The 227,578-nt window shown below is 68.7% G+C and carries 221 protein-coding genes, 3 pseudogenes and 2 riboswitches (2 of these 226 cut by a window edge); of the genes and pseudogenes, 87 read left to right on the forward strand and 137 right to left on the reverse strand.

Translation table 11 applies throughout. From position 1 onward, the window contains the following. From G6N26_RS12695 to G6N26_RS12710, 3 genes are all read left to right on the forward strand, one after another. Positions 1–521, forward strand: partial view of an alkaline phosphatase family protein gene (locus tag G6N26_RS12695; RefSeq protein ID WP_179960202.1) — the 3' portion only. The gene continues 370 nt to the left of window position 1, outside the view; the window shows 521 of its 891 coding nt (coding positions 371–891); the start codon falls outside the window, past its left edge; its stop codon occupies positions 519–521. Positions 522–793: 272 nt separating this feature from the next. Next, on the forward strand, positions 794–2,089 hold the full coding sequence (satS, locus tag G6N26_RS12705; protein ID WP_083017463.1) for a protein export chaperone SatS: 1,296 nt from the start codon (positions 794–796) through the stop codon (positions 2,087–2,089). A 27-nt stretch (positions 2,090–2,116) separates the two neighbouring features. After that, entirely contained in the window at positions 2,117–3,100 is a 984-nt protein-coding gene (locus G6N26_RS12710; RefSeq protein WP_083017461.1) for a VWA domain-containing protein, read from the forward strand. A gap of 16 nt (positions 3,101–3,116) precedes the next feature. On the opposite strand, the gene G6N26_RS12715 is transcribed toward G6N26_RS12710, so the two are convergent. Further along, complete coding sequence (locus G6N26_RS12715) at positions 3,117–4,124, reverse strand: VWA domain-containing protein (protein WP_083017598.1); 1,008 nt, start codon at positions 4,122–4,124, stop codon at positions 3,117–3,119. 59 nt (positions 4,125–4,183) lie between these two features. Next, positions 4,184–5,206, reverse strand: a complete 1,023-nt coding sequence (locus G6N26_RS12720; protein WP_083017459.1) for a cupin domain-containing protein — start codon at positions 5,204–5,206, stop codon at positions 4,184–4,186. Between the two features lie 147 nt (positions 5,207–5,353). Here G6N26_RS12720 and G6N26_RS12725 point away from each other — a divergent pair, with 147 nt between their 5' ends. Beyond that, a complete protein-coding gene (locus G6N26_RS12725) occupies positions 5,354–6,058 on the forward strand; it encodes a GntR family transcriptional regulator (RefSeq protein WP_083017457.1) in 705 nt (234 codons plus the stop codon). 88 nt (positions 6,059–6,146) lie between these two features. After that, positions 6,147–6,638 (forward strand): hypothetical protein, encoded by a 492-nt coding sequence (locus tag G6N26_RS25920; RefSeq protein WP_179960203.1) that lies wholly within the window; start codon positions 6,147–6,149, stop codon positions 6,636–6,638. A gap of 18 nt (positions 6,639–6,656) precedes the next feature. On the opposite strand, the gene G6N26_RS12735 is transcribed toward G6N26_RS25920, so the two are convergent. Genes G6N26_RS12735 through G6N26_RS12745 form a run of 3 tightly spaced genes read right to left on the reverse strand, consistent with a single transcriptional unit; the run spans position 6,657 to position 9,426 of the window. Further along, the gene (locus G6N26_RS12735; protein WP_067168510.1) at positions 6,657–7,745 is read right to left on the reverse strand and encodes an adenosine deaminase; all 1,089 of its coding nucleotides are present in this window, start codon (positions 7,743–7,745) and stop codon (positions 6,657–6,659) included. After that, complete coding sequence (locus tag G6N26_RS12740; protein ID WP_083020409.1) at positions 7,742–9,025, reverse strand: thymidine phosphorylase; 1,284 nt, start codon at positions 9,023–9,025, stop codon at positions 7,742–7,744. Before G6N26_RS12740 ends, G6N26_RS12735 begins: the two co-directional genes overlap by 4 nt. Further along, entirely contained in the window at positions 9,025–9,426 is a 402-nt protein-coding gene (locus G6N26_RS12745; protein ID WP_067168506.1) for a cytidine deaminase, read from the reverse strand. Before G6N26_RS12745 ends, G6N26_RS12740 begins: the two co-directional genes overlap by 1 nt. A 283-nt stretch (positions 9,427–9,709) precedes the next feature. Here G6N26_RS12745 and sdhC point away from each other — a divergent pair, with 283 nt between their 5' ends. The 5 genes and pseudogenes from sdhC to G6N26_RS12770 form a co-directional block, all read left to right on the forward strand. Then, entirely contained in the window at positions 9,710–10,048 is a 339-nt protein-coding gene (sdhC, locus tag G6N26_RS12750; RefSeq protein WP_008260009.1) for a succinate dehydrogenase, cytochrome b556 subunit, read from the forward strand. Continuing rightward, entirely contained in the window at positions 10,045–10,515 is a 471-nt protein-coding gene (locus G6N26_RS12755; RefSeq protein WP_067168501.1) for a succinate dehydrogenase hydrophobic membrane anchor subunit, read from the forward strand. Before sdhC ends, G6N26_RS12755 begins: the two co-directional genes overlap by 4 nt. A gap of 17 nt (positions 10,516–10,532) precedes the next feature. Next, positions 10,533–12,287 (forward strand): succinate dehydrogenase flavoprotein subunit, encoded by a 1,755-nt coding sequence (gene sdhA, locus G6N26_RS12760; RefSeq protein WP_083020407.1) that lies wholly within the window; start codon positions 10,533–10,535, stop codon positions 12,285–12,287. Beyond that, positions 12,287–13,084, forward strand: a complete 798-nt coding sequence (locus G6N26_RS12765) for a succinate dehydrogenase iron-sulfur subunit (protein ID WP_083020406.1) — start codon at positions 12,287–12,289, stop codon at positions 13,082–13,084. The genes sdhA and G6N26_RS12765 overlap by 1 nt, the downstream gene beginning before the upstream one ends. A 147-nt stretch (positions 13,085–13,231) precedes the next feature. Beyond that, positions 13,232–13,870, forward strand: a pseudogene (locus G6N26_RS12770) (carboxymuconolactone decarboxylase family protein); the annotation flags it as partial. Here the strand turns inward: G6N26_RS12770 and G6N26_RS12775 are convergent. Beyond that, positions 13,836–14,768, reverse strand: coding sequence for a sigma-70 family RNA polymerase sigma factor (locus G6N26_RS12775; protein ID WP_083020404.1), 933 nt, complete (start codon positions 14,766–14,768; stop codon positions 13,836–13,838). The pseudogene G6N26_RS12770 and the gene G6N26_RS12775 sit on opposite strands and share 35 nt — an antisense overlap. A 150-nt stretch (positions 14,769–14,918) precedes the next feature. Between G6N26_RS12775 and G6N26_RS12780 the strand changes: the two genes are divergently transcribed. After that, complete coding sequence (locus G6N26_RS12780) at positions 14,919–16,250, forward strand: aspartate aminotransferase family protein (RefSeq protein WP_083020403.1); 1,332 nt, start codon at positions 14,919–14,921, stop codon at positions 16,248–16,250. Between the two features lie 51 nt (positions 16,251–16,301). On the opposite strand, the gene G6N26_RS12785 is transcribed toward G6N26_RS12780, so the two are convergent. Further along, complete coding sequence (locus G6N26_RS12785; protein ID WP_083020402.1) at positions 16,302–16,586, reverse strand: hypothetical protein; 285 nt, start codon at positions 16,584–16,586, stop codon at positions 16,302–16,304. Between the two features lie 171 nt (positions 16,587–16,757). Here G6N26_RS12785 and dacB1 point away from each other — a divergent pair, with 171 nt between their 5' ends. The 5 genes from dacB1 to G6N26_RS12810 all read left to right on the forward strand — a co-directional run bounded on the left by dacB1 (position 16,758) and on the right by G6N26_RS12810 (position 21,345). Then, entirely contained in the window at positions 16,758–17,999 is a 1,242-nt protein-coding gene (gene dacB1 / locus G6N26_RS12790) for a D-alanyl-D-alanine carboxypeptidase DacB1 (protein WP_067168486.1), read from the forward strand. A gap of 6 nt (positions 18,000–18,005) precedes the next feature. Then, the gene (locus G6N26_RS12795; protein ID WP_083020401.1) at positions 18,006–19,358 is read left to right on the forward strand and encodes a sugar porter family MFS transporter; all 1,353 of its coding nucleotides are present in this window, start codon (positions 18,006–18,008) and stop codon (positions 19,356–19,358) included. Next, positions 19,349–20,470 (forward strand): N-acetylglucosamine-6-phosphate deacetylase, encoded by a 1,122-nt coding sequence (gene nagA / locus G6N26_RS12800; RefSeq protein ID WP_083020400.1) that lies wholly within the window; start codon positions 19,349–19,351, stop codon positions 20,468–20,470. Before G6N26_RS12795 ends, nagA begins: the two co-directional genes overlap by 10 nt. 77 nt (positions 20,471–20,547) lie before the next feature. Next, entirely contained in the window at positions 20,548–20,916 is a 369-nt protein-coding gene (locus G6N26_RS12805) for a DoxX family protein (protein WP_067168483.1), read from the forward strand. 39 nt (positions 20,917–20,955) lie between these two features. Continuing rightward, positions 20,956–21,019: riboswitch (guanidine-III (ykkC-III) riboswitch) on the forward strand. 11 nt (positions 21,020–21,030) lie between these two features. Beyond that, positions 21,031–21,345, forward strand: a complete 315-nt coding sequence (locus G6N26_RS12810) for a DMT family transporter (RefSeq protein WP_083020399.1) — start codon at positions 21,031–21,033, stop codon at positions 21,343–21,345. Here the strand turns inward: G6N26_RS12810 and yhjD are convergent. Next, the gene (gene yhjD, locus G6N26_RS12815) at positions 21,342–22,379 is read right to left on the reverse strand and encodes an inner membrane protein YhjD (protein ID WP_067168481.1); all 1,038 of its coding nucleotides are present in this window, start codon (positions 22,377–22,379) and stop codon (positions 21,342–21,344) included. The genes G6N26_RS12810 and yhjD overlap by 4 nt on opposite strands. A gap of 11 nt (positions 22,380–22,390) precedes the next feature. After that, positions 22,391–23,410: a tryptophan--tRNA ligase gene (gene trpS, locus G6N26_RS12820; RefSeq protein ID WP_083020398.1), complete on the reverse strand. Its 1,020-nt coding sequence runs from the start codon at positions 23,408–23,410 to the stop codon at positions 22,391–22,393. Positions 23,411–23,607: 197 nt separating this feature from the next. Between trpS and G6N26_RS12825 the strand changes: the two genes are divergently transcribed. Continuing rightward, the gene (locus tag G6N26_RS12825) at positions 23,608–24,417 is read left to right on the forward strand and encodes an alpha/beta fold hydrolase (protein WP_083020397.1); all 810 of its coding nucleotides are present in this window, start codon (positions 23,608–23,610) and stop codon (positions 24,415–24,417) included. Here G6N26_RS12825 and G6N26_RS12830 read toward each other — a convergent pair. After that, a complete protein-coding gene (locus G6N26_RS12830) occupies positions 24,410–25,651 on the reverse strand; it encodes an NADP-dependent isocitrate dehydrogenase (protein ID WP_083020396.1) in 1,242 nt (413 codons plus the stop codon). The genes G6N26_RS12825 and G6N26_RS12830 overlap by 8 nt on opposite strands. A 19-nt stretch (positions 25,652–25,670) precedes the next feature. Continuing rightward, the gene (locus G6N26_RS12835) at positions 25,671–27,908 is read right to left on the reverse strand and encodes an NADP-dependent isocitrate dehydrogenase (protein ID WP_067168476.1); all 2,238 of its coding nucleotides are present in this window, start codon (positions 27,906–27,908) and stop codon (positions 25,671–25,673) included. A gap of 160 nt (positions 27,909–28,068) precedes the next feature. Beyond that, positions 28,069–28,185, forward strand: a riboswitch (SAM riboswitch). Between the two features lie 186 nt (positions 28,186–28,371). Here G6N26_RS12835 and G6N26_RS12840 point away from each other — a divergent pair. The 3 genes from G6N26_RS12840 to G6N26_RS12850 are packed head-to-tail and all read left to right on the forward strand — an operon-like array spanning position 28,372 to position 31,650. Then, positions 28,372–29,757 (forward strand): bifunctional o-acetylhomoserine/o-acetylserine sulfhydrylase, encoded by a 1,386-nt coding sequence (locus tag G6N26_RS12840; protein WP_083020395.1) that lies wholly within the window; start codon positions 28,372–28,374, stop codon positions 29,755–29,757. Positions 29,758–29,770: 13 nt separating this feature from the next. After that, positions 29,771–30,919: a homoserine O-acetyltransferase MetX gene (metX, locus tag G6N26_RS12845; RefSeq protein WP_067168474.1), complete on the forward strand. Its 1,149-nt coding sequence runs from the start codon at positions 29,771–29,773 to the stop codon at positions 30,917–30,919. Further along, a complete protein-coding gene (locus G6N26_RS12850; protein WP_067168473.1) occupies positions 30,916–31,650 on the forward strand; it encodes a class I SAM-dependent methyltransferase in 735 nt (244 codons plus the stop codon). Before metX ends, G6N26_RS12850 begins: the two co-directional genes overlap by 4 nt. 8 nt (positions 31,651–31,658) lie before the next feature. On the opposite strand, the gene G6N26_RS12855 is transcribed toward G6N26_RS12850, so the two are convergent. Next, entirely contained in the window at positions 31,659–33,026 is a 1,368-nt protein-coding gene (locus tag G6N26_RS12855) for an HNH endonuclease signature motif containing protein (RefSeq protein WP_163648806.1), read from the reverse strand. 475 nt (positions 33,027–33,501) lie between these two features. Between G6N26_RS12855 and G6N26_RS12860 the strand changes: the two genes are divergently transcribed. Beyond that, positions 33,502–34,047: a DUF732 domain-containing protein gene (locus G6N26_RS12860; RefSeq protein WP_179960204.1), complete on the forward strand. Its 546-nt coding sequence runs from the start codon at positions 33,502–33,504 to the stop codon at positions 34,045–34,047. Here the strand turns inward: G6N26_RS12860 and G6N26_RS12865 are convergent. Together G6N26_RS12865 and G6N26_RS12870 are read right to left on the reverse strand one after the other, a co-directional pair. Next, positions 34,044–34,325, reverse strand: a complete 282-nt coding sequence (locus G6N26_RS12865; RefSeq protein WP_083020615.1) for a DUF3017 domain-containing protein — start codon at positions 34,323–34,325, stop codon at positions 34,044–34,046. The two genes, G6N26_RS12860 and G6N26_RS12865, sit on opposite strands and share 4 nt — an antisense overlap. Further along, the gene (locus tag G6N26_RS12870; RefSeq protein WP_067165694.1) at positions 34,322–35,167 is read right to left on the reverse strand and encodes a bifunctional methylenetetrahydrofolate dehydrogenase/methenyltetrahydrofolate cyclohydrolase; all 846 of its coding nucleotides are present in this window, start codon (positions 35,165–35,167) and stop codon (positions 34,322–34,324) included. Before G6N26_RS12870 ends, G6N26_RS12865 begins: the two co-directional genes overlap by 4 nt. Before the next feature lie 136 nt (positions 35,168–35,303). Between G6N26_RS12870 and G6N26_RS12875 the strand changes: the two genes are divergently transcribed. The 3 genes from G6N26_RS12875 to G6N26_RS12885 are packed head-to-tail and all read left to right on the forward strand — an operon-like array spanning position 35,304 to position 41,571. After that, complete coding sequence (locus tag G6N26_RS12875; RefSeq protein ID WP_067165690.1) at positions 35,304–36,518, forward strand: NADH:flavin oxidoreductase; 1,215 nt, start codon at positions 35,304–35,306, stop codon at positions 36,516–36,518. Between the two features lie 30 nt (positions 36,519–36,548). Next, positions 36,549–39,185, forward strand: a complete 2,637-nt coding sequence (locus tag G6N26_RS12880) for an FHA domain-containing protein (protein WP_163648808.1) — start codon at positions 36,549–36,551, stop codon at positions 39,183–39,185. Between the two features lie 37 nt (positions 39,186–39,222). Next, positions 39,223–41,571, forward strand: coding sequence for an ATP-binding cassette domain-containing protein (locus tag G6N26_RS12885; protein ID WP_083020591.1), 2,349 nt, complete (start codon positions 39,223–39,225; stop codon positions 41,569–41,571). 3 nt (positions 41,572–41,574) lie between these two features. Here G6N26_RS12885 and G6N26_RS12890 read toward each other — a convergent pair whose 3' ends face one another. From G6N26_RS12890 to G6N26_RS12915, 6 genes are all read right to left on the reverse strand, one after another. Next, positions 41,575–42,144 carry a pentapeptide repeat-containing protein gene (locus G6N26_RS12890; RefSeq protein ID WP_083020589.1) on the reverse strand — a complete coding sequence of 190 codons (570 nt, stop codon included), beginning with the start codon at positions 42,142–42,144 and terminating at the stop codon, positions 41,575–41,577. Further along, positions 42,141–42,728 carry a GTP-binding protein gene (locus G6N26_RS12895; RefSeq protein WP_067165929.1) on the reverse strand — a complete coding sequence of 196 codons (588 nt, stop codon included), beginning with the start codon at positions 42,726–42,728 and terminating at the stop codon, positions 42,141–42,143. Before G6N26_RS12895 ends, G6N26_RS12890 begins: the two co-directional genes overlap by 4 nt. Then, a complete protein-coding gene (locus tag G6N26_RS12900; RefSeq protein WP_067165926.1) occupies positions 42,709–43,092 on the reverse strand; it encodes a DUF742 domain-containing protein in 384 nt (127 codons plus the stop codon). The genes G6N26_RS12895 and G6N26_RS12900 overlap by 20 nt, the downstream gene beginning before the upstream one ends. Before the next feature lie 6 nt (positions 43,093–43,098). Then, on the reverse strand, positions 43,099–43,500 hold the full coding sequence (locus tag G6N26_RS12905; protein WP_083020587.1) for a serine protease inhibitor: 402 nt from the start codon (positions 43,498–43,500) through the stop codon (positions 43,099–43,101). After that, positions 43,497–46,271 carry a sensor histidine kinase gene (locus G6N26_RS12910; RefSeq protein WP_179960205.1) on the reverse strand — a complete coding sequence of 925 codons (2,775 nt, stop codon included), beginning with the start codon at positions 46,269–46,271 and terminating at the stop codon, positions 43,497–43,499. The genes G6N26_RS12905 and G6N26_RS12910 overlap by 4 nt, the downstream gene beginning before the upstream one ends. Before the next feature lie 256 nt (positions 46,272–46,527). Beyond that, complete coding sequence (locus tag G6N26_RS12915) at positions 46,528–47,133, reverse strand: class I SAM-dependent methyltransferase (RefSeq protein WP_083020503.1); 606 nt, start codon at positions 47,131–47,133, stop codon at positions 46,528–46,530. Positions 47,134–47,150: 17 nt separating this feature from the next. Here G6N26_RS12915 and G6N26_RS12920 point away from each other — a divergent pair, with 17 nt between their 5' ends. Then, entirely contained in the window at positions 47,151–47,615 is a 465-nt protein-coding gene (locus G6N26_RS12920) for a tRNA (cytidine(34)-2'-O)-methyltransferase (RefSeq protein ID WP_083020504.1), read from the forward strand. Between the two features lie 49 nt (positions 47,616–47,664). Beyond that, on the forward strand, positions 47,665–48,000 hold the full coding sequence (locus G6N26_RS12925) for a YciI family protein (RefSeq protein WP_067176106.1): 336 nt from the start codon (positions 47,665–47,667) through the stop codon (positions 47,998–48,000). Between the two features lie 59 nt (positions 48,001–48,059). Here the strand turns inward: G6N26_RS12925 and G6N26_RS12930 are convergent, their stop codons facing one another. Further along, the gene (locus G6N26_RS12930; protein ID WP_067175951.1) at positions 48,060–48,707 is read right to left on the reverse strand and encodes a nitroreductase family protein; all 648 of its coding nucleotides are present in this window, start codon (positions 48,705–48,707) and stop codon (positions 48,060–48,062) included. A gap of 89 nt (positions 48,708–48,796) precedes the next feature. Then, complete coding sequence (locus G6N26_RS12935) at positions 48,797–52,084, reverse strand: error-prone DNA polymerase (RefSeq protein WP_083020505.1); 3,288 nt, start codon at positions 52,082–52,084, stop codon at positions 48,797–48,799. A gap of 55 nt (positions 52,085–52,139) precedes the next feature. Between G6N26_RS12935 and otsB the strand changes: the two genes are divergently transcribed. Then, positions 52,140–53,291 carry a trehalose-phosphatase gene (otsB, locus tag G6N26_RS12940; protein WP_083020506.1) on the forward strand — a complete coding sequence of 384 codons (1,152 nt, stop codon included), beginning with the start codon at positions 52,140–52,142 and terminating at the stop codon, positions 53,289–53,291. On the opposite strand, the gene G6N26_RS12945 is transcribed toward otsB, so the two are convergent. Then, entirely contained in the window at positions 53,288–54,163 is an 876-nt protein-coding gene (locus tag G6N26_RS12945) for a MaoC family dehydratase (protein WP_083020507.1), read from the reverse strand. The two genes, otsB and G6N26_RS12945, sit on opposite strands and share 4 nt — an antisense overlap. A gap of 93 nt (positions 54,164–54,256) precedes the next feature. Between G6N26_RS12945 and G6N26_RS12950 the strand changes: the two genes are divergently transcribed. Then, a complete protein-coding gene (locus tag G6N26_RS12950; RefSeq protein WP_067175961.1) occupies positions 54,257–54,970 on the forward strand; it encodes a histidine phosphatase family protein in 714 nt (237 codons plus the stop codon). 63 nt (positions 54,971–55,033) lie between these two features. After that, on the forward strand, positions 55,034–57,049 hold the full coding sequence (locus G6N26_RS12955) for an SDR family oxidoreductase (RefSeq protein ID WP_083020508.1): 2,016 nt from the start codon (positions 55,034–55,036) through the stop codon (positions 57,047–57,049). Here G6N26_RS12955 and cmaA1 read toward each other — a convergent pair whose 3' ends face one another. Then, positions 57,050–57,937, reverse strand: coding sequence for a cyclopropane mycolic acid synthase CmaA1 (gene cmaA1 / locus G6N26_RS12960; protein ID WP_083020512.1), 888 nt, complete (start codon positions 57,935–57,937; stop codon positions 57,050–57,052). Between the two features lie 39 nt (positions 57,938–57,976). Between cmaA1 and G6N26_RS12965 the strand changes: the two genes are divergently transcribed. From G6N26_RS12965 to G6N26_RS12990, 6 genes are all read left to right on the forward strand, one after another. Continuing rightward, positions 57,977–59,011, forward strand: a complete 1,035-nt coding sequence (locus G6N26_RS12965) for a nucleoside hydrolase (RefSeq protein WP_083020509.1) — start codon at positions 57,977–57,979, stop codon at positions 59,009–59,011. Continuing rightward, entirely contained in the window at positions 59,008–59,460 is a 453-nt protein-coding gene (locus G6N26_RS12970; RefSeq protein WP_083020510.1) for a hypothetical protein, read from the forward strand. The genes G6N26_RS12965 and G6N26_RS12970 overlap by 4 nt, the downstream gene beginning before the upstream one ends. Before the next feature lie 117 nt (positions 59,461–59,577). Beyond that, positions 59,578–60,837, forward strand: a complete 1,260-nt coding sequence (gene kasB, locus G6N26_RS12975) for a 3-oxoacyl-ACP synthase KasB (protein ID WP_067175975.1) — start codon at positions 59,578–59,580, stop codon at positions 60,835–60,837. Positions 60,838–61,099: 262 nt separating this feature from the next. Next, positions 61,100–62,917, forward strand: a complete 1,818-nt coding sequence (locus tag G6N26_RS12980; RefSeq protein WP_083019899.1) for a thiamine pyrophosphate-requiring protein — start codon at positions 61,100–61,102, stop codon at positions 62,915–62,917. Further along, positions 62,914–66,078 carry an FAD-binding and (Fe-S)-binding domain-containing protein gene (locus G6N26_RS12985; RefSeq protein ID WP_083019897.1) on the forward strand — a complete coding sequence of 1,055 codons (3,165 nt, stop codon included), beginning with the start codon at positions 62,914–62,916 and terminating at the stop codon, positions 66,076–66,078. The genes G6N26_RS12980 and G6N26_RS12985 overlap by 4 nt, the downstream gene beginning before the upstream one ends. 49 nt (positions 66,079–66,127) lie before the next feature. Then, a complete protein-coding gene (locus G6N26_RS12990) occupies positions 66,128–67,285 on the forward strand; it encodes an alpha-hydroxy-acid oxidizing protein (RefSeq protein WP_083019895.1) in 1,158 nt (385 codons plus the stop codon). Here G6N26_RS12990 and G6N26_RS12995 read toward each other — a convergent pair. Further along, complete coding sequence (locus G6N26_RS12995) at positions 67,276–68,820, reverse strand: DNA polymerase Y family protein (RefSeq protein ID WP_067175988.1); 1,545 nt, start codon at positions 68,818–68,820, stop codon at positions 67,276–67,278. The genes G6N26_RS12990 and G6N26_RS12995 overlap by 10 nt on opposite strands. Positions 68,821–68,868: 48 nt before the next feature. Next, positions 68,869–69,549, reverse strand: a complete 681-nt coding sequence (locus G6N26_RS13000) for a hypothetical protein (RefSeq protein ID WP_083019893.1) — start codon at positions 69,547–69,549, stop codon at positions 68,869–68,871. A 275-nt stretch (positions 69,550–69,824) separates the two neighbouring features. Between G6N26_RS13000 and G6N26_RS13010 the strand changes: the two are divergent. Next, positions 69,825–69,965: pseudogene (locus G6N26_RS13010) on the forward strand (oxidoreductase); the annotation flags it as partial. A gap of 43 nt (positions 69,966–70,008) precedes the next feature. Here G6N26_RS13010 and G6N26_RS13015 read toward each other — a convergent pair. The 4 genes from G6N26_RS13015 to guaA all read right to left on the reverse strand — a co-directional run bounded on the left by G6N26_RS13015 (position 70,009) and on the right by guaA (position 74,795). Further along, complete coding sequence (locus G6N26_RS13015; RefSeq protein ID WP_083019891.1) at positions 70,009–70,671, reverse strand: TetR/AcrR family transcriptional regulator; 663 nt, start codon at positions 70,669–70,671, stop codon at positions 70,009–70,011. Beyond that, a complete protein-coding gene (locus G6N26_RS13020; RefSeq protein ID WP_083019889.1) occupies positions 70,658–71,803 on the reverse strand; it encodes a sulfotransferase family protein in 1,146 nt (381 codons plus the stop codon). Before G6N26_RS13020 ends, G6N26_RS13015 begins: the two co-directional genes overlap by 14 nt. Next, positions 71,800–73,005: a DUF1214 domain-containing protein gene (locus G6N26_RS13025; protein WP_083019903.1), complete on the reverse strand. Its 1,206-nt coding sequence runs from the start codon at positions 73,003–73,005 to the stop codon at positions 71,800–71,802. Before G6N26_RS13025 ends, G6N26_RS13020 begins: the two co-directional genes overlap by 4 nt. Positions 73,006–73,184: 179 nt before the next feature. Beyond that, the gene (gene guaA, locus G6N26_RS13030; protein ID WP_179960206.1) at positions 73,185–74,795 is read right to left on the reverse strand and encodes a glutamine-hydrolyzing GMP synthase; all 1,611 of its coding nucleotides are present in this window, start codon (positions 74,793–74,795) and stop codon (positions 73,185–73,187) included. Between the two features lie 246 nt (positions 74,796–75,041). Between guaA and cmtR the strand changes: the two genes are divergently transcribed. The 6 genes from cmtR to G6N26_RS13060 all read left to right on the forward strand — a co-directional run bounded on the left by cmtR (position 75,042) and on the right by G6N26_RS13060 (position 83,239). Continuing rightward, positions 75,042–75,401, forward strand: a complete 360-nt coding sequence (cmtR, locus tag G6N26_RS13035) for a Cd(II)/Pb(II)-sensing metalloregulatory transcriptional regulator CmtR (RefSeq protein WP_067176008.1) — start codon at positions 75,042–75,044, stop codon at positions 75,399–75,401. Between the two features lie 51 nt (positions 75,402–75,452). Next, entirely contained in the window at positions 75,453–75,734 is a 282-nt protein-coding gene (locus tag G6N26_RS13040) for a DUF1490 family protein (protein WP_083019887.1), read from the forward strand. A gap of 91 nt (positions 75,735–75,825) precedes the next feature. Then, positions 75,826–78,132, forward strand: a complete 2,307-nt coding sequence (locus tag G6N26_RS13045; RefSeq protein ID WP_083019885.1) for a heavy metal translocating P-type ATPase — start codon at positions 75,826–75,828, stop codon at positions 78,130–78,132. Positions 78,133–78,333: 201 nt separating this feature from the next. Further along, positions 78,334–79,911, forward strand: a complete 1,578-nt coding sequence (locus G6N26_RS13050) for a PPE family protein (protein WP_083019883.1) — start codon at positions 78,334–78,336, stop codon at positions 79,909–79,911. Positions 79,912–80,078: 167 nt separating this feature from the next. Further along, positions 80,079–80,876 carry a beta-phosphoglucomutase family hydrolase gene (locus G6N26_RS13055; RefSeq protein ID WP_372460853.1) on the forward strand — a complete coding sequence of 266 codons (798 nt, stop codon included), beginning with the start codon at positions 80,079–80,081 and terminating at the stop codon, positions 80,874–80,876. Further along, on the forward strand, positions 80,873–83,239 hold the full coding sequence (locus tag G6N26_RS13060; protein ID WP_067176023.1) for a glycoside hydrolase family 65 protein: 2,367 nt from the start codon (positions 80,873–80,875) through the stop codon (positions 83,237–83,239). Before G6N26_RS13055 ends, G6N26_RS13060 begins: the two co-directional genes overlap by 4 nt. On the opposite strand, the gene G6N26_RS13065 is transcribed toward G6N26_RS13060, so the two are convergent. Further along, positions 83,233–83,808: a TetR/AcrR family transcriptional regulator gene (locus tag G6N26_RS13065; protein ID WP_083019881.1), complete on the reverse strand. Its 576-nt coding sequence runs from the start codon at positions 83,806–83,808 to the stop codon at positions 83,233–83,235. The genes G6N26_RS13060 and G6N26_RS13065 overlap by 7 nt on opposite strands. Positions 83,809–83,868: 60 nt before the next feature. Between G6N26_RS13065 and G6N26_RS13070 the strand changes: the two genes are divergently transcribed. Beyond that, positions 83,869–84,771: a TauD/TfdA dioxygenase family protein gene (locus tag G6N26_RS13070; RefSeq protein ID WP_067176030.1), complete on the forward strand. Its 903-nt coding sequence runs from the start codon at positions 83,869–83,871 to the stop codon at positions 84,769–84,771. On the opposite strand, the gene G6N26_RS13075 is transcribed toward G6N26_RS13070, so the two are convergent. Both G6N26_RS13075 and G6N26_RS13080 read right to left on the reverse strand, forming a co-directional pair. Then, a complete protein-coding gene (locus G6N26_RS13075) occupies positions 84,768–86,504 on the reverse strand; it encodes a GMC oxidoreductase (RefSeq protein ID WP_067176033.1) in 1,737 nt (578 codons plus the stop codon). The two genes, G6N26_RS13070 and G6N26_RS13075, sit on opposite strands and share 4 nt — an antisense overlap. A gap of 44 nt (positions 86,505–86,548) precedes the next feature. After that, positions 86,549–88,612: a molybdopterin-containing oxidoreductase family protein gene (locus G6N26_RS13080; protein WP_232067455.1), complete on the reverse strand. Its 2,064-nt coding sequence runs from the start codon at positions 88,610–88,612 to the stop codon at positions 86,549–86,551. Between the two features lie 92 nt (positions 88,613–88,704). Between G6N26_RS13080 and G6N26_RS13085 the strand changes: the two genes are divergently transcribed. After that, on the forward strand, positions 88,705–89,322 hold the full coding sequence (locus G6N26_RS13085; RefSeq protein WP_083019902.1) for a TetR/AcrR family transcriptional regulator: 618 nt from the start codon (positions 88,705–88,707) through the stop codon (positions 89,320–89,322). On the opposite strand, the gene G6N26_RS13090 is transcribed toward G6N26_RS13085, so the two are convergent. Together G6N26_RS13090 and guaB are read right to left on the reverse strand one after the other, a co-directional pair. Then, positions 89,319–90,446 carry a GuaB3 family IMP dehydrogenase-related protein gene (locus tag G6N26_RS13090; RefSeq protein WP_067176043.1) on the reverse strand — a complete coding sequence of 376 codons (1,128 nt, stop codon included), beginning with the start codon at positions 90,444–90,446 and terminating at the stop codon, positions 89,319–89,321. The genes G6N26_RS13085 and G6N26_RS13090 overlap by 4 nt on opposite strands. A 7-nt stretch (positions 90,447–90,453) precedes the next feature. Then, positions 90,454–92,049 carry an IMP dehydrogenase gene (gene guaB, locus G6N26_RS13095; RefSeq protein ID WP_067176046.1) on the reverse strand — a complete coding sequence of 532 codons (1,596 nt, stop codon included), beginning with the start codon at positions 92,047–92,049 and terminating at the stop codon, positions 90,454–90,456. Between the two features lie 173 nt (positions 92,050–92,222). Here guaB and G6N26_RS13100 point away from each other — a divergent pair, with 173 nt between their 5' ends. Then, the gene (locus tag G6N26_RS13100; RefSeq protein ID WP_007773416.1) at positions 92,223–92,636 is read left to right on the forward strand and encodes a DUF5319 domain-containing protein; all 414 of its coding nucleotides are present in this window, start codon (positions 92,223–92,225) and stop codon (positions 92,634–92,636) included. Here G6N26_RS13100 and G6N26_RS13105 read toward each other — a convergent pair. The 3 genes from G6N26_RS13105 to G6N26_RS13115 form a co-directional block, all read right to left on the reverse strand. Next, positions 92,630–93,277, reverse strand: coding sequence for an anti-sigma-D factor RsdA (locus G6N26_RS13105; protein WP_179960207.1), 648 nt, complete (start codon positions 93,275–93,277; stop codon positions 92,630–92,632). The genes G6N26_RS13100 and G6N26_RS13105 overlap by 7 nt on opposite strands. Continuing rightward, the gene (locus G6N26_RS13110; RefSeq protein ID WP_083019877.1) at positions 93,264–93,842 is read right to left on the reverse strand and encodes a sigma-70 family RNA polymerase sigma factor; all 579 of its coding nucleotides are present in this window, start codon (positions 93,840–93,842) and stop codon (positions 93,264–93,266) included. Before G6N26_RS13110 ends, G6N26_RS13105 begins: the two co-directional genes overlap by 14 nt. A 90-nt stretch (positions 93,843–93,932) precedes the next feature. Then, a complete protein-coding gene (locus tag G6N26_RS13115; RefSeq protein WP_139799213.1) occupies positions 93,933–94,763 on the reverse strand; it encodes a hypothetical protein in 831 nt (276 codons plus the stop codon). 362 nt (positions 94,764–95,125) lie between these two features. Here G6N26_RS13115 and G6N26_RS13120 point away from each other — a divergent pair, with 362 nt between their 5' ends. Beyond that, positions 95,126–95,428: a WhiB family transcriptional regulator gene (locus tag G6N26_RS13120; protein WP_067176059.1), complete on the forward strand. Its 303-nt coding sequence runs from the start codon at positions 95,126–95,128 to the stop codon at positions 95,426–95,428. 24 nt (positions 95,429–95,452) lie between these two features. Here G6N26_RS13120 and G6N26_RS25800 read toward each other — a convergent pair whose 3' ends face one another. Next, the gene (locus G6N26_RS25800) at positions 95,453–95,623 is read right to left on the reverse strand and encodes a hypothetical protein (RefSeq protein WP_165605112.1); all 171 of its coding nucleotides are present in this window, start codon (positions 95,621–95,623) and stop codon (positions 95,453–95,455) included. An 8-nt stretch (positions 95,624–95,631) separates the two neighbouring features. Next, complete coding sequence (locus G6N26_RS13125; RefSeq protein WP_067176062.1) at positions 95,632–96,129, reverse strand: GreA/GreB family elongation factor; 498 nt, start codon at positions 96,127–96,129, stop codon at positions 95,632–95,634. 367 nt (positions 96,130–96,496) lie between these two features. Here G6N26_RS13125 and G6N26_RS13130 point away from each other — a divergent pair, with 367 nt between their 5' ends. From G6N26_RS13130 to G6N26_RS13140, 3 genes are all read left to right on the forward strand, one after another. Further along, positions 96,497–97,369: a Rieske (2Fe-2S) protein gene (locus G6N26_RS13130; RefSeq protein WP_372509327.1), complete on the forward strand. Its 873-nt coding sequence runs from the start codon at positions 96,497–96,499 to the stop codon at positions 97,367–97,369. Next, complete coding sequence (locus G6N26_RS13135) at positions 97,366–97,845, forward strand: hemerythrin domain-containing protein (protein ID WP_083019873.1); 480 nt, start codon at positions 97,366–97,368, stop codon at positions 97,843–97,845. The genes G6N26_RS13130 and G6N26_RS13135 overlap by 4 nt, the downstream gene beginning before the upstream one ends. Before the next feature lie 70 nt (positions 97,846–97,915). After that, a complete protein-coding gene (locus tag G6N26_RS13140) occupies positions 97,916–98,644 on the forward strand; it encodes a superoxide dismutase family protein (RefSeq protein ID WP_083019871.1) in 729 nt (242 codons plus the stop codon). A gap of 27 nt (positions 98,645–98,671) precedes the next feature. Here G6N26_RS13140 and G6N26_RS13145 read toward each other — a convergent pair whose 3' ends face one another. Both G6N26_RS13145 and G6N26_RS13150 read right to left on the reverse strand, forming a co-directional pair. Next, positions 98,672–99,151 (reverse strand): MarR family winged helix-turn-helix transcriptional regulator, encoded by a 480-nt coding sequence (locus tag G6N26_RS13145; RefSeq protein ID WP_067176075.1) that lies wholly within the window; start codon positions 99,149–99,151, stop codon positions 98,672–98,674. Then, a complete protein-coding gene (locus G6N26_RS13150; protein ID WP_083019869.1) occupies positions 99,148–99,894 on the reverse strand; it encodes a nitroreductase in 747 nt (248 codons plus the stop codon). Before G6N26_RS13150 ends, G6N26_RS13145 begins: the two co-directional genes overlap by 4 nt. A gap of 170 nt (positions 99,895–100,064) precedes the next feature. Between G6N26_RS13150 and G6N26_RS13155 the strand changes: the two genes are divergently transcribed. Next, positions 100,065–100,478, forward strand: a complete 414-nt coding sequence (locus G6N26_RS13155; protein ID WP_083019867.1) for a hydrogenase — start codon at positions 100,065–100,067, stop codon at positions 100,476–100,478. Positions 100,479–100,537: 59 nt separating this feature from the next. Beyond that, a complete protein-coding gene (locus G6N26_RS13160) occupies positions 100,538–101,188 on the forward strand; it encodes a DUF1345 domain-containing protein (protein WP_067176080.1) in 651 nt (216 codons plus the stop codon). A gap of 100 nt (positions 101,189–101,288) precedes the next feature. Here the strand turns inward: G6N26_RS13160 and groL are convergent, their stop codons facing one another. The 13 genes from groL to glmS form a co-directional block, all read right to left on the reverse strand. Then, complete coding sequence (groL, locus tag G6N26_RS13165; protein ID WP_083019865.1) at positions 101,289–102,911, reverse strand: chaperonin GroEL; 1,623 nt, start codon at positions 102,909–102,911, stop codon at positions 101,289–101,291. 135 nt (positions 102,912–103,046) lie between these two features. Then, a complete protein-coding gene (gene groES, locus G6N26_RS13170; RefSeq protein ID WP_007167930.1) occupies positions 103,047–103,349 on the reverse strand; it encodes a co-chaperone GroES in 303 nt (100 codons plus the stop codon). A gap of 239 nt (positions 103,350–103,588) precedes the next feature. Next, positions 103,589–104,614, reverse strand: coding sequence for a tRNA (adenosine(37)-N6)-threonylcarbamoyltransferase complex transferase subunit TsaD (gene tsaD, locus G6N26_RS13175; protein WP_083019864.1), 1,026 nt, complete (start codon positions 104,612–104,614; stop codon positions 103,589–103,591). Then, complete coding sequence (gene rimI, locus G6N26_RS13180) at positions 104,611–105,075, reverse strand: ribosomal protein S18-alanine N-acetyltransferase (RefSeq protein ID WP_083019862.1); 465 nt, start codon at positions 105,073–105,075, stop codon at positions 104,611–104,613. The genes tsaD and rimI overlap by 4 nt, the downstream gene beginning before the upstream one ends. After that, entirely contained in the window at positions 105,072–105,698 is a 627-nt protein-coding gene (gene tsaB / locus G6N26_RS13185) for a tRNA (adenosine(37)-N6)-threonylcarbamoyltransferase complex dimerization subunit type 1 TsaB (protein WP_083019900.1), read from the reverse strand. Before tsaB ends, rimI begins: the two co-directional genes overlap by 4 nt. Next, positions 105,695–106,189 (reverse strand): tRNA (adenosine(37)-N6)-threonylcarbamoyltransferase complex ATPase subunit type 1 TsaE, encoded by a 495-nt coding sequence (gene tsaE / locus G6N26_RS13190; RefSeq protein WP_083019860.1) that lies wholly within the window; start codon positions 106,187–106,189, stop codon positions 105,695–105,697. Before tsaE ends, tsaB begins: the two co-directional genes overlap by 4 nt. Continuing rightward, a complete protein-coding gene (locus tag G6N26_RS13195; RefSeq protein WP_179960369.1) occupies positions 106,176–107,231 on the reverse strand; it encodes an alpha/beta fold hydrolase in 1,056 nt (351 codons plus the stop codon). The genes tsaE and G6N26_RS13195 overlap by 14 nt, the downstream gene beginning before the upstream one ends. A 52-nt stretch (positions 107,232–107,283) precedes the next feature. Further along, on the reverse strand, positions 107,284–108,459 hold the full coding sequence (gene alr, locus G6N26_RS13200) for an alanine racemase (protein WP_372509326.1): 1,176 nt from the start codon (positions 108,457–108,459) through the stop codon (positions 107,284–107,286). 101 nt (positions 108,460–108,560) lie between these two features. After that, the gene (locus G6N26_RS13205) at positions 108,561–109,943 is read right to left on the reverse strand and encodes a glutamate decarboxylase (protein WP_083019854.1); all 1,383 of its coding nucleotides are present in this window, start codon (positions 109,941–109,943) and stop codon (positions 108,561–108,563) included. A gap of 21 nt (positions 109,944–109,964) precedes the next feature. Continuing rightward, positions 109,965–111,386: an NAD(P)H-hydrate dehydratase gene (locus G6N26_RS13210; RefSeq protein WP_083019853.1), complete on the reverse strand. Its 1,422-nt coding sequence runs from the start codon at positions 111,384–111,386 to the stop codon at positions 109,965–109,967. Positions 111,387–111,452: 66 nt separating this feature from the next. Then, positions 111,453–112,172 carry a rhomboid-like protein gene (locus G6N26_RS13215; RefSeq protein WP_095577774.1) on the reverse strand — a complete coding sequence of 240 codons (720 nt, stop codon included), beginning with the start codon at positions 112,170–112,172 and terminating at the stop codon, positions 111,453–111,455. Between the two features lie 65 nt (positions 112,173–112,237). Beyond that, complete coding sequence (locus tag G6N26_RS13220; RefSeq protein ID WP_067168052.1) at positions 112,238–113,131, reverse strand: DUF4436 domain-containing protein; 894 nt, start codon at positions 113,129–113,131, stop codon at positions 112,238–112,240. A gap of 118 nt (positions 113,132–113,249) precedes the next feature. Next, positions 113,250–115,127: a glutamine--fructose-6-phosphate transaminase (isomerizing) gene (gene glmS / locus G6N26_RS13225; RefSeq protein WP_083019851.1), complete on the reverse strand. Its 1,878-nt coding sequence runs from the start codon at positions 115,125–115,127 to the stop codon at positions 113,250–113,252. 82 nt (positions 115,128–115,209) lie between these two features. On the opposite strand from glmS, the gene G6N26_RS13230 reads away from it, so the two are divergent. From G6N26_RS13230 to G6N26_RS13250, 5 genes are all read left to right on the forward strand, one after another. Then, positions 115,210–115,620 (forward strand): DUF2510 domain-containing protein, encoded by a 411-nt coding sequence (locus G6N26_RS13230; RefSeq protein WP_083019849.1) that lies wholly within the window; start codon positions 115,210–115,212, stop codon positions 115,618–115,620. 278 nt (positions 115,621–115,898) lie between these two features. After that, positions 115,899–116,096, forward strand: coding sequence for an Rv1535 family protein (locus G6N26_RS13235; protein ID WP_067172035.1), 198 nt, complete (start codon positions 115,899–115,901; stop codon positions 116,094–116,096). Positions 116,097–116,139: 43 nt separating this feature from the next. Next, complete coding sequence (locus G6N26_RS13240) at positions 116,140–116,979, forward strand: dienelactone hydrolase family protein (RefSeq protein ID WP_067171940.1); 840 nt, start codon at positions 116,140–116,142, stop codon at positions 116,977–116,979. Between the two features lie 10 nt (positions 116,980–116,989). Further along, entirely contained in the window at positions 116,990–117,340 is a 351-nt protein-coding gene (locus G6N26_RS13245) for an ester cyclase (protein WP_067171942.1), read from the forward strand. A gap of 38 nt (positions 117,341–117,378) precedes the next feature. Beyond that, on the forward strand, positions 117,379–118,419 hold the full coding sequence (locus G6N26_RS13250; protein WP_067171943.1) for an LLM class F420-dependent oxidoreductase: 1,041 nt from the start codon (positions 117,379–117,381) through the stop codon (positions 118,417–118,419). A 4-nt stretch (positions 118,420–118,423) separates the two neighbouring features. Here G6N26_RS13250 and G6N26_RS13255 read toward each other — a convergent pair whose 3' ends face one another. From G6N26_RS13255 to eccCb, 9 genes are all read right to left on the reverse strand, one after another. Then, positions 118,424–119,785 carry a hypothetical protein gene (locus G6N26_RS13255; protein WP_145013736.1) on the reverse strand — a complete coding sequence of 454 codons (1,362 nt, stop codon included), beginning with the start codon at positions 119,783–119,785 and terminating at the stop codon, positions 118,424–118,426. A gap of 3 nt (positions 119,786–119,788) precedes the next feature. Continuing rightward, a complete protein-coding gene (locus tag G6N26_RS13260) occupies positions 119,789–120,118 on the reverse strand; it encodes a hypothetical protein (RefSeq protein WP_067171947.1) in 330 nt (109 codons plus the stop codon). Positions 120,119–120,166: 48 nt separating this feature from the next. Then, a complete protein-coding gene (glmM, locus tag G6N26_RS13265) occupies positions 120,167–121,501 on the reverse strand; it encodes a phosphoglucosamine mutase (RefSeq protein WP_083019718.1) in 1,335 nt (444 codons plus the stop codon). Positions 121,502–121,650: 149 nt separating this feature from the next. Continuing rightward, positions 121,651–122,106: a 30S ribosomal protein S9 gene (gene rpsI, locus G6N26_RS13270; protein WP_163648919.1), complete on the reverse strand. Its 456-nt coding sequence runs from the start codon at positions 122,104–122,106 to the stop codon at positions 121,651–121,653. A gap of 71 nt (positions 122,107–122,177) precedes the next feature. Beyond that, a complete protein-coding gene (gene rplM, locus G6N26_RS13275) occupies positions 122,178–122,621 on the reverse strand; it encodes a 50S ribosomal protein L13 (protein WP_067171951.1) in 444 nt (147 codons plus the stop codon). A gap of 261 nt (positions 122,622–122,882) precedes the next feature. Continuing rightward, positions 122,883–123,185, reverse strand: a complete 303-nt coding sequence (locus G6N26_RS13280) for a WXG100 family type VII secretion target (protein WP_120312716.1) — start codon at positions 123,183–123,185, stop codon at positions 122,883–122,885. A 9-nt stretch (positions 123,186–123,194) separates the two neighbouring features. After that, entirely contained in the window at positions 123,195–123,512 is a 318-nt protein-coding gene (locus G6N26_RS13285; RefSeq protein ID WP_067171955.1) for a WXG100 family type VII secretion target, read from the reverse strand. 44 nt (positions 123,513–123,556) lie between these two features. Then, positions 123,557–124,786: a type VII secretion-associated protein gene (locus tag G6N26_RS13290; protein WP_083019717.1), complete on the reverse strand. Its 1,230-nt coding sequence runs from the start codon at positions 124,784–124,786 to the stop codon at positions 123,557–123,559. Beyond that, positions 124,783–128,397, reverse strand: a complete 3,615-nt coding sequence (gene eccCb / locus G6N26_RS13295) for a type VII secretion protein EccCb (RefSeq protein WP_083019715.1) — start codon at positions 128,395–128,397, stop codon at positions 124,783–124,785. Before eccCb ends, G6N26_RS13290 begins: the two co-directional genes overlap by 4 nt. A 126-nt stretch (positions 128,398–128,523) precedes the next feature. Between eccCb and eccD the strand changes: the two genes are divergently transcribed. Then, on the forward strand, positions 128,524–129,903 hold the full coding sequence (gene eccD / locus G6N26_RS13300) for a type VII secretion integral membrane protein EccD (RefSeq protein ID WP_083019713.1): 1,380 nt from the start codon (positions 128,524–128,526) through the stop codon (positions 129,901–129,903). Further along, positions 129,900–131,216 (forward strand): type VII secretion-associated serine protease mycosin, encoded by a 1,317-nt coding sequence (gene mycP, locus G6N26_RS13305; RefSeq protein WP_372509325.1) that lies wholly within the window; start codon positions 129,900–129,902, stop codon positions 131,214–131,216. Before eccD ends, mycP begins: the two co-directional genes overlap by 4 nt. On the opposite strand, the gene eccB is transcribed toward mycP, so the two are convergent. After that, the gene (gene eccB / locus G6N26_RS13310; RefSeq protein WP_083019709.1) at positions 131,181–132,560 is read right to left on the reverse strand and encodes a type VII secretion protein EccB; all 1,380 of its coding nucleotides are present in this window, start codon (positions 132,558–132,560) and stop codon (positions 131,181–131,183) included. The two genes, mycP and eccB, sit on opposite strands and share 36 nt — an antisense overlap. A 121-nt stretch (positions 132,561–132,681) precedes the next feature. Between eccB and G6N26_RS13315 the strand changes: the two genes are divergently transcribed. Beyond that, positions 132,682–133,548, forward strand: a complete 867-nt coding sequence (locus G6N26_RS13315; RefSeq protein ID WP_067171965.1) for a cutinase family protein — start codon at positions 132,682–132,684, stop codon at positions 133,546–133,548. Positions 133,549–133,605: 57 nt separating this feature from the next. After that, the gene (locus G6N26_RS13320; protein ID WP_083019725.1) at positions 133,606–134,226 is read left to right on the forward strand and encodes a cutinase family protein; all 621 of its coding nucleotides are present in this window, start codon (positions 133,606–133,608) and stop codon (positions 134,224–134,226) included. Here G6N26_RS13320 and truA read toward each other — a convergent pair. The 8 genes from truA to infA all read right to left on the reverse strand — a co-directional run bounded on the left by truA (position 134,223) and on the right by infA (position 138,861). Further along, on the reverse strand, positions 134,223–135,083 hold the full coding sequence (truA, locus tag G6N26_RS13325; RefSeq protein ID WP_082991457.1) for a tRNA pseudouridine(38-40) synthase TruA: 861 nt from the start codon (positions 135,081–135,083) through the stop codon (positions 134,223–134,225). The genes G6N26_RS13320 and truA overlap by 4 nt on opposite strands. Continuing rightward, on the reverse strand, positions 135,070–135,717 hold the full coding sequence (gene rplQ, locus G6N26_RS13330) for a 50S ribosomal protein L17 (protein WP_083019707.1): 648 nt from the start codon (positions 135,715–135,717) through the stop codon (positions 135,070–135,072). Before rplQ ends, truA begins: the two co-directional genes overlap by 14 nt. Positions 135,718–135,777: 60 nt before the next feature. Beyond that, positions 135,778–136,821 carry a DNA-directed RNA polymerase subunit alpha gene (locus G6N26_RS13335; protein ID WP_008260253.1) on the reverse strand — a complete coding sequence of 348 codons (1,044 nt, stop codon included), beginning with the start codon at positions 136,819–136,821 and terminating at the stop codon, positions 135,778–135,780. Positions 136,822–136,893: 72 nt separating this feature from the next. Then, positions 136,894–137,499 carry a 30S ribosomal protein S4 gene (rpsD, locus tag G6N26_RS13340; RefSeq protein ID WP_067171969.1) on the reverse strand — a complete coding sequence of 202 codons (606 nt, stop codon included), beginning with the start codon at positions 137,497–137,499 and terminating at the stop codon, positions 136,894–136,896. Positions 137,500–137,514: 15 nt separating this feature from the next. Further along, complete coding sequence (gene rpsK / locus G6N26_RS13345; protein ID WP_008260256.1) at positions 137,515–137,931, reverse strand: 30S ribosomal protein S11; 417 nt, start codon at positions 137,929–137,931, stop codon at positions 137,515–137,517. A gap of 6 nt (positions 137,932–137,937) precedes the next feature. Next, the gene (gene rpsM, locus G6N26_RS13350) at positions 137,938–138,312 is read right to left on the reverse strand and encodes a 30S ribosomal protein S13 (RefSeq protein WP_067171971.1); all 375 of its coding nucleotides are present in this window, start codon (positions 138,310–138,312) and stop codon (positions 137,938–137,940) included. 163 nt (positions 138,313–138,475) lie between these two features. Further along, positions 138,476–138,589 carry a 50S ribosomal protein L36 gene (rpmJ, locus tag G6N26_RS13355; RefSeq protein WP_003879483.1) on the reverse strand — a complete coding sequence of 38 codons (114 nt, stop codon included), beginning with the start codon at positions 138,587–138,589 and terminating at the stop codon, positions 138,476–138,478. Between the two features lie 50 nt (positions 138,590–138,639). Beyond that, positions 138,640–138,861, reverse strand: coding sequence for a translation initiation factor IF-1 (infA, locus tag G6N26_RS13360; protein WP_003418601.1), 222 nt, complete (start codon positions 138,859–138,861; stop codon positions 138,640–138,642). A gap of 253 nt (positions 138,862–139,114) precedes the next feature. Between infA and G6N26_RS13365 the strand changes: the two genes are divergently transcribed. The 9 genes from G6N26_RS13365 (at position 139,115) to G6N26_RS13405 (ending at position 149,545) form a co-directional block, all read left to right on the forward strand. Further along, complete coding sequence (locus G6N26_RS13365; RefSeq protein ID WP_067171973.1) at positions 139,115–140,779, forward strand: NAD(P)/FAD-dependent oxidoreductase; 1,665 nt, start codon at positions 139,115–139,117, stop codon at positions 140,777–140,779. Next, positions 140,776–142,302 carry an ATP-binding protein gene (locus G6N26_RS13370; RefSeq protein ID WP_067171975.1) on the forward strand — a complete coding sequence of 509 codons (1,527 nt, stop codon included), beginning with the start codon at positions 140,776–140,778 and terminating at the stop codon, positions 142,300–142,302. The genes G6N26_RS13365 and G6N26_RS13370 overlap by 4 nt, the downstream gene beginning before the upstream one ends. A gap of 39 nt (positions 142,303–142,341) precedes the next feature. After that, positions 142,342–143,190, forward strand: coding sequence for an LLM class F420-dependent oxidoreductase (locus G6N26_RS13375; protein WP_067171977.1), 849 nt, complete (start codon positions 142,342–142,344; stop codon positions 143,188–143,190). Positions 143,191–143,210: 20 nt separating this feature from the next. Next, positions 143,211–144,089: an LLM class F420-dependent oxidoreductase gene (locus G6N26_RS13380; RefSeq protein ID WP_067171978.1), complete on the forward strand. Its 879-nt coding sequence runs from the start codon at positions 143,211–143,213 to the stop codon at positions 144,087–144,089. 27 nt (positions 144,090–144,116) lie between these two features. Next, positions 144,117–145,112 (forward strand): dTDP-glucose 4,6-dehydratase, encoded by a 996-nt coding sequence (gene rfbB / locus G6N26_RS13385; RefSeq protein ID WP_067171980.1) that lies wholly within the window; start codon positions 144,117–144,119, stop codon positions 145,110–145,112. A 1-nt stretch (position 145,113) separates the two neighbouring features. Then, complete coding sequence (rfbC, locus tag G6N26_RS13390) at positions 145,114–145,731, forward strand: dTDP-4-dehydrorhamnose 3,5-epimerase (RefSeq protein WP_067172042.1); 618 nt, start codon at positions 145,114–145,116, stop codon at positions 145,729–145,731. 239 nt (positions 145,732–145,970) lie between these two features. Beyond that, the gene (locus G6N26_RS13395; protein WP_067171981.1) at positions 145,971–147,092 is read left to right on the forward strand and encodes an acyltransferase family protein; all 1,122 of its coding nucleotides are present in this window, start codon (positions 145,971–145,973) and stop codon (positions 147,090–147,092) included. Between the two features lie 126 nt (positions 147,093–147,218). Then, positions 147,219–148,355 (forward strand): acyltransferase family protein, encoded by a 1,137-nt coding sequence (locus tag G6N26_RS13400; protein WP_083019704.1) that lies wholly within the window; start codon positions 147,219–147,221, stop codon positions 148,353–148,355. A 101-nt stretch (positions 148,356–148,456) separates the two neighbouring features. Next, positions 148,457–149,545, forward strand: a complete 1,089-nt coding sequence (locus G6N26_RS13405; RefSeq protein WP_067172044.1) for an acyltransferase family protein — start codon at positions 148,457–148,459, stop codon at positions 149,543–149,545. Between the two features lie 90 nt (positions 149,546–149,635). Here the strand turns inward: G6N26_RS13405 and G6N26_RS13410 are convergent, their stop codons facing one another. Then, positions 149,636–151,063, reverse strand: coding sequence for a hypothetical protein (locus G6N26_RS13410; RefSeq protein WP_083019703.1), 1,428 nt, complete (start codon positions 151,061–151,063; stop codon positions 149,636–149,638). A 103-nt stretch (positions 151,064–151,166) separates the two neighbouring features. On the opposite strand from G6N26_RS13410, the gene G6N26_RS13415 reads away from it, so the two are divergent. From G6N26_RS13415 to G6N26_RS13430, 4 genes are read left to right on the forward strand one after another with little or no spacing between them, the layout of a single operon-like run. Beyond that, a complete protein-coding gene (locus tag G6N26_RS13415) occupies positions 151,167–152,687 on the forward strand; it encodes a CoA-acylating methylmalonate-semialdehyde dehydrogenase (RefSeq protein ID WP_083019702.1) in 1,521 nt (506 codons plus the stop codon). Between the two features lie 3 nt (positions 152,688–152,690). After that, positions 152,691–153,866, forward strand: coding sequence for an acyl-CoA dehydrogenase family protein (locus tag G6N26_RS13420; protein ID WP_083019700.1), 1,176 nt, complete (start codon positions 152,691–152,693; stop codon positions 153,864–153,866). Positions 153,867–153,878: 12 nt separating this feature from the next. Beyond that, a complete protein-coding gene (gene mmsB, locus G6N26_RS13425) occupies positions 153,879–154,772 on the forward strand; it encodes a 3-hydroxyisobutyrate dehydrogenase (protein WP_083019698.1) in 894 nt (297 codons plus the stop codon). A 30-nt stretch (positions 154,773–154,802) separates the two neighbouring features. Next, positions 154,803–155,171: a SpoIIAA family protein gene (locus tag G6N26_RS13430; protein WP_083019696.1), complete on the forward strand. Its 369-nt coding sequence runs from the start codon at positions 154,803–154,805 to the stop codon at positions 155,169–155,171. A gap of 54 nt (positions 155,172–155,225) precedes the next feature. Here the strand turns inward: G6N26_RS13430 and G6N26_RS13435 are convergent, their stop codons facing one another. From G6N26_RS13435 to secY, 6 genes are all read right to left on the reverse strand, one after another. Continuing rightward, positions 155,226–155,732, reverse strand: coding sequence for a MarR family transcriptional regulator (locus tag G6N26_RS13435; RefSeq protein ID WP_067171994.1), 507 nt, complete (start codon positions 155,730–155,732; stop codon positions 155,226–155,228). A gap of 41 nt (positions 155,733–155,773) precedes the next feature. Then, complete coding sequence (locus G6N26_RS13440) at positions 155,774–156,493, reverse strand: anti-sigma factor family protein (RefSeq protein ID WP_067171996.1); 720 nt, start codon at positions 156,491–156,493, stop codon at positions 155,774–155,776. Positions 156,494–156,523: 30 nt separating this feature from the next. Next, entirely contained in the window at positions 156,524–157,057 is a 534-nt protein-coding gene (locus tag G6N26_RS13445; RefSeq protein ID WP_082991459.1) for a sigma-70 family RNA polymerase sigma factor, read from the reverse strand. 168 nt (positions 157,058–157,225) lie between these two features. Then, positions 157,226–158,026 carry a type I methionyl aminopeptidase gene (map, locus tag G6N26_RS13450; protein ID WP_083019694.1) on the reverse strand — a complete coding sequence of 267 codons (801 nt, stop codon included), beginning with the start codon at positions 158,024–158,026 and terminating at the stop codon, positions 157,226–157,228. A gap of 2 nt (positions 158,027–158,028) precedes the next feature. After that, positions 158,029–158,574, reverse strand: coding sequence for an adenylate kinase (locus G6N26_RS13455; protein ID WP_041321192.1), 546 nt, complete (start codon positions 158,572–158,574; stop codon positions 158,029–158,031). Continuing rightward, positions 158,571–159,896: a preprotein translocase subunit SecY gene (secY, locus tag G6N26_RS13460; RefSeq protein WP_067172002.1), complete on the reverse strand. Its 1,326-nt coding sequence runs from the start codon at positions 159,894–159,896 to the stop codon at positions 158,571–158,573. The genes G6N26_RS13455 and secY overlap by 4 nt, the downstream gene beginning before the upstream one ends. 234 nt (positions 159,897–160,130) lie before the next feature. Here secY and G6N26_RS13465 point away from each other — a divergent pair, with 234 nt between their 5' ends. Then, complete coding sequence (locus G6N26_RS13465) at positions 160,131–161,054, forward strand: SAM-dependent methyltransferase (RefSeq protein WP_067172004.1); 924 nt, start codon at positions 160,131–160,133, stop codon at positions 161,052–161,054. Between the two features lie 7 nt (positions 161,055–161,061). Here G6N26_RS13465 and G6N26_RS13470 read toward each other — a convergent pair whose 3' ends face one another. Together G6N26_RS13470 and G6N26_RS13475 are read right to left on the reverse strand one after the other, a co-directional pair. Then, on the reverse strand, positions 161,062–161,736 hold the full coding sequence (locus G6N26_RS13470) for a GNAT family N-acetyltransferase (RefSeq protein ID WP_067172006.1): 675 nt from the start codon (positions 161,734–161,736) through the stop codon (positions 161,062–161,064). Positions 161,737–161,745: 9 nt separating this feature from the next. Further along, entirely contained in the window at positions 161,746–163,107 is a 1,362-nt protein-coding gene (locus tag G6N26_RS13475; protein ID WP_083019692.1) for a xylulokinase, read from the reverse strand. A gap of 30 nt (positions 163,108–163,137) precedes the next feature. On the opposite strand from G6N26_RS13475, the gene G6N26_RS13480 reads away from it, so the two are divergent. From G6N26_RS13480 to G6N26_RS13490, 3 genes are read left to right on the forward strand one after another with little or no spacing between them, the layout of a single operon-like run. Further along, positions 163,138–164,127 (forward strand): NAD(P)-dependent oxidoreductase, encoded by a 990-nt coding sequence (locus G6N26_RS13480; RefSeq protein ID WP_067172048.1) that lies wholly within the window; start codon positions 163,138–163,140, stop codon positions 164,125–164,127. Then, positions 164,124–164,786 carry an L-fuculose-phosphate aldolase gene (locus G6N26_RS13485; protein WP_276058729.1) on the forward strand — a complete coding sequence of 221 codons (663 nt, stop codon included), beginning with the start codon at positions 164,124–164,126 and terminating at the stop codon, positions 164,784–164,786. Before G6N26_RS13480 ends, G6N26_RS13485 begins: the two co-directional genes overlap by 4 nt. After that, positions 164,783–165,733 carry an MBL fold metallo-hydrolase gene (locus tag G6N26_RS13490; RefSeq protein WP_067172011.1) on the forward strand — a complete coding sequence of 317 codons (951 nt, stop codon included), beginning with the start codon at positions 164,783–164,785 and terminating at the stop codon, positions 165,731–165,733. Before G6N26_RS13485 ends, G6N26_RS13490 begins: the two co-directional genes overlap by 4 nt. Here the strand turns inward: G6N26_RS13490 and G6N26_RS13495 are convergent. Both G6N26_RS13495 and G6N26_RS13500 read right to left on the reverse strand, forming a co-directional pair. Beyond that, positions 165,724–166,956, reverse strand: a complete 1,233-nt coding sequence (locus G6N26_RS13495) for a zinc-dependent alcohol dehydrogenase (protein ID WP_083019690.1) — start codon at positions 166,954–166,956, stop codon at positions 165,724–165,726. The genes G6N26_RS13490 and G6N26_RS13495 overlap by 10 nt on opposite strands. Further along, a complete protein-coding gene (locus G6N26_RS13500) occupies positions 166,953–167,729 on the reverse strand; it encodes an SDR family NAD(P)-dependent oxidoreductase (RefSeq protein ID WP_083019722.1) in 777 nt (258 codons plus the stop codon). The genes G6N26_RS13495 and G6N26_RS13500 overlap by 4 nt, the downstream gene beginning before the upstream one ends. Positions 167,730–167,826: 97 nt before the next feature. Between G6N26_RS13500 and G6N26_RS13505 the strand changes: the two genes are divergently transcribed. The 3 genes from G6N26_RS13505 to G6N26_RS13515 are packed head-to-tail and all read left to right on the forward strand — an operon-like array spanning position 167,827 to position 170,599. Continuing rightward, the gene (locus G6N26_RS13505) at positions 167,827–168,771 is read left to right on the forward strand and encodes a class I SAM-dependent methyltransferase (RefSeq protein ID WP_067172016.1); all 945 of its coding nucleotides are present in this window, start codon (positions 167,827–167,829) and stop codon (positions 168,769–168,771) included. Beyond that, positions 168,764–169,672, forward strand: a complete 909-nt coding sequence (locus G6N26_RS13510; RefSeq protein WP_067172018.1) for a class I SAM-dependent methyltransferase — start codon at positions 168,764–168,766, stop codon at positions 169,670–169,672. Before G6N26_RS13505 ends, G6N26_RS13510 begins: the two co-directional genes overlap by 8 nt. A gap of 9 nt (positions 169,673–169,681) precedes the next feature. Then, positions 169,682–170,599: a class I SAM-dependent methyltransferase gene (locus G6N26_RS13515; protein WP_067172020.1), complete on the forward strand. Its 918-nt coding sequence runs from the start codon at positions 169,682–169,684 to the stop codon at positions 170,597–170,599. Here G6N26_RS13515 and sppA read toward each other — a convergent pair. Next, positions 170,596–172,395, reverse strand: coding sequence for a signal peptide peptidase SppA (sppA, locus tag G6N26_RS13520; RefSeq protein ID WP_083019688.1), 1,800 nt, complete (start codon positions 172,393–172,395; stop codon positions 170,596–170,598). The two genes, G6N26_RS13515 and sppA, sit on opposite strands and share 4 nt — an antisense overlap. Positions 172,396–172,433: 38 nt before the next feature. On the opposite strand from sppA, the gene G6N26_RS13525 reads away from it, so the two are divergent. Then, positions 172,434–173,372, forward strand: a complete 939-nt coding sequence (locus tag G6N26_RS13525) for an LLM class flavin-dependent oxidoreductase (RefSeq protein WP_083019686.1) — start codon at positions 172,434–172,436, stop codon at positions 173,370–173,372. Here G6N26_RS13525 and rplO read toward each other — a convergent pair. The 25 genes from rplO to rpsJ all read right to left on the reverse strand — a co-directional run bounded on the left by rplO (position 173,369) and on the right by rpsJ (position 189,328). Further along, positions 173,369–173,812 (reverse strand): 50S ribosomal protein L15, encoded by a 444-nt coding sequence (gene rplO, locus G6N26_RS13530; protein ID WP_067172025.1) that lies wholly within the window; start codon positions 173,810–173,812, stop codon positions 173,369–173,371. The genes G6N26_RS13525 and rplO overlap by 4 nt on opposite strands. After that, positions 173,809–173,994 carry a 50S ribosomal protein L30 gene (gene rpmD, locus G6N26_RS13535; protein ID WP_009951873.1) on the reverse strand — a complete coding sequence of 62 codons (186 nt, stop codon included), beginning with the start codon at positions 173,992–173,994 and terminating at the stop codon, positions 173,809–173,811. The genes rplO and rpmD overlap by 4 nt, the downstream gene beginning before the upstream one ends. Next, positions 173,991–174,671, reverse strand: a complete 681-nt coding sequence (gene rpsE, locus G6N26_RS13540) for a 30S ribosomal protein S5 (RefSeq protein WP_083019684.1) — start codon at positions 174,669–174,671, stop codon at positions 173,991–173,993. Before rpsE ends, rpmD begins: the two co-directional genes overlap by 4 nt. A 37-nt stretch (positions 174,672–174,708) precedes the next feature. Next, entirely contained in the window at positions 174,709–175,077 is a 369-nt protein-coding gene (rplR, locus tag G6N26_RS13545) for a 50S ribosomal protein L18 (protein WP_008260609.1), read from the reverse strand. 41 nt (positions 175,078–175,118) lie between these two features. After that, a complete protein-coding gene (gene rplF / locus G6N26_RS13550; RefSeq protein ID WP_067172031.1) occupies positions 175,119–175,658 on the reverse strand; it encodes a 50S ribosomal protein L6 in 540 nt (179 codons plus the stop codon). A gap of 11 nt (positions 175,659–175,669) precedes the next feature. After that, positions 175,670–176,068: a 30S ribosomal protein S8 gene (gene rpsH, locus G6N26_RS13555; protein WP_067172033.1), complete on the reverse strand. Its 399-nt coding sequence runs from the start codon at positions 176,066–176,068 to the stop codon at positions 175,670–175,672. 139 nt (positions 176,069–176,207) lie between these two features. Further along, entirely contained in the window at positions 176,208–176,393 is a 186-nt protein-coding gene (locus G6N26_RS13560) for a type Z 30S ribosomal protein S14 (protein WP_007167851.1), read from the reverse strand. A 4-nt stretch (positions 176,394–176,397) separates the two neighbouring features. Beyond that, positions 176,398–176,961 (reverse strand): 50S ribosomal protein L5, encoded by a 564-nt coding sequence (gene rplE, locus G6N26_RS13565; protein ID WP_008260625.1) that lies wholly within the window; start codon positions 176,959–176,961, stop codon positions 176,398–176,400. Between the two features lies 1 nt (position 176,962). Then, positions 176,963–177,280, reverse strand: coding sequence for a 50S ribosomal protein L24 (gene rplX / locus G6N26_RS13570; RefSeq protein ID WP_066818226.1), 318 nt, complete (start codon positions 177,278–177,280; stop codon positions 176,963–176,965). Further along, positions 177,281–177,649: a 50S ribosomal protein L14 gene (rplN, locus tag G6N26_RS13575; protein WP_003403649.1), complete on the reverse strand. Its 369-nt coding sequence runs from the start codon at positions 177,647–177,649 to the stop codon at positions 177,281–177,283. Positions 177,650–177,877: 228 nt separating this feature from the next. Then, entirely contained in the window at positions 177,878–179,386 is a 1,509-nt protein-coding gene (locus tag G6N26_RS13580) for an HNH endonuclease signature motif containing protein (protein ID WP_163648810.1), read from the reverse strand. A gap of 39 nt (positions 179,387–179,425) precedes the next feature. Further along, the gene (locus G6N26_RS13585; protein ID WP_083018499.1) at positions 179,426–180,316 is read right to left on the reverse strand and encodes a formylglycine-generating enzyme family protein; all 891 of its coding nucleotides are present in this window, start codon (positions 180,314–180,316) and stop codon (positions 179,426–179,428) included. A 26-nt stretch (positions 180,317–180,342) separates the two neighbouring features. Beyond that, positions 180,343–181,260: a DUF4436 domain-containing protein gene (locus tag G6N26_RS13590; RefSeq protein WP_083018501.1), complete on the reverse strand. Its 918-nt coding sequence runs from the start codon at positions 181,258–181,260 to the stop codon at positions 180,343–180,345. Positions 181,261–181,385: 125 nt separating this feature from the next. Then, positions 181,386–183,749, reverse strand: coding sequence for an arylsulfatase (locus G6N26_RS13595; RefSeq protein WP_083018503.1), 2,364 nt, complete (start codon positions 183,747–183,749; stop codon positions 181,386–181,388). Between the two features lie 84 nt (positions 183,750–183,833). After that, positions 183,834–184,181, reverse strand: a complete 348-nt coding sequence (gene rpsQ / locus G6N26_RS13600; protein ID WP_067166308.1) for a 30S ribosomal protein S17 — start codon at positions 184,179–184,181, stop codon at positions 183,834–183,836. Next, complete coding sequence (gene rpmC, locus G6N26_RS13605) at positions 184,181–184,414, reverse strand: 50S ribosomal protein L29 (protein WP_008260802.1); 234 nt, start codon at positions 184,412–184,414, stop codon at positions 184,181–184,183. Before rpmC ends, rpsQ begins: the two co-directional genes overlap by 1 nt. Next, the gene (rplP, locus tag G6N26_RS13610; protein ID WP_007773582.1) at positions 184,414–184,830 is read right to left on the reverse strand and encodes a 50S ribosomal protein L16; all 417 of its coding nucleotides are present in this window, start codon (positions 184,828–184,830) and stop codon (positions 184,414–184,416) included. Before rplP ends, rpmC begins: the two co-directional genes overlap by 1 nt. Positions 184,831–184,833: 3 nt before the next feature. Further along, entirely contained in the window at positions 184,834–185,661 is an 828-nt protein-coding gene (rpsC, locus tag G6N26_RS13615; RefSeq protein ID WP_067166305.1) for a 30S ribosomal protein S3, read from the reverse strand. Next, positions 185,661–186,203, reverse strand: a complete 543-nt coding sequence (gene rplV, locus G6N26_RS13620; protein ID WP_067166301.1) for a 50S ribosomal protein L22 — start codon at positions 186,201–186,203, stop codon at positions 185,661–185,663. The genes rpsC and rplV overlap by 1 nt, the downstream gene beginning before the upstream one ends. Continuing rightward, positions 186,200–186,481 (reverse strand): 30S ribosomal protein S19, encoded by a 282-nt coding sequence (rpsS, locus tag G6N26_RS13625; protein WP_008260806.1) that lies wholly within the window; start codon positions 186,479–186,481, stop codon positions 186,200–186,202. Before rpsS ends, rplV begins: the two co-directional genes overlap by 4 nt. A 29-nt stretch (positions 186,482–186,510) precedes the next feature. Beyond that, entirely contained in the window at positions 186,511–187,353 is an 843-nt protein-coding gene (gene rplB / locus G6N26_RS13630; protein WP_008260807.1) for a 50S ribosomal protein L2, read from the reverse strand. Positions 187,354–187,381: 28 nt separating this feature from the next. Next, a complete protein-coding gene (rplW, locus tag G6N26_RS13635) occupies positions 187,382–187,684 on the reverse strand; it encodes a 50S ribosomal protein L23 (protein WP_003873516.1) in 303 nt (100 codons plus the stop codon). Next, positions 187,684–188,355 carry a 50S ribosomal protein L4 gene (rplD, locus tag G6N26_RS13640; RefSeq protein WP_067166298.1) on the reverse strand — a complete coding sequence of 224 codons (672 nt, stop codon included), beginning with the start codon at positions 188,353–188,355 and terminating at the stop codon, positions 187,684–187,686. The genes rplW and rplD overlap by 1 nt, the downstream gene beginning before the upstream one ends. Further along, positions 188,355–189,008: a 50S ribosomal protein L3 gene (rplC, locus tag G6N26_RS13645; protein ID WP_067166294.1), complete on the reverse strand. Its 654-nt coding sequence runs from the start codon at positions 189,006–189,008 to the stop codon at positions 188,355–188,357. The genes rplD and rplC overlap by 1 nt, the downstream gene beginning before the upstream one ends. Positions 189,009–189,022: 14 nt before the next feature. Continuing rightward, entirely contained in the window at positions 189,023–189,328 is a 306-nt protein-coding gene (gene rpsJ / locus G6N26_RS13650) for a 30S ribosomal protein S10 (RefSeq protein WP_003873519.1), read from the reverse strand. Positions 189,329–189,784: 456 nt separating this feature from the next. Between rpsJ and G6N26_RS13655 the strand changes: the two genes are divergently transcribed. Continuing rightward, on the forward strand, positions 189,785–191,047 hold the full coding sequence (locus G6N26_RS13655) for a cytochrome P450 (protein ID WP_083018568.1): 1,263 nt from the start codon (positions 189,785–189,787) through the stop codon (positions 191,045–191,047). Here the strand turns inward: G6N26_RS13655 and G6N26_RS13660 are convergent. The 8 genes from G6N26_RS13660 to mftA form a co-directional block, all read right to left on the reverse strand. Continuing rightward, entirely contained in the window at positions 191,013–191,567 is a 555-nt protein-coding gene (locus G6N26_RS13660) for a TetR/AcrR family transcriptional regulator (protein WP_232067597.1), read from the reverse strand. The two genes, G6N26_RS13655 and G6N26_RS13660, sit on opposite strands and share 35 nt — an antisense overlap. 171 nt (positions 191,568–191,738) lie before the next feature. Next, positions 191,739–193,178 carry a mycofactocin dehydrogenase MftG gene (gene mftG, locus G6N26_RS13665; RefSeq protein WP_083018505.1) on the reverse strand — a complete coding sequence of 480 codons (1,440 nt, stop codon included), beginning with the start codon at positions 193,176–193,178 and terminating at the stop codon, positions 191,739–191,741. 8 nt (positions 193,179–193,186) lie between these two features. Beyond that, positions 193,187–194,605: a mycofactocin biosynthesis glycosyltransferase MftF gene (gene mftF / locus G6N26_RS13670; protein WP_067166282.1), complete on the reverse strand. Its 1,419-nt coding sequence runs from the start codon at positions 194,603–194,605 to the stop codon at positions 193,187–193,189. Continuing rightward, the gene (gene mftE, locus G6N26_RS13675) at positions 194,602–195,333 is read right to left on the reverse strand and encodes a mycofactocin biosynthesis peptidyl-dipeptidase MftE (protein WP_083018508.1); all 732 of its coding nucleotides are present in this window, start codon (positions 195,331–195,333) and stop codon (positions 194,602–194,604) included. Before mftE ends, mftF begins: the two co-directional genes overlap by 4 nt. A 163-nt stretch (positions 195,334–195,496) precedes the next feature. Further along, a complete protein-coding gene (gene mftD / locus G6N26_RS13680; protein ID WP_083018510.1) occupies positions 195,497–196,684 on the reverse strand; it encodes a pre-mycofactocin synthase MftD in 1,188 nt (395 codons plus the stop codon). Between the two features lie 2 nt (positions 196,685–196,686). Beyond that, entirely contained in the window at positions 196,687–197,898 is a 1,212-nt protein-coding gene (gene mftC / locus G6N26_RS13685; RefSeq protein WP_067166272.1) for a mycofactocin radical SAM maturase, read from the reverse strand. After that, complete coding sequence (gene mftB / locus G6N26_RS13690) at positions 197,895–198,236, reverse strand: mycofactocin biosynthesis chaperone MftB (RefSeq protein ID WP_197746755.1); 342 nt, start codon at positions 198,234–198,236, stop codon at positions 197,895–197,897. The genes mftC and mftB overlap by 4 nt, the downstream gene beginning before the upstream one ends. After that, positions 198,221–198,310: a mycofactocin precursor MftA gene (mftA, locus tag G6N26_RS13695; protein WP_064883852.1), complete on the reverse strand. Its 90-nt coding sequence runs from the start codon at positions 198,308–198,310 to the stop codon at positions 198,221–198,223. The genes mftB and mftA overlap by 16 nt, the downstream gene beginning before the upstream one ends. Positions 198,311–198,412: 102 nt before the next feature. Between mftA and mftR the strand changes: the two genes are divergently transcribed. Further along, positions 198,413–199,006: a mycofactocin system transcriptional regulator gene (gene mftR / locus G6N26_RS13700; protein ID WP_083018570.1), complete on the forward strand. Its 594-nt coding sequence runs from the start codon at positions 198,413–198,415 to the stop codon at positions 199,004–199,006. Continuing rightward, positions 199,003–200,045: pseudogene (locus G6N26_RS13705) on the forward strand (DUF2332 domain-containing protein). Before mftR ends, G6N26_RS13705 begins: the two are co-directional and overlap by 4 nt. Positions 200,046–200,117: 72 nt before the next feature. On the opposite strand, the gene G6N26_RS13710 reads toward G6N26_RS13705, so the two are convergent. Beyond that, positions 200,118–200,978 (reverse strand): aldo/keto reductase, encoded by an 861-nt coding sequence (locus G6N26_RS13710; protein WP_082991291.1) that lies wholly within the window; start codon positions 200,976–200,978, stop codon positions 200,118–200,120. Between the two features lie 568 nt (positions 200,979–201,546). Here G6N26_RS13710 and G6N26_RS13715 point away from each other — a divergent pair. Then, positions 201,547–202,374, forward strand: a complete 828-nt coding sequence (locus G6N26_RS13715; RefSeq protein WP_083018512.1) for an inositol monophosphatase family protein — start codon at positions 201,547–201,549, stop codon at positions 202,372–202,374. 25 nt (positions 202,375–202,399) lie between these two features. On the opposite strand, the gene G6N26_RS13720 is transcribed toward G6N26_RS13715, so the two are convergent. The 9 genes from G6N26_RS13720 to G6N26_RS13765 all read right to left on the reverse strand — a co-directional run bounded on the left by G6N26_RS13720 (position 202,400) and on the right by G6N26_RS13765 (position 211,794). Continuing rightward, positions 202,400–203,587 (reverse strand): NAD(P)/FAD-dependent oxidoreductase, encoded by a 1,188-nt coding sequence (locus tag G6N26_RS13720; protein ID WP_067166262.1) that lies wholly within the window; start codon positions 203,585–203,587, stop codon positions 202,400–202,402. Positions 203,588–203,612: 25 nt separating this feature from the next. Further along, positions 203,613–204,440 carry a mycofactocin-coupled SDR family oxidoreductase gene (locus G6N26_RS13725; RefSeq protein ID WP_083018514.1) on the reverse strand — a complete coding sequence of 276 codons (828 nt, stop codon included), beginning with the start codon at positions 204,438–204,440 and terminating at the stop codon, positions 203,613–203,615. Between the two features lie 90 nt (positions 204,441–204,530). Further along, positions 204,531–205,379, reverse strand: a complete 849-nt coding sequence (locus G6N26_RS13730; protein ID WP_083018516.1) for an SHOCT domain-containing protein — start codon at positions 205,377–205,379, stop codon at positions 204,531–204,533. Positions 205,380–205,523: 144 nt separating this feature from the next. Continuing rightward, positions 205,524–206,270 (reverse strand): PE family protein, encoded by a 747-nt coding sequence (locus G6N26_RS26340; RefSeq protein WP_169925528.1) that lies wholly within the window; start codon positions 206,268–206,270, stop codon positions 205,524–205,526. A gap of 172 nt (positions 206,271–206,442) precedes the next feature. Further along, positions 206,443–207,633: an elongation factor Tu gene (gene tuf / locus G6N26_RS13740; protein ID WP_067166249.1), complete on the reverse strand. Its 1,191-nt coding sequence runs from the start codon at positions 207,631–207,633 to the stop codon at positions 206,443–206,445. Between the two features lie 110 nt (positions 207,634–207,743). Beyond that, a complete protein-coding gene (gene fusA / locus G6N26_RS13745) occupies positions 207,744–209,849 on the reverse strand; it encodes an elongation factor G (RefSeq protein WP_067166246.1) in 2,106 nt (701 codons plus the stop codon). An 81-nt stretch (positions 209,850–209,930) separates the two neighbouring features. Next, complete coding sequence (gene rpsG, locus G6N26_RS13750) at positions 209,931–210,401, reverse strand: 30S ribosomal protein S7 (protein ID WP_008260850.1); 471 nt, start codon at positions 210,399–210,401, stop codon at positions 209,931–209,933. Further along, complete coding sequence (gene rpsL, locus G6N26_RS13755) at positions 210,401–210,775, reverse strand: 30S ribosomal protein S12 (RefSeq protein WP_007767794.1); 375 nt, start codon at positions 210,773–210,775, stop codon at positions 210,401–210,403. Before rpsL ends, rpsG begins: the two co-directional genes overlap by 1 nt. 377 nt (positions 210,776–211,152) lie before the next feature. Then, entirely contained in the window at positions 211,153–211,794 is a 642-nt protein-coding gene (locus tag G6N26_RS13765) for a TetR/AcrR family transcriptional regulator (RefSeq protein ID WP_067166243.1), read from the reverse strand. A gap of 196 nt (positions 211,795–211,990) precedes the next feature. Between G6N26_RS13765 and G6N26_RS13770 the strand changes: the two genes are divergently transcribed. Together G6N26_RS13770 and G6N26_RS13775 are read left to right on the forward strand one after the other, a co-directional pair. Beyond that, entirely contained in the window at positions 211,991–212,368 is a 378-nt protein-coding gene (locus G6N26_RS13770) for a DUF3060 domain-containing protein (RefSeq protein ID WP_067166240.1), read from the forward strand. Positions 212,369–212,397: 29 nt separating this feature from the next. Continuing rightward, a complete protein-coding gene (locus G6N26_RS13775) occupies positions 212,398–212,859 on the forward strand; it encodes a DUF3060 domain-containing protein (protein WP_067166237.1) in 462 nt (153 codons plus the stop codon). Between the two features lie 15 nt (positions 212,860–212,874). On the opposite strand, the gene G6N26_RS13780 is transcribed toward G6N26_RS13775, so the two are convergent. From G6N26_RS13780 to G6N26_RS13820, 9 genes are all read right to left on the reverse strand, one after another. Beyond that, positions 212,875–213,642 (reverse strand): crotonase/enoyl-CoA hydratase family protein, encoded by a 768-nt coding sequence (locus tag G6N26_RS13780; RefSeq protein WP_067166234.1) that lies wholly within the window; start codon positions 213,640–213,642, stop codon positions 212,875–212,877. Next, positions 213,639–214,358: a PaaX family transcriptional regulator C-terminal domain-containing protein gene (locus G6N26_RS13785; RefSeq protein ID WP_067166230.1), complete on the reverse strand. Its 720-nt coding sequence runs from the start codon at positions 214,356–214,358 to the stop codon at positions 213,639–213,641. Before G6N26_RS13785 ends, G6N26_RS13780 begins: the two co-directional genes overlap by 4 nt. Positions 214,359–214,360: 2 nt before the next feature. After that, positions 214,361–215,299, reverse strand: coding sequence for a crotonase/enoyl-CoA hydratase family protein (locus G6N26_RS13790; RefSeq protein ID WP_067166227.1), 939 nt, complete (start codon positions 215,297–215,299; stop codon positions 214,361–214,363). After that, the gene (locus G6N26_RS13795; RefSeq protein ID WP_083018520.1) at positions 215,296–216,924 is read right to left on the reverse strand and encodes an acyl-CoA dehydrogenase family protein; all 1,629 of its coding nucleotides are present in this window, start codon (positions 216,922–216,924) and stop codon (positions 215,296–215,298) included. Before G6N26_RS13795 ends, G6N26_RS13790 begins: the two co-directional genes overlap by 4 nt. A 47-nt stretch (positions 216,925–216,971) precedes the next feature. Further along, positions 216,972–217,814, reverse strand: a complete 843-nt coding sequence (locus tag G6N26_RS13800; protein WP_083018522.1) for an extracellular catalytic domain type 1 short-chain-length polyhydroxyalkanoate depolymerase — start codon at positions 217,812–217,814, stop codon at positions 216,972–216,974. Between the two features lie 27 nt (positions 217,815–217,841). Next, on the reverse strand, positions 217,842–218,597 hold the full coding sequence (locus G6N26_RS13805; protein WP_083018524.1) for a deoxyribonuclease IV: 756 nt from the start codon (positions 218,595–218,597) through the stop codon (positions 217,842–217,844). Between the two features lie 160 nt (positions 218,598–218,757). Then, on the reverse strand, positions 218,758–222,708 hold the full coding sequence (locus tag G6N26_RS13810; RefSeq protein WP_067166215.1) for a DNA-directed RNA polymerase subunit beta': 3,951 nt from the start codon (positions 222,706–222,708) through the stop codon (positions 218,758–218,760). Positions 222,709–222,751: 43 nt separating this feature from the next. After that, on the reverse strand, positions 222,752–226,270 hold the full coding sequence (gene rpoB, locus G6N26_RS13815) for a DNA-directed RNA polymerase subunit beta (protein ID WP_095577809.1): 3,519 nt from the start codon (positions 226,268–226,270) through the stop codon (positions 222,752–222,754). Positions 226,271–226,666: 396 nt separating this feature from the next. Then, positions 226,667–227,578 carry the 3' portion of an ABC transporter ATP-binding protein gene (locus G6N26_RS13820; protein ID WP_067166209.1) on the reverse strand. 99 nt of this gene lie beyond the right edge of the window, so the window shows 912 of its 1,011 coding nt (coding positions 100–1,011); its start codon lies beyond the right edge, outside the window — the gene reads right to left on this strand; its stop codon occupies positions 226,667–226,669.

Raw genomic sequence — 227,578 nt, forward strand, 5'->3', positions numbered from 1 at the left:
TCGGATCCGAATTGCTGGCCGCGGGCCACACGTTTGTCGGCTTCGCCGAGGGGCTGCCGACCGTGGGCTCGCCGGTGTGCACCGCCGGCAAGTACGCGCGCAAGCACGTGCCGTGGGCCAACTTCACCAACGTGCCGGCGGCGAACTCGATGCCGTTCTCCGCGTTTCCGATGGGCAACTACGCCAGCCTGCCCACCGTGTCGTTCGTCATCCCCAACAACGACAACAACATGCACGACGGGTCGATCGCGCAGGCCGACGCCTGGCTGAACCGCCAGCTGTCCGGTTATGCCAACTGGGCGACGGCCAACAACAGCCTGCTGATCGTGACGTTCGACGAGGACGATAACGGCAGCCGCAACCAGATCCCCACGGTCTTCTACGGCGCCCACGTCCGCCCCGGCAGCTACAGCGAGCAGATCAACCACTACAACGTGCTTTCCACGGTCGAGCAGATGTACGGGCTACCCAAGACCGGCTATGCCGCCAGCGCCGCGCCCATCACCGATATCTGGGGCTGACCCACTGGACCTCACCGTGGCGACCCGCTTCACCCGGCTCCGCCGCGCTCGCGATCGCCACTAGACCTCACCGTGGCGACCCGCTTCACCCGGCTCCGCCGCGCTCGCGATCGCCACTAGACCTCACCGTGGCGACCCGCTTCACCCGGCTCCGCCGCGCTCGCGATCGCCACTAGACCTCACCGTGGCGACCCGCTTCACCCGGCTCCGCCGCGCTCGCGATCGCCACTGCCCTGGCGGAGCGTTCGCCGGTCGTCGCTATTCTGTGCCGCATGGCTGCTGACCTCGTGCCCATTCGCCTGAGCCTGTCCGCCGGTGACCGCTACACCGTGTGGGCGCCCCGCTGGCGTGACTCCGGCGACGAGTGGGAGGCCTTCCTGGGCAAGGACGAGGACCTGTTCGTCTTCTCCTCCGTCGCCGACCTGGTGGCGTTCGTGCGGTCCGACGCCGACAACGACCTGACTGACCACCCGGCGTGGAAGGCCCTGACGTCGGCGCACGCGCATGACTTCGAGCCCACCGAGGACAAGCAGTTCGACCTGGTCGCGGTCGAGGAGCTGGTCTCGGAGAAACCCACCGAGGAATCGGTGTCCGCGCTGGCGGGCACGCTGGCCATCGTGTCGTCCATCGGATCGGTGTGCGAGCTGGCGGCGGTGTCGAAATTCTTCAACGGCAACCCCAGCCTGGGCACCGTGTCGGGCGGGGTCGAGCACTTCACCGGCAGGGCCGGCGCCAAACGCTGGCATGCGATCGCCGAGGTCATCGGGCGCAGCTGGGACGACGTGCTCGGCGCGATCGACGACGTCGCCACCACGCCCGACGTCGACGCCAAGTTGTCGGCCAAGGCCGAAGACGAACTGGCCGAGGAACGCGAAGAGGACGAAACCGGCGACGCCGCCGAGGAGAGCGCCCTCGAGGAATCCGCGGCCGACACGGACGACGAGGACAACGACGCCCACGAAGACGACGAGGGCGCCATCGAACCCCGGGCGGCCGGCGACACCGCGGTGCTCGGCGGCGACAAGGACTTCTGGCTACAGGTGGGCATCGACCCGATCCGGATCATGACGAGCTCGGGCACCTTCTTCACGCTGCGCTGCTACCTCGACGACGAGCCGATCTTTTTGGGCCGCAACGGACGGATCAGCGTGTTCCCGTCCGAGCGCGCGCTGGCCCGCTACCTGGCCGACGAGCACGACCACGACCTGTCCGACCTGAGCACCTACGACGACATCCGCACGGCCGCCACCGACGGTTCGCTGGCGGTCGAGATCACCGACGACAACATTTACGTGCTCACCGGCCTGGCCGACGACTTCGCCGACGGCCCGGACGCCGTGGACCGCGAGCAACTCGAACTCGCCGTCGAGGTGCTCCGCGACATCGGCGACTACTCCGAGGACCCCGCGGTCGACAAGGCGCTCGAAACCAACCGGCCGCTGGGCAAATTGGTAGCCGCCGTGCTCGAGCCCGACTCGGTCACCAAGCCGTCGCCCCCCTACGCTGCGGCGGTGCGCGAGTGGGAGAAATTGGAGCAATTCGTCGAGGGCCGGCTCCGCCGCGAGTAGCGCGTTTCACGGGCTAGGTTGGGTGACGTGTCGCTTCCCGGAATCGGCCCGCTACCGCTCTACGGGTTCCAGCGCCCGGGCATGCTGTTGTTCGGTTTGGTGCCCCTGGCCCTGCTGGCCGTCTACATCGTGGTCCAGGCTCGTCGTAACCGACGGCTGCACCGCTACACCGACACCCCCGTGGCGCAGTCGCCGTTGCGGCACCTGCCGATCGCCGCGTCGCTGCTCTGCCTGGCGTTACTGACGGTCGCGCTGGCCACCCCCACCCACGACATGCGCATCCCGCGCAACCGAGCCGTCATCATGCTGGTCATCGACATGTCGCAGTCCATGCGCGCGACCGACGTCGAACCCAACCGGCTCAAGGCCGCCGAACAGGCGGCCAGCCAGTTCGCCAGCCAGCTGACGCCGGGCATCAACCTCGGGCTGGTCGGCTTCGCCGGCACGCCCTATCTGCTGGTGCCGCCCACCCCGCAGCACCAGGCGACCATCGACGCGCTGAAGAAGCTGGACTTCGCCGACAGCACGGCCACCGGCCAGGCCATCTTCACCGCCCTGCACGCGATCGGCGCCACGGCGGTCACCGGGGGTGACAACCCGCCGCCGGCCCGCATCGTGCTGCTCTCCGACGGCCGCGAGAACAAGCCGTCGAACCCCAGCGACCCACACGACGGCGTCTACACCGCGGCGCGCCTGGCCAAGGACGAAGGCGTGCCCATCTCGACCATCTCGTTCGGAACCAAGGGCGGCGAGATCGAGATGGACGGGCAGCGCGTCGCGGTCCCGGTGTCGACCGACCAGATGAAGACAATCGCCCGGCTCTCCGGCGGGCAGCCCTACACCGCCACCAACGTCGGCGAGCTCAACAAGAGCTACAACGCCATCGAGAACGAGATCGGCTACCGCACGGTGCCGGGCCCGGGCAGCGCCGGCTGGCTGCGCCTCGCCGTACTGGCCGCCCTGATCGCAACGGCCTTGGCGCTGTTGATCAACCGGCGCCTGCCGACGTAGCGCCCCGCCCGGTATCTCAGGCGGGCAGCCTGCGGTTCAGCAGCAGGCCGGCCAACACGGCGCCGGCCATCACGACCGCGCCGAGCAGCATCCACGCCAGGCTCGCGTCGCCTTTGACGGTTTCGTAGCCGATCTGGCGTTGCAGCGTCGTGTACACGTTCTTCAGCGAGTCCAGGCTGTCGGCGTGGAACGCCTCGCCGTCGGTGATCTCGCAGATCTTCTGCAGGGTCTGATCGTCGACCGGAACCGGAATGGTGGCGCCCTCGTAGTCGACGGTGCCGTACGGGGTCCCGAACGAGATCGTCGAGATCTGCACGCCCTGGCCCTTGGCGGCCCGGGCCGCGGTGAACGCCCCCTGCGGGGCGTTGGGGTCCAGCGGCACGTTTTCGGCACCGTCGGACTCCAGCACGATGCGCGCCGGCGGCGGGCCTTCGCCGCCGCCCATCACCGAACCGACCGTGGCGATCGCCTGCAGCGCGGTGAAAATGCCTTCCCCCGTCGCGGTTTTCGGGGCCGGTTGCAGGCCGTCGATGCCCGACTTCACCGCGGAGCGATTGGTCGTCGGCGGCACCAACAGCGTGGCGTTGGCCGCGAACTCCACCAGCCCCAGGTTGATGGCCGGCGTCAGCTGGTCGGCGAACTGCTTGCCGGCCTCCTTGGCCGCGGCCAGGCGGTTGGGTGGAACATCGTTGGAGGCCATCGATTCCGAGACGTCGATGACGAGCATCACGACCGCACGGTTGAGCGGGATCCGGACATCCGACGTCGGCCCGGCCATCGCGGTGGTCAGCAACACCAGCGCCGCCGCCAGCAGGATGGTCGGCACGTGCCGCCACCGGCTCGGGTGCGGCGGAGCGACGCGCTCGAGCACCTCCATGTTGGCGAACCGCAGCACCCGGCGACGGCGGGCGAATTGCTGCACGACGTAGAGGCCGATCACCAGCAGCACGGCCAGCAGCGCCAGGAAGAACCAGGGGTTCTGGAATCCAGTCAGCGACACCGGCCCCAGCAGGGGCACCTTCATGTCGAGCCACACTAGGCGTCGGCTCCGGGACCCGCATCGCCCCCGCCGCCGGCGACCGCTCAGCCGGCGGCGAGATCGCGGCGCTGGGTGAACTTGATGTCGAGGCTGCGCAGGTGGGTCTGCAGCCCGGCGTCCTGGACGGGGATCAGGTGGGCAGGCTCGTCGGTCTCGTTGTAGTGGGCGTGCCACATGCCCGGCGGGGTGGTGAAGGCGCCGCCGGCCTGCCAGTCCACCCGGATGGGATCGACGATGTCGCCGCGCTCGTCGAGACGCGTGCCCAGCAGCGTGTAGCAACCGGCCGCAGGCGCATCCAGGATCAGGTCCAGCGCGACCGACTGGTGCCGGTGCGGCCGCTGCACCTGATGGGGCGGAAGCACGCCGAACATCGCCCACAACACGTGCGTGATGGTCAGGGTCTGCTCCTCTTCGGCGTTGGCCAGCAAGACGCTGACGCGGCTCTTGTCGTTGGCGCCGGGACGCGACGCGATCTCGGTCAGCTTGGCCACGGCATCGGCGCGGCGGAACTTGGTCGCGCGGAAGCGGGGCCGCGTCGCGTCCGCGCCGAGGTAGCGCATCAACGGCTCGTCGTGCACCCAGTACATGGCCGTGTCGGCGCCGGCGTAAAACACCGAGTGCGCGCCGGCGGGCAGCGTCACGAAGTCGCCCTTCTCCCACTCGATCAGCCGGCCGTTGACCGTCGCGAAACCCCGCCCGTAGAGCACGTAATACAGCTGCGAGGTGGCGTTGGGATGGGTGTCGACCTGTTCGTTCGCGCGAATGGACACGAAGTTGGCCAGCAGCGCGGGACTGGTCGCCGCGCCGGCCGGGCCGCCCAGCTCCGCGGACAGGTCCAGCGGGATCACGCCGGTCGGCGCGTCGAGGTAGGTCTCGGGCCCGAAGCGCCGGATCGGCACCCGCGGGGTCAATCCCGAGCCGATCGGGTTGGCGGCCTTCGAGTACTCGAAGTATCGGGCCTGCTCGGCCCACTCTTCGAACCGGCCCTCGAACGCGTACTCGGCGACGTTGACCATTGGCGCGGGGACCGTCGGGTCCAGGTTGGGCGTCGCTAGCTGCTGCTGCATGTTGGTCTCCCTTGCCGCTCAGGTGTATCTAGTATCTGAATAGTATTTATCTTGTATCTAAGCGTCAAACGCCGCAGCTAGAGGCGGTGGGTGTACGGTCAAGCCGACGGTTGAGATACGACTTAGCTACCAGAGAAGGGGCGCGGTGTGGCGGCCAAGGACAGGCGCACGGCCAAGGACCGCGCGCTGGACTACGTCAAGACGCGGGTGCTCACCGGCGAATTCCCCGGCGGCGAGTTGATCAGCGAGGGCGACGTGGCCACCGCTCTGGGGATGTCGCGCACGCCGGTGCGCGAGGCCTTTCTGCGGCTGGAGGCCGAGGGGCTGCTGCGTCTGTATCCGCAGCGGGGGGCCCTGGTGGTTCCGGTGTCGCCCGACGAGGTCCGCGCGGTGATGGAGGCGCGGCTGGTGCTCGAGCAGTTCGCGGCGGGCAAGGTGATCGGGCGCGGCACCGCCGCCTGCGCCGCAGTGTTCGAGCGCCTGTCCGGCGAGCTTGCCCGGCAACGCGACGCGGCCGCCGCGGCGGACTGGCGCGAATTCGTGGAGGCCGACCGCGCCTTCCACGCCCTCACGCTGCAGGAGGCGGGCAACGCCATCCTGACCGGTTTCTACGCCTCGCTGCGCGATCGCCAGATGCGGATGATCGGCGAATCGACGCTGCGCGACCCCGACCGGGTGGCCACCATCCTCGAGGAGCATCGGTGTATCGCCGAGGCCCTGCGCGACGGTGATCTCGCGCGGGCGGCGCGGGCGGTGCAGACCCACCTGGCCGGCACGGTGCGCGCCATCGGCCTGTCCGTCGACCCGGATCCGTTCTGGGCTACCGGATTTGGCCGCGGTGGAGCAGACTGATCGAATAACCCGGGGGCGCACCGCTTCCGGTCCGCATGTATCGGGGGGGACGATGACCTGGCTGACGGCTTCGAGGTTGCGTGGTGTGATGACGAAAACTGTTGTGGCCGTGGCGGTTATGGGAACGGCCGCGACGGGCGCGACGATCCCGGCGAACGCGGCGCCGGGCTTTGCCCGCACGCCCGCCGCGCCGCTCGACGATCCCGATCCCGGCCTTCCCACCGACCCGTCGGATCCCCGATGTGCGGGGATGCCGGGGCTGGCGCAGTGTCAGGGCGGCCCCTACGCCATGGGCGGCGCCCCCACCGGCCCGGCGGATTTGAGCTGTATCAGCATGCCCACCGACCCGGTGTGCGCGGGCGGTCCGTACGCCGCGCCGCCCCCGCCGGCGCCCATCGCCCCACCCCCGCCACCGGCGGCGCCCATGGCAGCCCCGCCGGTGGAACCGCCGCCGGTCGCCCCGCCGCCCGTCGAGGCGCCGCCCATGGCGCCACCTCCGATGGCCCCGCCGCCGATGGTGGAACCGCCGCCCGCGGCCCCGGCGGCCGACCCGTCGATGGGGATGCCCGGGCACATCTAGCGGCGTCGCGCCGGCCGCTCAGCCGATCAGCACCGCGTAGCGCGGCTTGATCACCTCGTCGATGATCGCCAGCCGTTCGTCGAACGGGATGAACGCGGACTTCATCGCGTTGATGGTGAACCGCTCGAGGTCGCTCCAGCCGTACCCGAATGCCTCCACCAACCGCAGCATCTCGCGGCTCATGAAGGTGTCACTCATCAACCGGTTGTCGGTGTTGACGGTCACCCGGAATCGGGCGCGGGCCAGCAGATCGAACGGATGCTCGGCGATGCTCTTGACGGCACCGGTCTGCACGTTCGAGCTCGGACACAGTTCCAGCGGAATTCGCTTGTCCCGCAGGATCGCTGCCTGCTTACCCAACCGGACCTGCCCGTCGGGCAGCACGTCGATGTCGTCGACGATCCGCACCCCGTGGCCCAACCGGTCGGCACCGCAAAACGCGATCGCCTCGTGGATCGACGGCAGGCCGAACGCCTCGCCGGCGTGAATGGTGAAGCGCGCGTTGTGGTCTCGCATGTACTCAAAGGCATCCAGGTGACGCGTCGGCGGGTTGCCGGCCTCGGCGCCGGCGATATCGAAGCCGACAACACCCTTGTCCCGGAACCGGATTGCCAGCTCGGCGATCTCGCGGGACACCGCCGCGTGCCGCATCGCGGTGACCAGCAGGCGCACCACGATCGGACGGCCCGCACCGGCGCAGGCCTTCTCGCCGTCGGCGAATCCGGCCAGCACCGCGTCGACGATCGCATCGAAGGACATCCCGCGGTCGATGTGCAACTCGGGGGCGAACCGGACCTCGGCGTAGACCACCGAGTCGGCCGCCAGGTCTTCCACGCACTCATAGGCGACGCGGTGCAGCGCCTCGGGCGTCTGCATCACCGCGACGGTGTGGGAGAACGGCTCGAGGTAGCGCTCCAGCGAGCCGCTGTGCGAACGCGTGCGAAACCACGTCGCCAACTCGTCGACGTCGGTGGCGGGTAGCTCGTCGTAGCCGGTCTGCCCGGCGATCTCCAGCACGGTCGACGGGCGCAGCCCGCCGTCGAGGTGGTCGTGCAACAGGGCCTTGGGGGCCTTGCGGATCTGCTCGAGACCCAGCGGCGCGGTCACTGCACGATCCGATCGATGATCAGCGGACCGGAAGCCGGGGCCGCGTCGGCGATACCGTAGCCGCCGTCCAGCTCGGCGAGCGCCGCGCCGAAACGCTCCGGGGTGTCGGTGTACAGCGTGAACAGCGGCTCACCGGCCGCGACCGGCTCACCGGGGCGGCGGTGCAGCCGGATACCGGCGCCGAACTGCACGCGATCGCCCGGACGGGATCTGCCCGCTCCGAGCCGCCAAGCCGCCAGCCCCACTGCCATCGCGTCGATATCGCCCATTGTGCCGCCCCGGGCGGCCGTCACGGTCTCGGCATGCCGACCGATCGGCAACGGCACCGACAAATCGCCGCCCTGGGCGGCGATGAGCTGGCGAAACCGGTCCATCGCGGTGCCGTCGCGCAGCGTCTCGGCGGGATCGCGGGCGTCGACCCCGGCCAGCTCGAGCATCTCGGAGGCCAGCCGCAGCGTCAGTTCGACGACGTCGGGCGGCCCACCCCCGGCCAGCACCTCGAGCGACTCGGCGACCTCCAGGGCGTTGCCGACCGTCGCGCCCAGCGGGCGGTTCATGTCCGTCAGCAGCGCGCGGGTGGGCACCCCGTGCGCGGCGCCCAGCGCGACCATGGTGCGCGCCAGGTCGCGGGATTGCGCTTCCGAGTCAGTGAACGCCCCCGCACCGACCTTCACGTCGAGCACCAGCGCGCCGGCCCCCTCGGCCAGCTTCTTGCTCATCACCGAGCTGGCGATCAGCGGCAGCGATTCGACGGTGGCGGTGATGTCGCGCAGCGCGTACAGCTTGGCGTCGGCCGGCGCCAGGTCACCGGCGGCGAAGATGGCCGCGCCGAGGTCGCGCAGTTGCTCGCGCACCCGCCGGTTGGACAGCGCGGCGGTGAACCCGGCGATGGATTCCAGCTTGTCCAGGGTGCCGCCGGTGTGGCCGAGCCCGCGGCCCGACGCCTGCGGCACCGCCGCGCCGCACGCGGCGACGACGGGCACCAGGGGCAGGGTGATCTTGTCCCCCACCCCGCCGGTGGAGTGCTTGTCGACCGTGGGCACGCCGAGGTCGCTGAAATCGAGCCGCTCGCCCGAGGCCAGCATCGCCGACGTCCACCGGGCCGTCTCACCGCCATCCATGCCGCGCAACAGGATCGCCATCAGCAGGGCCGCCATCTGTTCCTCGGCCACCCGGCCGGCGGTGTAGGCGTCGACGACCCAGTCGATGGCGGCGTCGGACAACCGGCCGCCGTCGCGCTTGGTCCTGATCACCGTGGGTGCGTCGAAGGCGGGCGGCATCAGCGGCGCCCGGCGGCCAGGTCGTCGGGGCCGAAGGCGTCCGGCAGCAGGTCGCCGAGCCGGCGCGGCCCGCCCGGATGGTCGATCAGCAACTCGGGACCGCCGTGTTCGAACAGCACCTGGCGGCATCGCCCGCACGGCATCAGCACCGATCCCCGCTGATCCACGCACGCCAGCGCGACCAGCCGGCCACCGCCGGTGGAATGCAGGGCACACACCAGCGCGCACTCGGCACAGAGACCAAGGCCATATGAGATGTTCTCCACATTGCAGCCGGTCACCACGCGGTGATCGTCGACCAGCGCGGCGGCACCGACCGGGAATTGCGAGTACGGCGCATAGGCCCCCGCTGATGCCTGGATTGCCTTGTCCCGCAACGTATTCCAGTCGATCTCCGGCATCGCGCAACCTCGCTCGTCCGTGGCCGTTTCCGACAGTCACCCTAGCCGCAAAACGGCATTTCGCTTGACGGACATTGACGCAAGCCACACCGTGCGCGAGCTAAGCTCAAGTGCCCGGCGTGACTGTCGCGCTATGTCGCAAGAGGGTCGCAACAAAGTCGCAAGAAGGCTGGTGAGGACTGGGGTGACTACACAACCGACGACGGCGGATCCGGCAGCACCCGTACCGGCTACCTCGCGCAAACGCAGGCCGCCGCGGACCCTGTACCGGGGCGATCCCGGCATGTGGTCGTGGGTGCTGCATCGCATCAGCGGCGCGACGATCTTCTTTTTCCTGTTCGTGCACGTCCTGGACGCCGCGATGCTGCGGGTCAGCCCGCAGACCTACAACGCGGTGATCCACGACTATCAGATGCCGATCGTCGGCCTGATGGAATACGGCCTGATCGCCGCGGTGCTCTTCCACGGCCTGAATGGGATCCGGGTGATCCTGATCGACTTCTGGTCCGAGGGGCCGCGCTACCAGCGGCTGATGTTCTGGATCGTCGGCGTGGTGTTCCTGCTGCTGATGGTCCCGGCCGGTGTCGTGACCGTCATCCACATGATGGAGCACTTCCGATGAGCAGCCCCGACCTTCAGCTCACCCGCGGCCAGACGGCGCCGGTCAAACAACGCTTATACGACCGTCCCGCCAGCCTGGACAACCCCCGCTCGCCGCGGCGGCGGGCCGGGATCCCCAATTTCGAGAAGTTCGCGTGGCTGTTCATGCGGTTCTCGGGCATCGCGCTGTTCGTGCTGGCGATCGGCCACTTGTTCATCATGCTGATGTGGGACAACGGGGTGTACCGCATCGACTTCAACTATGTGGCGCAGCGCTGGGCCTCCCCGTTCTGGCAATTCTGGGACCTGGCGCTGCTGTGGCTGGCGCAACTGCACGGCGGTAACGGCCTGCGCACCATCATCGACGACTACAGCCGCAAGGACAGCACCCGGTTCTGGCTCAACAGCCTGCTGCTGCTGTCGATGGGCTTCACGTTGGTGCTGGGCACCTACGTGCTGCTGACATTCGACCCCAACATTCACGCCTGACGGAGGGAGGCTGACCCGTGATCCAGCAACACCGGTACGACGTGGTGATCGTCGGCGCGGGCGGTGCCGGGATGCGGGCCGCGGTGGAAGCGGGTCCGCGGGTGCGCACCGCCGTGCTGACCAAGCTCTACCCCACGCGCAGCCACACCGGTGCGGCTCAGGGCGGGATGTGCGCGGCGCTGGCCAACGTCGAAGAGGACAACTGGGAATGGCACACGTTCGACACCGTCAAGGGCGGCGACTACCTCGCCGACCAGGACGCGGTGGAGATCATGTGCAAGGAAGCCATCGACGCGGTGCTCGACCTGGAAAAGATGGGGATGCCGTTCAACCGCACCCCCGAGGGCCGCATCGACCAGCGCCGCTTCGGCGGGCACACCCGCGACCACGGCAAGGCCCCGGTGCGCCGGTCCTGTTACGCCGCCGACCGCACCGGCCACATGATCCTGCAGACGCTGTATCAGAACTGCGTCCGCCATGACGTGCAGTTCTTCAACGAGTTCTACGCACTCGACCTGGTTTTGACGCAGACGCCGAGCGGTCCGGTGGCCACCGGTGTGGTCGCCTACGAGCTGGCCACCGGTGAGATCCACGTCTTCCACGCCAAGGCGATCGTGCTCGCAACCGGCGGCTCGGGCCGCATGTACAAGACCACTTCCAATGCGCACACCCTGACCGGCGACGGCATCGGCATCGTGTTCCGCAAGGGACTTCCGTTGGAGGACATGGAGTTTCACCAGTTCCATCCGACCGGCCTGGCCGGGCTGGGCATCCTGATCTCCGAGGCCGTGCGCGGTGAGGGCGGCCGGTTGCTCAACGGCGAGGGCGAGCGCTTCATGGAGCGCTACGCCCCGACGATCGTCGACCTGGCACCGCGCGACATCGTCGCCCGCTCAATGGTTTTGGAGGTCCTGGAGGGTCGTGGCGCCGGTCCGCACAAGGATTACGTCTACATCGACGTCCGCCACCTCGGTGAGGACGTGCTGGAGGCCAAGCTGCCCGACATCACCGAGTTCGCCCGCACCTATCTGGGCGTGGACCCGGTCAAGGAGCTGGTGCCGGTGTACCCGACGTGTCACTACGTGATGGGCGGCATCCCCACCACGGTCACCGGACAGGTGTTGCGGGACAACACCTCCACCGTGCCGGGCCTGTACGCGGCCGGTGAGTGCGCATGCGTGTCGGTGCACGGCGCCAACCGGCTGGGCACCAACTCGCTGCTGGACATCAACGTGTTCGGCCGCCGGGCCGGCATCGCCGCCGTCAATTACGCACGGGGACACGACTTCGTGGACATGCCGCCGGATCCGGCGGCGATGGTCGTCGGCTGGGTGGGCGACATCCTCTCCGAGCACGGCAACGAGCGCGTCGCCGACATCCGCAACGCGTTGCAGCAGTCGATGGACAACAACGCCGCGGTGTTCCGCACCGAGGAGACGCTCAAGCAGGCGCTGACCGACATCCACGCCCTGAAGGAACGCTATTCGCGAATCACCGTGCACGACAAGGGCAAGCGGTTCAACAGCGACCTGCTGGAGGCCATCGAGCTGGGCTTCTTGCTCGAGCTGGCCGAGGTCACCGTGGTCGGGGCGTTGAACCGCAAGGAGTCCCGCGGCGGGCACGCCCGCGAGGACTACCCGAACCGCGACGACGTCAACTACATGCGTCACACCATGGCCTACAAGCAGGGCACCGACCTGCTCAGCGACATCGCGCTGGACTTCAAACCCGTGGTGCAGACGCGCTACGAACCCAAGGAGCGGAAGTACTGATGACCGACGTTGCCGAGCCCCAGGTCGACAGCCCGGAACCCCCGCTGCCGCCGGTTCCCGACGAGGCGGTGATGGTGACCGTCAAGATCGCCCGGTTCAACCCCGACCAGCCCGATGCCTACGCGGAAACCGGTGGGTGGCAGAGCTTTCGGGTACCCTGCCTGCCCAGCGACCGGATGCTCAACCTGCTGATCTACATCAAGAGCTATCTGGATGGGACGCTGACCTTCCGGCGCTCCTGCGCGCACGGGGTGTGCGGGTCGGATGCCATGCGGATCAACGGTGTCAACCGGCTGGCCTGCAAGGTGCTGATGCGCGACCTGCTCCCCAAGAAGGCGGGGAAATCGCTGACCATCACGGTCGAGCCGATCCGCGGGCTGCCGGTCGAGAAGGACCTGGTCGTCGACATGGAGCCGTTCTTCGACGCCTACCGCGCGGTCAAGCCGTACCTGATCACCACCGGCAACCCGCCGACGCGCGAACGCATTCAGAGCCCGACTGACCGCGCCCGCTACGACGACACCACCAAGTGCATCCTGTGCGCCGCGTGCACCACCAGCTGCCCCATCTTCTGGCACGAGGGCAGCTACTACGGCCCGGCGGCGATCGTCAACGCGCACCGTTTCATCTTCGACAGCCGCGACGAGGCCGCCGCCGAGCGCCTGGACATCCTCAACGAGGTCGACGGAGTCTGGCGGTGCCGCACCACGTTCAACTGCACCGAGGCCTGCCCGCGCGGCATCCAGATCACCAAGGCGATCCAGGAGGTCAAGCGGGCGATCATGTTCTCGCGCTAGGTCTCCGCGCCGGCGTGGGGCCTAGCCGCCCGGCGGTTCGCGCAACATCCGTCACAGGAGTACCTCTCCAGAACGACCAGGCTTCCCCGAACGTGCTATCGCATCCGATAGCACGTTTGATACTCGTCTATCGGTTGTGGCGGCCCGTCACACATCGCCGGCCTGCCTCGTCTGACTGGTATGACACAGAAAACCCGCATCGAGCCCCTGCCCCCCAAGCGCGCCGGCCTGCTCACCCGGGCCATGTACCGGGTCGCCAAGCGGCGCTACGGCCAAGTACCCGAGCCCTTCGCGGTGGCCGCGCACCATCGCGGGCTGCTGATCGCCAGCGCCATGCACGAGACGATGGTCGACCGGGCATCGAAAACCCTGCCGGCCAGCGTGCGTGAGCTGGCGGTGCTGTGGACCGCGCGCCAGATCGGTTGCTCGTGGTGCGTCGACTTCGGATCGATGCTGCAGCGGCTGGACGGCCTGGACGTGGAGCGGCTCAAGGAGATCGACAACTACGCCACCTCACCGGCCTATACCGACGACGAACGCGCCGCCATCGCGTATGCCGACGCGATCACCACGGACCCGCACACGGTCACCGACGAGCAGGTCGACGATCTGCGGTCCCGCTTCGGCGACGCCGGGGTGTTCGAACTGACCTATCAAATCGGGTTGGAGAACATGCGGGCGCGGGTGAACACCGCACTGGGCATCACCGAGCAGGGCTTCAATTCGGGTGACGCGTGCCGGATCCCTTGGGCTAGCGATTCGGCACCCGCAGCGGAGACCCGGTGAACTTGTCCGGGTTGGCGACATCCCATAGAGCGCAGATCTTTCCGTCGCGCACGGTCAGCGCCATGATCCGCGGACACATCTCGCGGTAGCTCTCCTCCGCGGGGAAGCCGGCGGTGTAGATGCCCAGCTCGCCGTTGACCAGCCCCACTTGATAGGACGTGTAGAAGGCGGGGCCGTAGCGGTTCGCCAAGCCGAGCATGAAGCGGACCACCTTGTCCGGTCCGTGGATGACCTGAACCGCCGTGGGCGCCTTGCCATTTGAATCGCCGGTGAAAATGACGTCCGGATGCAGCAGGCTCACCACGGCTTCCAGATCGCCGGAGGCCATGGCGGCCAACAACTTTCCCACCACCTCGTTGTGCGAGGGGTCGGGTTCCGGCGGTGGCTGGGCCGCGACCGCCTTGCGGGCCCGCGAGGCCAGCTGCCGGGCGGCGGCCTCGCTGGTGCCCAGCGCGTCGGCCACCTCCGCGAACGGCACGTCGAACCCGTCGTGCAGGACGAACGCGACCCGCTGATCGGGCGAGAGCCGCTCCAGCACCACCATGGCCGCGAACCGGGCGTCCTCGCCGGCCACCACCGCGGACAGCGGGTCGGCTTCGGAAGCGGGCGCGCCGAATCCGGTGACGACGGGCTCGGGCAGCCAGTTTCCGGTGTAGGCCTCGCGACGATGCGCGGCCGAGCGCAGCCTGTCCAGGCCCAGCCTGCTCACCACCGTGGTCAGCCACGCCCGCAGGTCGGTGATCTGTGTTCCCTTGTCGGGGTCCTGCCGGTGCCAGCGCAGCCAGGCGTCCTGGACGATGTCCTCGGCGTCGGCGACGGTGCCGGTCAGCCGGTAGGCGACCGACATGAGATGCGGTCGCAACGACTCGAATTCGCTGACCTGTTGCGCTGAGGTCATATCGCCGAGCCTAGCCCGACGACGGCGAGCGGCGGAACGGCGCGAGTGAGGAGTCGGGCAATCGAGCCCGCCCGATGACGGCGAGCGGCGGAACGGCGCGAGTGAGGAGTCGGGCAATCGAGCCCGAAGCCCGCGCTACGCTCACCACCAATGAGCGACAACCTGTGGCTGCACTTCTCCCGGCACGGCCCGGGAATCACGCCGCCGATCATCACCCGCGGCGAGGGCGTCACCATCTTCGACGACCGCGGCAAGAGCTACCTCGACGGCCTGTCGGGGCTGTTCACCGTGCAGGTCGGCCACGGCCGCGCCGAGCTCGCCGAGGCCGCCGCCCGGCAGGCGGGCACGCTCGCGTTCTTCCCGCTGTGGGGGTATGCCACCCCGACCGCGATCGATCTCGCCGAGCGTCTCGCGGGCTACACGCCGGGCGACCTGAACCGGGTGTTCTTCACCACCGGCGGCACCGAGGCGGTCGAGACCGCGTGGAAACTGGCCAAGCAATATTTCAAGCTGACCGGCAAACCCGGTAAGCACAAGGTGATTTCGCGTTCGGTCGCCTACCACGGCACCACTCAGGGGGCCCTGGCGATCACCGGGCTGCCGCGTTACAAGGCGCCGTTCGAGCCGGTGACGCCCGGCGGGTTTCGGGTGCCCAACACCAACTTCTATCGCGCGCCGGAACCGTTGCGCACCGACCCGAAGGCCTTCGGGCAGTGGGCCGCGGACCGCATCGCCGAGGCCATCGAATTCGAGGGTCCCGACACCGTGGCCGCGGTGTTCCTGGAGCCGGTGCAGAACGCCGGTGGCAGCATCCCGCCTCCCCCAGGCTATTTCGAGCGAGTACGCGAGATCTGCGACGAATACGACGTGCTGCTGGTCTCCGACGAGGTGATCTGCGCGTTCGGCCGCATCGGGTCGATGTTCGCCTGTGCCGACTTCGGCTACGTGCCCGACATGATCACCTGCGCCAAGGGAATGACGTCGGGCTACTCACCGATCGGCGCCATGATCGCCAGCGAGCGCCTGTTCGAGCCATTCAACGACGGCGCGACGATGTTCCCGCACGGCTATACCTTTGGCGGCCATCCGGTTTCGGCGGCCGTCGGGCTGGCCAACCTCGACATCTTCGAGCGCGAGGGGCTCAACGATCACGTCAGGACCAACGCGCCCGCCTTCCGCGCCACCCTGGAAAAGCTCTACGACCTGCCGATCGTCGGCGACGTACGCGGCGAGGGTTTCTTCTACGGCGTGGAACTGGTCAAGGACAAGGCGACCAAGCAGACGTTCAGCGACGACGAGCGTCGGCCGCTGCTGGCCCGGGTCGGTGCGGCGCTGTTCGACGCCGGACTGTATTGCCGCACCGACGACCGCGGCGATTCCGTCATTCAGCTGGCGCCACCGTTGATCAGCGGCCAGGCCGAATTCGACACCATCGAGGCCGCGCTGCGCGAGGTGCTCACGCAGGCCCATGCGCGGCTCTAGCCGGATGGTGGCGACCCGCTGCGCCCGGCTACGCCGCGCTTGCGATCGCCACTAGCCCGCGCGCCTGACCGCGTCGGCGGCCAGCATCACCTCGCGGGCGTGCGGGGCGCTGGGACTGCGCCCGAACCTTGAGACGGCGTTGCACAGCCAGGCCAGCGCTGAGCGCAGCTCGGGCTCGGTGGCGGCGTCGCGGTGCGACGCGAGTTCCGCCAGCACCCGATCGAGACCGGAACGCCGCACCTGGGTGGCCTTCTCGACCTGGTTGAGCAGATCCTTCAGCGGGCGCGGGGCGGCACCGGGCACCCCACCCCGCGTGCGCCGCAGCCTCGCCCACAATCGGTTGTCGGAAATGGCAAACCCTCGCAAGTCGATGCGGGCGGGCGCTTTCCCGCGGACCGCGCGCCCAGCGTATCCCGGGCCGCCCGGCCCTGCTGAGTAACTTCCGTCCCATCAGTCACAGCGCGGCTCCCCGGATTCGGGCCTTCGATCGCATAATGTGCACAGACGATGAGCTTCCTACGTTCGATGTCATGCCTGGTCGCAGCGGGTTTCGTGGCCTGGGCCCCCGCCGCGATGGCGCTACCGCTCGCCAACGCCGAACCCGGCGCCGAACCCAACGCCGCACCCGCGAGCTGCCCGTACAAGGTGTCCACTCCGCCGGCGGTCGACTCGTCGGAGGTCCCCACCGCCGGCGATCCCCCGATCCCGCTGGCCGTGCCCGCCAAGCCCGTCGGCGGTGACGCCCTGGGTAGCTGCGGCATTGTCGCGGCGCCGAACACGCCGCCGCTCCCGGGCGACGTGTCCGCCGAGGCCTGGCTGGTGGCGGACCTGGACAGCGGCGCGGTCATCGCCGCCAAGGACCCGCACGGGCGCCACCGCCCGGCCAGCATCATCAAGGTGTTGGTGGCGATGGCCTCCATCAACGCCCTCAACCTGAACAAGTCGGTGTCCGGAACCGCCGACGACGCGGCCGCCGAGGGCACCAAGGTCGGCGTTCAGGAAGGCGGCGTGTTCACCGTCAACCAGCTGCTGCACGGGCTGTTGATGCATTCCGGCAACGACGCCGCCCACGCGCTGGCCATGCAGCTCGGCGGCATGGCGCAAGCGCTGGAGAAGATCAACGTGCTGGCCGCCAAGCTCGGCGGCCAGGACACCCGGGTAGCGTCGCCGTCTGGGTTGGACGCGCCCGGCATGAGCACCTCGGCCTACGACGTCGGGCTGTTCTATCGCTACGCGTGGCAGAACCCCACGTTCGCCAACATCGTCGCGACCCGGACCTTCGACTTCCCCGGCCACGGCGACCACCCCGGCTACGAGCTGGAGAACGACAACCAGCTGCTCTACAAGTATCCCGGCGCCCTGGGCGGCAAGACCGGCTACACCGACGACGCGGGCCAGACGTTCGTGGGCGCGGCCAACCACGACGGGCGGCGGTTGGTGGCGGTGCTGCTGCACGGGACGCGGCAGCCGATCGCGCCGTGGGAGCAGGCCGCGCATCTGCTGGACTACGGGTTCGCCACCCCGCAGGGCACTCAGGTCGGCTCGCTGGTCGCGCCCGACCCGTCCCTGGCGCCGGCCCAGACCGACACCGCCGCCGACCGGGCCGCCACCAACGCTGCGGCGGGCGCGATCATCCCGTCGGCGGACGCCTTGCCGGTCCGGGTGGGCGTCGCTGTCATCGGCGCCATCATCGTGTTTAGCTTGATCATGGCCGCACGCTCGATGAACCGCCGACCCCAACACCGCTGACCGCCGGTGGCCACCGGATCGCGGAGCGGCCTGCTGGTCGGGCTGACCGCCGCCAGCGTGGGTCTCATCTACGGCTACGACCTGTCCATCATCGCCGGTGCGCAGTTGTTCGTCACCGAGGAATTCGGACTGTCCACCCGGCAACAGGAACTGCTGACGACGATGGTGGTGATCGGCCAGATCATCGGGGCGCTCGGCGCCGGTGTGCTGGCCAACGTGATCGGGCGCAAAAAGTCGGTGGTGCTGATCCTGTTCGCCTACGCGGCTTTCGCGCTGCTGGCCGCGTTCTCGGTGTCGCTGCCAATGCTGCTGGCCGCGCGTCTGCTCGTCGGCCTGACGATCGGCGTCACGGTGGTGGTCGTCCCGGTGTACGTGGCCGAGTCGGCCCCCACGGCGGTGCGCGGGTCGCTGCTGACGGCCTACCAGCTGGCGATCGTCAGCGGGCTCATCGTCGGATACGTGACCGGTTACCTGCTGGCCGGCACGCACGGCTGGCGGTGGATGCTGGGGTTGGCGTGCGTGCCCGCAATGCTGTTGGCGCCGTTGGTGCTTCGGATGCCCGACACGGCCCGGTGGTATGTGCTCAAAGGCCGGCGCGACGACGCCCGGGCGGCGCTGCTGCGGGTGGAGCCCGACGCGCAGGCCGACGACGAGCTGGCCGATATCAGCCGCGCGGTCAGCGAAGGGAGCGGCCGGCTCTCCGACATGCTGCCGGAAATGGTTCGCAGGCCCTATCTTCGGGCGACGATCTTCGTCGTCGTTCTCGGCTTCCTGATCCAGATCACCGGTATCAACGCGATCATCTACTACAGTCCCCGGATATTTCAGGCCATGGGCTTCACCGGCAATTTCGCGCTGCTGGGTCTGCCGGCGCTGGTCCAGGTGGCCGGATTGGCGGCGGTCGGCACGGCGCTGTTGCTGGTCGACCGGGTGGGCCGGCGGCCAATCCTGTTGTGCGGCACCGCCATGATGATCGGCGCCGATGTCGTGCTGATGGCCGTGTTCGGCCGTGGGATCGGCGGCGCGGTCGCCGGGTTTGCCGGCGTGCTGCTGTTCATCTTCGGCTACACCATGGGTTTCGGTTCCCTGGGCTGGGTGTACGCCAGCGAAAGCTTCCCGTCCCGGCTGCGCTCCATCGGGTCGAGCACCATGCTGACCTCCAACCTGGTAGCCAACGCCATCATCGCCGCCGTCTTTCTGTCCATGCTGCATTCCTTGGGCGGCGCCGGGACTTTCGCGGCGTTCGCCGCGCTCGCGTTGATCGCCTTCGTGTTCGTCTACCGGTACGCGCCGGAGACCAAGGGCCGCCAGCTCGAGGACATCCGCCACTTCTGGGAGAACGGCGGCCGGTGGGACTGATCGCCGCGGGAACCATGGTCCTGGACGGGCGCATGTGTCGGCCCGGCTGGCTCGAAACCTCCGGCGGGCGGATCGCGGCCTGCGCGCCCGGCCCGCCGCCGCGCCCGCCCGACCGCGACTTCCCCGATGGCGTTGTGGCGCCAGGGTTTATCGACATGCACGTGCACGGCGGGGGCGGGGCTTCCTACACCGACGCCGACGGCATCGGTGCGGCCGCCGCCTTCCACCTGCGTCACGGCACCACCACGACGCTGGCCAGCCTGGTGACCACGGCCCCCTCGGAGCTGCTCAGCGGGGTGCGCGCGCTCACCGACGCCACCAGGCGCGGCACGATCGCGGGCATCCATCTCGAAGGCCCCTGGCTGAGCCGGGCACACTGCGGGGCCCACGACCGCACCCAGATGCGCGACCCGGACCCCGGCGAGATCGACGCGGTGCTGACCGCCGGCGGCGGCGTGATCAAGATGGTCACGCTGGCGCCGGAGCTGCCCGGGGCCGAGGCCGCGATCCGGCGTTTCGTGGACGCGGGAGTCGTTGTGGCGGTGGGGCATACCGACGCCAGCTACGAGCAGACCCGGCACGCCATCGCGCTGGGCGCCACGGTCGGCACGCATCTGTTCAACGCGATGCCGCCGCTGCATCATCGCGAGCCCGGCCCGGCGCTCGCGTTGCTGCGGGATGAGCGGGTCACAGTCGAGCTCATCGCCGACGGCGTGCACCTGCACCCGGACGTAGCACGCGCGGTGATCGAGGCGGCCGGCGCTGATCGGGTCGCCGTGATCACCGACGCGATCGCCGCGGCGGGCCGCCCCGACGGCGTGTATCGACTCGGTGCGGTGCGCATCGATGTGGTCTCCGGCGTCGCGCGGGTGCAGGGGACGTCGACGATCGCGGGGAGCACGGCCACCATGGATCAGCTGTTCGCCAGGGTGGCCGCCGACGCCGGCCTTGCCGCGGCGGTGCAGGTGACGTCGGCGACGCCGGCACGCGCGCTCGCGCTCGACCGGGTGGGCAGCCTGCGCCCGGGCTACGACGCCAATCTTGTGGTGCTCGACCGTGATTTGCGGGTGACCGCCGTCCTGGCCCACGGCGAATGGCGGGTTGGAGAGTAGCCGATCGACCTGGCGTGTCACACGTCGCGCCGCGGCCTCGTCATAGGTGTGACGCGTCATCGAATACGGAGGTCACCATGAATGCGCTGCTGTGGACGCTGCAGGGATTGCTCGCCGCCATCTTCCTCGCCTCGGGGCTGGCCAAGATCAGCATGCCCCGGGAGCGGCTGCTCGCGACGGGCCAGACCGGCATCGCGCCCTTTCCCATGCCCGTGGTGCGCGTCACCGCGTTCTGCGAATTGCTGGCCGCCCTAGGCCTTGTCCTGCCCCGGCTGGTCGGCGTCGCGGAGTTCCTCATCCCGGCCGCCGCCGGCGGGCTCGCGATCGTCATGGTCGGCGCCATGGCCTCGCACACGTATCTTCGCGAACCCCGCAGCGTCGCAGTGAACGTGGCGATCTTCGTCGCCGCCATCACCGTGGTCGTCGGCAGGGCGGCCGGGCTGTGAGCCCGAATCCGTTTCGCCGTCCGCCTTGGCTTAACATCGGAGCCGTCAGCACCTGACACCGGACGAGGGGCCCCGTACCCGGCCAGCGACAAGACGGCGCCGTGGAGGTGCGCAATGGCATGGCTCGTCTTGATCGCGTCGGGGGTCCTGGAGGCGGTGTGGGCGACCGCCCTCAACAAGTCCGACGGCTTCCACCGGCTCGGCCCTTCGCTGGCCTTCGTTGGCGCGCTGGCGCTTTCGATGGCCGGGCTGGCGACCGCGATGCGCACCCTACCGGTCGGAACCAGTTACGCCGTGTGGGTCGGCGTCGGGGCCGTGCTCACGGTGGGCTACGCGGCGTTGATCGGCGAGGAGCCGGCGTCGTTGACCAAGCTGTTGCTGATCGCCGGGATCGTGGCGTGCATAGCGGGTTTGAAGCTGGTCAGCTAGCGGCCGCGGCGGGCGAACCCGGCGATCCGGGAAAGCGCCAGCGCCCCAATGGCTCCCATCGCCATCGCGGTCAGCGTCTGGCGGGTGTTCAGACCTTCATCCATGTGCACCCGCGGCGCGATGATCGCCGGAGCCGGGGGCTCGACGTGATGGTCGCGCGGATCGGTGGATGCCGTCGCCGCCCACGCCGTGCAGAACAGGACGAGATAGGCGGTGATGTAGGCGAACACCATCAACCCCAGCACCGGACCGAACGCGGCGCCCGCGGGGCTGCGCAACACCGTCTTCAGATAGATCGACGCCACCTGTTTGAACACTTCGAAGCCGACGGCTGCGATCAGCCCAGCCCGCATCGAATCGACGAAGCTGACCTTTTCCCGGGGCAGGCGCGCGATCATCCACGTGAACAGCAGCCACGACACCAGCGTCGCGATCACGATCGAGAAGAGCCAGAACAGCCAGTCGAACACCGCAAACTGCGGTACCCCAAGCCATTTCAGCAGCGTGGCCATGGGCGCGGCGTGGCCGACGGTGGTCAGCGCGACGGTGGCCACGATCACCGCGAACGTACCCACCATCGCCAGCAGATCGGAGAACTTGCCCCGCACGAAGCCCTCCGATTCGAGGTGGGAGTCCCACCACATCTCGGTCAGCGCCTGCCGCAAATGCGAAATCCAGCCCAGGCCCGCCCACACCGCGGTGACCAGACCGATGACACCGACCGAAGTCCGCGCATCGATCGCCGAGTTCATCAACTCCTGCAGTTGGTTACCCAGCGTGCCCGTCACCTGCGAGCGGATGTGATCGTCAATCGTGCTCAGCAGGTGTGGCCGTCGGGCCAGCACGAATCCGAACACCGCGAAACCGACCATGAGCAAGGGGAACAACGCGAAAATCGTGTAATACGTGAGGCCCGCGGCAAAGAAGCCGCCGTTGCGCTCGTCGAAACGCTGGTAGGCGCGGATGACATGGTCGAGCCACCCGTACCGGGCCCGCAGCCGATCAAGAATGCCTTCCTCGGCCGGCTCGCTCATGGTGAAACTTCTTACCTCCGTTGCGGAAGGAACCCAAGCCGATCGTAAACCCGTTGGACCGTTTTCCCGGCGACATCCTGGGCCCTTTCGGCGCCGGCCGCCAAAATGGCCTCCAATTCCGCCAAGTCGGCCGTGAGTTCGTCGACCCGGGCCTTGATCGGGGTGACGAACTCGACCACCGCCTCCGCGGTGTCCTTCTTCAAATCGCCGTAACCCCTTCCGGCATAGCCCTCGACGAGCTTGTCGACGCCGACGCCGCTGACCGCGGACTGGATGGTCAGCAGGTTGGACACGCCGGGCTTGGCGTCGGTGTCGAAGCGGATCTCGCGCTCGCTGTCGGTCACCGCCGACCGAATCTTCTTGGCCGACAACGCCGGATCGTCGAGCAGGTTGATCAGCCCGGCGTCGGTGGCCGCTGATTTGCTCATCTTCGACGTCGGGTCGGACAGGTCGTAGATCTTCGCGGTGGCCTTGGGGATGAGCATGTCGGGCACCACGAAGGTGTCCGGGAATCGGGCGTTGAACCGCTGCGCCACGTCGCGCGCCAGCTCGAGGTGCTGGCGCTGGTCTTCGCCCACCGGCACCAGGTCGGTGTCGTAGGCCAGCACGTCGGCGGCCTGCAGCACCGGGTACGTGAACAGCCCGACCGTGGTCGAGTCGGCGCCCTGCCGCTGCGACTTGTCCTTGAACTGCGTCATCCGCGACGCCTGCCCGAAGCCGGTGAAGCAGCCCAGCACCCAGGCCAGCTGGGTGTGGGCGGGCACGTGGCTCTGCACGAAGACGGTGCTGCGGGCCGGGTCGATGCCCAGGGCCAGGTATTGGGCGGCGGTGACCAGGCTCCGCCGCCGCAGCGCCTCGGGATCCTGGGCGATGGTGATGGCGTGCAGGTCGACCACGCAGAAGAACGCGTCGTGGTCGTCCTGCAGTCCGACCCACTGGGTGATGGCGCCCAGGGCGTTGCCCAGGTGAAGCGAATCGGACGTGGGCTGCACGCCGGAGAAAATGCGGCTGGATCCGGTAGCGGTGCTCATGATGCACCGATCTTTTCACGCGCGACCGCCGGCGCTCAGTGTGCGGCCACCCGCACGTTCGGCGCCGAGTGTGCGGCGAGCCGCGCGCTCGCGATCAGGCCGTGTTGCGGTACCGGCGGTACCGCCTTTAATGTCGGATTATGACGACTCGTACGCCGACCCACCTCGGCCCTGAGGATGGTTCCGGGGAGCCGGTCGTGCTGCTGCACGGCTTTTTGATGTCGCAGACGGTATGGGATCCGGTCGCGCCGCGGCTGGCCGACACCGGCCGCTACGAGGTCTTCGCCCCGACCATGGCCGGGCACAACGGCGGGCCCTACGCGGGCACCTGGCTGCTGAGCTCGTCGGTGCTGGCCGACCACGTCGAGCGTCAGCTCGACGAACTCGGGTGGGAGACCGCGCACCTGGTCGGCAACTCGCTGGGCGGCTGGGTGGCGTTCGAACTCGAGCGGCGCGGGCGGGCGCGCAGCGTCACCGGCGTCGGGGCCGCGGGCGGCTGGACGCGCTGGAGCCCGGTCAAATTCGAGGTCATCAGCAAGTTCATCGCCGGCATGCCGATCCTGGGGCTGGCCCGGCTGCTGGGCCAGCGCGCGTTGCGGCTGCCGCTGAGCCGCCGGCTGGCCACCCTGCCGCTGAGCGCGACGCCGGCGGGGGTCAGCGAGGAGCAGCTGTGCGCCGTGGTCGACGACGCCGCGCATTGCCCGGCCTATTTCCAGCTGCTGATCAAGTCGCTGGTGGCGCCGGGGCTGCTGGAGCTGGCGCAGACCGCGGTGCCCGTGCAGCTGGTGCTGTGCGAGAAGGACCGCGTGGTGCCGCCCAGCAGGTTCAGCCGGCATTTCACCGACTTTTTGCCCGAGGGAACCAAGATCACCAAGCTCGACGGCGTCGGACACGTGCCGATGTTCGAGGCGCCCGAACGCATCACCGCGGCCATCGCCGACTTCATCGACGAGTGCGCCGCCGGCCCGGACCGGCTTTCCGACCGGCACCGGCCGCCGGCTAGCTAGCCAGTTCCTTTTCCAGGTTCTCGGCGATCGAGTCGAGGAATTGCTCGCTCTGCTGCCACTTTTGGTCGGGTCCGATGAGGATGGCGAGATCCTTCGTCATCTTCCCGCTCTCGACGGTGGAGACGACGACGGTTTCCAGCCGCTGCGCGAACTCGATCACCTCGGGGGTGTCGTCCAGCTTTCCGCGGTGCGCCAGCCCCCGCGTCCACGCGAAGATCGAGGCGATCGGGTTGGTCGAAGTCGGCTTGCCGGCCTGGTACTGGCGGAAGTGCCGGGTGACGGTGCCGTGCGCGGCCTCGGCCTCGACCGTCTTGCCGTCGGCCGTCATCAGCACCGAGGTCATCAGCCCCAGCGAGCCGTAGCCCTGGGCGATGGCGTCGGACTGCACGTCGCCGTCGTAGTTCTTGCACGCCCACACGTACCCGCCCTCCCACTTGAGGCAGGCGGCGACCATGTCGTCGATCAGCCGGTGCTCGTAGGTCAGGCCCTCGGCCTCGAACTGCTCCTTGAATTCCTCGTCGTAGATGCGCTGGAACTCGTCTTTGAACATGCCGTCGTAGGCCTTGAGGATGGTGTTCTTGGTCGACAGATACACCGGCCACTTGGCGTTCAGGCCGTACTTGAACGTCGCGCGCGCGAAGTCGCGCACGGAGTCCTTGAAGTTGTACATCCCCATCACCACGCCGCCGTCGTCGGGAATGGAAACCATCTCGTGCACCATCGGCTCGCTACCGTCGGCGGGGGTGAACGTGATGGCGACGGTGCCGGGCTTGTCGACCTTGAAGTTGGTCGCCCGGTACTGGTCGCCGAACGCGTGGCGACCGATGACGATCGGCTTCGTCCAGCCCGGAACCAGGCGCGGCACGTTGGAGATGACGATCGGTTCGCGGAAGATGGTGCCGCCCAGGATGTTCCGGATCGTCCCGTTGGGCGACAGCCACATCTTCTTGAGATTGAACTCCTGGACGCGGGCCTCGTCCGGGGTGATCGTCGCGCACTTGACCCCCACGCCGTGCTTCTTGATGGCGTAGGCCGCGTCGATCGTCACCTGGTCGCCGGTGCGGTCGCGGTGCTCGATGCCCAGGTCGTAGTAGTCCAGATCGATGTCGAGGTGCGGAAGGATCAGCTGGTCCTTGATCAGCTTCCAGATGACGCGGGTCATCTCGTCGCCGTCGAGCTCGACCACGCGGCCCTTGACCTTGATCTTGGCCTCTTTGGAACCCGGGCTCGACATCGGTGCCTCCCCTGCGGCGTCAGCCTTGCGCGGCCGCTAACACCTCGTTGAACGTCTTGCTCGGCCGCATCACTGCCGTCGTCTTCTCGCTGTCCGGGTAGTAGTACCCGCCGATGTCGACCGACTCACCCTGCACTTCGGCGAGTTCGGCCACGATGGTGTCCTCGTTCTCGGCCAACGACTCGGCCAGCGCGGCGAAACGGTCGCGCAACTCCTCGTCGTCGTTCTGCGCGGCGAGTTCGGCCGCCCAGTACAGCGCCAGATAGTACTGGCTGCCACGGTTGTCGAGTTCACCGGTCTTGCGCGACGGACTCTTGTTGTTGTCCAACAGCTTTCCGATCGCGGAATCCAGCGTCTTGCCCAGCAGCTTGGCGCGCTCGTTGTCGTTCTTGATACCGACGTCCTCGAAACACGCTCCCAGGGCGAGAAATTCACCGAGCGAATCCCAGCGCAGGTGATTCTCCTCGACCAGTTGGTGGACGTGCTTGGGCGCCGAACCGCCCGCACCGGTCTCGTACATTCCGCCGCCGGCCATCAACGGCACGATGGACAGCATCTTGGCGCTGGTGCCCAGCTCCAGGATCGGGAACAGGTCAGTGAGGTAGTCGCGCAGGATGTTTCCGGTGGCGGCGATGGTGTCCTGGCCGCGCATCGCGCGCTCCAGCGTGTATCGCATGGCCCACACCTGCGGCATGATGTTGATGTCCAGGCCCTCGGTGTCGTGTTCCTTGAGGTACTCCTTGACCTTCTTGCGCAGCTCCACCTCGTGCGGGCGTTCGGTGTCCAGCCAGAACACCACCGTCATGCCCGAGTTGCGCGCCCGAGTGACGGCCAGCTTGACCCAGTCACGGATCGCTTCGTCGCGGACGATGGGCATGCGCCAGATGTCGCCGGCCTCCACGTTCTGGGTCAGCAGGACTTCCCCGGTGTCGAGGTCGACGATGTTGGCGACCCCGCCCTCGGGGATCTCGAAGGTCTTGTCGTGCGAGCCGTACTCCTCGGCCTGCTGTGCCATCAGCCCGACGTTGGGGACCGTGCCCATCGTCGTCGGATCGAATTGCCCATGGGTCTTACAGAAGTTGATGATCTCTTGGTAGATCCGCGAGAACGTGGACTCGGGGTTGACGGCCTTGGTGTCCTTCTGCCGCCCGTCGGCGCCCCACATCTTGCCGCCCGCGCGGATCATCGCCGGCATCGACGCGTCGACGATCACGTCGCTGGGCGAGTGAAAGTTGGTGATGCCCTTGGCCGAATCGACCATCGCCAGCTCGGGCCGGTGCTCGTGGCACGCGTGCAGGTCGCGGATGATCTCCTCGTGCAGCGACGCCGGGAGCGACTCGATCTTGCTGTACAGGTCGACCAATCCGTTGTTGACGTCGACGCCGAGTTCGTCGAAGAGCTCCTGATGTTTGGCGAAGGCCTCCTTGTAGAAGATCTTCACGGCGTGCCCGAACACGATGGGGTGGGAGACCTTCATCATCGTCGCCTTGACGTGCAACGAGAACATCACGCCGGTCTCGTAGGCGTCCTGCATCTGCTCCTCGTAGAACTCGACGAGCGCCTTCTTGCTCATGAACATGGAGTCGATGACGTCGGCGTTGCGCAGCGACACCATCGGCTTGAGCACGATCGTCTCGCCGCTTTCGGTCTCGAGCTCCATCTTCACGTTGCGCGCGCGGTCCAGCGTCATCGACTTCTCGCCGTGGTAGAAGTCGCCGCCCTTCATGGTCGCGACGTGGGTCCGCGACGCCGGCGACCAGGGAGCCATGCTGTGCGGGTGCTTGCGGGCGTATTCCTTGACGGCCTTCGGAGCGCGTCGGTCCGAGTTGCCTTGCCGCAGTACCGGGTTCACCGCGCTGCCCAGGCACTTGGCATAGCGGGCGCGAATTTCCTTGTCCTCGTCGGTCTTCGGGCTCTGCGGAAAGTCCGGAACCTTGAACCCCTTGCCCTGCAGCTCCTTGACAGCGGCGATCAGCTGCGGCACCGAGGCGCTGATGTTCGGCAGCTTGATGATGTTGGTGTCGGCCAGCTTCGTCAGCCGGCCCAACTCCGCCAGGTTGTCGGGGACCCGCTGCTCCTCGGTGAGGTGTTCGGGGAATTCGGCGAGGATCCGGGCCGCCACCGAGATGTCGCTGGTCTTGATCTCGATGCCCGCGGGTTCGGCGAAGGCACGCACGATCGGCAGGAACGCGTAGGTCGCCAGCAGTGGCGCCTCGTCGGTCAGCGTGTAGATGACGGTCGGCTTCTCGGCGCTCACGGTCCCTCTCCCGGCGGCAGGATCTTCGATATCGGACAACTCTGTTGGGGGGCTCAGCAATCTAACTGCCACGTTATCAAGGGTGTTTGGACAGGTGTCGACCTGCGTCTGCACCGCGACAGTTGGCAGCGGGTCGGCACAATAAGATAGTCTTCGTATTGGTCATGAGCGCCAGCGTCAAGCCCCGGCTTGCTGGCCGGCAACCCTCCAACCGCGGTGGGGTGCCCCGGGTGATGACCAGGTCTAGTAGCCACAGGCTGCGCGGCAAGCGCGGGTCCGCCATAACGGACCCCTGACTAGAGGGGACACGTGATGTGCTTCTGTCCAGCTCCTTGTGATCGGCTCACCTTCGTCGAGCCGCCGATGGGCGCGTCCGTGCGCCGCTGCTAGCCCGCCGGCAACCCAGGCCGCACAGAGGCCCCGCTGAGACCCGAGCCCATATTCCAGGAGAAAGCCAACCCACGTGAGTTCCGACAGTCCTTCGTCCAACGGCACTACCAGCGACAACACCGACCCGACCGCGCATTGGTCATTCGAGACCAAGCAGGTGCACGCCGGGCAGCAGCCCGACGCGGCCACCAACGCCCGCGCCCTGCCGATCTACCAGACCACCTCGTACGTCTTCGACGACACCACGCACGCCGCCGCCCTGTTCGGGCTCGAAGTTCCGGGCAACATCTACACCCGCATCGGCAACCCGACCACCGACGTCGTCGAGCAGCGCATCGCCGCGCTCGAGGGCGGCGTGGCGGCGCTGTTTTTGAGCTCCGGCCAGGCGGCGGCCACCTTCGCCATCTTGAACATCGCGTGTGCCGGAGATCACATCGTCTCGAGCCCCAGGCTCTACGGCGGGACCTACAACCTGTTCCACTACTCGCTGGCCAAGCTCGGAATCGACGTCAGCTTCGTGGAGGACCCCGACGATCTCGAGTCGTGGCGGTCCGCGGCGCGGCCGAACACCAAGGCTTTCTTCGCCGAGACCATCTCCAACCCGCAGATCGACATCCTCGACATTCCCGGCGTCGCCGGGGTCGCCCACGACACCGGCGTTCCGCTGATCGTCGACAACACGGTCGCCACGCCCTACCTGATCCAGCCGTTCAAGCATGGCGCGGACATCGTCGTGCACTCGGCCACCAAGTACCTCGGCGGTCACGGCTCGGCGATCGCCGGGGTCGTCGTCGACGGTGGCACCTTCGATTGGACGCAGGGTCGTTTCCCGGGATTCACCACCCCCGACCCGAGCTACCACGGCGTGGTGTTCGCCGAACTCGGTCCGCCGGCCTACGCGCTCAAGGCGCGCGTGCAGCTGCTGCGTGACCTCGGTTCGGCCGCCGCGCCGTTCAACGCGTTCCTGGTCGCCCAGGGCATCGAGACGCTGAGCCTGCGCGTCGAGCGGCACGTCGCCAACGCCCAGCGTGTGGCCGAGTTCTTGGCCGCCCACGAGGGCGTGCTCTCGGTGAACTACGCGGGGTTGCCCAGCTCGCCGTGGCATGAGCGGGCAAAGAAGCTGGCGCCCAAGGGAGCCGGGGCGGTGCTGTCGTTCGAGCTGGCCGGCGGCGTCGACGCGGGCAAGGCCTTCGTCAACGCGCTGCAGTTGCACAGCCACGTCGCCAACATCGGTGACGTGCGTTCCCTGGTGATCCATCCGGCGTCCACGACGCACGCCCAGCTGTCCCCGCAGGAGCAGCTGAGCACCGGGGTCAGCCCGGGCCTGGTGCGGCTGGCCGTCGGCATCGAGGGGATCGAGGACATCCTGGCCGACCTGGAACTCGGCTTCGCCGCGGCAGCCAAATTCGGCGCGGCCGCGGGGGCCGGCACGGATCCGCAGGCCGTGGCGGCGTTCTAAAGGAATCCTGCCCATGACGACCTCCAACGTGCCCACCCAAACGTTGCCCGACGAAGGCGAAATCGGCTTTGTCCACATCGGCGCGCTGACCACCGAAAGCGGCGCGGTGATCGACGACGTGCACATCGCCGTCCAGCGCTGGGGCGAGTTGTCGCCGACACGCGACAACGTGGTCGTGGTGCTGCACGCCCTGACCGGTGACTCGCACATCACCGGGCCGGCCGGGCCCGGACATCCCACCGGCGGCTGGTGGGACGAGATGGTCGGGCCGGGCGCGCCGATCGACACCGACCGCTGGTGCGCGGTGGCCACCAATGTGCTTGGCGGTTGCCGCGGGTCGACCGGTCCCAGTTCGCGTACCCGCGACGGAAAGCCCTGGGGCTCAAGGTTCCCGCGGATTTCGATCCGCGACCAGGTGCAGGCCGACGTCGCCGCCTTGGCCGCGCTGGGGATCGACGAGGTCGCCGCCGTCGTCGGTGGATCCATGGGTGGCGCAAGGGCTTTGGAGTGGATCGTCGGTCACCCGAACCGGGTCCGGGCCGGGCTGCTGCTGGCCGTGGGCGCGCGCGCCACCGCCGACCAGATCGGCACCCAGTCCACCCAGATCGCGGCCATCAAGGCCGACCCGAATTGGCAGGGCGGCGACTATCACGACACCGGAGTGGCTCCCGAAGCCGGGCTGGCCATCGCGCGGCGCTTCGCGCACCTGACCTATCGCGGTGAGGTCGAGCTCGACACCCGCTTCGCCAATGACGGTCAGAGCGACGAGGATCCGGCCGATGGCGGCCGCTACGCGGTGCAGAGCTATCTGGAGTACCAGGGCGACAAGCTGCTGGAGCGCTTCGACGCGGGCAGCTACGTGGTGTTGACCGAGGCGCTGAACAGTCACGACGTCGGCCGGGGGCGCGGTGGGGTGGCCAAGGCGCTGCGCGGCTGCCCGGTGCCGGTGGTGGTGGGCGGCATCAGGTCCGACCGGCTGTACCCGCTGCGTTTGCAGGAGGAGCTGGCCGAGCAGCTGCCGGGCTGCACCGCTTTGCAGGTGGTCGACTCCGTCTGCGGGCACGACGGCTTCCTGGTGGAATCCGACGCGGTCGGCGAATTGATCCGCAAGACACTGGTGTTGGCCGACACGGACAGCACGGAAGGCACGTCGCAACGGTGACCCGCTCGCGGCACAACCGCTCCCTGTCATTCGGCTCGGCGGCCGCGGCCTATGAGCGTGGCCGCCCCTCCTATCCCCCCGAAGCGATCGACTGGCTGCTGCCGGTCGGGGCGCGTCAAGTGCTCGACCTGGGTGCCGGCACCGGCAAGCTGACGACCCGGTTGGTGGAGCGCGGCCTGGACGTGGTGGCCGTCGACCCGATCCCGGACATGCTGGAGGTGTTGCGGACCTCGCTGCCCGAGACCCGCGCCTTGCTGGGCACGGCGGAAGAGATTCCGTTGGAAGACAACAGCGTTGATGTGGTGCTGGTGGCCCAGGCCTGGCATTGGGTGGACCCCGAGCGCGCGATACCCGAGGTGGCCCGCGTGCTGCGTCCGGGCGGTCGGCTGGGCCTGGTGTGGAACACCCGCGACGAACGGCTCGGCTGGGTGCGCGAACTGGGCCGGATCATCGGCAGCGACGGCGACGGCGGCCGCACCCAGGTGAAGCTGCCCGAGCCCTTCACCGACCTCGCGCAGCACCGGGTCGAGTGGACGAGTTACCTTACGCCGCAAGCATTGATCGACCTCGTCGCGTCGCGCAGCTACTGCATCACCTCACCGACCGAGGTCCGTTCCAGAACGCTCGACGAGGTGCGCGAGTTGCTGGCCACCCATCCGGCGCTGGCGAATACGACCGGCCTGGCGCTGCCCTATATCACCATGTGCACCCGGGCGACGCTGGCCGGCTGAGCCACGCGTCACTCCGCCTCTTCGTCGTCGTCGGCGCGCAGGAGTTTTTCGGGGTGGTGGTAGGTGTTGGTGTGGGGTTGGCCGCGGTCGAATTCTGGTGGGGGTTTCCATTCGGTGTCGCCTTTGGCGTTTTTGCGGGTGCTCCAGCCGCCGGGTTGGAGCATGCGGTGATGGGGTCCGCAGGCGAAGGTGAGGTCGTTGATGTCGGTGGTGTGGCACTTGCTGTAGTCGGTGACGTGGTGGACTTCGCAGTAGTAGCCGGATACGGTGCAGCCCGGCGCGGTGCAGCCGCGGTCCTTGCCGTACAACACGATTCGTTGCCCGGGTGAGGCCAGCCGCTTGGTGTGATACAGGGCCAGGGCGTTGCCTTTGTCGAAGATGGCCAGGTAGTGGTTGGCGTGGCGGCCCAGGCGGATCACATCACTCATCGGCAAAATCGTGCCCCCACCGGTCAAGCCGCGCCCGGCGGCGGCCTGCAGTTCGGCCAATGTGGTGGTCACGATGATGGAGGCCGGCAGTCCGTTGTGCTGGCCCAGCTTCCCGGAGGCCAACAGCGCGCGCAGCCCGGCCAGCAGGGCGTCGTGGTGACGCTGGGCGGCTGAGCGGGGGTCGCGCTCGATGGCCTCCTGGCTGGGCGATCCGTCCACACAGGGCATCTCATCGCCGGGGTTGCACATGCCCGGGGCACCCAGTTTGGCTTCCACGGCTTCCAGGGTGGCGCGTAGCTCGGGGGTGATCAGGCCCCGCAGCGCCGACATGCCATCGGGCTGTTGGTTGCCCAGGCTCACCCCGCGCTGGCGGGCGCGGTCCTCATCGGTGAAGGTGCCATCGGGGTTGAGGGTGTTGGTGAGCGCGCGGGCCAGCTCTTTGAGGTGTTCGGGGCCGAATTGGGTGCCGAGCTCGGCCAGTTGGGCTTCGGCGACCTCGCGGGCCGCGGCGCTGACCCAGCCGGGTAGGTGGTGGTAGAAGTTGCGGATCACCGCCACTTGGCCAGCACCCAGGGTGCCGGCGCGTTGGGCGGCGGCGGTGGCGGCCAGGGCGGGCGGTAAGGGTTCACCGGTTAGGCCATGGCGTTGACCTAGATCGGCGGCTTCTTTGATGCGCCGGGAGGCTTCGTTGCGGCTGATCAGGGTGCGCTCGGTCAACGCGTGGGAGAGCCCGGCGCCCAGTTCTTGGGAGGGGACCTGGCGGGCAAGGGAATTGAGCAGCGGATGCTCGATGACCGGAAGGCGTCGGCGCAGCCGTTCACAGCGCTCCAACACCGCCAGCTGCTGCTGGATGGTCAACGCATCAAGCACCAACGCGCAGGCGCGGTCCACCTCGGCATCGAGCGCATCGAACACCGCATCGACCTCAGCCTGACTACTTGAACTCACACCGCCAAGCTAACGACTCCCACCGACAGAAAACCCCGCATTGTGACCACAGAAACCACAGTGACACAAGGGATTTCGATATGCGTTTTCCGTATCCGAAAACACATCCGCGGGGTGGGTCGGGGGGCCGATGACGCGGCCAAGGCGCCGAACCCTTTGCAGCTCGGGGCCCACCGCGTCCGCCTCACGATAGTGACCGTAGAGAACTATTGCGCCGCTTGGAATGCGGTGCACAGCCAGGAATTCGCGGTGTGGTTGCGCCACGACAGCTCCGTATCGGCGGGCCGCAGCGGTCACCGATCCGCGAGCCCGACGGGCCGATCAATAAGCGACGTCGCGAACACATCGACCTCACGAAACGCTTATTGTGCGAACCTTTACCCCACCGTTTCACAAACGTGACAGTGATGGCTCAGAGTTCGTAGGCGTGATTCGAGTGCCATCGGCGCACTCCACAGTGGACGGGGAGGCCGGCGTGAAGGCACTTGCACGAAGTCATCAATGGATCTGGGATTTGCGCCATCAGCCGCTGACCATTCGCCTGCTCGCCGCGGCCGCCGGGCTGCTCACCGTGGCCTCGGCCTTCGCGGCGCCGGCCGAAGCGGAGGGCAACGGCGACGACTTCATCGACGCGCTCAATCACGCCGGCATCGACTTCGGCGAGCCCGGAAACGCGATGGCCGTCGGCGAGTCGATCTGCCCGATGCTCTCGCAACCCGGCGGCAGCTTCGCCGCGGCCGCGTCCAGCATCTCGGGCCGGGGCATGTCCCCACAGATGGCGAGCATGTTCACCACGATCGCGATCCAGACGTACTGCCCCGAGGCGATGGCGAACGTGGCCAGTGGCAACCTGTCCGGCGCCATGCCGCAGGTTCCGGGAATGCCCGGACAGATCCCCGGCATGGCGGGGCAGATCCCCGGAATGCCCGGACAGATTCCGGGGATGGCGGGGCAGGTGCCCGGCATGACGGGCATGGCCGGCCAGATGCCGGGGCAGATTCCGGCGCTGCCGAGCTACTAAACGGTGCCCAGCGGGTCGATCGTCCACGCGATGTAGACCATTGCCGCTCCGACCGCCGCAGTGGTGATGAAGTCGATTCCCTTGCCGCGCACCACAAGTAGGCCGGCCCGGTCCTCGGACAGCAGCAGTCGCAGCAGCGCGGCCACGCCCACACCGATGCCGATCAACAACGAACCGCGGCGCCAGAAGTTGGCCCCTACCAGGGCCAGCGCCGCGGCAAAGATCAGGCCCACCAACAGAATCGGCCACTGAGCCCGCAGCACGGTCCGCGCGGTCATTCCCGTTCGGCCAGCTCGACGACGTTGGTCAACAGGAACGCGCGGGTCAACGGTCCCACCCCGCCGGGGTTGGGTGACACGTGCCCGGCCACATCCCACACATCGGGGTGCACGTCGCCGACCAGTCCGTCGTCGGTCCGGCTGACCCCGACGTCGAGCACCGCGGCACCGGGACGCACCATGTCGGCGGTCAGCAGGTGCGGGACCCCGACGGCGGCCACGATGATGTCGGCCTGCTTGGTCAACGCCGGCAGGTCGCGAGTCGCGGTGTGGCACAACGTCACCGTGGCGTTCTCGGAACGCCGGGTCAGCAGGAGCCCCAGCGGGCGACCGACCGTCACACCGCGGCCGATGACGACCACGTGCGCCCCGGCGATCTCGACGTCGTAGCGACGCAGCAGGTGCACGATGCCGCGCGGTGTGCACGGCAGCGGGGCCGGGTTGTTGAGCACCAGGCGGCCCAGGTTGGTCGGGTGCAGGCCGTCGGCGTCCTTGTTCGGGTCGACCCGCTCCAGCGCCGCGTTCTCGTCGAGGTGCTTGGGCAGCGGCAACTGCACGATGTAACCGGTGCAGTCGGGGTTCGCGTTCAGCTCGTCGATGGTGTCGTTGAGCGTGGCGGTGCTGATGTCGGCGGGCAGGTCGCGGCGAATCGAGGTGATCCCCACCTTGGCGCAGTCGGCGTGCTTGCCCCGCACGTACGCCTGCGAGCCCGGGTCGTCGCCCACCAGGATGGTGCCCAAGCCGGGGGTGCGTCCCGATGCCGTCAATGCGGCCACGCGTTGTTTGAGGTCGACGAAGATCTCGTCGCGGGTGGCCTTGCCGTCCAGCGTGATTGCTCCCACGCTGACAGTCTGGCAGATATCGCTGATGGCGACCCGCCGCGCCCGGCTTCGCCGCGCTTGCGATCGCCGGCAGATAACGATGGCGACCCGCCGCGCCCGGCTTCGCCGCGCTTGCGATCGCCATTAGGCTCCCGGTATGTCTACCCCTCCGGACGTCTTCAGCCCCGCGAAGCTCGGTCCGATCACGCTGCGTAACCGCACCATCAAATCCGCCACGTTCGAGGCGCGCACGCCGGACGCGCTCGTGACGGATGACCTCATCGAATACCACCGACAGCCGGCCGCCGGCGGGGTCGGCATGACGACCGTCGCCTACTGCGCCGTCTCCCCCGGCGGACGCACCGAGGGCAACGGCATCTGGATGCGGCCCGAGGCCGTGCCCGGGTTCCGTCGGCTCACCGACGCGATCCACGCCGAGGGCGCGGCGGTCAGCGCGCAGATCGGCCACGCCGGCCCCGTCGCCAATGCCAAATCGAACAAGGCGAAGGCACTGGCGCCGGTCCGGTTCTTCAACCCGATCGGGATGCGGTTCGCCAAGAAGGCGACCCGCGAGGACATCGACGAGGTCATCGAAGGGCACGCCAACGCCGCCCGGCTGGCCATCGAGGCCGGCTTCGACGCCGTCGAAATCCACCTGGGCCACAACTACTTGGCGAGTTCGTTCCTGTCCCCGCTGATCAATCGCCGCGACGACGAATTCGGCGGCTCGCTGGAGAACAGGGCGAAGGTGGCCCGCGGCATGGTGATGGCCGTGCGGCGCGCGGTCGAAAAGGAAGGCACACCGATCGCGGTGACCGCCAAGCTCAACATGGCCGACGGCGTCCGCGGTGGCATCAGCACGGAGGAATCGCTGAAGACAGCCAAGTGGCTCGAGGAGGACGGCGGCCTGGACGCGATCGAACTGACCGCGGGCAGCTCGCTGGTCAATCCGATGTATCTGTTCCGCGGTGACGCGCCGCTCAAGCAGTTCGCCGGCGCGTTCAAGCCGCCGCTGCGCTGGGGCATGCGTATGACGGGCAAGAAGTTCCTGCGCGAATACCCCTACCGCGAGGCCTATCTCTTGCGCGACGCCAAGCTGTTTCGCGCCGAGTTGAAGCTGCCGTTGATCCTGCTCGGCGGCATCACCAACCGCGAGACGATGGATCTGGCAATGGCCGAGGGATTCGAGTTCGTCGCGATGGCCCGCGCCCTGCTGGCCGAGCCGGATCTGATCAACCGGATCGCCGCCGAGGACGCCCAGCACCGGGTCCACTCCGCGTGCACGCACTGCAATCAGTGCATGCCGACGATCTACAGCCGGACCCACTGCGTCGTCACCGGCGCACCGGACGCCGTAGGCGCTCCACGCTGATCCACAGGGCCGCAAGCTACAGTTGTGGCGATGTCAGCACCAGCCCCGCCAGCGCTAACCGTCCATCACGAAGGATCCGAACGCACCTTCGCAGCCGGCCACGATGTGGTCGTCGGGCGCGATCTGCGGGCCGACATGCGCATCACGCATCCCCTGATTTCGCGGGCCCACCTGTTGCTGCGTTTCGACCAGGGCAAGTGGCTGGCCATCGACAACGGTTCGCTCAACGGCACTTTCGTCAACGGCCGGCGGGTGCCGGTCGTCGAGATCCATGACGGGCAGACCCTCAACATCGGAAACCCCGACGGGCCCCTGCTGACGTTCGACGTCGGCCGCCACCAAGGCATGGCCGGGCGTCCGCCCAAGACCGAATCGATGGGCATCCCGATGGCGGCGGCATCGCAGCCGGCGTGGTCGGCGCAACCGGCCCCGCCCCCGCCACCGCCACCAGCCGGGCGCACGCCCAACTGGGCGGCGCCGCCGCGACGACCGCAGCCCGCGCACCGGCCCGGCCCGGCGGGGCAAACCATGTACGGCGGCGGTGGGCGACCGCCCGCCTACCCGCCCGCCGCGCCGCCCCCGCCACACAACGCGCCGCTGCACAGCCCGCCCCCGGTGCAGCACATCCCCGCGGCGACCCCGCCCACGCGGGCGGCGCCGGCCGGCGCCAAGCCGCCCGAGGTGGCCAACCTGGCGACCAAGATGTTCCAGGCGCTGATGCCGTCGCGGTCCGGCGCGATCCAGAAGCCGGCCGGGTCGCAAACCATCGGCCGGGCCACCGACAACGACATCGTCATCCAGGACGTGCTCGCCTCGCGCCATCACGCGTTCTTGATCCAGACGCCGCTGGGCACCGAGATCCGCGACGCGCACAGTGTGAACGGCACCTTCGTCAACGGCGTCCGGGTCGGCTCGGCGGTGCTGACCGAGGGCGACGTGGTCACCATCGGCAACGTCGACCTGGTGTTCACCGGCGACAGCCTGGTGAGGCGCACCGAGGCGGCGACGCGGACGGGCGGCCTGGAGGTCAACTCGGTCTGCTACACCGTCGACCACGGCAAGCAGTTGCTCGACCACATCTCGGTGACCGCCCGGCCCGGGACGCTCACGGCCATCATCGGTGGTTCGGGCGCCGGGAAGACCACGCTGTCGCGGCTGATCGTCGGCTACACCAGCCCCACGTCGGGCACGGTGACCTTTGAGGGCCACAACATCCACACTGAGTACGCGTCCATGCGCAGCAGGATCGGGATGGTCCCCCAGGACGACGTGGTGCACCGCCAGCTCACCGTCAACCAGGCCCTCAACTACGCCGCCGAACTACGGCTACCGCCCGACACCAGCAAAGAGGAACGGGCCCGCGTCGTCGCGCAGGTGCTCGAGGAACTCGACATGACCCAGCACGCCGATACGCGGGTCGACAAGCTCTCGGGCGGCCAGCGCAAACGTGCGTCGGTCGCGCTCGAGCTGCTCACCCAGCCGTCGCTGCTGCTGCTCGACGAGCCGACGTCCGGCCTGGACCCGGCGCTGGACCGTCAGGTCATGCTGATGCTGCGCCAGCTCGCCGACGCCGGCCGCGTGGTGCTGGTGGTGACCCACTCGGTGTCCTACCTGGACGTGTGCGACCAGATCCTGTTGGTCGCGCCCGGCGGAAAGACCGCGTTCTGCGGCCCCCCCGACCAGGTCGAGGCGGCCATGGGCACCCGCAACTGGGCCGACATCTTCGCCAAGGTGGGCGCCGACCCGGACGAGGCCAACCGCCGCTTCAAGGAGCGCAATCAGCAATCGTCGCAGCCACCGACCCCGGAGAGCCCGGCGGACCTGGGCGAACCACCCCAAACAAACCTGTTCCGGCAGCTGTCCACGATCGCCCGCCGCCAGGTCCGCCTCGTCGTGTCCGACCGCGGCTACACGATCTTCCTGGCGATCCTGCCCTTCCTCATCGGCGCACTGTCGCTGACGGTGAAGGGCCCGCACCCCGGCCTCGGGCCGGCCGACCCGATGGGCCCCGCGCCCACCCAGCCGCAGTACATCATGGTGCTGCTCAACATCGGCGCCGTCTTCATGGGCACCGCGCTGACCATCCGGGACCTCATCGGCGAGCGCGCCATCTTCAAGCGGGAGCAGGCCGTCGGCCTGTCGACCACCGCCTATCTGCTGGCCAAGATCGCGGTGTTCTGCGTCTTCGCCACCGGCCAGGCGGCGATCGCGACCATCATCGTGCGGCTGGGTAAGGGCGCGCCGACCGCGCACCCGCAGTTCTTCGGCAACTCCACCTTCTCGCTGTTCGTCACCGTCGCGGGCACCTGTGTGGCCTCGGCCATGCTCGGCCTGCTGCTCTCAGCGCTGGCGCAGTCCAACGAGCAGATCATGCCGCTGCTGGTGGTGTCGATCATGTCGCAGCTGGTGTTCTCCAGCGGGATGATTCCCGTCTACCAACGCGTCGGTCTGGAACAGATGGCCTGGCTGACACCCGCGCGGTGGGGCTACGCGGCGGGCGCGTCCTCGATCGACTTCCCGTCGCTGGTGAAGGTCAAGCAGATCCCCACCAACGACCCGATCTGGCAGCACTCGAAGCACATCTTCATCTTCGACATGGCCATGCTGACGCTGCTCTCGATCGCGTACACCGGCATCGTGCGCTGGCACATCCGGCTGAAACGCTGAGGCGGCTCTCAGGCAACCACCCCTAATCTGGGATGCGATGACCCGACCTGCCCAGCCCCTGCTGACGGCGCGATCCGAGCGCTCCGAGGGCAGCTTCGCCGCCGGCCGCGACGTGGTCGTCGGCAGCGATTTGCGCGCCGACCTGCGGGTGGCGCACCCGTTGATCGCCCGGGCGCACCTGCTGCTGCGCTTCGATCGGGGCCGGTGGCTGGCTGTCGACAACAACACGCTGAACGGGGTCTACCTCGACGGCCGGCGGGTGCCGGTCGTCGACATCCACGACGGCCAGACCCTCAACATCGGCAAGCCCGACGGCCCGCGGATCACGTTCGAAGTGGGCCGGCTGCCGACGCGCTCGTTTCGGCTCAGAGATTCCGGGCGCACCGCGTCCCAGCCGGCCGACGCCGGGGAGTTTCCCACCACGCGAGTCGCCGTCTCGGGACCCGACGCCGACCGCCGGCCCGTGGCCGGACGGACCGCGTGGATCGGCCGTGCGCTCAGCAACGACATCGTCATCCATGACGTGTTGGCCTCCCGCCACCACGCCTTCGTGACGCCGACGCCGGCCGGCCCCGAGATCCGCGACGCGAACAGCAGCAACGGCACCTTCGTCAACGGGGTCCGCGTCGGGTCGGCGGCGCTGTCCGAGGGCGACGTGGTCACGATCGGTAACGTCGACCTGGTGTTGCGCGGCGGCGCGCTGGTTCGCCGCCAGGAGCCGGCGACCCGCGCCGGCGGCCTCGAGGTGCGCGAGGTCAACTTCGGTGTCGGCGGCAAGCGCCTGCTGGAACGGATCTCGCTGACCGCCCGCCCCGGCACGCTGACCGCGCTCATCGGCGGGTCCGGCGCGGGCAAGACCACGCTGTCGCGGCTGATCGCCGGCTACGCCACCCCGACCTCGGGCTCGGTCACCTTCGAGGGCCACGACATCCACACCGAGTACGCGTCGCTGCGCACCAGGATCGGGATGGTCCCCCAGGACGACGTCGTGCACCGGCAGCTCACCGTCAGCCAGGCGCTCGGCTACGCCGCCGAGCTGCGCCTGCCGCCGGACACCAGCAAAGCCGACCGGGCCCGCGTCGCCGCGCAGGTGCTCGACGAACTCGGCCTGACCGAGCACGCGAACACCCGCGTCGACAGGCTGTCCGGCGGGCAGCGCAAGCGGGCGTCGGTGGCGCTCGAGTTACTCACCGGCCCGTCGCTGCTGATCCTCGACGAACCGACGTCGGGCCTGGACCCCGCGCTGGACCTGCAGGTCATGACCATGCTCCGGCAACTCGCCGACGCCGGCCGCGTCGTGCTGGTGGTGACGCACTCGCTGACCTACCTCGACGTCTGCGACCAGGTCCTGCTGATGGCGCCGGGCGGCAAGACGGCGTTCCTGGGCCCGCCCGGTCAGATCGGTCCGGCCATGGGAACCACCAACTGGGCGCACATCTTCGCCAAGGTGGGCGCCGACCCGGACGAGGCCAACCGCCGCTTTCTGGCCCAGAACAGGCCGCCACCGCCGCGACGGACCCAGGCGCCGGCCGAGCTGGGCACGCCGGCGCACACCAGCAAGCGCCACCAGTTCTCCACGATCGCGCGCCGCCAGGTGCGGCTGGTGGTGTCCGACCGCGCCTATTTCGCGTTCCTGGCCGTGCTGCCGTTCGTCATGGGCGCGCTGTCGCTGACGGTTCCCGGCAGCGCCGGCTTCGGCTACGCCGATCCGGCGAGCGAGTCGGGGGGCGAGGCCGGGATGATCCTGACCCTGCTCACCATGGCCGCCGCGTTCATGGGCACCGCGCTGACCATCCGCGACCTCATCGGGGAGCGGCCGATCTTCCGGCGCGAACAGGCGGTCGGCCTGTCGACCACCGCCTATCTGCTGGCTAAGGTCGCGGTGTTCTGCGGGTTCGCCGTCGTCCAGGCGGCTATCGCCACCGCGATCGTCGTGCTGGGCAAGGGGCCGCCGACGCGGCCCGCGGTGCTGCTCGGTCCATCTAGTTCGGCGGCCACCGTCGAGCTGTTCGTCGCCGTGGCGGCGACGTGCGTGGCGGCGGCGATGCTCGGGCTACTGCTCTCGGCGCTGGCGCGCACGAGCGAGCAGGTCATGCCGATGCTGGTGGTGTCGCTGATGATGCAGATGGTGCTCTGCGGCGGGATGGTGCCGGTCACCAACCGTATCTTTCTCGACCAGGTGTCCTGGCTGGTGCCGTCGCGGTGGGGGTACGCCGCGCAGGCCTCGACGGCCGACTTGTGGGCGGTGTCGCCCGGCCCGCAGAGCCCCCGGGACAGCCATTTCCAGCACACGCCGGCGGCCTGGCTGCTCGACATGGGCATGCTCGCGGTGCTCTCGGTCGGCTACGCCGCGCTGGTGCGCTGGCGCATCCGGCTCGCGCGCTGAACCTCAGCCGTCGTCGTGCAGGCCCGCATCCAGTCGAAGCCCGTGCGCCAGCGCGAAGGCGATGGCCTGGTCGACGTCGACGCGGGCGCCGGCCAGCGACGCGGTCGTCCACAACCCGGGGTCGGCGAGGGTGCCGCGCAGATCGGCGTCGTCGAGCCGGGCGCCGGCGGTCCGCGCCCCGCGCAGGTCCGCGCCGCGGAGCACGGCCTTGCGCAGGTCGGTCTCCACCAGGCTGGTCTCCCGTAGTCTGCAGCCGCTGAAGTCGACGCCGCGCAGGTCGATGCCGGCGAGCACGGCGAGGGTGAAATCCACCTCGTCGAAGGTGATCGGGCGCAGCCGGCACTGCACGAACACCGACCCCAGCATGGAGCACTGGGCAAAAGAGCTGTGCCACAACGATGTTCGATGAAACGTGCAGTTGCGGAAGGCCGAACCGCGGTGTTGCGACTCGGCCAGGTTGGCGCCGCTGAAGTTGCATTCGGTGAACACGGTCCGCTCGGTCCGCAAGCGGCTCAGGTCTTCGTCGGTGAAGTCGTGGCCGTCGAACTCGCGGTCGACCCACTCGTCGGTCAATTGGGCGTCAGGGTGGCCAGGGCGTATTCGCTGACCGCGATCAGGGCGTCGGTCGCCGATCGGCGGTCGCGGGCGTCGACCGTGATCACCGGGATGTGCGGGGGCAGGGTCAGCGCTTCGCGCACCTCGGCGACCGGGTAGCGCGGGGCCCCGTCGAACTCGTTGACCGCGACCAAGAACGGCAGGTTGCGGTGCTCGAAGAAGTCGACGGCGGCGAAGCTGTCCTGCAGGCGCCGGCAGTCGACCAGCACCACCGCGCCGATCGCGCCGCGGACCAGGTCGTCCCACATGAACCAGAAGCGGCGCTGCCCCGGGGTGCCGAACAGGTAGAGCACCAGGTCTTCGGCCAGGGTGATCCGGCCGAAGTCCATCGCCACGGTGGTGGTCCGCTTGTCCGGGGTGGCCTCGAGCGCGTCGACGCTCGTCGAGGCGTCGGTGAGCATCGCCTCGGTGCGCAGCGGCATGATCTCCGACACCGCCCCGACGAACGTGGTCTTGCCGGCCCCGAATCCGCCGGCGATCACGATCTTGGTCGACGCGTGGGCGCCGGAATCTTGCTGCACCTCAGAGTGCGCGTAAGCCACGCAGGGTCCTTCCTATGAGTTCGTGGCGCTCATCGCGGGTCGAACGCTCGGACAACGTCCTGTGCACCCGAAGGTAGCCGGACAGCACCAAATCCCCGACCAGGACGCGCGCGACGCCGAGCGGCAGGTCCAGCCGGGCCGAGATTTCGGCGACCGACGGGCTCGGCGGGCCCTGGCCGCACAGCTGGATGATTCTGCCCCGCGCGTCGTTGGGCGGATACCGGTGGGGTACGCCGGGCTGCCGCGTCTGCAGCGGCGCTTCCAGGGGGAGCTCGACGTTGGTGTCAGTCCGCCCGGACGTCAGGGTGTAGGGGCGGACCAGGTTTCCCTTACGGTGTGCGGGCCAGGTCTCGGGGGTGTCCATCGCGGCTCACGAGTGGGCAGCGGACCGGCGGGTCGACTGCACCACGCCCCCGACCCGTTCGACGAGGACGGCCATCTCGTAGCCGATCTGACCGATGTCGCACGACGTCACGGTGAGCGTCGCCAGGTGCGAGCCGTCCCCGACGCGCATCAACAACAGGTAGCCGTTCTGCATCTCGACCACCGACTGCAGCACCTGGCCGCCCTCGAACAGCTGCGCGGCGCCAGTCGCGAGGCTGGCCAGCCCGGAGGCGACGGCGGCCAGTTGGTCGGCGCGTTCCCTGGGCAGGTGCTCGCTGGCGGCGATGGGCAGCCCGTCGACGGACACCAGCAGCGCGTGCGCGACGCCGGGGACCTCGCGGGCGAACCTGGTCACCAGCCAGTCCAGTGAGTTGTCGGGGGAGGTCATTGTTGATCGGGTCCTTGCTCCGTGTCACGGGCGTGCGAGCGTCCGGTGCGCACGCCGCCGAAGTGGTTGCTGAACGAGGCGCGCACCGCCTCGGGGTCCCGGGTGACGGCCGCGTGCTGCGGCTCCCGGTGCGACGGCGATCTGCCGCCCCGGCCGTGGTCGGGCTCGTCCCGTTCGGCCAGACCGGTTCCGTTGGCGCCGCCGGGCACCAGCCGGGCGCCGGGCGTGCGGACCGGCAGGCCGTGGTCGGTGGTGTGCGATTCGACGGGCTTGTCCTCGGCGGCCGCGGCCAGCGTCCAGCCGCGGTCCCAGACCGTCTGCCAGTCCAGGTCGGGGCTGTTGACCAGGTCATGCGGGTCGCCGAGCATCTCCGAGAGCATCCGCCGGTAGATGACGTCATCGTCGGTCGGCGGGGCGACGGGCTTGTCTTCCCGGGGTTCGCGGGAGCGGGCGGCGAAGAAGGCCGAGGTGTCCGACGCCGCCCGCAGCGGGGTGGGTTCGGGCGTGGGCTCCGCCGGTGGGGGCTCGGCGGGCCTGGCGGCGGGCGCGGGCGGCGCGGCCTGGGGCGCGCTTTCCCACCAGGGGGTTGCGAGCTCGCGGCGCCGCCTCGGGGGCGGTTGTTCGGCGGGCGGGGCGGGGACGTCGGTGATGCCGCTGGAACCCGGGTTGCGCCGCGGCAACAGGGTGACCGACGGCCCGGGCGCGGGCGGGGCGGTGCGGGCCGCCGGTTCGTGCGTGCCGTCGCGCCGCCCGGTGTCGTCGGCGGGCGGGGGCGCGGCGATCGCACTGGCGAGTTTGGCGCTCGGCGACGACACCGCCCGAATGTGCCGGGGCGCAGCCGATTCCACGGCGGCCAGGCCGGTGAGCACCGTGGGCGGCAGGTAGATCTCGGCGGTGGTGCCCGAGCCGGCCTCGTTGGCGGCGGGGCCGCGCAGCCCCACCCGGATGCCGTGCCGGTCCGCGATCCGGCCCACCACGAACAGGCCCATGTGGCGCGCGTTGTCGGGGCTGACGTCGCCGCCGGCCTGCAGCCGCATGTTGGCGATGCGCCGGTCGGCGTCGTTCATCCCCAGGCCGGAGTCGGCGATGCGCACCACGACTCCCCCTTGAGGATCTGAGCCGCTTCGCGACGCCGAGATCCGCGCGGACGTCGTCGGCGGCGAGTAGCGCAGGGCGTTGTCGATCAGCTCCGCGAACAGGTGGATGGCGCCACCGGCGGCCGCGCCGACCAGCGCGCACTCGGGCAGCCCGCCGATTTCGACGCGGCGATAGTCCTCGACCTCGGAGACCGCGGCGCTGATCACCGTCGCCAGCGGCACGGGGTCGCGCTGGTCGCGCGCGAGCTGGGCGCCGGCCAGCACCAACAGGTTGGCGCTGTTGCGGCGCAACCGCGCCGCCAGGTGGTCGAGCCGGAACAGACTGTCGAGGCGGTCGGGGTTCTCCTCGTTGCGCTCGAGCCGGTCGATGAGGGCCAGCTGCTGGTCGACCAGCGAGCGGCTGCGCCGCGACATGGTCTCGAACATGTCGTTGACCAGCAGCCGCAACCGCGCCTCGTCACCGGCCAGCAGCAGGGCCTGGGTGTGCAGTTCGTCGACGGCGTGGGCGACCTGGCCGATCTCCTCGGTGGTGTAGACCGGCAGTGGCGTCGGAATCGGTTCGGCCCCACCGGCTTTCACACGGGCGATCTCCTCCTCGAGATCGGTGTGGGCGACCTTGAGCGCGCCGTCGCGCAGGATGCGCAGCGGCCGCACCAGCGCGCGCGCCACCAGCAGCACCACGACCAGCGCGACGACGATCGCGGCCAGCACCACCACGGTGTCGACGATCGCGGAGTTGCGCCGGTCGTCGGCCTGGGCGTGCACCGCCTTGGTCACCGAGGCGGTGACGTCCTTGATGACCTGTCCGGCGATGTCGTCGGTGGCCTGGATGGACCGCAGCAGATCCGCGTTGTCGACGAGCACGCTGGCCGGATCGGACATGATCGCCATCCGGGCCACCATCTGCTGTTGCAGCGTCTTGGCCTCGGGCGACCCGGCACCGAGCACTTCGCTCATGCCGAACAGCGTCGACGGCTCGGTGCCCGCCAGGGTGGCCATCGAGGTGCGCAGCTGCGGCTCGGGCAGCTCGGCCCCCCGAGTGATGAGGATCTTCTGCATCGTCATCTGCCCGCGCGCGCCGACCGCCCGGCTCAATCCCTGGGCCTGGGCGCGGATGTGCTCGTCGTCGACACGCACCGAGGCATTGATGACGTCTTCGGCCGTCAACAGGATCGGCGCGTAGAGGGTCACCCGCTCCCGCAGGCCGAGGCCGGTGTCAGACGCCTTGCTCACCAGCATCTGGCCGCCGTCGAGCAGCGTGTTGACGCCCGATCGGACATCCTCGGTGACATCGGTGTCGGCCAGCCTGCCCTGCAGTTCGCCCTTGCGGGACTCGTAGTTCATTTTCGCGCCCGCGACGTCGCGCCCGCTGGAGCCGGCCTGCAACGCGACGTCCAGCGCCGACATGTATTTGGTAATCACCGGCACCACGTCGGCGCGGGTGGCGGCCAGTTTCAGACGCGCCGCGCTGTCCATCGCGGTGTGGATGCGCAGCACCCCGAAAACGGTCACCAAGACCAGCGGCACCAGCACGATCGCCAGTACCTTCCAGCCGACCGGCCAGTTGCCCAGCGACCAGGCGGGCGGGCGTTTGGCCGCCGCCGCCTCGGCGCCGGGAACCGGTGCGGGCGGGGAGGCATCCGCCTCGGCCGCGACGGCCGGGCGGCTGAACATGGTCACGTCATCGCGGCCGCACGACCGGCCGCTGCGCTGACCCTGAGCGCTGAACAAAACGAGAGGCTCATGAAACTTCCTGCTTTATTTCCACCCGCCCCGCGCCAGATAGGCGCGCGCGTGTAAGTGTGGCAATCCGACGAGTATGACAGCCCGCGGCCCAGCCCACCAGAATCGTTACTGAGCAGACAGGTCCCTCCAAGGTGGCACCGCCCGCCCGCGGTCACCCCTGGCAAACACGAATCCCGCGAAACGTCTAAGCGGGCCGAAGGATTGCGACCAGGAAGTCGGACTGGTCGGTGAACGGCCGCAGATCCCAGGTGGACAGCAGCACATCGATGGCGAACCCCGCGTCGGCCGCGTCGTTCAGGAACACGTCGAAGTCATAGTCGCGGCCGGCGCCGAAGCCGATCGCCGCGCGACCGTCGTCGGCGACGTGGGCGCGCAGCCGGCCCAGGACCTGGACCCGGGTGCTGGGGGCCAGAAACGTCATGACGTTGCCGGCCGAGACGATCACGTCGAAGGGTTCGGCGATGCCGCGCGCGGGCAGGTCGAGCTCGGCGAGGTCGCCGACCAGCCAACGCGGGCCCGGATGGTCGTGTTCGGCCGCGGCGATGAGCGCGGGGTCGACGTCCACGCCGACCACCTGGTGACCGGCGTCGGCCAGGTAACCGCCCAACCGGCCGGGCCCGCAACCGGCATCGAGGATGCGGGCGCCGCGGGGCGCCATGGCGTCCACGAAGCGGGCCTCGCCGGCCAGGTCGTCACCCGCGCGGGCCATGGCACGGAACCGCTCGATGTACCACTGCGAATGCCCGGGATCGGCAGCGACCTTCTGCATCCAAATGCTCGGCTCGACCATGCGACCATTATCGCGTTGTGTTCAAGCTGATGTTCCACTCCCCGCGCATCGCCCCCAACACGGGCAACGCCATCCGGACAGCGGCGGCGACGGGCTGCGAATTGCATCTGGTCGAGCCGATGGGATTCGACCTGTCCGAACCCAAGCTGCGGCGGGCGGGGCTGGACTACCACGACCTGGCCTCGGTGACCGTGCACGCCTCGCTGGCGGCGGCTTGGGACGCGCTGTCACCCGAGCGGGTGTTCGCGTTCACCTCGCACGCGCCCACCTCGTTCGCCGAGGTGCGCTACCGCGCCGGCGACGTGCTGATGTTCGGTCCCGAGCCCACCGGCCTGGACGCGGCGACGCTGGCCGATCCACACATCACCGCGCAGGTCCGCATCCCGATGCTGGCGGGCCGGCGCTCGCTGAACCTGTCCAACGCCGCGGCGATCGCCGTCTACGAGGCGTGGCGGCAGCACGAGTACGCCGGGGCGACCTAGGCCGTGACCGCCGCGGTGAATATCGGGCCCGCGGGGAGTCAGCATGGGCATGGCTACCTTCATCACCATCGGTTACGGGGACGCGGCCGGGTACGACCGCCTGAGCGACGACTGCAGGCGGGCCGCGCACGCGCGCGATGACGCACTGCGCGCGGCGGGTGCCCTGATCGGGACCGCCGGACGGCCCGTTCAGGTGCGCAATCCCGACGGCGCCGGCGTGCGGATCGAGCCAGGGCCCTATCTGGCCTCGGCGCTGCCGATCGCCGGATTCGCGGTCTTGGAGGCCGAAAACCTCGACGCGGCGATCGAGCGGGTGAGCCAGACCCCGTGCGCCGTCGGGCACGGAGTCGTCGAGGTGTGGCCGCTGATGTCCTGGCCGACCTAGCTCTCTCTGATGGTGGCGACCCGCTGCGCCCGGCTATGCCGCCCTTGCGATCGCGACGGTCACCAGCTGTTCCAGTGCGTGACCTGCTCGGCGGGCAGCCGCTTGGCGGGGCGGAAGTCGGTGCCCTTGGTGTAGGCGATCGGGAACAGGCCGCCCTGGCTGTAGCGGTCGTGCGGGATGCCGAGCACCTCGGCGGCCTGCCGGTCGCCGTCGTTGATCAGGTGCAGCGTGGTCCAGCAGGTGCCAAGCCCGCGGGAGCGCAGCGCCAGGCAGAAGCTCCACGCGGCCGGGAACAGCGACGCCCAGAACGACGCGCTCAGTCCCAGCGGAGCCTTGTCCGGGCGGCCCTCGAGGCAGGGGATCATCAGCACCGGCGCCTCGTGCATGTGCTCGGCGAGGTAGAGCGCGGAGTCCTTGACCTTGGGCATCCGCTCGCCGCGGGTGTCGCCCTCTGGATACTCGGCGGACGGCAGGCTCAGGTAGCCGCGGGCGTTGGCCAGATAGATGTCGGCGATGGCCTTCTTCTTCTCGGCGTCCTCGACGAAGATCCATTGCCAGCCTTGCGCGTTGGAGCCGGTGGGCGCCTGCAGCGCGAGTTCGAGGCATTCCATCAGCACGTCGCGGCCCACCGGCTTGTCGAAGTCGAGGCGCTTACGGACCGAGCGGGTGGTGGTGAGGACTTCGTCGGCGGACAGGTTGAGGGTCATGGGTGGAGCCTACCGACCGCCGCGAAAGTGCAACTAGCGACACGTTTCTCGAGTAACACCGTCGGTAGTTGCACTCTCGCGACGCATCTTCACCGGAAGTCGCGCGATTTCGAGCCGACCGCCAGGGTGATGCGGCCCAGCCGCTCGGCGACGACGGTGATCGCTCCGGTGGCGTTTTGGACCTGCCCGCGCACCAGCAGCGCCGGCGCCGAGTTCGCCAGCTTGCGATGCCGCGCCCACACCCCGGGCGCGCACAGCACGTTGACCATCCCGGTCTCGTCCTCCAGGTTGAGGAACGTCACCCCCTGGGCCGTGCCGGGGCGCTGCCGGTGGGTCACCGCGCCGGCGATCAACACGCGGTCGCCGTCGGGCACCGATCCCAGCTTCTCGGCGGGCACCACCCCCATCGCGTCCAGGTCTTCCCGCAGGAACTGCGTCGGGTAGCTGTCCGGGGAGATGCCGGTGGCCCACACGTCGGCGGCGGCCAGTTCCAGCTCACTCATCCCGGGCAACGCCGGCACGTGCGAGGACGAGCCCACCCCGGGCAAGCGGCCCGGCCGCTGGGTTGCCGCCGCCCCGGCCGCCCACAGCCCCTCGCGCCGGGACATGCCGAAGCAGGCGAAAGCCCCGGCGGTGGCCAACGCCTCGGTCTGCGGCACGCTCAATTGCAGCCGCGACGTCACATCCAGCAGGGAACCGAACGGGCCGTGGGCTTTTCGCTCCTCGACCAGTTGTTCGGCCAGGTCGTCGCCGATATGGCGGACCGCACCCAGACCGAGCCGGACCTCGGTTCCCGCGCGCTCCAAGGTGGCGTGCGCCAGGCTGGCGTTGACGTCCGGGCCGTGCACCGTCACGCCGTGCCGGCGCGCATCGGCCACCAGCGACTGGGGCGAGTAGAAACCCATCGGCTGCGCGCGCAGCAGCGCCGCGCAGAATGCCGCCGGGTGATGCAGCTTGAACCACGACGAGTAGAAGACCAGCGACGCGAAGCTCAGCGCGTGGCTTTCCGGAAAACCGAAATTGGCGAACGCCTCCAGCTTTTCGTAGGTGCGGTCGATCACCTCGTCGGAGGCACCGTGCAGCGTGCGCATGCCCTCGTAGAACCGGCCGCGCAGCCGTTGCATCCGCTCGGTGGAACGCTTGGATCCCATGGCGCGGCGCAGTTGGTCGGCCTCGGCAGCGGAAAACCCGGCACAGTCGACCGCGAGCTGCATCAGCTGCTCCTGAAAGAGCGGCACCCCCAACGTCTTTCGCAGCGCCGACTCCATGGACGGGTGGTCGTAGACCACCGGGTCCAGGCCGTTGCGCCGCCGGATGTAGGGGTGCACCGACCCGCCCTGGATGGGGCCGGGGCGGATCAGCGCGACCTCCACCACCAGGTCGTAGAACACCCGCGGCTTCAGCCGCGGCAGGGTGGCCATCTGCGCGCGCGACTCCACCTGGAACACGCCGACGGAATCGGCGCGGGCCAGCATCTCGTACACCGCCGGCTCGGAGAGGTCCAGGCGGGCGAGGTCCACCTCGATCCCCTTGTGCTCGGCCACCAGGTCGATGGCGTAGTGCAGCGCCGAGAGCATGCCCAGCCCGAGCAGGTCGAACTTCACCAACCCGATTGCCGCGCAGTCGTCTTTGTCCCATTGCAGGACGCTGCGGTTCTCCATCCGTGCCCACTCCACCGGGCACACGTCGGCGATCGGGCGATCGCAGATCACCATGCCGCCGGAGTGGATTCCCATGTGCCGCGGCAGGTTCCGGATCTGGTTCGCCAGGTCGATCACCGGCTCGGGGATGCCCTCGACATCCGGGGAGTCCGCCAGCCCGCTCCAGTGATTGATCTGCTTGCTCCACGCGTCCTGCTGACCCTGCGAGAAGCCCAGGGCGCGGGCCATGTCGCGCACCGCGATCTTGCCCCGGTAGGTGATGACGTTGGCGACCTGGGCTGCGTAGTCCCGGCCGTATTTGTCGTAGACGTACTGGATGACCTTTTCGCGCTGATCGGACTCGATGTCCATGTCGATGTCGGGCGGCCCGTCGCGGGCCGGCGACAGGAAGCGCTCGAACAGCAACTCGTTGGCCACCGGATCGACGGCGGTGACGCCGAGGGCGTAGCAGACCGCGGAGTTGGCCGCCGATCCCCTGCCCTGGCACAGGATGTTGTTGTCCCGGCAGAACCGGGCGATGTCGTGCACCACCAGGAAATAGCCCGGAAACTGGAGCTGGGCAATGACTTTCAGCTCGTGCTCGATCTGGGCGTACGCGCGCGGTGCGCTCGGCCCGTAGCGGTCGCGCGCCCCGGCCATGGCCAGCTGCCGCAGCCAGCTGTCCTCGGTGTGCCCGTCGGGCACGTCGAACGGCGGCAGCTGGGGCGCGATGAGCGCCAGCCCGAACGCGCACTGCTCGCCCAGCTCGGCGGCCGCGGTCACCACGTCGGGGCCCCCAAAAGGCACCTGCGCGAACAGCCGGGCCATCTCCTCCCCGGAGCGCAGGTGCGAACCGCCCAGCGGGGCCAGCCACCCGGCGGCCGAATCCAACGACTCCCGGGCCCGGATGGCGCCCATCGCCATGGCCAGCCGGCGCCGCGACGGCCCCGCGAAATGCGCGCCGGTGGTGGCGACGGCGCCGACCCCGAAGCGCGGGGCCAGCGCGGCCAGCACCGCGTTGCGTTCGTCGTCGAGCGGTTGACCGTGATGGGTCAACTCGACGCTGACCCGCCCGGGGCCGAAGCGGTCCACCAGGTCGGCCAGCGCCCGCTCCGCCGCGTCCGGACCTCCGTCGGAAAGCGCTTGGCGCACATGGCCTTTACGGCACCCGGTCAGGATGTGCCAGTGCCCGCCGGCGGCCTCGGTCAGCGCGTCGAAATCGTAGCGGGGCTTGCCTTTCTCGCCTCCGGCCAAATGCGCCGCGGCCAGCTGCCGCGACAGCCGCCGGTATCCCTCGGGGCCGCGGGCCAGCACCAGCAGGTGCGGGCCGGCCGGATCTGGCCGCTCGGTGCGGGCCTCGCCGCCCAGCGACAGTTCGGCGCCGAACACGGTACGGATGTCGAGCTCGGCGGCCGCCTCGGCGAACCGCACCGCCCCGTACAGGCCGTCGTGATCGGTGAGCGCCAGGGCGCGCAGGTCCAGCCGGGCCGCCTCCTCGACCAGCTCCTCGGGCGTGCTCGCCCCGTCGAGGAAGCTGAACGCCGAATGCGCATGCAGTTCCGCGTAGGCGACGGACGAGCGGGACGCCCGGCCATCCCCCGGCGGCCGGTACGACGCGCGCTTGCGCGACAGGGGGGCGTCCTCGGGGAGCCCCGCCGGCTCACCGGCGCGGCGTGGCTTGCTGTCGAGCACCCGCTCCATTTCCGCCCAACTCGGCGGCCCGTTGAACCAGCCCACACCCGCAGTCTATCGAAAGTATGTTCGATAGTCGCCATCGTGAGAGGGTTGGCTCATGCCGGTCATCATCGATCCGCGCCGCCATGACGCGGTGCTGTTCGACCTGGAAACCGACCTCGGCTCGTCGCTGGCCGCGCGGCTGCGCGGGGCCGGGGTGGGCGCCGCCGTCGTCTCGGAGGACGGCCCGCTGCCGGCAGCCGCGGGCCTGAACGTACGCCCGGGCCGCGCCGTCGTCGTCGCCGAGAAGACGGCCGGCATCGAGGCCGCCCGCGCCGCGGGATTCGCCTTGGTGATCGGCGTCGGGCCGGCCGAGGGCGCCGCCGCGCTGCATGACGCCGGGGCCGACGCCGTGGTCGGCGACCCTGGCGAGGTCGGCGTGCGTACCGGGGACCTCCGGATGTCGCAACTGCCGGATGCGTTGCAGGCCTTGGCCGATGGCCTGGCCGACCGGCGACCGGCCGTGTTCTTCGACTTCGACGGCACGCTGTCGGACATCGTCGACGACCCGGACGCCGCGCGGCCCGTCGCCGGGGCGACCGAGGCGCTGGAGAAGCTGGCCGCCCGCTGTCCGGTCGCGGTGCTGTCCGGACGCGATCTCGCCGACGTGGCTGAACGTGTTGGGGTACCGGGCATTTGGTATGCGGGCAGTCACGGTTTCGAGCTGACCGCGCCCGACGGGACACACCATCAGAACGACGCCGCGGCCGCGGCCATCCCGGTGCTGGAGCAGGCGGCGGCCCAGCTGCGCGACCAGCTCGGCGGAATCCCCGGAGTGGTGGTGGAGCACAAGCGATTCGGCGTCGCCGTGCACTACCGCAACGCCGAACGCGACCGCGTCGGTGAAGTGCTGGCCGCGGTACGCGCGGCGGGCCGCCGCGACGCGCTCCGGGTGACCACCGGCCGTGAGGTCATCGAGCTGCGCCCGGATCTGGACTGGGACAAGGGAAAAACGCTGCGCTGGGTGATCGATCACCTGCGCCAGGGCGGGTCGGGATCACTCACGCCGGTCTACCTCGGCGACGACATCACCGACGAGGACGCGTTCGACGCCGTGCGCGACGGAGATGTCCAAGGGGTGCCGATCCTGGTGCGGCACAGCGACGATGGCGATCGCGCCACCGCGGCGCTGTTCGCGCTGGACAGCCCCGCACGGGCCGCGGAGTTCACCGACCGGCTGGCAGACCTGCTCCCAGGTTCGCAGCGTTAGGCGTATTCCACCGCGCCGTCGTCGAGCACCACGCGGGCGGCCCCATCGTCGCCGTCGGCGGCAGAAGACGCCTCGGTGCGAAACACCGCCTTGCCCTCCCCGGTGCGCCAGATCAGCGTGGTCAGTGTCTCGCCGGGGAACACCGGCGAGGTGAACCGCGAGGCGATCGAGGTGATGTTGGCCGCGACGCCCCCGCCGAGCTCGGCCACCAGCGCGCGACCCGACACCCCGTAGGTGCACAGCCCGTGCAGGATCGGCTTGGGGAACCCGGCCAGCTCGCGGGCGAACCACGGGTCGCTGTGCAGCGGGTTGCGGTCACCGGAGAGCCGGTAGATCAGCGCCTGGTCTTCGCGGGTGGGCAGCGAGATCCGCGCGTCGGGCTCGCGGTCCGGGAACTCCGGCGCGACCGGCCGCTGACCCGGCATCCCCCCGAACCCGCCCTCGCCGCGGATGACCAGCGTGGTGAGCGTCTCGGCGATCAGCTGCCCGGAGTCCGGGTCGGTGCCCCGGCCGCGCAGCACCAGGATCGCGTTCTTGCCCTCGCCCTTGTCCTGGATGTCGGCGACCTCGGAAACCACCGAGAGCTTGCCCGCGGGCGGCAACGGGGCGTGCAGCCGGATGCTCTGCGATCCGTGTAACAGCATGGCCCAGTTGAACTTTCCGACCAGGCCCGCCGCGCCGAAGGCCGGACAGCAGATCACCGCGTAGGTGGGCAGCACCTGCTGGTCGATGTCGTGGCTGTTCTCGGTGGTGAACGCCAGGTCGTCGATCCCGGCGCCGACACCGAGCGCGTAGAGCAGCGTGTCCCGGTCGGTCCATTCGAAGGGCATGGGTTCGGTCACCGCGCCGACGGCACTCGGGTCAATCGCCATCAGGGCCTCCTTTTCCAGAAATCGAGAGCTTTTCTGCACGTAACCATCGCAAACCCTTCCCACCGAAGCCGTCGGCAGGGCAGGCTATCTCCCATGCCCAAGCGCAGCTTGTTCCGGAAGGCCTCAGTGGCGGTCGTCGCGCTCACCGCAACGGTAATGGTCGCCGGCTGCGGCGGCTCGCCGCAGGCCCGGTCGATCACGGTGACGTTCGTCCGGCATGCCCAGTCGGAGGCCAACGCCGCCGGCACCATCGACACCGACGTGCCGGGCCCGGGCCTGACCCCGGAGGGCAAGGGGCAGGCCGAGCAGATCGCGCACCAGCTCGGCCGCAAGGACTACGACGCCGTCTACGCGTCCACCATGGCCCGGGCGCAGCAAACCGCCGCGCCCCTGGCCGCCGAGCTCGGCAAGCAAACCGAGGTCCTGCCCGGCATCCAGGAGATCAACGCCGGCTGGTACAACGGCAAACCCGAGTCGATGGCGAAGTCGACCTACCTGGTGGCCCCCGCGAACTGGATCAAAGGCGACGTGTCCTACGCCATCCCCGGCTCGATCAGCGGCAAGGAGTTCAACGACCAGTTCACGGCGGCCGTCAACAAGATCTACAACAGCGGCCACCACAACCCGGTGGTGTTCTCGCACGCCAACGCGATCATGGTGTGGACGCTGATGAACGTCCGCAATGGCAAAGACAGCCTGATGAACAGCCACCCGTTGCCCAACACCGGCCGCGTGGTGATCACCGGCAACCCGATGACCGGCTGGACGCTGGTCGACTGGGACGGGATTCGCGACTTCCACAGCTAGCCCGCGGGCAGCCCTCGCGGACCGACAGTTGACGTGGGCGGCTGCCGACGCCACCATGTCTTCATGCGGTATGTCGTTACCGGCGGTACCGGGTTTATTGGTCGCCGAGTGGTGTCTCGTCTTCTGGAATCCCGGCCCGACGCACAGGTGTGGGTGCTGGTGCGACGGCCGTCGTTGGGCCGCTTCGAACGGCTCGCGGCGGGATGGGGTGAGCGGGTCAAACCGCTGGTCGCCGAGCTGCCGGAGCTGGTCCTGAGCGACGAGGTCCTCGCCGAGCTGGGCGAGATCGACCACGTGGTGCACTGCGCGGCGATCTACGACATCACCGCCGGCGAGCCCGAGCGAAGTGCCATGTACGTCGCTAATGTCGAAGCCACCCGCGCGGTGATCGGCCTGGCGCAGCGCCTGGACGCGACCATGCACCACGTCTCGTCGATCGCGGTGGCCGGCGACTTCCGCGGCGAATACACCGAGGACGACTTCGACGTCGGCCAGCAACTGCCGACGCCCTATCACCAGACCAAGTTCGAGGCCGAACTGCTGGTGCGCTCGGCGCCCGGCCTGCGCTACCGCATCTACCGCCCGGCGGTGGTCGTGGGCGATTCGCGCACCGGCGAGATGGACAAGGTGGACGGGCCGTACTACTTCTTCGGCGTGCTGGCGAAGCTGGCCGTGCTGCCGTCGCTGACCCCGATGCTGCTGCCCGACACCGGCCGCACCAACGTCGTCCCGGTGGACTACGTGGTCGACGCGCTGGTCGCGCTGGCGCACGCCGACGGGCGCGACGGGCAGACGTTCCACCTGACCGCCGAGAAGACCATCGGCCTGCGCGGCATCTACCGCGGCGTGGCCAAGGCGGCCGGGCTGCCGCCGCTGCGCGGGTCGCTGCCCCGCTCGGTGGCCGCCCCGGTGCTGAGCGTGCGCGGCCGCGCCAGGGTGCTGCGCAACATGGCGGCCACGCAGCTGGGTATCCCCGCCGAGGTGTTCGACCTCGTCGACCTGCCGACCACCTTCGTCGGCGAGAAGACCCGAAACATCCTGCAGGACAGCGGGATACGGGTTCCGGAGTTCTCCGCGTACGCGCCCAAGCTGTGGCGGTACTGGGCGGAGCACCTCGACCCGGACCGCGCCCGCCGCGACGACCCGCACGGACCGTTGCAGGGCCGGCACGTCATCATCACCGGCGCGTCCAGCGGCATCGGCCGGGCGGCGGCCATCGCGATCGCCGAGCGCGGCGCCACCGTGTTCGCGCTGGCCCGCAACGGCGCCGCGCTGGACGCGCTGGTTGCCGAGATCCGCGCCAATGGCGGTGCCGCCCATGCCTTTACCTGTGATGTCACCGATTCCGCGTCGGTGGAGCACACCGTCAAAGACATCCTGGGGCGCTTCGACCACGTTGACTACCTGGTGAACAACGCCGGCCGGTCGATCCGCCGCTCGGTGGTCAACTCCACCGACCGGCTGCACGACTACGAGCGGGTGATGGCGGTCAACTACTTCGGCGCGGTGCGGATGGTGCTGGCGCTGCTGCCGCATTGGCGCGAGCGGCGATTCGGCCACGTCGTCAACGTGTCGAGCGCCGGCGTGCAGGCACGGAACCCCAAATACAGCTCCTACCTACCGACCAAGGCCGCACTCGACGCGTTCTCCGACGTGGTCGGATCGGAGGTGCTGTCCGACCACATCACCTTCACCAACATCCACATGCCGCTGGTGCGCACCCCCATGATCGTGCCGTCGCACCGGCTCAACCCGGTCCCGGCGATCAGCCCCGAACGTGCGGCGGCGATGGTCGTGCGCGGTCTGGTGGACAAGCCGGCGCGCATCGACACCCCGCTGGGCACGCTCGCCGAGGCCGGAAATTACTTCGCCCCCAGGACTTCTCGGCGTATCCTGCACCAGCTCTATCTCGGCTACCCCGACTCGGCCGCGGCCCGCGGGCTGGCACCCGCCGCACCACCGCCGCCGCCGACCGCGCGCCGCAAGCCCAACCGGCCGGTGCGCGCCGTCACCGGCGGCCTGCGCGCGCCCCGGGCAGTCAGGCGGGTGGTCCGCCTCGTTCCCGGCGTGCACTGGTGATCACTTCTGCAAGGTGAACTGGTTGACGTCGATGTATCCGATCCGGAACGCGTCGGCGCAACCGGTCAGGTACTTCATGTACCGCTCGTAGACTTCCTCGGACTGCACCGCGATGGCCTCGTCCTTGTGGGCTTGCAGCGCGGCGGCCCAGATGTCGAGGGTCTTCGCGTAGTGCGGCTGCAGCGACTGCACCCGGCTCACCGTGAAGCCGTTGGCGGTGGCCCGCTCCTTTACCATCGGTATCGACGGCAGCCGCCCACCCGGGAAGATCTCGGTGACAATGAATTTGATGAATCGAGCGAATTCGAACGACAGCGGCATGCCGCGTTCGGCCATCTCCTTAGGATGCAGCCCGGTGATGGTGTGCAGCAGCATGACCCCGTCGTCGGGCAGCAGGTCATGCGCCAGGGTGAAGAACGCGTCGTAGCGCTCGTGCCCGAAGTGCTCGAAGGCGCCGATGCTGACGATGCGGTCGACCGGCTCGTCGAACTGCTCCCAGCCCTGCAGCAGGATCCGCGCGGAACGCGGGCTCTTCGATTGCGCGATCAGCCCCTCGACGTGCTCGACCTGGTTGCGGCTCAGCGTGAGGCCGACGACGTTGACGTCGTATTTTTCGACGGCGCGCATCATGGTCGCGCCCCAGCCGCAGCCGACGTCCAGCAAGGTCATGCCCGGCTGCAGCCCGAGTTTGCCCAGGGCGAGATCGATCTTGGCGATCTGCGCTTCTTCCAGCGACATGTCGTCGCGCTCGAAGTAGGCGCAGCTGTACGTCTGGGTGCGGTCGAGGAACAGCCGGAAGAAATCGTCCGACAGGTCGTAGTGGGCCTGCACATCGTCGAAGTGCGGCGTTAACTCAGTCCCCTCGGGGGGCTCCGACGTCGTGGGCATCATGTCAGCCTAATCGCCGAGGTGGCTATGTTGTAGACAATGAACGCTCCCGTTTTCGTCGACGTCGATACCGGCGTCGATGACGCGCTGGCGCTGATGTACCTGTTCGCCAGCCCGAACGCCGAGGTGATCGGCATCGCCTCGACCGGTGGAAACGTCGGCGTGCAGCAGGTTTGCGAAAACAACCTGGGCCTGCTGCGGCTGTGCGATGTCACCGGCATACCGGTTTCCAGGGGCTCCGATCAGACCCTCACCGGACCGATGCGGCTGCCGTCAAAAGTCCACGGCCCCAGGGGCTTAGGCTACGCCGACCTGCCGCCGGGCGGGCAAGGCCTCACCGACTACGACTCGGCGGAGGCGTGGCTGCGCGCGGCGCACGCCCACCCAGGTGAGCTCATCGGCGTGGCGACCGGCCCGTTGACCAATCTGGCGCTGGCGCTGCGCGCCGAGCCCACCCTGCCGACGCTGCTGCGGCGGCTGGTGATCATGGGCGGTTCCTACGACCACCGCGGCAACACCACCGCAGTCGCGGAATGGAACATCAGCGTGGACCCGGAGGCCGCGGCCGAGGTGCTGGCGGCCTGGGGCCACGAAGCCGTTGAGCAGCAGCGGCTTCCGATCCTGTGCGGCCTGGACCTGACGCGCAAGGTCGCGATGACGCCGGAGCACCTGACCCGGCTGGCCGACGCCGCCGGGTCGACGACCACGCCACTCGACGAACACGACGAACCCGGAACCCGGTCGTCGGCGTCCAATCCGCTGATCCGGGTGATCGAGGACGCCACCCGGTTCTACCTGGAGGCCTATCACGAACTCGGCCACGGGTATCAGGCACACATGCACGATCCGTTGGCCGCCGCCGTCGCGCTGGATCCGGGCCTGGTGACGACCCGTCCGGCGACCGTGGACATCGAGCTGACCGGCACCCTGACCCGCGCCATGACGGTGACCGACTGGTCGGCTCATCGAGAACCCAACGCGCTCATCGGGATTGATGTGGAAGCCGCGGTGTTCTTCGATCGCTTCATCGAGCGCGTGGGCCCGTTCGCGCGCCGGTTAGCCTATACCCCATGAAGATTCGTGCCATCGAGCTGATCCGCGCGGGATGGGGCGGCGTGCTGCTGGCCGCCCCCGCCGACGTGCTGAGTCACATCCACGGGGTGCGCGTCGACCGCAAGGCGATCGTCGTCACCCGGATCCTGGGCGCCCGGCATCTGGTCCAGGCGGCACTGTCGGGCGTCAACCCCGGCCCGGAGGTGCTGGCGGCCGGGGTCTGGGTCGACACGGTGCACTCGGCGACCGCGCTCGGCCTGGCCCTCGCCGACCCGCGCCGGGCCCGCGGCGGGGTGACCGACGCCCTGGTCGCGGCGTCGTGGGCGGGCCTGGGCTGGCGCCACCTGCGGACCGGAGGAGCCAGGACCGACGGTGTCCGCGGCCGCGACCGGCTGGCCCGCGCCGTCCTGCGATCGTTGCCCGGCGGCCGCACGCTGGTGGCCCGAGCGCAGGCGGTACGCGCCAAATAGCGCTATACCCCTTGACGTCGGGGACAATGACAGTTTGTGTAGGCATGATTTGATGGGATGAGTGGGGCTCGGCGTCAATCGTTAGCAGCTCTCATCAAATGAAAGGTTTCGGGAATCATGGCGGAGCTGGTTACCGGGAAAACGCTGCCGAATGTGGTCGTCACTGGTGTTGCCATGACGACCGCGTTGGCGACTGATGCCGAGACCACCTGGAAGCTGTTGCAGGACAGCCAAAGTGGTATCCGCAAGCTCGAGGATTCGTTCGTCGAGGAGTTTGACCTGCCGGTGCGCATCGGCGGTCATCTACTCGAGGATTTCGACGGCGGACTCACCCGCGCCGAACGCCACCGGATGGGCTACCTGCAAATGATGTCGACCGTCCTGGGCCGGCGGGTCTGGGAGAACGCCGGCTCACCCGAGGTCGACAGCAACCGGCTGATGGTGTCCGTGGGCACCGGCCTGGGCTCGGCGGAGCAAATCGTGTTCAGCTACGACGATCTGCGCGCCCGCGGCATGAAGGGGGTCTCCCCGCTGGCGGTGTCGAAGTACATGCCCAACGGCGCGGCCGCGGCGGTGGGCCTGGAACGGCACGCCAAGGCCGGGGTGATCACGCCGGTGTCGGCGTGCGCGTCGGGTTCCGAGGGCGTCGCCCAGGCGTGGCGCAACATCGTCTTCGGCGAGGCCGACATCGCCATCTGCGGTGGCGTCGAGGTCAGGATCGAGGCAGTCGCGATCGCGGCGTTCGCCCAGATGCGCATCGTGATGTCCACCAAGAACGACGACCCCGTCGGCGCGTGCCGCCCGTTCGACCGCGACCGGACCGGATTCGTCTTCGGCGAGGCCGGCGCGCTCATGGTCATCGAGACCGAGGAGCACGCCAAGGCCCGCGGCGCCAACATCTTGGCCCGCATCATGGGGGCCAGCATCACCTCCGACGGCTACCACATGGTGGCCCCCGACCCCAACGGCGAACGCGCCGGACACGCCATGAGCCGCGCCATCCAGCTCGCCGGCCTGTCCCCCAGCGACATTCACCACGTCAACGCCCACGCCACCGGCACCTCGGTCGGCGACGTCGCCGAGGGCAAGGCCATCAACAACGCCCTGGGCGCCCACGGCGGCAACGCCGTCGTCTACGCGCCCAAGGCCGCCCTGGGCCACTCGGTCGGCGCGGTCGGGGCGGTCGAGTCGATCCTGACCGTGCTCGCCCTGCGCGACCAGGTCGTCCCACCCACGCTGAACCTGGAAAACCTCGACCCGGAAATCGATTTGGACGTGGTGGCCGGCAAGCCCCGCCCCGGCAACTACGAATACGCGATCAACAACTCGTTCGGATTCGGCGGACACAACGTCGCGACCGTTTTCGGACGGTACTGACGCGGGATCGACCGAAACGCCGTCCTCGCGGCTGACCCAGGCCTTCCCATCTGCGCCGCCGTGCGACGCGACGGCACCGGATAACCGCGACGTTTCGCCCGTTTGACCCCCGCTGCGGAGGGTAAGCACCGATCGTGGCCGCCTGCAACCGTTGCCACGGGCAAACCCGTCCGTGGACGGTCGATGGCGTTGATCCGGTTGATCCACACAGCCGAAGGAATCGAACAGCGAGCTGCCTGCTGGCCGGACCGGAGGAGGGATCATGCCGAAAACCGCCGACTTCATCGTCGACCGCCTGCGCCAATGGGGCATTCACCGAATATTCGGCTATCCCGGCGACGGGATCCTGTCGATGCTCGGCGCGCTCGACCGCGCCGGCGGCGACCCGGAGCTGATCCAGCCGCGCCACGAGGAGATGGCCGCGTTCATGGCGACCGGGCACGCCAAGTTCACCGGCGAAATCGGTTGTTGCCTGGCCACTTCCGGCGGCGGCACCATCCACCTGCTCAACGGCCTCTACGACGCGAAGCTGGACCACCACCCCGTGGTCGCCATCATCGGCCAGCAGAAGCGGATGTCGCTGGGCGCGGCCTTCCAGCAGGAGATCGACCCGCTCTCGCTGTACAAGGACGTCTCGTCGGACTTCGTGCAGATCTGCATGGCGCCCGAGCAGGCGCGGCAACTCGTCGACCGGGCCTGCAAGGTGGCGCTGAACAACCGCACGGTGGCGACGATCATCCTGCCCGAGGACGTGGGCGAATCCGAGGCGGTCCCCTCACCGCCCCGGATGCACGGCGCCGTCTACACCAGCGTCGGCTGGACCAAGCCGAGGGTGATTCCCCCGCAATCCGAGTTGGAGAAGGCGGCGCAGATCCTCAACGAGGGCAAGAAGGTGGCGATGGTCGTCGGCCAGGGCGCCGCCGAGGCCGTCGACGAAGTCATCCAGGCCGCCGAACTGCTGGGCGCCGGGGTGGCCAAGACCTCGCTGGGCCGCGCCGTGCTGGCCGACGACCTGCCCTACGTCACCGGGCCCATCGGGCTGCTGGGCTCCACCGCCAGCCACGCCATGATGTCCGACGCCGACACCCTGTTCTTCGTGGGCACCAGCTTCCCCTACGCCGAATGGCTGCCCAAAGAGGGGCAGTGCCGTGGCGTCGAGATCAACCTCGACGGCCGGATGATCGGGACCCGATACCCGATGGAGGCCAACCTGGTCGGGGACTCGAAAAATACGCTGCGCGAACTGGTTCCGCTTTTGCAGCGCAAGGATGACAGGTCGTGGCGGGACCAGATCGAAAAAGAGGTCTCCGAGTGGTGGGCGGTGCTCGACAAAAGGGCGCACGACAAGGCCGATCCACTCAATCCCGAGCTGGTGGCCCACGAGCTGTCAAAACGACTGCCCGACAACGTCATCCTGACCACCGACGCCGGTTCGGTCGCCAACTGGTGGGCCCGGCACCTCAAGATGCGACCGGGCATGGCGGCGTCGCTGGCCGGAAACCTGGCCACCATGGGCCCGGGGACGCCGTATGCGATCGCCGCCAAGTTGGCGCATCCCGGCCGCCCGGTGATCGCGCTGGTTGGCGACGGCGTGTTCCAGATGAACGGGCTGGCCGAGATGATCACCGTCAAGCGCTACAAGGATCGGCTCTCCGACGGCCCGCTGATCTTCTGCGTCTTCAACAACGAGGATCTCAACCAGGTGACCTGGGAGCAGCGCGCGATGGGCGGTGAGCCGAAATTTGAGGGATCGCAATACATTCCGGATGTCCCCTACGCCGAGTTCGCCAAGTTGCTCGGGCTGACCGGCATCCGCTGCGACGATCCGAAGAAGATCGGCGAGGCCTGGGACCAGGCGCTGGCGGCCAGCGGCCCGGTAGTGCTGGAGGTGGTCGTCGACAAGGACATCCCGCCGGTCCCGCCGCACATCAAGAAGATGATGGCGAAGAAGACCGCCAAAGCGGTGCTGAAGGATCCCGACCGGGTCAGCATCGGCAAGAAGGGCGCCAAGCAGAAGATGCACGAGTTCACCGAGTCGATCAAGAGCGTAGGGCACAAGGGCGCTGGTGGGACCGAATGAGCCTGCTCAGGTCCGACCAGTCGCGGACCATCCCGGCCCGCCCGGATACCCGCTTCGTCGCCGGGATGGCCACCGTCGACAAGGTCAACGTCACCGGCCTGGAAAATCAGCTGCGCCGGCACGTCAGCGGCGAAGTGCGTTTCGACACGGCCACATTGGCGATGTACGCCAATGACGCATCGAACTTCCGCCAGGTTCCGATCGGGGTCGTGGTTCCCAAGACGATCGAGGACGTGGTGCAGACGGTGCGGGCCTGCCACGCCTACCACGCCCCGGTGCTGTGCCGTGGCGGCGGCACGAGTCTGTCCGGCGAAACCGTCAATGTGGCGGTGGTGATCGACTTTTCGAAGTATCTCACCGACATCATCGACATCGACGCGCAGCGCCGGCTGGCCACCGTGCAGACCGGCGTGATCAACGAACAGCTCAACAAGGCCACCGGCGAGCACGGGTTGGTGTTCGGCCCCGACCCCTCGTCGCATTCGCGGTGCACGCTGGGTGGAAACATCGGCAACAACTCCTGCGGGGTGCACTCGGTCCAATCGCGGTTCTACGGACCCGGGCCCCGTACCTCCGACAACACCCACGCGCTGGACATCGTCACCTACGACGGCGCCCGGTTCACCGTCGGCGTGAACGAGGAGAAGGACCTCGACAGCATCATCGCCGCCGGCGGTCGCAAGGGCGAAATCTATGCCGCGCTACGGGATTTGCGTAACGAGTACGCCGACGATATTCGCAAGGGATACGCCGACGTCGGCGAGGTGCCCCGGCGGGTTTCCGGCTACAACCTCGACGAGCTGCTGCCCGAGCGGGGGTTCAACGTCGCGCGCGCCCTGGTCGGCACCGAAAGCACCTGCGCGGTGGCCCTGACGGCGACCGTGATGCTGACCCCGGCCATGCTCCACCGCACGGTGGTCGTGGTGGAGTTCGACTCCCTCGGCGCGGCCGGCGACCTCGCGCCGGAGATGATGGAATGGAAGCCGATCGGGCTCGAGGCCGTCGACCACGTGCTCGTGCACGACCAGGAGCTCACCGGTGTCAACGCCAGCGGCCGGGCCGCGTTGCCGCGCCCGGATTCCAAGGGTGCCTGGCTGATGATCCAGTTCGGCTCCGACGAGCCGCACGAATCACTCGAGCGAGCAGAGGAATTCGTTCGCTGGCTGAAGAAGAAAAAGCACATCGAGGACGACCGCATCGTGCTGGCCCGCAGCAAGCAGGACGGGGGGAACAGCGCCGAACTGTGGGCGATTCGCGAGGCCGGGCTGGGCTCGACCGCGTTCCCGGTGGACAGCGGCAATCACTGGCCGGGCTGGGAGGACTCCGCGGTCCCCTGGCGGCGGGTCGGCGACTACGTGCGTGATCTGCAGCAGCTCTACGCCAAACACAACCTGCGCGGCGCCATGTACGGCCACCTCGGGGAGGGCTGCATCCACTCCCGGGTCGGGTTCGACCTGCGCCACAAGGACGGTCTCGTCAACTACCGCAAGTTCATGGAGGAAGCCGGCGACCTGGTCGCGTCCTACGGCGGGTCGATGTCCGGCGAGCACGGCGACGGCCAGCAGCGCGCCGAGTTACTGGGCAAGCAGTACGGCCCGCGGCTGATGGAGGCCATGCGCAAGTTCAAGCTGATCTGGGATCCCGAGTGGAAGATGAACCCCGGCAAGGTGATCGACCCGTATCGGTTCGACGAAAACCTCAAGCTGGGGACGGATTACAACCCGGCGAGGCCGCAGGTGAAGTTCGCCTACGCCGAGGACCATGGCGACTTCTCGCACGCGGCACTGCGCTGCGTCGGAGTCGGCAAATGCCGGGTTCCCGAGGCGCAGGACACCATGTGCCCCAGCTACCAGGTGACCAGGGAGGAGAAACACTCCACGCGGGGGCGGGCGCGGCTGTTGTTCGAGATGCTGCGCGGCGAGGTGATCACCGATGGCTGGCAGTCCGACGAAGTCGCCGACGCGCTGGATCTGTGCCTGGCCTGCAAGGGCTGCACCAGCGACTGCCCGGTCGAGGTGGACATCCCCACCTACAAGGCGGAGTTCCTCTACCACCACTTCCGGTCGCTGCGCCGCTGGCGGCCACGGTACGCCTACGCGTTCGGGTTCATCGACCGGGCCGCGCGGCTGGCCAGCGCCATCCCGGAGTTGGCCAACTTCGCCACCCAGACGCCGGTGCTGTCTCGAATCGCCAAGGCGGTGGGCGGAATTGACCGGCAGCGGCCGTTGCCCACCTTCGCGCCGATGACGCTGCAACAGTGGTTCTCGGCGCGTCCGGTCGTCAATCCCGCCGGACCGAAGGTGATCCTGTTTCCCGACACCTTCAACAACCGACTGCACACCGATGTCGGGGTGGCCTGCGTGGCGGCGATCGAGGCGGCCGGCTGGCGCGTCGTCATGCCCACGGGACACATCTGTTGCGGCCGCCCCCTGTATGACTACGGCTTTCTCGACGTCGCCGAACACTATCTCCACGATGTGCTAGGGCAACTGCGCAGCGAAATCCGAGCCGGCACACCGATTGTCGGTATGGAGCCGAGCTGCCTGGCCGTCTTCAAGGACGAGCTCAAGAAGTTGCTGCCGCATGACGACGACGCGGATCGGTTGGTGCGCAACAGCTATCACTTCGCGCAGTTCTTCACCGAGTACGGCCTCGAGCTGCCCCGGGTGTCCTCCACCGGGTCCGCAGTCAAGGCACTGCTGTGGGGCCACTGCCACCAGCGGGCCACCGGCGGGGTCGACGCCGACCAGGAGGTACTGCAGAAGATGGGCATCGACGTGCAGCCCGTCTCCGGCGGATGCTGCGGGCTGGCCGGCTCGTGGGGATTCGAGCAGGGCAAGTACCAACTCTCGCTCGACTGCGGCGAACAGGCCCTGCTGCCGGCGATCCGAAAGAATGCGGAGGCCCTGGTGATCGCCAACGGATTCTCCTGCCAGACGCAGATCAGCCACTCCGGGACGGCGAACGCGCTGCACCTCGGACAGATCATGGCCATGGCGAACACCTCGGCCGACATCCGCTCCACGTCTCCTCCGGACCGGCCCGAGGCCGACTCGCGGACGCGCGCCACGCGGGTCGCGGTGCCGGTGGCCGCGGTGAGCGCGGCCGCGCTGGCCGGGGCGGCCGCGGCGCGGAGGCTCTGGACGGCGCGCGGCGCCTAGGGCTCGACGGAGCCGTTTGGTGCACGGGGTGCGGGGTACTGGATCGACTATGGCCTTCGCCGATTACCAAAAAGAGTTGTACGACCAGTCGCTGCACGGAAATCAGCCGCAGTACCCGATCAGGTTCGAGGACCTGGAGAAAAAGGCGGCGGCGGCGATGACACCGAAAGTGCTGCAGTACGTCGCGGGCGGCGCCGGCGACGAGCACACCCAGCGCGCCAACTGCGCGGCCTTCAAACGGTGGGGACTGTATCCCCGGATGGGGATCGCCCCCGAGGAGCGCGACATGTCCGTCGAGCTGTTCGGCATGAGGTTTCCGTCCCCGATCTTCATGGCGCCCATCGGCGTCATCGGGGTGTGCGATCCGGACGGCCACGGGGACATACTGTGCGCCCGCGCCTCCGTCCGCACCGGCGTCCCGTTCTTCGTGGGCACGCTCACCTCCGACCCGATGGAAAATATCGCCGCCGAACTGGGCGACACCCCGGCCTTTTTCCAGCTGTACACGCCGCCGGACCGCAAGATGGCCGCCAGCCTGGTGCACCGCGCCGAGGCGGCCGGCTTCAAGAGCATCGCCGTCACCCTGGACACCTGGGTCACCGGCTGGCGGCCCCGCGACCTCAGCGGGGGAAACTACCCCCAGGTGCCCAGCGGGTGCCTGGCCAATTACACCAGCGACCCGGTTTTCCGCGCCCACCTGAGCCGGGGCGAAGACGCCACCGAGGCGGCGGTGCGCAAGCTGCCGATTTTCGGCGGCCCGTTCCGGTGGGAGGACCTGGAATGGTTGCGGGCGGAGACCGACCTGCCGCTGATGGTCAAGGGCATCTGCCACCCCGACGACGTTCGCCGTGCCAAAGACATTGGCGTAGACGGCATTTACTGCTCCAACCACGGTGGCCGGCAAGCCAACGGCGGGCTGCCCTGCCTGGATTGCCTGCCCGACGTGCTCGCGGCCGCCGACGGGCTGCCGGTGCTGTTCGACTCGGGTGTGCGCAGCGGCGCCGACATCATCAAGGCCCTCGCGCTGGGGGCGACCGCCGTCGGGATCGGCCGCCCCTACGCCTACGGGCTGGCGCTCGGGGGCGTCGAGGGCATCGTGCACGTGCTGCGCTCGCTGCTGGCCGAAGCGGACCTGATCATGGCCGTCGACGGATATCCCTCGCTCAAGGACCTGACCCCCGAGGCGCTGCGGCCCACCTACTCGTAGCTGCCCTCGAGATACCAGCGCCGCTGGCGATAGCACAACAGCAACGCACGCTCGCTCTCCAGCAGAATCTGGGCGCGGGCGGTGCGACCGGACCCCTGACCGGCCGGGCGCCGGTCGTCCCACCACCGCTCATCGACCGGCCAGGGCCCGGCCCACCAGCACAGCCGCTCGTCTCTGCCCTGGGTGATCATGCGGGCGGGGTCGGCGGAGAACAGCCCGCGGTTGGTCACCCGTATCGGGTTCCCTTGGGCGTCAAGCAGTTCCACCGGATCGTCCAGCAACACCGCCGGTGACGGTTCGGGCAGCCGGCCGGGCCACGGCAGAGCGGGATCGGCCCGCGGCACCGGCTCGTCGCCCAGCGGGATCAGCGTGATGCGCTCGGCGGGCCCGCGGCCGCCGGACAGCACCGGCACGCGCACCGCCTCCGGGCCGAGCAACCCCTGCACCCGCACCAGTGCCCGGCGGGCCCGCAGCCTGTCCTCCTCTCCCAGCCCACCCCAGAGCGGCAACTGCAGTGCCTCGGCGGATACCACCTCCACCGCCTGCAGCCGCAACAGCGTCACCGCGGCGGTGGGCCGGGGATCGCGCGCGGTGCGACTGCTCAGCCAGCCGTCGAGCTGCCAGCGCACCCGGTCGGCGGTGGCGTCCTCGGTCAACGGCTCGGCGCACCGCCACACCCGATGGCGTTCCTCGCCGTTGGCGGTGACGGCGTGAATGGCCAGCCGGGTGCATCCCACGCCGGCGGCCATCAGTGCCTGATGCAGCGTTCCGGCCAGCGAGCGCCCGGCGAACGCCGCGGCATCGACCCGGTCGATCGGCGGATCGCAGTCCAGCACGGCCTCGAGCTCGGCCGGCGGCTCCCGCCCGGAGGGCGGCCGTTCGGGCTCGCCGCGGGCCAACCGGTGCGCGGTCACCCCGTCGGCGCCGAACCGGGAGGCCACGTCGCTGCGCGACAGCGCGGCGAACTGCCCGATGGTGCGAATCCCCATCCGCCACAACAGATCCGTCAGCTCCTCCCGGCCGGGACCGGACAGACTCGGCTCGGTGGCGAGTTGGCGGATGGACAGCACCGACAAGAACCTCGCGTCGCCTCCCGGCTCGACGACGCGGCCCGCCCGCGCCGCGAAGACCGCCGTGGACAACTGGTCGGCGATCCCGGCCTGACACTCGGCGCCGGCTGCGGCCACCGCATCGATCAGCCGTTCGGCGGCGGTGGCCTCGGACCCGAAATAGCGGGCCGCCCCGCGCACCGGCAACACCAGGAGCCCGGGCCGCAGCACCTCGGCGCGGGGCACCAGGTCGTCCACCGCCGCGATCACCGCTTCGAAGAAGCGGGCGTCGCGGTCCGCGTCGGCGGTGGCGACATGCAGCTGCGGGCACCGGGCCGCGGCCTCCCGGCGGCGCAGCCCCCGGCGCACCCCCACCGCGCGGGCGGCCGACGAGCAGGCGATCACCCGGTTGGCCAACGTGACCGCCACGGGGACGGTCGCGGACAGATCCGCGGCCGCGGCCGCCGCCACCGCGGGCCAATCCATGCACCAGATCGCCAAAACCCTTGAACCAGAAGGGGCTACCACCGGAATTCACCCGGCTCGCGCCTGGGGCGTCACCCGTCGCCCCGCACACATCCCGCTGACCTGCAACCGCACCCCGCCGATCCGCCCGAATCCGGGGGCGAGCGTTCCCCAGTGTGGGGTGATCTCATAACCGCAGACCCGGGCCGCCAGCCGCGTCGGCGCGCCTTGCCAATCGCCGCCGGTGACCAGCACGGTGCAGCCCTTGCTGCGGGCCCGCGCCACCACCGCCCGCGCCCGGGTCGGCGCCACCCGGCGCCCGCCCAGCCCGAGGACCACCAGGTCCATGCCGTCGACGAGCACCGCGGCCACCTCCACCGGATCGGTGCCGGGATCCGGTATCACCGCGAGCCGGCTCAGGTCCGCCCCCATCTCCGCGGCGGCCAGCAGCCCGATGTCCGGCTGGCCGACGATCGCGGCGTTGCCACCGGCCGCCGTGACCGCGGCGACCATGCTCAACAACAGCGACCGGGCACCCGAGAGCACCGCCACCGTTCCCCGCGGCAGCGGCGCCGGCAGCAGGTCCGCCAGCCACTGCGGCAGCGCCAGCTGGGACTCCGAGTCCAGCAGGTCGTCGGGGACGGTCGGCCCGGTCTTTTTCGCGGAGATGTTCGCCATCCGCCGCCGCAGCGATTCGAGCTGCTCAGCGCGGGTTTCTTCGCGGTGACTGGAGGCAAAAGCCGCGGTCATGACCCCGCCTCCTCATCGCTTGTTCGAAAGTATGTTCGAAGTAAACACCGGCCCTCTGACAACCGTCAAGCAACGTGAGGGGCTGCTTTATGCGCTCGGTGCCGGTGTGGCTGATGGTGTGTTTGAGTGTGATTTTTTCGACGTCAGGCCGGCCCGGGCCGACGCCGAACCATGTCCCGCGGCCGAGCTCTTCGCCGCCGACACCACACCGTTCGAGCTTGACGCCGACGCGACGATCACCAACCACGGCGCGACCGTGACGGGGTCGACGAAATGCCGGCGCGGCAGTGTTTCTCGCCTCCGACACGTCCAGTTGCATCACCGGGCAAACGATCCATGCCGACGGCGCCACCCAGGCGTCGAGCGGCTGGTACCACCATCCGGAGAACGGCGCCTACGCCCTGGGGCCCACCTAGTAGCCATCGCAAACATGCGTCAGCGCCGCATCGGCGAAGTGAGCTATTCGTCCGGCGCTTCGGCCAGAACCGCCGCGATCGTCTCCGGGGCGACACCGAGACCCCGCAGGCAGAAATGCTGTACGCGCGCGCGGATTTCGGCGGGATCTCGATGGGCCGTCGCCCAGTGCCGTTCGATGTTGGCCCATACGACGCCTTGGATGGACAACGCCTCACCGTCGGGATCGATGTCGCCGAATAACCCCAGATTCTTTCCCCACGCAAGCTGTTCGACCAGCGGACGCAGGATTTCCCGGTAGGCGGGGGCCACGAGCTCGGGCGCGACGAACATCTGCGTCTGCGCCTCGACCGACATTTGGCGAAGATCGGAACGGATCTGCGGATTGAAGGCCAAGTCGAGCCGGCCGTCGATCCAGGCCGCTACCGCGCGGACCGGGTCGGCGCACTCGGACATCCGCTGCACCAGCCGCAGCACCTCGGCGCGCGCCATTACCAGGAACACCGCCGCAACCAGCTGATCCTTGGAGTCGAAGTGACGGTAGAACGCCCGGGTACTCAACTGCGTTCGGCTGAGCAGCGCAGCGATCGACAGCGCCTGGACCCCTTCGCTCCGAACGACTTCGGCGGCGGCGGACACGATCGCGGCGTGTACCTGCGGATCGGGTTCGAGCTTTTGACGCCCGCCGGCCCGATCAGGCCGAAGCATCGTGGGCGGCCATGTAATCGCTGAACGCTTCGTGCACGCGTTGCGGGGTCAACCCGTAGTCGGCCAGGTCGTAGCTGTGGGTGCCCCGGTGACCGGGCTTGTGTTCGTCCGCCCACCCTTGCACCTTGGCCCGCGCCGAGTCCGTGAACGTCAGGCCGAGCCGTTCGTAGCTGTCGGCGACGGTGGCGACCGGGTCGGTTTGCAGGGCGGCGAACGACACGTCGACAAACCGGTCGTCGCCGAACTTCTCGCGGAATTCCATTGCCCGCCGCATGCCTTCGGCCCACCAGGCCAGCTGCTCGGCGCCGAGCTCTTCCGGGTCTTTACGGTCGCTGCTCCAGCTCCGGACGTAGGCGATGAGGCTGCAGACCGACCCCAGTACCTTGGCCGGATCACGGTGGCTCCAGAGGAATTTCGCCTCGGGATACGTGTCGACGAACGCGTCGAGGGCGAACATGTGCACCGGGGTCCGCAGGTGCCACAGGTTGGGTTTGCAATGCCATTGCAGCAATTTGAGCACGTCGCGGTGGAACGCGTAGGTTTCGCGCATATCGCTTTGCAGCAACCATTCCACGTAGCCGGGGACGCGGACCACGCCGTCGAAATGGAAGGTGCGAAAGCTCATGCCCATCAGGTCCTGGCATTCGGTCGCGGCCTCGGGCTCGTTGCTGTTCATGGCGCGGAAATCGGGAAACATCTGCTCGATCATCGCGATGCCCGCCGCGGCCTGTGCTATCCGCGGGTCGTCGTGCTGCGTGGCCGCTTCGGGCGGCGGAGTCGGCGCCTGCGATTCCCACACCCGTAACGACCTGAATTGTGGGTCGGCAGCAACCAATTGACTCAGCGCGGTGGTGCCGGTGCGGGGCAGTCCGAGGACGACGACGGGACCCTCGACCACCTCGTCGGCGATCTCGGGATGTTGTTTGTAGGTTTCCACGAGCTTCAGCCGCTGGATCAGGGCATTGCTGATGGTGGCGTGCTGCATGACGCGGCCGAGGTCGTTGAGTTCGGCTTCGGTGTTCAATGCCTCGACGGTGCGTTCGAGGCCCTCGCGATAGTAGGACGAGCCGAAGTCGTCGAGCCCGGTGGCGGTGCGTGCGCCGTCTTCGAGGTCGTCAGCGGAGAAGCTCACCGGTAGAACCTTTCGTGTACGGCGCGGCGACGGGCTTCGATGACGTGCGCGCGTTCGTCGGGGGTGGTCATCGCGGTCTCGGCCGGCAGCGCCGCCACGACGTCGTCGACCTGCACGACGCGTGTGCTCGGGACCGGCGCGGTTTGCGTTCGGACGCAACGCAAGAGCATCGCACCGTTGCTGTGGCCCGCGGTGTCGAGCCAGTTCGCCACCCCGGGATCCTTCGCGGAAATGACGGCGCGAAAGATCCCGTCGGAGTCGATGACCGCCTGATGTCCGTTGAGGCTGGATTGATGGCGGCCGTAGTGGATCGTCTCCAACCACGGATTGCCCAACGAAAGACTCCAGTAGACGCCCTCGGGGGGTTGCACCTCGAGGATGAGCGCCTCGTCGGGCTCGAGCTCGAATCGCCCGATCACGGGCCGGTTTTCGGCCGCCGCACCCATCTCGGTCATGTCCATCGGCGGGATGAAACCGTTGGCCGGTGGCATGGCACCGAAGTCGAGGAAGAATTTCAAGTTGTCGTAGACGAAATCCCCCAACGCGTAAAGCTGTTGGGCGACCGAGGTATCCAGGTCGACGGAACGGGCTTCGGGCACCACTTCGTCGCCGACGCGCTCGATCCGCAGCGACGCGGGAACCTCGGTGTCCCAGTCGTAGAAGAAGTTCCGGACGGTCAGCGTCGGATGATCCCCGGCCAGCCGCAGCCAGTTGCCCTCGTGCTCGTCGCCCGAGAGGATCGCCTCGAAGCTCCCGTCGGCCTCGACGTCGAGATCGTCCACGAGGCAGTTGGCGGTCGCCGCGATTCCGTCCATGGTCTGCAAGCCGACGTAGCGGGCCGTCCCCCGGTTGCCGAAGAGCCGATAGGTCTCGCCCGCGCGCAAGCTCGCGTTCAGGTACACGCAGTCGGGGCATTCCAGGCCCCAGGTGACGATGTCGTCCATGCTGGCGCGGTTGACGGCGAGGACCGGGTCGGGATCGGCGCGCAGTGCCATGTCGGTGCCGACCGCCAGCAGCACCATCAGGTGACGCATCCCCGATCCGTGGTCGAGGCGGTTCTGGTTGACCGGCGTGCTCCGGACGAGTTGTTCGGCCGCGTTCAACCGCTCCTGGAGGTGCGCCCAGGCCTCGGAGAGGTCGGCCGCCGGCCCCTCCCCCGCCGACAGCGCCGCCTCCGCGATCGAGTGCGGCAGCCAGGCCATCGGGTTTTTCCAGGCTGGTTGCGCCTGCTCACGGGCATTTTCGGCCACTTTGTCCTCCAGCCGGCGTCGGCTCGGCGAGCAATTGAAAATGATGTTTTCAATTGCGCCATGCCTACCACCCGGGCGTGGAGACTGTCAATGGCACCCCGTCGCCGGCGAGGCGCGCTACGACGAGGCGGTTACTCCCACTCGATGGTGCCCGGCGGCTTGCTGGTGATGTCCAGCACGACGCGGTTCACCTCGGCCACCTCGTTGGTGATGCGGGTCGAGATGCGCTCGAGCACCTCGTAGGGGACCCGGGTCCAGTCGGCGGTCATGGCGTCCTCGCTGGTCACCGGCCGCAGCACGATGGGGTGCCCGTAGGTGCGGTTGTCGCCCTGCACGCCGACCGAGCGCACGTCGCCGAGCAGCACCACGGGGCACTGCCAGATCAGGGTGTCCAAGGCGGCGGCCGTCAGCTCCTCGCGCGCGATCGAGTCCGCGCGCCGCAGGGTCTCCAACCGCTGCGCGGTGACCTCGCCGACGATCCGGATACCCAGGCCCGGACCCGGGAAAGGTTGGCGCGCAACGATTTCCTCCGGCAGGCCCAGCTCGCGCCCGACCGCGCGCACCTCGTCCTTGAACAGCAGCCGCAGTGGCTCGACGAGTGTGAACGTCAGGTCACCCGGCAGTCCACCGACGTTGTGGTGGCTCTTGATGTTCGCGGTGCCGGTGCCACCACCGGATTCCACCACGTCGGGATACAGCGTGCCCTGGACCAGGAACTCAACGCCGGAACCTTCGGAAGCGTTGTCCCCCACGATGTCTCGCACCGCGTCCTCGAACGCCCGGATGAATTGGCGGCCGATGATCTTGCGCTTGCCTTCGGGGTTGGTCACGCCCGCGAGCGCGTCGAGGAAGGTGTCGGCCGCGTCGACGGTCACCAGGTTGGCGCCCGTGGCGGCCACGAAGTCGCGCTGCACCTGCGCGCGCTCGCCCTCGCGCAGCAGCCCGTGGTCGACGAAGACACAGGTCAACCGGTCACCGATGGCGCGCTGCACCAGCGCGGCGGCCACCGCGGAATCCACGCCGCCGGACAGCCCGCAAATCGCATGGCCGTCCCCGACCTGGGCGCGCACCTGCTCGATCAGTGCCTCGGCGATGTTGGCGGCCGTCCAGTCCGCGCCAAGGCCGGCGAAGTCGTGCAGGAAGCGGCTGAGCACCTGCTGCCCGTGCGGGCTGTGCATCACCTCCGGGTGATACTGCACGCCGGCCAGGCGACGCGCCCGGTTCTCGAACCCGGCCACCTCCGCGCCCGCGCTGCTGGCCACTACCTCGAACCCGTCCGGCGCGGCCGTGACCGCGTCGCCGTGGCTCATCCATACCGGCTGAACGTTCGGCAAGCCCGAATGCAGCTCGCCGCCAAGCACTTTCAGTTCGGTCCGGCCGTATTCGCTGGTGCCCGTGCGGGCAACGGTCCCGCCCAGCGCCTGGGCCATGGCCTGAAACCCGTAACAGATGCCGAACACCGGCACCCCGAGATCGAACAGGGCCGGATCGAGCTGCGGGGCGCCGTCGGCGTAGACACTGGATGGCCCACCGGAGAGCACCAAGGCCAGCGGGTCCCGCGCCTTGATCTCCTCGGCCGTGGCGGTGTGCGGGATGACTTCGGAGAAAACCCTGGCCTCGCGCACGCGGCGGGCGATCAGCTGCGCGTACTGCGCGCCGAAGTCCACGACGAGCACCGGCCGGGCCGGCGGCCCGGACGCATCCGATGACTCAGTTGCCTCGGTCTCCCTCGATTCCGCCACGCAGGCGAGTCTAGTGGCCCAGCCGCGCCGGCCCCGCCCGAGAGGCCGACGGCGAAAACACGGCACGCACGGCGTCTTGGCAACTTCGCCGGAGGTGTCGCTGCGCCGCCACGAATCCACACGGCGGCCGTCGAGCTCGACATCAGCCGCATTCAACGACCGAGGGCTTCGCGACACGTAGCGTCAGCAGGGTGACAATAGTTCAGCCCTTGCTGTTATATCAGTGATCGCAGTATTGTTCAGCGCATGCTGACCTGTGATGTGCGGGAGTCCGCGCTGGCCCGGCTGGGCCGGGCGCTGGCCGACCCGACGCGCTGCCGAATCCTCGTCGCGCTACTGGATGGCGTTTGCTATCCGGGCCAGTTGGCGTCTCACCTGGGGTTGACGCGATCCAACGTGTCGAATCATCTGTCGTGCTTGCGCGGTTGCGGGCTCGTTGTCGCCTCCTACGAGGGCCGTCAGGTGCGCTATGCCCTGGCCGATAGTCACCTTGCCCGAGCCCTGGGCGAGCTGGTCCAGGTCGTTCTTGCGGTGGACACCGGCCAGCCCTGTGGCGGCGAGCAAACAACATTCGAGGACAAGGACGACGTGCCGGCCAGTCGATGAAGGGGCTCGGTGAATTGCCAATGAGAAAACAGAAGACGCGGAGGTTGAGCTGTGGTTGCACACGGGCTATTCGTTAGGGCGGCCGGGACGGTGGTGACCGGCCTGGTCGGGGTGAGCGCCTACGAGATGATGCGCAAGACGGCGGGCAAAGCTCCGGTTCACCGGGCCGCGGTGACCGCCACGGCGTGGGGCCTACGGACAACGCGACGTGCGGAGGTGGCGGCCGAGGCCGCCCGGCTGAGGGCCGCGGACGTGGTCGCGGAAGCTCGCGATCGGATCGGTGACGAGGCCTTCTTGCCGGTGCGGGCCCCAGCTGACGACGACTGCTGCTGACGGGCCCTCAGTCGATCCGCGGCGGCAGGGCTAACGGCTTTGCTGTCCGCGGTGCCCGCGTCCACATCGTTCACCGCCAGAGAGGCTGACGATGCTCACCACTGATTGTTACCGCGCTACCGGCGTCAAGCTGACCGTTGCATCGGCGACTTCGCGACGTATCCGCGTGCAAGTACCCGGGTTTCGCTTCCACGACGCACGAGTCATCGCGATCGAGGACACGGTCGGGATGATGGCCGGTGTCGAAGCCGTGCAGATTCATCCGCGCACGGCCTCGGTGGTGATTTGGCATGCACCCGAGTTCTGCGACACCGCGGCCATCCTGTCGGCAATCGCCGAGGCCGAGCACATCCCAGCGATGTCAGTGCCCGTGCGTACCCCGCGCTCGGCGGATGGCCGCAGGGCTGGTCTGGCGCAAAGAACCATCGGCTGGAGCACGCGAGTGGGGTCGGGTTCGTGCGCTGGGAAGCGAGGTCGTCTTAAGCGACCGGTGAGCGACGGCTGCTGCGACCACGACGACAACGAGGACGCACCGGAGCAGCTATGGCGGGTGGCCAAGCTGCGACGTGCCGCATTGTCCGGTGCGCTGCTAGCGGGCTCGATGATCACTGCCTGGGTCACCCCACTTGGGCCGGTCGCATTGGGCATGAACGTCCTGGCATTGGCCGTGGGGGCATCGACGTTCGTTCCGTTCAGCGTCAACCAGATGTCGCACGGTCGTATCGGTGTCGGCACGTTGATGACCATCGCTGCGGCCGGCGCCGTCGGACTCGGCCAGGTCGGCGAGGCCGCCACCCTGGCGTTTTTGTTCTCCGTCAGTGAGGGCCTGGAGGAATACGCGGTGTCGCGTACGCGGCGCGGCCTGCGCGCGTTGCTGTCGCTGGTGCCGGATGAGGCCACCGTGCTGCGCGGAGAAGATACCGAAACCGTGGTCGCCGCAGCCGACCTCCGCATTGGGGATCGGATGATCGTCAAGGCGGGCGAACGTCTGGCCACTGACGGCATCATCCGTGACGGGCGCACGGCGTTGGACGTCTCCGCGATCACCGGTGAGTCGGTACGGGCGGAGGCCGGGCCTGGTGACGAGGTGTTAGCCGGGTCGATCAACGGTTCCGGAGTGCTGGTGGTGGAGGTCACCGCGACCGCGGAGGACAACTCGCTGGCCCGCATTGTGCACATCGTGGAAGCCGAACAGGCACGCAAAAGCACTGCCCAGCGATTGGCCGACCGCATCGCGCGGCCGATGGTGCCGGGCATCATGATCGCCGGCGCCGTGATCGCCGGGGCGGGCAGCGTTTTCGGTAATTCGTTGGTCTGGATGGAGCGTGCTTTGGTGGTGTTGGTAGCGGCCTCCCCGTGCGCACTTGCCATCGCCGTCCCGGTGTCGGTCGTAGCGGCCATCGGCGCGGCCGCCAAGGTCGGCGTACTCATCAAGGGTGGTGCCGCCCTGGAAAGCCTTGGCACCGTTGGCATAATCGCCTTGGACAAGACCGGAACGCTTACAGCAAACCGGCCAGCGGTTATCGACGTCGCCACCACCAACGGCGCCAACCGCGCAGAGGTTCTGACGGTGGCGGCCGCTCTGGAGGCCCGCAGTGAACATCCTCTGGCCGCAGCCGTTCTCGCTGCGGCCGCATTGCCGATCACTGCCGCCAGGGACGTGCAAGCCATACCTGGCACGGGGTTGACTGGCCGGCTCGACGGCCACGACGTCCGATTGGGGCGACCCGGTTGGCTCGACCCGGCCGACCTCACCGATTATGTGGCCCGCATGCAACAAGGCGGCGCCACAACGATTCTCGTTGAACGTGACGAGAAATTGCTCGGTGCCATCGCCGTGCGCGACGAACTGCGCCCAGAAGCCGCCGAGGTCGTCGCCGAGCTGCGCGCCCGTAACTATCAGGTGGCGATGCTCACGGGGGACAATCAGGCCACCGCTACCGCGCTGGCCGCACAAGCCGGAATTGCCGACGTATATGCCGAACTGCGCCCTGAGGACAAAGCACGCCTCGTTGCAGAGCTACGTGCGCAGCGGCCCACCGCGATGGGGGGCGACGGCGTCAATGACGCTCCGGCTCTGGCCGCCGCCGACGTGGGAATCGCAATGGGCGTCATGGGAACCGACGTGGCCATCGAAACCGCCGACGTCGCCCTGATGGGCCAAGACCTACACCACTTGCCCCAAGCGCTGGATCATGCCCGTCGCTCCCGCCGGATCATGCTGCAAAACGTCGGGCTGTCCCTGGCGATCATCACCGTGCTGGTGCCGCTGTCGCTGTTCGGGACCCTGGGGCTGGCCACCGTCGTATTTGTGCACGAACTCACCGAAGTCGTCGTCATCGCCAACGGCGTGCGCGCCGGACGCATCAAGCGCCTGGCCGGATCGGGTGCCCCGTAGCTTCGGCGCACCGAGCACCCTTCATCCGTACCGAGTTTATGTCTTTGGTATGAGGTCCGGCCTCCAGTATTGATAACGACAATCATTTTCAATTGACTGTCTCGGTGATTCTGCACGCTCGCCCAGCCCAGGAGTTGCCGTGATGACATTGCCCGCCGCAATAGCCCCGCCAATGGCCCACCGCAGCCGAGGCGTCCGACGATGACCGCGCCGGTGTGGATGGCGTCCCCACCCGAGGTGCACTCGGCGCTGCTCAGCAGCGGCCCGGGGCCTGCGTCGCTGTTCGCCGCGGCGGCGGCGTGGAGCGCGATGGGTGCCGAATACGCCTCGGCCGCAGAAGAACTCAGCGCGCTGCTGACGGCGACACAGGCCGGTGCGTGGCAGGGGCCCAGCGCCGAATCCTACGTCGCCGCGCATGCCCCCTATCTGGCGTGGCTGACGCAGGCGGGCGCGCACAGCACCGCGGCGGCCGCGCAGCACGAGACGGCGGGCACCGCTTACACCGCGGCGTTGGCGGCGATGCCGACCCTGCCCGAGCTGACCACCAACCACGTCGTCCACGGCGCCCTGGTGGCGACGAATTTCTTTGGGATCAACACCATTCCGATCGCGGTCAACGAGGCCGACTACGCGCGGATGTGGGTCCAGGCCGCCACCACGATGGCGACCTATGAGGCCGTCTCCACCGCGACGGTGGCGGCCGTACCGCCGACCGACCCGGCGCCGCCCATTGTGAAGTCCGAGGCCATCGCGCACGACGACCACGAGGAGGACGACGACCACCACGACCACGAGCACGGGTTCGACAGCCCGCTGAACCAGTTCGTCGCCCAGATCCTGCGGCTGTTCGGCATCGACTGGGATCCGGTCGAGGGCACCCTCAACGGCCTGCCCTACGAGGCCTACACCAATCCCGGGGACGTGATGTGGTGGGTGGTCCGGGCCCTCGAATTGTTTTCGGATTTCCAGCAGTTCGGGGCGCTGTTGCAGGAAAACCCGGCGGCGGCTTTCGAGTTCATCACCAACCTCGTGCTGCTCGACTGGCCGACGCACCTGGCCCAGCTCGCCAGTTGGCTCCCGACGCAGCCCCAGTTGCTGTTGCTGCCGATGCTCGTCGCCGCGGCCCCCTTCGGGGCGCTGGCCGGCTTCGCGGGCCTGGCCGCGCCGGCACCCCCGGCCGCGCCCGCCGCGGTGCCGGTGGCCCCGCCCGCCCTCGCACCGCCCGGCCTGCCGGCGGCGCCCGGCATGAGCCCCGTCGCTGCGCCCGCCGCGGCGGTCGCGCCGGCACCGGCGCCCGCGCCCGCGCCCGCGGCCGGCACGGTGGCCAGCCCGGCACCGCCCGCGCCGCCGGCCTCCGGCACAGTCCCCTTCGTGCCCCCGTACGCCCTCGCGCCGCCCGGCATCGGGTTCGGTTCGGGAATGAGCGCACGCGCCCCCGCCGGTGCGAAAAGACAGGCGCCCGAACCTGATTCGGCCGCGGCCACCACCGCGGCGGCCGCGCGGGTGGCCGGGCGGGCCCGGCGGCGCCGGCGGGGCCGCCGACGCGGCCACGGCGACGAGTTCATGGACATGAACGTCGACGTCGATCCGGACTGGAACGACCCGGCGACGACGGCGTCGCACGGCGGCGCCGGAAACCTGGGCTTCGCCGGCACGGCGAGCAAGAAACCCGTCGCAGCGACGGGCCTGGCCACCCTGGCCGGCGACGACTTCGGCGACGCCCCCCGCATGCCGATGATCCCGGGCACCTGGCCCCCGGAGCACGGCAGCGGGCGTTGAGGCCGCCCGCGGCGAAATAAGCCGCGGCACAGCGTAATAGGCGTTGACCGGCGGCCCACCGCACCCGCCGGCACTGCAGCTGCCTCCGTCCTCGGGACCCCCGCGGGTCGACCCGGCCGCGGCCACAGACGCCGAAACGCTGGCGGCACACATGGCGACATGGTGGAGTGGGTATCGGTCAACCAGCCCCCGAGACCAGAAAGCGAGGACCGCCGGTGAGCTCAGAGCTGGGTCTGCCAGAAAAGGTGCGCGCCTGCCTGTTCGACCTCGACGGCGTGCTCACCGACACCGCCAGTGTGCACACCAAGGCCTGGAAGGCCATGTTCGACGCCTACCTGTCCGACCGGGCCAAGCGCACCGGCGATGAATTCGTCCCGTTCGACGCGGCCGCGGATTACCGCAAATACGTGGACGGCAAGAAGCGCGAGGACGGGGTCCGGTCGTTTCTGGACAGCCGCGGCATCGAGCTGCCCGACGGCAGCCCCGACGACCCCGACGACGCCGAGACCATCTACGGCCTGGGCAACCGCAAGAACGACATGTTCCAGAAGGTCCTCAAGCAGGACGGCGTCAAGGTGTTCGACGGGTCGCGGCGCTATCTGGAGGCGGCGTCGGCCGCGGGCCTCGGCATCGCGGTGGTGTCGTCGAGCGCCAACACCCGCGACGTCCTCGAGGTCACCGGCCTGGACCGGTTCGTGCAGCAGCGGGTGGACGGCATCACCCTGCGCCAGGAGCACATCGCCGGCAAGCCGGCGCCCGACTCCTACCTGCGCGGGGCGCAACTGCTCGACGTCCCCGCCGGGGCGGCGGCCGTGTTCGAAGACGCCTTGTCCGGGGTGGCCGCCGGCCGAGCCGGTAACTTCGGTTTCGTGATAGGTGTCGACAGAGTGGGCCAAGCCGAAGACTTACGCCGCAACGGCGCGGACGTGGTGGTCAGCGACCTCGCCGAGTTGCTGAAGTCATGATCACCGACGAATCGTTTCCCGTTGACCCATGGCACGTTCGCGAAACCCAGCTCGACCTCAACCTGCTGGCCCAGTCGGAATCCCTGTTCACCCTGTCCAATGGGCACATCGGGCTGCGCGGCAACCTCGATGAGGGCGAGCCCTACGGCCTGCCGGGCACCTACCTGAACTCCTTCTACGAGATCCGGCCGCTGCCCTACGCCGAAGCCGGCTACGGCTACCCGGAAGCCGGCCAGACCCTGGTCGACGTCACCAACGGCAAGATCATCCGGCTGCTGGTCGAGGACGAGCCCTTCGACGTGCGCTACGGCGAACTGATCTCCCACGAGCGCGATCTCGACCTGCGCGCCGGAACGCTGAAGCGAACCGCGCACTGGCGCTCGCCGGCGGGCAAAGAGGTCAAGGTGGTCTCCACCCGGCTCGTCTCGCTGCCCCACCGCGGCCTGGCCGCCATCGAGTACGTCGTGGAGGCGGTCGGCGAGTTCGTGCGCGTCACGGTGCAATCCGAACTGGTCACCAACGAGGACCAGCCGCAGACCTCCGGCGACCCGCGCGTGTCGGCCATCCTGGAGAACCCCCTCGAAGAGGTCGCCCACGAAAACACCGACACCGGAGCGGTTCTCATGCACCGCACCCGCAGCAGCGCGCTGATGATGGCCGCCGGCATGGATCACGAGGTCGAGGTTCCCGGGCGCGTCGAGGTCAGCACCGATGCGCGCGCCGATCTGGCCCGCACCACCGTGATCTGCGGGCTGCGCGAGGGCCAGAAGCTGCGCATCGTCAAATACATGGCCTACGGCTGGTCGAGCATGCGCTCGCGCCCGGCGCTGCGCGACCAGGTCGCCGCCGCGCTGCACGGCGGCCGCTACAGCGGGTGGCAGGGGCTGCTGGAATCGCAACGGAAGTATCTGGACAACTTCTGGGACTGCGCGGACGTCGAGGTCGAGGGCGACCCCGAATCCCAGCAGGCCGTGCGCTTCGGGCTCTTTCACCTGTTGCAGGCCAGCGCCCGCGCCGAACGCCGCGCCATCGCCGCCAAAGGGCTCACCGGAACCGGCTATGACGGGCACGCCTTCTGGGACACCGAGGGCTACGTGCTGCCGGTGCTGACCTACACCGCGCCGCACACGGTGGCCGATGCGCTGCGGTGGCGGGCGTCCACCCTGGATCTGGCCAAGGAGCGCGCGGCCGAACTGGGCCTGGAGGGCGCCGCCTTCCCGTGGCGGACCATCCGGGGTCAGGAGTGCTCGGCGTACTGGCCGGCCGGCACGGCGGCCTGGCACATCAACGCCGACATCGCGATGGCCTTCGAGCGCTACCGCGTCGTCACCGGCGACAACGACCTGGAGGCCGATTGCGGCCTGCACGTGCTGGTTGAGACCGCCCGGCTGTGGCTCTCGCTCGGCCATCACGACCGGCACGGCGTCTGGCACCTCGACGGCGTCACCGGCCCCGACGAGTACACCGCGGTCGTCCGCGACAACGCCTTCACCAACCTGATGGCCGCGCACAACCTGCACACGGCCGCCGACGCCTGCAACCGCCATCCCGACGCGGCCAAGGCGCTGGGGGTCACCACCGAGGAGGCGGCCGCGTGGCGCGACGCCGCCGACGCCGCCCACATCCCCTACGACGAGGGCCTGGGCGTCCATCAGCAGTGCGAGGGGTTCACCACCTACGCCGAATGGGACTTCGAGAAGAACACCACCTACCCACTGCTGCTGCACGAGGCCTACGTGCGGCTCTACCCCGCGCAGGTGATCAAGCAGGCCGACCTCGTGCTGGCGATGCACTGGCAGAGCCACGCTTTCACGCCCGAACAGAAGGCCCACAACGTCGACTACTACGAGCCGCGCATGGTGCGCGACTCGTCGTTGTCGGCCTGCACCCAGGCGGTGATGTGCGCCGAGGTCGGGCATCTGGAGCTGGCGCACGACTACGCCTACGAGGCCGCGCTGATCGACCTGCGCGATCTGCACCACAACACCCGCGACGGTCTGCACATGGCCTCACTCGCCGGCGCCTGGACCGCGCTGGTGTCCGGGTTCGGTGGCCTGCGCGACGACGAGGGCGTGCTATCGCTGGATCCTGCGCTGCCCGACGGGATTTCGCGGTTGCGGTTCCGGCTGCGGTGGCGCGACTTCCGGGTCACCATCGACGCCAACCACGTCGACGTCACGTACACCCTGCGCGACGGGCCCGGCGGCGAGCTGACCATCCGGCACGCCGGCGAGGACCTCGAGCTGAGCACCGAATCCCCGACGACGGTCGCCGTGCGTCCCCGCAAGCCGCTCCTGCCCCCGCCGAGCCAGCCGCTGGGCCGTGCGCCCATGCACCGGCGGGTCCTGTCGCGGCCTCACTGAGGGTCGGCGGGCCCGAGAATCCGCTCGACTTCGGCGCCCACCGCGGCGCGTAGTTCGGCGTCGGTCAGCTCTTCGATCCCGGTCGCCGAGCGCAGGACGGGCGCGAACAACCGCCAACCGAACTGCAGGGCAAGGGCATTGGCGACCGCCAGTCGCGCGTTGACCTCGTCGTCGTAGAGGGGCCGCACCCCGTCGAGCAGGGTCGCGATGTTGGGGAAGCGCTTCTGCAGCTGCCCCGCCGGATACCCGTCGAGCACGGTGCGCGCCATCACCCGCATCTGGCGGTCCAGGGACCGCTGCACCACCTCCGCGGGCGTGTCGGTCTCGAGCAGGGTGCTCAGGTTGGCCCCCAGGTGGTCGAGCACGGCGCCGACGAGTTGTTCCTTGGTGCCGAAATGCCGGAACACCAGCCCGTGGTTGACGCCTGCCCGCGCGGCGATGTCGCGGATGGACGTCGCCGCCGGGCCGCGCTCGGCGAACAGATCGGTGGCGGCCTCGAGGATCGCCGCGGCCACTTCCGCGCGCCCGGTCGGCCCTTTCCCGCGGCCCCTTGCGGAAGTTGTAGTCATCTGACTACACTACCAAATGTAGTCAGTTGACTACACCCGTTTTGACTCAAGGAAGACGACATGACAGGTCAGATAACCGTCACCAAGCTGGGAAGCCGGATCGGCGCCCGCGTCGACGGCGTGAGCCTCGGCGGCCACCTGGACGACGCCGCGGTCGAGACGATCCGCCAGGCGCTGTTGACGCACAAAGTCATCTTCTTTCGCCACCAGCACCAACTCGACGACGCACAGCAGCTCGACTTCGCCCGCCTGCTGGGCACCCCCATCGGGCACCCGGCCGCGTCCGCCCTGGCCGCCAAGCACATGCCGGTGATCACGCCGATCGACTCCGAGTACGGCAAGGCGACCCGCTGGCACACCGACGTGACGTTCGCCGCCAATTATCCGGCGGCCTCGATCCTGCGTGCGGTCAACCTGCCCAGCTACGGCGGCTCGACGCTGTGGGCCTCCACCGTGGCGGCCTACCAGGATCTGCCCGAACCGCTGAAGCACCTGGTGGAAAACCTCTGGGCGCTGCACACCAACCGCTATGACTACGTGTCCACCGAGGCCGTCATGTCGATGAGCGACACGCAGCGGGCGTTTCGGCAGGCCTTCGAGAAGCCGGACTTCCGCACCGAGCATCCCGTGGTGCGGGTGCACCCGGAGACCGGCGAACGCGCGCTGCTGGCCGGCGATTTCGTGCGCGGCTTCGTGGGCCTGGACAGCCACGAGTCGAGCGTGCTGCTGGAGCTGCTGCAACGGCGAATCACCATGCCGGAGAACACCATTCGCTGGAGCTGGGCGCCGGGCGACGTCGCCATGTGGGACAACCGCGCGACCCAGCACCGGGCGATCGACGACTACGACGACCAGCCCCGGCTCATGCACCGCATCACGCTGATGGGCGACGTGCCGGTCAACGTGCGCGGCGAGCGCAGCCGGGTGGTCAGCGGCACCCCGCTCGAGGTGCTGGCCAGTTAACCCACCGAGCTGACCGGATCCACCGGTGACCAGCGCAGCGCACCCGGGGCGAAGAGGGGCACCCGCGGGTGCGCCGGCGCTATCGGATCCAGCCGGCGATACGGCTCGCCCTGCATCGGGCGCTGGTCGTTCTCGCCGTTGTTCGGCCACAGCGAGGCGGCCCGCTCGGCCTGGGCGGTGATGGACAACGACGGGTTCACGCCCAGGTTCGCCGAGATGGCGGCGCCGTCCACCACAAACAGCGTCGGGTAGCCGTAGACCCGGTGATAGGGGTCGATGACCCCGTGGTCGGCGTTGTCGCCGATCACCGCACCGCCGAGGAAGTGCGCGGTCAGCGGGATGTTGAGCAGCTCTCCCCAGGTGCCGCCGGCCACGCCGTCGATCTTGGCGGCGATGCGGCGGGTGACCTCGTTGCCGACCGGGATCCACGTCGGGTTCGGCTCGCCGTGTCCCTGCTTGCTCGTGTACCAGCGGATGCCGAGCTTGCCGCGTTTGGTGAACGTGGTGATCGAGTTGTCCAGGTGCTGCATCACCAGCGCGATCATGGTGCGCTCGCTCCACTGGCGGGCGTTGAGCAGCCGCAGCGTGCCGCGCGGGTCCTCGCGGGCGGTCCGAAGCAACTGCTTCCAGCGCGGTACGTCGGTGCCTTCCGGTCCGGGACCGTCGGTCATCAACGTCTGCAGGAGCCCCATCGCGTTGGAGCCCTTGCCGTAGCGGACCGGTTCGATGTGGGTGTCCGACGTCGGGTGGATCGACGACGTGATCGCCACCCCGTGTGTCAGGTCGAGGTTCGGGTCGACCTCGAGCTTCCCGGCGCCGACGATGGACTCGGAGTTGGTGCGGGTCAGCACGCCGAGGCGTTTGGAAAGCCGGGGCAGCCGGCCCTCGTCGCGCATCTTGAACAGCAGGTGCTGGGTGCCCCACGTCCCGGCGGCCAGGATCAGGTGCTTGGCCGTGTAGGTGCGCCGGTCGCGGCGCAGCCAACTGCCGGTGCGCACCGTGCGGACCTCCCACAGGCCGTCGGGGCGTTGCTCGAACCGCTTGACCGTCGTCATCGGAATCACTTGCGCGCCACCGGATTCCGCGAGATAAAGGTAGTTCTTCAGCAGGGTGTTCTTGGCGCCGTAGCGGCACCCGGTCATGCAGCAGCCGCACTCCAGGCAGCCGGTGCGCTCGGGTCCCGCGCCGCCGAAGAACGGGTCCGGCACGGTCTTGCCCGGCGCCTTGGTGCCGTCGGGGCCGAAGAACACCCCGACCGGCGTCGGCACGAACGTGTCGCCGCAGCCCATGTCGTCGGCGACCTGTTTGACGACGCGGTCGGCGTCGGTGAAGGTCGGGTTCTCCACCACACCCAGCATGCGTCGCGCCTGGTCGTAGTGCGGCATCAGCTCGTCGCGCCAGTCGGTGATGTGCGACCACTGCTGGTCTTTGAAGAACGGCTCCGGCGGCACATACAGCGTGTTGGCGTAGTTCAGCGAGCCGCCCCCCACTCCGGCGCCGGCCAGGATCAACACGTTCTTCAGCGGGTGAATGCGCTGAATCCCGTAGCAACCCAGCTTCGGTGCCCACAAGAACTTGCGCAGATCCCAGGACGTCTCGGCGAAGTCCTCGTCGGAGAACCGGCGCCCGGCCTCCAATACGCCCACGCGGTAGCCCTTTTCGGTCAGCCGCAACGCGCTGACGCTGCCCCCGAAACCCGAACCGATGATCAGTACGTCGTAATCCGGCTTCATCGCACCAGTATGGCCTTACCCGCTGGTAACAAGCCAGCGTGGCCCTACCCGAGCGTTGCGATGACCTGCGGCGCGTCGGCGGTCGGTCGGATGCCGGGGGCGGTTGCGGCCTGCACGCTGACCGCGACCCCGGAGTAGTGCGTCATCCCCGTGATGGGATCGAGCTCATCTTTGCTGGTGAGCAGATTGACGTTGGCTCGGTGCGCGTGTCCGTGAGGTATCGACACCGCTCCGCGCCGGATGGCCGGATCGATTTTGGCGACCCCGATCAGCTCCCCGCTGGCACTACGCACGGTGACTTCTTGGTGATCGACGACGCCCGCCGCCGCAGCGTCGTCCGGATGCATGAGGACTTCGGACGGCTCGCCGAGGTACTCCAACTGTGAGTTCAACATGCTGCGCTGGCGCCGAGGCACCAGGACCAGCGGGGCGGGCTGCTCCAGCGTGGCCAGCTGATCGACCAGTATCGCCGGCGCCAGCCGCCACCCACCGAGCCGCTCGATGTGTCGGTCGACCCAGGGCGCCGGCAACTCGTGGCCCACCCGCACGCAGCGTTGCTCGATGAGATCCTCCATCGGCAGGCGCGCACCCGCGGTCACGCCCGCCAGCATCGCGTCGTCGGTGATCGGCTGGCTGGTGTCGGCGAGTACGTGGCCGAGGCGCTGTCCGAGTTCGGCCAGCACCCACCAGGTCGAGCGGCGGTCTCCTATCGGATCGACGACCGCCGGAGTGTATTGCGCGCCAACCTGTGTCAGCAGCACGTCCCACAGCGTCACGTCGGGCCGCTCCAGCTGGTCTGTGGTGGCCAGCACATGAGTGGACAGCTCCGTCGTCTCGTTTCCGATGATCTCGAGGGTGGCCAACACGTCGAGCTTGCGCAGCGCCGCCGTCAGCTCGCCGGCGTTGGGGAAGGCGGTGACCATGCTGCCGCCCAGATTCAGCACGGCGCGGATATTGCCGGCACTGATCTCGTCGGGCAGGGCCGCGCAGGGCCATTCATCGAGCATCGAACGCAATTCGGGACGGCTGCGAGGGCCGGGTCCGAACGATCCGTCGGGCCCGGAGATCGGTAACTCGAACGTTTCCAGCTGGTACCAGTATCCGGGGTGGAACCAGAAGCCGCCCGGGCGGTTGAGCGACCCGGTCACGGCCATCAACGCGTAGGCGAGCCACTGGGTTACGTTCGCGGTGGCCGACATGGTCACGCCCGTTCCGGTTTCTACGGCTATCCGCCCGGTGTGACGCACCGCCGCCAGCAGCTCCGCGAGCCCGACCGGGTCGGCGTCGGTCAGCTCGGTGGTGCGGTCCAGTGTGAACGGTGCCACCGCCGTCGCCAGCGCGTCGCTGTCCGCGGTGTGGCGCCGCACAAACTCGCGATCGGCACCATCGGAGAGCAGCTCTCGCACCAGAAACGCCAACACCGCATAGTCGGTACCCGGTCGCGGTGCCAGGTGACCGGTCGCCATTCGCGCCGTCTCGGTATGGCGAGGGTCGACAACCCACAACTGCCCCCGACCGGTCAGTCCGCGCAGATACCCCCTCGGGTTCGGCATCGCGATGTTATGGCCGTGCGAGACAACGGGATTGGTACCGACCAACAGAAGCAGGTCGGCGTTGTCGTAGTCGGGGCGTCCGGACAGCGCCGACGTCCCGCCCATCAGGTCCGCGATCAACACCTTGGCGGTGCCGTCAATGGTCATGGGACTGAATTTCGCCGGAGTGCCGATGGCGGCGTGCAACCCCTGGGCCATCCGGTACCCGGTGGTGTCCATACCCAGGCCGCTGCCGAAGAAAATGCCGACCGAACCGGGCCCGTGGCGATCGATGACCTGGCGCAACCGTTCGCCCAGATCATCGAGGCACTCCTGCCACGTGGTGGGCACCAAGGCGTCGTCAACCCGCATCATCGGGCGGTCGAGCCGGTGCGGGTGGTGGTGCATCTTCCCCAGCGAACGCCCCTTCGGGCAGGTGTAACCCTTCGACCGCGGATGTTCCCGATCGCCGCGCACGTCGACCACGGTGTCACCGTCGACGTCGACGAGAATCCCGCAGACCGTCGTGCAGATTCGGCAGAAGCTTCGTATCGTGCGCACGCCCTCGGCAGCCAACCGCGTCCTCCTTGGTGGTCCTGGCCACTCACCCGAAATGTAGACAGTGACAACAATGATGTCAATGACTACATCTTGGTAATGTGCCCGTCGTGGACGATCGGCGGTACCACCACGGCTCCCTCCGGGCGGCACTGCTGTCCGAGGCCGAGAAAACGCTGCGTAAATCCGGCGTCGACGGCTTGTCGTTACGGGAGCTGGCCCGCGCGGTCGGCGTCAGTCACAGCGCCCCGCGCCGACACTTCGACGACAAAGCGGCGATGCTCGAAGCGCTCGTCATCGATGGTTTCGACCGGCTCGGCCGCGCCCTGGCGAAAGCAGCCGAGCCCGACGGACGCGACTTCGTCACGTCTCTGAGCGACGTCGCGGTGGCCTATGTTCGGTTCGCCACCGATAACCCCGCGTTGGTCGAGCTGATGTCGGCCAGGAGGTATCTGGCGAACGCCTCCGATGAACTTGCCCGCGCCCGGGACGCGAGCTTCGCGCCGGTGACGAACCTTGTCGCCGCCGGGCAGGCGGACGGTGAGCTGGTCGCCGGCGACCTGCAGAGGATCGGGACCGTACTCTTTGCCACCCTGCACGGGATCGCGACCATGGCGAACAACAAAATGATCGATCCACTCGAGGACAGACTGATATTCGACGTGGTTGCGTCGCTGCTGGAGGGGCTGGCGCCGCGCGGGCGGACCGGGCGGCCCGACGGCAACTAGCTCCCGACGGTCAGGCCGACCTTCTGGAACTCCTTGAGGTCGCAATAGCCGGCCTTGGCCATCGACCGGCGCAGGCCGCCGACCAGGTTGAGGCTGCCGAAGGGGTCGTCGGACGGCCCGCTCAGCACCTGCCGCAGCGGCGGGCGTTCACCGACGGCGATCTGCAGCAGCGCCCCGCGCGGCAACGACGGGTGCGCGGCCGCGGCCGGCCAGAACCAGCCCTCGCCGAGCGCCTCGGCGGCCTCGGCGAGCGGCGTGCCCAGCACCACCGCGTCGGCGCCGCAGGCGATGGCCTTCGCCAGCTCGCCCGAAGTGTGGATGTCGCCGTCGGCCAGCACGTGCACATAGCGACCGCCGGTCTCGTCGAGGTACTCGCGGCGCGCGGCGGCGGCGTCGGCGATCGCGGTGGCCATCGGCACGCTGATGCCCAGCACCTCGTCGCTGGTGGTCACCCCCCGGGTGGCGCCGTAGCCGACGATGACGCCGGCGGCGCCGGTGCGCATGAGGTGCAGCGCGGTGCGATGGTCCTGCACGCCGCCGGCGACCACCGGCACGTCGAGCTCGGAGATGAAGGTCTTGAGATTCAGCGGCTCCCCATCGCTGGCGACCCGCTCGGCCGAGACGATGGTGCCCTGGATGACCAGCAGGTCGATGCCGGCCTGCAGCAACACCGGGGTGAGCGCCTGGGCGTTTTGCGGGCTGACCCGCACCGCGGTGGTGACGCCGGCCTCCCGGATGCGGGCCACGGCCGAGCCCAGCAGGTCCGGGTTCAGCGGGGCGGCGTGGAATTCCTGCAGCAGCCGGATCGCCGCCGAGGGTTCGGGTTCCTTGCTGGCGGCCTCGACCAGCTGGGCGATCTTGGCCTCGACATCGGCGTGCCGGCCGATCAGTCCCTCGCCGTTGAGCACGCCCAGCCCGCCGAGGCGGCCCAGCTCGATCGCGAACTCCGGCGACACCAGCGCATCGGTCGGATGCGCCAGCACCGGGATCTCGAACCGGTAGGCGTCGAGCTGCCAGGCGGTCGAGACGTCCTGCGACGACCGGGTGCGCCGGGACGCCACGATGCTGACTTCGCTCAGTTCATAACTGCGACGGGCGGTGCGGCCCATCCCGATCTCGACCATCTGGGCCTCAGCGCGCGTAGTAGTTGGGGGCTTCGACCGTCATGGCGACGTCGTGCGGGTGGCTTTCCCGCAGCCCGGCCGCCGTGATCCGGACGAACTGGGCCTGCTGCAATTCCTCGATGGTCGACGCGCCGGTGTAGCCCATCGCCGCGCGCAGGCCGCCGGTCAGCTGGTGAATCACCGAGGACAGCGGACCGCGGAATGGCACCCGGCCCTCGATGCCCTCGGGCACCAGCTTGTCTTCGGAGAGCGCGTCGTCGGCGAAGTAGCGGTCCTTGGAGTACGACTTTCCGGTGCCGGAGCCCCGGCCCGCCATGGCCCCCAGCGATCCCATGCCGCGGTAGCTCTTGAACTGCTTGCCGTTGACGAAGATCAGCTCGCCGGGCGCCTCGGCGGTGCCGGCCAGCAGCGAACCCAGCATGGCGGTCGACGCCCCGGCGGCCAGCGCCTTGGCGATATCGCCGGAGTACTGCAGCCCGCCGTCGGCGATCACCGGCACCCCGGCCGGCCCGCAGGCGGCGACGGCTTCCAGGATCGCGGTGATCTGCGGCGCCCCGACACCGGCCACCACCCGCGTGGTGCAGATCGACCCCGGTCCCACGCCCACCTTCACGGCGTCGGCGCCGGCGGCGACCAGCGCGGCGGCGGCCGAGCGGGTGGCGACGTTGCCGCCGATCACCTCGACGCGATCGCCCGCCTCGGCCTTGAGCTTGCCGACCATGTCGAGCACCAGCCGGTTGTGTGCGTGCGCGGTGTCCACGATCAGCACGTCCACGCCGGCATCGACCAGCATCATGGCGCGCACCCAGGCGTCGCCGCCGACGCCGACGGCCGCGCCCACCAGCAGCCGGCCGTCGCTGTCCTTGGTGGCCAGCGGGTGCTGTTCGGTCTTGACGAAGTCTTTGACGGTGATGAGCCCGGTCAGCCGGCCGTGGCCGTCGACGATGGGCAGCTTCTCGATCTTGTGGCGCCGCAACAAACCCAGCGCCGCGTCGGCGGACACGCCCTCCTGCGCGGTGATCAGCGGGGCCTTGGTCATCACCTCGGCGACCTTCTTGGTCTGGTCGACCTCGAAGCGCATGTCGCGGTTGGTGATGATGCCGACGAGCGCGCCAGTCTCGTCGACCACCGGCAGGCCCGAGATGCGGAAGCGGGCGCACAGCGCGTCGACCTGGGCCAGCGTGTTGTCCGGGCGGCAGGTGACCGGGTCGGTGACCATGCCGGCCTCGGAGCGCTTGACCATCTCGACCTGGCCGGCCTGTTCGGCGACCGGCAGGTTGCGGTGCAGCACACCCATGCCGCCGGCGCGCGCCATCGCGATCGCCATCCGCGACTCGGTGACGGTGTCCATCGCCGAACTCACCAGCGGCACCTTGAGCCTGATCTTCTTGGTGAGCTGACTGGAGGTGTCGGCGGTGGCGGGGACCACGTCGGACGCGGCGGGCAGCAACAGGACGTCGTCGAACGTCAGTCCCAGCATCGCGATCTTGTGCGGGTTGTCGCCCCCTGTGGGCACCGGGTCATCGACCAGGCCACCCACCCGCACATAGGGACTGCCTACGAGGTCAGAGCTGTCTTCCAGGTGGGACGTGCCACGGGTCATCAGTGGGGCCCTCCATACGATGCGGCGTGAGGCGGCGTGAGAAAGCCCATCTTATCGGCTCGCCTCTCACTGGACTTCGCTTGCTCGGGGCGCGCCGCGCATGTCGAACGGAACGGGAACGGCGGGTGGCTCCCTGCTGGCGTTATCCCGACCCGGCTGCGTAGGCTAGGGGCGTGCGCGACCACCTCCCACCGGGTTTGCCGCCCGATCCTTTCGCCGACGACCCCTGCGATCCGTCGGCGGCGCTGGAAGCCGTCGAGCCAGGCCAGCCCCTAGATCAGCAAGAGCGGATGGCCGTCGAGGCCGACCTCGCGGATCTGGCGGTGTACGAGGCGTTGCTGGCGCACAAAGGTATTCGCGGACTCGTGGTCTGCTGCGACGAGTGTCAGCAGGATCACTATCACGACTGGGACATGCTGCGGGCCAACCTGCTGCAGCTGTTGATCGACGGCACCGTGCGCCCGCACGAGCCCGCCTACGACCCCGAGCCGGACGCCTACGTCACGTGGGATTACTGCCGGGGCTACGCCGACGCCTCGCTCAACGAAGCGACGTCAGACGCCGACGGCTTCCACCGCCGTCACTGATTCCCCCCGCTCGAGGGCTGACCCGGTAACGGGGCGGCCGCCTTCGGCGCGGCCGACGAAGCCGGCAGCGTGGCGTCCGGGTTGCGCGATTCGACCTTGGCGTTCAACAGCTTCAGCTGATTCATCAGGTCCTGCTTGACGGCCGGGTCGTCGATCGACTGCACCAAACTGCTCACGTCAATCAGCTGACGTCGGGCCAGGTCCCACTCGCCGCGGTCGATCGATTCCTGCACCTTGGCCAAATCGGCCTTGGCAGCCAGCATTTCCTGCTTCTCGTTGACCCGCGGCTGGTCGAAGAACATCGCGTGCAGCCCGTGCAGGGGCGTGCCCGGACGGGCCTCGACCACCATGGCGCCGAAGCCACTGAGCGCTATCAGCGCCGCGGCGACCGAGGCGATGGCGGTCAGGCCGCGACGGCCCGTCCGGCGCTCGGCCAGCCCGGTGCGCAACGCGTTGACGGCCTCTTCGGGTGTCACCAGCGCGCTGGCCGGGGGCCACCGCAGGTTGTCGCGCCAGTCCTCGAGCATGGTGGTCAGCACGTCGACATCGGGGTCCTCGACGCTCACCGGCCGGCGCTGGGCCAGCGCATCGAGGAGTAGATCGGTGCGGGCGAATTCGTTCAGTGATTCAGGCACAGTCACCTGCCGCAATCATCTCGGACTTCAACCGCGACAACGCGCGGTGCTGGGCAACGCGGACCGCCCCCGTGGTGCTGCCGACCGCGGCCGCGGTCTCCTCGGCGGACAGGCCGACGACGACGCGCAGGATCAGGATCTCGCGCTGCTTGGCGGGCAGGATTTCGAGCAGTTCGCTCATCCGGCTCACCGAATCGGCTTCGATGGCAAGCTGTTCGGGCCCCGCGTCGGGCGACCATCGTTCGGGAACCGACTCGGTGGGATAGGCCAGATCACGGCCGGCGGCCCGATGGGCGTCGGCGACCTTGTGGGCCGCGATGCCATACAGGAAGGCCAGAAAGGGACGTCCGCGATCCCGATAGCGGGGCAGCGCCGTGATCGTCGCCAAGCACACCTCCTGCGCCACGTCATCCGCTGACAGGCCACCCCGGTCGACCGTGCCGACGCGCGCCCGGCAATAGCGCACGACGATCGGGCGGATGGTCTCCAGCACCTCCCTCAGTGCGCCGTGGTCTCCGGTGGCGGCCTTGGCGACCACAGCATCGAGACGTTCCCCTGCTGGAATTGTCATCGACGGTGATATCCCTAACGTTACGAACCGGACACATCGCGGGCCAACTGGGCTAACTAACGAAATGACAATAACGGGCGGGGGGCCGATTCAAGCGGAACGCCACGTTCCACCGGCGTGCCGCACCTGGCCTGCGCAGATATCGCGGATTTCGCGCAGTTGCTGTGCCGAAAAAGTGACACTTTCGATATCGATCAGCAAGCACGCCAACGCCCAGCGCAGCGGGAGCAGACCCAATTGGCCGGTGGTTTGCAGCGCGGCGTCCGCGACCGTGCGGGCGCGCTCGATGTTTCCCGCGCTGCACAGCGCGGCGGCCTGCACCACCTCGCTTTTGACTCGGTGCCGCGCCGACGGGATGGCCATGGCCGCGGCCAGCTCCACCGCCTCGGTGGCGTGGCCGACGGCGGCCCCGCCGTCACCGCGGGCCATCGCGAGCTCGGCGGCCACCCATCGGCGACGCACCGGAAGCCGATCGGGCACCGTCGGTGCGGCGTCCGGGGATGCCAGCAGCGGGTCGGCGCGCGCCAGCAGCGTCGCCGCGGCCGCGAAGCGCCCCACCCCCAGCGCGTCGGCCGCCAGCCCGATCAGGGCGTCGGCGCCCGCCTCGGGGTCGGCGCCGGCCAGCGCCAGGGCGCGCCCGTCCCAGCCGCGGGCCACGGTGTGCCAACCGAGCTGGCGCAGGAACGATCCCTGAGTGCTGTGGGCCAGCGAGGCCACCGGTCCGGCCGGGGCGCCGCGCCGCAGCGCCGCGAGGTCGCGCAGGGCGGCGCCGTAGCGCCCCTGCCCCCCGGCGGCGACGGCGCGCAGCCACAGCTGCGCGGGCGTCGTCGCCGACGGCAGCGGCCAGCTGCCGGGCCGGTCTCCGAACGCGGCGTCGGCCAGCTGCCGCCCAATCAAGGAAGTGTGACGAGTTTCAATCACAATGATGTAGTAAACAGTTTGTGGTCTTCCTGTTACCGAACAGTTAATCACTGTAGCCCATGGATAAATTCGCTCCGCGGCTCCGGTCGGCGCTGAGCTGGGAAATCTCCTTTCGGCCAACTGCCTGGTAGCGCGGCGTCAGTGTCGCAATTCCATTCGAGATGAACGCGAAGTTAATTCTGCCCCAAGGGACACATACTTTGCCGGGCTAAGTGGCTATTGACGGAAATTCACCGTCGCCCCTAACGTCTACGCAAGACGGGTAGTCATCGGGGACTCCACTCCACTTAATTTAAGTTGCACACCATCGCTTTCGCGATCCTGACCTCACTCGGCGGGGCGTGCAGAGAGGGAACGAACCAATGCCACAGCCAGAGCAGCTACCCGGACCCAACGCCGACATCTGGAATTGGCAACTGCAGGGCTTGTGCCGCGGCGTTGACTCAGCGGTGTTTTTCCACCCCGACGGCGAGCGCGGCCGCGCCCGCTTGCAACGCGAGCAGCGCGCCAAGGAAATGTGCCGGCAGTGCCCGGTGATCCAGGAATGCCGTTCGCATGCCCTCGAAGTCGGTGAGCCCTACGGGATTTGGGGCGGCCTGTCGGAGTCCGAACGCGACCTCCTCCTCAAGGGTGACATCGGCCGCGGCATCCGGCGCAGCGCCTGACAGCGCGATCCTGTTCGGCGCGGCCTAGTATTCCGATCGCCGGTGCGGCCTGGGGAGGTATTCCGCGCCGCCCTCGCCCTCCCAGCGGTGGATCTGTTTGTCCGGAACGTGCGACGAATCCCCCTGCATCAACACCGCTTTCACCTTGTCGGCGACTTCGCGTCGTTTCGGGATGCCGCGTCGGGTTACCTTCATCACCATAGTCACCGCAAGACCACCTGTGGCCCACGGCTTTTCGCCGCATGCATTCCGTACGGCAGGGCCTTCAGCAGCGTCACGCAGCGCCCCGTCCCATCCGGGATGGCGTAGAAGCGTTGATCGCCAGGACGGGCGCCGGCAATCGCCCGGCCCAGCGGGGACGCCATCGAGTAGGCGTTGAGGCCGGCGTCCTCGGGGCAGGGCCTGCCGAGCAGAAACGTCTCGGTTTCGCCCGTGTCGTCGTAGCGGATGGTCAGCACCATGCCCGCCTCGGCGGCGGGATCGAAGGCGGCCCCCTCGCCGACGACGACCGCGTTGGACAGCAGACCCTCGATCTGGCAGATGCGCGCGCGTCGCACGGACTGATGCGCACGGCGTTTCGGGTTGTAGTCCATCAGGTCGTCGGGAACCTCGACGCCGCGGCGCGAACGCAGCCCGGCCAATTCGTCGTGCAGTCGGGTGTAGTCCTGCGGCGTCATCCGGATGCGCTGAATCGTGGTCATGGCGCGTGACGTCCTTTCGTATCGGAGGGGGTTGCCGCCAGGGGCGGGCGGGCCGGTGCACCGCCCCTGACGACTCGGGTCGCCCTGGGGGGCGAAGTCTTCGTCCGTTGCTGATTCCATGGTCGCGTGGCCGGGCGGGTCGCCGCTTGCCCGAACCGGACAACCCCGCGCGGGTTCGTTGTCGCGCTCCGACAATGCCTTTTCGGGTGTCGTTTCGGCACTGCTCGCTCAGCAGCGGTCGAATGAACGATTCACGTCCGCAGTCCGTGAACCAGACATGGACGCGGCAAGCCACCGCGGTCTAAAGCCGACGCGGCGTCGAGACGCGTTGCGCCACGCCGGACCTCGCATCGGGAGGGGACGCATCGTGGCACATGGGCGCACAACGCTGGGGCGCCAAGCCTGGCTGGATCGGCCGAGCTACCGGCTTGAGCACGCTCTGACCTTCGTGTTCGCCGCAGCGGGTGCCCACCGGGATCGGATCAGCAATTTCTTGCACGGCACGTGGCTCGGGCATCCCCTGCATCCGGCTCTGACATCGGTTCCGCTGGGAGCGCTGACGACGACGGTCGCGATGGATGCGGCCAGCGTGTTGCCGCGCCGCGCCGCACAGTTCCACGACGCGTCGAGGTTTGCGCTGGGTGTCGGGCTCGCCGGCAGCGTCGGCGCGGCCGCCACGGGACTGACCGACTGGCAGCACACCCACGAACAATCGCGTCGGATCGGTCTCGTGCACGGTGTCCTCAACGCCATCGCGACGGGCCTGTACGCGGCGTCCTGGTGGGACCGTCGGAGCGGGCGGCATCGGCGCGGGATGGCGTCCAGTGCGCTGGGCTATGGCCTCACCCTCTGCGCCGGCCACCTCGGCGGCACGTTGGTGTTCGCATCCGGCACCGGGATTGACCGCTCCGGCGCCCGGCTGAGTGGGGACCAATGGACGCCGGTGTTGTCGGCCGCCGCGTTGGACGGCCAGCCACAGCGAGTCGAGGTGGCCGGAGTCGGCGTGGTGCTTTATCGCAACGAAGGGCGGGTCCTGGCCGTCGGCGAGCGCTGCCCCCATCTGGGCGCGCCGATGACCGACGGCTGGATCGACCGCGATCGAATCGTTTGCCCTTGGCACGGTTCCAGGTTCGCGTGCGAATCGGGAGAAGTGTTGCGCGGACCGGCAACAGCGTCGCTACCCCGTTATCCGGTGCGGATCCGCGACGGGCTCGTCGAGGTGCGCGGAGTCGGGCAATGAATGCCTACGACGTCCTGTTCGAGCACCACCGAGTTTTACACGGACTCTGTGAGAAGATCACCGCGATACCGCCCGAGGCCGACGAGCGCCAAGCCGCCCTCGATGAGCTGTTGGTCGAGCTGGACATCCACATGCGCATCGAAGACGACCTGTTCTATCCGGCGGTAGCGGCGGCGAGCACACTTGTCGCCATCGCCCACGCGGAGCACCGCCAAGTGTGGGATCAGCTGGCGGTGCTGCTGCGGACGGCGCCGAGCGCACCGGGCTACGAAGACGAATGGCGCTCATTTGTCAGGGTCCTCGAGGCCCACGCCAGCGAGGAGGAACGCGACTTGTGTCCCGCCCCAATAGATTTGAATGAGGACTTACTCGACAGCCTGGGGAATCGAATGGTGGAGCGCATCGCCCGGCTACGGCAGTCGACGCTCAACAGGCTGCGCGTCCGCGGGCGCGCGGCCCTGCTCAGTTCGCTGTGAGGCGCGAGGATCCCGGCGCTGCGGCGGGTCATGCTCGTTTTGAAATCAGCGAATTGGGTAGGCACCGCCCATGAACAAGGGCGCATCCCTCGCGGTCGCGGCGCTCGCCGCGACCATCGCACCGCTGGCCGCCTGCGCGAACCAGCAGAGCAGCCAACCCAATACGTCACCGCTGACCAGTCCGGCGCCGGGCACGGAAAGGCTGACGACCCAGCTGAAGACCTCCGACGGGAGTCCGGTCGCCAACGCGACCTTCGAGTTCGCGAACGGCTACGCGACGGTGACCGTGGAGGCCGGGCCCAACCAGGTGCTGAGCCCCGGGTTCCACGGGCTGCAGATCCATTCGGTCGGCAAGTGCGAGGGCGACTTCGACTCCGCGGGAAGCGTCTACCAGGCCGCCGACCACACCGGCTATCCCGCCAGCGGCGACCTGACCGCACTGCAGGTGCGCTCCGACGGCTCGGCGAAGCTGGTCACCACCAGCAATTCGTTCACCGCCGCCGACCTGAGAAACAGCTCCGGCAGCTCGTTGATCCTGCACCAGAGCGCCGACAATTTGGGCGCCGGGCCCACCGCCGAGCCGAGCAAGCGCATCGCCTGCGGTGTGATCGCCGCGGCGTCGGCGACGACGACCTCGTCGACTACCAGCGTGACAACGAGCACCACGACCGTCGCCGTGCCACCGCCGTCGACGAGCACCAGCACCAGCACGATCACGGTCACCAGCACCCCGGCCGTCACGTCCACGCCGACGACGACCGTAACGACCCCGCCCAGCCTGCCGCCGGGGAGCCGCTGACGCGTTAGGCCGGATACGTTCGATCGCCTACTCGGCAGAAGAAGTGAATCGGGTGAGCAGATCCGTCAGTCGTTCGGCCTCCCCCGGACCCAAGACGGACACCAAATCCTGGGCCAACGGCTTGGCGGCCGCGTGAGCGGCATCGAACACCTCAAGCCCCTTGGCGGTGATCTCCACTGCCCGTACCCGCCGATCACCTGGAACGGGCTTACGGACGGCGAGCTTCTTACGTTCGAGGTCGTCGACGATCCGCATGATTCCCGCCTTGTCCGATCCCGTCGCATCGACCAGGTCCCGTTGCTCGGTGGGCCCGCGGTTGACGAGGACGATCAGCACGGCGAAATGCCTTAACTCGATGCCGAGCGGCCGGAGGGCCTCCGACATCACCGCGGCCGCGTGCCAGTGCGCCCGGCGCAGCAACAAACCGAGTGCGAAAGGCGACCGATCACCAGGTCGATCGGTGGCACGCGCGTCGGGCGCATGCCCGCGAGATACCTTGCGGCTCATGATGCTTGGGTTGTTTCGTTTCGATCCAGCGCCGACATTCGCGCGGCCGATGGGTCGGCCTTCCAGGGCTCGGGTGAATCGTCGTCCACGAAGGTGACCGTTTCATCGAGCGGTGCCCTGCCGGTACGGACGTAACTGACCGTCGGGTCCTCGTAGCCAATCGACATGCCACAGAAGAGTACTAACCGGTCCGGGGGGCTCACGATGTCTGCAACGGTCTCGCGAACCTCCGACCACGCCATCTGCGGACAGCTGTGTAGGCCCTCGGCGCGGAGTAGCAACATGACGGTTTGCAGATACATGCCGAGGTCCGCCCATTGGGCCGGGCCCATGTCGCGGTCGATGTAGCAGAACATGGCTGCGGGCGCACCGAAGCACTCCCAGTTGGCGATGGCCGCCCGATGGCGGGCTTCCCAGTCATCCCGCGCGATGCCCAGTGCGCTGTAGCGCTCCTTGCCGAACGTCGACCGCCGCTCGCGATACGGGGACTGCAGCGCCTGCGGGTACATTTCGTACTCCCGCTCATCCCACGGCGCGCCGGCGGCCACCCGTGCAACGGAGCGCTTTTTCAGCTCTGCCAACGGCGCACCGGTGAGCACGTAGATGTTCCACGGCTGAATGTTCGACGCCGAGGGCGACCGCGCTGCCGCGGACAGCACACGCTCTAGCACCCCTTTCGGAACCGGCCTGTTGGTGAACCCGCGCACCGCCCGTCGGCTTGTGACTGCCTCGTATACGTCCATGGCCTCCGCCTCTCATCCGATCATCTCGTATCATACAAAACTGTATCGTTCGATACTATTCCCTCGGCGACCGCCCTCGCGTTTGAGCCCGCGTGCACCCAGCAGCCGCTGACGCCCCAGACAGAAGAAAAAGCACCGCGCGCCCTGCACCGGGGAATTACTGTTCTGAGATGCAGACCGCGCTGTTCACCCTGGGCCTGGTCCTGTTCCTGCTCGGCCTGCTCACCGGGCTGGCCGTGCCCGCGCTGAAGAACGCGCGAATGGGGTTGTCGAGCCACCTCGAGGGGGTGCTCAACGGCATGTTCCTGGTGTTGCTCGGTTTGCTGTGGCCACACCTGCACCTGTCCCACGCGTGGGGAATCGCGGCGGTCGCGCTCGTCACGTATGCCGGCTACGCCAACTGGTTGACCGTGCTGCTCGCGGCGGCGTGGGGCGCCGGGCGCCGCTTCGCGCCCATCGCGGCGGGCGACCACCAGGCCTCGGCGGCGAAGGAAGGCTTTGTCAGCTTCGGGTTGGCGTCGCTGTCGGTGGCGATCGTGGTGGGCGTGGTCATCGTCATCGTCGGGGTCCTCGTCGGGCAATGACCGTGGCGCTACCGATTTCGTGCTACCCGATGGCATGTGCGGGTGCTTAGGTCGGGTTTGTGAGTTCCCTCGGTATTTTCTTTCGCGACACGGTCGCGGCTCGGATAGCGGTGGCGGCCGTACTCGGGATTGGCGTCGCTCTCGTAATCGGCAACACGGTCGGCTGGCGGTTCGCCCTGGCGGGCTGGGTCATCACCGCCGCTGTCTACGTGGTGTGGACGCGGCTCCTGCTCGGTGGAATGGACGCCGACCAAACCCGCGAGTATGCGACCAGGGAGGACCCCACCCGATGGGCCTCCGATGCGGTCATCGTGTCGGCAAGCGTCGCGAGCCTGGGCGGGGTCGGCTACGTGGTGGCCGCCGCGTCGCGGTCGGGCCCCGGCGCCCTCGAGGCCGCCGTCGTCGGCATCCTGACCGTCGCGGCATCCTGGTTCGCCGTGCATACGCTGTTCACCGTGCACTACGCGCGGCTCTATTACTCCGGTGAGCCGGGCGGAATCGACTTCCACGACCCGGAGCGACCGCGCTTCCGTGACTTCGCGTACGTGGCCTTCACCGTCGGCATGACCTATCAGGTGTCAGACACCGAGATCGGATTGACATCCATCAGGGCGACGGTGCTGCGCCACGCGCTGCTGTCCTACCTGCTCGGCGCGGTCGTCCTGGCGGTCACCATCAACCTGATCGCGGGATTGGGTTCTAAGTTCTGAAGCGGGCCGGGATGGGCTATACGACGCCGACCGTGGGGCCTATGCACGAAAAGCGTTGGGATTTCGTACCTTAGCCCCACGGTCGGGCATTAGAGGGAACTCAGTGGTGGTGATGACCGTGGCCGTGGCCGTGGTCATCGGATTCCTCGGCCGGCTTGTCGACGACCGCCGTCTCGGTGGTCAGCACCATCCGTGCCACCGACGCCGCGTTGAGCACCGCCGAGCGGGTGACCTTGACCGGGTCGATGACGCCGTCGGCGATCAAGTCACCGTAGGTGAGCTTGTCCGCGTTGAGCCCGTGCCCGTTGGGCAGCTCGGTCACCTTGTGCACCGCGACCGCGCCGTCGAGCCCGGCGTTGGTGGCGATCCAGTACAGCGGGGCCGCCAGCGCCTCGGAGAAGACGTCGACGCCGAGCGCCTGGTCGCCGGACAGCGAACCGCGCAGCTCCTGCAGCGCCGCGCGGGTCTGCAGCAGGGCCGAGCCGCCGCCCGCCACGATGCCTTCCTCGACGGCCGCCTTGGCGGCCGCGACGGCATCCTCGACGCTTTCCTTGCGCTCCTTGAGCGCGGTCTCGGTGGCGGCACCCACCTGGATCACCGCGACGCCGCCGGCGAGCTTGGCCAGCCGCTCCTGCAGCTTTTCGCGGTCCCAGTCGGAGTCGCTGGACTCGATCTCGGCGCGCAGCTGCTTGATGCGGTTGGCCACCGCGTCGTTGGCGCCGCCGCCGTCGACGATGACGGTGTCGTCCTTGCTGACCACCACGCGCCGGGCCGAGCCCAGCACGTCCGTGCCGACCTCGCGCAGCAGCAGGCCGGCGTCGGGGTTGATCACCTGGCCGCCCGTCACGACCGCCAGATCCTCGAGGAACGCCTTGCGGCGGTCGCCGAAGAACGGCGCTTTGACCGCGACGGCCTTGAGCGTCTTGCGGATGGAGTTCACGACCAGGGTTGCGAGCGGCTCGCCTTCGATGTCCTCGGCGATGATCAGCAGCGGCTTGCCCGATTCGGCGACCTTTTCCAGCATGGGCAGCAGGTCGGGCAGCGAGCTGATCTTGTCCTGGTGCAACAGGATCACCGGATCGTCCAGGACGGCCTGCTGGGCATCGAAGTCGGTCACGAAATACGCCGACAGGAAGCCCTTGTCGAAGCCGACGCCTTCGGTGAACTCGAGCTCGGTGCTCAGCGTGGAGGATTCCTCGACGCTGACCACGCCGTCGGTGCCGACCTTGGTCATCGCCTCGCCGACGAGCTCACCGAGGAGCTGGTCGCGCGACGACACGGTCGCCACCTGGGCGATCGCGTCCTTGCCGGAGACCGGGGTGGCCGACGCCAGCAGCGCCTCGGACACCGCGTCGGCGGCCTTGGAGATTCCCGCACCGAGTTCGATGGGGTTGGCGCCGGCCGCGACCAGGCGCAGGCCGCCCTTGACCAACGCCTGGGCCAGCACGGTGGCCGTGGTGGTGCCGTCGCCGGCGACGTCGTTGGTCTTGGTCGCCACCGACTTCACCAGCTGGGCGCCCAGGTTCTCGAACGGGTCTTCCAGGTCGATCTCACGCGCGACGGTGACACCGTCGTTGGTGACCGCCGGCCCGCCGAATGCCTTGGCCAGCACCACATGCCGGCCGCGGGGGCCCAGCGTCACCCGTACCGCGTCGGCGAGCGTGTTCACGCCCGCCTCGATGGCGCGGCGCGCCGTTTCGTCGTACTGAATAATCTTGCTCATCAGGCTCCTTGTTTGAATGGCGGCGACCCGCTTCGCCCGGCTTCGCCGCGCTTGCGATCGCCACTAGCCCCAAACGCATGCCGCCCCGGAAATCACCCGCGCGGACGCGGGGATCGCCGGGGCGGGACACGGTTCTTACTTGGAGACGACAGCCAGCACGTCGCGTGCCGACAGGATCAGGTACTCCTCGCCGTTGTACTTGATCTCGGTGCCGCCGTACTTGCTGTAGATGACGGTGTCGCCTTCCGAGACGTCCAGCGGGATGCGCTTCTCGCCGTCTTCGTCCCACCGGCCGGGGCCGACTGCGACGACGGTGCCTTCCTGCGGCTTCTCCTTGGCGGTGTCGGGAATGACCAGACCGGACGCGGTCGTGGTCTCGGCCTCGTTGGCCTGCACGAGAATCTTGTCCTCGAGTGGCTTGATGTTCACCTTCGCCACGATTGGAGCCCTCCAGTGTTTGGGTCGGGTCCGGGACGAGCCCGGACCGGAGTTGGTGGCCGGTCCGGGGCGCGCCCGGAACCTGCCGAATTATCAGGTGTTCGGCATTCGTCCATGCCCGAGCGCCGTCGTCGCGGGTGCCGACACAGGGCGTGGCCGATTGCCACCTAGCACTCTATACACGGGAGTGCTAGCACTCAAGGGCACCCTGCTGCTCCCCGCATGTTCGCCCTCAGCGATCAGCTGACCTGCGCCTTCATCACCGGTAGGCCCGGGTCGCTGGGGGCGTCCAGCGGGGATTGCGGCGCCCCGGCCGCCACCAGATGCGCGGCGAACGAGGCGATCATCGCCCCGTTGTCGGTGCACAGCCGCGGCCGGGGGATGCGCAGCGTCAGCCCGGCCGCCGCGCAGCGCTGCTCCGCCAGCTCCCGCAGCCGCGAATTCGCGGCCACTCCCCCCGCGATCAGCAGTGTCGAGACGCCGAGGTCCGTCGCGGCGCGCACGGCCTTGCGGGTCAGCACGTCGGCCACGGCCTCCTGGAAGCCGGCCGCGACATCGGCGTTCACCGCGTCGGGGTGGCTTTCCAGGTGCCGGGCCACCGCCGTCTTGAGGCCCGAGAAGCTGAACGCGTAGGGGTCGTCGCGCGGCCCGGTCATGCCGCGCGGGAAGGCGATCGCGTCGCGGTCACCGGTGCGGGCCAACTCGTCGAGCACCCTGCCGCCCGGGTAACCCAGCCCCAGCAGGCGCGCCACCTTGTCGTACGCCTCGCCGGCCGCGTCGTCGACGGTGCTGCCCAGCTCGACGATCGGCTCGCCGAGCGAACGCACGTGCAGCAGGTGGGTGTGGCCGCCCGAGACCAGCAGCGCCACGCATTCGGGCAGCGGCCCGTGCTCGTAGACGTCGGCGGCCAGGTGCCCCCCCAGATGGTTCACCGCGTAGAACGGCACCCCCCACGCGGCCGAATATGCTTTGGCCGCAGCGACTCCCACCAACAGGGCGCCGGCTAGCCCGGGCCCGATAGTGGCCGCGACGACGTCGGGCTTGTCCACCCCGGCGGTCGACAGCGCGCGCCGCATGGCGGGCCCCAGCGCCTCGAGGTGCGCGCGAGAGGCGATCTCGGGCACCACGCCGCCGAACCGCACGTGTTCGTCGACGCTGGAGGCCACCTCGTCGGCCAGCAGGGTGACGGTGCCGTTCGCGTCCAGCCGCGCGATGCCGACTCCCGTTTCGTCACAGGAGGTTTCGATGGCCAAGATCACGGTCATGAAAGCGCCTCCCGCCGCATGGTGTACGCGTCGGCGCCGCTGACGCGGTAGTAGCGCCGGCGCAGGCCGATCTGCTCGAACCCGACGCTGGTATACAGCCCGATGGCCGCCTCGTTGTCGGTGCGCACTTCCAGGTATACGACACCGCCGTCGGCGAATGTCAGCAGTTCGTCGAGCAACCGGCGACCGATGCCCTGCCCCTGATAGGCGGGGTCCACGCCGATGGTGTGGACCTCGTGCTCGTAGGGCGGTGTGCGGCCCAATCGCGAGATACCGGCGTAGCCGACGAGCGTTTCGCCGACGCGCGCACCCACGTAATGGTTGTGGGGACTGGCCAATTCGCGATTGAACGCCGCCGCCGGCCACGGGTCGTCACCGCCGAAGAGCTGCGCCTCCAGCGCGGCGCAGCGCTGCGCGTCGGCCGACGTCAACGCGCCGAGGGTCACGGGCTCGGCGATCATTGCCGCGCCGCCAGGGGTTTGGCGTCGGGCCGACGCAGGTACAGCGCCACCAGCGGTGCCGGATCAGCGGACCAATCCCTTACCGCGGCAACGAGTCCGGCCGGCGTGGGGTGCACGGGCTCGCACACCGGCAGGCCGAACATCGCGGCGTGTTCGGGTGAGCCGGCCACCGCCCGCACGCCGCCGGGGTCGACGGCGGCGGGGGCATCAACTCCCGGTCCGCCGGTCCGAATGCCGTCGCGGTAGCGGGCCCAGTAGACCTCGCGGCGGCGGGCGTCGGTGACCACGAGCGCGTCCCCGGTGGTTTGCACGCCGATGGCGTCCAGGCTGCACACGCCGTACACCGGGATGCCCAGCGCGTGCCCGTAGGCGGCGGCGGTGGCCATCCCGGCGCGCAGCCCGGTGAACGGCCCTGGGCCGCAGCCCACCACGACGGCGTCGAGGTCGGCCATCGTCAGGCCCGCATCCGCCAGGGCGGCAACCACATTCGGGGTGAGGCGTTCGGCGTGGGCGCGGGCGTCGACGGTGACCCGCTGCGCCAGCACGCACAGGTCCTCGCGCCGCACGACGCCGGCCGTCACCGCCGGGGTGGAGGTGTCGAGGGTCAGCACGAGGGTGCTCATGAAGCGGCCCCGCTGTCGGCCCACCGCCAGGTCGCGATCCGCACGTCGGACCCGCTGAGGCGCTCCAGCTTGATGTCGAGATGCCGTTCCGCGAGGCGCTCGACCAGGCCCTCACCCCATTCCACCACGACGACGGCGTCGTCGAGATCGCTGTCCAAGTCCAGCGAATCGAGTTCACCGAGCAGGCCGGCGCCCTGATTGTCGGTGTGATCGAGCAACCGGTACATGTCGACGTGAATCATCGTCGGGGCGCCTTCCCGGCGCGGCGCATGCACCCGCGCCAACACGTAGGACGGCGAGGTGACCGGGCCGTCGACGTCCATGGCCGCGGCGATTCCCTTGGCCAGCACGGTCTTTCCCGCACCCAGCGGACCCGAGAGCACCACCACGTCCCCCGCCCGCAGCTGCTCACCGAGCCGGGTTCCCAACGCGATCGTGTCCTCGACCCGCTCACACGTCGCGGTGCCCGCACCACCCTCAACGTGACCCACGGCGCCTCAGCCTTTCTCGAATCCGCCGCAGCCTCAGCGCCGCCTTGGTCGGAGTGGCGCGCCTGACCAGCCGCACCAGCCCACCGTTGATGGCTTCCGGTTTGTCCAGCAGCGCCAGGTGACTCGCCCCGACGACGATCACCAACTCGGACTGCGGGAGGCTGGCGGCCATCTTTCGCGCATATTCGTCCGGGGTGAGCAGGTCGTGGTCCCCGCAGGCGATCAGGGTGGGAATCCGCAGCAGTGTCCACAGGCCGGCGGTTTCGTCGTGCTTTTCCAACGCGTCCAGAAATCCCACCATGGTGGGGATGGGCGTGCTGTTCATCATCCGCTGGGAGAACGCGTCCAGGCTCCGACTGACCTGCAGATCGCTGTAGGAGGCGGCGCGCAGCACCGGGCCGATCAGCGAGCGCGATACGTTGCGGCCGCGATGCATCAGGTTCGGCGCGGACCGTGCGGCGACCCGAACCGCTTCCAGCGCAGGGTTTTTCAGGATCTCGCCCAGCGGTGATCTCGCGACCCCCTCGGCCGCCGAGGAAATCAGCGCGGCGCCCACGATTCGGCGCCCGTACTCTTCGGGGAACTGGCGGGCGTGCGACAGCACCGTCATGCCGCCCATCGAATGACCCACCAGCACGATCATTCCGCGCGGCACCACCACGTTGAGCACGGTTTGCAGGTCCCTGCCCAGCTGGGTCAGCGTGTAGGTCTCGGGCGCGGCCTCGCCGGATCGGCCGTGGCCGCGCTGGTCGTAGAAGACCATGCGCACGTCGGGACCCAACTGGTCGGGCAGCCGGGTCCGCTGGAAGTGAAAAGCCCCCATCTGCAGGCAGAATCCGTGCACGAACACCAGGGTCAACGGCGCGTCGGCGGGACCCGCGTCGCGGACCGCGAGCGGCACCCCGTCGGGCGTGGTCACCACCAGGCCGCGGTCGTCCTCGAGCCGGTTGAAATCCTCATGGGCGTACGGGTCTTCGGCCGTGGCGCGCTGGGTGATCGACCGGCGGGCCGAGGCTCCGATGATGGTGGCGATGGCCGTCAGCCCCGCACCCCCCGCAAGCCAGGCCCTGCCCTTGTGGCGCCGGCGGGTTCCCTCACGGCTCAACGGTTCGCGCCTCGCGGTAGGTCCTGGTGATGCGCCCGCGGGGGCTGGTCACCACTTCGTAGTGGATGGTGCCGAGCAGATCGGCCCAATCCTGGGCGGTAGGCTCGCCGTTTGCGCCGGGCCCGAACAGGATCGCCTCGTCGCCCTCGTCGACATCAGTGGGGCCGGGGCCGAGGTCGACCACGAACTGGTCCATGCAGATCCGGCCGACGCCCGGTCGGCGCCTGCCGTTGATCAACACCTCGAGGCGGTTACCCAGGGAACGGAAGACGCCGTCGGCGTAGCCGACGGGCAGCAACGCGAGCGTCGTGTCGCGCTGCGCGGTCCAGGTGTGCCCGTAGGACACGCTGTCGCCCGCGCGAATCGACTTCACCAGTGCCACCGGGCATTTCACCGTCATGGCCGGGATCAGTCCCATGTCGCCGAGCTCGGGCACCGGGCTCAGTCCGTAGACCGCGATGCCCGGACGCACCATGTCGAAGGCCAGGTCGGGACGTGACATGGTGGCCGACGAGTTCGACAGGTGCGCCGCCTCGTAGGACACCCCCTGATCGCGCGCGACGGCCAGCATGTCGGTAAACCGTTGGGCCTGAAGGTCGTTGACCGGGTTGGCGGGTTGATCGGCGTACACCATGTGGGACATCAGGCCGCGCAGCACGATGGCGTTCTCGGCGACGGCGCGGCGCAGGGCCGTCAGCATCGACGGGTAGTCCGCCGGCGCTACGCCATTGCGATTCAGCCCGGTGTCGACCTTGACGGTGACGGTCGCGGTCCGGCCCGTGCGGCGCACCGCGTCCAGCAGCTCGTCGAGCTGACGCTCCGACGACACGGCGATCTGGATGTCGGCCAGCAGCGCGGGCGCGAAGTCGATGCCGGGCGGGTGCAGCCATGCCAGCACCGGCGCGCTGAGCCCGTCGGCGCGCAGCGCCAGCGCCTCGTCGACGGTGGCGACCCCCAGCTCGGCCGCGCCCGCGGCCAGCGCGGCGCGTGCCGTCTGGGCGGCTCCGTGGCCGTAGCCGTCGGCCTTGACGACTGCCATCACCCGCGCGCCGCCGGCCTGCTCGCACAGCAGCCGCACGTTGTGCGCGATGGCGCCCAGGTCGACCAGGGCCTCGGCGAGGAGGCCCGGGGTCAGGGATATCGGCGCAGCGGCCCGCCCGTTCATGGCCGCCATTGTCCCAGAAGCCGAAAATGCACCGCGAGACTGCAACTACCGACGTCGTTACTCGCGATTTGCGTCGCTAGTTGCCGTCGCGCGGCGCGGGCTTAGTGCGCGAAGTGCTGATCCGCGTAGTGGCCGCCGGGCCGGAGCTTGTCAAGCGCGCTCAGCGCCGAGACGGCATCATCGTGCAGGGCCCGGGCCAGGTCGGCGGACAGGCCCTCGCGCACCACGATGCGCAGCACCGAGACGTTGGTGGCGTTGTCCGGCATGGTGTAGGCGGGCACCTGCCAGCCGTAGGTCCGCAGCTCGTGGGAGACGTCGAATTCGGTGTAGCCGCGATCCTTGGACAGCCGGAAGGCGACCACGGGGATCGCCGAGCCGTCGGAGACCAGCTCGCAGTGCTCGCTGACCCGCAGCTGCTCCCCCAGCCAGCGCGCCGTCCCGGACAGCGTCTGCATGACCTTGGTGTAGCCCTCCCGGCCGAGCCGCAGGAAGTTGTAGTACTGGCCGACCACCTGGTTGCCGGGGCGGGAGAAGTTCAGCGTGAAGGTCGGCATGTCGCCGCCGAGGTAGTTGACCCGAAACACCAGGTCGTCGGGCAGGTACTCCTTGCTGCGCCATACGACGAACCCGACGCCGGGGTAGGTCAGCCCGTACTTGTGGCCGCTGACGTTGATCGAGACCACCCGGGGCAGCCGGAAGTCCCACTTGAGTTCCGGGTGCAGGAAGGGCACCACGAACCCGCCGCTGGCGGCGTCGACGTGCACCGGGACGTCCACACCACCGCCGGCGGCCAGCTTGTCCAGCGCGCCGCAGATGTCGGCGACCGGCTCCAGCTCGCCGGTGTAGGTGGTGCCGAGGATCGCCACCACGCCGATGGTGTTCTCGTCGACGGCGTCGACGACCTGTTCGGGGGTGATGACGTAGCGCCCCTCCTCCATCGGCAGGTAGCGCGGCTCGACGTCGAAGTAGCGGCAGAACTTCTCCCAGACCACCTGGACGTTGGACCCCATCACCAGGTTCGGGGTGCGGCCCTTCCAGTCTTTGCCGACCTTTGCGCGCCACCGCCACTTCATTGCCAGCCCACCCAGCATCACCGCCTCGCTGGAGCCGATCGTGGAGACCCCGCACGCGCTGTAGGGGTCGGCGTCGTTCAGGCCGTCGGCGTGGAACAGGTCGGCGACCATGCATACACAGCGCTGCTCGATGGCCGCGGTCGCCGGGTATTCGTCCTTGTCGATCATGTTCTTGTCGAACGTCTCGGCCATCAGCTTGCCGGCCTCGGGGTCCATCCAGGTGGTGACGAAGGTGGCCAGGTTCAGCCGTGAGCTGCCGTCGAGCATCAGCTCGTCGTGGATGAAGCGGTAGGCGGCGTCGGGATCCATCGACTCGTCGGGCATCCGCAGGGCGGGGACCGGCGCCGTGAACAACCGGCCGGTGTAGGCGGGGGCGATGGAGTGCGCGGGCAGCGAAGGGTGTTGTGGCACTGGGGAATCCTCTCGATGGGTCTACAGGGCGGCCAGGGCGGCTCGGATGTGGGGCACCATGCGCGAGGCCGAGGTGGGCGCGTCGCCGGGGCCCGGGTCGGCGGCCGATCCCGCCGCCGCGCGCGCGTGGACGAAGGCCGCCGCCGCGGCCGCCTCGCCGGGCGCCAGGCCCGCCGCCAGCAGCGCGCCGATCATGCCGGACAGCACGTCGCCGGAGCCGGCGGTGGCCGCCCAGGACTGCCCGGCCGGACTGAGGTAGACGGGGCCGCCCGGATCGGCGACGATCGTGACGTTTCCCTTGAGCAACACCGTGGCGCCGAACGCGTCGGCCAGTTTGCGGCACGCCCCCACCCGGTCATCACCGGGGGGGTTACCCGCTAGGCGCGCGAATTCACCCGCGTGCGGAGTCAGCACCGTCGGCGCGCTACGGCCGGCCACCAAGTCGGGATGGGCCGCCAGGATGGTCAGCCCGTCGGCGTCGACGATCACCGGCAGGTCGGTGTCGAGCGCGAACCACAGCGCCGCCGCCCCGGCGTCGTCGGTGCCCAATCCGGGCCCGACGACCCAGGACTGCACCCGCCCGGCCGACGCGGGGGACGGCGAGGCGATCACCTCGGGCCAATGCGCGAGCACCTCGCGGTGCGCGCTGCCGGCGTAGCGGACCATCCCGGAGGTGGCCGCGACCGCGGCGCCCGTGCACAGCACGGCGGCCCCCGGATACGTCGACGAGCCGGCCATCACGCCCGTGACGCCCTGGGTGTACTTGTCGTCGTGGGGTCCCGGCACCGGCCAGCGCGGCGCCACGTCGGCGGCCTCGAAGCCCAGCACGTCCGTGTTTGGCAGGTCCAGCCCGATCTCGATCAACCGCACCCGGCCGCAGTCGCCGAGCGCGTGCACGGGTTTGAGCCCGCCGAAGGTGACGGTCGCCGCGGCGCGCACCGCGGGGCCGCTGGTGGCCCCGGTCGCCGCGTCGATGCCGCTGGGGATGTCGACGGCGACCACCGGAATCCTCGCCTCGTCGACCGCGGCGAACACCTCGGCCGCGGCGGGCCGCAATGCCCCCGAGCCGGAGATCCCCACCACCCCGTCGATGACGAGATCGGTTGCGGGCGAGACACTTTCGACGATCCTGCCGCCCGCGCTGCGAAACGCCGCCAGCCCCTTGCGGTGGGTGCGCTCGGGGTTGAGCAGGATCGCGTCGGCGGCCGCGCCGCGTCGGCGCACGAAGGTCGCCGCCCAGAGCGCGTCACCGCCGTTGTCTCCGGAGCCGACGACCGCGCACACCCGTCGCCCGCTCACCCCGCCGGTGCGGGCCGCTAATTCGCCGATGATCTCGGTGGCCAGCCCGTAGGCCGCGCGGCGCATCAGGGCGCCGTCAGGCAGGCTGGCCAGCAGCGGCGCCTCGGCCTGGCGGATCGCATCTACGGAGTAGTAATGCCGCATCAGAGCCAGACTACGTGTCGCCGTCGCGGGGGCTTGGCGCCCACCATCTTTCGCCGCGGCCCGGCATCAGCCCGGGTCCGCCGGGGGGACGCTGCGGCGCGCCATGGCCTTCAGGTGCGCCGGACTCAATTGCCGGCTGCGCCGGGTGCGCGTGCGGGTCAGCGGGTAGAAGCACAGGCCGATGAGGATCGAGGCGAAATGCCCGATCGCGGTGAAGTCCAGGTCGACGCGGTCCATCGTGATCAACGGGAAACCGAAGATGACGAACAGCACCCCGAGATAGCCCCAGCGCCAGGGCCGGGCGATGTGGTAGGCCAGGACGGCCATCACGCCGACGAGGAAATAGCTGACCCCGATGTCGCGGGCGTGCACGAGGCGTTGCGACGCATCGCGTTCCTCGATCGCGAAGTACAGGATGCCCTCGCTGATGTAGGTGGCAAGGATGTGCGAGCTCAATCCCACAGTGAGCCACCGCAGCTGGCCGAGCCAATGTTCGGCCGGCGCGAGGAACAGGGTGAACAGCAGCAGGTAGGGCTCGAAGTTTTTGCCGTCGATCCACAGCAGGCTGGAAAACAGTACGTCGAGCGGGTTTTTGCCCAACTCGTGAATGTTGGTGGAGCGGTGCAGCAAAACCGAGTGCAACTGCCGGCCGGTGAGATGGTTCTGGATGATCGTCGTGGCCATCAGCACCAACAGCCAGCCGTAGGTCAGCGGCGCGGTGCTGACGAAATGCCACACCGTCAGCGTCATGCTGCGCACCCGCGCCCGCACCGATGCATGCGCCACGACATCAACCTTCGCACGTGGGGCGCTGCGCGCGTACGACTTCGGCGGCAAACACGCCGCCGCCCTTAGCTACGCGAGGGTGCGGGCTCCGCGGCCGGCGCCGCGGCGGCGAGCGCCGGTGGATTCAGATGTCGCCACCAGCAGCCGATGTAGAGCACCATCGAGACCGCCAGCGCGAGGAGGACCCAGATCACGACGGTGATGTCGACCCAGCTGCCGAAGGGCGGTGAGCCGGGTAGCGCGTTTCGCAGCGGCACCACCGCGAACAGCATTGCCGCGTACCACGTCGTCATCGGCGGCTGGAACGGTCGCCGGTCCCGCGCGGTCTGAATCGCAACGAACAGAGCCAGACTGGCGATCGTGATGAGCACGCCGAGGATGACGATGGCGAACGCCGCGGTGCTCAGCGATCGCCGCAGATACAGCCGATACGGTCCGTCCGCCTGAGGCCTGGTCGCGGTGAGCTGCCACCCCGAGAGGTGGTCGACGAAGGTGACGGGCACGTGGGCCGGGGCGCGATCGGTCTCGGAGCCATAGAAGATCTCGACTTCCAGTGGGCCCGAGCGATAGCGGTCAAACGGCCAACGTTCGATCTGCCCGCCGATGGTCAGCGGGACCGCCATCAGCCCGGGGAGCATGCCCTTGGTCCAGGTGTGCCGCGACGGCATCGCCGAGGATCTGACTCGAAGGCTCAGATCCTCCTTGAGATGGTGGGTTTTCGGATCCAGCAACGCCGATCCCGGATTGAAGGCGAGGTTGACGGCAAGCACGCTGTTGTTCGACTGGATCTCTTCGACGTTGAACGTCGCCGAAGGCTCGTCGCCGCTCGCGACCGGGGTGACGTCCTCCAGCCGCCGGACGGCGTCGCCTTGGGCGTACATCATGATCGACCCGACGTATGCCGCGATGATGAGCGCGACGAGCCCTACGACGGTGTATTTCATGCCGCCCGATCGCATACTTCCTCCCGCACGGCCGCCGCCTGACCAGTTGGCCGAACTGCTTTCCCAGGGCAATGTAATGGATCGCCCGCGGGTTCGTCGGCGATACCGGCGAAGCGGTCCGGCCGATGTCCGCCTACTCGACGGTGACGGACTTGGCCAGGTTGCGCGGCTTGTCCACGTCGTAGCCGCGCGCCTGGGCCACCGACGCGGCGAACACCTGCAGCGGGATCGTCGACAGCAGCGGCTGCAGAAGCGTTGACACCGAGGGGATTTCGATCAGGTGATCGGCGTAGGGGCGCACCGTGTCGTCACCCTCTTCGGCGATCACGATGGTGATGGCCCCGCGCGCCTGGATCTCGCGGATGTTCGACAGCAGCTTGGCGTGCAGCACGGCCGACCCCTTGGGGGACGGCATGACGACGATGACGGGCAGGTCGTCCTCGATCAGCGCGATGGGGCCGTGCTTGAGTTCGCCCGCGGCGAATCCCTCGGCGTGCATGTACGCCAATTCCTTGAGTTTGAGCGCACCTTCCAGCGCCACCGGGTAGCCGACGTGGCGGCCCAAGAACAGCACCGTCGGCGACTGGGCGAACTGATAAGCCAGCGCGGCCACCGGCTTGATCGTCGCGAGGACCCGCGCGACGAGGTCCGGCATGGCTTCCAGCTCGTGGTACTCCCGGGCCACCTCGTCGGGGTATTTGGTGCCCCGGGCCTGCGCCAGCGCCAGGCCGACCAGATAGTTGGCGGTGATCTGCGCCAGGAACGTCTTCGTCGACGCCACCCCGATTTCCGGGCCTGCGCGGGTGTAGAGCACCGCGTCGCACTCGCGCGGAATCTGTGAGCCGTTGGTGTTGCAGATCGCCAGCACCTTGGCCTTCTGCTCCTTGGCGTGCCGCACCGCTTCGAGCGTGTCGGCGGTCTCGCCGGACTGCGAGATGGCGACCACCAGGGTGCTGCGGTCCAAAACCGGGTCGCGGTAACGGAATTCGCTGGACAGCTCCACCTCGACCGGCAGCCGCGTCCAGTGCTCGATGGCGTATTTGGCCAGCAGCCCGGAGTGATACGCGGTGCCGCAGGCCACCACGAACACCTTGTCGATCTCGCGCAGTTCCTGATCGCTCAGGCGCTGCTCGTCGAGCACGATCCGGCCGTCCACGAAGTGGCCCAGCAGGGTGTCGGCGACGGCGGCGGGCTGCTCGGCGATCTCCTTGAGCATGAAGTACTCGTAGCCGCCCTTTTCGGCGGCGGCCAGATCCCAATCGATATGGAACTCGCGGTATTCGACGTCGTCGTTGCCATCGAAGTCGGTGATCTGGTAGCCGTCGGCGGTGATCACCACGGCCTGGTCCTGGCCGAGCTCGACGGCGTTGCGGGTGTGTGGAATGAAGGCCGCCACGTCGGAACCCACGAACATCTCGCCGTCGCCGATGCCGAGCACCAGCGGGGTGGAGCGGCGCGCGGCGACGATGGTGCCGGGGTCATCGGCGTTGGCGAACACCAACGTGAAGTGGCCGTCGAGGCGGCGCAGCACCGCGAGCACCGACGCGACGAAATCGCCGGCGGTCTCGCCGTGGCGGTAGGTCTGCGCCACCAAGTGCACCGCGACCTCGGTGTCGGTGTCGCTGGCGAACTCCACGCCCTGGGCCTCGAGCTCGTGGCGCAGGTTCGCGTAGTTCTCGATGATGCCGTTGTGGACCACGGCGATCTTGCCGGCGGCGTCGCGGTGCGGGTGCGCGTTGCGGTCGGTGGGGCGCCCGTGGGTGGCCCACCGGGTGTGCCCCAGCCCGGTGGTGCCGGTCAGGGATGACGGCGGCATCTGGGCGACGGCCTCTTCCAGGTTCGCCAGCCGGCCGGCGCGGCGGCTCACCGTCAGGGTGCCTGCCGAGGGGCCACTGCCGTTCGCCAGCGCGATGCCCGACGAGTCGTACCCGCGGTACTCCATCCGGCGCAGCGCGGCCATGACGACGTCACAGGCGGGCTGCTGCCCGACGTAGCCGACAATTCCGCACATTCTGACCAGGGTAGTGCAGGCGGCACACCAAACCTGCAATCCGGCGCTATGGTTAGGCCGCCCACCTGCAGAAAGGCGCGTCGTGACCGGCCCTTACCGCCAGTTCTCCCTCCCACTCGTCGAGCACACCGGCGCGATCGCCTTCTTCCAGCAGCGCACCTACACCGTCACCGGCACCCTCGACCAATGCGAACGGGCGTATCGCCGCGCGCAGAACCACAACCTGCTGGCCGGCTGGTGGAGCGTGCTGTCGCTGGTGGTGATGAACTGGGCTGCGCTTCTTTCCAATTGGGGCGCCATCCGCCAGGTCCGCAAGCTGGCCGAACAACCCGGCGCCGGCGATGTCCCCGCAGCGCCCGCGGCCGCCCCGATCGGGCCGCCGCCGGGCTGGTACCGCGATCCGTCGGGGGCCGGGCATCGCTACTGGGACGGCCTCAGGTGGACGTCCTGGACCAATCCGCCCAGTGCTCCGCCGTTGGCGTCGCCGCGGTAACCGGCGGGAATTCTTTCACCTGATGTGCGCGCGACGTTCGCGTTCACGTCATCGCCGCCGCGACAAACGCCCTTAGCATTCGAATTGTCAGCAAAGATCGTCACCGACCGAAGGACGAGCTGCGTGGGGCTGCCCGAACGTTCTGGCTACCCCGATTCCCGTTTTCGCCGAAGCATGAATGCAGTCGTCAATGGCTGTTCATCGGGAATTGTGCAGCGGGTCGCATTGAAATGCGTAACTTGCTCCGACCGACCACCGTGCGCCATGAGGAGGCAATCATGACCGCAGTTCGGTACGACGATGTGGTGCCCGCCCCGTCGGCGCCGCCGCCCGGGCGCACCGCCCGGCCGCGTCGGCAGCCGTCGACGGGCTCCGGAAACGCCTTGATGGACATGACCACCCACGTGCTCACCGCCACGCTGCGCCAGCTCTACGCCGCGCTGTGGCGGGCGGGGGTCATCGAGGTCACGGCCTAGTCATCTTGGCCGGCGCGCGATTGCGATGCGCTAACGTCGACGCGTGGCCCGCATCCGCAAGCTCGTCGCCGCTCTGCACCGCCGTGGTCCGCATCGGGTTTTGCGGGGTGACCTGGCTTTTGCCGGTCTGCCGGGAGTGGTGTACACGCCGGAGGAGGGCCTGAATCTGCCCGGCGTGGCGTTTGGCCACGAGTGGCTCACCGGCGCCGCCCGCTACTCGAATCTGCTCGAGCATCTGGCGTCGTGGGGCATCGTGGCCGGCGCTCCGGACACCCAGCGGGGCGTGGCCCCCTCGGTGCTGAATTTCGCCTTCGATCTGGGTACCGCGCTCGACATCGTGTCGGGTGTGCGCCTCGGGCCCGGCAACATCAGCGTGCACCCCGCCAAGCTGGGCGTGGTCGGTCATGGTTTCGGCGGCTCGGCCGCGGTATTCGCCGCCGCCGGAATGCCCGCCAAGCCCGCGGCGGTGGCGGCCATTTTTCCCAGCATCACCAGCCCGCCGGCCCAGCAGCCCGCGGCGACGCTCAAGGTGCCGGGAGTGATCTTCACCGCGCCGGGCGACCGGACGACGCTGAATTCCCACGCGCTGGCGCTGGCCGAGGCGTGGGACCCCGCGACGCTGCGCATCGTCAGCAAGGCCGAGCCCGGCGGGCTGGTCGAGGGTCGGCGGCTGGCCGCGGTGCTCGGCCTGCCCGGCCCGCACCGGCGTACCCAGCGGTCGGTCCGGGCACTGCTGACCGGATACCTGCTCTACACCCTGGGCGGCGACAAGAAGTATCGCGAGTTCGCCGACCCGGAGGTGCACCTGCCCGGGACGGACGCCATCGACCCCGAGGCCGAGGCGATTCCGCTGGAAGAAAAGATCGTCGCCCTGCTGAAGTGAGGGGTCGTTCATGTCAACCGCCCACGCCCTGTACGCCCGCTGGATCACCGAACTGTGGAATGGACGGCCCGCCGCGGGCGAGCTTGTCACCGACGACTTCGTCGGTCATTGGCCCGGCCGGGAGGTACACGGACCGGACGCGCTCGCGCAGATCATCGAGCAGACACGAAACATGTTCTCGGACTTGAACTTCACCATCGAGGTCGGTCCCCTGTCTGAGGGTGACCTGGTGGCCGGGCGTTGGGTGGGCACCGGCCACGGCCCCGACGGCCCGGTCTCGTTCACCGGCAACGACATCCTTCGCGTGGCCGCCGACGGCCAGCGCTTCGCCGAGTACTGGACGGGCACTTCGGCGGGCTGAAGATCCGGCCCCGCACCGGGGCGTGGTAAGTGTCATGGATGCGAATCGGGATCGCTCTCAACTATTCAGGTGGGTTCCACGAAGCCGTGGAGCGCGTCGTCGAACTGGAGAAGTCCGGCATCGAGGTCGCGGTGGTGGCCGAGGCGTATTCGTTCGACGCCATCAGCCAGCTGGGATACCTGGCCGCCAAGACCAGTACCGTCGAACTGGCGTCCGGGGTCCTGCCCCTCTACATCCGCACGCCGTCGCTGCTGGCGATGACGGCCGCCGGACTGGATTTCGTGTCCGACGGGCGATTCCGCCTCGGCATCGGCACCTCCGGGCCGCAGGTGATCGAGGGCTTTCACGGGGTCCCGTTCGACGCTCCGCTGGGGCGCACCCGCGAGATCGTGGAGATCTGCCGCAAGGTGTGGCGCCGCGAGCGCGTGCAATACGACGGCAAGCACTACCAGCTGCCGCTGCCCGCCGACCGTGGAACGGGCTTGGGCAAGCCGCTGCAGCTCATCAATCACCCTGTGCGCGAACGTATTCCGATCAGCATCGCCGCGTTGGGCCCGAAAAATGTCGAGCTCACCGCCGAGATCGCCGAGGGCTGGCAGCCCGTCTTCTACCTGCCGGACAAGGCCGCATCGATCTGGGGCGAGCCCCTGGCCGCCGGTGCCGCCAAGCGCGATCCGGCGCTGGGTCCGCTCGACGTGATGGTGCACGCGTCGTTGGCCATCGGGGACAACGTTGACGAGCGGCTGGCCTGGGTCAAGCCGCAGCTCGGTCTCTACATCGGCGGCATGGGCGCCAAAGGCCGCAATTTCTACCACAATCTGGCGACGCGCTACGGGTACGGCGAGGTCGCCGACCGGATCCAGGAGCTGTATCTGTCCGGCCGCAAACAAGAGGCCATCGACGCCGTGCCCGACGAGCTGGTGCGGGGCATGTCGCTGATCGGGCCGCGCGGATATGTGGCCGAACGGATGGCCGCCTTCGCCGAGGCCGGGGTGACCACGCTGTTGTTGAGCCCGCAGGCCACCGACCGCGACGAGTCCATGCGCTTCGTCGAGGAAGCCTTGCAGCTGCAGCCCTGAGCGGTCACTGCCCCGCCTGCGGAAGTTGGTCCGCGGCAATCTCGCACGGTGTCGACCCCTCGGCCGCGACGGACGCGGGATCGGCGGCGGGCGCGGCCGCGGGTGCCGGCGGCTCAGCTGGCGGCGGATCGACTGGTGGCGGATCGACCGGCGGCGGGGTCTCGACCGGTTGGGCTTGCTGATCGGACTCCGGCCCGTCGGGTTCGGCGGGTTCGGCGGCATCCTCGACCGCGTTCTCGGCATCGCCGGCGTCCTCCGTGCCCTCCGACTCAGTCGGATCGTCGGCGTGAAAAGGGTTCTCGTCGAGGGCGTTTCCGCCCGACGAATCGCCGAACGCGTCCGCGCCGTCCGACCCGTCGCCCGCCGACCCGAGCAGATCGCCCATCGCGTCGACGATCCTGCCGGCCAGCCCGAGAAGCCCGCCGCCGCCCCCGCCGAGCCCACTACCGAGTCCGCCGGAACCGAGTCCGCTACCGAGCCCGCCCGGCCCGCCCAGCCCCGCGGCGGGCCACCCCGACGCATCGCCGAGGCCGCCACCCCAGTCCGCGGTGGGCGCCGGCGGAGCGGGTGTGGGGGCGACCGGCGCCGGCGCCGCGGCCGCCACCGTCGCCGCCGGGTCCTCCACGCGCAGCGCGGGAGCTTCCACCGGCGGGGCGAGCTGCACCGGGACAACGTTCGCCCCCAGATCACCGGGAAACTCGAACCGCGCTGCCGGGGCGGCGGCCGCCCTGTCGATCACCATGGCGTACGCGGTCTCCACCCCCTCCGAAGTTGACCGCATCGCGTTCAGCCAGTCGTTGCGAATATCGTTGTCCACGTAGGGAATTACCTGCCCGCGCACCACATCCTGGGCACCCTCCGAGCCCCCCGCCGTGACCGCGGCGGCGGCGGCCAACCAGGCCGGCCGCTGCGCCTGCGCGCGGTCGTCCACGGCGATGGCCGTCGCCACTTTCGAATCGACCAGGTGCCACAGGTTGTCGCGCAGCGACTCGCAGCGCTGGGCCGCCGCGCGCAGTTCGGCGGCGACCGCGTCGGCGATGTCGCAATGCCGCTGCAACAGCTGCACCGCGGCATCGCCACCCGGGCCCGCCCACGCCGCGGCCAACTCGGCCACCTGCGCCCGCTGCATCCGCAGCGCTTCGGCCGCCACCACGCCGGCCGCCCGCAGTTCCGCACAGTCGCGGTCGAGCGCGCGCAAATCGAGTCCGTCCTCGCTCGCATACCATTCCCGGATCTGGGCGGGATGCGCTGTCAGGTCGGGATGTTGGTAGCCGAGCGCGTGGCCGGCCTGCACGTAGCTCTGGGTGTGCTCGACGGCGACCCGGCCCTCGGCGAGGCGCGCGTCCACGTCCAACCGATCGGCCACGAGCTACGCGATCCGCGCCGCGGCATACAGTTCGGCGTCGGCGTAGCGCTCGGCGCTGCACCGCAGCGCGGCGGCGATCTCGGTGGACGCGCGCGACCACTGCGTCACCTGTTCCGTGAGGCGCGCCAACTCGGCGCGCAGCGCGTCGCCGCGCGCGGTGTGCGCCCGCCCGGCGCCGGCGCCGCTGAAAGCCAGCCTGGCCAGGTGATCGCCGACCGCGCGGTCGAGAAAGTCGGCGGCCATGGCGAAGTGGTTAGCGACCCGGTGCGTGGCCGATGCATCGATCTGGGTGCGGGCGGCGGCAACGGGCCGTGTTCCCCCAACGAATTTCATGCCTAATCCGACGCCCGCAAACGGGTCGGGGTTCCGGGCGCTACAGGATCAGTGCGCGGCGCTGACCGCTTCGGCGACCCGGGTGGCGAGCCGCTGCGCGATGTCCTCTTCCGGGGCCTCCACCATCACGCGGATCATGGGCTCAGTGCCCGACGGGCGCAACAAGATTCGGCCGGTATCGCCCAATTCGGCCTCGGCCTGCCCGACGGCGGACTGCACCGAGGGCGCGGTGGCCGCCGTCGCCTTGTCGGCGACCGTGACGTTGATCAGCACCTGCGGCAGCGTCTGCATCGCCGAGGCCAGGTGCGCCAGCGACGAGCCGGTCTGCGCCATCCGATTCATCAGCCGCAGCCCGGTGACGATGCCGTCCCCGGTCGAGCCCAGCGCGGGCATCACGATGTGCCCGGACTGCTCGCCGCCCAGGCTGTAGTCGCCTGCCCGCAGTTCCTCCACGACGTAACGATCGCCAACACCGGTGGTGCGTACCGTGATTCCGGCCGAACGCATGGCCAGATGCAATCCCAGGTTGCTCATCACGGTGGTCACCAGTGTCCGTGAGGCCAGTTCGTCGGCCTCGTGCATGGCCAGCGCGAGCACCACCATGATGTGGTCGCCGTCGACGAGGTTGCCGTCGGCGTCGACGGCCAGGCACCGGTCGGCGTCCCCGTCGTGCGCCAGGCCCAGGTCGGCGCGGTGGGCGACGACCGCCGAGCGCAGCGAATCCAGGTGCGTGGAGCCGCAGTTGTCGTTGATGTTGAGCCCGTTGGGTTCGGCGTTGATCGCGATCACCCGCGCGCCGGCCGCGCGGTACGCGCGCGGGGCCACCGCGGAGGCCGCGCCGTGGGCGCAGTCCACCACCACGGTCAGCCCGTCGAGCCGCACGGTGCTGGCCTTGCTCAGGTGACGCAGGTAGCGGTCGGCGGCGTCCTCGGCGTCCACGATCCGACCGATCCCGGCGCCGACCGGGCGCAGCCCCGGATCCCCGACCAAGGCCTCGATCTGGTCCTCGGTGCCGTCGTCGAGCTTGCGGCCGCCGGGCCCGAAGATCTTGATGCCGTTGTCGGGCATCGGGTTGTGCGAGGCGGAGATCATCACCCCGAAGTCGGCGTCGTAGGCGCCGGTCAAATAGGCCACCGCGGGGGTGGGCAGGACCCCGACCCGCAGCGCGTCGACTCCCTGGCTGGTCAGCCCGGCGATCACCGCGGCCTCCAGCATTTCGCCGCTGGCCCGCGGATCGCGGCCGATCACCGCGATCCGCCGGCCCGGCGTCGACGCGCTCGCCAGGTGCCGCGCGGCCGCGGAACCCAGCGCCAGCGCCAGTTCGGCGGTCAACTCGCGATTGGCGACCCCACGGACACCGTCGGTGCCGAATAGTCGACCCATGCGACCAAACCTCTCACAGTTGTCGGGCTAGCACCTAACGTGCCCGTTCCTTTGTGACCGAAACCGGGCGCGGGTGGGCGCAGACACGCCGCAACCGGCCGCAACTTGTGCACCGCGATGCCAAGTTGTGGCCGGAAAGCGACGGCTGATCAGCGCTTGCTGTACTGAGGCGCCTTGCGGGCCTTCTTCAGGCCGTACTTCTTGCGCTCGGTGGCGCGCGGGTCACGGGTGAGGAAGCCGGCCTTCTTCAGCGCGGGACGGTCGTCCGGCGAGGCCACGATCAGTGCCCGCGCGATGCCCAGGCGCAGCGCGCCGGCCTGCCCCGAGGGGCCGCCGCCGTGCAGGTGGGCGTAGATGTCGAAGCTCTCCACCCGGTCCACGGTCACCAGCGGGGCCTTGATGAGCTGCTGGTGCACCTTGTTGGGGAAGTAGCCCTCCAGGCTGCGGCCGTTCAGGTTGAACTGGCCGGTGCCGGGCACCAGGCGCACCCGCACCACGGCCTCCTTGCGGCGGCCGACAGTCTGGATGGGCCGCTCGAAGACGTAGGACTCGGCGGGGGCGGCGACGTCGGAGGCCTCGGAGGCCTCAACCGGGGCTTCGGTCACCTCGGCAACGGCCTCGACGGTCTCTGCGGTTTCCGGGTTCTCTGGGTTTTCCAGGGCCTCGGTCGTTTCGGTCACTGGGCCACCTGCTTGATCTCGTACGGAACGGGCTGCTGTGCGACGTGGGGGTGCGTCGGGCCGGCGTAGACGTGCAGCTTGCGCGCGATCTGCCGGGCGAGCTTGTTCTTGGGCAGCATGCCGACGATCGCGTCCTCCACGACACGGTCGGGGTGCTTGTCCATCAGCTCGCGGATGGTGCGGCTGCTCAGACCGCCCGGGTACCCCGAGTGGCGGTACGCCAGCTTCTTGTCCAGCTTCTGGCCGCTGAAGGCGACCTTGTCGGCGTTGATCACGATGACGAAGTCACCGCCGTCGACATTGGGGGTGAACGTCGGCTTGTGCTTGCCGCGCAGCAGGTTGGCTGCCGCGACGGCAAGGCGGCCAAGCACCACGTCCGTGGCGTCGATGACGTGCCACGACCTCGTGGTGTCACCCGCCTTTGGCGTGTACGTAGGCACAGCGCTTACCACTCTTTCTCTGCGAGCCTCTGTTCCGAGGCTGTGGATCCCGGCGTGACCGGGTGCCGGTCAGGCGTTCGCGGCGGGGGTTGTCTCGGCGACCGACGTTGACCCGAGGCCCTGGCGTACCGCACGCCAACGGAGCAGCTTACCGACCACCATCCCCGCAGGTCAAAATGACTGTGTGGTCCCGACGGCTCTCCTCCGTCAGGACCACACAGTCTCACGCGCGGCCAGCACCGCGCGATGTCTCTTCGGCCGCTACCGCCCCCACACACCGGCCGCCCGGCGATCGGCGTTGGCCACCTCGTCCGCACCGTCGCGGACCGCGTTTCCGAGCGCGGCCAGCATCTCGTTGAGCGCGGTCGCCGACTGGTGCCATTTCAGCTGCTCAGCCTGGTAAGCGGCGGCCGCTGCACTGGTCCAGAGCTGCTGCAGCGGCGCAATATGTGCTCTGAGCTCGTCGAGGGCGGCATTGAAGCGGGCCGATGTCGCGTGAATTTCCTGGCGCACCGAGTATTCGATTTCACCGAAGTTGTAGGACAACACCGAATCCACGGGGATCCACCCTCCTCACAGGTTTCCGCCGGCGGCGGCGATGCGGTCAGCATGGCTGTGGCCGGCTTCCTGCAGGGTGGCCGCGTTCTGCCGAATGGTGTCGGCGATGGCGTGCAGGGCGTGGTAGAGCCGCACCGACTCGGCGTTCCAGCGGTCGATCACGTCTTTGAAGCGCGTGGCCGCGAGCCCGCCCCACGCCGACGGCGGCACCCCGCTCATCCGGCCGATGAACGCCTGCAGCATCGCCCTGATTTCCTCGTTGCGGGCGTCGGTGGTGCCCGCCACCGACCGCATCAGGTCGAAGTCGGTGCTCAGTGGGTTTGGTGCTGCCATACCTAATACGACCGCGCGGCCCGTCGTTCGGTTCCACGAATTAGTCATCCGATCGCGTGGGCGGATCTGACCGCCTGCTCGCAGGCATCGCGCACCGCGCCCTCGTCCTCTGGCCTGTTCTGACATCCGACGCTGATGCGCACGGGCCCGTCGAGCAGCACCGTCCAGCGCACGTGATGACCCGGGCGCACCTCGCGGTAGGTCACCGCGGGCCGGCCGACGCTGGTGTCGGACGGGTTGAAGTCGACAAACAGCCCGGGGGGTTCGGCGTCGATCGCGCGCTTCAGCCGTTCGGCGGCGCCGCTCAGCGTCTCCCCGGCCACCGGCGACTGGGTGATGTGCAGAGCGACCTCGGGATCGGCTGGAGACGTGACCTGCACGCGCGCCGAGCCCGGCCCGGTGACCACCCGCCGCGCCGGCCACGTCGCCGGCACCGACAGCGCCACCCGGCCTTCCACCAAAAACGTTGTGGGCGCGGCCTCCACCGGCTTCGGGGGCGCCTCGCCGGGCCCCCTCGGCACCATCGCGGCCGGGGCCGCCGCGGCGACGACGACGGCGGCTGCGGCCAGCGCGCCCCGCGTCCGCGCGCCCCACGGGCGCGGGGCGGTGTCCGGCTCCGAGGCCACCGGGCGGGCCGGGACGGCTGTCCGCGCAAGCCGGGCAAGCCGAATATCGTTGATTTCCAGCACATCTGGGGTCATCCGGCCGCCCCCGCGTATCGCGTCGGCGATCGCCGCCGCCAGTGCCGGTGCCCCGGCAACCGACGTCGGCGTGTCGATCAGTACGGCCGCGGGAGCCGTGCCGGTGATGACCTCCGCGACGTCCTCGGCGACGGATTGCGGGTCGGCGTTGCAAGGTATGGCGGCGACGTCGGTCGCCGTGATCGCCACCAGCCGCTCGGTGATTTCGACGACCACCGTCGGTTCCGCGCGCGACGCCTGCGTCAGCAGCCACGATCGCGGGCGCGCGCGGACCTCGCCGGCCACCCTCGCCGCGGCCGCGGTCACCACGCCCACGCGCGAAGGCGACCACCAGGACGGGTGCACGACGACCATGCCGCCGGCGCACCCGCAGGTCGCCGACCGCAGCGCGGCTTCCCACAGCGCAGCGACGGGTACCGGCCGCTCCCCCACCAGCGCGACGCGGTCGTCGATCGCGTCCAGGGCCGCTCGGACGACGTCGGGCTCCTCGCTCTCGTCGACTCCGCTTGTGCCGCAACACAGCCGACGGATGGCGCGGGGCCCGGCTTCAATGACGGGACGGTGTTCGTTCACGGTGGGCTCCAGGCCACCTGGATGAGGTCGTCGTCGCCGGTGGGGCTGGTCAGGACGCCGCGGCCGGCCGGCAATGGCAGCGGCCGCGCGGGACCGAACGGCGCGCCCTCGGCGGGAGATCCGCTCATCATCAGCGACCGGCAACCGAGGTCACGCAGACCGGCGAGCAGCGGTTCGTACAGCGCGCGCTCGGCTCGGGCGGCGCGCCGGGCGACAACGAGGTGTAGCCCTAAATCTTCTGCGTAGGGCAGGAATTCGACGATGGGCGCCAGCGCATGAGCAGCCAGGTCGTAGTCGTCGACCATGACGTAGAGGTCCGGGCCAGACCACCATGAGCCACTGCGCAACTCGGCCTGGCTCGCGTCGGGCGGCGGCATTCGTGCGCTCAGCACGCCGAGTAAGTCGGGCAACAGCACCGCCAGTGCGGCCGGCGACATCGCATACCCGCGGAGATGGTCGGACTCGACGACACCGAGCAGCGTGCGGCGGAAGTCGACGATCAGCAGCTGCGCGTGCGCGGCGGTCTTCGTCCGGACAAGCTCCCGGCACAGGGTCCGCAGCGTCGCGGTTTTCCCGCAATCCTTATCGCCGACGATGACCAGATGCGGCTGTGCATCGAAATCGATTGCCACCGCCGCTAGTTCGCGCTCTCGCACACCGAGCACCACCCGGCCACAAGTCTCGGTTCCCGACGCGTGCACCAACGTTTCGCGGTCGATGTGATCGGGCAAAAGTGCGATCGGGGGCGCAACCGAGCTGCCGGCGGGCGCCTCGGCGACGGGCAACGCGATCACCATGTGCAGCCCATCCCGGGACAGGCCACGCCCCGGGGTGTCGTGCGGGACGTGCGCGGCGGCCTTGCGGTCCAGTTCGGAGTCAGCGGGATCGCCGAGCCGCAACTCGACGCGGGTGCCGAGCTGATCCCGCAGCGACGGCCTGACGTCGGCCCAGCGCGACGCCGACAACACCACGTGCACACCGAACGAAAGTCCCTGGGTCGCCAGAGCAGTGATCGATGCCTCCAGCGCCTCGAATTCCTGGCGTACGGTCGCCCAGCCGTCGATGACCAGAAAGACGTCGCCGAACGGATCATCGATCGCGCGGCCCGACGTACTCTCGCGCCGTCGCAGGACGGCCTCGCATTCGGCGACGATCCGCCCGACGAGTCGCGGCTCGGCGCGGCCGGCGACCGCGCCGACATGCGGCACCGTCCGCGCCGAGGACAGCGTCCCGCCCCCGAAATCCAGGCAGTAGAACTGCACTTCGCTCGGGGCATGCGTGGCCGCCAGCGCTGTGATGAGGGTGCGCAAGGCCGTCGACTTGCCGGATTGCGGCCCACCGACGATTGCCACATTGCCGGCGGCGCCGGACAGGTCGATCATCAGTGGCGTTCGGCGTTGCTCGAAGGGGCGATCGACGATGCCGATGGGGACAGCGGTCAGGCCGCCCGGCGTGCGTACCGCGCCGGGCAGCAGGGTGCACAGCTGCGGAGCGGGCCCCAGCGGGGGCAGCCACACGCGGTGCGCGGTGGGGCCCTGGCCGCGCAGCCGGTCCAGGACGACATGCGAGATGGCCGGCGGGGGCGTCGCGTTCGCCGTGCGGGCGGGACGAACCGCCCCGGTGACCCGGGTGGTAAACGCCTGGACCGAGCGCTGCGCCGCGGGGGACGCACCAAGGACAGGGTCCGTCCACACCCGTCCCGAGACCGAGGCGGCCTGGAAGCGAATCGGTTCGCGGCCGCTGATCCGCAAGAAGCCGGCACCGGGAGCGGCGGGCAGCTCGTAGGCGTCGAGATTGCCGAGCACCGTGCGGGATTCGGCGGCGGACAAGGTCTTCAGGCACAGCCGGTACGACAGGTGAGCCTCGAGCCCGCGTAGCCGGCCCTCGTCGAGGCGCTGGCTGGCCAGCAGGAGGTGCATGCCCAGGGATCGGCCGAGTCGGCCGATCGCCACGAACGTGTCGGCGAAATCGGGTTGCTGGCTGAGCAATTCGGAGAACTCGTCGACGATGACGAACAGCGTGGGCAGGTCCGGCAGCGGGCCGCCTGGCTGGCGCACGCGTTCGTAGGCCTCAACGCCGGCGCAGCCCGCGGTCCGCAGCAACTGCTGGCGACGGTTCATCTCGCCGGCCAGCGCGTCGCGCATGCGGCTCACCAGCGGGGCGTCGTCGGCGAGGTTGGTGATCACGGCGGCCACGTGGGGCGCTCGCGCATAGTCGAGAAATGTCGCACCGCCCTTGAAGTCGATGAGCAACAGGTTGAGTGTTCGCGGTGAGTTGCGGGCCATCATACCCAGCGCGATGGTGCGCAACAGTTCGGACTTGCCCGACCCGGTGGCACCGATGCAGAGTCCGTGCGGCCCCATCCCGTTCTCCGCCGACTCTTTGATGTCCAGCTCGAGCGGTGCGCCCTGCATGGTGATTCCGATGGGGACGCGAAGCCGGTCGCGACGTCGCTGGCCGCGCCATAGCGACGCCGGATCGAAACGTTGCACATCGTGCAGCCCGATCAATCCCGGCCAACCGGGATCAGCGCCTGCCGCGCTCCCCCGATGCCCGGCCAGCCGGCGGGCGCACACCAACGCGTCGACGGGTGCCATCCGGTCGGGACACGAGATCGGTGCGGTCTCGGTGGAGTGCCGAATCGCCAGCGGCGCTCCCTCATTGCCGGCGCCGATCGCGATGGTGGCGGCACCGCTGATCGCGGTGGCGCCCTCGTCCAGCTCGGCGACCACCACCACCCGGGCCGCCTCGATGCCCGCGAGAGCGCGCTGGGTGTGTGCAGCGCTCGGATAGATCATCCGCACCGGGCCCGCGGCGTCGGATTTGCCGGGATGGTGGTTGTGCGGCAACCATTTCAGCCATTCCCAGTGGGCGCGATGCGGTTCGCCGACCGCCGCCGCGATCCGCACCTGATCGGGCGCATGCAGCACGGCGAGCTGGCAGATCATCGCGCGGAGCAACCCACGCGCGGCGCTCACCTCGCCGTCGAGCGTCACCAGCGATTCGTCCCGCAGGTCGAGTGTCACCGGCCCGACGGTCGTCGAATAGGCGCGCAAGAAGCGACGCAACGCCGTCTCGGTCACCGGATCACGAAGCTCCTCGGCGGGAAGCTCCGGTGCCACCAAACCGCGGGCGAGCGGCTGGGTTCCCATGCCCACCCGCACGAGGCAGAAGTCCACGTCACTCGAACTGCGCTGCCACATTCGGGCGCCGCCGATGAGCGTCCACAGCGTGTCGGGATCAGGATGGCGCCCCATGGCCGACTTCCGCTGTGCCATCGCGACCTCGGATACGGATTGACCGAGCCGACTCAGGTATTCGAGATACCGTCCGCGGTCGCCATCGATGCCACCACCGCGCCGGCGGGCACGGCCGGTCAGCCCGGATGCCAGGGCCGAAACCAGCATCGTCAGCGGAAACGCCAGGAACATGGGGTGGCGGGTCATGGCGCTTCCGGACGCGAACGCCGCCGCCATGATGCCGATACTCACCACGGAGAGCGCGACCGGCAGCAGGCGGGACAGCAGGCCGGGCGCCGCCGGTGGCGGCAGGTCCGGCGGTGCCTCGACCACGATCGGCGGTTGTGCCGCGGGCACCGAAACCTGGGTCATCACATCGCCTCCCGTTCGACGACGCTAAAGAGCACCGAACACGGCGACAAGTCAGCTGTGGACAGCCGCACACCGGGCGGCCGAAACCCGGCTAGGTTCCCTAGGATCCGACCGAAGGGTTCGCCGTTGGCTGCATCCGAAACCGGGCTGTGTCGTGTCTGCGTACACTGGGGCACCGCCGCCGCCGATCTGGCGCTGCCTGCCGGAGTTCCTGTCGCGGTGTTGATTCCGTCGGTCGTCGACGCCCTCGAGGTTCGCCACCCGGATTATGAGGCGGTGCGCTACCAGTTGTCCGTCCCCGGCGCATCCGCCCTGGACTCGTCGATGACGTTGGCGCAGAACGGCATCGGCGATGGAGCGGTCCTGGTGCTGACCCGGCCCGGCGTTCGGTTGCCTGCGCCGCGTTATGTCGACGTCGCGCAGGAGGTGTCGGCCACCCTCAAGGGGGCCGCTCGGCAGCCGCGCGGCGATGACGGGAACAGGCGGGTCGCCCGGCTGTGCGGCGCGGCAGCGGCTGTCGTCGTGTCCGCGGTGGGCGGGTCGGCCTTGGTGCGAAACATCTTTGACGCCGGCAACTCTCGAGACGTGACCGCGACGGTCGCCGCGCTGGGTTCGGCTGCGATCGTCGCCCTGGGGCTTGCGGCGATCGCGCACCGCGTCCATCGAGACCCGATCGCCGGATCGGCGCTGAGCGTGATCGCCACCGTGTCCGCGGCGGTGGCCGGGTTCGTGGTGGTGCCCGGTGCGCCCAGCGTGTCCAACGTATTGCTGGCCGGCGCGGCGGCGGCCGCCACCGCCGTGCTGGGCATGCGGCTGTCGGGTTGCGGTGTCGTCGCGCCCACGGCGGCGGCGTGCTTCGCCGTGGTCATCGCCGCGGCGGCGCTGGTGGGCGCGATCAGCGCCGCGCCCGTGCATGTCATTGCTTCGGCGGCCGGGGTCGCATCCCTTGGCCTGCTCGGGGCGGCGCCGCGCATATCGATTGCGCTGACGGGGTTATCGCCCCGATTGGCGACGTCGGGCGTCGCCGAGTGCGAGTCGAGTGAATCGTGGGTGTCCGTGCGTGCGATCCGCGCCGACCGGTGGCTGGTGAGCCTGCGTGCCGGGCTGTCGGCGTCCGCCGGTGTCGGCGCCGTCGTCACCGTGCTCGCCGGCGCGCCGCGGCTGGCCTGCCTCGTGTTCGGAGCCGTCACCGCCGCGGTGTTGCTGCTGCGCTGCAGGAACGGCGACGGCGCAGGGCTGCCGGGCTTTGCCGTCAGCGGAATCGGCACCGCGGCAACGTCCTTTGGCGTCGCGGCCGTGCTCATGCAGACGAACGGCCCGACGCTCGTGGCGGCGACGGCGCTGGTGGCCGCCACGATGTACCTCGGCTTCGCCGCAACGGCGTTCTCGCCGGTCGTGCTCCGATGCGTCGAAGCGCTGGAATGGCTGGCGTGGGCGGCACTGGTCCCGCTGGCCTGTTGGATCGGTGGACTGTACGGCGTGGTCCGGGGAATGAATCTCACGTGAGGCCGTCGCACGTCGGGCGCGTGCTGGCGGTGTCGGCGCTGGCGATGCTTTCCGCGTTCGGAACGCCGAGAGCACAGGCGGTTTCGCCGCCCGGCGTCGACGACAGGTGGTTGCCGGACCCGGCCTTGCCCGCGCCGGCGCGGCCGACCGTGCAGCGCGAGGTCTGCGCGGCGCTGCCCGTCGACTCGGGCCCGGGCCGCAACCAGCCGCCGGCGGCGTTCGACCTCTCGGAGGTGTGGCGCCTCACCCGCGGCGCCGGACAACGGATCGCGGTCATCGACACCGGAGTCTCACGGCATCGCCGGCTGCCCGACGTGGTGCCCGGCGGCGATTATGTGTCCACGGGCGACGGTACGCAGGACTGCGACGCGCACGGCACGCTGGTGGCGGGAATCATCGCGGCCACAGCCGATCCCAAGTCCGACGGCTTCAGCGGGATCGCACCGGAGGCGACGTTGATCAGCATTCGGCAGTCCAGCGCGAAGTTCGCGCCCGCCGCCGAGCGGTCGCGCACCGGGGTCGGCGACGTCGACACCATGGCGAAGGCCGTGCGGACCGCCGCGGATTTGGGCGCGTCGGTGATCAACATTTCTTCGGTGGCGTGCGTTGCGGTGTCCGCCGCGCTCGACGACCGTGCGCTGGGTGCCGCGCTGGCCTACGCCGTCGACGTCAAAAACGCCGTTGTCGTCGCGGCGGCGGGCAATTCCGGCGGCGCCGCGCAGTGCCCGCCCCAGCGACCGGATGCCACCTGGCAGACCGTCACGGTCGCGGTCAGTCCCGCGTGGTACGACGACTATGTGCTGACCGTCGGTTCGGTGAACACCGCGGGGGCACCCTCGGCCTTCAGCCTCGCCGGGCCGTGGGTCGATGTCGCCGCGCCCGGCGAGGCGGTGGCCTCCCTCGCGCCGGATCCGGTGTCCGGCACCAGTTATGCCGCCCCGGCGGTGAGCGGTCTGGCCGGGCTCATTCGGGCTCGCTTCCCGGCATTGACCGCGCGCCAGGTGATGCAGCGCATCGAGTCGACGGCGCATCATCCGCCCGCGGGGTGGGATCCGCTGGTCGGCAACGGCATCGTCGATCCGCTCGCCGCGGTCAGCACCGGGACGGACTTGCCCGCCCACACCCCCGGTCCGACGCCGGCCGCGGCACCGGTCGCGGTGTCGCCACTGAGGAACCCGCCGCGCGATACCCGCGCCCGCGACATCGCGGTGCGCGGGGCCGTGGGCTGCCTCATCGCGCTGACGGCCGCGCTGGCCACCGGTGCGATCCGCAGTCGGCTACGGGGAACCCGCGACCGCGTCCCGGGCGATTGAGGCGCTGCGTCTGCTCAGTTCCGGTCCGGCCGGCAGCAGCGCGAGAACCGGCCAGGGCGCCGGGGTCGCCTCGGTGAGACCGAGATCGTGCGCGGTGTCGTCGTCGTGGACGGCGAATCGGACCCCGGTGTCGACGATGAGGTATCGGGTGCCGGCGCTGTCGCCCGCCCGCACGTAGGCGCTGCGGCCGGGCGGCACATATACGTCGTCCAACGCGGGGCCGGGGCCGTCGGCCTGCGCCAGTGTCACCGCCGCCCGGCCGGGCGGCACCGGCAGCCGGTTCCCCGCCAGCAATGCCACCCCTTTCGGGCCCGGTCGCGTGTCGCCCCAGCTGGCGCATACCGTGCCGGCGGCCTCCATCAGTGCGGGCGCCCGGTCGGGGAATCCGGCGACGGGCAGCTCGGCGACGACGGGAGCGGCGCGGATCGCCTCGGGCGCGACGGTGACGGCGTTGACCGTGGCCTGCGCGCTGCCGAAGCGCACCAGGTCGGCCGCGACCTGGCCGATCCGCTGCACGCCGGCGGCCAGCACCGCGTAATACTCGTCGCCGTCGGCGCGTGTGATGCGAAGCACATCCCCGACGCGGAATCCCGGCAGCGCGGGCGCCGGGCCGCGCAGGCCGCGGATGCGGGGAACCGAGATCGGCGGCGCCTCGGGGACGGCATTCAGCAACGCTTGCGAGACGAGCCGCGGCGTGCGGCCCTCGAGCCGCAGCCCACGCACGACCGCGGCATCGGTCAGGTCCACGATGGCGCGGTGCCCGTCGTAGAGCAGGTAGGCCGGCGAACCCGAGGCGGGAGCCGCCAGCAAGGCCCGCCCGGAGGGGAGACGGGCGACCGCGTCGTCGGCGAGGTGGCCCACGATCGCGGTCGTGCCAGCACCACCGCTATCGCATATCGAAAAGGCCAGGTCCTGCGCGGGCAGCGGCCCACCGACGAAATTCGGCGCGCCCGGAATGCCCAGCAGCGGGCCGCGTTTGCCGCGTTCCAGGTCGGCCGCGCGGACCGGCTGCGGATCGGCGGCTGTCCCCGCGATGAGCCGCGCCGACGCCAAATTCGGCACCGGATGCCACGCATCGCCCACGCGAACGAACAGCGCACCCGAGTCCCGGACCATCACGATCTGCGCCCGATCCAGCGCGACGTGCGGTCTCAGTAATCCCATCAGCACGCAGCCGGCCAGCGCGAGGGCCGTCACCGCGCAGCCGGCCGCCAGCGAGGCTGACGGCAGCCGCAGCCGCGTACCGGGCGGATACATCGCCTCGCCCAGCAACGCGCATTCGATGCGGCGCAGCAAATACCGGTGAGCGCTGACGCGCAGCCACGTGGCCGGCTGACGCGGCACTGATCCCCCCACTCTGCGAAGTCCCTCTGGGCTCACGGTAGGCCGCCGATCGGCCGGGCCGGAGCGCTTATCCACAGGTCGCAGGAGTTTCGCCCCGGCCGAAATTGGGTAAAATTGTCCGGTGCAAACTCACCGCGCAGCTCGCCTCGTCGGCCTGGGCACTTCCGCCCTGGTGACCGCCGCCGGCCTCCTCGCTACGCCGGTCGCGAACGCCTTCGACTGCCCGGACGTCGAAGTCATCTTCGCCCGCGGCACCAACGAGCCCCCCGGCCTGGGCCGGGTCGGCGACGCGTTCGTGGACTCGCTGCGCCAGCAGACCAACTTGAACATCCTTCCCTACGGCGTGAATTACGCCGCCAGCAAGCTGCAGCTGCACGGCGGCGACGGCGCCAACGACACCATCGACCGCGTCAAGAAGAGCGTGGAAACGTGCCCCAACACCAAGATCGTGCTGGGCGGCTACTCGCAGGGCGCGTCGGTGATGGACATCGTGGCCGGCGTCCCCATCGGCGGCATCAACTGGGGCAACTCGCTGCCGCCGCAGTACGCCAGCAACATCGCGGCCGTCGCCACCTTCGGCGACGTGGCCGACCGTGCCGGCGGCACGCTGCCCAGCCAGAGCAAGTTGCTGGGCTCCAAGGCCATCGACCTGTGCAACCCCAATGACCCGATCTGCCACGCCGGCCCCGGTAACGAGTGGAGCGGGCACACCGAGGGCTATGTCCCCGTCTACACCACCCAGGCCGCGGCGTTCGTCGCGTCCAAGCTCGTCGGTGCCGGCCAGTCGGTGCCAGGGTTCGGCCCGTCCTTCCCGGGTGCGGGCCCGCAAGTCCCGGGCCAGCCCGGGTACGGCCAGCAGACCCCGGTGTACGGGCAGAACCCGCCCGGGACGGGCCCGTCGATCCACGGCGGCACCGGCAGCGCCCCGGCTCCGGCGCCGCTGGCTCCCGGGCCGACGACGTCCGTACCGCAAGCACCTCTCGTCTAAATCGTTACCGGCGGGTTATCAACGCGCGCTTAACATCTCTGTGTGAGGCTTATCCCTATAGGGCTGGGCGTCGGATTGCTCGCGGGGGCAGCGTTATTGGTTGCCCCGCAATTGGTTCCCCGCGCATCGGCGTCCTGCCCCGGCGTTGAAGTGGTCTTTGCCCGAGGAACGGATGAGGCGCCAGGTGTCGGCAAGGTGGGCGGGGCGTTCGTCACCTCGTTGCGCGAGCAGACCCGCAAAAGCGTTGGCGCATATGGCGTGAACTACCCGGCCGACAAAGACTTCTTGGCCGCCGCGGACGGCGCCAACGACGCCAGCAGCCACATCCAGCGCATGGCGGTGAACTGCCCTAACACCAAGCTGGTACTGGGCGGGTACTCCCAAGGCGCCGCCGTCATCGACATCGTCACGGCCGCACCGGTGTCCGGTTTCGGGTTTCGCAGGCCGTTGCCGCCCGCGGCCGCCGATCACGTCGCCGCCGTCGCGCTCTTCGGCAATCCGTCCGGGCGGGCGGGCAACCTGATGAGCGCGCTGAGCCCGAATTTCGAGGGCAAGACCATCGACCTGTGCAATCCCGGCGACCCGATCTGTTCGGGCGGAATGCGGTGGGCGTCGCATCTGAGCTACGTGCCCGGATTGACCAACAAGGCCGCGAGTTTCGCCGCGGCGCGGGTCTAGCGCGAGCGCACATCCCTGGTGATGAGGTTGCGCGCGGCCAACTGGTCGTCGGGCGGGTAGTCGACGCCGACCAGCGTCAGCCCGTGCGCCGGGGCGGTGGCGTAGTCGCTGGATCGAGCTGCGGCGCTGAGCAGTTCGCGGCACCACGAGACGGGACGGCGGTGCTCGCCGACCGCGAGCAGCGCCCCGACCAGGGAGCGCACCATCGACCAGCAGAACGCGTCGGCGCTGACCCGCGCGGCGATCAGGTCACCGTCGCGCGTCCACTCCAGCCGCTGCAGGTCGCGAATGGTGGTGGCGTTCTCCCGGTGACGGCAGAACGCGGCGAAGTCGTGCAATCCCAACAGGTCCCGCGAGGCGGTGGCCATTGCCTCGACGTCCAGAGGGCGCGGCCACGCGGTGACATAGCGGGCCTGCTGCGGCTGCACGCCCCACGGCGCCGTCGACAGCCGGTACACATAATGACGGCGCAGCGCCGAGAACCTGGCGTCGAAACCCGCAGGGGCGCGGGCAATGTCGACGACCCGGACGTCGGTGGGCAAAAACCGGCCCAGCCGGCGCAGCAACGGCAGAAATTCGGCCTCGCCGGCGTGCGGCGCGCGGGAGTACGCGTGCGGCAGCGCTGCCGCCGGCACGTCGACATGGGCCACCTGCCCGGTGGCGTGGACTCCCGCGTCGGTGCGTCCCGCCGCGCGCAGCCGCACCGGTGTGCGAAAGACGGTCGTCAGGGCCTCGTCGAGGACCCCGGCCACGGTACGCTGGGCGGTCTGAGCCGCCCAGCCTGCGAAACCCGTTCCGTCGTAGGCGATATCGAGCCGCAGACGGACCTGAGAATCCGGGTCGCTAACTCTCGTCAGCCTCGTCGTCCGCCTTCTCGGCGGCCTCGGCTTCGGCCCTCGCGGCCACAGCCTTGTCGGCCTTGTCTTCGGCTTCGGCCTGGGCCTTGGTCGGCTCGTCAGAAGCCGTGGTCTCGGCCTGGGTCTCGCCGGCCTCGTCCGTGGCTTCCCCGGCCGGCGGTCCGACGGCCTCCTCGGGCTCGACGGCCGCCTGAGGCGCCGCCGCTGCCGCGACAGGAGCGTCAGACTTCTTGGACGACTTCACCCGACGAGCCCGATCGGCCTCGGAGGTGACCGTCTTCTCCCGCACCAGCTCGATCACGGCCATGGGCGCGTTGTCACCCTTGCGCGGCTCGACCTTGATGATCCGGGTGTAGCCGCCGTTGCGGTCGGCGAAGAACGGCCCGATCTCCTCGAACAGGACGTGCACCACGTCCTTGTCGCGGATCTTCTTCAGCACCTCTCGACGGTTGTGCAGCGCACCCTTTTTCGCGTGGGTGATCAGCTTTTCCGCATACGGCCGCAGCGCACGCGCCTTGGGCTCGGTCGTCTTGATCCGGCCGTGCTCGAACAGCGACGTCGCCAGGTTGGCCAGCAGGGCCTTCTGGTGCGATGACGATCCGCCGAGGCGAGGGCCCTTGGTGGGCTTGGGCATTGCGACTATCTCCTAATTGGGGCCGGTCCCCGTATCAGGTAGGACCGGGACGGAATTCTTTTACAGCTGTTCGGTTTCCGCGTAATCCTGGTCGTCGTAGGCGGCCTCGGTGGACCAGGTGCCGGTGGCGACGTCGTAGCCCGCGACCTGCGAGGGATCGAAGCTCGCCGGGCTGTCCTTGAGCGACAGACCCAGCTGGTGCAGCTTGACCTTCACCTCGTCGATGGACTTCTGACCGAAGTTGCGGATGTCCAGCAGGTCGGACTCGGTGCGCGACACCAGCTCGCCGACGGTGTGCACACCCTCGCGCTTGAGGCAGTTGTAGGACCGCACCGTCAGGTCCAGGTCGTCGATCGGCAGCGCGAACGACGCGATGTGGTCGGCCTCCGCCGGCGACGGCCCGATCTCGATGCCCTCGGCCTCGACGTTGAGTTCGCGTGCCAGACCGAACAATTCGACCAGCGTCTTACCCGCCGACGCCAGCGCGTCGCGGGGGTTGATCGAGCTCTTGGTCTCGACGTCGAGGATCAGCTTGTCGAAGTCGGTGCGCTGCTCGACACGGGTGGCGTCCACCTTGTAGGTGACCTTGAGCACCGGCGAGTAGATGGAATCGACTGGGATGCGGCCGATCTCGGCGCCAGATGCCCGGTTCTGCACGGCCGGCACGTAGCCACGGCCACGCTCGACGACCAGCTCGACCTCGAGCTTGCCCTTGTCGTTCAGCGTCGCGATGTGCAGGTCGGGGTTGTGCACCGTGACGCCGGCGGGGGGAACGATGTCACCCGCGGTGACCTCGCCCGGGCCCTGCTTGCGCAGGTACATCGTGACCGGCTCGTCCTCCTCGGAGGACACGACCAGGCTCTTGAGGTTCAAGATGATCGCGGTGACGTCTTCTTTCACGCCGGGCACGGTGGTGAACTCGTGCAGCACACCGTCGATGCGGATGCTGGTGACGGCCGCGCCCGGAATCGAGGACAGCAGCGTCCGGCGCAACGAATTGCCCAGGGTGTAACCGAATCCCGGCTCCAGCGGCTCGATGACGAACTGGGAGCGGTTATCGGTGAGGACTTCTTCCGACAGGGTGGGTCGCTGAGAGATCAGCATGGTGTTTCTTCTTCTCCTTCTCGGCACCCGCTATTTGATGCCGTTCAGACTGCGCTGGGTTCAGCGCAGGGCTTACTTCGAGTAGAACTCGACGATGAGCTGCTCGGTGAGTGGGACGTCGATCTGCGCCCGCTCGGGCAGCTGGTGGACGAGGATGCGCTGCCGCTCCCCCACGACCTGCAGCCAGCTCGGGATCGGCCGGTCGCCCGCCGTCTCCCGCGCGATCTGGAACGGCACGGTGTTCAGCGAGGAGTCCCGCACGTCGATGATGTCGTACTGGGACACCCGGTAGCTGGGAACGTTCACGTGCACGCCGTTGACGCTGAAGTGTCCGTGGCTGACCAGCTGACGCGCCATCCGGCGGGTCCGAGCCAGCCCGGCGCGGTACACGACATTGTCGAGCCGGCTTTCCAGGATCCGCAGCAGCTCTTCACCGGTCTTGCCGGATTGCCGCACGGCCTCTTCGTAGTAGCGACGGAACTGCTTCTCCATCACGCCGTAGGTGAAGCGGGCCTTCTGCTTCTCCTGCAGCTGCAGCAGGTATTCGCTTTCCTTGATCCGCGCGCGGCCGTGCTGGCCGGGCGGGTAGGGGCGCTTCTCGAAGGCCTGGTCGCCCCCGACGAGGTCGGTGCGCAGCCGGCGCGACTTGCGGGTGATGGGTCCGGTGTAACGAGCCATTGGGTTCTTTTCCTCCTAGACCCTGCGTCGCTTCGGGGGGCGCACGCCGTTATGCGGCTGGGGGGTGACGTCGGAGATCGCGCCGACCTCCAGTCCGGCGGCCTGCAGCGACCGGATCGCCGTCTCCCGGCCCGAGCCCGGGCCCTTGACGAACACGTCGACCTTCTTGACGCCGTGCTCCTGCGCCTTGCGGGCCGCGTTCTCGGCGGCCAGCTGCGCGGCGAACGGCGTCGACTTCCGCGAGCCCTTGAACCCGACGTGACCCGACGACGCCCAGGCGATGACGTTGCCCTGCGGGTCGGTGATCGTCACGATCGTGTTGTTGAACGTGCTCTTGATGTGGGCGGCGCCGTGCGGGACGTTCTTCTTTTCCCGGCGACGGGTCTTCTGCCCCTTCTTGGGGGCGGACGCTGCCTTCTTGGCTGGTGGCATGGGTGGTTACCTGGCCTTCTTCTTGCCGGCGATGGTGCGCTTGGGGCCCTTGCGGGTGCGCGCGTTGGTCTTGGTCCGCTGGCCGCGCACCGGCAGGCCACGGCGGTGCCGCAGGCCCTGGTAGCAGCCGATCTCGATCTTGCGTCGGATGTCGGCCTGGACCTCGCGGCGCAGGTCACCCTCCACCTTCAGGTTGGCTTCGATGTAGTCACGCAAGTGGGTCAGCTGGTCGTCGGTGAGGTCCCTGGTCCGCAGGTTCCTGTCGATCCCCGTCGCGTCGAGAATCTCGTTCGAACGGGTCCGGCCGACGCCGAAAATGTAAGTCAGCGCGATCTCCATCCGCTTGTCACGCGGCAGATCGACGCCTACTAGTCGTGCCATAGGTGGCGTTTCCTCTTTTTCTCGGCGGAGGTCTGATCCCAGTCCGTTCCCGATCTATCCGGGGCCCGGCCTCCGTCCGGGCGTGGCTGAGCGACGTATTCGCTCAGTGGTACTGGGAGGTCTGCATTCAGTTGTGCTGGCGTGCGCGGATCAGGCTGAGGAGTCAGCCCTGGCGCTGCTTGTGGCGCGGATCGGAGCAGATCACCATGACCCGCCCATGCCGACGGATCACCCTGCACTTGTCACAGATTGGCTTGACGCTCGGGTTCACCTTCACGGCTGTTCGATCCTGTTCTGTCTGTTCGTAGGTTGTTTCGATCGGGCTTGTTACTTGTACCGGTACACGATGCGGCCCCGGGACAGGTCGTAGGGAGACAACTCCACCACCACCCGGTCCTCGGGCAGGATGCGGATGTAGTGCTGCCGCATCTTGCCGCTGATGTGGGCAAGCACCTTGTGACCGTTCTCGAGCTCAATGCGGAACATCGCATTGGGCAGCGGCTCGACCACGCGGCCTTCGACCTCGATGGCGCCGTCCTTCTTGGCCATAACTAGTTAAGAATCCTCATCGTTTAGTCTCGTTCGCGTCTGCGCCCAGATCGGCGCGACATGGCACACCGACTTGCAACGTGAGCCGGTGACAGGAAATTCCTAGGACTGGACACACAAAAAGTCGGCGCGGATGCCGCACCGTCGTTCCACGATACCTGGTCATCGGCCTCCACCAAAATCGCTGTCGGCGGAACGCGGCCCGCTCGCTCGACCTCCCACATGCCCGCTGACAAGCGCATACTTAACGCCGATGACCAACCCCTCAAGCGAGCGCAAGCCCGTCATGCTCACCGTCGACGACGATCCTTCGGTTTCCCGGGCCGTCGCACGCGACCTGCGTCGCCACTACGGCGAGGACCACCGGATCGTGCGCGCGGAGTCGGGGCCCGACGCGCTGGGCACCCTCAAGGAGCTCAAACTGCGCGGCGAGACGGTCGCGCTGCTCATCGCCGACTACCGGATGCCGCAGATGAGCGGCATCGAGTTCCTCGAGCAGGCGATGGACCTCTACCCGGCGGCGCGCCGCGTGCTGCTGACCGCCTACGCCGACACCCACGCCGCCATCGACGCCATCAACGTCGTCGACCTGGATCACTACCTGCTCAAGCCGTGGGATCCGCCGGAGGAGAAGTTCTACCCGGTCATCGACGGGCTGCTGGACGCGTGGCGGGCCGCGCCCGAGCACCCCGTCCCGCACACCAAGGTGATCGGCCACCGCTGGTCGGCACGGTCCTGGCAGGTCCGCGACTTCCTGGCCCGCAACGGCCTCTACTACACCTGGTTCATGGCCGACGAGCCCGCCGGCGAACGCCTGCTCAACGCCGCCGGCGAGGACGGCCTGCGGCTGCCGGTGGTGGTCACCCAGCGCGGCGACACCCTCGTGGAACCGACCGATGCGCAGCTGGCCCAGACCCTGGGCCTGACCACCACGCCGTCGCAGGAGTTCTACGACCTGATCGTGGTCGGCGGCGGGCCCGCGGGGCTGGCCGCCGCCGTGTACGGCGCCTCCGAGGGGCTGCGCACCGTGCTCATCGAGCACACCGCGACGGGCGGTCAGGCCGGGCAGAGCTCGCGCATCGAGAATTACCTGGGTTTCCCGGACGGGGTGTCGGGCGGCCAGCTGGCCGACCGCGCCCGCCGCCAGGCCGAGAAGTTCGGCGCCGAACTGATCACCGCCCGCAAGGCGATCGCCCTGGAGGTCAACGGGTCCAAGCGGACCGTGCGCTTCGCCGACGGCGGCTCGATCGACGCGCACGCGGTCATCCTGGCCACCGGCGTCGCCTACCGGCAGCTGGACGCCGAGGGATGCGCCGAGCTGACCGGCTGCGGCATCTATTACGGGGCGGCGGTCTCCATCGCCGCGGAGTGCGAAGACGAAGAGGTCTACGTGATCGGCGGGGCGAACTCGGCCGGCCAGGCCGCCATGTACCTGTCGCGCACGGCCAAATCGGTCAACATCGTGGTGCGGGCCCCGTCGCTGGAGGCGTCGATGTCCTACTACCTGATCCAGCAGATCGAGGCCAACCCCAAGATCAACGTGCTGACCTGCACCGAGGTGCAGCGGGCCACCGGCGACGGCCACCTGGAACAGCTGAGCCTGGTCAACAACCGGACCGGCGAGACCGAGGACGTCACCTGCGGCCGGATGTTCATCTTCATCGGGGCCGCCCCGCGCACCGACTGGCTGGACGGGGTGCTGGCCCGTGACGACCACGGCTTCATCCTGACCGGCCCGGACCTGCGCAACGTGTGCGGCTGGACGCTGGACCGGCCGCCGCATCACCTGGAAACCAGCGTGCCCGGGGTGTTCGCGACGGGCGACGTCCGCTCGACGTCGGCCAAGCGGGTCGCGGCCGCCGTCGGCGAAGGGTCGATGGCCGTGATGCTGGTCCACCGCTACCTGGCCGAATCATGACCGGCGCCGAATCCGTCAAAGTCCCCTGCGAGCCCGACGAGCTGCGCAGCCTGTTCCTGTTCGAGGCGCTCTCCGACGAGCAGCTCGCGGTGCTGTGCGCTAACGGCCACATCGAACACTACGAACCGGGCCCGATCTGCGTCGAAGGCGAGCCCGCGACGTGCTTCTACGTGCTGATCGAGGGCGAGCTGATGATGTCCAAGCTCTCCGGCGGCCAGGACATCGAAACCAACCGCACCTCGCAGCGCGGCGTGTATTGCGGGGCCTGGCGGGCGTTCACCGGCGGAAAGCAGAAGAGCTACGACGCCTCGGTGCACGTCACCCGGCCGTCGCGGTTCTTCGTGATGGACGCGCCCGTGTTCGCCCGATTCATGAAGGACCAGTTCCCGATGGCCGTCCACCTGCTCGACGGCATCGCCGTCGGCACCGACCGGACCCGGCGGATCATCGACAACCGGGAGAAGCTGCTGGCGCTGGGCCGGCTGTCGGCCGGGCTCACCCATCAGCTCAACAACCCGGCCGCCGCGATCTCGCGGGCCGCGTCGGATCTGCGCGAACGGGTGGCCAACATGCGGCACAAGCTGGCGATGCTCGCTGACGGCACCATCTCCCCCGAGGCGCTCAGCGCGTTGGTGCGGTTGCAGGAGCGGGTCGCCGAGCAGGTCGCCAAGTCCGGGTCGACGCACCTGAGCGCGCTCGAGACCGCCGACCGCGAGGACGCCGTCGGCGACTGGCTGGACGACCACGGCATCGAGGGCGGGTGGGACATCGCGCCGACGTTCGTGGAGGGCGGCATCGACACCGATTGGCTGGAGCGGATTTCCACGGTGACCGATGAGCTCGCCGCGACATCGCTGGAAATGGCGATCCGCTGGATCAACTACACCATCGAGAGCGAATTGCTGATGAACCAGATTCTGGAAGCCAGCAAGCGGATTTCGGCGCTGGTCGCCGACGCCAAACAGTATTCGCAGTTGGATCGCGCGCCGTTCCAGGTGACCAATGTGCACGAGTTGCTGCGCAGCACGCTGGTGATGTTCGCCGATCGGTTGACCAAGGACGGCGCCAAGAACTCTCGCGCCGTCACCGTGGTAAAGGATTTCGACCAGTCGCTTCCCGAAATCCCTTGCTATCCAGGTGATCTCAACCAAGTCTGGACCAACATCATCGACAACGCGATCGCCGCGATGCGGGACACCGGCGGCACGCTGACCCTGCGCACCTGCCGGGAGGGCGAGAGCATGGCCCGCGTCGAGATCTGCGACACCGGGCCGGGAATACCCGAGGACGTGCGCGAGCACATCTTCGAGCCGTTCTTCACCACCAAACCCTTCGGCGAGGGCACCGGCCTGGGCCTGGATCTGGCGTTCAACATCGTCGTGAAGAAGCATCGCGGGGACCTGCGGGTCGAATCGGTGCCCGGCGACACCCGATTCATCGTGCTGCTGCCGCTACAACCGCCCGCCGCCGCTGTCGCCCCCGACCTCGACGACGCCGAGGAAAACGTCACGATCCCGGAATAGGACTGGAATAGGGCCGCACCGCGCCCGGTTGGGAAGACCATGACCGATGCAGCAAGCAAGCCCGATCTCGGCCGGTTCGGATCGTTCGGACGCGGTGTCACACCCCAGCAGGCCAAGGACATCGAGGCGCTGGGCTACGGCGCGGTCTGGGTCGGCGGGTCGCCGCCCGCCGAGCTGGCCTGGGTCGAACCCCTCCTGGAAGCGACGACGACGCTGCAGGTGGGCACCGGCATCGTCAACATCTGGACCGCGGCCGCCAAGCCGGTCGCCGAATCCTTCCACCGCATCGAGGCGGCCTATCCGGGCCGCTTCCTGCTCGGCATCGGCGTCGGCCATCCCGAGGCGCACACCGAGTACCGCAAGCCCTACGACGCCCTGGCGGACTACCTCAAGCAGCTCGACGACTACGGTGTGCCCGCCGACCGCCGGGTCGTCGCCGCGCTCGGGCCGCGCGTGCTCAAGCTGTCCGCGGAACGCTCCGCCGGGGCGCACCCCTACCTGACCACGCCGGAACACACCGCACAGGCCCGCGAGATCATCGGCCCGTCGGCTTTCCTCGCCCCCGAGCACAAGGCGATTCTGACCACCGACCCCGAGAAGGCCCGGGCGGTCGGCCGCAAGGCGCTCGACGTCTATTTCAACCTCGCCAACTACCGAAACAACTGGAAGCGGCTGGGTTTCGGCGAGGACGAGGTCACCCGGCCGGGCAGCGACCGGTTGGTGGACGCGGTCGTGGCCTATGGCACCGCGGACCAGATCGCGGCGCGGCTCAAAGAGCACCTCGACGCCGGCGCCGACCATGTCCCAGTGCAGGTCCTGACGAAGGATGAAAACCTGGTCTCGGCGCTGGCCGAACTGGCGGGGCCACTGGGACTGAATCCGTCCTGACGACTGGCAGGGGGACCTAGATGACCGAGGGAGTTTCGCTCAAGCCCGACCTGGGCCCGTTCGGCGTGTGGCTGGCGACGCGATCCATCACCCCCGAGTTGGCCGCGGGGATCGAATCGCTGGGCTACGGCGCCGCCTGGATCGGCGGTTCGCCGGATGCGGATCTGTCCTGGGTCGATCCGGCCCTGGCGCGGACGACGTCGCTGCACCTGGCCACCGGGATCGTCAACATCTGGTCGGCGCCCGCACCCGCGGTCGCCGAGTCCTTCCACCGCATCGAAACCGGCCACCCGGGAAGGTTTTTGCTGGGCGTCGGGGTCGGCCACCCCGAGCACACCCAGGAGTACGTCAAGCCGTACGACGCCCTGGTCTCCTACCTCGACCAGCTCGACGAGGCCCGGGTGCCGACCAGCCGCCGGGTGGTCGCGGCGCTCGGGCCGCGGGTGCTGCGGCTCGCCGCGCAACGCAGCGCCGGCGCGCATCCGTACCTGACCACCCCGGAACACACCGCCAAGGCGCGCGAATTGCTCGGCGGGGCAGTGTATTTGGCGCCCGAGCACAAGGTGGTGCTGAGCACCTCGGACAAGGAGGGAGCCGAGCAGGCCCGCGAGATCGGCCGCCAGACCGTCGAGCATTACCTGGGCCTGAGCAACTACGTGAACAATTGGCTGCGGCTGGGGTTCACCGAAGCCGACGTGCGCACGCCCGGCAGCGACCGGCTGATCGACGCGGTGGTCGCCCACGGCACCCCGGAGGCGATCGCGGGACGGCTGCGCGAGCATCTGGACGCCGGAGCCGACCACGTGGCCATCCAGGTGCTCGGCGGCTATTCCGAAGAAACGCTGCTACCTGCGCTAACCGAATTGGCCGGTGCTCTGGGGCTAACTGCGACAAACTGACCGATCGGCTCGGTTAGGGTTTGGGGCATGCGGTTACTGGTCACCGGCGGCGCGGGTTTCATCGGCGCCAATTTCGTGCACAGCACCGTTCGCGAGCACCCCGAGGACTCCGTGACGGTGCTCGACGCCCTGACTTACGCGGGCCGGCGCGAGTCGCTGGCCGGCGTCGAGGACGCCATCGAGCTGGTGGTCGGCGACATCACCGATGCAGAGCTGGTGTCGCGGCTGGTCGCCGAATCCGACGCCGTGGTGCATTTCGCCGCGGAGAGCCACGTCGACAATGCACTGGAGGGCCCCGCGCCGTTCCTGCACACCAACGTGGTCGGCACCTTCACCATCCTCGAAGCGGTGCGGCGTTACGGTGTGCGGCTGCACCACATCTCGACCGACGAGGTCTATGGCGACCTGGAGCTCGACGACCCCCAGCGGTTCACTGAGGCGACGCCGTACAACCCGTCCAGCCCCTATTCGGCGACCAAGGCCGCCGCCGACATGCTGGTGCGCGCCTGGGTGCGGTCGTACGGGGTACGCGCGACGATCTCGAACTGCTCCAATAACTACGGGCCGTATCAGCACGTCGAGAAGTTCATCCCGCGCCAGATCACCAACGTGCTCACCGGGCGGCGACCCAAGCTGTACGGCGCCGGCGCCAACGTCCGCGACTGGATCCACGTCGACGACCACAACAGCGCGGTGCGGCGCATCCTGGAATCCGGCGAGATCGGGCGCACGTATTTGATCAGCTCCGAGGGCGAGCGCGACAACCTGACCGTGTTGCGGACGCTGCTGCAGATGATGGGTCGCGAGCCCGACGACTTCGACCACGTCACCGATCGCGCCGGCCACGACCTGCGCTACGCCATCGACCCGTCGACGCTGTACGACGAATTGTGTTGGGCGCCAAAGCATACCGACTTCGAGGAGGGGCTGCGTGAGACCATCGACTGGTATCGCGCGAACGAAGCGTGGTGGCGCCCGTTGAAAGATGCCTCGGAAGCACGCTACGAAGAACGTGGGCAGTGACGTGAAGGTTCGCGAACTGAAGGTTCCCGGTGCCTGGGAGATCACCCCCGCCGTTCATGGCGATTCGCGCGGCCATTTCTTCGAGTGGATGACCGACAAGGGATTCAGCTCCTTCGCCGGTCACCGATTGGACGTCCGGCAGGCCAATTGCTCGGTGTCTTCGGCGGGCGTACTGCGCGGACTGCATTTCGCCCAGGTGCCGCCGAGCCAGGCCAAGTACGTGACGTGCGTGCGCGGCGCAGTGTTCGACGTCGTCGTCGACATCCGGGTCGGCTCACCGACATTCGGGCAGTGGGACTCGGTGCTGCTCGATGACACCGAGCACAGGACGATCTACCTCTCCGAGGGACTCGGACACGGATTCCTGGCGCTGCAAGACAATTCGACGGTGATGTACTTGTGCTCGGCGGAATACAGCCCGCAACGCGAACACACCATTTGCGCAACCGATCCCGCGCTGGGGATCGACTGGCCGCTGGTGGACGGCGCACCGCCCACCCTGTCCGATCGCGACGCCGCGGCCCCGAGCTTTGACGAAATGCGCGCCTCCGGCCTGCTCCCCACGTGGGAGGAGACCAGCGCGTTCGTCGAGGGTTTGCGGGCAAAGCCCACGAATTGACGCGGGTGATCGGCATCGCCCTTCCCGGCGACGTGCGTTATCCCGCAACGTCGTTGGCGCTCTGTGCGCGGAAAAATTTTTAACCCCCTGAGCTGCCTATTAGACGTATATCTACTAACAGCCCCATTGCGGACACCGAAGTGGACCAGTACCGTAAACCGGCCCAATTCGTCGTTCGGTGGCGCTAGGATTGCGCCGATGATGCCGATGAGACCTTGTTCACATGGCGGGAACCGCCGATGAAACTTGGGCAGGTGTTCGATCCGCGAAGCAATGCGCTCAACGCATGGCGGTTAGCGCTCGCGGGCGAGGTCATCTTCTGGCACACCTACCCGGTCCGGGGCCATTTACCTTCGCTGCGCGCCGTTTTGCAGCTGCTGCTCTGCGTCGGCGTCGACGGGTTCTTCGCGATCTCGGGCTTCCTCATCACCGCGAGTTGGATCAGCAATCCCCGGCTGCGTGCATATCTCGCCGCTCGCGCTCTTCGCATCCTGCCCGGCTTCTACGTCTGCATGATCGTGACCGCGTTCGTCTTCGCCCCCCTCAGTGTGGCGATTCAGGGCGGTTCGGCAGCCAGACTGCTGTTCTCGTTCGCCCCGTTCGAGTACGTCCTGAAAAACATCGCGGTGATGTGGCTCAAGCCCGACGTCGGCGGCACGCCGCACGACATTCCCAATGCGGGCATCTGGAACGCTTCGCTGTGGTCGCTGTTCTGGGAAGTGATGTGCTACCTGGTCGTCGCCATCATCGGCGTTGCCGGACTTGCCAACCGCCGGTGGGTTTCCCCGACGATTTTGGTGGCCGCGGCGATCGGGGCGTCGATGATGCCACCCGTCACCTTCCCCGAGGTGTTCAACCGGCCGACCGGCAACGTGGGCATCGTCATCGTCTTCCTGGCTTGCCGCGCCGCGATCATGTTTGCGGCGGGAGCGCTGCTGTATCAATGGCGCGATGTCATTCCCGCTCGGTGGTCACTGGTCGCGGTGAGCGTGGTGATCGTGCTGCTGGCGGGCCAGCTGCCCGACTACCGCGTGGTCGCGGCCGTCCCCCTCGCCTATGCCGTCGTCGTCTCCGGATCCCTGCTGCACAGCAAGCGCTTGAGATTACGCACGGACCTGTCCTATGGCATGTACATCTACGCGTACCCGACTCAGCAGCTTTTGGCCGTCCTCGGCCTGCTCAGCCTCAACCCGTTCGTGTTCTGCCTCACCGTGGCGGCGGCGACGGTGCCCCTGGCCGCGGCGAGCTGGTTCCTCGTCGAAAAGCCCGCGAGGTCGTTGAAGGCGCGCATCAAACGGAAATCGGCGGGCGCCCGCGAAGCGGCGATGGTGCTGCCTCCGGAGGTCCCCGGCGCCGCATAGCGTCGTTCGCTACCGCCCAAGGACTCCCATGACGGCTCCACCGGCTTTACCGGTTGTAACCGATCACCGGCTTCTGGCCGATACGATGGCGCCGACGGCGCGTGGCGTGACGGGGGTTGGAGGCAGATGAAGCTCGGACAGGTATTCGACCCGCGAAGAAACGCGCTCAACGCGCTTCGGCTGGCACTGGCGGCCGAGGTCATGCTGTTCCATTCGTGGCCGATCACGGGACACTTGCCCCCGAAGTCGACTCTGCAGCTTTTCTTCTCGGTTGGTGTGGACGGGTTTTTCGCGATCTCCGGCTTCCTGATCACCCGGAGTTGGCTCACCGACCCGCGCCTGCGTGACTACCTCACCGCCCGCGCCCTTCGCATTCTGCCCGGCTTCTATGTCTGCCTGATCGTGACCGCGTTCGTCTTCGCCCCGCTCAGTATGGCGATTCAAGGCGGTTCGGCCGCCAAGCTGCTGGGGTCCATCGCGCCGCTCGAGTACGTCCTGAAGAACAGTGCGGTTGCGTACCTGCAGCCAACTATCGACGGAACGCTGCACGATCTACCGGGTGGAAACACCTGGAACGGCTCGATGTGGTCGTTGATCTGGGAACTGCTGTGCTACTTGTTTGTTGCCGCTATCGGCCTGGCAGGACTGGGCAATCGTCGCTGGGTGTCGCCGGCGGTTTTGGCGGTGGCAACGCTGGGAGCGTTGATCTTGCCGCCCCTGACATTTCCCGGGGTATGGACCATTCCGCAGCTCGCGGTGCGCGCGGCCATCATGTTCTCGGCCGGCGCTGTCATGTATCAGTGGCGAGATGCCATCCCCGCCCGATGGTCGCTGGTCGCGGTCTGCCTCGTCATCGTGGCGGCGTCCGGGAGCCTGCCCGATTACCGGGTGCTCGGCGCGCTTCCGCTCGCCTACGCCGTCGTCGTGTCGGGCTCGTTGCTCAAGAACGAACGATTGAGACTGCGCACCGATTTGTCCTACGGCGTCTACATCTACGCCTTCCCGGCTCAGCAATTGCTGGCCGTCTGTGGACTCGCGACGCGCCTGCACCCGGTCCTGTTCTTTCTTGCCTCGGTGACGGCGACCTTGCCGCTCGCCGCGATCAGCTGGTTCGTCATCGAGAAACCCTCGATGTCCCTCAAACGCCGGCTCCGAGTCAAGTGGTCGGCTCCCGTCGCGTCCAGCTCCGACGAGCCCGGGCCTGTCAGCACGGCCAACGCCGCCGCCGAGCAGCCGGCTCCGGAGTCCCCGGGTACCGCCTAGCCTGGGTTCGGCTCACCCCTGACGAAATCGCGTAGCTCGATCGTCCCCGATCCAACGGCGTAAAATCCGCGAAGCGGGGGGTGCACGACGGGCGGTGGCCGATGACCCTCGGACAGGTATTCAATGCGGGAAACAACGCGCTGAATGCGTGGCGGCTGGGGCTGGCGGCCGAAGTGATGCTGTGGCACTGCTGGCCCATCACCGGCCGAATGCCGCCCGCAGCGACGCTGCAACTTCTGTTCTCGATAGGGGTGGACGGGTTCTTCGCGATCTCGGGTTTCCTCATCACCAGAAGTTGGCTCGATGACCCCCACGTCCGTGACTACCTGACCGCGCGCGCCCTTCGCATCCTGCCCGGCTACTACGCCTGCCTCATCGTGACGGCGTTCGCCTTCGCCCCGGTCAGCGTGGCGATCCAGGGTGGCTCGGTCGGCAAGCTGGTGTCCTCCGGCGGGCCGCTCGAATACGTCCTGAAAAACAGCGCGGTGGCTTACGTCCATCTCGATGTCGGCGGAACTCCACGCGGGGTACCACATTCCGGGCTCTGGAACGGTTCGCTGTGGTCCCTGGTCTGGGAATTGATCTGCTATCTCGCGGTCGCCGGTATTGGTTTGGCGGGCCTGGCCCATCACCGGTGGGTCTCCCCGGCGATCCTGGTCGTGGCCACGGGGCTGGCAACCGTCATGCCGCCCATGACGTTCCCGGGGGTATGGACCATCCCGCAGATCGCCGTGCGCTCGGCGATCATGTTCGCCGCCGGTGCCGTCCTCTATCAGTGGAGAGAGGTGATCCCCGCGCGGTGGTCGCTCGTCGGGGTGAGCGTCGCCATTGTGCTGGCGGCCAGCAGGTTGCCCGATTACCGAGTCGTCGCCGCCCTACCGCTGGCCTACGCAATCATCGTGTCCGGCTCCCTGCTCAAAAACCGCCGCTTGAGGCTACGCACGGATCTGTCTTACGGCGTCTACATCTACGCGTTCCCGACCCAGCAACTGTTGGCCGTGTGCGGACTCGCGCACCTGCGACCGGTAGTGCTGTTTGTCGTCGCCGCGCTGGCGACGCTGCCCCTGGCCGCGGCAAGCTGGTTCCTCATCGAGAAACCCTCGATGGCTCTCAAGCGCAGGCTCAAACGGAAGTGGTCTGTGGCCGCGAAAACCAATGGCGACCATCCCGCCACGACAGCAGCAGGATGATCACTTCAGCGATCAGGCTGAGCCATCGCGGCACCGGCGTGGGGCAGCCGATGGTCGAAATGCGTTGGTAGCCATGAACGTAGAAGCCGCTCAGCGCGTGGTGAGTGCGGCCTCGGCGGCCATCAACTGCTCCAGCTTGGTGGCGGTGGCGGAAAACACGGACTTGGCGATGCTCAGTATCCGATCGCGGACCCGCGGCTTCGCCGACCCCGACGGCAGCAGGTGGCCGATCAGGTGACCGAACAGGTCCAGGCGTGCCGTCGACAACCACGCCATCAGGTCCGGGTCGTCGAACCAGCGCAGCTGGTTGCCGTAATCGGCCAACGCCAGCCGTAACCAGTCGACATCGGTGTCCGGATGCGGCAGTGGCACACAGAGCTCGTTTTTCAGCGCGTCGTCGCCGTAGGCGGCCTCCACGTGGGCGATCAGCGCGGCGCTGAAGATCTGCTGGCAGCCGCGCACGCTTTGCAGGGTGATGCGACCGTCTTCGAAAATCGGTGTGGCGGGCCGCTTTTCGGCGCCGTCGGCGGTGCAGTCGAGGTAGAGCTCGCGGCCGCTGACCGCGATGGAACCCCCGTCGAGGATCATCGTGTCGGCCTCGATGGCCCGCAGATGTCCCATCCGCACCACGTCGGTGACTCGTCGCAGCTGCTCGAGTTCGAGCCGGGTGACGGTGGCGCAGCGGTACATGGCGGGGCGGGTCGCCGGATCGATCCGCAGCAGCAGCCCGGCCTCCTCGAGGCGGTCGAACAGCTCCTGCACCGACGCCGCGTCGTTGATGGCGCGCAATTGCGCGGTGAAGCTGGCCTTGATCGTCTCGGCGAACATCGCACCAGGCTGCATGGTCTCGCGGTCCAGCAGCCAGGAGTCGCGGGGCATGATCCAGGTGACCCGTTCCGGCTCGACGCCGTGGCCCAGCAGCCACAGGCAGGTGTCGATGCCGGTCTTGCCGGCCCCGACGATGACGTAGCGCTCGTAGGCGCCGCGCCGCGGCAGGTCGCCGGGCGGGACGCAGTCGATGCCGGGCGCCACCCGATACGGCGGCGGGCGCATCGCGGGCACCGTGACCCGCATATAGGTGGCGTCGACGGTGCGGCGCGCCACGCGCACGGTGTAGTCGGCGCCGGCGAGCGTGCGGAACCGGCCTTCACCACGGTCTTGGCCGAGATATTCGCTCATCGGGAAATAGCTGACCCGCCCGGTCGGCAGCAGCCGCCGGCGCATGACGTGGTCGTAGTAGGCGCAGATCTCGCCCGCGCCGGCCAATTCGTAAAGGCCCTGGTTCCAACCGACTTGGTCGATCGTGTCCCCGCCCAGCGGCACGGAGTTGACGCCGTAGAAGGCCGACGGCTGGTGCAACCGCACGAACGGATACGCCATGGTCCAGTGGCCGCCGGGCGCGTGGTTGCGGTCCACCACCACGACGCGGGCCTGTGACTCGAAGACCAGCGCGTCGATGAACGCCATGGCCATGGCGCCCGCGCCGACCACCAGGTAGTCGGCCTCGATGGTGTGCATACCGCTGCCAGGCTAGCCCGCGACCCGCCTTGCCAAGGCCCGAACCGGGTTACTAGGATATGCAAGTATCCGCTTAAGCGCGTCAACCATATTCGAGGGCCCCATGACCACACAGATTCCCCACTTCATCGACGGTCAGCGCACCGCCGGCCAGTCCGGCCGCACCGCCGACGTCTTCGACCCCAGCACCGGCCAGGTCCAGGCGCAGGTGCCGATGGCCGGCCAGGCCGACATCGACGCCGCGGTGGCGTCGGCCGTCGAAGCCCAAAAGGGTTGGGCCGCAACGAATCCGCAGCGTCGCGCGCGGGTGATGATGCGCTTCATCGAGCTGGTCAACAAGCACAACGACGAGCTCGCCGAGCTGCTCTCGCGCGAGCACGGCAAGACCCTGGCCGACGCCAAGGGTGACATTCAGCGCGGCATCGAGGTCATCGAGTTCTCCCTCGGGATCCCGCACCTGCTCAAGGGCGAATACAGCGAGGGCGCCGGTCCGGGCATCGACGTGTATTCGCTGCGCCAGCCGCTGGGTGTGGTCGCCGGCATCACGCCGTTCAACTTCCCGGCGATGATCCCGCTGTGGAAGGCCGGCCCGGCGCTGGCCTGCGGCAACGCGTTCGTGCTCAAGCCCAGCGAGCGCGACCCGTCGGTCCCGGTGCGCCTCGCCGAACTCTTCTTAGAGGCCGGCCTGCCGCCGGGCGTGTTCCAGGTCGTGCACGGGGACAAGGAGGCAGTCGACGCCATCCTGAACCACCCCGACATCCAGGCGGTCGGGTTCGTCGGCAGCTCGGACATCGCCCAGTACATTTACGCCGGGGCCGCGGCCACCGGCAAGCGTTCGCAGTGCTTCGGCGGCGCCAAGAACCACATGATCGTGATGCCCGACGCCGACCTGGACCAGGCCGTCGACGCGCTGATCGGCGCGGGATACGGCAGCGCGGGCGAGCGCTGCATGGCGATCAGCGTCGCGGTGCCGGTCGGTGAGCAGACCGCGGACCGGCTGCGGGCCCGGCTCATCGAGCGGATCAACAACCTGCGCGTGGGCCACAGCCTGGACCCGAAGGCCGATTACGGTCCGCTGGTGACCGAGGCCGCCGTAGCACGGGTGCGCGACTACATCGGGCAGGGTGTGGACGCGGGCGCCGAATTGGTCATCGACGGCCGCGAACGCGCCAGCGACGACCTGACTTTCGGTGACGCCAACCTCGAAGGCGGCTTCTTCATCGGGCCGACCCTGTTCGACCACGTCACCCCGGACATGTCGATCTACACCGACGAGATCTTCGGGCCGGTGCTGTGCATCGTGCGGGCCCACGACTACGAAGAGGCGTTGCGGTTGCCGTCGGAGCACGAGTACGGCAACGGCGTGGCGGTGTTCACCCGCGACGGCGACGCCGCGCGTGACTTCGTCTCGCGCGTGCAGGTCGGCATGGTCGGCGTCAACGTGCCGATCCCGGTGCCGGTGGCCTACCACACTTTCGGCGGCTGGAAGCGCTCCGGCTTCGGCGACCTCAACCAGCACGGCCCGTCGTCGATCCTCTTCTACACCAAGACCAAGACGGTAACGTCGCGGTGGCCGTCCGGCATCAAGGACGGCGCCGAATTCGTCATTCCCACAATGGATTAGTTCATGGCTTCCTTTACCCTTGACGACGACGAACGGGTGATCACCGAGACGGCCGCCGCGTTCGCCGCCAAGCGTCTGGCTCCCTACGCCCTGGAATGGGATGCGGCCAAACACTTTCCGACCGACGTGCTGCGTGAATCGGCGGAGCTTGGCATGGCGGCGATCTATTGCCGCGAGGACGTAGGTGGCAGCGGGCTGCGCCGGCTCGACGGGGTCCGCATCTTCGAGCAGCTGGCCATCGCCGACCCCACCACCGCGGCGTTCCTGTCGATCCACAACATGTGCGCGTGGATGATCGACACGTTCGGCACCGCCGAGCAGCGCAAGGACTGGGTCCCGCGGCTGGCGTCGATGGACGTCATCGCCAGCTACTGCCTCACCGAGCCGGGCGCCGGCTCCGACGCCAGCGCGCTGAGCACCCGGGCCGTCAAACAGGGCGGCGATTATGTGCTCGACGGGGTCAAGCAGTTCATCTCGGGCGCGGGCGCCTCCGACGTCTATGTGGTGATGGCCAGGACCGGCGGTGAGGGCCCGCGCGGCATCTCGGCGTTCGTCATCGAAAAGGACAGTCCCGGGCTGAGTTTCGGCGCACTGGAGGAGAAAATGGGCTGGCATGCCCAGCCCACCGCTCAGGTGATCCTCGAGGGCGTACGCGTGCCCGCCGACGCGATGCTGGGCGGCGCGGACGGCGAGGGCGTCGGATTCGGCATCGCGATGAACGGCCTCAACGGCGGCCGGCTCAACATCGCCGCGTGCTCGCTCGGCGGTGCCCAGGCCGCCGCCGACAAGGCCGGGGCCTACGTTCGCGACCGCCAGGCGTTCGGCAAGTCCCTGATCGAGGAACCGACGATCCGGTTCACGCTGGCCGACATGGCAACCGGCCTCGAGACATCGCGAATGATGTTGTGGCGGGCGGCCAATGCGTTGGACACCGACGACCCCGACAAGGTCGAGTTGTGCGCGATGGCCAAGCGCTACGTCACCGACACCTGCTTCGAGGTCGCCGACAAAGCCCTGCAGCTGCACGGCGGCTACGGGTACCTGCGCGAGTATGGTCTGGAAAAGATCGTGCGCGACCTGCGGGTGCACCGGATCCTGGAAGGCACCAACGAAATCATGCGAGTGGTCATCGGTCGGGCAGAAGCCGCACGGTTCAAAGCGTCGCCGGCAACCGCATAGAAGGGTCTTCAGATGACCGAGCACTTGACCGTGGCTTTCCTGGGGCTGGGCCACATGGGCGGACCCATGGCGACGAATCTCGTTGCGGCCAACCACGCGGTGCGCGGATTCGATCCGGTGCCCGCGGCGCTGTCCGCGGCCACCGCGGCCGGCGTGGCCGGTTTCGACAGCGCCGTTGACGCGGTGGCCGGGGCGGACGTGGTCATCACCATGCTGCCCAACGGCGAGCTGGTCAAACGGTGCTACGCAGAGATTCTGCCCGCGGCGCGGCCGGGTGCGTTGTTCATCGACAGCTCCACGATCTCGGTCGACGATGCCCGCGAGGTGCACGCGCTGGCGGAATCGCGCGGCGCTGCCCAGCTCGACGCGCCGGTCTCGGGCGGGGTGAAGGGCGCCGTCGCCGGGACGCTGGCATTCATGGTGGGCGGCGACGAGGCCGCCTTGCGGCGGGCGCGTCCGGTGCTAGAACCCATGGCGGGCAAGATCATCCACTGTGGCGCGGCCGGGGCCGGGCAGGCCGCCAAGGTGTGCAACAACATGGTGCTGGCGGTGCACCAGATCGCGATCGGCGAGGCATTTGTCCTGGCCGAAAAGCTCGGCTTGTCGGCGCAGTCCCTGTTCGATGTGATCACCGGGGCGACCGGGAACTGCTGGGCCGTGCACACCAATTGCCCTGTACCGGGCCCGGTTCCGACTTCGCCGGCCAACAACGACTTCAAGCCGGGCTTCGCGACCGCGCTGATGAACAAGGACCTGGGACTCGCGATGGATGCGGTGTCCTCGAGCGGATCGACCGCCCCATTGGGCCGCCACGCCGCCGAGATCTACGCTGAGTTCGTTGCGTCGGACGCCTCCCATGGTGACAAGGACTTCAGCGCGATCATCGAGACGCTGCGCGGCAATTGACACAATGCGAGCGTCACGAAGGAGCATCTGATGATCGAAGTGCTTCCCGACATGCCCGCGGGAGTGACCGGCATTCGCGTGTCGGGCCGACTCCGCGGGGACGATCTGCGTGAATTCAAGCCCACCATGGAAGAGCTGCTGGAAGGCGGCGAGATCAGGATCGTGGAGGTCATCGCATCCGATTACGAGGGCTTCGGGCCCGGCGGGTTGGTCGAGAACCTGAAGCTGGGGCTCGGCGCCGTATTCACGCATCACGCGGCCTTCAAGCGAATCGCGGTCGTGTCCGACAAGGAATGGGTCGCCCATACCCTGCATGCGCTGGCGTGGATGGTCCCAGGGGAACTCGCCGTGTTCCGGCTCGATGGACTCGAGCGCGCCAAGGAGTGGGCTGCCGGGTAGTCGGCCGCTGAACCATGTTGAGCCAGAACGGCTTTCACACCAACGCCGGTCAGCTCAGAAGTCGCCGGCGTTGCGGCGCAATGTCTCGATGGACGACGCCAGGTCCTGCGATTCGGCGTCGGACATCCCGAGGTCGGCGAAGACCTGCTTGTTGAGCGTGACCGTGGCGTCCTCGACGGTGGAGCGGCCCAGGTCGGTGATCTGCACCAGCGTGGTGCGCCCGTCGGTGGGGTGCGGAACCCGCTGCACCAGCCCGTCGGCCTCCAGCCGGCGGATCGCATGCGTCACGCTGGTGACATGGACCTGCAGCCGGTCGGAGGCCTTGGTGATGGGTAGCGCCCCGGCCCGGCTGAACGCCAGCAGCCGTAGCAATTCGTAACGGGAGAAGCTGAGGTCATAGGGCCGCAGCGCCGTTTCCACGCGGGCCAGCAGGATCTGATGCGCCCGCATCACCGACGTGACCGCGACCATGCCCGGCGCCACGTCGCCCCACCCGGCACGCTCCCAGTTGGCGCGCGCCGCGGCGATCGGGTCACGCTTGTCCGGTCGTGAGTCGGCCACGCCCCTTCTTACCGCACTTGGCGCCCGGGCACGTGCATCCGCTACAGCGCGCGCTGCAACAGCACCTTGCCGCTATCGGCGGCGACCACCTGCACGGCGGCGATCTGGTCGACCGGGGTCGAGATCGCGCCCGCGGGTGTCGCGGTGTGGCCGGGCACGGCCACCCAGGTCGCCAGCCGGGTCTGGCTGCCGTCGCGGCCCACCACGACCATCGCCAGCGTGTCATGGTGCGCGTTCAGCGGCGCCAGGCACACGCACCGCAGGGCGATGGAGGTCCCCCAGTGCTGGCCGGTGACCTCGACGCTGGAGGTCAGCAGTGAGGTGCCCACCTGCGCCATCGGCTCGGCCGACGCGGTCACCTGCTGGGCGGGGCCCGACGACCACCCCTCGAGGCCGACGAACACCCCGATCGCCAGCACCGCGGCCGCGGCGGCGGACGCCACCCAGGTCACCACCCGGGTGCGGCGCCGGCGCCACCGCACCGCGGCCAGCAATGACGGCAGCAATTGGTCAGACATCTCCGGCGCCGGGCCGGACTCGTCGATCGCGGCCACCTCGTCGCGGTCCAGCTGCGACAGCAGGGCCGGCACGCCACTGAGGTCGGCGACGGCGTCCCGGCAGGCCGGGCAGTGCGCCATGTGTGTCTCGAATTCGCGGCGTTGCGCGGCCGACAGCGACCCCAGCACGTATGCGGCATCCCACATCGCGTAGCGGTCTTCGGGAGGGCCGATATCGGCCACCGGCGTGTTCATTTCATCCATGTCCTTCACCCCTCAAGCTTTCGGAGCCCCTCATCGGGTAACTCCAAGTTCCTGCAGAGTGAGTCGCAACGCCCGCACGGCATAGTGTAGTCGCGACTTCACCGTCCCCTCGGCGATGCCGAGGTCTGCAGCGATCTGCGTGGTGGTCCAACCGCGGTAGTAGGACCGTTCGATCACCGCTCGGTGATCGGCGGACAGCTGGGCCATCGCGTCCGCTATCAGCAACCGGTCCAGGGCCGCGTTGACCTCGTCCGGCGTGGACTGTTCAGGCGCCCCCGCCACGTCCGTGGAACCGACGACGTTGCGGAACCGCGCGCTGCGCCGATCGTCGATGATCATGTTGCGGGCGACGGTGAACAACCACGCCCGCGCCGAGCGCTCGGTGTCGCCGATGACTTCGGGGTGTTGCCACGCCCGCAGCAGCGTCTCCTGGACCACATCCTCGGACTGGCTCGTGTCCCCCGTCAGCCGCAGCGCGTAGCGCCACAGCACGGCGGCGTGTTCGTCGTAGAGCGCCTTCATCAGAGCGGCTTCGGCAGCCGGGCTACTAGCGACACGAGCCACTCGATCACCTCCTGCCAGGGGAACGAGGCGACTCGGCGGCTGGTTCAACGGCCCCGACCCGCCGCGCCCGGCTTCGCCGCGCTTGCGATCGCGGCTGGTTCAACGGCCCCGACCCGCCGCGCCCGGCTTCGCCGCGCTTGCGATCGCGGCTGGTTCAGCTCCGAGCCCCTAGGCCAAGGTCAGGATGCGCGGCCCGGCGTCGGTGACCGCGACGGTGTGCTCCCAGTGTGCCGCACGCGAGCCGTCGGTGGTGATGACCGTCCACTGGTCGTCGAGCACGACGGTCTTGCCGGTTCCCAGCGTCAGCATCGGTTCGATGGCCAGCACCGACCCGGGGGCCAGCAGCGGGCCGCGCCCGGGTGAGCCCTCGTTGGGCAGGAAGGGGTCCATGTGCATCTGCCGGCCGATGCCGTGGCCGCCGTAGCCCTCGACGATCCCGAAGGCCCGCGAGTGGCGTTCCTCGGCCGCGTGCGTGCCCCGCTCGATGGCGTGCGAGACGTCGGTCAGCCGGTTGCCGGGCACCATCGCCGCGATCCCCGCCTCCAGCGATTCCCTGGTGGCCTGCGACAGCGCTTCGTCGGCCGCGTCCAGGGCCCCGATGCCGAAGGTGATCGCGGCGTCGCCGTGCCAGCCGTCCAGCACCGCGCCGCAGTCGATCGAGACCAGGTCACCCGCCGCCAAAACCTCAGCAGCCGAAGGGATTCCGTGGACCACCCGCTCGTTGACCGATGCGCAGATCGACGCCGGGTAGCCGTGATAGCCCAGGAACGACGGCACCGCGCCGGCGTCGCGGATCACCGATTCGGCGATCTCGTCCAGGCTCAGCGTCGATACCCCGGATACCGCAGCGGCGCGCACGGCCTGCAGCGCGGCCGCCACGACCGCGCCCGCCGCGGCCATCGCGTCGAGTTCGCCGTCGCTGCGCTGCGGCACCACCTTGCGATTCCGCAGCCGTGCCAGCGGGGTCATTGTTACTTGCCCAGGGCTTGCAGCGCGCGCGCGAACACTTCGTCCATGGTGCCGATGGCGTCGACGGTCTTGAGTTCGTCGCGGTAGTAGTCCAGCAACGGCGCGGTCTCGTCGCGGTAGACCTTCATCCGGTTCAGGATGACGTCGTCGGTGTCGTCGGCGCGTCCGCGCGACTTGAGGCGTTGCAGCAGCTCGTCCTGGGAGACCCGGAACTCCAGCACCGCGTCGATGTCGGTGCCGCGGCGTTCGAGCATCTCGTGCAGCGCCTTGGCCTGCTGCAGCGACCGCGGAAACCCATCCAGGATGAAGCCGTTGGCCGCGTCCGGGTCGCTCAGCCGGTCATCGACGAGCTGGTTGGTCAGCTCCGAGGGCACCAGGTCGCCGGCGTCCAGGTAGCGCTTGGCCTCCAGGCCCAGTTTGGTGCCGTTCTCGATGTTGCTGCGGAACAGCTCACCGGTGGAGATTTGCGGGATCCCCAGCTTTTCGGAGAGCTTCTGCGCCTGCGTCCCCTTGCCCGCCCCCGGCGGACCCAGCAAAACGACTCTCACTTGAGGAACCCTTCATAGTTGCGCTGCATGAGCTGGCTCTCGATCTGCTTGACCGTATCCAAGCCCACGCCAATCATGATCAAAACCGCGGTACCGCCGAACGGCAGATTCTGAACCGCCCCGCCGTTACCGATCTGCAAGAACAGGTTGGGCAGCACCGAGATCGCGCCGAGGTAAATCGAGCCCGGCAACGTGATCCGGCTCAGCACGAACCGCAGGTAATCGGCGGTCGGCTTGCCCGGCCGGATCCCGGGGATGAACCCGCCGAACTTCTTCATCTCGTCGGCGCGCTCATCAGGATTGAAGGTGATCGACACGTAGAAGTACGTGAAGAAGATGATCAGCCCGAAATAGATGCCGATGTAGACGGGATCGCTGGGGTCGGACAGGTAGCTGCCGACGAACTTGTCCCACCAGCTGTTGCCCACACCGCCGCTGCCGCTTCGGATCAGCTGGGTGATCAGGTGCGGGATATAGATGAGCGAGGACGCGAAGATCACCGGGATCACACCGGCCTGGTTGACCTTGAGCGGCAGATACGTCGACGTGCCGCCGTACATGCGCCGCCCGACCATGCGCTTGGCGTACTGCACCGGGATGCGGCGCTGGCCCTGCTCGACGAACACCACGCCGACGATGATGATCAGCGCGGCGATGAGCACGGCGGTGAAGATCATCCCGCCGCGGCTGTCCAGGATGGTTTTGCCCTCGGCCGGGATGCGGGCCGCGATGCCGACGAAGATCAGCAGCGACATGCCGTTACCGATGCCGCGTTCGGTGATCAGCTCGCCCATCCACATCACCAGCGCCGCGCCGCCGGTCATCACCAACACGATGACAACCAGCGTCAAGATGCTCTGGTCGGCGATGATGTCGAGCGAGCAGCCCTGCAGCAGGCCCCCGTTGGCGGCCAGCGCCACGATGCTGGTGGCCTGCAGGACGGCCAGCGCGATCGCCAGGTAGCGGGTGTACTGCGTCATCTTGGCCTGGCCGGACTGGCCTTCCTTGCGCAGCTCCTCGAACCGCGGGATGACCACCGTGAGCAGCTGCACGATGATGCTGGCGGTGATGTAGGGCATCACCCCCACCGCGAATACGGTGAGTTTGAGCAGCGCGCCGCCGGAGAACAGGTTGATCAGCGAATAGATCTGTCCGGCCGCGCCGCCGCTGGCCTCTTTGATGCACTGCTGGACGTTCGGATAGTTGACGCCCGGGGAGGGCAACGCGGCGCCAACCCGGTACAAGACGACGATGCCAAGCGTGAAGAGGATCTTCCGTCTCAGGTCGACTGTCCGCAGCGATGAGATGAAAGCGGAAAGCAACTCTTCCTCCTGCGCAGCCGGGGGTTTCCTGCATCACGCGCCCAACTCCCGCAGGCCAGGACGTACGGCGTCGCGCGTCGAACCGTGTACGAGACTAACAGCTGGTCCGGTCAGGTCCGGTCAGGGCCTTTCCGCGCCCCCTGACCGGGCGCCGGAAAAGGCACAGGAAGCCGTCAGCCGGAGGGCGTAGAGTGCGTCTGGCTCGTTGCATTTGCTAAGTAACTTGGGAGCAGTATGACACGCACTGACCAAGACAGTTGGGACTTGGCCTCGAGCGTCGGCGCCACGGCCACGATGGTCGCCGCGGCCCGCGCGCTGGCCAGCGGGGGGACGAATCCGATCATCAACGACCCGTTTGCCGCGCCGTTGGTGCGGGCGGTCGGCCTGGATTTCTTCCGCCGCCTGGTCGACGGCGAGATCACCGAGCCCGATTCCGACGGGGCGCCCGGAGGCGGCGCGAAGGACCTGGCGCTCGAGACCGATTCGATCGCGGTGCGCACCCGCTTCTTCGACGACTTCTTCCTCAATGCCGCCCGCGACGGGATCCGCCAGTCGGTGATCCTGGCTGCCGGCCTCGACGCCCGCGCCTACCGGCTGGGCTGGCCGCCCGGCAGCGTGGTGTACGAGGTCGATCAGCCCAAGGTCGTCGAGTTCAAGAGCGCGACCCTGGCCAGCCTGGCCGCCGCCCCGGCCGCGGACCGGCGGACCGTCAGCATCGACCTGCGCGAGGACTGGCCGGCGGCGTTGCGCGGCAGCGGTTTCGACGTGTCGCAACCGACGGCGTGGAGCGCCGAAGGCCTGCTGATGTACCTGCCGCCCGAGGCGCAGGACCGGCTCTTCGACCACATCACCGCGCTCAGCGCGCCCGGAAGCAAGCTGGCCACCGAATACCACCCCGACAACGGGACGACGATGACGCAACGCGCGCGGGAGTTCAACGACAGGTGGGCCAACGTCGGCTGCGACATCGACCTGTCGGGCCTGTTCTTCGACGGCGAACGCAGCAACGTCGTCGACTACCTCACCGGCACCGGGTGGCAGGTGACCACCCGCCCGCGGCGCGATCTGTTCGGCGACTACGGCCTGGAATTCCCCGACGACGACGGGACGGCGCAGCACCCCAACATCGTCTCGGTCATCGCGACGCTGGGCTCGTGACCCGCGCCTAGCGTTCGGCGGGGGGTTTGGCCGCCGGAGCGCGCACGACCATCGGGACCGCGGGGAAACACCACGCCATCTCCGAGCGCGACTTGCGCAGCGCGGCGGTGCCGTAGCCCCGCTTGCGATGATCGGGGTGAATCCAGATCCGCACGTTGACCTCGCCGCGGACCAGCTCGCCGAACACCATGCCGACCTTCTCACCGGAGTCGACGGCCACGAACCACGCGGCCTCCTCGTCGTCGACGCGCCCCAGGGCCGCGCTGATCTCGTCGTCCAGGCTGCCGGCGGGCCCGCCGGAACCGTCACCGGCCGCGCCGATCTCCTCGGTGCGCACGGCGAAGATGTCGCGGTCGGTCGCGGCGGAGAAGGGGCGGAGCTCCAGGGTCTCCCCCGAGCTCGCCGGACGCTCGCCGAGGGTGAAGCTCAGCTGCTTGTTCAGGTCTTCGAGTTCGGCCAGGATCTTGCGACGCGAGTCGACGGTGAGCTGATCGAACGACATGCCCATCACCGCCTCGGCGGCCAGGTGCGAGGTGTCGAGCAACCGGACGATCGCCTCCACCGCGGCCGCCCTGTTCTCTGATTCCACGATGGCGTCGGCGATTTCGTGCCGCCGCTCCACGGCTTTGGACAGAGAGTCGGCGATTTCCCGGCGGGTGGCTTTGCGGTCGTGGTCGGTCATTGCACCAGCCTAGAACGGCGGTGGTGCCACCGCGCCACATCGGCGGTCTGCCATCTGCAGGAAGCGGTGGTAGCGGTCCTCGACCGCCGCCGCCCAGGCGGAATCGGGCTCGACAATCCGCTCGGTGCGCACCCACCGGGCGGCATCGGCGATGGTCGTTTCCAGGCCGGCCGCCATGCGCGCGAGGAAGGCCGCCCCCAGCGCGGCCCCCTCCGCCACCGCGGACACCTCGACCGGGCGCCCGGTGGCGTCGGCGATGGCCTGCAGCCACGGCCCGACCCGGGTGCCGCCGCCGGTGGCCACGATGCGCGACACCGGCGCGGCGGACAGTTCGATGAGCCGGCGCGCCACGAAGCCCGACGCCTCGTAGGCGGCCCGGCGCAGCGCGGCGGCGTCGTGGGTCAGATCCAGCGCCTCGAGCACGCCGCGGCGATCCGGGTCGTGCAACGGGCTGCGCTCACCTCGCAGGTAGGGCGACCATACCGGCACGCGGCTGGGTTCGGCGGCCGCCGGATCCGCTTGTGCCACAACGCGATCCACCCAGCCGAGGAACAGCCCGCCGGCGTTGCTGGCCCCGCCGATCTGGCTCTTGCCGGGCGTGGTGTGGGGGATGGTCCACAGCCCGGGCATCTGCCGGGCCTCGGAGATGGTCGTCCACACGATCAGCGTGGTGCCGCACATCACCAGCACGTCGCCGTCGCGGTCGGCGCCGGCCACGATCTGTTCGCACAGCGCGTCGATGGCACCGGTGGCCAGCGCGGCGCCGCTGCCGCGCACCTGCCCGACGACGGCCCCCATGCTTTCCACCCGCGGCATCTGCTCGACGCGCGCGCCGCGCTCGGCACACGCGTCGGGGTCCCAGCCGGTCCCGTCGAACAAGGGGAACGCCGTGGCGGCGGTGGCGATGTCGATCACCGCGTGGCCGGCCAGTGCGTGGTTGGCCACCGCGGGCGCGGGCCAGTAGCCCGCGGCGGCGGGCGCCTGCGCGGCCGTCCACCGCAAGAACTCCGCGGCCTCGCCGAGCGCGGGCAGCGGCTGCGCGTCCCCGCCGGGGGTGCGGCCGCGGGCGTCGCCGTACAGCAGGCCCGGGGCGATCGGCGTGCCCGTGTCGTCGACGGCGGTCATCGACGGCACCATCGCCGAGACGGCCACCGCCGCGGCGTCGGTCCGCTGTGCCAGTTCGTTCAGGGCCGCCGACGGCCCCCGCCGCCACGCCTCGTCGGCGTCGTGCTCCAGCCGGTCGGCGGCCGGGACCCGCAGTTCGTGGGGGATGCGCACCCGCGCCGTCACGTTGCCGTCGGCGTCGGCGGCTATCGCCTTGACCGCGGTGCTGCCGACGTCGATGCCGATTGTGACGTCTTTGCGTGACACGGGCGTCACCGTACGCCAGCATTGGCATTCGTGACGTCCAAACCGCGCGCCTTGGTGACGGCCCCGCTGCGGGGGCCGGGCTTCGCCAAGCTGCGGGAGCTGGCCGACGTGATCTATGACCCCTGGATCGAGCAGACCCCGCTGCGCATCTACACCGCCGAGCAACTGGCCGACCGGATCGCGCGCGAAGGCGCCGAAATCGTGGTGGTGGAAAGCGATTCGGTGGGCGGCCCGGTGTTCGACCGACGGGAGCGGGCCCTGATTGCCGTAGCCTCCACCCGCGGTGACCCCAACAACGTCGACATCGCCGGGGCCACCTCGGCCGGCATCCCGGTGCTGAACACCCCGGCCCGCAACGCCGACGCCGTCGCCGAGATGACGGTGGCGCTGCTGCTGGCCGCCACCCGCCACGTGCTGCCGGCGGACGCGGACGTGCGCAGCGGCAACATCTTTCGCGACGGCAGCATCCCCTATCAGCGCTTCCGCGGCGGCGAGATCGCGGGTCTCACCGCCGGACTGGTGGGCCTGGGCGCCGTCGGCCGCGCCACGCGGTGGCGGCTGTCCGGGCTGGGCCTGCGGGTTATCGCGCACGATCCGTACAACCCCGACGCGCGGCACGGCCTCGACGAGCTGCTGGGCGAGGCCGACATCGTGTCCCTGCACGCGCCCGTCACCGACGACACGGCGGGCATGATCGGCGCCGGCCAGTTCGCGGCCATGCGCGACGGCGTGGTCTTCCTCAACACCGCCCGGGCCCAGCTGCACGACACCGACGCGCTGGTCGACGCCCTGGTCGCGGGCAAGGTGGCCGCCGCGGGCCTCGATCACTTCGTCGGCGAATGGCTGCCGGCCGACCATCCGCTGGTGGGGATGGAAAACGTCGTGCTGACACCGCACATCGGCGGTGCCACCTGGAACACCGAGGCTCGGCAGGCGCAGATGGTTGCCGACGACCTCGAGGCGCTGCTGAGCGGCGCCACGCCCGCCCATATCGTCAACCCGGAGGTGCTAGGGCCATGACGTCCGTGAAATCCGTGGAGAACGCCGAGACCGCGGTGCTGGATGCGGCCAAGGACATGCTGCGGCGGGGCCTGGTGGAGGGCACCGCCGGCAACATCTCGACGCGCCGCCCCGACGGCAACATCGTCATCACCCCGTCGTCCGTCGACTACCGCGACATGCAACTGGACGACCTGGTGCTCGTCGACGCGGACGGCTCGGTGCTGCGGGCGGCCGATGGCCGGTCGCCGTCGTCGGAGATGCAACTGCACCTGGCCTGCTACCGGGCCTTCGACGACATCGGCAGCGTCATTCACAGTCATCCGGTGTGGGCCACCATGTTCGCCATCGCCCACCAGCCGATCCCGGCCTGCATCGACGAGTTCGCGGTGTATTGCGGCGGGGACGTCCGGTGCACCGACTACGCCGCGTCCGGAACCCCCGACGTCGGCACCAACGCGGTCGCCGCGCTCGAGGGCCGCGCCGCCGCGCTGATCGCCAACCATGGGCTGGTGGCCGTCGGGCCTCGGCCGGACAAGGTCCTGCACGTCACCGCTCTCGTGGAACGCACCGCCCAAATCGTGTGGGGCGCACGGGCTCTCGGCGGACCGGTACCGATCCCTGAGGACGTCAACAACAACTTCGCCGCGGTCTACGGCTACCTGCGCGCGAACGCATGACGCAACGTTTGCGGCTCGGCCGCGCGAGTGTGGCGCGGGTGGTGGAACTCCGATTCTCGTTGGGCACGACCGCTTTTCCCCGGACCCCGGCGTCGGTGTGGCCGGACAATGCCGACTTGCTGGTGCCCGACTTCTTCGATCCCGACACCGATCAGTTGCACATCGCGATCCAGAGCTGGGTCATTCGGGTCGACGGCCTGACCGTCGTCGTGGACACCGGCGTCGGCAACGATCGGCTGCGCCCGCACATGCCGCCCCTGGATCACCTCGACACGGCCTTCCTGAGCGCGCTCGAATCGGCGGGCATCGACCGCGGCGCCGTCGACGTCGTGGTCAACACCCACCTGCACTCCGACCATGTCGGCTGGAACACCATGCTCGACAACGGCGCCTGGGTGCCGACCTTCCCCAATGCCCGGTATCTGCTGCCCGCCGCTGACTACCGCCACTTCGAGCCCGACGGGCCCGCGGCGCGCGCAACGCCGCGCACCGCGGGCGAGGCCGCCCAGCAGCGCGGCGACCAACTGGTGTTCGCGGACAGCGTGTTACCCATCGACGCTGCCGGACAGCTGATCCGGTGGTCGGACGACTACCGAATCAGCGATTCGCTGCGGCTGCGACCCGCCGCCGGGCACACGCCGGGCTCCTCGGTGCTGTGGCTGGATGCGGGCCAACCGAGCGTGTTCGTGGGTGATCTCACGCACAGCCCGCTGCAACTGCGCCGACCCGGCGAGGCGTGCGCGTTCGACGTCGACGCGGACGCGGCCGCGCAAACCCGCCGCCGCATCTTCACCGAGGCCGCCCAGGCGAAAGCGGCGGTGATACCCGCGCACTATCCCGGCCGCGGCGGCGCGACGATCCGCGCGGTCGAGGACCGATTCGACGTCGATCAATGGTTGGACACCGGATCCCTCCCGACGCCCTCGGGCACGCCGCCTCAGCGCTGATCGATCCCGACCTTCACCGCGCCGCTGGCGCCCTGATCGGCGAGCGCCGAAAACGCGTCGCGCCAACGCTCTAACGCGAAGGTGTGGGTGAGCATGGGTCGCAGGTCGACGCGTCCGGCGCCGGCCAGGTCGAGGTAGTGGGCGATGGCGTGCTTGCGTTGCCCGTCGACCTCCTCGACGCCAAAGGCATTGGAGCCCACCAGGGAAACCTCTTTGAAGTAGAGCGGGCTGTCCTCCCAGCGGCCGGGCGCGTGGACGCCGGCCTTCACCAGGGTGCCTCGCGCGCGCAGGACCCGGACGCCCACCTCGAAGGTCTCGGGCTTGCCGATCGTGTCGTAGACGACGTCGACCGCGCCGGGGTGGGCCATCGGCAGACCCAGCAGCGGCCGGCGCAACCGACCCCCGCCCCACCCGGCGAGCTCCTCGATGAGGGCCGGACGCGGCTCGTGCGCAAGGACTTTGGCGGCGCCGAACCGGCGGGCCAGCTCGGCCTGGGCGTCGAATCTGGCCACGACGGCCACGGCTACCTCGGGATACAGCGCCCGCAGGATGGCGAGCGCGCACAACCCCAGCGAGCCGGCCCCGTACACCAGCGCCGAGCCCGCGCGGGGCGGCGGATGGCGGGTGATCGCGTGCAGGGACACCGAGAACGGGTCGGCGAACACGGCCATCTCGTCGGGAACCGAGTCCGGCACCGCGAACAGCATGCTGTCGTGGGCGGGCATCAATTCGGCGTAGCCGCCCGTCACGTCGGCCGAGACACCGGTGTGGATGCCCGGGCTGAGGTCGCCGTCGGCGAAGCTCCAGCACAGGCTGTAATCGCCGGCCTCGCACGCCGGGCAGGGCGGCTCGATGCCCCGCGGCCCGCAGGACAGCCACGGGTTGAGCACCACCCGCTGCCCCACCCGCAGGCCCCGCGCCTTCGGGCCCAGCGCCACCACGTCGGCCACCACCTCATGGCCCATGACTTGCGGGAATGAACAGAACGCGGACATGGCGTTGTCGGCGTCGCCCTCGCCGAAGTCCATCAGGATCTGCTTGGAATCCGACCCGCAGATGCCGGTCAGCCGAGGCCGGGTGAGCACCCAATCCTCGTGCGGCAGTTGCGGTTCCGGCACCTCGCGCAGCGCGGTCGGGGTGTGGGCGAGGTTGCGGGTCAGCGCGTTGGCGTTGCGGGGCACCTCGACGGGCTCCGGTGGGACGCCGTAGACCAGGGCCCTCATGGGGGCGCCAGCCCCGCCGCCCCGGCGATGAACGCGTCGAGGTCGGAGTTCTTGGCGTCGATGACCGCCTGCATGTCGGGCAGGTAGTGCTCAAACGTCTCGCTGCCCAGGGCCGCGACGATCCCGTCGGCCACCTCGTCGGCGGCGACCTTCGGCCCTTGGTAGAGCGGTTCCTCGCTGCCCGGGTGATCCCAGATCTCGGTGTCCACCGGGCCCGGCTCGATCAGCTTCACCGAGATCGGGCTGCCGTGCAGGTCTATGGCCATCGCCTCGCTCCAGCCGCACAGCACGAACTTGCTTGCGCAGTAGGCGCTTTCGTGGATGATTCCGAGCCGCCCGCCGACACTGGACACGTTGACGATCATGCCCGATCCGCGCTCGCGCATCCGCGGCAACAGCGCCAGCGTCAGCCGCATTGGGGCGAAGAAGTTGACCCGCATGACGTCGTCGACCTCGTCGGGGTCCAACACGGTGACCGGCCGCCGCTTCGGGGTGGCGGCGTTGTTGATCAGCACGTCGATGCCGCCGAGCTCGTCCCAGGCGGTCGCCGCCAGGTCGCGCAGTGCGGAGGTGTCGGCCAGGTCGGCGACCCACATCGCCGATGCCGGCGAGGCGCGCCGGCAGTCGGCCAGCACCTCGGCCAGCCGGTCCCGGCGGCGCGCGATGAGCCCGACCACCGCGCCCGCGCCGGCCAGCCGCCGGGCCAGGGCCGCGCCCAATCCCGACGACGCGCCAGTGATGAGCACCCGCTTGCCCGCCGGCTCGTACGCCATCAGTAAAGGTTGCCGCGAATCGCGGGAAGCGTACAGTGGGGGAAGCTTGTTATATCGGCTAAATATTAGATTGACTACCTCCGATAGGGGCACCACCATGACTTCCACCAGGTACGAGGGCGACACCTGGGACCTCGCCTCCAGCGTCGGCGTGACCGCGACCATGGTCGCGGCGGCCCGCGCGATGGCCACCCGCGCCGAGCGCCCGCTGATCAACGACCCGTTCGCCGAGCCGCTGGTCAAGTTGGTCGGGGTCGACTTGCTCTCCCGGCTGGCCGGCGGCGAGCTCGACCCGGCCGAGTTGAACGACGTCCACGACGGCGCGGCCGGGTCCGCCGGGGCGATGTCGCGGATGGCCGACAACATGGCCGTGCGCACCAAGTTCTTCGACGAGTTCTTCCTGGACGCCACGAACGCGGGGATCAAGCAGGCGGTGATTCTGGCCTCCGGGCTGGACGCGCGCGCCTACCGGTTGGCGTGGCCGGCCGGGACGGTCGTCTACGAGGTGGACCAGCCGCAGGTCATCGAATTCAAGTCCCGCTCGCTGGCCGAGCTGGGCGCCGCCCCCACCGCCGAGCGGCGCGTGGTGGCGGTCGACCTACGCGACGACTGGCCCGCCGCGCTCAAGGAGGCCGGATTCGACCCCGCCCAGCCGACGGCGTGGAGTGCGGAGGGCCTGCTCGGCTACCTGCCCCCGGAGGCGCAGGATCGCCTGCTGGACACCATCACCGAGCTCAGCGCGCCCGGCAGCCGGCTGGCCACCGAAAGCGCGCCCAACCCCGAGCCCGGCGACGACGAGAAGCTGAAGGAGCGCATGCAGACGATCTCCGAGCGCTGGCGTTCGCACGGCTTCGATCTCGACATGGCGGGGCTGGTCTACTTCGGCGACCGCAACGAGGCGGCGCCCTACCTGGCCGATCACGGGTGGCGCCTGAACAGCGCCAGCATCCGGGATCTGTTCGCCGCCAACGGGCTTGACCCGCTCAGCGACGACGACATGCGGATGGGCGAGATGCTCTACACGAGCGGCACCTATGAGTGAGGGGCGCGCCGAGGGCGACAGCTGGGGACCCGCACACAGCGTGGGGGCGACGGCCACCATGGTCGCCGCCTCGCGCGCGGTGGCCTCGCAAGGTCCCGATGCGCTGCTCGACGATCCGCTGGCCGACCCGTTGGTGCGCGCCGTGGGGCTGGATCCCTTCATCCGGATCATCGACGGCGACATCGACTTCGACGACGATCCGCTGTTCAACCGCAGGGCGCGGGCCGAGCAGATGACGGTGCGCACCAGGTTCTTCGACGACTTCTTCACCGGCGCCACGCACGACGGTGTGCGCCAGGCGGTGATCCTGGCCTCCGGCCTGGACACCCGGGCCTACCGCCTGCGGTGGCCGGCGGGCACCGTGGTCTACGAGATCGACCAACCGGACGTCATCGCCTTCAAGACCGACACGCTTTCCGCCCTCGGCGCCGCCCCCACCGCCCAGCGCCGCACGATCAGCATCGACCTGCGCGACGATTGGCCGGCGGCCTTGCGCGAGGGCGGTTTTGACGTCACCCAGCCGACCGCGTGGAGTGCCGAGGGGCTGCTGCCCTACCTGCCGCCCGAGGCCCAGGATCGGCTGTTCGACAACATCACCGCGCTGAGCGCGCCGGGCAGCCGGGTGGCGACCGAGCACGTGCCCGACCCCAACGCGTTCTCCGAGGAGCGCCTGCGCCGCATCTCCGAGCGGTGGCAACGCTTGGGTTTCGACCTGAACGCGGCCGACCTGTTCTACCGGGGTGAGCGCAACGTCGTCGTCGACTACCTGAGCGGCCATGGCTGGCGGGTGAGCGCGCATCCCGCTCAGGAGTTGTACGCCCGCAACGGCTTTGAGTTTCCCGAGGACGAGATGGCGGCCACCTTCGGCGACCTGAGCTACGTCGAGGCGACGCTGAAGTAAGGTTTATTCATGCCACGCACTCACGATGACAACTGGGATCTGGCGTCCAGCGTCGGCGCCACCGCGACGATGGTCGCGGCCGGGCGCGCGATGGCGACGAAGGATCCGCGGGGTCTGATCAACGATCCGTTCGCCGAGCCGCTGGTGCGCGCGGTCGGCGTGGATTTCTTCACCAAGATGATGGACGGCGAGCTCGACATCGACGCGATCGAGAACGTCTCGTCGGTGCGCGTTCAGGCGATGATCGACGGAATGACGGTGCGCACCAAGTACTTCGATGACTACTTCCTGGACGCCGTCGGCGCCGGGGTGCGCCAGGTGGTGATCCTGGCCTCCGGCCTGGACGCACGCGCCTACCGGTTGCCGTGGCCGGACGGAACGGTCGTCTACGAGATCGACCAGCCGCAGGTGATCGAATTCAAGACGACCACGCTGGCCGGCATCGGCGCCGAGCCGGCCGCCGATCGGCGCACCGTCGGCATCGACCTGCGGGCGGACTGGCCGACCGCGCTGAAGGACGCCGGATTTGACACGACGGCACCGACGGCGTGGCTGGCCGAGGGCCTGCTGATCTACCTGCCGCCGGATGCGCAGGACCGGCTGTTCGACAACATCACCGCGCTGAGCGCGCCGGGCAGCACCATCGCCACCGAATTCGTGCCGGGCATCGTGGATTTCGACGCCGAGAAGGTGCGGGAGATGTCCGGTTCGTTCCGGGACCACGGCGTGGACATCGACATGGCGTCACTGGTCTACGCCGGCGACCGCAACCATGTCGTGGACTATCTGTCGAGCACCGGGTGGCAGGCCGAGGGTATTACCCGCACCGAGCTCTTCGAACGCGGCGGTTTCGATGTGCGCGCCCCGGAGGACGACGACCCGCTCGGTGAGATCGTCTTCATCAGCGGCAGGTTGACCGGCCCCTAGAGCCGCCAGGGCCCCACCCACAGCGCGTTGGCGCCGCTGAAGGAGCGTTCGACGTTGTCCACGATGCCGCCGAGGGTGCGGCCCAGCAGCGCGCCCAGCGCGTCGGGCAGCGAGGCGGCCGCCGGTTGCGAGGAGGCCCGGGGCCGCAGCATGTCCAGTAGCGAGCCGCCCGGGTAGGTCACGAGGCGCACATCGGCGTCCTCGTCCAGTCCGGCAAGGATTTTCGCGCGCCGCAGCGCGGTTCGGAACCCGCCCAGTTCGTCGACCAGCCCCCGCTCCAGGGCGTCGGCGCCGGTCCAGACCCGGCCCCGCGCGACCCGGTCGACGGCGTCTTTGGTCAGGTTGCGTCCCTCGGCGACCCGCTCGACGAAGTCGGCGTACACCAGGTCGGCCTCGGCCTCCCGGTGGGCGCGCTGCTCCGGCGTGAACGGCGCGTCGATCGCCCAGGCGTCGGCATTGGCGTTGGTGCGCACGGTGTCCGAGCCGACGCCCAGCCGCCCCAGCAGATCACGGATCACCAGCTTGCCGGTGAGCACGCCGATCGACCCGGTGATCGTCCCCGGGCTGGCGACAATCGCGTCGGCCGCCGCGGCGATGTAGTAGCCGCCGGAGGCGGCGACCGCCCCCATCGACGCCACCACCGGTTTGCCGTGCGTGCGTGCCCTTTTCACTTCGCGCCACAGGGTTTCCGACGCCGTGACCGAGCCGCCGGGGCTGTTGACCCGTACGACGATCGCCGACACCGAATCGTCGGCCGCGGCTTCCCGCAGCGCCGGCGCGAGGGTGTCGCTGCCGACGGTGGAGGTACCGAACGGCAGGAACTGGGGTCCCCCACGCCCGTCGACGATCGTGCCGTCGACGTTGACGACGGCCACCGTCGGCTTGGGCCGGCGACCCGGCACCGAGGGCACCGGCGGGACCAGCCGCGACCGGGCCGCGCCGGCGTAGCGCGACAGGTACAGCCGGGGCGGCTCGTCCTCGTCGGACTCATCCCCCGAATGGTCCTGCGGTTCAACCAGTTCCGCGATGCGGGCGTAGGCCTCGTCACGGAATCCGATCCGGTCGACCAGGCCGGAGGACACGGCCTCCTCGCGCAACAGCGGCGCGCGATCGGCCAGCGCGTCGAGCGCCGTCGCGTCGACGTTACGTGACTGCGCGATCGCCTGCCACACCTGTTCGCGGATGCTCTCGAGCATCCGGGTGACGGCCTCCCGATGGGCCTCGGTGAAGCCGTGCTCGGTGAAACGGTTTGCCGCCGACTTGTATTCGCCGCGCGCGACGACTTCGGCTTCGATGCCGGCTTTGTCGAACGCGTCGCGCAGGAAGGTGGCGTTGCTGGCGAAGCCGATCAGCCCGAGGCTCCCCGCGGGCTGCATCCAGACCTCGCCGAATGCCGAGGCCAGGTAGTACGACAGCGTGCCCGGGTAGGTCTCGGCCCAGGCCAGCGACGGCTTGGCGGCGGTGAACGCGACGATGGCCTCGCGCAACTCCTGCACCGCGGCCGCCGGCGACGCCGTCAGCTGCACGCGGGCGATCAGCCCGGCGACCCGCGGATCCTCGGCCGCCCGGTGGATGGCGGACACCATGTCGCGCAGCGAGACCGGCCGGCTCCCCCCGGTGATCATCGCCAGCGGGTCGAAGCCCGACGTCTCCGGCGGCATGGAGCGCAGATCCATTTCGAGCACGCAGCCGTTGGGGACGCCGTGGTGACGGGCGGTGTCGACCCGGTCGGCCAGCGCGCGGACCTCGTCCGCCCCTTTGGACAGACCGGGTATCGAGGGCAGGAAAGCGAACATGCCTGCAGACTACCGAGAGGCCACCGTACGGTGGTCCGGTGAGGTTTTCCATCGCCATCCCGCAGTTCGACTACGCCGGATCCGGCGAGGGCTTCGACGCGGCGGCGCTCCGGTCGTTTCTCACCCGCGCCGAGGAACTCGGGTTCGAGGGTGGCTGGGTGCTCGAGCAGATCATCGGACCCGCGCCCCTACTGGCCCCGCTCGAGCTGCTGGCCTTTTGCGCCGCCTGCACCGAGCGGCTGCGCCTGGGCGTCGGCGTGCTGGTGACGTCGCTGCACGAGCCGCTGCAGTTGGCCTCGGCGATCACCGCCGTCGACCGGCTCAGCCACGGCCGCCTCGACGTGGGGGTGGCGCCCGGCGGCGGCCGGCGCAAGTTCGCCGCCTTCGGCGTGGACAAGGACACCTTCGTCTCGTATTTCACCGAGGGCCTGGAGCTGATGAAGGCGGCCTGGTCCGACGAACCCCGGGTGACGTTCCACGGCCGGTTCCGCGAGGTCGACGACCTGCCCATCGCGCCCAAGCCGGTGCAGCGACCGCACCCGCCGATCTGGTTCGGGGGCCTGGCGCCCAAGGCCCTGGCCCGCGCCGTGCGGCACGGGGACTCGTTCCTCGGCGCCGGCTCGTCGACCACCGAGGCGTTCGCCGGGGCCGTCGACGTCGTGCGCCGCGAGCTGGACGCGCAAGGCAAGGATCCCGCCGGGTTCACGATCGCCAAGCGGGTCTACCTGACGGTCGACGACGATGCCGCCACGGCCACCGAACGCGTGCTCGCCGGCCTGGACCGCATCTACGGACGGATGCCCGGCGTGCAGGACGTGCCGGTATCGGGCACCCCCGATGACGTGGCCCGTGGGCTGCGCGAGGTCATCGACGCCGGGGCGCAGATGCTGTTACTGAATCCCGTCGGCACCGACGCGGACGAGAACCGCGAACAGATGGAACGGCTTGCTGCGGAAGTGATTCCGCAGCTGAGTTAGGACAGCTCGGTGGCCGAGCCACCGGCGGCGGTGATCTTCTCGCGTGCGCTGCCGCTGAACTTGTGCGCGGACACCTCGACCTTGACCGTCAACTTGCCGTCGCCGAGGACCTTGATCAGAGAGTTCTTGCGAACGGCGCCCTTGGCCACCAGCTCGTCCACGCCGATCGAACCACCCTGCGGGAACAGCCGATTGAGGTCGCCGACGTTGACGATCTCGTACTCGGTGCGGAACCGGTTGCGGAACCCCTTGAGCTTGGGCAGCCGCATGTGGATCGGCATCTGCCCACCCTCGAAGGTGGCCGGCACGTTCTTGCGCGCCTTGGTGCCCTTGGTGCCGCGGCCGGCGGTCTTACCCTTGGAGCCTTCACCGCGACCGACGCGGGTGCGCGCGGTCTTCGAACCGCGCGCGGGTTTCAGGTCGTGCAGCTTGATAGTCACTTGGCCTCCTCTACCTCGACCAGGTGGCTGACCACCGCGATCAGGCCGCGGGTCTGCGGGTTGTCCTCGCGGATCACCGAGTGGCGGATCCGTCGCAGGCCCAGGGTGCGTAGGGACTCACGCTGCTTCCAGCGGGCCCCGATGGTGCTGCGCACCTGGGTGATCTTCAGTTGACTGCTCATGGTTGGGTCCCCGAAATCTGCGCCTCACGTGCGGCGGCACTGGCCAGCGCGTCGCTTTCCCGTCGCGCCTTGAGCATTCCGGCCGGCGCAACGTCCTCGATGGGCAGTCCGCGGCGAGCGGCAACCTCCTCGGGGCGCTGCAGCAGCTTGAGCGCCGTGACGGTCGCGTGCACCACGTTGATGGCGTTGTCACTGCCCAGCGACTTGGCCAGGATGTCGTGCACGCCAGCGCATTCCAGCACCGCGCGGGCCGCGCCGCCGGCGATCACACCGGTACCCGGGCTGGCCGGGCGCAGCAGCACCACTCCGGCGGCCGCCTCACCCTGCACCGGGTGCGTGATGGTGCCGCGGATCAGCGGCACCCGGAAGAAGCCCTTGCGGGCCTCCTCGACGCCCTTGGCGATGGCCGCGGGAACTTCCTTGGCCTTGCCGTAGCCGACGCCGACCATGCCGTTGCCGTCACCGACGATCACCAGCGCGGTGAAGCTGAATCGCCGACCACCCTTGACCACCTTGGAGACGCGGTTGATGGCGACGACCCGCTCCAGGTAGTTGCTCTTGTCGCCGTCGCGGTCGCGGCCACGACCGCCGTCGCCGCGCCGGCCCCGGTTGTCGCGGTCACCGCGCGAGTCACGGCCGTCGCCGGCGCCTTGTCCGCCGGCCGGCTGCTCCGCCATTATGCGGTCCTTCCAGTCGTGTACACGTTCTCAGTCATCAGAATTGCAATCCGTTCTCGCGTGCGGCATCGGCCAGCGCCGCGATCCGTCCGCCGTAGGTGTATCCGCCACGGTCGAAGACCACGCTGTCGATGCCGGCGGCCTTGGCGCGCTCGGCGATCAGCTGGCCCACCCGCACGCTGCGGGCTTTCTTGTCCCCCTGCAGGCTGCGCACGTCGTCCTCGATCGACGACGCGGCGGCCACCGTGGTCCCGTTCTCGTCGTTGACCAGCTGCACGTGAATGTGTCGCGCGGACCGGTTGACCACCAGCCGCGGACGCTGCGGCGTGCCCTCGATCTTCTTGCGCAGCCGGGCGTGCCGGCGCAGCCGAGAGACGCGCCGAGTCGCGGATACGCTCTGCCCCACCGGCTTTCGCGCGGCGGTGCCAGCTTGTGATTGCGCCATGATTACTTACCTGTCTTTCCGACCTTGCGGCGGATCTGCTCGCCCTCGTAGCGCACGCCCTTGCCCTTGTACGGGTCGGGGCGACGCAGACGGCGGATGTTCGCCGAGATCTGGCCGACCTTCTGCTTGTCGATCCCGGTGATGGTGAACTTCGTCGGCGACTGCACGGCGAACGTGATGCCGTCCGGCGCCTCGATCACCACGGGGTGGCTGTAGCCGAGCGCGAACTCGAGGTTGGAGCCCTTGAGCTGCACGCGGTAACCGACGCCGAAGATCTCCATCTTGGTGGTGTAGCCCTCGGTCACCCCGGTGACCAGGTTGGACACCAGGGTGCGGGACAGCCCGTGCAGCGAGCGGTTGCGCCGCTCGTCGTTGGGGCGGGTGACCACGATCGCGCCATCGTCGTTGCGCGCCACGGTGATCGGCTCCGCCACGGTCAGATCCAAGGTGCCCTTGGGCCCCTTCACCGAGACCTTCTGACCGTCGATCGTTACGTCGACTCCGGCGGGAATCGAAACCGGCTGCTTACCAATACGCGACATCTCTTACCCCCTCACCACACGTACGCGAGGACTTCGCCGCCCACGCCCTGTCGGGCTGCCTGGCGGTCGGTCAGCAGGCCGGAGGACGTGGAGATGATCGCCACACCCAGGCCACCGAGCACGCGCGGCAGATTGGTGGATTTCGCGTACACCCGCAAACCGGGCTTGGACACACGACGCAGGCCGGCGATGCTGCGCTCGCGGCTCGGCCCGTACTTGAGCTGAACGATCAGCGACTTGCCGACCCGAGCATCCTCGGTGTGGTAGTCGCTGATGTAGCCCTCGCTCTTGAGGATCTGGGCGATGTTCGCCTTGAGCTTCGAGTGCGGCAGGGTCACCTCGTCGTGGTACGCCGAATTGGCGTTGCGCAGACGCGTCAAGAAGTCTGCGATCGGGTCCGTCATGGTCATCGAGCGCCACTCCTCTTGATCGCTGCGCTCTGCATCGTCGATGTCGCAGTCATGACAGTGTCTGTCACCTTCCTCGCGGTGGTTCCCGGTCCGGGCCTGTCGCGCACTTTTCTGGGGTTGGTCTGGGGGTCCTGGCTGATTACCAGCTGCTCTTTTGCACGCCGGGCAGCTCGCCCGCGTGCGCCATCTCGCGCAGGCAGATCCTGCACAGGCCGAACTTGCGGAAGACCGCGCGCGGCCGGCCGCACCTGTTGCAACGGGTGTAGCCGCGCACCGCGAACTTCGGCTTGCGTGCGGCCTTGTTGACCAGTGCCTTCTTTGCCATGTGCTCAGTTCTCCTTGAAGGGAAAGCCGAGGGCCCGCAGCAGCGCTCGTCCTTCTTCGTCGGTCGTCGCCGAGGTGACGACGTTGATGTCCATGCCGCGGACCCGGTCGATCTTGTCCACGTCGATCTCGTGGAACACCGACTGCTCGGCCAGTCCGAAGGTGTAGTTGCCGACACCGTCGAACTGCTTGGGCGAAAGGCCGCGGAAGTCGCGGATACGGGGCAGCGCGATCGAGGTGAGACGGTCGAGGAACTCCCACATCCGGTCCCCGCGCAGGGTGACCCGGGCTCCGATCGGCATGCCCTCACGCAGCTTGAACTGCGCGATGGACTTGCGGGCGCGACGGATCTCGGGCCGCTGCCCGGTGATCAGCGCCAAGTCGCTGACGGCGCCGTTGATCAACTTCGCGTCCCGGGCGGCGTCGCCGACACCCATGTTGACGACGACCTTGGTCACCGTCGGGATCTGCATGACGTTGCCGTAGCCGAATTCCTTGTGCAACGCATCGCGAATCTCGTTGCGGTAGCGCTCTTTCAGGCGCGGCTGCACCTTTTCTGCAGTGGTCATGTCAGATGTCCTTGCCGTTGCGCTTGGAGATGCGGACGCGCTTGCCGGTCTCCTCGTCCACCCGGTAGCCGACGCGGGTCGGCTTGCCGTCCGAGTCGACCACCATCACGTTGGAGGCGTCGATCGGGGCTTCCTGGGTGACGATTCCGCCCGACTGGGCGCCACGCTGGTTGGTCGAAACCGCGGTGTGTTTCTTGATGGCGTTGACGCCCTCGACCAGCACCCGGTTGCGCTCGGGGTAGACCTTGAGCACCTTGCCTTTGGCGCCCTTGTCCTTACCCGCGATCACCAGGACGGTGTCGTCCTTTTTGACCTTCATCTACAAAACCTCCGGAGCCAGCGAGATGATCTTCATGAACCGCTTCTCGCGCAGTTCGCGGCCGACGGGCCCGAAGATGCGCGTCCCGCGTGGGTCGTTGTCGGGCTTGATGATCACCGCGGCGTTCTCGTCGAATTTGATGTAGCTGCCGTCGGGACGCCTGCGCTCCTTGACCGTGCGCACCACGACGGCCTTGACGACATCCCCACGCTTGACGTTGCCGCCGGGAATGGCGTCCTTGACGGTGGCGACGATGACATCGCCGATGCCGGCGTAGCGTCGCGACGAACCGCCGAGCACACGGATGCACAAGATCTCCTTGGCGCCGGTGTTGTCGGCGACCTTCAGCCGCGATTCCTGCTGAATCACTCGATCTCCTGACCTGGTTGCGTGTGCACGGCAGGAGAACCCACTGGGTGAGCATTCGGCGGGCATGGCCCACCAAAAACCTGACGTGCGCGGTCTTTGTCACCGAAGGGCACGCGGGGCCGATTCGCACCGGCCGAGGTCTGCCCAAGGCAACCCCTAGAGTCTAGGGGACGACCAGCTCAGAGCCAAATTCTGCTTTGACGGCATCGAGATGGGGAAATTCTGCACCTAAAACGGCGGCGGATCGTCGTCGGGGCCGTAGACGGCGGGCCACGAGCAGGTCGCCGACGGGGCCCGCCGTGCGAGCCGGGCGTCGCGGTTGTGCTTGCGTTCTGTGGCGACGCGGGTGGCGCGGTCTTGGGTGCGGGTGCGGCGGCGTTGGGGCATCATCGCGGTGCGCGCGGTGCAGTAGTTCGGGGGTGGGTCGGCTTCGGGGGCCGGGATGGCGCCGGTGGCCGCGCACAGGCTGGGGAATAGCAGTGCGCTGCCCGGGGTGGTGACATAGGTGCACCCGGCCGGGGAGGTCAAGATCAGCGTGCCATCGGCCAGTTGCTTTTCGCGCCAGCCCCAAAACGTTTTCACCAAATGATGCGTACGGCACAGCGCCTTGAGGTTGGCGGCATGGGTGGGCCCGCCCTCGGCATACGGGATGGTGTGGTCGAGGTCGCAGGCGGTGGCCGGGCGATCACAGCCCGGCCAGCGACACGTCAGATCCCGACACCGCACAAACGCGGCCAGCCCGGTCGAGGGCACATAGCCGGGCTCAGGGGGCGCATCCCCGGGATGGATCAGCGGCACCAGTTTGGCTGAGGCCGCCAACTCGGCGAGCAGTTCGGGCGGGATCAACCCCTCGGCACCGATCTCGGCGGCCGGCACGGATCCGCAGCCGTTGAGGCTGGCCTGCTCGGCGATCACATGGATCACCACCGGGCTTGCGCCCCGGCCCCCGGCCGCGCACTCCGCACGCCCGCACCGGCACCCCAACCGCTCGGCGTCAGCGGCCAAGGCCCCCAACGCATCCGCGCGACGCTGTTCACGGATCCGCGGGTCGCGGGCACACACCGTGGCCGCCAACGCCTCCAGGCGCTTGTCCAGCGCGTGGGCATCGGGGCTGGCCAGCGTGCCCTCCACATGCGCCAACCCATCCCCCATGTCGGCGAACCACACCTGCCGGCCGTCCGCGTGTTCCTGGCGCCGGCGCACCGCATCGGCATCGGCGTGGGCCACCACCTTGTCCACCTGCGCGGCCAACCGGCCCTGACTCAGCGACGGCCACCGGCCCACATTGCTCGCCAACACCGCGTCCACCGACGCCAGTACATCCGGGTCCACGATCAAATCCGTGCGGAACACGATGGTCTGAAACATCCGGTAATCAATATCCCCGGCCGCAAAGACCGCCCCCACCTTCGGCAACCGCTCGCGCAGCGCCCGCGCGTAGCGCACCCGGCTCGCCGCCAACCCTTGGCCGACCCGCAACTCGGCAGCCACCTCGGCGGCCACCGCCGCCTCGGTATCGATCGCCCAGTCCTCGGTCTCCGCACAACGCGACAGCCGGTAGGCAAACAACTCCCCGACCGCCACCAACTGCGCCGCGGCCGCCCGATTCTCCACCCGCGCCACCATCCCGACGTGCACCAGCAGCGCCGCCGACTCCGCCGTCACCGACGGATGACAACGCTCGATGAGCTCCTCCAGCGCCGCGATCCCCGCAAGACGCCCCGCCTCATCGAACATACGTTCGACTATGCCACACGGGACCGACAACCCGCCCGCCTAGCGCGAACGCGAATCCGCCACGCAGCGAAACCCGATGTGAGTGGTCGCGGAGTCCTGCGATTGCGGGGACCGGGCCGCCGGCCGATATCGGTGGCAGTACTCCGGCGCGCACAGGTGGCTGCCGCCCTTCAACGTCTGACTGACGGCCGGATCGGCCGGGCCCGACGGGGCACAGCAGGCCTTGGGCGGCGAATCGAGCCGGTGATGCGCGGAGAACTCGGTCGCGGTCCACTCCCAGACGTTGCCGATCATGTCGACGAGGCCGAACGCATTGGGCGCGAACGTGCCCACCGGCGAGGTCCCCACCCAGCCGAGCGCCCCGTCATTGCGGTAGGGGAAGCTGCCCTGCCAGGTGTTGGCCATCAGCCGGCCGTCGCTGGTGGCCTCCTCACCCCACGAGTACGTCGTGGTACTTCCGGCGCGGGCCGCATACTCCCATTCGGCCTCGGTCGGCAGCCGGCGCCCCGCCCAGCGCGCGTAGGCCGCGGCGTCGGGATAGGCGACCTGGACCACCGGGTGATCGGCGCGGTCGGCCACGTCGCTGTCGGGTCCGAACGGGTGACGCCAGCTCGCGCCCGGCACCCACTGCCACCACTGTCGCCAGTCGCGCAGGTCCACCGGCCCCGGGGTCGGGCGGAAAACCATTGCGCCCGGACACAGATCGTCGGGGTCCGCACCGGGGTACAGCGCCGGGTCGATCGGTTGCTCGGCCACCGTCGAATACCCGGTGGCGGCGACGAATTCGGCGAACTGCGCATTGGTCACCGGGTGCCGTTCCACCGCAAGGGGTCCGACCGTGACCGTGTGGATCGGCGCCTCTTCGGGGTAAAAGCTGGTCGAGCCCATGCGGAATGACCCGCCGGGGAGGTCGACCAGTTCGCTCAGCACGGGTCCAGGGTATGACGAACCCGGGTTCAGGCCTTGGTGGGCGTTTTTCGATCGCGTTGGCGCCACCAGCCGACCAGGAACAGGGTCAGCGCGACGACCAACCCGATCAGCACCCACAGCACGATGGCCTGGTCCACCCACGAGCCGTACGGCGGGCTGCCCGGCAGGATGTTGCGCAGCGGGACGATGGCGAACAGCATTGCGCCGTACCACGTCGTGAGCGGCGGCAAGAACGAGGTCCTGCCCAACGCCACGGGAATGGCCACCCACAGCGCCAAGACGGGCAGCGAGATCAACACCAAGCAGATCCCGACATCGAAGATCAGCTGGCCCTTGGCCCGGTGCAGCGTAATGATCAAGTCGTCCTTGACATCTGGGCTGGCGTCTTCCGCGGCGTGCACGCGGGTGACCGTGGCATCCCAGCCGTCCAGCCGCCCGGTGGCTTCGACTCGCGCCGCCGTCTTCTCCCGATGCGACCCGGATCCGGTGAAGACGTCGGCCGAGATGACCCCCGTCTCGTACGAATCGAACGGCCAGTTCGCGGGGTCACCGTGCGCCTCGATCGTCGTACTCACTTGCGCCGGGGCCTTTCCCACCGGGTACTGCAGGTCGCCCAGGTCGTTGTCCGGGTACAGGCGCACCGCGGCGTCGGTGGTCAGCACGCCGAAGTTCTTGTCGTACAACGTATCTTTGGGATAGACCAGCACATTGACCGTCAGCCGGTTGGCCACGGTGTCCAGCTTCTCGAGGCGCACCTGCACGACGCTGTCCTCGGCCTCGAACTTGCTCAGGTCCACCGCGGGCAGGGCGGGCGCCGATTTGGCCAACAGGTGCACGGCGATCAGCGACAGCACGTAGATGACGACCAGGAAGGCGACGATCCCGAACGCAATCGCGGCCTGCCGTCCGCGCGCACCGGCCGGTGTCGCGGGCCGGGAGGTCATTGGGCCATCACGCAGCGTGATGCTAGCAGCGCACCCGGCACTTTTCAGCGGATAACGACGCGGGCGCCGGGCCCGCGATTCCACCGATCCGGCACCGGCGGCGGCCCTCGCCTCGCGCGGTCGGGTCAGTCACGCGAAAAGGCCAGCGCGATCTCGGTTTCCACGTCTCGATAGGAGCGACCGGACAGGTCGACGGTGACCTGCGCGATGGTTCCGCCGGTGAATGCGAAGGGCGCTTTGAAGCGGCTGGACACACCCGATCCGCCGTTGCGCCCCACCGTGATGCCGGCGCCCGCCAGGCCGAAGGTGCCGGGGTGGGTGATCACCCCGGCGAGCGTTCCGACGACCTCGTCGTCGATGAACAGCGTGAGGTCTCCGAGCGGCGTGTGAGAATTTTCGACCGTCCCGGTCCGCGAGTAGCTGGCGCCGAACAGATGCCTGCCCAACGGCACGGGCTGTGACGAGGAGACTTCCTGCTGGCGCTCGCCGAGGAAGTTGTACACGTAATGCAGCCGCCCGTCCTGGATGAACAACACGTGCCCCCCGTGCGCGCCGCCCTGCTTGAACAGCACGCCCTCAGCGCCGGTGGTATCGATGGTCACCTCGGCCAACACCGAGAACGACCGGCCGCCGATTTCGGCGGCGGCGCCGATGCCCACATCCGCGCAATCGGGATAGTAGATGTAGGTGGACCGTTCGCCGACCAGATATGGTCGCGAGCGCCCCAGGGTCTCCAGGATGTTGAAATCCGACAGCGGCAGCCCGTTGTACTTGGCGGCCTCCGAGAACCACAACGCCTTGAGTTCCTCGAGTTTCTCCGGCTTTTCCGCCGCGAGGTCGTGGCACTGGCTGCGGTCGGCCTCGATGTGGAACAGTTCCCAACGGTCGGCGTCGAAATGCGACCAGCCGGCCGGTGTGGCCGCGTGCACGGTGTTGGCGAACCACCCTTCGTGCCAGATCCCGCGGGTACCCAACATGGTGTAGAACTGGGTGCTTTTGCCGGTGGCGGCGCCCGGATCAGTAAGGGCCCCTTTGAAACTCACGCCATCGAGTGGCTTCTGCGCGATGCCCTTGACGGTGTCCGGCGGCGTCAGCCCGAGCAAGTCGTAGACGGTCGGAGTGATGTCGCAGACGTTGACGTAGTGGTCACGAACCTCGCCGTGTGCGGCAATCCCGTTGGGCCAGGAGATGATTGCGGTGTCGGCGATCCCGCCCTCGTGGGAGGCGTAGCGCTTGTAGAGCTTGTAGGGAGTGTTGAACGCCATCGCCCACCCGATCGGGTAATGGTTGTAGGTCTGCGGCCCGCCCAGATGCTCGAACAGCTTCATGCTCTCTTCGACGGTGTCGATGTAGCCGTTGAAGAACTTGCCCTCGTTGACCGATCCGTTCGGGCCGCCCTCGCCGCTGGCGCCGTTGTCGGAGATCACCACGATGATGGTGTTGTCGATCTGGCCCGATTCCTCGAGATAGTCCAGGATCCGGCCGATCTGGGCGTCGGTGTAGCTCAGGAACCCGGCGAACACTTCGGCCATCCGGGAAAACAGCTTCTTCTCCTCGTCGGTCAGCGAGTCCCACGGGCGCACCGTGTCCTGCAGGGGCCACTCCTGGCCGTCGGGCCCCTTCACGTCGAGGTACGGGTTGACCGGCGAGAGTTCGGTGTCCGGCGGCACGATTCCCATCGACTTCTGCTTTTCCAGCACGATCTCGCGGTAGCGCTCGTAGCCCATGTCGAAGCGGCCCGTGTAGCGGTCGGCCCATTCGGAGAAGACGTGATGTGGCGCGTGCCCGGCGCCGGGGCACACGTAGGAGAACCAAGGCTTCTCGGGCGCAATCACTTTGGCGTCACGGATGAATTCGATCGTCTTGTCGGCGAGGTCCTTGGAGAGGTGGTAGCCGTCCTCCGGGGTGGCCGGCGGGTTCACGGGATGGTTGTCGTACACCAGGTCGGGGTACCACTGGTCGGTCTCCCCGCCCAGGAACCCGTAGAACCGTTCGAAGCCACGGGAGATCGGCCAGTGCCGCTTCGTCGACGCCAGGTTCGATTCCTCCAGCGGCGTCAGGTGCCACTTGCCCACGCAGTAGGTGTTGTACCCCTGCTCGGCGAGAGCCTCGGACAGCAGGGCGGTGTCGAACGGGATGCGGCCGTTGGCGTTCGGGAAGCCCTCGGTGAACTCCTCGATGGTGGCCATGCCCACGGTCGTGGCGTTGCGCCCGGTGAGCAACGACGCGCGGGTCGGCGAACACAGCGCGGTGGTGTGAAACTGCGAAAGCCGGACGCCGCGCTCGGCGATGCGCGACATCGTGGGCATCTCGACCAAGCCGCCGAAGCAGTCCCAGGTCGCGATGCCCGTGTCGTCCCACACCAGATAAAGGACGTTCGGTGCGTCCTGTGGCGCGGTCGGCGCGGCGTAGGGGCCCCAATCCGGTTCGGAATCCCGGATATCCAGCTCGATTTTGCCGTTGAACTCGCCGCGGAAGTCAGGAGACATGCGCCGAGCGTAACGCCACTGCGAGAATTCGGCCGTTCTTTCGCAGTGAGGTTACGCTCGGCGAACGCACATACGCGTGAGGGGTTATTTCGCCTTTTCCAGAATTTCGACGAGCCGCCAGCGCTTGGTGGCCGACGTCGGGCGCGTCTCCATCAGCGAGACGCGGTCGCCGATCCCGGCGGTGCTGTTCTCGTCGTGCGCCTTGACCTTCGTGGTGGTCCGGATGATCTTGCCGTACAGCGGGTGACGCACGCGGTCTTCCAGTTCGACCACGATGGTCTTCTGCATCTTGTCGCTCACCACGTAACCGATGCGCATCTTGCGCCGGCCGCGCACCTTCGGGTTCGCCGGGGTGTTCTTGGGGCCCTTGTCCTTTGAGGCGGCCTGCGCTGCAGCGGCCTTCTTGGGGGCGGCCTTCTTGGCTTCTGCCATCACGATTCCTTACCATCGGGCCCGGAAGCCAGGCCCAGTTCTCGTTCGCGCAGCACGGTGTAGACGCGCGCGATCTCCTGACGCACGGTGCGGAGCCGGCGGTTGTTGGTGAGCTGGCCGGTCGCCATCTGGAAACGCAGGTTGAACAGCTCTTCTTTGGACTCGCGCAACCGCTCGGTCAGCTCCTCGTCGGTGAGCTCGCGCAGTTCGCCCGGCGAAATTCCCACTGCCATCAGAACTGATCCTCTCGAGTCACGATGCGCGCCTTGATCGGCAACTTGTGGATTGCGCGGGTGAGCGCCGCCCGGGCGGTCTGCTCGTTGGGGTAGCTGAGCTCGAACAGCACCCGGCCCGGCTTGACGTTGACGACCCACCACTCCGGCGAACCCTTACCCGAACCCATCCGGGTTTCCGCGGGCTTCTTGGTCAGCGGGCGGTCGGGGAACACGTTGATCCACACCTTGCCGCCACGCTTGATGTGCCGGTTGATGGCGATACGAGCGGACTCGATCTGCCGGTTGGTGACGTAGGCGTGCTCCAGGGCCTGGATGCCGTAGTCACCGAAGTTCACCGCCGTGCCGCCGCTGGCGATGCCGCGCTGGCGTGGGTGGTGCTGCTTGCGGTGTTTAACTCTGCGTGGAATCAACATGATTCAGCTCTCCGTGCTTTGCGGTTCTGCAGCGGGTGCGGCGGCGCTCGCAGCGCCCTCTTCGGCGCTGGCGGCCCGGCCGGCCTCGGTGCTGGTGGCCGTGGTGCCCGACGCGCCACTGCGGCGCGGGCGGGTGCCCGACGGACGCTCACGGCGGGAACGCTCGGCACCCGCGGGGGCGGCGGCGGCCAGCTCGCGCTTGCCACCGACGATGTCGCCCTTGTAGATCCACACCTTCACGCCGATCCGGCCGAAGGTGGTCTTGGCCTCGTACAGGCCGTAGTCGATGTCCGCCCGCAGCGTGTGCAGCGGCACCCGGCCCTCGCGGTAGAACTCCGAGCGGCTCATCTCGGCACCACCGAGACGGCCGGAGCACTGCACCCGGATGCCCTTGACGTTGGGCTGGCGCATCGCCGACTGGATGGCCTTGCGCATCGCCCGGCGGAACGCGACCCGGTTGCTCAGCTGCTCGGCGACGCCCTGGGCCACCAATTGTGCTTGCGACTCAGGGTTTCTGACCTCGAGGATGTTGAGCTGCACCTGCTTGCCGGTCAGCTTCTCCAGATCGGCACGGATGCGGTCGGCCTCGGTGCCGCGACGGCCGATGACGATGCCCGGACGCGCGGTGTGGATGTCCACCCGGACGCGGTCGCGGGTGCGCTCGATCTCCACGTCGGCGATCCCGGCCCGCTCCAGGCCGGTCGACAGCAGCCGCCGGATCGCGACGTCTTCCTTGACGTAGTCCGAGTACTGCTTGTCGGCGTACCAGCGCGACTTCCAGTCGGTCGTGATGCCCAGCCGGAAGCCGTGCGGATTGATCTTCTGGCCCACTAGTCTGAGCCTCCCTTCGCGTCAGAAGTCTCAGACGTCTTGGCTTCGGCTTTCGGTGCGGCCTTCTTCGCGGGCGCTTTTGCCGCGGCCTTCTTGGCGGGCGCCTTGGTGGCCGGCGCCTTCTTGGCGGCGGCCTTGCTGGCCTCGGCGCGACGGGCCCGGGTCGACTTCGCCGACCGCTGGTCTTTCGCCGGGCGGCTCTCCACCACGACGGTGATGTGGCTGGTGCGCTTGCGGATCCGGAACGCGCGGCCCTGGGCGCGCGGGCGGATGCGCTTGGCCGTCGGGCCCTCGTCGGCGTAGACGGTGGCGACCACCAGGGTCGACGGGTCCAGCCCGTTGTTGTTCTGCGCGTTGGCCGCGGCGCTGGCGATGACCTTGGCCACCGGCTCGCTGGCGGCCTGCGGCGCCCAGCGCAAGATGTCCAGCGCGTCGGCCACCGAGCGGCCGCGCACCAGGTCGATCACCCGGCGCGCCTTTCTCGGCGACACCCGCACGAAGCGTGCTTTGGCCACCGCCGAGGGAAATTCAGTCGTGGTCATCGCCGTTTGGCCTTCCGGTCGTCCTTGATGTGTCCCTTGAAGGTGCGGGTGGGGGCGAATTCACCAAGCTTGTGGCCGACCATCGACTCGGTGACGAACACCGGGACGTGCTTGCGTCCGTCGTGGACGGCGAAGGTGTGGCCGATGAAGTCAGGAATGATCGTCGAACGCCGCGACCATGTCTTGATCACCTGTTTGGTGTTCTTCTCGTTCTGCGTGTCCACCTTCTTGAGCAGGTGGCCATCGACGAACGGGCCCTTCTTCAGGCTGCGTGGCATGTGCTGGTACTCCTAGTCCTGGGACTTCCTCAGCGCCCGTGCTTCTTGCCGGTGCGCCGGCGTCGGACAATGAGCTTGTTACTGGCCTTGTTCGGGTGGCGGGTGCGGCCCTCGGGCTTACCCCACGGGCTCACCGGGTGACGACCACCGGAGGTCTTACCCTCACCACCACCGTGCGGGTGGTCCACCGGGTTCATGACCACACCACGGACCGAAGGGCGCTTGCCCTTCCACCGCATGCGGCCGGCCTTCCCCCAGTTGATGTTCGCCTGCTCGGCGTTGCCCACCTCGCCGACGGTGGCGCGGCAGCGCACGTCGACGCGACGGATCTCACCGCTGGGCATACGCAGCGACGCGTAGGTGCCCTCCTTACCGAGCAACTGAATGCTCGCACCGGCCGAACGCGCCAGCTTGGCACCACCGCCCGGCCGCAGTTCCACGGCGTGGATCACGGTACCGGCCGGGATATTGCGCAACGGCAGGTTGTTGCCCGGCTTGATGTCCGCGTTCGGACCCGTCTCCACCACATCGCCCTGTGAAAGACCCTGCGGCGCAATGATGTAGCGCTTCTCCCCGTCCAGGAAGTGCAGCAACGCGATGTTGGCGGTCCGGTTGGGGTCGTATTCGATGTGGGCGACCTTGGCGTTGACGCCGTCCTTGTCGTTGCGACGGAAGTCGATCACCCGGTAGGCACGCTTGTGGCCGCCACCCTTGTGGCGGGTGGTGATGCGGCCGTGCGCGTTACGCCCACCGTGACCGTGCAGCGGCCGAACCAACGACTTCTCCGGGGTGGAACGAGTGACCTCGGAGAAATCGGAGACGCTTGCGCCGCGACGGCCGGGGCTCGTCGGCTTGTACTTACGAATTGCCATGTCTAATCAGGTCTTCCTCTCGCGGCGGCTAGGCCGGTGCCCCGAACAGATCGATCGGCTTGCTACCCGGCGCCAGCGTGACGATGGCCCGCTTGGTGCTCTTGCGCTTGCCGAACCCGGTCCTGGTGCGCTTCCGCTTACCCTGCCGGTTCGCGGTGTTCACCGACGCGACCTTGACGGAGAAGATCTTCTCGATGGCGATCTTGATCTGCGTCTTGTTCGAATCGGGGTGCACCACGAACGTGTACACGTTGTCATCGAGGAGCGAATAGGACTTCTCCGAGATGACCGGGGCCAAAATGATGTCGCGGGGGTCAGTGACGGTCGCCATCAGGCCGAAACCTCCTCGGGAGTACCGGTGTTGGCGCTGATGTAGGCGTTGAGGGCCTCCACGCTGAACACCACGTCGTCGGAGCGCAGCACGTCATAGGTGTTGAGCTGGCCCGGTGTCAGAACGTGCACACCGGGCAGGTTGCGCACGCTCTTGGCGGCGGCTTCGTCGCTGCGTCCGATCACGACCAACACCTGCTTACGGTCGGTCAGCGTGCCCAGGAACGCCTTGGCGTTCTTCGTCGAAGGCGTTTGGCCGGTGACGATTTCGGTGACCGCGTGGATGCGCCCGTTGCGCGCCCGGTCGGACAGTGCGCCGCGCAACGCCGCGGCGATCATCTTCTTGGGCGTGCGCTGGCTGTAATCACGCGGCTTGGGGCCGTGCACGACGCCACCGCCGGTGAACTGCGGGGCCCGCGTGGAACCCTGCCGCGCGCGGCCGGTTCCCTTCTGCCGGTACGGCTTACGGCCACCGCCGCTGACGTCGCCGCGGGTCTTGGTCGAATGCGTGCCCTGGCGCGCCGCCGCCCGCTGGGCGGTGACGACTTGGTGCATCAGCGCGATATTGGCCGGGGCGTCGAACAATTCGGCCGGCAATTCGATCGAGCCGTCGACCTTGCCGGCCGGCGTCTTGACGTCGATCTTGAGCGTCTTGGAACCTTGTGCTGCCATCACTTCTCACCTCGTTTGACCGCGCTGCGGACCACCACGAGTCCACCGGTGCGGCCGGGGACCGCACCCTTGATCAGCAGCACGCCGTTCTCGGTATCGACCTTGTGCACCAACAGGTTTTGGACGGTCACCCGGTCGTTACCCATCCGGCCCGCCATCCGCGTGCCCTTGAACACGCGGGCGGGGGTGGCGCAACCACCGATGGAACCCGGGCGACGGTGCACCGCCTGGGCACCGTGACTGGCGCCCTGACCGCTGAAGCCGTGGCGCTTCATGGTGCCGGCGAAGCCCTTCCCCTTGGAGGTTCCGGTCACGTCGACGTAGCTGCCGTCGGTGAAGATCTCGGCGGTCAGCTCCTGGCCGACCTGGTATTCGGCCGCGGCGTCCGGGTTGTCCAACCGCAGCTCGGCCAGGAACCGGCGCGGGTTGACGCCCGCGGCCGCGTACTGACCGGTCACCGGCTTGTTCACCTTGCGCGGACTGATCTCGCCGTACGCCAGCTGAACGGCGCTGTAGCCGTCCTGCTCCGGCGTGCGGACGCGGGTCACCACGTTCGGTCCGGCCTTGACGACCGTCACCGGCACAATCCTGTTGTTCTCGTCGAATACCTGCGTCATGCCCAGCTTGGTACCGAGAATGCCCTTACGCGCCATTGCTCTGTAACTCCCTACTGGATGTTGACGTCGACACTGGCCGGAAGGTCGATGCGCATCAGCGCGTCAACGGTCTTCGGCGTCGGGTCGAGGATGTCGATCAGCCGCTTGTGCGTGCGCATCTCGAAGTGCTCCCGCGAGTCCTTGTACTTGTGCGGAGAGCGGATGACGCAATACACATTCTTCTCGGTCGGCAGCGGCACCGGCCCTACGACACTGGCACCCGTGCGAACGACGGTCTCGACGATCTTGCGCGCCGACGCGTCGATAGCCTCATGGTCGTAGGCCTTAAGCCTGATGCGGATCTTCTGTCCCGCCACGCTTCTCCTACCCTCACTCCTGTTGAGGCCCGGTATCCGGGCTCAAATAATCCATGTCCTCAGTGCCACCGGCGCGCCGATCGGGCCGGCCGATTGTCGGCCGATCGAGCGTTGCGCCGGATATTGCGCCGCTGTTTACCTGTCGTGGTCCACCGGCCCCCGCGGTCGGGTGTGTCACCCTCACGCGGCTTCGGCGCGCCGATTTCAGGATCGAAATTCGTCGCTCTCGAAGGATGGGACCGGACGCGCCCGTTTGGACGCTGGTCGTATGCCCGACCAGGCGCAAACCCGGCTCAAGGCAACCTGAACAGTATGCCCTAGATCGGGGCCCGAACAAAATTCGGGCGAGATCCCGGACCGAATCCGCCGCACCCGCCCTGGGCGCGGTCACGACACTACACTAACCCGCTGGTCAGAGGCCTTGAGATGGCCGGCGCCGGGGCCAAGACTGGTGCCATGAGCACACCGACCGTGGATCCGGAAACCGCACAGGCCGTCAAGGTGTTCGCCGACCCCACCGCCTACGCCGACGAGCCGCGGCTGCATGCGGCGCTGACGCACCTGCGCGCGCACGCGCCGGTGGCGTTGGTCGACTGTCCGCCGTATCGACCGTTCTGGGCGATCACCAAGCACGCCGACGTCATGGAGATCGAGCGGGCCAATGACCTGTTCCTCAACGAGCCGCGGCCGTTGCTCGCGCCCGCCGAGGCCGACGACTTCGCGCGCGCCCAGCTGGACGCCGGCATGGGGCTGCGCACCCTGATCCACATGGACGATCCCCGGCACCGGGTGGTGCGCGCGATCGGTGCCGACTGGTTTCGCCCCAAGGCCATGCGCGCGCTGAAGGTCAGGGTCGACGAGCTGGCCAAGATCTACGTCGACAAGATGCTGGCCGCGGGCGGCGAATGCGATTTCGTGCAGGAGGTCGCCGTGAACTACCCGCTGTACGTGATCTTGTCGCTGCTGGGCCTGCCCGAATCGGATTTCCCGCGCATGCTCAAACTCACCCAGGAGCTCTTCGGCGGCGACGACGAGGAGTTCAAGCGGGGCACCACGCCCGAGGAGCAGATGCAGATCCTGCTCGATTTCTTCAGCTACTTCAGCGATCTCACCGCGGCGCGGCGGGCCCATCCCACCGACGACCTGGCCTCGGCGATCGCCAACGCGCGCGTCGACGGCGAGCCACTGTCGGACGTCGACACGGCCTCCTATTACGTCATCATCGCGACCGCCGGCCACGACACCACGAGCGCCACCATCGCCGGCGGCCTGCAGGCGCTGATCGAAAACCCCGACCAGCGCGCCCGGTTGACCGCCGACCCCGGATTGATGCCGTTGGCGACCGAGGAGATGATCCGCTGGGTGACGCCGGTCAAGGAGTTCATGCGCACCGCGGTAACGGACACCACCGTTCGCGGCGTGCCGATCGCCGCCGGTGAATCGGTCTATCTGTCCTACGTGTCGGCGAACCGCGACGAGGAGGTGTTCGACGACCCGTTCCGGTTCGATGTGGGCCGAGACCCCAACAAGCACTTGGCCTTTGGCTACGGCGTCCACTTCTGCCTGGGGGCCGCGCTGGCCCGCATGGAGGTGAACAGCTTTTTCACCGAGCTACTGCCCCGGCTGGAATCGGTCGAGTGCGCTGGGGAACCGGAACTCATCGCCACCACGTTCGTCGGTGGTCTCAAGCACCTGCCGATTCGGTATTCGCTGCGTTAGCCCGATTGGTCTGCACGTGCAGGAAGCCGTCGACCGCCGCCAGCGCGCATTCGCGGTAGTCGAAATCGGGCAGGGTGGACAGGCGCCCCAACACCAGGGGGCCGATGAGCATGGCGATCGCCCGGGATCGGTCGACCTCGCCCAGCTCGGCGGCCTCCGGGCTGTCGAAGATGACGTCGAACGGCTCCGCGTACTGCTGGGCGATCCGCTCGCGCAGGGTGGTGATCGCCGCGCTGTCGGCATTGACGCTGTGCCGGGGTTCGGGCAGCCCCTCCAGGTCACGCCCCAGCGCCAGCCAGGACATGGCCGTCATGATGGTGGGCGCGTGGGCCACGGACTCGGCCTGGGCCAGCACCACCGCGACCAGCCGGTCGCGCAGCGACCCCTCGGCCGGCGGGGTCGGCGACGCCGGTATCAGGCTGTTGAAAGCCGCTGCCAGCAAGTCATTTCCGCTCGGGAAGTGGCGATACAGGGTCGCCCTGGCCACGTTGGCGGTGCGGGTGACCGCGTCGACCGTCACCGCGCTGGGGCCCCCGGCGCGCAGCAGCGTGACGGCCGCGTCCAGCAGCCTGGCCCGCGACCTCGCCGGGCGCGGATCGGTCGTCCCGGTGGTAATGGCGACCACCTCCTGTCTGAAACGAGACTATCGGGTCGAAACCCCGGTGTCTGCGCCGACGAGATCACCGTTAGGTCATTGAACGAACTCCGCGGCCCGGTGCCCGAGCATCACGATCGTGGCGTGCGGACCGCGGCTGGGGATCGCGGGCAGGACCGAGCCGTCGATCACCCACAGGTTGTCGACGCCGTAGACGCGGCACCGCGGGTCGACGACGGCCCGCGGGTCGCCGTCGACCCCCATCGGCGCGGTGCCGCACAGGTGTTGCGACGTGGACCAGACAGCTGACGCGGAACCGATTCTGTTACCGGCCAATTCGCGGGCCAATTCGTGGCCCCGGCGCAGGGCCGCGACGTCGTCGGGCTCGCTGTCGTAGCGGTGCTCGATGCGCGGCGCCACGTCGGGATCGGCCGAGACCAGCGTGATGCGGCCCCGCGCCCGTGGTTGCATGAGCGCCACCCCGATGTGCGGCCAGTCGGGATGTCCGGCGGTGCCGTCACCGGTCATCGCCACGAATCCGCCCGTGTACGGCCTGATCTCAAGGCCATCTGCCGTGCTGAGCACCACCTCGAGCACGGGCCGCCCTGGGGCCACCACCCAGTCGGTGGGCAACACCCACTCGGCATGGTCGCTGAACGACGCCCCGACCGGCAGCGCCGCGACCACCGGCACCCCGGCGGCGGCCAGCATGTCGGCCGCACCGATGCCCGAGAGCATGAGGAGATGCGCCGTTTCAATCGCGCCGCCGCACAAGATGATTCGGTCGGCGGTGAACGTGGTGTGGCCGTGCGGCCCGATCGCGTCCACCCCCACCGCGACGGTCCCGTCGAAACGCAACCGCGCCGCCCGGGTCCGCGAGCGCAGGCACAGGTTCGGCCGGCTCAGCGCCGGGATCAGATACCCCGCGCCGGACCCCCGGCGCACGCCGTCGACGATGTTGAGCGGGACGGCGCCGATGCCCGAAACCGGCTCCGCCGCAACGTCGTTGAGGTCAGCGATCCAGCCGAACCCGGCACGCTGGGCGGCGGTGATGAAACGCTCCGTGGTTCCGGTCATCTCGTGGGTCCGGCGCACGAGGATGGGGCCGCTGTCGCCGTGGGCGGGGCCGTCGAAGTCCAGGTCGGTCTCGATGGCCCGGAAGCTATCCAGCACGTCGGGCCATCCCCAGCCCGGTAGGTCCATGCGGTCGAAGTCGCGGGGCAATCCGCGACAGAAGTAGCCGCCGTTGATCGCTCCCGATCCGCCCACCGTGGCGCCGCGCACGAGGGGATGCCGGCGGGCGGGTTCCTCGGTGAGGTGGGTCTGATAGCGCCGGACCAGCGGGCTGCCCACACCGATCGGCAGCTGGAGCCCGTTGGCGGTCTGTGCGAGCAGGCCCGGGTCGTCGAGGGCGGGGCCCGCTTCGAGGACGGTGACCGTACGGCCCGGATCGGCGGAAAGGCGTTCCGCGACAACCGATCCAGCACTGCCGGCGCCGACGATCAGCACATCGCTGTGCGAGACGGCTGCGGTCAAGGCGGTGGCTAACTCCGGATCTGGGGCTTCAGGGCGCGCACGTTGCGCTCCCGTAGCACACCCCACCACAACCCGAGGCCGTACGCCAGGTCGTCGACGCGCTTGAGCACCAGATAGGTCGGCAGCCCGATCGGCTCGACGTCGTCGCCGATGGCGTCGCGGCGGCGAAGCCAGTCGACCACCCCGTCCATGACAGCCGCGACCACCACCACCCGCCGGAAATGCCGCGACATGGTCGCGGCGACCAACGCCAGCGGCCAATAGTGCCGGCACAGCGCCGACGCCAGCTGCAGCGCCGCCGACCACAGGCCGCGGCCCGCGATCACGGCGACATCGGACATCGACGTCTCCGCGCTGCGCATCGCCCGCGCGATGCGCCGACCCGTCACGACGGCCAGCACGATGGACGCCAGCCGCGACAGCGTGGACCCGAAGGCCATCAGGATCCAGGTCATCAGCGCCCAACCGGAGATCACCACCGGCGCCGTCTTGTCCGGGTGGCGCACCGACAGCGGGGCCGCCGAACCGCCGTAAAACGCTTTGCGCGCAAGCCAATCCCGTAGTTCGGTGCGGTGGTCGTGGGCGACCAGCGCGATGGGCTCGTACCGCAGCCGGACCCCGGTCTCGATCAGCCGCCAGCACAGGTCGACGTCCTCGCCGGACTGCAACGTCTCGTCGAACCCGCCGACCTCGCGGATGGCCGAGCACCGACAGATGATCGCCGCGCTGGGGACATACGACACCGTGCTGTGGGGCAACACCGGGGCTTCGCGCTCGCCGAGGTCGAGCGAGGAGTGCACCGCCTCGTAGCGCGCCACCACGTTCTCACTGTGCGACAGGCCGACGATGCGCGGCGCGACCAGGCCGACGGTGGGGTCGCAGAAGTGACCGAGCAGGGCCTCCAGCCAGCCCCGGCGCGGCGCCACGTCGGAATCCAGGAACGCCACGAAGTCCGTCCGGCAGGCCGCCAGCCCGCTGTTGCGGGCGGCCGCCGGGCCCTTGCTGCGGTGGTGGCGCAACACCTCGATGTCGCAGTGCGCGCCGACGAAGTCTTCGGGCTCGACGGGAGGGGACGAGCCGTCGTCGACCACGACGACGCGCAGGCCGCGCAGCGAGCTCACCAGGCGCCGCACGCCAGAAAGGTTGTTGCGCACCGGTATTACCACGGTGACATCGTGGTGCGACGGGCCACCCGCAGGCCGGGGGTGGGCCACCGTGGCGTCCAGCAGGGTGCGGGCGAGCTGGGCGCTGAGGTCGTCGCGCACCTTCAACCGGCCGTCGCAGAGCATGTCCTGTGCGGCCGGGGCCAGCTTGAGCAGTCGGGTCGGCGACCCGCCGAGCAGGGCCGAGCCGTCGCCGAGCACCCGCACGCGGCGGTCGACCTGGACCGCGAAACCGTCGGGCAGCCGGGGGGCGGGCGCGGTCATGCCAGCATCCCGTCGGGGCTGGGACCCCAGCGGGCGACGCGGCGGACACACTCCTCGACCATCTCGGCGACGATGCGCTCCCCCTCGGCGGCGGTGGCGGTGGTCGGGTCGCCGAGCACGCCGACCGGGCTGACCGCCGCGACTCCCCCGCGGCGCATCGACCCGAGCAACTCGGGCAGGGGCGCGGTGTTGCCGGCGCGCCACCGGTCGGTCCGGACATCGGCCGGCGAGATATGCAGCAGGACCGATGTTTCGGTATGACCGGCGTGGGCGTCAGCGCCGGCGGCCACGCACGGGCACCATCCGGCGTCGCGGCCCTCGGCGCGCAGCCTGCCCACCGCGGCGTTCAGCGCGGCGACGTTGCCGCCGTGCCCGTTGACGAACACCAGGCGATCGGCCCACGTGCCGGCCGACCTGCCGTACTCGACCAGCAGCAGCGTCAGCGCGTCGGTGCCCAGCGAGATCGTCCCGGCGAAGCTCTGGTGCTCCCCACTCGCGCCGTAGGCGACGGCCGGGGCCACCAGCCACTCGTCCCCGAGGCGGGCTCGAGCGCGGCGCGCGACCGCCGTCGCGATCCGGGTGTCGGTGTCCAGCGGCAGGTGCGGACCGTGTTGCTCGGTCGAACCCAGCGGAATCAGGACCGATGCCGTCTTGCCGGACAGCTGGCTCGACGTCGCTGTTCCTAGTTCGCCGGGTACGGGCACTCGGTGATGGTAGGACGAATTCACCTGGCGTGCACCAATTGTTGAAGCCTCAAAATAAGTTTTTTTCCGCGGCGTTCACCGGCCATTCGAATTGTCGGCTCGTTCGTCACGGTTACCCCGCCCGTACCACGATTTCCGAGGCCGTCAAATAATTCCGACAAAGCCGCCCTGGATAGCCCGGCTTTCGCTATCCGCCGGCCGGGGGCACGCCCAGCGCCCGGGTGAAACCGGCCGGCACCAGGATGTCGCCGGGCCCGAGGTCGTGGATCGAGGAATGCCCCAGACCCATCAGGGCCGAGTCGATGCCCCCGCGCAGAATGTCGAGGACGTTCTCCACGCCCGGTTGGCCGGCCGCGGCCAGGCCCCACAGGTACGCCCGGCCGATCATCACGGCGCGCGCCCCCAAGGCCAGCGCCTTCACGACGTCGCTGCCGCGCCTGATGCCGCCGTCGAGCAGCACCTCGACCTGATCGCCGACGGCCTCGGCTATCGCTGGCAGAGCGCGGATCGCGGCCGGCGTGCCGTCCAGGTTGTTGCCGCCGTGATTCGACACCGAGATCGCCGAAACCCCCGCGTCCACAGCCCTTTTGGCGTCATCGACGCGGATTACGCCCTTGAGCATGAACGGCCCGCCCCACAGCTCGCGAAGCCAGGCGATGTCTTCCCAGGTCGGCGGCGGCGTGCCCATCCACTCGCCGTAGGCCGCGAAGAAGGGGGGCCCGGGCTCGCCGCGGCGGCCCTGGTTGGGCACCCGCAGCTCCGGGGGGCGCATGGTCTTCGCCCACTGCAGGAACCACCGCGGCTTGGTAATGACCTCCGGGCTCATCTTGAGGATGGTCTTGAGGTCCATCTTCTCCGGGATCGACGGGCTGCCCCAGTCGCGGCCGTGCGAGAAGCTCCAGTCGGTGGTGACGATCAGGCCCGCCGCGCCGGCCGCCCGGGCGCGCTCGACCCGCGCGGCGATCGCGTCGCGGTCACCCAGCCAGTACACCTGGAAGAACAACTTGGGGTTGGCCGCGATGACCTCTTCGATCGGCTTGCTGGCGAACGAGGACAGCCCCATGGCGGTGCCGCGGGCGGCGGCGGCCCGCGCGACGGCCACCTCGCCGTCGGGGTGCACGGCCTGCACGCCGGTCGGTGAGATCAGCACCGGCATCGAAATGTCCTGCCCCATCACGCTGGTCGCCATGTCGCGCTTGGCCGGCGCGCCGACGACGTGGGGGGCGAAACCGAGTTCGCCGAAGGCCTCGACGTTGTCGGAAACCGTGATTCCCTTTTCGCTCGCCGAAATCAACGACGAATAGGCCGATTTCGGCAGCCGGCGCTTGGCGCGCTGCTGCGCGATGGCAACGGTTTCAAACCATTTCTCGGCCATTGTCACACCGGGCTTTCGTTACACATGCGGGCCGGTGGCGCCGCGGGCGTGACCGTCGGCGGCCGCAGCGACAGCGTGAGCGGCACCGGTTGGCGGATGCGCTTGCCGCGGGAGTGGTCGGCCCGGGGGCGCGGCGTCTCGCGGTCGTGCGCCAGCGCCGACGTGCTGTGGCCCTGGACGCATTCGGGGTCCGGCCCGTCGAGCGGCAGGCCGGTGAAGAACTTGGCCGCCATGCAGCCGCCACGGCAGCTGTCGTAATGCCCGCAGCTGCCGCAGGCTCCCGCCGACTGCGGTTCGCGCAGCTCGCGGAACAACGGAGCGTTCTTCCACACGTTGTCAAAACCGTTGTCCGTCAGCACGTTTCCTGCCAGGAAGCGGTCATGGATGGCGAACGGGCAGGCGTACACGTCACCGACGGGGTCGATCAGGCACACGACGCGGCCCGCGCCGCACATGTTCAGGCCGGCCAGCGCCCCGGACTGACCGAGCGGGGCCAGGTGGAAGAAGGAGTCGCCGGTGAGCACCCGCTCGCCCTTGGCGACCAGCCAGTCATACAGTTGGACCTGCTGGTCGGCGGTAGGGTGCAGCTCCTCCCAGACATCGGCGCCGCGCCCGGAGGGGCGCAACCGGGTGATCCGCAGGGTGGCACCGTAACGGCTTGCCAGTGCGGCGAATTCGTCGAGCTGGTCGACGTTGTGCCGGGTGACGACCACGGAGATCTTGGCGTCTTTGAAGCCGGCGTCGGCCAGATTCTGCAGCGCACGCACCGCCATGTCGAACGACCCGGGCCCGCGCACGGCGTCGTTGACCTCGGCGGTGGCACCGTCCAGCGAGATCTGGACGTCGACGTAGTCGCTGGCCGCCAACCGCGCGGCGACCTCGGGCGTGATGCGCACGCCGTTGGTGGAGAACTTGACGCCGACGTGGTGGGCGGTCGCGTAGTCGACGAGCTCCCAAAAGTCCGGGCGCACAGTGGGTTCGCCACCGCCGATGTTGACGTAGAACACCTGCATGCGTTCCAGCTCATCGATGATGTCCATGCACTGACGGGTGGACAGCTCGCGCGGATCCCGTTTGCCCGACGACGAGAGGCAGTGCACGCACGCGAGGTTGCAGGCGTAGGTGAGCTCCCAGGTGAGGCAGATGGGCGCGTCGAGCCCGTGCTCGAACTGCTCGATCAGCCGCGGTACGGCCGCTTGGGGCGGTGCGGTCATTGATGGTCCTCCCGGGGCACCAGCATCTTGGAGTCGACGAGCACACCCAGCGCGTGCAGGTAGGGACCCTGCCCGGCGTCATCGATGCCCGCCGCGCGACAGGCGGCGCGGACATCGGGGTGGTCGGTCAGCGATTGCACCACCGTGAGGATGGTGCGGTTCTTCAGGAACGACAGCTTGCGGGTGCCGAAGTGATAGAGCAGCGCGCCGAACGGTTCCGGCCGCACCGCCACCTGCGGGTGCAGTCGCCAGCCGCGATCAGGGTCGAACACGGTGTCGCCGGCGGGGCGAGCCGTGCGTGCCTGCGCGGGCGCAGGCACGGTCAGTAGACCCCGCACATGCCGTCGATGGACACCTCTTCGACCAGCGTCTCGGTGACGAGTTGGGGGTCAGTTTCGGTTTCGTGGTCCACGGGGCCTTGCCTTTCGTCGGGTCTTGACAACGATGGGGTCTGAGTCACACTCGCGGCCAGAATATGGCATCGAGTGCCGAAATGGAAGGGCGGGGCCTGGAGATGCCGCAGCCGCGGGTGGGCAGGCGCCGCTCGACCACGCCGGGCCACATCACCGACGTGGCCATCGACCTGTTCACCGCCCGCGGTTTCGCCGACGTGAGCGTCGACGACGTCGCCCAGGCCGCCGGCATCTCCCGGCGCACACTCTTCCGCTATTACGCGTCCAAGAACGCCATCCCGTGGGGCGATTTCGACACCCACCTCGCCCACCTGCGGGACCTGCTCGACAACGTGGATTCCCGGGTGCGTCTGGGCGATGCGTTGCGCGCTGCGTTGTTGGCCTTCAACACCTTTGACGAATCCGAGACCGCCCGGCACCGGCAGCGCATGCGGGTGATCCTGCAAACCGCTGAGCTGCAGGCCTATTCGATGACGATGTACGCCGGCTGGCGCGAGGTGATCGCCGGATTCGTGGCCCGCCGTTGCGATTGCAAGACAACCGACCTGCTGCCACAGACCACCGCCTGGACGATGCTCGGGGTGGCGCTGTCGGCCTACGAACACTGGCTCAGCGATGAATCGGTCCCGCTGCCGGTCGCCCTGGGCAACGCCTTCGACGTGGTCGGCGCGGGTCTGAACGAGCTGGACACTTGAGCGTCGAGCACCTGGTGCACACGCTGCGCGCCCAGGGCGGGTTCTGCGCCTCGTCGGGCTCCGCGATGTACGGCGAGCTGTTCGAGCTGGTGGCCGGCGACGTCGAAGCCGGCGGCGTGTTCGCCGCCATTCTGTCCGGGCACCGCGACGCCCCTCGCGCGACGCGGTGCCGCTCAGGTTGCTCGGCGGGCTGCACCGGCTGGTGCTCGACGGCCGCGCGGCGCACCTGCGCCGCTGGTATCCCAGCACCGGCGGCAGCTGGAACGCCGCATCGGCCTGGCCCGAAATCCGCGACACCGCGGCCGGCCACGCCGATGCGCTGCGCGCGGCTTTGGACCAACCACCGCAGACCAACGAGGTGGGCCGATCGGCCGCGCTGATCGGCGGACTGCTGCACCTCAATCAATTCGGGTTGCCCGTAAGGCTTTTCGAGATCGGGTCGAGCGCGGGGCTGAACCTGCGAGCCGACCATTACCGCTACCGCTTCGCCGGGAGCCAGTGGGGAGCGCCCGGCTCGCCGGTGGCCATCGATGACGCGTGGCGCGGCGCGCTGCCGCCCGAGCGCGACGTGCGGATCGTCGAGCGGCATGGGTATGACATCGCGCCCATCGACGTCGGCGACGCCGACGGGGAGATGACCGTGCTGAGCTACGTCTGGCCCGACCAGGGCGCGCGGCTGGCCCGGCTGCGCGGGGCCATCGATGTCGCCCGCCGGGTCCCGGCCCGCCTCGAACGCCGGACGGCGGCCGACGCGGTCGCCGGCCTCGAGCTGGCCGGCGGCGCGCTCACCATTCTGTGGCATTCCATCACCTGGCAATACCTGTCGGCGAAAGAACGCGACGCGGTGCGCGCCCACGTGGACGCGCTGGCGGCACGCGCCGATGCGCGCTCGCCGTTCGTCCACCTGACGATGGAGCCGGCGCGCGATGGTCCTGGCGCCCCGATCAGGTTCGAGGTGTGCGCCCGCAGCTGGCCCGGCGGCGAGTCACGCGTCCTGGGCGACTGCCACCCGCACGGCCCGCCGGTACACTGGCGGTAAACGCATGCGGCCGAATTACCGGACTGTGTCCGGCAATTCGGCCGCATTGGGGTTTGTGCGTACTAGACCGTATTACGTCCCCATGAAGGTCATCGGATCGTGCAGCACCCGGGTGCCGTCATGCAATCCGTCGATGGCCTCCATGTGCTCGGGCTCCAAGGTGAAGTCGAACACGTCCAGGTTCTGGGCGACGCGCTCGGGCTTGGACGACCGCGAGACGACGACGTTGTCCAGCTGCAGGTTCCAGCGGACCAGCACCTGCGCCGGCGTGCGGCCGTACTCGGCGGCGATCGACGTGACGATCGGGTCCTCGAGCATCTTGCCGACACCCAGCGGGCTGTAGGACTGCGTCTGTACCTCGTGCTTGAGGTGGGCCTCGCGCAGCTCGGCCTGGTTGAGGCGCGGGTGCAGCTCGACCTGGTTCACCGCGGGCACCTCGGCGGTCTCCTCGATGACGTTCGTCAGCAGTTCCTCGGTGAAGTTGCAGACGCCGATCGAGCGGACGTGCCCCTCGTCGCGGGCGACCTTCATGCCCTCGAAGCTCTCCACGTACTTGCCCAGCTTCGGCGCCGGCCAGTGGATCAGGTAGAGGTCGAGGTAATCCAGCCCAAGACGGTCCAGGCTCTCCTTGCACGACTCCTGCGCACTCTGGAAGCCCTGCCGCGACGTGCCCAGCTTGGTGGCGACGAACAACTCCTCACGCGGGATGCCCGACGCGGCGATCGCACGCCCGACGGCTTCTTCGTTTCCGTAGGAGGCAGCGGTGTCGATGAGGCGGCAGCCGACCTCCAGGGCCGCGAGTACCGAGCTTTCCGTCTCCTCATCGGACAACTTGGCTACTCCGAGACCAAGCACCGGCATCTTCGCCTCGTCGTTGAGGGCGACGGTCGGAATCGTGCTGGACGAGCTGTATATCTCATCAATCACTGTCACTTTTCAATCACCTGCCTGCCAGGTTGGGGTGTGGGGTTCCTTCGACATAAACGATTCAGGAGCAAAACGCCGAGCGGCTTAAGCCAACCCTTGTGCAACGTATGAGCCCCCGAAGATCGCTCGCTTGGAGACAATAACCGAGCGCGGCGGACGCCGTGGGGACCGCAGCCGAAGACATCGCATTAGCAAAAATTCTTGGGCCCGGAAGTTACCGCTTTCCAGCACAATAAGATTGGCGATGGAATTTTGGCAATTTTGTGACCCGGCAGACACAGGGGCGCCGTGCCCTTCACGAAGGCAATCGAAACCTTGCGGCGATGTGATCTGCGACACCATCGAATTCGCTTGTGGCACATTACCAATCTTGGGTGAAATGCCGCGGGGGCAAGGCGGCCTACCGGCGAAAACACCGATAATGGTGCGTGTTTCACTCGGGAACGGATGCATGACGCTTCGTGATGTGACCGTGATATACCGTGATGCGACTGTGATGTGAAATCACCTATCCCCTACCATCGAAAGACGCCGACCACGCGCTACCCCCTGGAAGCGAGGGCAAGTCTGTCGCATGAAGACAATGCAAGAGCTTTTCGAAATTGCCTGGCAAGCAACGCAAATCGGTGCGGCCACGCTCAAGAAATCACAGCCGAGTTCGGTGCAGCACAAGGGCGACCGCGACCTGGTCACCGACATCGACCTCGCGATCCAGCGCGACATCGCCGATTACCTGGCCCAAACCACACCTGACATCGCACTACTGGCCGAAGAGTCCGAGCAACAACCGGACATCGAAACCTCCGAGTGGCTCTGGGTGCTCGACCCCATCGACGGAACCTCGAACTTCGTCCACGGGCTCCCGTTGTGCGCCGTATCGCTGGCCCTGCTGCGGGGTGGCCGCACCGTCGTCGCCGTCACCCATGCGCCCCTGCTCGGCAAGACCTACCACGCGATCGAGGGCAAGGGCGCCTTTGTCAACGGGCAGCGGATCAACGCCAGCGCCGCCGACAGCCTCAGCGGGGCCATCGTGAGTCTCGGCGACTACGCCGTCGGCCACGACGCCGGCAGGCTGAATCAGCACCGGTTGGCGCTCACCGCCGAGCTGGTGCCGCGCGTCGAGCGCATCCGCATGATCGGCGCGGCGACCCTGGACCTCGCGTTCGTGGCCGAGGGATCCCTGGACGCCTGCGTGATGATGTCCAACAAGCCGTGGGACACCGCGGCGGGGACGCTGATCGCCCGCGAAGCGGGGGCACAGCTCACCGACGCCCAGGGCAATCCCCACACCCACAAGTCCCCGTCGACCGTCATCAGCGCGCCGGGCATCGCCGAACAACTCGCGACGGTCATTCGGAACACCGAGAACGCCGGCGACCGGTACGCGGCTCCCGTCGGCTAGCGGCGGCTCAGCTCAAAATTTCGGCTCAGTTCAACATTTCGGAGATGGGCACGGCAGCCGCGATCTTGGCGCGGACCTTCATGACCTTGCCGGGCATCCCGCCGCCGACCACCCCGACCAGGGCCCCGTCGCGTTCGTAGTAGGCCAGAAACTTGCGGCCGTCGTCCTCGACGACGTGGACGATGTCGTCGGCCTCCGGCTCGCCCAGGCACTGGATCTTGACGTCGTACTGGTCGCTCCAGAAGTAGGGGACGACCACCGCGGGGGTCACGTCCTGCCCCAGCATCGCGGGCACCACGGCGCGGGCCTGGTCGGCGACATTGCTCCAATGTTCCACTCGCCCTTGGTGTCCCGTCGCGTCGCGCCACGACGCGACATCCCCGAGAGCCCACACGTTCGGCGCGCTGGTGCGTCCGGCCTCGTCGCAGATGACACCGTTGTCGACGGTGACGCCGCTGCCCTCGAGCCATTCGGTGGCCGGGCGCGACCCGATGCCGACGACCACCACGTCGGCCGTCAGCTCGGTGCCGTCGCTCAACACCACCGCCTCGACATGCGTGTCACCGCGCACCTCCGCCACGCCCACACCGAGCCGCACGTCGACGCCCTCGGCGCGGTGCAGGCGGGCCACCAGCTCGCCGATCTGCTCGCCGAGCACCGCGGCCAGCGGTGTCGGCTGCGGCTCCACCAGCACCACGTCGACCCCCAGGCTGCGCAGGCTGGCCGCCACCTCGCAGCCGATGAAGCCCGCGCCGATGACGACGGCGCGCTGCGCCGCCGACGCGTGCTCGCGCAGCGCCAGGCACTCGTCGAACGATCGCAGCACCCGGATGCCCTCGAGATCGGGAATCGCCGGGATGCGCCGCGGGACCAGCCCCGTGGCGATGACGAGTTCGTCGTAGCGCAGCGTCGTCCCGTCGTCGAGCGTCACCGTCTGCGCCGCGGTGTCCAGACTCTTCGCGGCCGACCCCAGGCGCAGGGTGATGTCGTTCTCGTCGTACCACTCGCGCGGTTTGAGCGCGGTGTCGTCGACCTCTTTGCGCAGCACCTCTTTCGACAGCGGCGGGCGGTCATACGGCAGGTGCACCTCGTCGCTGACGAGCGTGATGGGCCCGGAATACTCCGATTTCCGCAGCTGCTCGGCGGTGCGGGCGGCAGCCAATCCGCCGCCGACGATCACGATTCCGTTGGTGGCGCTTTCGTCACTACTCACGTGGAGTTCTTAGCACGATGGCCGGTCAGTACTTTAGGGCACCCTTATCCACGGGGATCTGCGTGCCGGTGAGTGTCCCCGAGCCGTCGCCGGCGAGCCACGCCACGACGTCGGCGACTTCGTCGGCCGTCATGAAACCGTTGGGCTGCACCGGCATTGGGGGAAAACTGTGCACGAAGCTGGGATGGGTGGCGAAGATCTCCATCATCGCTTCGGGTTCGATCATCGGGGTCTCGACCGAGTACGGATGGATCGAGTTGACCCGGATGCCGTATTCGCCGAGCTCGATGGCGAGGGTGTTGGTGAGCGCGGTGAGCCCGTGCTTGCTGGCCGAGTAGTGGCCGTTGCCCGGTGTGGCCTTGAGTCCCGCCGACGAGCTGACCACCACGATGGAACCGCCGTTGCCCGCCTCGATCATCGCGGGCACGGTGGCACGCAGCGTGCGCCAGGTGCCGGTCAGGTTGACACCGATGACCGCGTCCCACTGCTCGTCGGTGAGTTCCCAAACGCGGCCCCAGCTCAGCACTCCGGCATTGGCGACCACGATGTCGAGCCGGCCGAACTGTTCCATCCCGTCGGCCACCAGCTGCCGCAGCACGGCGTCGTCGCGGACATCGACCTCGCGGGCCAGGATCTTGCGCCCCTGCCCCTCGACCAGGCGCGCGGTCTCGTCGAGGTCCTCCCGGGTGGCGGGCGGGTAGGTCACGCTGGCGGAGGCCGGCGCGCAGATGTCCAGCGCGATGATGTCGGCGCCCTCGGCGGCCAGCCGCACCGCGTGCGAACGCCCCTGGCCCCGGGCGGCCCCGGTGATGAATGCCACCCGCCCGTGCAGTGATCCGTCCCGTCCAGCCACGTGTAACCCCTTCGACCGCCAATAGTCCAAGCCAGGCTAGCAGCGGAACTGAAACGTGTTCTAATTCACCCGCCGATCGGTGGCCGGGCCCTAGATTTCGGAGATGATCTGGGCGCGCCGGCCGTCGTATTCCTGGTCGGTGAGCGCGCCACTGGCGTGCAGATCGTTCAGCTCCTGCAGCCGCGCGGCGATCGACGGTTCGGGCGGCGTGACGACCGCCGATGGCGCCGTGCCCGCCGACGGCGGGGCCGCCGGCGCCGGTTGGGCGGCCGGTGCCTGCTGTTCGACGGCCCGGCGCACCACCGCCTGGATCTGCCCGCGCAGCGCCGGGTTCGACCGGATGTCGACCATCCGGTCGAGCGGAACGTTGTTGGCCTTGAGGATTGCCAGGATCTCCATCAGCGGGCCCGCCTGCCCGCTCAGGTCGTAGGTGCGGTTGTCCTCGGCCACCGTGAATTGCGCGGGCATCAGACCATTGACCAAAGCGCTTCGCTCCCAGTCGATCCGGTATTCGTTGGTGGTGGGGTTGACCAGGACGACCACCTTGCGGGCGTTGAGGTTGCCGAGGCGGGTGACGCTGGCGATCACGCGGTCTTCGCTGTCGAACGGCAGGAGCCCGGCCCCCGCGATGTGCAGGTGCACCTTGACGACCTGCTGGTTGTTGACCCACGTGCCCGTTTCCGTGATGCCGGTGATCTGCGCGAGGGCCAGCACGCCGCTCTGCTCGAGCGCGGCCACCTTGGCCGACGTCTTGGCACCGTAGTTGGCCAACGCGAGCGCGATCAGCACGTCGGCCGCGGTGATGAGCAGGCCGACGTAGAACATCCATTGCAGCAGGCTGTCGAGGCCCATGACGAAGTACACGACCAGGAAAATCGGGCCGACGAGGCCTCCGCACAGCAAAACGACCAACTGTGCCTTCAGGTAACGCGCTAACACTTGCCCCTCCTCGGCTTGCTGGGGTTTTGTGTCAGATTAGCGCTCGGAACCTCGCGGCGAACGCGTTACTCGCAAACCGATTCCGGGTGTCACACGAGCGGCGGTCGCAAGCGCGGCGAAGCCGGGCGCAGCGGGCCGCCGCCATCAAACGAGCCGGTCGGGAGGCACGATCGGCACCCGGCGCACCGGTGGTGCCGCCGGCTGCGTCCCCGCCGGGGCGTGCGGCGCCGCCGTGCGCGGCGACACCGGCAGCGTCGTGGCCGGGGAGGCCTGCGGCGCCACCTCGGCCTGCATCGGTGCGGCCGCGCCGGCCGGTGCCGACGTCGCGGGCGAGACGGTGCTCGCGGGGCCGGCCGGTGCGTAGGCCGGTGTCGCCACCCGCGCCGGTCCGGCCGGTGCGGTGGCCGAGGCCAGCGTCGCCGATCCCACCGGCGCCGCCGCGACCGGTGTGCCGACCGGTGCGGGCGCCGCGGCGGCCGCGGGCGCCACCGCCGCCGCGAGGGGCCCGGCGGGCGCGGTCGGCGCGGACGCGCCCATGGCGCCGGCCGTCATCGTCGGTACCTGTGCGGCCATCGACGCGGGCGCCGCCGCGGTCTGCAGGGGCGTCGCGTTGGCCGCCTCGGCGGCGGCGTACTGCATCGCGCCGCCGTTCATCAGCTGCACGAATTGGCTGTGGAACGCGGCCGCCTGGGCGCTGAGCGCCTGATAGACCTGGGAGTGGGCGTCGAACAGGGCGGCGATGCTCGCCGACACCTCGTCGGCGCCGGGGGCGAGCACCGCCGACGTCGGCCCCATCGCCGCCGTGTTGGCGGACGTGATCACCGACCCGATACTGGCCAGGTCCGTCGCGGCAGCCGCGACGAATTCGGGAGTCGCTTGAACGAACGACATCGGCACCTCCCCGCCAGGCCTTACGGTCACCGAGAACTATGCCGAAATCCTAGTCCAGGGCGCGCCGCGGCCGCATCATTTCAGCGCCGGTCCGACCCGACGATGCGCACAACAGACAAAGCCCGGATTGCCGTGTGGGCAATCCGGGCTTTGTTCTGACTGAAGTAGCGAACTACTTGATGATCTTGACGACCCGGCCGGCGCCGACGGTGCGGCCACCCTCGCGGATCGCGAACCGCAGACCGTCGTCCATGGCGACGGGCTGGATCAGCTTCACCGAGATGTTGGTGTTGTCACCGGGCATCACCATCTCGGTGCCCTCCGGCAGCGTCACCACACCGGTCACGTCGGTGGTGCGGAAGTAGAACTGCGGACGGTAGTTGTTGAAGAACGGCGTGTGCCGGCCGCCCTCGTCCTTGGACAGGATGTAGACCTGGCCCTCGAACTCGGTGTGCGGGGTGGTGGTGCCGGGCTTGGTCACGACCTGGCCGCGCTCGACGTCCTCACGCTTGATACCACGCAGCAGCAGACCGACGTTGTCACCGGCCTGACCCTGGTCGAGCAGCTTGCGGAACATCTCCACACCGGTGACCGTGGTCTTGGTGCTGGTTGGCTTGATACCGACGATCTCGACTTCCTCGTTCACGTTGACCACACCGCGCTCGACACGACCGGTGACGACCGTGCCACGGCCGGTGATGGTGAAGACGTCCTCGACGGGCATCAGGAACGGACGGTCGGTCTCGCGGACCGGGTCCGGGATCGACTCGTCGACGGCCTCCATCAGCTCTTCGACGGACTTGACCCACTTCTCGTCGCCCTCAAGCGCCTTGAGCGCGGAGACCCGCACCACCGGGGCGTCCTCGTCGAACTCCTGGGCGGCCAGCAGTTCGCGGACCTCCATCTCGACGAGCTCGAGGAGCTCCTCGTCGTCGACCATGTCGGCCTTGTTCAGGGCGACCAGGATGTAGGGCACGCCGACCTGACGGGCGAGCAGCACGTGCTCACGGGTCTGCGGCATCGGGCCGTCGGTCGCCGCGACGACCAGGATCGCGCCGTCCATCTGGGCCGCACCGGTGATCATGTTCTTGATGTAGTCGGCGTGACCCGGGGCGTCGACGTGGGCGTAGTGACGCTTGTCGGTCTGGTACTCCACGTGGGAGATGTTGATGGTGATACCGCGCTGACGCTCCTCGGGCGCGTTGTCGATCTGGTCGAACGCGCGGGACTCGTTCAGGTCCGGGTACTTGTCGTGCAGAACCTTGGTGATAGCCGCGGTCAGCGTGGTCTTGCCGTGGTCAACGTGACCAATGGTCCCGATGTTGACGTGCGGCTTCGTCCGCTCGAACTTCGCCTTCGCCACTTCTGTGTCCTCCTGGACTAGTTGGTGCTTGTTAAAGCAGTGTTGGTGTTTTCAGTTGTGCCGCGCCCAAGGCATTGCAATGACCCGGCAAGATTACTCCGAGCGACTCTTTACTGGCCGGTCGCCTTCGCGATGATCTCCTTTGACACGTTCGCCGGCACTTCGGCGTACGAGTCGAAGACCATGGAGTAGTTTGCCCGGCCTTGGGTCTTGGACCGCAGGTCGCCGACGTAGCCGAACATCTCCGACAGCGGCACATGCGCCTTGACCACGCGTGCACCGCTCCGCTCCTCCATGGCCTGGATCTGGCCACGGCGGGAGTTCAAGTCGCCGATCACGTCGCCCATGTAGTCCTCGGGCGTGGTGACCTCGACGGCCATGATCGGTTCCAGGATGACCGGCTGCGCTTGTGCCGCAGCCTTTTTCAGCACCTGGGAACCGGCGATCTTGAAGGCCATTTCCGACGAGTCGACCTCGTGGAACGCCCCGTCGAGCAGTGTGACCTTCAGGTTCACCAGCGGGTAGCCGGCCAGGACGCCGTACTGCATGGCGTCTTGGGCACCGGCGTCCACCGACGGGATGTACTCCCTGGGGATACGCCCACCGGTGACCTTGTTCTCGAACTCGTAGGTCGCGCCGTCCTCGCCGGTGAATGGCTCGAGGTTGATGATCACCTTCGCGAACTGACCCGAGCCACCCGTCTGCTTCTTGTGGGTGAACTCGACGTTCTGCGCGGCCCGCTTGATGGTCTCCTTGTAGGCCACCTGCGGCTTACCGACGTTGGCCTCGACCTTGAACTCGCGACGCATGCGGTCCACCAGGATGTCCAGGTGCAGCTCGCCCATCCCGCCGATCACGGTCTGGCCCGTCTCGTGGTCCAGGTGCACCTTGAAGGTGGGGTCTTCCTCGGCGAGCTTCTGGATCGACAGCGACAGCTTCTCCTGGTCGCTCTTCGTCTTGGGCTCGATGGCCACCTCGATGACCGGGTCGGGGAAGGTCATCGACTCCAGCACGACCTGCTGGTTCGGGTCGGACAGGGTGTCACCGGTGGTGGTGTCCTTGAGCCCGATCACCGCGTAGATGTGGCCCGCCGACGCGGTCTCCACCGGGTTCTCCTTGTTGGAGTGCATCTGGAACAGCTTGCCCAGCCGCTCCTTCTTGCCCTTGGTGGCGTTGATGACCTGGCTGCCGGAGTCGACCTTGCCGGAGTACACCCGGACGTAGGTCAGCTTGCCGAAGAACGGGTGCGTGGCGACCTTGAACGCGAGCGCGGAGAACGGCTCCTCGGTCGACGGCTTGCGGGTGACCTCTTCGTCCTCCTTGCCCGGCGCGTGACCGACGGCCGGCGGCACGTCCAGCGGCGAGGGCAGGTAGTCGATGACGGCGTCCAGCATCGGCTGCACACCCTTGTTTTTGAACGCACTGCCGCACAGCACCAGGTAGGCCTCGGAGCTGATGGTGAGCTTGCGCAGCGCACCCTTGATCTCCTCGACCGACAGCTCCTCGCCGCCCAGGTACTTCTCCAGCAGCGCCTCGTCGGTCTCGGCGACCGCCTCGAGCAGCTTGGTGCGGTACTCCTCGGTCTTCTCGGCCAGGTCGGCCGGGATGTCGATGGTGTCGTAGGTCTCGCCGAGCTTGGTCTCGCCGCGCCACACCTTGGCGTTCATCTCGACCAGGTCGACGATGCCCTCGAAGTCGCCCTCGGAGCCGACCGGCAGCTGGATCGGGATGACGTTCGCGCCGAGCCGCTCCTCCATGGTGCGCACGGAGAAGTAGAAGTCGGCCCCGATCTTGTCCATCTTGTTGACGAAGCAGATGCGCGGGACGTCGTACTTGTCGGCCTGCCGCCAGACCTGCTCGGACTGCGGCTCGACGCCTTCCTTGCCGTCGAAGACGGCGACGGCACCATCGAGAACACGCAGCGAGCGCTCGACTTCCACGGTGAAGTCGACGTGCCCGGGGGTGTCGATGATGTTGATCTGGTTGTCTTTCCAGAAGCAGGTGGTGGCCGCGGAGGTGATGGTGATCCCCCGCTCCTGCTCCTGCTCCATCCAGTCCATGGTGGCGGCGCCGTCGTGCACCTCACCGATCTTGTAGCTGATACCGGTGTAGTAGAGGATGCGCTCGGTCGTCGTCGTCTTGCCGGCGTCGATGTGCGCCATGATGCCGATGTTGCGGACCTTGGTCAGGTCGGTCAGCACGTCCTTCTGTGCCACAGAAGTCTTCCCACTCTTTCGATTGCTTAGTTGCTGTCTGTCGCGGTCAGGCCAGCGCCCCGGCACGCTCGCCGGAGAGACCTACCAGCGGTAGTGCGCGAAGGCGCGGTTGGCCTCGGCCATCTTGTGGGTGTCCTCGCGTCGCTTGACGGCGGCACCCAAACCGTTGCTGGCATCCAAAATCTCGTTTGCCAGGCGCTCGACCATGGTCTTCTCCCGGCGTTGCCGCGAGAAGCTGACCAGCCAGCGCAGCGCCAGCGTGGTGGACCGATCCGGACGCACCTCGACCGGCACCTGATAGGTGGCACCACCGACGCGGCGGCTGCGCACCTCCAGGGCGGGCTTGACGTTGTCGAGAGCACGCTTGAGCGTGATCACGGGATCGGTGCCGGTCTTGTCCCGGGCTTGTTCGAGCGCACCATAAACAATGCGCTCGGCGAGCGATTTCTTCCCCTGCAGCAGGACTTTGTTCACCAGCTGGGTGACCAGCTGCGACCCGTAGACCGGGTCGTTGACCAGCGGGCGCTTCGGCGCGGGGCCCTTGCGCGGCATCAGCTCTTCTCCTTCTTGGCGCCGTAACGGCTGCGAGCCTGCTTGCGGTTCTTGACGCCCTGGGTGTCGAGCGAACCGCGGATGATCTTGTACCGGACACCGGGCAGGTCCTTCACCCGGCCACCACGCACCAGCACCATCGAATGCTCCTGCAGGTTGTGACCTTCGCCGGGGATGTAGGCCGTGACCTCAACCTGGCTCGTCAGCTTCACGCGGGCGACCTTCCGAAGAGCGGAGTTCGGCTTCTTCGGAGTGGTGGTGTACACGCGGGTGCATACGCCACGGCGCTGCGGGCTGCCCTTGAGGGCCGCGGTCTTGACCTTGGCGACCTTGTCGCGGCGACCCTTGCGGACCAGCTGCTGAATGGTTGGCATCTACCGGCTTTCTCTGTTCGTGTTCGGCATATTTCTGGCGTCTTCAAGTCTGTGTACTGCAGTTATGTCCGTCCGCTTCACCCCGCGGCCGGGTGTGTCGCATGCGCTGCGCACCGGACGGAACTCCGATGCATGGTGGACACGCGAATTCGCCCGGCATTCACTTCCTTACGGTTAGGCGCCGTAAGCCGCCAGGCACGAGGAACCACAATACCCGCCGCCGGTCTTGCAGGTCAAAGCGGCGGATTAGTGGCGATCGCAAGCGCGGCGCAGCCGGGCGCAGCGGGTCGCCACCGTCGGATTAGTGGCGATCGCAAGCGCGGCGCAGCCGGGCGCAGCGGGTCGCCACCGTCGGATTAGTGGCGATCTTGCACCGCCTAGCGTGCCCCGTCGTGGGCGGTGCGCAGTTCCAGGCCCGCCGCGAGGCGCAGCACCATGTCGGAGAACAACGCGTCGGTGTCGATGTCGTCCATGACGCCGGTCATCTCCAGCAACACGAAGCCGTGCAGCGCCGACCAGAATTCCAGCGCCGCATGAAAGGCCGCGTCGCCGTCGAGACCGTAGGAAGACAGCACGGCGATCACCGGGGCGGCCGCCCCGCGGGTCGCGGCCGTGTATTCGGGATCGTCACCGCCCAGCGGCATCCGGGTGAAGGCCGAGTACCGGCCCGGGTGGTGGTGGGCGTAGCTGCGGTACGCGCCCGCCATGACGAGCACCGCGTCGTCGCGGGCGCGGCCCTCGCCCACCCGGTTGAGCATCATGATGATGTCGTCGATCACCCGAATCCGCACCGCCCGGCGCAGGTCCTCCAGGCTGTCCACGTGGTTGTACAGCGACGGCCCCTTGGTGCCCAACTGCGTCGCCAGCGCGTTGATGGTCAGCGCGTCCCAGCCCTCGCGATCGAGGAACGTCAGCGCGCCGTCGATGATCCCTTCCCGGCTGAGCTTGGTCGGGCGCGAACCGGGCCGTCCCGCGCGTTGGCGCCCGGCCGCCGACGGCGATTCCGGTTGAGCTGCCATGGCGGTCGCCCTTCGATCGCGGGAACGGGTTGCGGTTAACTAATGACTCTAGTTGACGCCCGTTCAGACATTAATCTCCCCGGAGGGACATGAGCGCCCGGCAAAGGAAAATAAATCTGCCATCGGGCAGGCAAATGCACGTAGTGTCATGCTTGGCTCATTCGAGCAGACGACCCGTCCAAAAGGGGGGCCCGCAGTGAAGTGGACAACTGTCGCCGGGTCGCTGGCAACCTGCATCATCGCCGTCGGTGCCGCGGCCGCTACCCCACCGGGACTCGCACAGGCCAAGAACGGCGACACCCATGTCATCGGGGAGGACATGGAGCAGACGGTCGACTGCAACGACGCCACACTGCTGGTCAACGGCACCTTCCTGACCGTCACCGCCCTGGGCAACTGCTACGCCGTGACGGTGATGGGTTCGTCGAATGTCGTTATCGCCGACTCGGTTTCGCATGACATCACGGTGTACGGCTACGACCAGACGGTGTTGTACAAGGGCGGTCAGCCGTTCCTCTGGGACCGCGGCCGCGAATTGGGCATGACCAACCGGCTCCAGCAGGTGCCGGGCTGAGACACCACACCGAGGGGAATCAAACAACGATGCGTGCGCACACCTTCGCCCTGGCACCGGCCGCCGCGATCCTGGTGCTGGCCGGCTGTAGCTCGACGGCCAACCCGCCGAGCTCGTCGACGACCACCACCACGGCCAAGAGCAGCGCGACGACGAGTGCCGGGGCCGCACCGACGACGAGTTCGAGCGGCGCGAGCACCACCGCGTCCCTCGAGATCGGCAACACGGTGAACTACGGGTCGATGGGCACCACCACCAACCTCGACTGCGCCAGCGGCAAGTCGCTGAACGTGGCCGGTTCGGACAACACACTGACCGTCACGGGCAGCTGCGCGACGGTGAACATTGGCGGCACCAACAACAAGATCACGTTCGACAAGGTCGAGACGCGAATCACCGTGTTGGGGATGGACAACACCATCACCTACAAAGACGGCGATCCCAAGGTCGACAACCTCGGTTCGGGCAACACGATCAACAAGGGCAGCTGACCGCACCGGGGTGGCTCAATCGGCGGATGCGCCGTGCCGTCCCGCGCCCGCCGCGAACCGCCCGGCCCCTTCGTTCGCCTCCGCGGCCACCCGGGAGATGCTGGCGAATTCGACGTCGAGTGCCTCGGATTCCGTTGCCCCCCATTGATGTAGCACCGAGAGCCGATCCGACCGCAGGCACTGCTGTGGCAACGCCGCCAGTTGCGCCGCCAATTCCTCTGCGGCCCGGCGTGATTGGCCCTTGGGGACCACCCGATTCGCCAGTCCGATGGCCTGGGCTTCGTCGGCGGCCACCGCGCGGCCGGTGAGGATCATGTCCATCGCGCGACTGTGGCCGATCAGCCGCGGCAGCCGCACGGTGCCCCCGTCGATCAAGGGGACTCCCCAGCGCCGGCAGAACACCCCGAAGACGGCGTCCTCCTCGACCACCCGCAGATCGCACCAGATGGCCAGCTCGAGGCCGCCGGCCACGGCGTAGCCGCTGACCGCGGCGATGACGGGTTTGGACAGCACCATCCGCGTCGGCCCCATCGGGCCCGGGCCCGTCCGGTGCACGGCGTTGGCGTCGGGGGTGCCGAACGCCTTCAAATCGGCTCCGGCGCAGAACGTTCCGCCGTCGCCCCACAGCACGGCCGCCGACGCGGTGTCGTCGCGGTCGAATTCCTCGAACGCCGCGTACAGCGCGGCGGCCGTCGGGCCGTTGACCGCGTTGCGCGCCCCCGGCCGGTCGATGATCACCGTGGTCACCGGGCCGTTGCGCTCCACCCGCACCGGATCACTCATGTCGCCTCCGCACATAGTGGTTCGCGCCGCTGCAGCAGCTCAGCGGCGAAGTCGTGGTAGGCCGCCCGCAGCCGGGCCCCGGGCCAGTCGGCGGGCAGCAGTTCGTCGGGCAGGACGGGGTCGGTGAGCAGGTGCCGGACGGTGGCCGCGGCCACCACGAAACGGCCGGGGATGTCCGGCGCGGCGACCATGTCGTCGAGCAGCCGGTGCCCGGCCCGTGCCCAGGCGGGCAGGTCCCACAGCTGCGCGGCCAGCCCGGCGGGGTCGCCGTCGCGCGTCCGCAGGACCCGGACCCTGGCCGCGACGTCGGGTCCGAGCTCGGCGCCGATGTTGTCCGGGCGCATCCAGACTCCCTCGCGCAGCTCACCAAAACGCTTGTCGTGCATGGCGGTTCGCAGCGCGGCGCGGGTGCGCGCGTCGTCTCCCACGCTGGTCACGATCAGCGTGATCCACTCCCCCTCCCAGGGGCGCACGCGCGGGTCGATGGCATCGTCCTGGCGGCGTTGGCGGGCGAGCAGGCGATCCGAGAGCCGGTAGCCGTCCGCGTTGCGGATCAGGTCGCCGGCACCGACCATCCTGGTCAGCGCCACCCGCAGGGCCGACTCCTTGATGCCGAAATCGGATGTGAGCCTGACCAATTCGCTGGCACGGGCGCGCGCCGGGTGGGCGCCGAGCAGCACACTGAGCACCACCGACCGGGCCGTCATGTCCGGCATGGCTACACCCCGGACGCGCGGCGGCCGTGGTCGCCGAAGGGTTCGTCGCGATGCCGTACCGCCTCCCGGAAGCCGTGCTCGACCGCGTCGGCGACGAACGCGTGGCCCTCGGGCGTGTGCCGGGCGACACCGTCGAACACCGTGCTGACCATCCTGCTGGTGGCCACACCCTGTTGCAGCAGAGCGGAATTCAGTGCGAGCTTGACCATGATCAGCTGGTTGACCGGCACCGCGGCGATCCGCTCGACCAGCCGCTCGGTGCGCTCGTCGAGCTCCGCCGGGTCCGGCGCCTCCACGGCCCACCCCCACTCGGCGGCCTGCGCGCCGGTGATGCAATCACCGGTGAACAGCAGCCGTTTGGCGCGCTGGTCGCCGAGGCGGTGCGCCCAGAGTCCGGCGGCCGGCACCCCCCACACCCGGGTCGGGGGGTAGCCGATCTTGGCGTCGGCGGCCGCGATCACCTGGTCGGCGTGCAGCGCGATGTCGGTGCCGCCGGCCACGCAGTAGCCGTGGATCTTGACCACCGTGGGCTTGTCGGCGTGCATGAGGCTGGAAAAGCCCCGCACGAAGCGGCTCATCATCTGGTAATCGACCATCGGGTCCCACGGCTGATCCGCCAGATGGTTGACCGCCTGGGTCTTGCCGTCCAGCACGGTGCCCGCGTACGCACCGGTGCCGCCGGCCGAGCCGGTGCGGTCGGCGTAGGCGCTCAGGTCGAAGCCCGCGCAAAATCCCTCGCCGCGACCGGACACCAGGATGACGTGCACGCCCGGATCGAGGTCGGCCCGCTCCACCAGCGCCGAGAGCTCCAGCGGCGTGTCGGCGACGATCGCATTGCCCTTGTCGGGCCGGTTGAACGTGATCCGGGCGACCCGGTCGGTGACCTCATAGGTCATCGTCTTCAGGTTGTCGAAGTCGACCGGCCTGATCGCGTGAGTCATCCCTTTACTAGAGCACGCTCGAGAATCGGCGCCAGATCGAGCCCGTCCGGCATGGTGCCGAACGCGCCGCCCCACTGGCGGTCGAGCCGGGTCGTCAGGAACGCCTCGGCGACCGCGGGGTGCCCGTGGCGCACCAGCAGCGAGCCCTGCAGCGCCAGGCAGATGTCCTCGGCGACCTTGCGGCCGCGGTAGGCGATGGTCTCCAGGTTGGCCAGGTCGGCGCGCAGCCGCTCGACGTGGTTGCCCAGGCGGAGATCCTGACCCGCGCTCTCGGCGATTTCGTCGAACAGCACCTCGACGCATTCGGGGCGAGTCGCCATGGCGCGCAACGTATCCAGCGCGCTGACGTTGCCCGAGCCCTCCCAGATGCCCATCAGCGGCGCCTCCCGGTACAGCCGCGGCATGCCGGAGTCCTCGACGTAGCCGTTGCCGCCCAGGCATTCCAGCGCCTCGGCGGCGTGCGGGGTCGAGCGCTTGCACACCCAGTACTTGCTGGCCGCCAGACCGATCCGGCGCAGCAGCGCCGCGGTCTCGTCGCCGCGCACCGCCTTGTCGGTGGCGCCTGCCATGCGCATCGCGACCATGGTGGCCGCCTCGGCCTCGACGGCCAGGTCGGCCAGCACGTTGCGCATCAGCGGCTGGTCAATGAGGTAGGCGCCGAACGCCTTTCGATGTTGGGCGTGGTAGATGGCGCGCGTCAGGCCGGTGCGCATGCTGGTGGCGCTGCCCAGGGTGCAGTCCAGCCGGGTGAGGTTGACCATCTCGATGATGGTCGGCACACCGCGGCCTTCCTCCCCGACCAACCATGCTGTGGCGCCGTCGTACTCGACTTCGCTGGAGGCGTTGGCGTGGTTGCCGAGCTTGTCCTTGAGCCGCTGCAGGAACATCCGGTTGCGGGTGCCGTCGGGCAGCACGCGGGGAAGCATGAAACACGAGAGCCCTTGGGGTGCCTGCGCGAGCACCAGGAAGATGTCGCACATCGGCGCCGAGGTGAACCACTTGTGGCCGGTCAGGCTGTAGGTCCCGTCGGCGTTGGGGGTGGCCTGGGTGGTGCCGGCGCGCACGTCGGAGCCGCCCTGCTTCTCGGTCATCGACATGCCCGCGGTGATCCCCGGCTTGGTGGTGGCCGGCCGGAGTTCGGGGTCGTATTCGCGGGAGGTCAGCAGCGGCTCGTAGACCTTGGCCAGCTCGGGGTTGTAGCGCAGCGCGGGCACCACGGCGTACGTCATCGAGATCGGGCAGATGTGCCCCGGCTCGACCGTCCACACCGAGGTCTTGGCGGCGCGCACGACGTGCGCCCCCGGCCGGTCGTCGGCCCAGGGAGCGGCGTGCATGCCGTGGCTGATCGCCGCGCGCATCAGCTCGTGGTACGCCGGGTCGTATTCGACCTCGTCGACGCGGTGACCGTTGCGGTCGTGGGTGTGCAGGATGGGCCGGTTGCGGTCGGCGAGCTCGCCCCAGCGCTGCGCCTCGCGGGTGGCCGACAGGGCGCCGACCGCGTTGACCTCGTCGAGGCCCCACTCGCCGCCTTCGCGGATCAGGGCCTCGGTGAGCACCGCCGACGTGGCGGGGTTGTGGTCTTCCAGGGGCGGGACCTGGTTGGTGACGACGTGGGTATCCGACATGCCACCAATGTTACAGTTTCTCGACAGTTGCACAAGAGGTGTAATGATCAGCGCGGGTGGGCGGCGAAGAAGTCCCAGAGTTCCCGCGTCGCGAAGTCGGGCCACTCGTGGTCGCCCTGGTCGACCGTGATGAGCACGACCCCGCGGCCCTCGGCGCATCCCGCGGTCGAGGTGGTGATCGGCCCGTCGGTGGTAGTCGACGGGGTGCCGCACTGATCGACGTTGCGCCAGAACGCATTCACCCCGGGCACCGGAGGACCGTTGATGACGCTGTAGCCCGGTCCGCCGCCGTAGGGCACCAGGCTGTCCGCGGTGCCGTGAATGTGCATCACCGACACCGGATGTGGTGTCGGGCACGCGTTCAGCTGGGTGCCCGCGACGGGTCCGATCGCCGCGAAGAGCTCCGTGGTGCAGGCCAGCGTGTAGGACATGATGCCGCCGTTGCTCATGCCGGTGGCGTAGACCTTGGCGGTGTCGATGCCGACGTTCTTGGCGATGTCGCCGACGGCCGCCCTGATGAAGCCGACGTCGTCGACGCCTCGTTGTCCAGAGCGTCCGCAGCAGGTCTGGCCGTCGACGTTCCAGGCCTCGTCGAGGCCATCCGGGTAGGCGACGACGAACTTGCCCGAGTCGGCCAATGTGTCCCAGTGGTAATCCTTTTCGGCCTCCCGGGCGCTGCCCGACACACCGTGCATCATGACCACCAGCGGGGCCGGGACGTGCAGCCCGACGGGCTGGTACACCCGATAGCTGCGATCGAGATCGCCGACCTTGAGGTGGTGGACGCTGGTTCCGGTCACGAAGCCCGACGGCCGGTTCGCCTCCGCCGGCAAGCAGCCCGCGAGCACCAGGACGACAACAGCCAAGAGTGGGGTCAGCCGGCGCAGCATGGGTCAACGGTAAGCGCTGGTTCGCCCTCAGCCGTTTGTTTTCTCCCGCAGGAACGCGATGTCGTCCTTGCGGCCCTCGTCGGCGGTTTCGCAGATGACCGGCGCGTCGGCGGCCTTGACCACCGCGGCGAGCAACTCGGGATCGATCTGCCCGGTGCCGAAGTTGGCGTGCCGGTCCGCGCCGGAGCCCGCCGCGTCCCTCGAGTCGTTGCAGTGCACCAGGTCGATGCGGCCGGTCAGCGCCTTGATCCGGTCGACCGCGTCGATCAGCTGCTCACCCGCAGCCCAGGCGTGGCAGGTGTCCAGGCAGAACCCAATCCCCTTGTCGCCGATGTGATCCCACAGCCGGCCGATGGTGTCGAAGTGGCGGGCCATCGCGTGGTCACCGCCGGCGGTGTTCTCCAGGTAGACCTGCACGTCGGTTTCCAGGTAGTCCAGGGCCTTAACCCACCGCTCGAAGCCGGCGTCCATGTCGTTGTCGTCGGCGTGACCGCCGTGCACGATCACCGCCGTCGCGTTGATGGCCGCGGCCGCGTCGCAGGTGTCCTGCAGAATCTTGCGCGACGGGATGCGGATGCGGTTGTTGGCCGAGGCCACGTTGATCAGGTACGGCGCGTGGACGTAGAGCGGAATGGTCGACGCCTTCAGCGCCTCGGCGTCGTCACGCGGCTTGGGCTTCTTCCAGCTCTGCGGGTTGCCGAGGAAGAACTGCACCACGTCGGCGCCGTCGGCCTGCGCGGCGGCCAGCGGGTCGTCTTGGTGGACATGCGAACCGATGAGCACGGTGGCCAGTGTAGTGAGGGGCCCTGACGGCGGCGAGTGTGCGGCTGGCCGCACACCCGAGTCCGAACGTGCGGCTGGCCGCACAACCGATTGGCTCGACGCCCCACGCAACGAAAAAGCCCCGGGCGAAACCCGGGGCTTTTTCGTTGTCGTCGTCGGACTAGCGGTAGTCGCTGTAGCCGTAGTCGTCCAGCGGCACCGCGGCGCCGGTGGCCTGGCCGAAGTCCGGGCTGTAGTACTGATCCTCGTAGGACGGGATCGTGTACGCGGCGGCCCGGGCTTCCTCGGTCGGCTGCACCTGGATGTTGCGGTACCGGTTGATGCCGGTACCGGCCGGGATCAGCTTTCCGATGATCACGTTCTCCTTCAGACCGTTGAGCTTGTCGCTGCGGCAGTTGATCGCCGCATCGGTCAGCACTCGCGTGGTCTCCTGGAACGACGCCGCAGAAAGCCACGAGTCGGTGGCCAGCGACGCCTTCGTGATACCCATCAGCACCGGACGGCCGGCGGCGGGCTCGCCGCCCTCGGCCACCACCCGGCGGTTCTCCGCCTCGAACTCCGCACGGTCGATCAGCGAACCGGGCAGGAACTCCGTCGAGCCCGAGTCGATGATGGTGACGCGGCGCAGCATCTGGCGAACGATCACCTCGATGTGCTTGTCGTGGATCGACACACCCTGCGCGCGGTAGACCTCCTGCACCTCGCGGACCAGGTGGATCTGCACCTCGCGGGGGCCCTGCACGCGCAGCACCTCGTGCGGGTCGGCCGAGCCTTCCATCAGCTGCTGGCCCACCTCGACGTGGTCGTTGTCGGAGAGCACCCGCTCGGAACCGTCTTCGTGCTTGAACACCCGCAGCCGCTGCCGCTTGGAGAGCTTGTCGTACACGACCTCCTCGCTCCCGTCGTCGGGAACGATGGTGATCTTGTAGAAGCGCTCGCCCTCCTCGAGACGGACCCGCCCGGTGACGTCGGCGATCGGCGCCTTACCGCGCGGGATGCGGGCCTCGAACAGCTCCTGCACGCGGGGCAGACCGCCGGTGATGTCCTCACCGACACCACCCTGGTGGAAGGTACGCATGGTCAGCTGGGTACCGGGCTCACCGATGGACTGCGCGGCGACGATACCGACGGCCTCACCGATGTCGACGAGCTTGCCGGTCGCCATGGACCGCCCGTAACAGGTCGCACACACACCGGTTCCGGTGGTGCAGGTCAGCACTGAGCGCACCTTGATCTGGGTGATGCCCGCGGCCAGCAGGGCCTCGATCGACGGGTCACCCAGGTCCTCGCCGCGCGCGACGACGACGTTGCCGGCCTCGTCGACCGCGTCGGCACCCAAAGTCCGTGCGTACGCCGAGGTTTCGATGTACGGGTCACGGATCAGCGTGCCGTCGGGCTGACGCTCGGCCAGCTCGACGATGATGCCCCGCTCGGTCTCGCAGTCATGCTCGCGGACGATGACGTCCTGGCTGACGTCCACCAGACGACGGGTCAGGTAACCCGAGTCGGCGGTACGCAACGCGGTGTCCGCCAAGCCCTTTCGAGCGCCGTGGGTGTTGATGAAGTACTCCAGCACGGTCAGGCCCTCGCGGAACGACGACTTGACCGGACGCGGGATGAACTCACCCTTCGGGTTGGTCACCAGACCCTTCATGCCGGCCAGCGTTCGCGTCTGGGTGAAGTTACCCGTGGCGCCCGAGTCGACGATCGTGATGATCGGGTTGTCGGCCGGGTAGTGCTCACGCAGCGCCTGACCGACCTCGTCGGTGGCTTCCTTCCAGATCTCCACCAGCGCCTCGTTGCGCTCGTCGTGGTTCAAAGCACCACGCTGGAACTGCTTTTCGACCTTCTCGGCCCGCTCCTCGTACTGGTCGAGGATCTCCTTCTTGCGCGGCGGCACGAGCACGTCGGCCATCGACACGGTGACACCGCTGCGGGTCGCCCAGTAGAAACCGGCGTCCTTGAGCTTGTCCACGGTCTGCGCGACCACGATCATCGGGTAGCGCTCGGCCAGGTCGTTGATGATCGACGCCTGCACCTTCTTGTGCATCTGCTTGTTCACGAACGGATAGCCCACCGGCAGCAGCTCGTTGAACAACACCCGGCCCAAGGTGGTCTCGGCCATCCAGGCATCGCCGGGCTGCCAGCCGCCCGCGCCGAACAGTTCGGCCTCGATCTCGGCGGGCGGCCGCAGCTGGGTCAGCCGCACCTTGATCTTGGCCCGCACCGACAGCACGCCGCGGTCCGACGCCATGATCGCCTCGGCCGGCGAGGAGTACACGCCGACCTCGGGCTCGTCCTTGGCCGCGGCCTTGAATTCGCCCAAGGCGGCGTCGACCTCGGTGGTCAGGTAGTACAGCCCGGTCACCATGTCCAGACGCGGCATGGCCAGCGGGCGGCCCGACGCGGGCGACAGGATGTTGTTCGAGGACAGCATCAGGATGCGGGCCTCGGCCTGCGCCTCGGCGGAAAGCGGCAGGTGCACCGCCATCTGGTCACCGTCGAAGTCGGCGTTGAACGCCTCACACACCAGCGGGTGCAGCTGGATTGCCTTGCCTTCCACCAGCATCGGCTCGAAGGCCTGGATGCCCAGCCGGTGCAGGGTGGGTGCGCGGTTCAGCAGCACCGGGTGCTCGGCGATGACCTCTTCGAGGACATCCCACACCTGGGGACGCTGACGCTCGACCATGCGCTTGGCGCTCTTGATGTTCTGCGCGTGGTTGAGGTCGACCAGCCGCTTCATCACGAACGGCTTGAACAGCTCGAGGGCCATCAGCTTGGGCAGACCGCACTGGTGCAGCTTGAGCTGCGGGCCGACCACGATGACGCTGCGGCCCGAGTAGTCGACGCGCTTACCGAGCAGGTTCTGACGGAACCGGCCCTGCTTACCCTTGAGCAGATCGCTCAGCGACTTCAGCGGGCGGTTACCCGGCCCGGTGACCGGGCGGCCGCGACGACCGTTGTCGAACAACGCATCCACGGACTCCTGCAACATCCGCTTCTCGTTGTTGACGATGATCTCGGGCGCGCCGAGGTCGATCAGCCTCTTGAGGCGGTTGTTCCGGTTGATCACGCGGCGGTACAGGTCGTTCAGGTCGGACGTGGCGAACCGGCCACCGTCCAGCTGAACCATCGGGCGCAGCTCCGGCGGGATCACCGGGACGGCGTCGAGCACCATGCCCATCGGGGAATTGCCCGACTGCTGGAAGGCGGCGACCACCTTGAGCCGCTTGAGGGCGCGAAGCTTCTTCTGCCCCTTGCCGTTCCGGATGACGTCGCGCAGGATCTCGGCCTCGGCGTCGATGTCGAAGTTCTCGATCAGCTTCTGGATCGACTCGGCACCCATGGCGCCGGTGAAGTATTCACCGAAGCGGTCGATCAGCTCGCGGTAGAGGTTCTCGTCGACGATCAGCTGCTTGGGGGCCAGCTTGGTGAAGGTCGTCCAGATCTCCTCGAGCCGGTCCAGCTCACGCTGGGCCCGGTCGCGCAGCTGACGCATCTCGCGCTCACCGCCGTCGCGAACCTTGCGGCGCGCGTCGGCCTTGGCGCCCTCGGCCTCCAGCTCGGCCAGGTCGGCCTCGAGCTTCTGGGCGCGGGCCTCCAGGTCGGCGTCGCGCTGGTCCTCAATGGCCTTGCGCTCCACCATCATTTCGGCCTCGAGCGTCGAGAGCTCGTTGTGGCGCATCTCGTCGTCGACCGAGGTGATGACGTAGGCGGCGAAGTAGATGATCTTCTCGAGATCCTTCGGCGCCAGGTCGAGCAGGTACCCCAGCCGCGACGGCACGCCCTTGAAGTACCAGATGTGCGTGACGGGCGCGGCCAGCTCGATGTGGCCCATCCGCTCACGACGCACCTTGGCGCGGGTCACCTCGACGCCACAGCGCTCACAGATGATGCCCTTGAAGCGGACGCGCTTGTACTTGCCGCAGTAGCACTCCCAGTCGCGAGTCGGTCCGAAGATCTTCTCGCAGAACAGGCCGTCCTTCTCCGGCTTCAGCGTGCGGTAGTTGATCGTCTCCGGCTTCTTGACCTCGCCGTAAGACCATTGCCTGATGTCCTCCGCGGTGGCCAGACCGATTCGGAGTTCATCGAAGAAGTTGACGTCGAGCACGTAACTCCCTTTCCCCTTGCGGGTTTAGTAACTGAAAACGTTGTTAGGCGAGGTCCTCAACGGACGCGGATTCGTTGCGGGACAAGTTGATTCCCAGGTTCGCCGCGGCCCGTTCGAGGTCCTCGTCCTCGCCTTCGCGCAACTCGATCGCCGCGCCGTCCGAGGACAGCACCTCGACGTTGAGGCACAGCGACTGCAGTTCCTTGAGCAACACCTTGAAGGACTCGGGGATACCCGGCTCCGGGATGTTCTCGCCCTTGACGATCGCCTCGTACACCTTGACCCGGCCGACGGTGTCGTCGGACTTGATGGTCAACAGCTCCTGCAGCGTGTAGGCCGCGCCGTAGGCCTGCATGGCCCAGCACTCCATCTCACCGAAGCGCTGGCCACCGAACTGTGCCTTACCACCCAGCGGCTGCTGGGTGATCATCGAGTACGGACCGGTGGAGCGGGCGTGGATCTTGTCGTCCACCAGGTGGTGCAGCTTCATGATGTACATGTAGCCGACGGTCACCGGGTACGGGAACGGCTCGCCGCTGCGGCCGTCGAACAGCACCGACTTGCCATCGCCGTCCACCATGACCTCGCCGTCGCGGTTGGGCAGCGTGCAGGACAGCATGCCGGCCAACTCCTCCTCCTTGGCGCCGTCGAACACCGGCGTCGACACGATCTGGTCCGGCTGCGCGTGCCGCAGCTCCTCGGGCAGGTTCACCGCCCATTCGGGAGATCCGTCGATGTTCCAGCCGGACTTGGCGACCCACCCGAGGTGGGTCTCCAGGATCTGGCCGATGTTCATCCGTCGCGGCACCCCGTGGGTGTTCAGGATGATGTCCACCGGCGTGCCGTCCGGCAGGAACGGCATGTCCTCCTGGGGCAGGATCTTGCCGATCACACCCTTGTTGCCGTGCCGTCCGGCCAGCTTGTCGCCGTCGGAGATCTTCCGCTTCTGGGCCACGTAGACGCGCACCAGCTCGTTGACGCCGGCCGGCAGCTCGTCGTCGTCCTCGCGGGAGAACACCCGGATGCCGATGACCTTCCCGGACTCGCCGTGCGGCACCTTCAGCGAGGTGTCGCGGACCTCGCGGGCCTTCTCACCGAAAATCGCCCGCAGCAGCCGCTCCTCCGGGGTCAGCTCGGTCTCACCCTTGGGGGTCACCTTGCCGACCAGGATGTCGCCGTCGCGGACCTCGGCGCCGATGCGCACGATGCCGCGCTCGTCGAGGTCGGCCAGCACCTCGTCGGAGACGTTCGGGATGTCCCGGGTGATCTCCTCGGCGCCCAGCTTGGTGTCGCGGGCGTCGATCTCGTGCTCCTCGATGTGGATCGAGGTGAGCACGTCCTCCTCAACCAGACGGTTGGAGAGGATGATCGCGTCCTCGTAGTTGTGGCCCTCCCACGGCATGATCGCCACGAGCAGGTTCTTGCCCAGCGCCATCTCGCCGTTCTCCGTGCACGGACCGTCGGCGATCACCTGGCCGGCCTCGACGCGGTCGCCCGCGTCGACGATCGGCGACTGGTTGGCGCAGGTGCCGTGGTTGGACCGCTCGAACTTGCGCATCCGGTAGGTGTGGCGGGTGCCGTCGTCGGCCATCACGGTGATGTAGTCGGCGGAGACCTCCTCGATCACCCCAGCCTTCTCCGCGACGACGACGTCGCCGGCGTCGATCGCGGCGCGCAGCTCCATGCCCGTGCCCACCAGCGGCGCCTCGCTGCGCACCAGCGGAACCGCCTGGCGCTGCATGTTGGCACCCATCAGGGCACGGTTGGCGTCGTCGTGCTCGAGGAACGGGATCATCGCGGTGGCCACCGACACCATCTGGCGCGGCGACACGTCCATGTAGTCCACCTCGGACGAGGGCACGTACTCGACCTCGCCCGCCTTCCGGCGGACCAGGACACGGGACTCCTCGAACCGGCCCTTGGCGTCGATCGGCGAGTTGGCCTGCGCCACGACGTGGCGGTCCTCCTCGTCGGCGGTCAGGTAGTGGATCTCGTCGCTGATCACACCGTCGACCACCTTGCGGTACGGCGTCTCGATGAACCCGAACGGGTTGACCCGGGCGTAGGTCGCCAACGAGCCGATCAGACCGATGTTGGGGCCTTCCGGGGTCTCGATCGGGCACATGCGGCCGTAGTGCGACGGGTGGACGTCACGGACCTCCAGGCCGGCGCGCTCACGGGACAGACCGCCGGGGCCCAGCGCCGACAGGCGGCGCTTGTGGGTCAGCCCGGACAGCGGGTTGTTCTGGTCCATGAACTGGCTCAGCTGGCTGGTGCCGAAGAACTCCTTGATCGCGGCGACGACCGGCCGGATGTTGATCAGGGTCTGCGGCGTGATCGCCTCGACGTCCTGAGTGGTCATCCGCTCGCGGACGACGCGCTCCATCCGCGACATGCCGACCCGGATCTGGTTCTGGATCAGCTCACCCACGGTACGCAGGCGGCGGTTGCCGAAGTGGTCGATGTCGTCGGTCTCCACCGGGACCTCGGTGCCACCGGGAACCGTCATCGTCGGCTGGCCCTCGTGCAGGCGCACCAGGTACTCGATCGTGGCGACGACGTCTTCCTCGGTCAGCGTCGAGCTCGTGATCGGCGCGCCGACGTTCAGCCCGAGCTTCTTGTTGACCTTGTAGCGGCCGACGCGGGCCAGGTCGTAGCGCTTCTCCTTGAAGAACAGGTTCTCCAGCAGGGTCTGCGCGGACTCCTTGGTGGGCGGCTCGCCCGGACGCAGCTTGCGGTAGATGTCCAGCAGCGCCTCGTCGGTGCCGGCGGTGTTGTCCTTCTCCAGCGTCGACATCATGATCTCGGAGAAACCGAACCGCTCGGTGATCTGCTCGTTGGTCCAGCCGAGCGCCTTGAGCAGCACGGTGACCGGCTGGCGGCGCTTGCGGTCGATGCGCACGCCGACGGTGTCGCGTTTGTCGACGTCGAACTCCAGCCACGCGCCCCGGCTGGGGATCACCTTGACGCTGTGCAGCAGCTTCTCGGTCGACTTGTCGATCGTCTCGTCGAAGTACACACCGGGCGAGCGGACCAGCTGGCTGACCACCACGCGCTCGGTGCCGTTGATGATGAAGGTGCCCTTCTCGGTCATCATCGGGAAGTCACCCATGAACACCGTCTGGCTCTTGATCTCACCGGTGTTGTTGTTGATGAACTCGGCCGTGACGAACAGCGGCGCCGCGTACGTCATGTCCTTGTCTTTGCACTCGTCCACCGGCGCCTTGACCTCGTCGAAGCGCGGGTCGGAGAACGACAGCGACATCGATCCGGAGAAGTCCTCGATCGGCGAAAGCTCCAGGAGCACCTCTTCGAGGCCGCCCACCGGGGTGACCCCCGCCTTGCCCTCGCCGCGGGCGGCGGCCGCCTCGCGCCAGCGCGGCGCGCCGATCAACCACTCGAAGGCGTCGATCTGCACGTCAAGCAGACCCGGAACCTCGAGGGGTTCGCGGAGCTTGGCGAAGGAGACTCGGTTGGGGGCTCCAGGCACGGAGCCGTTTGAGGAACTTCCGTTAGAGGAACTTTGTGGGCGATCCGTCTTGCTCTGGCGGAAATCAGCCAAGATGCATCCTTCCAGCACCTCGTGCGACTCACGAAGGCCGGGACCACCGGCCAGCTCGCCGCGAATTGTGTCGGTTCGGCCGGCGAACGATCTGTCCGGATCTCACGCACGCAACTAAAGAACTAAGCCACGTAGGGAGGCTCAGGCTTAGACCACGGTGTCAGGTGGCGGGTGAGGTGGGCAGGAGGTAGCCAGCGCAACGTCCAACAATAGCGCAGGACTGCGCATTCCTCAACTTCCCAGCACCGAGAGCCCAGGGACATCGGCGCTGGCTGGCGACCTCGACTTCCCGTGGATTCATGCTGCCCAACAGACTGGCTCGTTTAGGGCCCGTCGTCAAGAGGGCAGGCCGCCGTGTTACGCGGAGTTATCGCGGAACCCTGCGGCCCCGGGGCGCTAGCCGCCGAACTCGTTCGCCCGGTACTTGTGGGTGCCTTCGAGGTCGTCGAGGATGGCGGCCTGAGCGGTCTTGGGCAGGGTGTGCAGGATCTCGCGCACCCGGGCCTGGCGGCGGGCGACGGCCTTGCGCTCGGGCATCCCGGGCGTGGCGACGATCTGCGGGGGCACACCCTCGATCTCCTCCACACCGCCGGCGTGGTGACCGGCATCGATCATGGCCTGCTCCTCGGCCATGGTCGCCTCGTCCTTTTCCTCCGACATGCCGATCGGCCCGATGCGGCGGCCGTTGAGGAACTGCCGCACGACCGGCTCGTCACTGGTCAGCAGCACCTCGCGGGGACCGAACATGACCAGCTTGCGGCGGAACAACATGCCCATGTTGTCCGGCACGGTGCGGGCGATGTTGATGTTGTGCGTCACGATCAGCACCGTGGCGTCGATCTGCGCGTTGATGTCGAGGATGAGCTGACTCAGGTAGGCGGTGCGAACCGGGTCCAGACCCGAGTCCGGCTCGTCGCACAGGATGATCTGCGGGTCCATCACCAGAGCACGGGCCAGGCTGGCACGCTTGCGCATACCGCCGGAGATCTCACCGGGGAACTTCTTCTCGTCGCCCCCGAGACCGACCAGGGTCAGCTTCTCCATGACGATGTCACGGATCTCGCCTTCCTTCTTCTTGGTGTGCTCGCGCAGCGGGAAGGCCGCGTTGTCGAAGAGATTCATCGAACCGAACAGCGCGCCGTCCTGGAACATCACGCCGAACAGGGTGCGGATCTCGTAGAGCTCCTTGGCCGAGCACTGCAGGATGTCGGTGCCGTCGATGACGACCGAGCCGCGCTCGGGGCGCAACAGACCGATCAGTGACTTCAGGAAAACCGATTTGCCGGTACCCGACGGCCCCAGCAGGAC

The organism is Mycobacterium marseillense, from assembly GCF_010731675.1.
Lineage (GTDB): Bacteria > Actinomycetota > Actinomycetes > Mycobacteriales > Mycobacteriaceae > Mycobacterium > Mycobacterium marseillense.

Excerpts from the sequence above, each read along its gene's own strand:
- satS (WP_083017463.1), top strand. The coding sequence starts at position 794 with ATGGCTGCTGACCTCGTGCCCATTCGCCTGAGCCTGTCCGCCGGTGAC.
- G6N26_RS12715 (WP_083017598.1), bottom strand. The coding sequence starts at position 4,124 with ATGAAGGTGCCCCTGCTGGGGCCGGTGTCGCTGACTGGATTCCAGAAC.
- G6N26_RS12720 (WP_083017459.1), bottom strand. The coding sequence starts at position 5,206 with ATGCAGCAGCAGCTAGCGACGCCCAACCTGGACCCGACGGTCCCCGCG.
- G6N26_RS25920 (WP_179960203.1), top strand. The coding sequence starts at position 6,147 with ATGACGAAAACTGTTGTGGCCGTGGCGGTTATGGGAACGGCCGCGACG.
- G6N26_RS12740 (WP_083020409.1), bottom strand. The coding sequence starts at position 9,025 with ATGCCGCCCGCCTTCGACGCACCCACGGTGATCAGGACCAAGCGCGAC.
- G6N26_RS12745 (WP_067168506.1), bottom strand. The coding sequence starts at position 9,426 with ATGCCGGAGATCGACTGGAATACGTTGCGGGACAAGGCAATCCAGGCA.
- sdhC (WP_008260009.1), top strand. The coding sequence starts at position 9,710 with ATGTGGTCGTGGGTGCTGCATCGCATCAGCGGCGCGACGATCTTCTTT.
- G6N26_RS12755 (WP_067168501.1), top strand. The coding sequence starts at position 10,045 with ATGAGCAGCCCCGACCTTCAGCTCACCCGCGGCCAGACGGCGCCGGTC.
- G6N26_RS12765 (WP_083020406.1), top strand. The coding sequence starts at position 12,287 with ATGACCGACGTTGCCGAGCCCCAGGTCGACAGCCCGGAACCCCCGCTG.
- G6N26_RS12775 (WP_083020404.1), bottom strand. The coding sequence starts at position 14,768 with ATGACCTCAGCGCAACAGGTCAGCGAATTCGAGTCGTTGCGACCGCAT.
- G6N26_RS12780 (WP_083020403.1), top strand. The coding sequence starts at position 14,919 with ATGAGCGACAACCTGTGGCTGCACTTCTCCCGGCACGGCCCGGGAATC.
- dacB1 (WP_067168486.1), top strand. The coding sequence starts at position 16,758 with ATGAGCTTCCTACGTTCGATGTCATGCCTGGTCGCAGCGGGTTTCGTG.
- G6N26_RS12805 (WP_067168483.1), top strand. The coding sequence starts at position 20,548 with ATGAATGCGCTGCTGTGGACGCTGCAGGGATTGCTCGCCGCCATCTTC.
- G6N26_RS12810 (WP_083020399.1), top strand. The coding sequence starts at position 21,031 with ATGGCATGGCTCGTCTTGATCGCGTCGGGGGTCCTGGAGGCGGTGTGG.
- yhjD (WP_067168481.1), bottom strand. The coding sequence starts at position 22,379 with ATGAGCGAGCCGGCCGAGGAAGGCATTCTTGATCGGCTGCGGGCCCGG.
- trpS (WP_083020398.1), bottom strand. The coding sequence starts at position 23,410 with ATGAGCACCGCTACCGGATCCAGCCGCATTTTCTCCGGCGTGCAGCCC.
- G6N26_RS12830 (WP_083020396.1), bottom strand. The coding sequence starts at position 25,651 with ATGTCGAGCCCGGGTTCCAAAGAGGCCAAGATCAAGGTCAAGGGCCGC.
- metX (WP_067168474.1), top strand. The coding sequence starts at position 29,771 with ATGACGACCTCCAACGTGCCCACCCAAACGTTGCCCGACGAAGGCGAA.
- G6N26_RS12865 (WP_083020615.1), bottom strand. The coding sequence starts at position 34,325 with ATGACCGCGCGGACCGTGCTGCGGGCTCAGTGGCCGATTCTGTTGGTG.
- G6N26_RS12875 (WP_067165690.1), top strand. The coding sequence starts at position 35,304 with ATGTCTACCCCTCCGGACGTCTTCAGCCCCGCGAAGCTCGGTCCGATC.
- G6N26_RS12880 (WP_163648808.1), top strand. The coding sequence starts at position 36,549 with ATGTCAGCACCAGCCCCGCCAGCGCTAACCGTCCATCACGAAGGATCC.
- G6N26_RS12885 (WP_083020591.1), top strand. The coding sequence starts at position 39,223 with ATGACCCGACCTGCCCAGCCCCTGCTGACGGCGCGATCCGAGCGCTCC.
- G6N26_RS12900 (WP_067165926.1), bottom strand. The coding sequence starts at position 43,092 with ATGGACACCCCCGAGACCTGGCCCGCACACCGTAAGGGAAACCTGGTC.
- G6N26_RS12905 (WP_083020587.1), bottom strand. The coding sequence starts at position 43,500 with ATGACCTCCCCCGACAACTCACTGGACTGGCTGGTGACCAGGTTCGCC.
- G6N26_RS12910 (WP_179960205.1), bottom strand. The coding sequence starts at position 46,271 with ATGTTCAGCCGCCCGGCCGTCGCGGCCGAGGCGGATGCCTCCCCGCCC.
- G6N26_RS12915 (WP_083020503.1), bottom strand. The coding sequence starts at position 47,133 with ATGGTCGAGCCGAGCATTTGGATGCAGAAGGTCGCTGCCGATCCCGGG.
- G6N26_RS12925 (WP_067176106.1), top strand. The coding sequence starts at position 47,665 with ATGGCTACCTTCATCACCATCGGTTACGGGGACGCGGCCGGGTACGAC.
- G6N26_RS12930 (WP_067175951.1), bottom strand. The coding sequence starts at position 48,707 with ATGACCCTCAACCTGTCCGCCGACGAAGTCCTCACCACCACCCGCTCG.
- otsB (WP_083020506.1), top strand. The coding sequence starts at position 52,140 with ATGCCGGTCATCATCGATCCGCGCCGCCATGACGCGGTGCTGTTCGAC.
- G6N26_RS12945 (WP_083020507.1), bottom strand. The coding sequence starts at position 54,163 with ATGGCGATTGACCCGAGTGCCGTCGGCGCGGTGACCGAACCCATGCCC.
- G6N26_RS12950 (WP_067175961.1), top strand. The coding sequence starts at position 54,257 with ATGCCCAAGCGCAGCTTGTTCCGGAAGGCCTCAGTGGCGGTCGTCGCG.
- G6N26_RS12955 (WP_083020508.1), top strand. The coding sequence starts at position 55,034 with ATGCGGTATGTCGTTACCGGCGGTACCGGGTTTATTGGTCGCCGAGTG.
- cmaA1 (WP_083020512.1), bottom strand. The coding sequence starts at position 57,937 with ATGCCCACGACGTCGGAGCCCCCCGAGGGGACTGAGTTAACGCCGCAC.
- G6N26_RS12965 (WP_083020509.1), top strand. The coding sequence starts at position 57,977 with ATGAACGCTCCCGTTTTCGTCGACGTCGATACCGGCGTCGATGACGCG.
- G6N26_RS12970 (WP_083020510.1), top strand. The coding sequence starts at position 59,008 with ATGAAGATTCGTGCCATCGAGCTGATCCGCGCGGGATGGGGCGGCGTG.
- kasB (WP_067175975.1), top strand. The coding sequence starts at position 59,578 with ATGGCGGAGCTGGTTACCGGGAAAACGCTGCCGAATGTGGTCGTCACT.
- G6N26_RS12980 (WP_083019899.1), top strand. The coding sequence starts at position 61,100 with ATGCCGAAAACCGCCGACTTCATCGTCGACCGCCTGCGCCAATGGGGC.
- G6N26_RS12985 (WP_083019897.1), top strand. The coding sequence starts at position 62,914 with ATGAGCCTGCTCAGGTCCGACCAGTCGCGGACCATCCCGGCCCGCCCG.
- G6N26_RS12990 (WP_083019895.1), top strand. The coding sequence starts at position 66,128 with ATGGCCTTCGCCGATTACCAAAAAGAGTTGTACGACCAGTCGCTGCAC.
- G6N26_RS12995 (WP_067175988.1), bottom strand. The coding sequence starts at position 68,820 with ATGGATTGGCCCGCGGTGGCGGCGGCCGCGGCCGCGGATCTGTCCGCG.
- G6N26_RS13000 (WP_083019893.1), bottom strand. The coding sequence starts at position 69,549 with ATGACCGCGGCTTTTGCCTCCAGTCACCGCGAAGAAACCCGCGCTGAG.
- G6N26_RS13015 (WP_083019891.1), bottom strand. The coding sequence starts at position 70,671 with ATGCTTCGGCCTGATCGGGCCGGCGGGCGTCAAAAGCTCGAACCCGAT.
- G6N26_RS13025 (WP_083019903.1), bottom strand. The coding sequence starts at position 73,005 with ATGGCCTGGCTGCCGCACTCGATCGCGGAGGCGGCGCTGTCGGCGGGG.
- cmtR (WP_067176008.1), top strand. The coding sequence starts at position 75,042 with ATGCTGACCTGTGATGTGCGGGAGTCCGCGCTGGCCCGGCTGGGCCGG.
- G6N26_RS13045 (WP_083019885.1), top strand. The coding sequence starts at position 75,826 with ATGCTCACCACTGATTGTTACCGCGCTACCGGCGTCAAGCTGACCGTT.
- G6N26_RS13050 (WP_083019883.1), top strand. The coding sequence starts at position 78,334 with ATGACCGCGCCGGTGTGGATGGCGTCCCCACCCGAGGTGCACTCGGCG.
- G6N26_RS13060 (WP_067176023.1), top strand. The coding sequence starts at position 80,873 with ATGATCACCGACGAATCGTTTCCCGTTGACCCATGGCACGTTCGCGAA.
- G6N26_RS13065 (WP_083019881.1), bottom strand. The coding sequence starts at position 83,808 with ATGACTACAACTTCCGCAAGGGGCCGCGGGAAAGGGCCGACCGGGCGC.
- G6N26_RS13070 (WP_067176030.1), top strand. The coding sequence starts at position 83,869 with ATGACAGGTCAGATAACCGTCACCAAGCTGGGAAGCCGGATCGGCGCC.
- G6N26_RS13075 (WP_067176033.1), bottom strand. The coding sequence starts at position 86,504 with ATGAAGCCGGATTACGACGTACTGATCATCGGTTCGGGTTTCGGGGGC.
- G6N26_RS13090 (WP_067176043.1), bottom strand. The coding sequence starts at position 90,446 with ATGGTCGAGATCGGGATGGGCCGCACCGCCCGTCGCAGTTATGAACTG.
- guaB (WP_067176046.1), bottom strand. The coding sequence starts at position 92,049 with ATGACCCGTGGCACGTCCCACCTGGAAGACAGCTCTGACCTCGTAGGC.
- G6N26_RS13110 (WP_083019877.1), bottom strand. The coding sequence starts at position 93,842 with ATGACAATTCCAGCAGGGGAACGTCTCGATGCTGTGGTCGCCAAGGCC.
- G6N26_RS13120 (WP_067176059.1), top strand. The coding sequence starts at position 95,126 with ATGCCACAGCCAGAGCAGCTACCCGGACCCAACGCCGACATCTGGAAT.
- G6N26_RS25800 (WP_165605112.1), bottom strand. The coding sequence starts at position 95,623 with ATGAAGGTAACCCGACGCGGCATCCCGAAACGACGCGAAGTCGCCGAC.
- G6N26_RS13125 (WP_067176062.1), bottom strand. The coding sequence starts at position 96,129 with ATGACCACGATTCAGCGCATCCGGATGACGCCGCAGGACTACACCCGA.
- G6N26_RS13135 (WP_083019873.1), top strand. The coding sequence starts at position 97,366 with ATGAATGCCTACGACGTCCTGTTCGAGCACCACCGAGTTTTACACGGA.
- G6N26_RS13140 (WP_083019871.1), top strand. The coding sequence starts at position 97,916 with ATGAACAAGGGCGCATCCCTCGCGGTCGCGGCGCTCGCCGCGACCATC.
- G6N26_RS13145 (WP_067176075.1), bottom strand. The coding sequence starts at position 99,151 with ATGAGCCGCAAGGTATCTCGCGGGCATGCGCCCGACGCGCGTGCCACC.
- G6N26_RS13150 (WP_083019869.1), bottom strand. The coding sequence starts at position 99,894 with ATGGACGTATACGAGGCAGTCACAAGCCGACGGGCGGTGCGCGGGTTC.
- G6N26_RS13155 (WP_083019867.1), top strand. The coding sequence starts at position 100,065 with ATGCAGACCGCGCTGTTCACCCTGGGCCTGGTCCTGTTCCTGCTCGGC.
- groL (WP_083019865.1), bottom strand. The coding sequence starts at position 102,911 with ATGAGCAAGATTATTCAGTACGACGAAACGGCGCGCCGCGCCATCGAG.
- tsaD (WP_083019864.1), bottom strand. The coding sequence starts at position 104,614 with ATGACCGTGATCTTGGCCATCGAAACCTCCTGTGACGAAACGGGAGTC.
- rimI (WP_083019862.1), bottom strand. The coding sequence starts at position 105,075 with ATGATCGCCGAGCCCGTGACCCTCGGCGCGTTGACGTCGGCCGACGCG.
- tsaB (WP_083019900.1), bottom strand. The coding sequence starts at position 105,698 with ATGAGCACCCTCGTGCTGACCCTCGACACCTCCACCCCGGCGGTGACG.
- alr (WP_372509326.1), bottom strand. The coding sequence starts at position 108,459 with ATGAACGGGCGGGCCGCTGCGCCGATATCCCTGACCCCGGGCCTCCTC.
- G6N26_RS13210 (WP_083019853.1), bottom strand. The coding sequence starts at position 111,386 with ATGCGGCATTACTACTCCGTAGATGCGATCCGCCAGGCCGAGGCGCCG.
- G6N26_RS13220 (WP_067168052.1), bottom strand. The coding sequence starts at position 113,131 with ATGCGATCGGGCGGCATGAAATACACCGTCGTAGGGCTCGTCGCGCTC.
- glmS (WP_083019851.1), bottom strand. The coding sequence starts at position 115,127 with ATGTGCGGAATTGTCGGCTACGTCGGGCAGCAGCCCGCCTGTGACGTC.
- G6N26_RS13235 (WP_067172035.1), top strand. The coding sequence starts at position 115,899 with ATGACCGCAGTTCGGTACGACGATGTGGTGCCCGCCCCGTCGGCGCCG.
- G6N26_RS13245 (WP_067171942.1), top strand. The coding sequence starts at position 116,990 with ATGTCAACCGCCCACGCCCTGTACGCCCGCTGGATCACCGAACTGTGG.
- G6N26_RS13250 (WP_067171943.1), top strand. The coding sequence starts at position 117,379 with ATGCGAATCGGGATCGCTCTCAACTATTCAGGTGGGTTCCACGAAGCC.
- G6N26_RS13260 (WP_067171947.1), bottom strand. The coding sequence starts at position 120,118 with ATGAAATTCGTTGGGGGAACACGGCCCGTTGCCGCCGCCCGCACCCAG.
- glmM (WP_083019718.1), bottom strand. The coding sequence starts at position 121,501 with ATGGGTCGACTATTCGGCACCGACGGTGTCCGTGGGGTCGCCAATCGC.
- G6N26_RS13285 (WP_067171955.1), bottom strand. The coding sequence starts at position 123,512 with ATGGCAGCACCAAACCCACTGAGCACCGACTTCGACCTGATGCGGTCG.
- eccCb (WP_083019715.1), bottom strand. The coding sequence starts at position 128,397 with ATGACCCAGGTTTCGGTGCCCGCGGCACAACCGCCGATCGTGGTCGAG.
- rplQ (WP_083019707.1), bottom strand. The coding sequence starts at position 135,717 with ATGCCCAAGCCCACCAAGGGCCCTCGCCTCGGCGGATCGTCATCGCAC.
- G6N26_RS13335 (WP_008260253.1), bottom strand. The coding sequence starts at position 136,821 with ATGCTGATCTCTCAGCGACCCACCCTGTCGGAAGAAGTCCTCACCGAT.
- rpsD (WP_067171969.1), bottom strand. The coding sequence starts at position 137,499 with ATGGCTCGTTACACCGGACCCATCACCCGCAAGTCGCGCCGGCTGCGC.
- rpsK (WP_008260256.1), bottom strand. The coding sequence starts at position 137,931 with ATGCCACCAGCCAAGAAGGCAGCGTCCGCCCCCAAGAAGGGGCAGAAG.
- rpsM (WP_067171971.1), bottom strand. The coding sequence starts at position 138,312 with ATGGCACGACTAGTAGGCGTCGATCTGCCGCGTGACAAGCGGATGGAG.
- infA (WP_003418601.1), bottom strand. The coding sequence starts at position 138,861 with ATGGCCAAGAAGGACGGCGCCATCGAGGTCGAAGGCCGCGTGGTCGAG.
- G6N26_RS13365 (WP_067171973.1), top strand. The coding sequence starts at position 139,115 with ATGACCAACCCCTCAAGCGAGCGCAAGCCCGTCATGCTCACCGTCGAC.
- G6N26_RS13370 (WP_067171975.1), top strand. The coding sequence starts at position 140,776 with ATGACCGGCGCCGAATCCGTCAAAGTCCCCTGCGAGCCCGACGAGCTG.
- G6N26_RS13375 (WP_067171977.1), top strand. The coding sequence starts at position 142,342 with ATGACCGATGCAGCAAGCAAGCCCGATCTCGGCCGGTTCGGATCGTTC.
- G6N26_RS13380 (WP_067171978.1), top strand. The coding sequence starts at position 143,211 with ATGACCGAGGGAGTTTCGCTCAAGCCCGACCTGGGCCCGTTCGGCGTG.
- rfbB (WP_067171980.1), top strand. The coding sequence starts at position 144,117 with ATGCGGTTACTGGTCACCGGCGGCGCGGGTTTCATCGGCGCCAATTTC.
- G6N26_RS13395 (WP_067171981.1), top strand. The coding sequence starts at position 145,971 with ATGAAACTTGGGCAGGTGTTCGATCCGCGAAGCAATGCGCTCAACGCA.
- G6N26_RS13400 (WP_083019704.1), top strand. The coding sequence starts at position 147,219 with ATGAAGCTCGGACAGGTATTCGACCCGCGAAGAAACGCGCTCAACGCG.
- G6N26_RS13405 (WP_067172044.1), top strand. The coding sequence starts at position 148,457 with ATGACCCTCGGACAGGTATTCAATGCGGGAAACAACGCGCTGAATGCG.
- G6N26_RS13410 (WP_083019703.1), bottom strand. The coding sequence starts at position 151,063 with ATGCACACCATCGAGGCCGACTACCTGGTGGTCGGCGCGGGCGCCATG.
- G6N26_RS13415 (WP_083019702.1), top strand. The coding sequence starts at position 151,167 with ATGACCACACAGATTCCCCACTTCATCGACGGTCAGCGCACCGCCGGC.
- G6N26_RS13420 (WP_083019700.1), top strand. The coding sequence starts at position 152,691 with ATGGCTTCCTTTACCCTTGACGACGACGAACGGGTGATCACCGAGACG.
- mmsB (WP_083019698.1), top strand. The coding sequence starts at position 153,879 with ATGACCGAGCACTTGACCGTGGCTTTCCTGGGGCTGGGCCACATGGGC.
- G6N26_RS13430 (WP_083019696.1), top strand. The coding sequence starts at position 154,803 with ATGATCGAAGTGCTTCCCGACATGCCCGCGGGAGTGACCGGCATTCGC.
- G6N26_RS13440 (WP_067171996.1), bottom strand. The coding sequence starts at position 156,493 with ATGGATGAAATGAACACGCCGGTGGCCGATATCGGCCCTCCCGAAGAC.
- map (WP_083019694.1), bottom strand. The coding sequence starts at position 158,026 with ATGACCCCGCTGGCACGGCTGCGGAATCGCAAGGTGGTGCCGCAGCGC.
- G6N26_RS13465 (WP_067172004.1), top strand. The coding sequence starts at position 160,131 with ATGACACGCACTGACCAAGACAGTTGGGACTTGGCCTCGAGCGTCGGC.
- G6N26_RS13470 (WP_067172006.1), bottom strand. The coding sequence starts at position 161,736 with ATGACCGACCACGACCGCAAAGCCACCCGCCGGGAAATCGCCGACTCT.
- G6N26_RS13485 (WP_276058729.1), top strand. The coding sequence starts at position 164,124 with ATGACGTCCGTGAAATCCGTGGAGAACGCCGAGACCGCGGTGCTGGAT.
- G6N26_RS13490 (WP_067172011.1), top strand. The coding sequence starts at position 164,783 with ATGACGCAACGTTTGCGGCTCGGCCGCGCGAGTGTGGCGCGGGTGGTG.
- G6N26_RS13495 (WP_083019690.1), bottom strand. The coding sequence starts at position 166,956 with ATGAGGGCCCTGGTCTACGGCGTCCCACCGGAGCCCGTCGAGGTGCCC.
- G6N26_RS13500 (WP_083019722.1), bottom strand. The coding sequence starts at position 167,729 with ATGGCGTACGAGCCGGCGGGCAAGCGGGTGCTCATCACTGGCGCGTCG.
- G6N26_RS13505 (WP_067172016.1), top strand. The coding sequence starts at position 167,827 with ATGACTTCCACCAGGTACGAGGGCGACACCTGGGACCTCGCCTCCAGC.
- G6N26_RS13510 (WP_067172018.1), top strand. The coding sequence starts at position 168,764 with ATGAGTGAGGGGCGCGCCGAGGGCGACAGCTGGGGACCCGCACACAGC.
- G6N26_RS13515 (WP_067172020.1), top strand. The coding sequence starts at position 169,682 with ATGCCACGCACTCACGATGACAACTGGGATCTGGCGTCCAGCGTCGGC.
- sppA (WP_083019688.1), bottom strand. The coding sequence starts at position 172,395 with ATGTTCGCTTTCCTGCCCTCGATACCCGGTCTGTCCAAAGGGGCGGAC.
- rpmD (WP_009951873.1), bottom strand. The coding sequence starts at position 173,994 with ATGAGCAGTCAACTGAAGATCACCCAGGTGCGCAGCACCATCGGGGCC.
- rpsE (WP_083019684.1), bottom strand. The coding sequence starts at position 174,671 with ATGGCGGAGCAGCCGGCCGGCGGACAAGGCGCCGGCGACGGCCGTGAC.
- rplF (WP_067172031.1), bottom strand. The coding sequence starts at position 175,658 with ATGTCGCGTATTGGTAAGCAGCCGGTTTCGATTCCCGCCGGAGTCGAC.
- rpsH (WP_067172033.1), bottom strand. The coding sequence starts at position 176,068 with ATGACCATGACGGACCCGATCGCAGACTTCTTGACGCGTCTGCGCAAC.
- G6N26_RS13560 (WP_007167851.1), bottom strand. The coding sequence starts at position 176,393 with ATGGCAAAGAAGGCACTGGTCAACAAGGCCGCACGCAAGCCGAAGTTC.
- rplE (WP_008260625.1), bottom strand. The coding sequence starts at position 176,961 with ATGACCACTGCAGAAAAGGTGCAGCCGCGCCTGAAAGAGCGCTACCGC.
- rplX (WP_066818226.1), bottom strand. The coding sequence starts at position 177,280 with ATGAAGGTCAAAAAGGACGACACCGTCCTGGTGATCGCGGGTAAGGAC.
- G6N26_RS13580 (WP_163648810.1), bottom strand. The coding sequence starts at position 179,386 with ATGTTCGATGAGGCGGGGCGTCTTGCGGGGATCGCGGCGCTGGAGGAG.
- G6N26_RS13590 (WP_083018501.1), bottom strand. The coding sequence starts at position 181,260 with ATGACCTCCCGGCCCGCGACACCGGCCGGTGCGCGCGGACGGCAGGCC.
- G6N26_RS13595 (WP_083018503.1), bottom strand. The coding sequence starts at position 183,749 with ATGTCTCCTGACTTCCGCGGCGAGTTCAACGGCAAAATCGAGCTGGAT.
- rpsQ (WP_067166308.1), bottom strand. The coding sequence starts at position 184,181 with ATGGCAGAAGCCAAGAAGGCCGCCCCCAAGAAGGCCGCTGCAGCGCAG.
- rpmC (WP_008260802.1), bottom strand. The coding sequence starts at position 184,414 with ATGGCAGTGGGAATTTCGCCGGGCGAACTGCGCGAGCTCACCGACGAG.
- rplP (WP_007773582.1), bottom strand. The coding sequence starts at position 184,830 with ATGTTGATTCCACGCAGAGTTAAACACCGCAAGCAGCACCACCCACGC.
- rplV (WP_067166301.1), bottom strand. The coding sequence starts at position 186,203 with ATGACCACGACTGAATTTCCCTCGGCGGTGGCCAAAGCACGCTTCGTG.
- rpsS (WP_008260806.1), bottom strand. The coding sequence starts at position 186,481 with ATGCCACGCAGCCTGAAGAAGGGCCCGTTCGTCGATGGCCACCTGCTC.
- rplB (WP_008260807.1), bottom strand. The coding sequence starts at position 187,353 with ATGGCAATTCGTAAGTACAAGCCGACGAGCCCCGGCCGTCGCGGCGCA.
- rplW (WP_003873516.1), bottom strand. The coding sequence starts at position 187,684 with ATGGCGACCGTCACTGACCCCCGCGACATCATTTTGGCCCCGGTCATC.
- rplD (WP_067166298.1), bottom strand. The coding sequence starts at position 188,355 with ATGGCAGCACAAGGTTCCAAGACGCTCAAGATCGACGTCAAGACGCCG.
- rplC (WP_067166294.1), bottom strand. The coding sequence starts at position 189,008 with ATGGCGCGTAAGGGCATTCTCGGTACCAAGCTGGGCATGACGCAGGTA.
- G6N26_RS13655 (WP_083018568.1), top strand. The coding sequence starts at position 189,785 with ATGAGCACACCGACCGTGGATCCGGAAACCGCACAGGCCGTCAAGGTG.
- mftF (WP_067166282.1), bottom strand. The coding sequence starts at position 194,605 with ATGACCGCGCCCGCCCCCCGGCTGCCCGACGGTTTCGCGGTCCAGGTC.
- mftD (WP_083018510.1), bottom strand. The coding sequence starts at position 196,684 with ATGGCCGAGAAATGGTTTGAAACCGTTGCCATCGCGCAGCAGCGCGCC.
- mftC (WP_067166272.1), bottom strand. The coding sequence starts at position 197,898 with ATGACCGCACCGCCCCAAGCGGCCGTACCGCGGCTGATCGAGCAGTTC.
- mftR (WP_083018570.1), top strand. The coding sequence starts at position 198,413 with ATGCCGCAGCCGCGGGTGGGCAGGCGCCGCTCGACCACGCCGGGCCAC.
- G6N26_RS13715 (WP_083018512.1), top strand. The coding sequence starts at position 201,547 with ATGAAGACAATGCAAGAGCTTTTCGAAATTGCCTGGCAAGCAACGCAA.
- G6N26_RS26340 (WP_169925528.1), bottom strand. The coding sequence starts at position 206,270 with ATGTCGTTCGTTCAAGCGACTCCCGAATTCGTCGCGGCTGCCGCGACG.
- rpsG (WP_008260850.1), bottom strand. The coding sequence starts at position 210,401 with ATGCCGCGCAAGGGCCCCGCGCCGAAGCGCCCGCTGGTCAACGACCCG.
- rpsL (WP_007767794.1), bottom strand. The coding sequence starts at position 210,775 with ATGCCAACCATTCAGCAGCTGGTCCGCAAGGGTCGCCGCGACAAGGTC.
- G6N26_RS13765 (WP_067166243.1), bottom strand. The coding sequence starts at position 211,794 with ATGGCAGCTCAACCGGAATCGCCGTCGGCGGCCGGGCGCCAACGCGCG.
- G6N26_RS13775 (WP_067166237.1), top strand. The coding sequence starts at position 212,398 with ATGCGTGCGCACACCTTCGCCCTGGCACCGGCCGCCGCGATCCTGGTG.
- G6N26_RS13780 (WP_067166234.1), bottom strand. The coding sequence starts at position 213,642 with ATGAGTGATCCGGTGCGGGTGGAGCGCAACGGCCCGGTGACCACGGTG.
- G6N26_RS13785 (WP_067166230.1), bottom strand. The coding sequence starts at position 214,358 with ATGCCGGACATGACGGCCCGGTCGGTGGTGCTCAGTGTGCTGCTCGGC.
- G6N26_RS13790 (WP_067166227.1), bottom strand. The coding sequence starts at position 215,299 with ATGACTCACGCGATCAGGCCGGTCGACTTCGACAACCTGAAGACGATG.
- G6N26_RS13795 (WP_083018520.1), bottom strand. The coding sequence starts at position 216,924 with ATGTCGGATACCCACGTCGTCACCAACCAGGTCCCGCCCCTGGAAGAC.
- G6N26_RS13800 (WP_083018522.1), bottom strand. The coding sequence starts at position 217,814 with ATGCTGCGCCGGCTGACCCCACTCTTGGCTGTTGTCGTCCTGGTGCTC.